This is a genomic window from Pseudonocardia sp. 2-7 (genome assembly GCF_056341085.1).
This window is the reverse complement of sequence record NZ_CP094507.1, coordinates 3,698,092-3,924,453: the sequence shown is the minus strand read 5'-3', so window position 1 is coordinate 3,924,453 and position 226,362 is coordinate 3,698,092. Positions and strand designations below refer to the sequence as shown.

The 226,362-nt window shown below is 75.0% G+C and carries 213 protein-coding genes, 3 rRNA genes and 2 riboswitches (1 of these 218 only partly in view); of the genes, 113 read left to right on the top strand and 103 right to left on the bottom strand.

Annotated features, from left to right (window positions below; all coding sequences use genetic code 11):
• From MTO91_RS18850 to MTO91_RS18835, 4 genes are all read right to left on the bottom strand, one after another.
• Positions 1 to 2,625, bottom strand: the 5' portion of a protein-coding gene (locus MTO91_RS18850) for a DEAD/DEAH box helicase (RefSeq protein ID WP_476652128.1). It extends 447 nt beyond the left edge of the window; only the first 2,625 of its 3,072 coding nucleotides appear in the window; the start codon lies at positions 2,623 to 2,625; the stop codon falls past the left edge of the window.
• Between the two features lie 69 nt (positions 2,626 to 2,694).
• Positions 2,695 to 3,909 carry a DUF1990 family protein gene (locus tag MTO91_RS18845; protein WP_476652126.1) on the bottom strand — a complete coding sequence of 405 codons (1,215 nt, stop codon included), beginning with the start codon at positions 3,907 to 3,909 and terminating at the stop codon, positions 2,695 to 2,697.
• A 22-nt stretch (positions 3,910 to 3,931) separates the two neighbouring features.
• Positions 3,932 to 4,114, bottom strand: coding sequence for a DUF4177 domain-containing protein (locus MTO91_RS18840; RefSeq protein ID WP_208826080.1), 183 nt, complete (start codon positions 4,112 to 4,114; stop codon positions 3,932 to 3,934).
• Positions 4,115 to 4,145: 31 nt separating this feature from the next.
• Positions 4,146 to 4,871 (bottom strand): MerR family transcriptional regulator, encoded by a 726-nt coding sequence (locus MTO91_RS18835; RefSeq protein ID WP_251786528.1) that lies wholly within the window; start codon positions 4,869 to 4,871, stop codon positions 4,146 to 4,148.
• Positions 4,872 to 5,009: 138 nt separating this feature from the next.
• On the opposite strand from MTO91_RS18835, the gene MTO91_RS18830 reads away from it, so the two are divergent.
• The 9 genes from MTO91_RS18830 (at position 5,010) to MTO91_RS18790 (ending at position 13,293) form a co-directional block, all read left to right on the top strand.
• Positions 5,010 to 5,645: a DUF3159 domain-containing protein gene (locus MTO91_RS18830; protein ID WP_100878273.1), complete on the top strand. Its 636-nt coding sequence runs from the start codon at positions 5,010 to 5,012 to the stop codon at positions 5,643 to 5,645.
• On the top strand, positions 5,642 to 6,922 hold the full coding sequence (locus tag MTO91_RS18825; protein WP_357439729.1) for an MFS transporter: 1,281 nt from the start codon (positions 5,642 to 5,644) through the stop codon (positions 6,920 to 6,922). Before MTO91_RS18830 ends, MTO91_RS18825 begins: the two co-directional genes overlap by 4 nt.
• A gap of 46 nt (positions 6,923 to 6,968) precedes the next feature.
• Positions 6,969 to 8,873, top strand: a complete 1,905-nt coding sequence (locus tag MTO91_RS18820) for a S9 family peptidase (RefSeq protein WP_476652123.1) — start codon at positions 6,969 to 6,971, stop codon at positions 8,871 to 8,873.
• 61 nt (positions 8,874 to 8,934) lie between these two features.
• On the top strand, positions 8,935 to 9,393 hold the full coding sequence (locus tag MTO91_RS18815; protein WP_476652122.1) for a GyrI-like domain-containing protein: 459 nt from the start codon (positions 8,935 to 8,937) through the stop codon (positions 9,391 to 9,393).
• An 87-nt stretch (positions 9,394 to 9,480) separates the two neighbouring features.
• The gene (locus tag MTO91_RS18810) at positions 9,481 to 10,443 is read left to right on the top strand and encodes a DUF8129 domain-containing protein (protein WP_476652120.1); all 963 of its coding nucleotides are present in this window, start codon (positions 9,481 to 9,483) and stop codon (positions 10,441 to 10,443) included.
• A gap of 1 nt (position 10,444) precedes the next feature.
• Complete coding sequence (locus MTO91_RS18805) at positions 10,445 to 11,104, top strand: HemK2/MTQ2 family protein methyltransferase (RefSeq protein ID WP_476652118.1); 660 nt, start codon at positions 10,445 to 10,447, stop codon at positions 11,102 to 11,104.
• Positions 11,094 to 11,309 carry a CDGSH iron-sulfur domain-containing protein gene (locus MTO91_RS18800; protein ID WP_073577251.1) on the top strand — a complete coding sequence of 72 codons (216 nt, stop codon included), beginning with the start codon at positions 11,094 to 11,096 and terminating at the stop codon, positions 11,307 to 11,309. Before MTO91_RS18805 ends, MTO91_RS18800 begins: the two co-directional genes overlap by 11 nt.
• Positions 11,306 to 12,328, top strand: a complete 1,023-nt coding sequence (locus MTO91_RS18795; RefSeq protein ID WP_251786521.1) for an iron-containing redox enzyme family protein — start codon at positions 11,306 to 11,308, stop codon at positions 12,326 to 12,328. The genes MTO91_RS18800 and MTO91_RS18795 overlap by 4 nt, the downstream gene beginning before the upstream one ends.
• Positions 12,325 to 13,293 (top strand): L-histidine N(alpha)-methyltransferase, encoded by a 969-nt coding sequence (locus MTO91_RS18790; RefSeq protein ID WP_357439715.1) that lies wholly within the window; start codon positions 12,325 to 12,327, stop codon positions 13,291 to 13,293. The genes MTO91_RS18795 and MTO91_RS18790 overlap by 4 nt, the downstream gene beginning before the upstream one ends.
• On the opposite strand, the gene MTO91_RS18785 is transcribed toward MTO91_RS18790, so the two are convergent.
• Positions 13,290 to 14,189, bottom strand: coding sequence for an NADP-dependent oxidoreductase (locus MTO91_RS18785; protein ID WP_476652116.1), 900 nt, complete (start codon positions 14,187 to 14,189; stop codon positions 13,290 to 13,292). The two genes, MTO91_RS18790 and MTO91_RS18785, sit on opposite strands and share 4 nt — an antisense overlap.
• A gap of 90 nt (positions 14,190 to 14,279) precedes the next feature.
• Here MTO91_RS18785 and MTO91_RS18780 point away from each other — a divergent pair, with 90 nt between their 5' ends.
• Positions 14,280 to 16,757 (top strand): FUSC family protein, encoded by a 2,478-nt coding sequence (locus MTO91_RS18780; RefSeq protein ID WP_476652114.1) that lies wholly within the window; start codon positions 14,280 to 14,282, stop codon positions 16,755 to 16,757.
• Between the two features lie 23 nt (positions 16,758 to 16,780).
• On the opposite strand, the gene MTO91_RS18775 is transcribed toward MTO91_RS18780, so the two are convergent.
• Positions 16,781 to 17,890 (bottom strand): thermonuclease family protein, encoded by a 1,110-nt coding sequence (locus MTO91_RS18775; protein WP_405416069.1) that lies wholly within the window; start codon positions 17,888 to 17,890, stop codon positions 16,781 to 16,783.
• A gap of 140 nt (positions 17,891 to 18,030) precedes the next feature.
• Positions 18,031 to 18,765, bottom strand: a complete 735-nt coding sequence (locus MTO91_RS18770; protein ID WP_405416071.1) for a helix-turn-helix domain-containing protein — start codon at positions 18,763 to 18,765, stop codon at positions 18,031 to 18,033.
• A gap of 136 nt (positions 18,766 to 18,901) precedes the next feature.
• Between MTO91_RS18770 and MTO91_RS18765 the strand changes: the two genes are divergently transcribed.
• Positions 18,902 to 19,291, top strand: coding sequence for a CinA family protein (locus MTO91_RS18765; protein WP_405416073.1), 390 nt, complete (start codon positions 18,902 to 18,904; stop codon positions 19,289 to 19,291).
• A 105-nt stretch (positions 19,292 to 19,396) separates the two neighbouring features.
• Entirely contained in the window at positions 19,397 to 20,701 is a 1,305-nt protein-coding gene (locus tag MTO91_RS18760) for an aspartate aminotransferase family protein (RefSeq protein WP_476652112.1), read from the top strand.
• Between the two features lie 45 nt (positions 20,702 to 20,746).
• On the opposite strand, the gene MTO91_RS18755 is transcribed toward MTO91_RS18760, so the two are convergent.
• Complete coding sequence (locus tag MTO91_RS18755) at positions 20,747 to 22,282, bottom strand: acetyl-CoA acetyltransferase (RefSeq protein WP_476652111.1); 1,536 nt, start codon at positions 22,280 to 22,282, stop codon at positions 20,747 to 20,749.
• The gene (locus tag MTO91_RS18750) at positions 22,279 to 23,406 is read right to left on the bottom strand and encodes an NAD(P)H-dependent flavin oxidoreductase (RefSeq protein WP_357440680.1); all 1,128 of its coding nucleotides are present in this window, start codon (positions 23,404 to 23,406) and stop codon (positions 22,279 to 22,281) included. Before MTO91_RS18750 ends, MTO91_RS18755 begins: the two co-directional genes overlap by 4 nt.
• Before the next feature lie 77 nt (positions 23,407 to 23,483).
• On the opposite strand from MTO91_RS18750, the gene MTO91_RS18745 reads away from it, so the two are divergent.
• The gene (locus MTO91_RS18745) at positions 23,484 to 24,098 is read left to right on the top strand and encodes a TetR/AcrR family transcriptional regulator (protein ID WP_208826650.1); all 615 of its coding nucleotides are present in this window, start codon (positions 23,484 to 23,486) and stop codon (positions 24,096 to 24,098) included.
• Here MTO91_RS18745 and MTO91_RS18740 read toward each other — a convergent pair.
• Positions 24,083 to 24,775, bottom strand: coding sequence for a DUF899 family protein (locus MTO91_RS18740; protein ID WP_476652110.1), 693 nt, complete (start codon positions 24,773 to 24,775; stop codon positions 24,083 to 24,085). The two genes, MTO91_RS18745 and MTO91_RS18740, sit on opposite strands and share 16 nt — an antisense overlap.
• A gap of 128 nt (positions 24,776 to 24,903) precedes the next feature.
• On the opposite strand from MTO91_RS18740, the gene MTO91_RS18735 reads away from it, so the two are divergent.
• Positions 24,904 to 26,958 (top strand): ArnT family glycosyltransferase, encoded by a 2,055-nt coding sequence (locus MTO91_RS18735; protein WP_476652109.1) that lies wholly within the window; start codon positions 24,904 to 24,906, stop codon positions 26,956 to 26,958.
• Between the two features lie 59 nt (positions 26,959 to 27,017).
• On the opposite strand, the gene MTO91_RS18730 is transcribed toward MTO91_RS18735, so the two are convergent.
• The 7 genes from MTO91_RS18730 to MTO91_RS18700 form a co-directional block, all read right to left on the bottom strand.
• Complete coding sequence (locus MTO91_RS18730) at positions 27,018 to 28,307, bottom strand: HNH endonuclease (protein ID WP_476652107.1); 1,290 nt, start codon at positions 28,305 to 28,307, stop codon at positions 27,018 to 27,020.
• A 376-nt stretch (positions 28,308 to 28,683) separates the two neighbouring features.
• Positions 28,684 to 29,133, bottom strand: coding sequence for a VOC family protein (locus MTO91_RS18725; RefSeq protein ID WP_060711293.1), 450 nt, complete (start codon positions 29,131 to 29,133; stop codon positions 28,684 to 28,686).
• Positions 29,134 to 29,142: 9 nt separating this feature from the next.
• The gene (locus MTO91_RS18720) at positions 29,143 to 30,348 is read right to left on the bottom strand and encodes a CoA transferase (RefSeq protein WP_476652105.1); all 1,206 of its coding nucleotides are present in this window, start codon (positions 30,346 to 30,348) and stop codon (positions 29,143 to 29,145) included.
• Positions 30,349 to 30,383: 35 nt separating this feature from the next.
• Positions 30,384 to 30,593: a hypothetical protein gene (locus MTO91_RS18715; protein WP_062396439.1), complete on the bottom strand. Its 210-nt coding sequence runs from the start codon at positions 30,591 to 30,593 to the stop codon at positions 30,384 to 30,386.
• Between the two features lie 221 nt (positions 30,594 to 30,814).
• A complete protein-coding gene (locus MTO91_RS18710; RefSeq protein WP_337825823.1) occupies positions 30,815 to 31,045 on the bottom strand; it encodes a hypothetical protein in 231 nt (76 codons plus the stop codon).
• Positions 31,042 to 32,307: a S8 family serine peptidase gene (locus MTO91_RS18705; RefSeq protein WP_357460352.1), complete on the bottom strand. Its 1,266-nt coding sequence runs from the start codon at positions 32,305 to 32,307 to the stop codon at positions 31,042 to 31,044. The genes MTO91_RS18710 and MTO91_RS18705 overlap by 4 nt, the downstream gene beginning before the upstream one ends.
• A gap of 88 nt (positions 32,308 to 32,395) precedes the next feature.
• The gene (locus tag MTO91_RS18700; protein WP_405416098.1) at positions 32,396 to 33,079 is read right to left on the bottom strand and encodes an ANTAR domain-containing protein; all 684 of its coding nucleotides are present in this window, start codon (positions 33,077 to 33,079) and stop codon (positions 32,396 to 32,398) included.
• Positions 33,080 to 33,429: 350 nt separating this feature from the next.
• On the opposite strand from MTO91_RS18700, the gene MTO91_RS18695 reads away from it, so the two are divergent.
• A complete protein-coding gene (locus MTO91_RS18695; protein WP_476652102.1) occupies positions 33,430 to 35,055 on the top strand; it encodes a long-chain fatty acid--CoA ligase in 1,626 nt (541 codons plus the stop codon).
• On the opposite strand, the gene MTO91_RS18690 is transcribed toward MTO91_RS18695, so the two are convergent.
• Positions 35,040 to 37,202 carry a WD40 repeat domain-containing protein gene (locus MTO91_RS18690; protein ID WP_476652100.1) on the bottom strand — a complete coding sequence of 721 codons (2,163 nt, stop codon included), beginning with the start codon at positions 37,200 to 37,202 and terminating at the stop codon, positions 35,040 to 35,042. The genes MTO91_RS18695 and MTO91_RS18690 overlap by 16 nt on opposite strands.
• Before the next feature lie 168 nt (positions 37,203 to 37,370).
• Between MTO91_RS18690 and MTO91_RS18685 the strand changes: the two genes are divergently transcribed.
• The 4 genes from MTO91_RS18685 (at position 37,371) to MTO91_RS18670 (ending at position 40,494) form a co-directional block, all read left to right on the top strand.
• Entirely contained in the window at positions 37,371 to 37,646 is a 276-nt protein-coding gene (locus tag MTO91_RS18685; protein ID WP_346103426.1) for a hypothetical protein, read from the top strand.
• A 67-nt stretch (positions 37,647 to 37,713) separates the two neighbouring features.
• Positions 37,714 to 38,343 (top strand): TetR/AcrR family transcriptional regulator, encoded by a 630-nt coding sequence (locus tag MTO91_RS18680; RefSeq protein ID WP_476652098.1) that lies wholly within the window; start codon positions 37,714 to 37,716, stop codon positions 38,341 to 38,343.
• 85 nt (positions 38,344 to 38,428) lie between these two features.
• Positions 38,429 to 39,073 carry a TetR/AcrR family transcriptional regulator gene (locus MTO91_RS18675; protein ID WP_251786489.1) on the top strand — a complete coding sequence of 215 codons (645 nt, stop codon included), beginning with the start codon at positions 38,429 to 38,431 and terminating at the stop codon, positions 39,071 to 39,073.
• Entirely contained in the window at positions 39,070 to 40,494 is a 1,425-nt protein-coding gene (locus MTO91_RS18670) for a DHA2 family efflux MFS transporter permease subunit (RefSeq protein WP_476652097.1), read from the top strand. Before MTO91_RS18675 ends, MTO91_RS18670 begins: the two co-directional genes overlap by 4 nt.
• Positions 40,495 to 40,534: 40 nt before the next feature.
• On the opposite strand, the gene MTO91_RS18665 is transcribed toward MTO91_RS18670, so the two are convergent.
• The 7 genes from MTO91_RS18665 to MTO91_RS18635 form a co-directional block, all read right to left on the bottom strand.
• Positions 40,535 to 41,086, bottom strand: coding sequence for a L,D-transpeptidase (locus tag MTO91_RS18665; RefSeq protein WP_476652096.1), 552 nt, complete (start codon positions 41,084 to 41,086; stop codon positions 40,535 to 40,537).
• A gap of 115 nt (positions 41,087 to 41,201) precedes the next feature.
• Complete coding sequence (locus MTO91_RS18660; RefSeq protein ID WP_476652094.1) at positions 41,202 to 41,639, bottom strand: MOSC domain-containing protein; 438 nt, start codon at positions 41,637 to 41,639, stop codon at positions 41,202 to 41,204.
• The gene (gene glmS / locus MTO91_RS18655; RefSeq protein ID WP_476652093.1) at positions 41,636 to 43,456 is read right to left on the bottom strand and encodes a glutamine--fructose-6-phosphate transaminase (isomerizing); all 1,821 of its coding nucleotides are present in this window, start codon (positions 43,454 to 43,456) and stop codon (positions 41,636 to 41,638) included. Before glmS ends, MTO91_RS18660 begins: the two co-directional genes overlap by 4 nt.
• Before the next feature lie 21 nt (positions 43,457 to 43,477).
• The gene (locus MTO91_RS18650) at positions 43,478 to 43,735 is read right to left on the bottom strand and encodes a hypothetical protein (protein WP_083658930.1); all 258 of its coding nucleotides are present in this window, start codon (positions 43,733 to 43,735) and stop codon (positions 43,478 to 43,480) included.
• A 62-nt stretch (positions 43,736 to 43,797) separates the two neighbouring features.
• Positions 43,798 to 45,684 carry a maleylacetate reductase and hydroxyquinol 1,2-dioxygenase domain-containing protein gene (locus tag MTO91_RS18645; protein WP_476652091.1) on the bottom strand — a complete coding sequence of 629 codons (1,887 nt, stop codon included), beginning with the start codon at positions 45,682 to 45,684 and terminating at the stop codon, positions 43,798 to 43,800.
• Positions 45,681 to 47,444, bottom strand: a complete 1,764-nt coding sequence (locus MTO91_RS18640; RefSeq protein ID WP_476652090.1) for an FAD-dependent oxidoreductase — start codon at positions 47,442 to 47,444, stop codon at positions 45,681 to 45,683. Before MTO91_RS18640 ends, MTO91_RS18645 begins: the two co-directional genes overlap by 4 nt.
• 21 nt (positions 47,445 to 47,465) lie before the next feature.
• Positions 47,466 to 48,251, bottom strand: a complete 786-nt coding sequence (locus MTO91_RS18635) for a MerR family transcriptional regulator (protein ID WP_178373199.1) — start codon at positions 48,249 to 48,251, stop codon at positions 47,466 to 47,468.
• A gap of 174 nt (positions 48,252 to 48,425) precedes the next feature.
• Here MTO91_RS18635 and MTO91_RS18630 point away from each other — a divergent pair, with 174 nt between their 5' ends.
• Positions 48,426 to 49,550 carry a ferredoxin reductase gene (locus MTO91_RS18630; RefSeq protein WP_476652087.1) on the top strand — a complete coding sequence of 375 codons (1,125 nt, stop codon included), beginning with the start codon at positions 48,426 to 48,428 and terminating at the stop codon, positions 49,548 to 49,550.
• 39 nt (positions 49,551 to 49,589) lie between these two features.
• Positions 49,590 to 50,738, top strand: a complete 1,149-nt coding sequence (locus MTO91_RS18625; RefSeq protein ID WP_476652085.1) for a fatty acid desaturase family protein — start codon at positions 49,590 to 49,592, stop codon at positions 50,736 to 50,738.
• 1 nt (position 50,739) lies between these two features.
• On the opposite strand, the gene MTO91_RS18620 is transcribed toward MTO91_RS18625, so the two are convergent.
• The 3 genes from MTO91_RS18620 to MTO91_RS18610 are packed head-to-tail and all read right to left on the bottom strand — an operon-like array spanning position 50,740 to position 55,626.
• Positions 50,740 to 52,518 carry an ABC transporter permease subunit gene (locus MTO91_RS18620; protein WP_476652084.1) on the bottom strand — a complete coding sequence of 593 codons (1,779 nt, stop codon included), beginning with the start codon at positions 52,516 to 52,518 and terminating at the stop codon, positions 50,740 to 50,742.
• Positions 52,515 to 54,038 carry an ABC transporter substrate-binding protein gene (locus MTO91_RS18615; protein ID WP_476652083.1) on the bottom strand — a complete coding sequence of 508 codons (1,524 nt, stop codon included), beginning with the start codon at positions 54,036 to 54,038 and terminating at the stop codon, positions 52,515 to 52,517. The genes MTO91_RS18620 and MTO91_RS18615 overlap by 4 nt, the downstream gene beginning before the upstream one ends.
• 34 nt (positions 54,039 to 54,072) lie before the next feature.
• Complete coding sequence (locus MTO91_RS18610; RefSeq protein WP_476652082.1) at positions 54,073 to 55,626, bottom strand: ABC transporter ATP-binding protein; 1,554 nt, start codon at positions 55,624 to 55,626, stop codon at positions 54,073 to 54,075.
• 518 nt (positions 55,627 to 56,144) lie between these two features.
• Here MTO91_RS18610 and MTO91_RS18605 point away from each other — a divergent pair.
• From MTO91_RS18605 to rrf, 3 genes are all read left to right on the top strand, one after another.
• Positions 56,145 to 57,664: ribosomal RNA gene (locus MTO91_RS18605) — 16S ribosomal RNA — on the top strand.
• A gap of 324 nt (positions 57,665 to 57,988) precedes the next feature.
• Positions 57,989 to 61,071 (top strand): 23S ribosomal RNA (locus tag MTO91_RS18600).
• A gap of 142 nt (positions 61,072 to 61,213) precedes the next feature.
• A 5S ribosomal RNA gene (gene rrf / locus MTO91_RS18595) occupies positions 61,214 to 61,330 on the top strand.
• The 16S, 23S and 5S rRNA genes sit together here, the layout of an rRNA operon.
• 339 nt (positions 61,331 to 61,669) lie before the next feature.
• Here rrf and MTO91_RS18590 read toward each other — a convergent pair.
• A complete protein-coding gene (locus tag MTO91_RS18590; RefSeq protein ID WP_476652080.1) occupies positions 61,670 to 61,843 on the bottom strand; it encodes a hypothetical protein in 174 nt (57 codons plus the stop codon).
• Between the two features lie 89 nt (positions 61,844 to 61,932).
• Between MTO91_RS18590 and MTO91_RS18585 the strand changes: the two genes are divergently transcribed.
• Together MTO91_RS18585 and MTO91_RS18580 are read left to right on the top strand one after the other, a co-directional pair.
• Entirely contained in the window at positions 61,933 to 62,334 is a 402-nt protein-coding gene (locus MTO91_RS18585) for a zf-HC2 domain-containing protein (RefSeq protein WP_476652079.1), read from the top strand.
• A gap of 292 nt (positions 62,335 to 62,626) precedes the next feature.
• A complete protein-coding gene (locus MTO91_RS18580) occupies positions 62,627 to 63,019 on the top strand; it encodes an Rv2732c family membrane protein (protein ID WP_476652078.1) in 393 nt (130 codons plus the stop codon).
• A 9-nt stretch (positions 63,020 to 63,028) separates the two neighbouring features.
• Here MTO91_RS18580 and MTO91_RS18575 read toward each other — a convergent pair whose 3' ends face one another.
• Complete coding sequence (locus tag MTO91_RS18575) at positions 63,029 to 64,252, bottom strand: glycosyltransferase (protein WP_476652077.1); 1,224 nt, start codon at positions 64,250 to 64,252, stop codon at positions 63,029 to 63,031.
• Positions 64,253 to 64,291: 39 nt separating this feature from the next.
• The gene (locus tag MTO91_RS18570; protein WP_179762271.1) at positions 64,292 to 64,735 is read right to left on the bottom strand and encodes an Lrp/AsnC family transcriptional regulator; all 444 of its coding nucleotides are present in this window, start codon (positions 64,733 to 64,735) and stop codon (positions 64,292 to 64,294) included.
• Positions 64,736 to 64,886: 151 nt separating this feature from the next.
• On the opposite strand from MTO91_RS18570, the gene MTO91_RS18565 reads away from it, so the two are divergent.
• Together MTO91_RS18565 and MTO91_RS18560 are read left to right on the top strand one after the other, a co-directional pair.
• Positions 64,887 to 68,345, top strand: coding sequence for an indolepyruvate ferredoxin oxidoreductase family protein (locus MTO91_RS18565; RefSeq protein WP_476652076.1), 3,459 nt, complete (start codon positions 64,887 to 64,889; stop codon positions 68,343 to 68,345).
• A 64-nt stretch (positions 68,346 to 68,409) separates the two neighbouring features.
• Positions 68,410 to 70,605, top strand: a complete 2,196-nt coding sequence (locus tag MTO91_RS18560; RefSeq protein ID WP_476652075.1) for a transglycosylase domain-containing protein — start codon at positions 68,410 to 68,412, stop codon at positions 70,603 to 70,605.
• Positions 70,606 to 70,611: 6 nt separating this feature from the next.
• On the opposite strand, the gene MTO91_RS18555 is transcribed toward MTO91_RS18560, so the two are convergent.
• Together MTO91_RS18555 and MTO91_RS18550 are read right to left on the bottom strand one after the other, a co-directional pair.
• Positions 70,612 to 71,127 (bottom strand): isochorismatase family protein, encoded by a 516-nt coding sequence (locus MTO91_RS18555; RefSeq protein WP_405421747.1) that lies wholly within the window; start codon positions 71,125 to 71,127, stop codon positions 70,612 to 70,614.
• 37 nt (positions 71,128 to 71,164) lie between these two features.
• On the bottom strand, positions 71,165 to 71,671 hold the full coding sequence (locus MTO91_RS18550; RefSeq protein WP_405416150.1) for a MarR family winged helix-turn-helix transcriptional regulator: 507 nt from the start codon (positions 71,669 to 71,671) through the stop codon (positions 71,165 to 71,167).
• 47 nt (positions 71,672 to 71,718) lie between these two features.
• On the opposite strand from MTO91_RS18550, the gene MTO91_RS18545 reads away from it, so the two are divergent.
• From MTO91_RS18545 to MTO91_RS18535, 3 genes are all read left to right on the top strand, one after another.
• Entirely contained in the window at positions 71,719 to 72,105 is a 387-nt protein-coding gene (locus MTO91_RS18545) for a DUF5313 family protein (RefSeq protein WP_224401945.1), read from the top strand.
• A gap of 26 nt (positions 72,106 to 72,131) precedes the next feature.
• The gene (locus MTO91_RS18540; protein WP_476652073.1) at positions 72,132 to 74,009 is read left to right on the top strand and encodes a helix-turn-helix domain-containing protein; all 1,878 of its coding nucleotides are present in this window, start codon (positions 72,132 to 72,134) and stop codon (positions 74,007 to 74,009) included.
• 138 nt (positions 74,010 to 74,147) lie between these two features.
• Positions 74,148 to 75,209 (top strand): kynureninase, encoded by a 1,062-nt coding sequence (locus tag MTO91_RS18535; protein WP_476652071.1) that lies wholly within the window; start codon positions 74,148 to 74,150, stop codon positions 75,207 to 75,209.
• Between the two features lie 211 nt (positions 75,210 to 75,420).
• On the opposite strand, the gene MTO91_RS18530 is transcribed toward MTO91_RS18535, so the two are convergent.
• Together MTO91_RS18530 and MTO91_RS18525 are read right to left on the bottom strand one after the other, a co-directional pair.
• Complete coding sequence (locus MTO91_RS18530) at positions 75,421 to 75,654, bottom strand: hypothetical protein (protein ID WP_405416156.1); 234 nt, start codon at positions 75,652 to 75,654, stop codon at positions 75,421 to 75,423.
• Between the two features lie 49 nt (positions 75,655 to 75,703).
• The gene (locus tag MTO91_RS18525; RefSeq protein WP_405416158.1) at positions 75,704 to 75,904 is read right to left on the bottom strand and encodes a three-helix bundle dimerization domain-containing protein; all 201 of its coding nucleotides are present in this window, start codon (positions 75,902 to 75,904) and stop codon (positions 75,704 to 75,706) included.
• Between the two features lie 241 nt (positions 75,905 to 76,145).
• On the opposite strand from MTO91_RS18525, the gene MTO91_RS18520 reads away from it, so the two are divergent.
• From MTO91_RS18520 to MTO91_RS18505, 4 genes are all read left to right on the top strand, one after another.
• Positions 76,146 to 76,352, top strand: a complete 207-nt coding sequence (locus MTO91_RS18520; RefSeq protein ID WP_350591249.1) for a hypothetical protein — start codon at positions 76,146 to 76,148, stop codon at positions 76,350 to 76,352.
• Between the two features lie 131 nt (positions 76,353 to 76,483).
• Positions 76,484 to 77,902, top strand: coding sequence for a fatty acid desaturase (locus tag MTO91_RS18515; RefSeq protein ID WP_476652069.1), 1,419 nt, complete (start codon positions 76,484 to 76,486; stop codon positions 77,900 to 77,902).
• Positions 77,902 to 78,093, top strand: coding sequence for a ferredoxin (locus MTO91_RS18510; protein ID WP_062396337.1), 192 nt, complete (start codon positions 77,902 to 77,904; stop codon positions 78,091 to 78,093). The genes MTO91_RS18515 and MTO91_RS18510 overlap by 1 nt, the downstream gene beginning before the upstream one ends.
• 71 nt (positions 78,094 to 78,164) lie before the next feature.
• Positions 78,165 to 79,376 carry a PucR family transcriptional regulator gene (locus MTO91_RS18505; protein ID WP_405416165.1) on the top strand — a complete coding sequence of 404 codons (1,212 nt, stop codon included), beginning with the start codon at positions 78,165 to 78,167 and terminating at the stop codon, positions 79,374 to 79,376.
• Positions 79,377 to 79,550: 174 nt separating this feature from the next.
• Here the strand turns inward: MTO91_RS18505 and MTO91_RS18500 are convergent, their stop codons facing one another.
• The 8 genes from MTO91_RS18500 to MTO91_RS18465 form a co-directional block, all read right to left on the bottom strand.
• On the bottom strand, positions 79,551 to 80,456 hold the full coding sequence (locus MTO91_RS18500) for a hypothetical protein (protein WP_476652067.1): 906 nt from the start codon (positions 80,454 to 80,456) through the stop codon (positions 79,551 to 79,553).
• A 299-nt stretch (positions 80,457 to 80,755) separates the two neighbouring features.
• Entirely contained in the window at positions 80,756 to 80,938 is a 183-nt protein-coding gene (locus MTO91_RS18495) for a hypothetical protein (protein WP_157818271.1), read from the bottom strand.
• A gap of 80 nt (positions 80,939 to 81,018) precedes the next feature.
• Positions 81,019 to 82,119, bottom strand: coding sequence for an MSMEG_0565 family glycosyltransferase (locus MTO91_RS18490; protein ID WP_405416171.1), 1,101 nt, complete (start codon positions 82,117 to 82,119; stop codon positions 81,019 to 81,021).
• A gap of 3 nt (positions 82,120 to 82,122) precedes the next feature.
• On the bottom strand, positions 82,123 to 82,965 hold the full coding sequence (locus MTO91_RS18485; protein ID WP_357439691.1) for a carbon-nitrogen hydrolase family protein: 843 nt from the start codon (positions 82,963 to 82,965) through the stop codon (positions 82,123 to 82,125).
• Position 82,966: 1 nt separating this feature from the next.
• Positions 82,967 to 83,833, bottom strand: coding sequence for a carbon-nitrogen hydrolase family protein (locus MTO91_RS18480; protein WP_357439688.1), 867 nt, complete (start codon positions 83,831 to 83,833; stop codon positions 82,967 to 82,969).
• Positions 83,830 to 85,356 carry an MSMEG_0567/sll0787 family protein gene (locus MTO91_RS18475; RefSeq protein WP_405416176.1) on the bottom strand — a complete coding sequence of 509 codons (1,527 nt, stop codon included), beginning with the start codon at positions 85,354 to 85,356 and terminating at the stop codon, positions 83,830 to 83,832. Before MTO91_RS18475 ends, MTO91_RS18480 begins: the two co-directional genes overlap by 4 nt.
• A gap of 3 nt (positions 85,357 to 85,359) precedes the next feature.
• Entirely contained in the window at positions 85,360 to 86,532 is a 1,173-nt protein-coding gene (locus MTO91_RS18470) for an MSMEG_0568 family radical SAM protein (protein ID WP_476652064.1), read from the bottom strand.
• A gap of 161 nt (positions 86,533 to 86,693) precedes the next feature.
• Entirely contained in the window at positions 86,694 to 87,212 is a 519-nt protein-coding gene (locus MTO91_RS18465) for an MSMEG_0572/Sll0783 family nitrogen starvation response protein (protein ID WP_178374012.1), read from the bottom strand.
• 293 nt (positions 87,213 to 87,505) lie between these two features.
• On the opposite strand from MTO91_RS18465, the gene MTO91_RS18460 reads away from it, so the two are divergent.
• From MTO91_RS18460 to MTO91_RS18440, 5 genes are all read left to right on the top strand, one after another.
• On the top strand, positions 87,506 to 88,840 hold the full coding sequence (locus MTO91_RS18460) for an MSMEG_0569 family flavin-dependent oxidoreductase (RefSeq protein ID WP_476652062.1): 1,335 nt from the start codon (positions 87,506 to 87,508) through the stop codon (positions 88,838 to 88,840).
• On the top strand, positions 88,841 to 89,563 hold the full coding sequence (locus tag MTO91_RS18455) for an SH3-like domain-containing protein (protein ID WP_476652061.1): 723 nt from the start codon (positions 88,841 to 88,843) through the stop codon (positions 89,561 to 89,563).
• Entirely contained in the window at positions 89,560 to 90,147 is a 588-nt protein-coding gene (gene nthA / locus MTO91_RS18450; RefSeq protein WP_405416183.1) for a nitrile hydratase subunit alpha, read from the top strand. The genes MTO91_RS18455 and nthA overlap by 4 nt, the downstream gene beginning before the upstream one ends.
• Positions 90,144 to 90,512, top strand: a complete 369-nt coding sequence (locus tag MTO91_RS18445) for a nitrile hydratase accessory protein (RefSeq protein ID WP_405416186.1) — start codon at positions 90,144 to 90,146, stop codon at positions 90,510 to 90,512. Before nthA ends, MTO91_RS18445 begins: the two co-directional genes overlap by 4 nt.
• 184 nt (positions 90,513 to 90,696) lie before the next feature.
• The gene (locus tag MTO91_RS18440) at positions 90,697 to 91,257 is read left to right on the top strand and encodes a hypothetical protein (RefSeq protein WP_405416188.1); all 561 of its coding nucleotides are present in this window, start codon (positions 90,697 to 90,699) and stop codon (positions 91,255 to 91,257) included.
• Between the two features lie 6 nt (positions 91,258 to 91,263).
• Here MTO91_RS18440 and MTO91_RS18435 read toward each other — a convergent pair whose 3' ends face one another.
• Positions 91,264 to 91,791, bottom strand: coding sequence for a PaaI family thioesterase (locus MTO91_RS18435; RefSeq protein WP_208824322.1), 528 nt, complete (start codon positions 91,789 to 91,791; stop codon positions 91,264 to 91,266).
• Positions 91,788 to 92,270 carry a winged helix-turn-helix transcriptional regulator gene (locus tag MTO91_RS18430; protein ID WP_405416192.1) on the bottom strand — a complete coding sequence of 161 codons (483 nt, stop codon included), beginning with the start codon at positions 92,268 to 92,270 and terminating at the stop codon, positions 91,788 to 91,790. Before MTO91_RS18430 ends, MTO91_RS18435 begins: the two co-directional genes overlap by 4 nt.
• A gap of 158 nt (positions 92,271 to 92,428) precedes the next feature.
• Between MTO91_RS18430 and MTO91_RS18425 the strand changes: the two genes are divergently transcribed.
• On the top strand, positions 92,429 to 93,007 hold the full coding sequence (locus tag MTO91_RS18425; RefSeq protein WP_476652060.1) for a type 1 glutamine amidotransferase domain-containing protein: 579 nt from the start codon (positions 92,429 to 92,431) through the stop codon (positions 93,005 to 93,007).
• 64 nt (positions 93,008 to 93,071) lie between these two features.
• On the opposite strand, the gene MTO91_RS18420 is transcribed toward MTO91_RS18425, so the two are convergent.
• A complete protein-coding gene (locus tag MTO91_RS18420; protein ID WP_208824327.1) occupies positions 93,072 to 93,431 on the bottom strand; it encodes a TraR/DksA family transcriptional regulator in 360 nt (119 codons plus the stop codon).
• A 277-nt stretch (positions 93,432 to 93,708) separates the two neighbouring features.
• Here MTO91_RS18420 and MTO91_RS18415 point away from each other — a divergent pair, with 277 nt between their 5' ends.
• Complete coding sequence (locus tag MTO91_RS18415; RefSeq protein WP_476654920.1) at positions 93,709 to 94,506, top strand: SDR family oxidoreductase; 798 nt, start codon at positions 93,709 to 93,711, stop codon at positions 94,504 to 94,506.
• Positions 94,507 to 94,546: 40 nt separating this feature from the next.
• Here the strand turns inward: MTO91_RS18415 and MTO91_RS18410 are convergent, their stop codons facing one another.
• Complete coding sequence (locus tag MTO91_RS18410) at positions 94,547 to 95,362, bottom strand: sigma-70 family RNA polymerase sigma factor (RefSeq protein ID WP_346106005.1); 816 nt, start codon at positions 95,360 to 95,362, stop codon at positions 94,547 to 94,549.
• A 296-nt stretch (positions 95,363 to 95,658) separates the two neighbouring features.
• The gene (locus MTO91_RS18405) at positions 95,659 to 95,841 is read right to left on the bottom strand and encodes a YegP family protein (protein WP_178374004.1); all 183 of its coding nucleotides are present in this window, start codon (positions 95,839 to 95,841) and stop codon (positions 95,659 to 95,661) included.
• Positions 95,842 to 96,047: 206 nt separating this feature from the next.
• Between MTO91_RS18405 and MTO91_RS18400 the strand changes: the two genes are divergently transcribed.
• A complete protein-coding gene (locus MTO91_RS18400; protein WP_226357961.1) occupies positions 96,048 to 96,320 on the top strand; it encodes a hypothetical protein in 273 nt (90 codons plus the stop codon).
• Here MTO91_RS18400 and MTO91_RS18395 read toward each other — a convergent pair.
• Positions 96,317 to 96,721 carry a MerR family transcriptional regulator gene (locus MTO91_RS18395; RefSeq protein WP_476652059.1) on the bottom strand — a complete coding sequence of 135 codons (405 nt, stop codon included), beginning with the start codon at positions 96,719 to 96,721 and terminating at the stop codon, positions 96,317 to 96,319. The two genes, MTO91_RS18400 and MTO91_RS18395, sit on opposite strands and share 4 nt — an antisense overlap.
• A 122-nt stretch (positions 96,722 to 96,843) precedes the next feature.
• Here MTO91_RS18395 and MTO91_RS18390 point away from each other — a divergent pair, with 122 nt between their 5' ends.
• The gene (locus MTO91_RS18390; protein WP_476652058.1) at positions 96,844 to 97,986 is read left to right on the top strand and encodes an SDR family NAD(P)-dependent oxidoreductase; all 1,143 of its coding nucleotides are present in this window, start codon (positions 96,844 to 96,846) and stop codon (positions 97,984 to 97,986) included.
• 299 nt (positions 97,987 to 98,285) lie between these two features.
• The gene (locus tag MTO91_RS18385) at positions 98,286 to 99,374 is read left to right on the top strand and encodes a TerC family protein (RefSeq protein WP_357439668.1); all 1,089 of its coding nucleotides are present in this window, start codon (positions 98,286 to 98,288) and stop codon (positions 99,372 to 99,374) included.
• Here the strand turns inward: MTO91_RS18385 and mgtE are convergent.
• Positions 99,338 to 100,663, bottom strand: a complete 1,326-nt coding sequence (gene mgtE / locus MTO91_RS18380) for a magnesium transporter (RefSeq protein WP_405416208.1) — start codon at positions 100,661 to 100,663, stop codon at positions 99,338 to 99,340. The two genes, MTO91_RS18385 and mgtE, sit on opposite strands and share 37 nt — an antisense overlap.
• A 141-nt stretch (positions 100,664 to 100,804) precedes the next feature.
• Between mgtE and MTO91_RS18375 the strand changes: the two genes are divergently transcribed.
• Positions 100,805 to 101,203, top strand: coding sequence for a DUF3040 domain-containing protein (locus MTO91_RS18375; RefSeq protein ID WP_476652056.1), 399 nt, complete (start codon positions 100,805 to 100,807; stop codon positions 101,201 to 101,203).
• A 39-nt stretch (positions 101,204 to 101,242) separates the two neighbouring features.
• On the opposite strand, the gene MTO91_RS18370 is transcribed toward MTO91_RS18375, so the two are convergent.
• The 6 genes from MTO91_RS18370 to MTO91_RS18345 form a co-directional block, all read right to left on the bottom strand.
• The gene (locus tag MTO91_RS18370) at positions 101,243 to 102,586 is read right to left on the bottom strand and encodes an NtaA/DmoA family FMN-dependent monooxygenase (RefSeq protein ID WP_405416213.1); all 1,344 of its coding nucleotides are present in this window, start codon (positions 102,584 to 102,586) and stop codon (positions 101,243 to 101,245) included.
• A gap of 108 nt (positions 102,587 to 102,694) precedes the next feature.
• Positions 102,695 to 103,930, bottom strand: coding sequence for an acyl-CoA dehydrogenase family protein (locus MTO91_RS18365; RefSeq protein WP_476652055.1), 1,236 nt, complete (start codon positions 103,928 to 103,930; stop codon positions 102,695 to 102,697).
• A 152-nt stretch (positions 103,931 to 104,082) separates the two neighbouring features.
• Positions 104,083 to 104,148 (bottom strand): putative leader peptide, encoded by a 66-nt coding sequence (locus tag MTO91_RS18360; RefSeq protein WP_374210257.1) that lies wholly within the window; start codon positions 104,146 to 104,148, stop codon positions 104,083 to 104,085.
• Between the two features lie 200 nt (positions 104,149 to 104,348).
• Positions 104,349 to 105,245: an ABC transporter permease gene (locus MTO91_RS18355; protein ID WP_476652054.1), complete on the bottom strand. Its 897-nt coding sequence runs from the start codon at positions 105,243 to 105,245 to the stop codon at positions 104,349 to 104,351.
• Positions 105,235 to 106,035, bottom strand: coding sequence for an ABC transporter ATP-binding protein (locus MTO91_RS18350; RefSeq protein ID WP_476652053.1), 801 nt, complete (start codon positions 106,033 to 106,035; stop codon positions 105,235 to 105,237). The genes MTO91_RS18355 and MTO91_RS18350 overlap by 11 nt, the downstream gene beginning before the upstream one ends.
• Positions 106,036 to 106,063: 28 nt before the next feature.
• A complete protein-coding gene (locus MTO91_RS18345) occupies positions 106,064 to 107,155 on the bottom strand; it encodes an ABC transporter substrate-binding protein (RefSeq protein ID WP_476652051.1) in 1,092 nt (363 codons plus the stop codon).
• 569 nt (positions 107,156 to 107,724) lie between these two features.
• A riboswitch (SAM riboswitch) is annotated at positions 107,725 to 107,820 on the top strand.
• 5 nt (positions 107,821 to 107,825) lie between these two features.
• On the opposite strand from MTO91_RS18345, the gene MTO91_RS18340 reads away from it, so the two are divergent.
• The 8 genes from MTO91_RS18340 (at position 107,826) to MTO91_RS18305 (ending at position 116,115) form a co-directional block, all read left to right on the top strand.
• Complete coding sequence (locus tag MTO91_RS18340) at positions 107,826 to 107,924, top strand: putative leader peptide (RefSeq protein WP_318299301.1); 99 nt, start codon at positions 107,826 to 107,828, stop codon at positions 107,922 to 107,924.
• 141 nt (positions 107,925 to 108,065) lie between these two features.
• Positions 108,066 to 109,322 (top strand): LLM class flavin-dependent oxidoreductase, encoded by a 1,257-nt coding sequence (locus tag MTO91_RS18335; protein WP_476652050.1) that lies wholly within the window; start codon positions 108,066 to 108,068, stop codon positions 109,320 to 109,322.
• Positions 109,319 to 110,692, top strand: a complete 1,374-nt coding sequence (locus MTO91_RS18330) for an NtaA/DmoA family FMN-dependent monooxygenase (protein ID WP_476652048.1) — start codon at positions 109,319 to 109,321, stop codon at positions 110,690 to 110,692. The genes MTO91_RS18335 and MTO91_RS18330 overlap by 4 nt, the downstream gene beginning before the upstream one ends.
• A complete protein-coding gene (locus tag MTO91_RS18325) occupies positions 110,689 to 112,320 on the top strand; it encodes an ABC transporter substrate-binding protein (RefSeq protein ID WP_476652047.1) in 1,632 nt (543 codons plus the stop codon). The genes MTO91_RS18330 and MTO91_RS18325 overlap by 4 nt, the downstream gene beginning before the upstream one ends.
• Positions 112,317 to 113,261 (top strand): ABC transporter permease, encoded by a 945-nt coding sequence (locus MTO91_RS18320; protein WP_476652046.1) that lies wholly within the window; start codon positions 112,317 to 112,319, stop codon positions 113,259 to 113,261. The genes MTO91_RS18325 and MTO91_RS18320 overlap by 4 nt, the downstream gene beginning before the upstream one ends.
• Positions 113,261 to 114,160, top strand: coding sequence for an ABC transporter permease (locus MTO91_RS18315; protein WP_476652045.1), 900 nt, complete (start codon positions 113,261 to 113,263; stop codon positions 114,158 to 114,160). Before MTO91_RS18320 ends, MTO91_RS18315 begins: the two co-directional genes overlap by 1 nt.
• Positions 114,157 to 115,782 (top strand): dipeptide ABC transporter ATP-binding protein, encoded by a 1,626-nt coding sequence (locus tag MTO91_RS18310; protein WP_405416242.1) that lies wholly within the window; start codon positions 114,157 to 114,159, stop codon positions 115,780 to 115,782. Before MTO91_RS18315 ends, MTO91_RS18310 begins: the two co-directional genes overlap by 4 nt.
• 129 nt (positions 115,783 to 115,911) lie before the next feature.
• Entirely contained in the window at positions 115,912 to 116,115 is a 204-nt protein-coding gene (locus MTO91_RS18305; protein WP_208821978.1) for a hypothetical protein, read from the top strand.
• Between the two features lie 394 nt (positions 116,116 to 116,509).
• On the opposite strand, the gene MTO91_RS18300 is transcribed toward MTO91_RS18305, so the two are convergent.
• The 6 genes from MTO91_RS18300 to MTO91_RS18275 form a co-directional block, all read right to left on the bottom strand.
• The gene (locus MTO91_RS18300; RefSeq protein ID WP_208821987.1) at positions 116,510 to 116,908 is read right to left on the bottom strand and encodes a VOC family protein; all 399 of its coding nucleotides are present in this window, start codon (positions 116,906 to 116,908) and stop codon (positions 116,510 to 116,512) included.
• A gap of 85 nt (positions 116,909 to 116,993) precedes the next feature.
• The gene (locus MTO91_RS18295; RefSeq protein WP_476652044.1) at positions 116,994 to 120,155 is read right to left on the bottom strand and encodes an arabinosyltransferase domain-containing protein; all 3,162 of its coding nucleotides are present in this window, start codon (positions 120,153 to 120,155) and stop codon (positions 116,994 to 116,996) included.
• Between the two features lie 50 nt (positions 120,156 to 120,205).
• Entirely contained in the window at positions 120,206 to 121,747 is a 1,542-nt protein-coding gene (locus tag MTO91_RS18290) for a sulfite oxidase (protein WP_405416246.1), read from the bottom strand.
• Between the two features lie 69 nt (positions 121,748 to 121,816).
• Positions 121,817 to 122,491: a fasciclin domain-containing protein gene (locus MTO91_RS18285; protein WP_405416248.1), complete on the bottom strand. Its 675-nt coding sequence runs from the start codon at positions 122,489 to 122,491 to the stop codon at positions 121,817 to 121,819.
• A gap of 129 nt (positions 122,492 to 122,620) precedes the next feature.
• On the bottom strand, positions 122,621 to 124,159 hold the full coding sequence (locus MTO91_RS18280; RefSeq protein WP_476652042.1) for a molybdopterin-dependent oxidoreductase: 1,539 nt from the start codon (positions 124,157 to 124,159) through the stop codon (positions 122,621 to 122,623).
• 124 nt (positions 124,160 to 124,283) lie between these two features.
• The gene (locus MTO91_RS18275; RefSeq protein ID WP_073574337.1) at positions 124,284 to 125,234 is read right to left on the bottom strand and encodes a LysR family transcriptional regulator; all 951 of its coding nucleotides are present in this window, start codon (positions 125,232 to 125,234) and stop codon (positions 124,284 to 124,286) included.
• A 326-nt stretch (positions 125,235 to 125,560) separates the two neighbouring features.
• On the opposite strand from MTO91_RS18275, the gene MTO91_RS18270 reads away from it, so the two are divergent.
• On the top strand, positions 125,561 to 126,703 hold the full coding sequence (locus MTO91_RS18270) for a Glu/Leu/Phe/Val family dehydrogenase (RefSeq protein WP_062403389.1): 1,143 nt from the start codon (positions 125,561 to 125,563) through the stop codon (positions 126,701 to 126,703).
• 94 nt (positions 126,704 to 126,797) lie between these two features.
• Here the strand turns inward: MTO91_RS18270 and hepT are convergent, their stop codons facing one another.
• From hepT to MTO91_RS18245, 5 genes are all read right to left on the bottom strand, one after another.
• Positions 126,798 to 127,184 carry a type VII toxin-antitoxin system HepT family RNase toxin gene (hepT, locus tag MTO91_RS18265; protein WP_405416253.1) on the bottom strand — a complete coding sequence of 129 codons (387 nt, stop codon included), beginning with the start codon at positions 127,182 to 127,184 and terminating at the stop codon, positions 126,798 to 126,800.
• Positions 127,184 to 127,585 carry a type VII toxin-antitoxin system MntA family adenylyltransferase antitoxin gene (gene mntA, locus MTO91_RS18260; RefSeq protein WP_100878195.1) on the bottom strand — a complete coding sequence of 134 codons (402 nt, stop codon included), beginning with the start codon at positions 127,583 to 127,585 and terminating at the stop codon, positions 127,184 to 127,186. The genes hepT and mntA overlap by 1 nt, the downstream gene beginning before the upstream one ends.
• Positions 127,586 to 127,679: 94 nt before the next feature.
• On the bottom strand, positions 127,680 to 128,102 hold the full coding sequence (locus MTO91_RS18255) for a DUF5313 family protein (RefSeq protein ID WP_062396199.1): 423 nt from the start codon (positions 128,100 to 128,102) through the stop codon (positions 127,680 to 127,682).
• 34 nt (positions 128,103 to 128,136) lie between these two features.
• Positions 128,137 to 128,802 carry a DUF1990 family protein gene (locus MTO91_RS18250; RefSeq protein WP_251785197.1) on the bottom strand — a complete coding sequence of 222 codons (666 nt, stop codon included), beginning with the start codon at positions 128,800 to 128,802 and terminating at the stop codon, positions 128,137 to 128,139.
• Positions 128,803 to 128,858: 56 nt separating this feature from the next.
• Positions 128,859 to 129,089: a hypothetical protein gene (locus MTO91_RS18245; protein ID WP_062403384.1), complete on the bottom strand. Its 231-nt coding sequence runs from the start codon at positions 129,087 to 129,089 to the stop codon at positions 128,859 to 128,861.
• A gap of 103 nt (positions 129,090 to 129,192) precedes the next feature.
• Between MTO91_RS18245 and MTO91_RS18240 the strand changes: the two genes are divergently transcribed.
• Positions 129,193 to 129,900 (top strand): DUF1990 family protein, encoded by a 708-nt coding sequence (locus MTO91_RS18240; RefSeq protein WP_224402004.1) that lies wholly within the window; start codon positions 129,193 to 129,195, stop codon positions 129,898 to 129,900.
• An 11-nt stretch (positions 129,901 to 129,911) separates the two neighbouring features.
• Here MTO91_RS18240 and MTO91_RS18235 read toward each other — a convergent pair whose 3' ends face one another.
• Positions 129,912 to 130,598, bottom strand: a complete 687-nt coding sequence (locus MTO91_RS18235) for a hypothetical protein (protein WP_405416255.1) — start codon at positions 130,596 to 130,598, stop codon at positions 129,912 to 129,914.
• A gap of 144 nt (positions 130,599 to 130,742) precedes the next feature.
• Here MTO91_RS18235 and MTO91_RS18230 point away from each other — a divergent pair, with 144 nt between their 5' ends.
• From MTO91_RS18230 to MTO91_RS18210, 5 genes are all read left to right on the top strand, one after another.
• Positions 130,743 to 131,651, top strand: coding sequence for an enoyl-CoA hydratase-related protein (locus tag MTO91_RS18230; RefSeq protein ID WP_251785194.1), 909 nt, complete (start codon positions 130,743 to 130,745; stop codon positions 131,649 to 131,651).
• Between the two features lie 204 nt (positions 131,652 to 131,855).
• The gene (erm, locus tag MTO91_RS18225; protein WP_476654917.1) at positions 131,856 to 132,620 is read left to right on the top strand and encodes a 23S ribosomal RNA methyltransferase Erm; all 765 of its coding nucleotides are present in this window, start codon (positions 131,856 to 131,858) and stop codon (positions 132,618 to 132,620) included.
• A 177-nt stretch (positions 132,621 to 132,797) separates the two neighbouring features.
• Positions 132,798 to 134,135, top strand: a complete 1,338-nt coding sequence (locus MTO91_RS18220) for an MFS transporter (protein ID WP_476652038.1) — start codon at positions 132,798 to 132,800, stop codon at positions 134,133 to 134,135.
• Complete coding sequence (locus tag MTO91_RS18215; protein ID WP_476652036.1) at positions 134,132 to 135,499, top strand: LLM class flavin-dependent oxidoreductase; 1,368 nt, start codon at positions 134,132 to 134,134, stop codon at positions 135,497 to 135,499. The genes MTO91_RS18220 and MTO91_RS18215 overlap by 4 nt, the downstream gene beginning before the upstream one ends.
• A 232-nt stretch (positions 135,500 to 135,731) precedes the next feature.
• Entirely contained in the window at positions 135,732 to 136,985 is a 1,254-nt protein-coding gene (locus tag MTO91_RS18210; RefSeq protein ID WP_476652034.1) for a phosphodiester glycosidase family protein, read from the top strand.
• Here the strand turns inward: MTO91_RS18210 and MTO91_RS18205 are convergent.
• The 5 genes from MTO91_RS18205 to MTO91_RS18185 form a co-directional block, all read right to left on the bottom strand.
• Positions 136,943 to 137,593 carry a TetR/AcrR family transcriptional regulator gene (locus tag MTO91_RS18205; RefSeq protein ID WP_246352729.1) on the bottom strand — a complete coding sequence of 217 codons (651 nt, stop codon included), beginning with the start codon at positions 137,591 to 137,593 and terminating at the stop codon, positions 136,943 to 136,945. The two genes, MTO91_RS18210 and MTO91_RS18205, sit on opposite strands and share 43 nt — an antisense overlap.
• Positions 137,594 to 137,620: 27 nt before the next feature.
• Positions 137,621 to 138,670 (bottom strand): PDR/VanB family oxidoreductase, encoded by a 1,050-nt coding sequence (locus MTO91_RS18200; RefSeq protein ID WP_476652033.1) that lies wholly within the window; start codon positions 138,668 to 138,670, stop codon positions 137,621 to 137,623.
• On the bottom strand, positions 138,667 to 139,581 hold the full coding sequence (locus MTO91_RS18195; protein WP_476652032.1) for a metal-dependent hydrolase: 915 nt from the start codon (positions 139,579 to 139,581) through the stop codon (positions 138,667 to 138,669). The genes MTO91_RS18200 and MTO91_RS18195 overlap by 4 nt, the downstream gene beginning before the upstream one ends.
• Before the next feature lie 20 nt (positions 139,582 to 139,601).
• Positions 139,602 to 141,389 carry an SDR family oxidoreductase gene (locus MTO91_RS18190; protein WP_476652031.1) on the bottom strand — a complete coding sequence of 596 codons (1,788 nt, stop codon included), beginning with the start codon at positions 141,387 to 141,389 and terminating at the stop codon, positions 139,602 to 139,604.
• 78 nt (positions 141,390 to 141,467) lie between these two features.
• On the bottom strand, positions 141,468 to 142,034 hold the full coding sequence (locus tag MTO91_RS18185) for a hypothetical protein (protein WP_476652029.1): 567 nt from the start codon (positions 142,032 to 142,034) through the stop codon (positions 141,468 to 141,470).
• 130 nt (positions 142,035 to 142,164) lie between these two features.
• Here MTO91_RS18185 and MTO91_RS18180 point away from each other — a divergent pair, with 130 nt between their 5' ends.
• Together MTO91_RS18180 and MTO91_RS18175 are read left to right on the top strand one after the other, a co-directional pair.
• The gene (locus MTO91_RS18180) at positions 142,165 to 143,055 is read left to right on the top strand and encodes an alpha/beta fold hydrolase (RefSeq protein ID WP_476652027.1); all 891 of its coding nucleotides are present in this window, start codon (positions 142,165 to 142,167) and stop codon (positions 143,053 to 143,055) included.
• Positions 143,056 to 143,064: 9 nt separating this feature from the next.
• A complete protein-coding gene (locus MTO91_RS18175) occupies positions 143,065 to 143,868 on the top strand; it encodes a crotonase/enoyl-CoA hydratase family protein (RefSeq protein WP_476652026.1) in 804 nt (267 codons plus the stop codon).
• Between the two features lies 1 nt (position 143,869).
• Here MTO91_RS18175 and MTO91_RS18170 read toward each other — a convergent pair whose 3' ends face one another.
• The 5 genes from MTO91_RS18170 to MTO91_RS18150 form a co-directional block, all read right to left on the bottom strand.
• Complete coding sequence (locus tag MTO91_RS18170; RefSeq protein ID WP_476652024.1) at positions 143,870 to 145,138, bottom strand: Nramp family divalent metal transporter; 1,269 nt, start codon at positions 145,136 to 145,138, stop codon at positions 143,870 to 143,872.
• A 95-nt stretch (positions 145,139 to 145,233) separates the two neighbouring features.
• Positions 145,234 to 145,719, bottom strand: coding sequence for a GNAT family N-acetyltransferase (locus MTO91_RS18165; RefSeq protein WP_062396171.1), 486 nt, complete (start codon positions 145,717 to 145,719; stop codon positions 145,234 to 145,236).
• 4 nt (positions 145,720 to 145,723) lie between these two features.
• Positions 145,724 to 146,350: an IMPACT family protein gene (locus tag MTO91_RS18160; RefSeq protein WP_476652023.1), complete on the bottom strand. Its 627-nt coding sequence runs from the start codon at positions 146,348 to 146,350 to the stop codon at positions 145,724 to 145,726.
• 311 nt (positions 146,351 to 146,661) lie between these two features.
• On the bottom strand, positions 146,662 to 146,958 hold the full coding sequence (locus MTO91_RS18155) for a hypothetical protein (protein ID WP_224402010.1): 297 nt from the start codon (positions 146,956 to 146,958) through the stop codon (positions 146,662 to 146,664).
• A 13-nt stretch (positions 146,959 to 146,971) separates the two neighbouring features.
• Entirely contained in the window at positions 146,972 to 148,657 is a 1,686-nt protein-coding gene (locus MTO91_RS18150; protein WP_251785182.1) for a sodium:solute symporter family protein, read from the bottom strand.
• Between the two features lie 315 nt (positions 148,658 to 148,972).
• On the opposite strand from MTO91_RS18150, the gene MTO91_RS18145 reads away from it, so the two are divergent.
• Together MTO91_RS18145 and galT are read left to right on the top strand one after the other, a co-directional pair.
• Positions 148,973 to 149,764, top strand: coding sequence for a DeoR/GlpR family DNA-binding transcription regulator (locus MTO91_RS18145; RefSeq protein WP_208822112.1), 792 nt, complete (start codon positions 148,973 to 148,975; stop codon positions 149,762 to 149,764).
• Positions 149,765 to 149,799: 35 nt separating this feature from the next.
• The gene (gene galT / locus MTO91_RS18140) at positions 149,800 to 150,858 is read left to right on the top strand and encodes a galactose-1-phosphate uridylyltransferase (RefSeq protein WP_476654915.1); all 1,059 of its coding nucleotides are present in this window, start codon (positions 149,800 to 149,802) and stop codon (positions 150,856 to 150,858) included.
• Positions 150,859 to 151,055: 197 nt separating this feature from the next.
• On the opposite strand, the gene MTO91_RS18135 is transcribed toward galT, so the two are convergent.
• The gene (locus tag MTO91_RS18135; protein WP_476652021.1) at positions 151,056 to 152,183 is read right to left on the bottom strand and encodes a C40 family peptidase; all 1,128 of its coding nucleotides are present in this window, start codon (positions 152,181 to 152,183) and stop codon (positions 151,056 to 151,058) included.
• 799 nt (positions 152,184 to 152,982) lie between these two features.
• On the opposite strand from MTO91_RS18135, the gene MTO91_RS18130 reads away from it, so the two are divergent.
• Complete coding sequence (locus MTO91_RS18130) at positions 152,983 to 154,293, top strand: glycosyltransferase family 2 protein (RefSeq protein WP_476652020.1); 1,311 nt, start codon at positions 152,983 to 152,985, stop codon at positions 154,291 to 154,293.
• A gap of 79 nt (positions 154,294 to 154,372) precedes the next feature.
• Here the strand turns inward: MTO91_RS18130 and MTO91_RS18125 are convergent, their stop codons facing one another.
• Complete coding sequence (locus tag MTO91_RS18125; RefSeq protein WP_476652018.1) at positions 154,373 to 155,131, bottom strand: enoyl-CoA hydratase; 759 nt, start codon at positions 155,129 to 155,131, stop codon at positions 154,373 to 154,375.
• Positions 155,128 to 155,340, bottom strand: coding sequence for a hypothetical protein (locus tag MTO91_RS18120; protein ID WP_345652137.1), 213 nt, complete (start codon positions 155,338 to 155,340; stop codon positions 155,128 to 155,130). The genes MTO91_RS18125 and MTO91_RS18120 overlap by 4 nt, the downstream gene beginning before the upstream one ends.
• On the opposite strand from MTO91_RS18120, the gene MTO91_RS18115 reads away from it, so the two are divergent.
• Together MTO91_RS18115 and MTO91_RS18110 are read left to right on the top strand one after the other, a co-directional pair.
• Positions 155,324 to 156,340 (top strand): heterodisulfide reductase-related iron-sulfur binding cluster, encoded by a 1,017-nt coding sequence (locus tag MTO91_RS18115; RefSeq protein ID WP_405416279.1) that lies wholly within the window; start codon positions 155,324 to 155,326, stop codon positions 156,338 to 156,340. The genes MTO91_RS18120 and MTO91_RS18115 overlap by 17 nt on opposite strands.
• A 4-nt stretch (positions 156,341 to 156,344) precedes the next feature.
• Positions 156,345 to 157,115 carry a fumarylacetoacetate hydrolase family protein gene (locus MTO91_RS18110; RefSeq protein ID WP_476652017.1) on the top strand — a complete coding sequence of 257 codons (771 nt, stop codon included), beginning with the start codon at positions 156,345 to 156,347 and terminating at the stop codon, positions 157,113 to 157,115.
• Between the two features lie 26 nt (positions 157,116 to 157,141).
• Here the strand turns inward: MTO91_RS18110 and MTO91_RS18105 are convergent, their stop codons facing one another.
• Positions 157,142 to 158,329: a glycosyltransferase family 4 protein gene (locus MTO91_RS18105; RefSeq protein WP_251785173.1), complete on the bottom strand. Its 1,188-nt coding sequence runs from the start codon at positions 158,327 to 158,329 to the stop codon at positions 157,142 to 157,144.
• 211 nt (positions 158,330 to 158,540) lie between these two features.
• On the opposite strand from MTO91_RS18105, the gene cobF reads away from it, so the two are divergent.
• From cobF to MTO91_RS18085, 4 genes are all read left to right on the top strand, one after another.
• Positions 158,541 to 159,347 carry a precorrin-6A synthase (deacetylating) gene (gene cobF / locus MTO91_RS18100; protein WP_476652015.1) on the top strand — a complete coding sequence of 269 codons (807 nt, stop codon included), beginning with the start codon at positions 158,541 to 158,543 and terminating at the stop codon, positions 159,345 to 159,347.
• Between the two features lie 30 nt (positions 159,348 to 159,377).
• A complete protein-coding gene (locus tag MTO91_RS18095; protein ID WP_476652014.1) occupies positions 159,378 to 159,869 on the top strand; it encodes an SRPBCC family protein in 492 nt (163 codons plus the stop codon).
• A gap of 405 nt (positions 159,870 to 160,274) precedes the next feature.
• Positions 160,275 to 162,134 (top strand): hypothetical protein, encoded by a 1,860-nt coding sequence (locus tag MTO91_RS18090; protein WP_476652012.1) that lies wholly within the window; start codon positions 160,275 to 160,277, stop codon positions 162,132 to 162,134.
• Positions 162,135 to 162,174: 40 nt separating this feature from the next.
• Positions 162,175 to 163,158, top strand: coding sequence for an SDR family NAD(P)-dependent oxidoreductase (locus tag MTO91_RS18085; protein ID WP_476652011.1), 984 nt, complete (start codon positions 162,175 to 162,177; stop codon positions 163,156 to 163,158).
• On the opposite strand, the gene MTO91_RS18080 is transcribed toward MTO91_RS18085, so the two are convergent.
• Positions 163,148 to 163,732 (bottom strand): TetR/AcrR family transcriptional regulator, encoded by a 585-nt coding sequence (locus MTO91_RS18080; RefSeq protein ID WP_405416288.1) that lies wholly within the window; start codon positions 163,730 to 163,732, stop codon positions 163,148 to 163,150. The genes MTO91_RS18085 and MTO91_RS18080 overlap by 11 nt on opposite strands.
• Positions 163,733 to 163,904: 172 nt before the next feature.
• Between MTO91_RS18080 and MTO91_RS18075 the strand changes: the two genes are divergently transcribed.
• Entirely contained in the window at positions 163,905 to 164,444 is a 540-nt protein-coding gene (locus MTO91_RS18075) for a DUF5709 domain-containing protein (RefSeq protein ID WP_174525494.1), read from the top strand.
• Positions 164,445 to 164,521: 77 nt separating this feature from the next.
• On the opposite strand, the gene MTO91_RS18070 is transcribed toward MTO91_RS18075, so the two are convergent.
• Both MTO91_RS18070 and MTO91_RS18065 read right to left on the bottom strand, forming a co-directional pair.
• Positions 164,522 to 164,947, bottom strand: a complete 426-nt coding sequence (locus tag MTO91_RS18070) for an SsgA family sporulation/cell division regulator (RefSeq protein WP_062396127.1) — start codon at positions 164,945 to 164,947, stop codon at positions 164,522 to 164,524.
• Positions 164,948 to 165,190: 243 nt separating this feature from the next.
• Positions 165,191 to 165,847, bottom strand: a complete 657-nt coding sequence (locus MTO91_RS18065) for a hypothetical protein (protein ID WP_476652009.1) — start codon at positions 165,845 to 165,847, stop codon at positions 165,191 to 165,193.
• Positions 165,848 to 166,064: 217 nt separating this feature from the next.
• Between MTO91_RS18065 and MTO91_RS18060 the strand changes: the two genes are divergently transcribed.
• Positions 166,065 to 167,762, top strand: a complete 1,698-nt coding sequence (locus MTO91_RS18060; RefSeq protein WP_476652008.1) for an AMP-binding protein — start codon at positions 166,065 to 166,067, stop codon at positions 167,760 to 167,762.
• Positions 167,763 to 167,779: 17 nt separating this feature from the next.
• Here the strand turns inward: MTO91_RS18060 and MTO91_RS18055 are convergent, their stop codons facing one another.
• Positions 167,780 to 168,412 carry a flavin reductase family protein gene (locus MTO91_RS18055; RefSeq protein WP_208826306.1) on the bottom strand — a complete coding sequence of 211 codons (633 nt, stop codon included), beginning with the start codon at positions 168,410 to 168,412 and terminating at the stop codon, positions 167,780 to 167,782.
• Positions 168,413 to 168,471: 59 nt separating this feature from the next.
• Between MTO91_RS18055 and MTO91_RS18050 the strand changes: the two genes are divergently transcribed.
• Positions 168,472 to 169,434, top strand: a complete 963-nt coding sequence (locus MTO91_RS18050) for a cobalamin biosynthesis protein (RefSeq protein WP_405416294.1) — start codon at positions 168,472 to 168,474, stop codon at positions 169,432 to 169,434.
• 442 nt (positions 169,435 to 169,876) lie between these two features.
• Here MTO91_RS18050 and MTO91_RS18045 read toward each other — a convergent pair whose 3' ends face one another.
• Positions 169,877 to 170,758 (bottom strand): SURF1 family cytochrome oxidase biogenesis protein, encoded by an 882-nt coding sequence (locus tag MTO91_RS18045; protein WP_476652006.1) that lies wholly within the window; start codon positions 170,756 to 170,758, stop codon positions 169,877 to 169,879.
• Between the two features lie 58 nt (positions 170,759 to 170,816).
• Here MTO91_RS18045 and MTO91_RS18040 point away from each other — a divergent pair, with 58 nt between their 5' ends.
• From MTO91_RS18040 to MTO91_RS18000, 9 genes are all read left to right on the top strand, one after another.
• The gene (locus MTO91_RS18040; RefSeq protein WP_476654913.1) at positions 170,817 to 172,346 is read left to right on the top strand and encodes a cobyric acid synthase; all 1,530 of its coding nucleotides are present in this window, start codon (positions 170,817 to 170,819) and stop codon (positions 172,344 to 172,346) included.
• Entirely contained in the window at positions 172,343 to 174,592 is a 2,250-nt protein-coding gene (locus MTO91_RS18035; RefSeq protein WP_476652005.1) for a VWA domain-containing protein, read from the top strand. Before MTO91_RS18040 ends, MTO91_RS18035 begins: the two co-directional genes overlap by 4 nt.
• Before the next feature lie 12 nt (positions 174,593 to 174,604).
• Complete coding sequence (cobO, locus tag MTO91_RS18030; protein WP_251785163.1) at positions 174,605 to 175,219, top strand: cob(I)yrinic acid a,c-diamide adenosyltransferase; 615 nt, start codon at positions 174,605 to 174,607, stop codon at positions 175,217 to 175,219.
• Positions 175,213 to 176,577 carry a cobyrinate a,c-diamide synthase gene (locus tag MTO91_RS18025; protein ID WP_476652004.1) on the top strand — a complete coding sequence of 455 codons (1,365 nt, stop codon included), beginning with the start codon at positions 175,213 to 175,215 and terminating at the stop codon, positions 176,575 to 176,577. The genes cobO and MTO91_RS18025 overlap by 7 nt, the downstream gene beginning before the upstream one ends.
• On the top strand, positions 176,574 to 177,131 hold the full coding sequence (locus tag MTO91_RS18020) for a cobalamin biosynthesis protein (RefSeq protein WP_476652003.1): 558 nt from the start codon (positions 176,574 to 176,576) through the stop codon (positions 177,129 to 177,131). The genes MTO91_RS18025 and MTO91_RS18020 overlap by 4 nt, the downstream gene beginning before the upstream one ends.
• The gene (gene cobA, locus MTO91_RS18015) at positions 177,128 to 178,348 is read left to right on the top strand and encodes a uroporphyrinogen-III C-methyltransferase (protein ID WP_224402026.1); all 1,221 of its coding nucleotides are present in this window, start codon (positions 177,128 to 177,130) and stop codon (positions 178,346 to 178,348) included. Before MTO91_RS18020 ends, cobA begins: the two co-directional genes overlap by 4 nt.
• Before the next feature lie 52 nt (positions 178,349 to 178,400).
• Positions 178,401 to 178,910, top strand: coding sequence for a MarR family winged helix-turn-helix transcriptional regulator (locus tag MTO91_RS18010; RefSeq protein ID WP_476652002.1), 510 nt, complete (start codon positions 178,401 to 178,403; stop codon positions 178,908 to 178,910).
• Positions 178,907 to 180,496, top strand: coding sequence for a chloride channel protein (locus MTO91_RS18005; protein WP_405416307.1), 1,590 nt, complete (start codon positions 178,907 to 178,909; stop codon positions 180,494 to 180,496). Before MTO91_RS18010 ends, MTO91_RS18005 begins: the two co-directional genes overlap by 4 nt.
• Positions 180,494 to 180,680, top strand: a riboswitch (cobalamin riboswitch). Its footprint overlaps the gene before it by 3 nt.
• 35 nt (positions 180,681 to 180,715) lie before the next feature.
• Positions 180,716 to 181,087 carry a hypothetical protein gene (locus tag MTO91_RS18000; protein ID WP_251785157.1) on the top strand — a complete coding sequence of 124 codons (372 nt, stop codon included), beginning with the start codon at positions 180,716 to 180,718 and terminating at the stop codon, positions 181,085 to 181,087.
• A 19-nt stretch (positions 181,088 to 181,106) separates the two neighbouring features.
• Here MTO91_RS18000 and MTO91_RS17995 read toward each other — a convergent pair whose 3' ends face one another.
• The 3 genes from MTO91_RS17995 to MTO91_RS17985 form a co-directional block, all read right to left on the bottom strand.
• A complete protein-coding gene (locus MTO91_RS17995; RefSeq protein ID WP_476652000.1) occupies positions 181,107 to 182,567 on the bottom strand; it encodes a DNA polymerase IV in 1,461 nt (486 codons plus the stop codon).
• Positions 182,568 to 182,574: 7 nt separating this feature from the next.
• A complete protein-coding gene (locus tag MTO91_RS17990; RefSeq protein ID WP_476651999.1) occupies positions 182,575 to 183,282 on the bottom strand; it encodes a 4'-phosphopantetheinyl transferase family protein in 708 nt (235 codons plus the stop codon).
• A gap of 123 nt (positions 183,283 to 183,405) precedes the next feature.
• Entirely contained in the window at positions 183,406 to 183,615 is a 210-nt protein-coding gene (locus MTO91_RS17985; RefSeq protein WP_224402030.1) for a hypothetical protein, read from the bottom strand.
• A 253-nt stretch (positions 183,616 to 183,868) separates the two neighbouring features.
• Here MTO91_RS17985 and MTO91_RS17980 point away from each other — a divergent pair, with 253 nt between their 5' ends.
• Positions 183,869 to 184,999, top strand: a complete 1,131-nt coding sequence (locus MTO91_RS17980; RefSeq protein WP_476651997.1) for an NAD(P)/FAD-dependent oxidoreductase — start codon at positions 183,869 to 183,871, stop codon at positions 184,997 to 184,999.
• A 35-nt stretch (positions 185,000 to 185,034) separates the two neighbouring features.
• Positions 185,035 to 186,243 carry a cytochrome P450 family protein gene (locus MTO91_RS17975; protein WP_476651995.1) on the top strand — a complete coding sequence of 403 codons (1,209 nt, stop codon included), beginning with the start codon at positions 185,035 to 185,037 and terminating at the stop codon, positions 186,241 to 186,243.
• A 102-nt stretch (positions 186,244 to 186,345) separates the two neighbouring features.
• Here MTO91_RS17975 and MTO91_RS17970 read toward each other — a convergent pair whose 3' ends face one another.
• From MTO91_RS17970 to MTO91_RS17955, 4 genes are all read right to left on the bottom strand, one after another.
• Entirely contained in the window at positions 186,346 to 186,972 is a 627-nt protein-coding gene (locus tag MTO91_RS17970; protein ID WP_178372860.1) for a 3-oxoacid CoA-transferase subunit B, read from the bottom strand.
• Positions 186,973 to 186,974: 2 nt separating this feature from the next.
• Positions 186,975 to 187,718, bottom strand: coding sequence for a CoA transferase subunit A (locus MTO91_RS17965; RefSeq protein ID WP_062396104.1), 744 nt, complete (start codon positions 187,716 to 187,718; stop codon positions 186,975 to 186,977).
• A 304-nt stretch (positions 187,719 to 188,022) separates the two neighbouring features.
• Positions 188,023 to 188,919 (bottom strand): MOSC domain-containing protein, encoded by an 897-nt coding sequence (locus MTO91_RS17960; protein WP_251785151.1) that lies wholly within the window; start codon positions 188,917 to 188,919, stop codon positions 188,023 to 188,025.
• 144 nt (positions 188,920 to 189,063) lie between these two features.
• Positions 189,064 to 189,714, bottom strand: coding sequence for an HAD hydrolase-like protein (locus MTO91_RS17955; protein WP_405416314.1), 651 nt, complete (start codon positions 189,712 to 189,714; stop codon positions 189,064 to 189,066).
• A 75-nt stretch (positions 189,715 to 189,789) separates the two neighbouring features.
• On the opposite strand from MTO91_RS17955, the gene MTO91_RS17950 reads away from it, so the two are divergent.
• The 6 genes from MTO91_RS17950 (at position 189,790) to MTO91_RS17925 (ending at position 196,346) form a co-directional block, all read left to right on the top strand.
• Complete coding sequence (locus MTO91_RS17950) at positions 189,790 to 190,941, top strand: lyase family protein (protein ID WP_476651994.1); 1,152 nt, start codon at positions 189,790 to 189,792, stop codon at positions 190,939 to 190,941.
• Complete coding sequence (locus MTO91_RS17945; RefSeq protein WP_476651992.1) at positions 190,938 to 191,741, top strand: IclR family transcriptional regulator domain-containing protein; 804 nt, start codon at positions 190,938 to 190,940, stop codon at positions 191,739 to 191,741. Before MTO91_RS17950 ends, MTO91_RS17945 begins: the two co-directional genes overlap by 4 nt.
• A 67-nt stretch (positions 191,742 to 191,808) precedes the next feature.
• On the top strand, positions 191,809 to 192,945 hold the full coding sequence (locus MTO91_RS17940; RefSeq protein WP_357461166.1) for an LLM class flavin-dependent oxidoreductase: 1,137 nt from the start codon (positions 191,809 to 191,811) through the stop codon (positions 192,943 to 192,945).
• A 16-nt stretch (positions 192,946 to 192,961) separates the two neighbouring features.
• Positions 192,962 to 194,023: a winged helix DNA-binding domain-containing protein gene (locus MTO91_RS17935; RefSeq protein WP_476651990.1), complete on the top strand. Its 1,062-nt coding sequence runs from the start codon at positions 192,962 to 192,964 to the stop codon at positions 194,021 to 194,023.
• A 14-nt stretch (positions 194,024 to 194,037) separates the two neighbouring features.
• Positions 194,038 to 194,901, top strand: coding sequence for a PaaI family thioesterase (locus tag MTO91_RS17930; protein WP_476651988.1), 864 nt, complete (start codon positions 194,038 to 194,040; stop codon positions 194,899 to 194,901).
• Positions 194,902 to 194,960: 59 nt separating this feature from the next.
• Positions 194,961 to 196,346 (top strand): FAD-dependent oxidoreductase, encoded by a 1,386-nt coding sequence (locus tag MTO91_RS17925; RefSeq protein ID WP_476651986.1) that lies wholly within the window; start codon positions 194,961 to 194,963, stop codon positions 196,344 to 196,346.
• Between the two features lie 30 nt (positions 196,347 to 196,376).
• Here the strand turns inward: MTO91_RS17925 and MTO91_RS17920 are convergent, their stop codons facing one another.
• Positions 196,377 to 196,688 carry a hypothetical protein gene (locus tag MTO91_RS17920; protein ID WP_062396096.1) on the bottom strand — a complete coding sequence of 104 codons (312 nt, stop codon included), beginning with the start codon at positions 196,686 to 196,688 and terminating at the stop codon, positions 196,377 to 196,379.
• A 309-nt stretch (positions 196,689 to 196,997) separates the two neighbouring features.
• Between MTO91_RS17920 and MTO91_RS17915 the strand changes: the two genes are divergently transcribed.
• Positions 196,998 to 197,276 carry an Lrp/AsnC family transcriptional regulator gene (locus tag MTO91_RS17915; RefSeq protein ID WP_476651985.1) on the top strand — a complete coding sequence of 93 codons (279 nt, stop codon included), beginning with the start codon at positions 196,998 to 197,000 and terminating at the stop codon, positions 197,274 to 197,276.
• Between the two features lie 16 nt (positions 197,277 to 197,292).
• On the opposite strand, the gene trpD is transcribed toward MTO91_RS17915, so the two are convergent.
• Together trpD and MTO91_RS17905 are read right to left on the bottom strand one after the other, a co-directional pair.
• Positions 197,293 to 198,336, bottom strand: a complete 1,044-nt coding sequence (trpD, locus tag MTO91_RS17910) for an anthranilate phosphoribosyltransferase (RefSeq protein WP_251785143.1) — start codon at positions 198,334 to 198,336, stop codon at positions 197,293 to 197,295.
• 23 nt (positions 198,337 to 198,359) lie between these two features.
• Positions 198,360 to 198,755 carry a response regulator transcription factor gene (locus MTO91_RS17905; RefSeq protein ID WP_373324244.1) on the bottom strand — a complete coding sequence of 132 codons (396 nt, stop codon included), beginning with the start codon at positions 198,753 to 198,755 and terminating at the stop codon, positions 198,360 to 198,362.
• 249 nt (positions 198,756 to 199,004) lie between these two features.
• On the opposite strand from MTO91_RS17905, the gene ctaE reads away from it, so the two are divergent.
• The 4 genes from ctaE to qcrB all read left to right on the top strand — a co-directional run bounded on the left by ctaE (position 199,005) and on the right by qcrB (position 203,392).
• Positions 199,005 to 199,616 (top strand): aa3-type cytochrome oxidase subunit III, encoded by a 612-nt coding sequence (ctaE, locus tag MTO91_RS17900; RefSeq protein ID WP_062396094.1) that lies wholly within the window; start codon positions 199,005 to 199,007, stop codon positions 199,614 to 199,616.
• Positions 199,617 to 199,680: 64 nt separating this feature from the next.
• Positions 199,681 to 200,547, top strand: coding sequence for a cytochrome bc1 complex diheme cytochrome c subunit (qcrC, locus tag MTO91_RS17895; protein ID WP_208824679.1), 867 nt, complete (start codon positions 199,681 to 199,683; stop codon positions 200,545 to 200,547).
• Positions 200,544 to 201,680 carry a cytochrome bc1 complex Rieske iron-sulfur subunit gene (gene qcrA / locus MTO91_RS17890; RefSeq protein WP_251785142.1) on the top strand — a complete coding sequence of 379 codons (1,137 nt, stop codon included), beginning with the start codon at positions 200,544 to 200,546 and terminating at the stop codon, positions 201,678 to 201,680. Before qcrC ends, qcrA begins: the two co-directional genes overlap by 4 nt.
• Positions 201,677 to 203,392, top strand: a complete 1,716-nt coding sequence (gene qcrB / locus MTO91_RS17885) for a cytochrome bc1 complex cytochrome b subunit (RefSeq protein WP_476651983.1) — start codon at positions 201,677 to 201,679, stop codon at positions 203,390 to 203,392. The genes qcrA and qcrB overlap by 4 nt, the downstream gene beginning before the upstream one ends.
• Positions 203,393 to 203,605: 213 nt before the next feature.
• Here the strand turns inward: qcrB and MTO91_RS17880 are convergent, their stop codons facing one another.
• A complete protein-coding gene (locus MTO91_RS17880; protein ID WP_476651982.1) occupies positions 203,606 to 205,351 on the bottom strand; it encodes a DEDD exonuclease domain-containing protein in 1,746 nt (581 codons plus the stop codon).
• Positions 205,352 to 205,502: 151 nt separating this feature from the next.
• Between MTO91_RS17880 and MTO91_RS17875 the strand changes: the two genes are divergently transcribed.
• Positions 205,503 to 207,059, top strand: coding sequence for an NYN domain-containing protein (locus MTO91_RS17875; protein WP_476651981.1), 1,557 nt, complete (start codon positions 205,503 to 205,505; stop codon positions 207,057 to 207,059).
• Positions 207,060 to 207,063: 4 nt separating this feature from the next.
• Here MTO91_RS17875 and MTO91_RS17870 read toward each other — a convergent pair whose 3' ends face one another.
• Positions 207,064 to 207,396 (bottom strand): hypothetical protein, encoded by a 333-nt coding sequence (locus tag MTO91_RS17870; protein WP_244327109.1) that lies wholly within the window; start codon positions 207,394 to 207,396, stop codon positions 207,064 to 207,066.
• Between the two features lie 385 nt (positions 207,397 to 207,781).
• On the opposite strand from MTO91_RS17870, the gene MTO91_RS17865 reads away from it, so the two are divergent.
• The gene (locus MTO91_RS17865) at positions 207,782 to 208,924 is read left to right on the top strand and encodes a glycosyltransferase family 4 protein (protein WP_251785138.1); all 1,143 of its coding nucleotides are present in this window, start codon (positions 207,782 to 207,784) and stop codon (positions 208,922 to 208,924) included.
• A gap of 29 nt (positions 208,925 to 208,953) precedes the next feature.
• Here MTO91_RS17865 and MTO91_RS17860 read toward each other — a convergent pair whose 3' ends face one another.
• Complete coding sequence (locus tag MTO91_RS17860; protein WP_476651979.1) at positions 208,954 to 210,798, bottom strand: AMP-dependent synthetase/ligase; 1,845 nt, start codon at positions 210,796 to 210,798, stop codon at positions 208,954 to 208,956.
• Positions 210,799 to 211,003: 205 nt separating this feature from the next.
• On the opposite strand from MTO91_RS17860, the gene MTO91_RS17855 reads away from it, so the two are divergent.
• From MTO91_RS17855 to MTO91_RS17830, 6 genes are read left to right on the top strand one after another with little or no spacing between them, the layout of a single operon-like run.
• The gene (locus MTO91_RS17855; RefSeq protein WP_062396088.1) at positions 211,004 to 211,420 is read left to right on the top strand and encodes a hypothetical protein; all 417 of its coding nucleotides are present in this window, start codon (positions 211,004 to 211,006) and stop codon (positions 211,418 to 211,420) included.
• A 2-nt stretch (positions 211,421 to 211,422) separates the two neighbouring features.
• Complete coding sequence (locus tag MTO91_RS17850) at positions 211,423 to 212,217, top strand: metallophosphoesterase family protein (protein WP_405416332.1); 795 nt, start codon at positions 211,423 to 211,425, stop codon at positions 212,215 to 212,217.
• A gap of 20 nt (positions 212,218 to 212,237) precedes the next feature.
• Positions 212,238 to 212,675 (top strand): SRPBCC family protein, encoded by a 438-nt coding sequence (locus MTO91_RS17845; RefSeq protein WP_020623841.1) that lies wholly within the window; start codon positions 212,238 to 212,240, stop codon positions 212,673 to 212,675.
• Between the two features lie 43 nt (positions 212,676 to 212,718).
• Complete coding sequence (locus tag MTO91_RS17840) at positions 212,719 to 213,966, top strand: ArsA family ATPase (RefSeq protein ID WP_405416334.1); 1,248 nt, start codon at positions 212,719 to 212,721, stop codon at positions 213,964 to 213,966.
• Positions 213,963 to 214,343 carry a hypothetical protein gene (locus tag MTO91_RS17835; protein WP_405416336.1) on the top strand — a complete coding sequence of 127 codons (381 nt, stop codon included), beginning with the start codon at positions 213,963 to 213,965 and terminating at the stop codon, positions 214,341 to 214,343. The genes MTO91_RS17840 and MTO91_RS17835 overlap by 4 nt, the downstream gene beginning before the upstream one ends.
• Positions 214,344 to 214,351: 8 nt before the next feature.
• Entirely contained in the window at positions 214,352 to 215,326 is a 975-nt protein-coding gene (locus MTO91_RS17830; protein ID WP_476654910.1) for an ROK family protein, read from the top strand.
• A gap of 5 nt (positions 215,327 to 215,331) precedes the next feature.
• On the opposite strand, the gene MTO91_RS17825 is transcribed toward MTO91_RS17830, so the two are convergent.
• On the bottom strand, positions 215,332 to 215,829 hold the full coding sequence (locus MTO91_RS17825; RefSeq protein WP_405416338.1) for a DUF308 domain-containing protein: 498 nt from the start codon (positions 215,827 to 215,829) through the stop codon (positions 215,332 to 215,334).
• 187 nt (positions 215,830 to 216,016) lie between these two features.
• Here MTO91_RS17825 and MTO91_RS17820 point away from each other — a divergent pair, with 187 nt between their 5' ends.
• The 5 genes from MTO91_RS17820 to MTO91_RS17800 all read left to right on the top strand — a co-directional run bounded on the left by MTO91_RS17820 (position 216,017) and on the right by MTO91_RS17800 (position 219,916).
• Positions 216,017 to 216,772 carry a lysophospholipid acyltransferase family protein gene (locus MTO91_RS17820; RefSeq protein ID WP_062396084.1) on the top strand — a complete coding sequence of 252 codons (756 nt, stop codon included), beginning with the start codon at positions 216,017 to 216,019 and terminating at the stop codon, positions 216,770 to 216,772.
• Between the two features lie 431 nt (positions 216,773 to 217,203).
• Positions 217,204 to 217,515, top strand: coding sequence for a nucleotidyltransferase family protein (locus MTO91_RS17815; protein ID WP_476651975.1), 312 nt, complete (start codon positions 217,204 to 217,206; stop codon positions 217,513 to 217,515).
• A gap of 24 nt (positions 217,516 to 217,539) precedes the next feature.
• Complete coding sequence (locus tag MTO91_RS17810) at positions 217,540 to 217,896, top strand: HepT-like ribonuclease domain-containing protein (protein WP_345652295.1); 357 nt, start codon at positions 217,540 to 217,542, stop codon at positions 217,894 to 217,896.
• An 87-nt stretch (positions 217,897 to 217,983) separates the two neighbouring features.
• The gene (locus MTO91_RS17805; protein WP_476651974.1) at positions 217,984 to 218,484 is read left to right on the top strand and encodes a polyadenylate-specific 3'-exoribonuclease AS; all 501 of its coding nucleotides are present in this window, start codon (positions 217,984 to 217,986) and stop codon (positions 218,482 to 218,484) included.
• Between the two features lie 28 nt (positions 218,485 to 218,512).
• Positions 218,513 to 219,916, top strand: a complete 1,404-nt coding sequence (locus MTO91_RS17800; RefSeq protein ID WP_405416341.1) for a class II 3-deoxy-7-phosphoheptulonate synthase — start codon at positions 218,513 to 218,515, stop codon at positions 219,914 to 219,916.
• 50 nt (positions 219,917 to 219,966) lie between these two features.
• On the opposite strand, the gene MTO91_RS17795 is transcribed toward MTO91_RS17800, so the two are convergent.
• Positions 219,967 to 220,983 carry a LacI family DNA-binding transcriptional regulator gene (locus MTO91_RS17795; RefSeq protein WP_476651973.1) on the bottom strand — a complete coding sequence of 339 codons (1,017 nt, stop codon included), beginning with the start codon at positions 220,981 to 220,983 and terminating at the stop codon, positions 219,967 to 219,969.
• Positions 220,984 to 221,102: 119 nt separating this feature from the next.
• On the opposite strand from MTO91_RS17795, the gene uriH reads away from it, so the two are divergent.
• The 3 genes from uriH to MTO91_RS17780 are packed head-to-tail and all read left to right on the top strand — an operon-like array spanning position 221,103 to position 224,388.
• The gene (uriH, locus tag MTO91_RS17790; protein ID WP_253069077.1) at positions 221,103 to 222,107 is read left to right on the top strand and encodes a uridine-preferring nucleoside hydrolase UriH; all 1,005 of its coding nucleotides are present in this window, start codon (positions 221,103 to 221,105) and stop codon (positions 222,105 to 222,107) included.
• Positions 222,104 to 223,528 carry a uridine transporter UriT gene (gene uriT / locus MTO91_RS17785; RefSeq protein ID WP_179762347.1) on the top strand — a complete coding sequence of 475 codons (1,425 nt, stop codon included), beginning with the start codon at positions 222,104 to 222,106 and terminating at the stop codon, positions 223,526 to 223,528. The genes uriH and uriT overlap by 4 nt, the downstream gene beginning before the upstream one ends.
• Entirely contained in the window at positions 223,525 to 224,388 is an 864-nt protein-coding gene (locus MTO91_RS17780) for a PfkB family carbohydrate kinase (protein WP_179762348.1), read from the top strand. The genes uriT and MTO91_RS17780 overlap by 4 nt, the downstream gene beginning before the upstream one ends.
• A 72-nt stretch (positions 224,389 to 224,460) precedes the next feature.
• Here MTO91_RS17780 and pknB read toward each other — a convergent pair whose 3' ends face one another.
• On the bottom strand, positions 224,461 to 226,326 hold the full coding sequence (pknB, locus tag MTO91_RS17775) for a Stk1 family PASTA domain-containing Ser/Thr kinase (protein WP_357438912.1): 1,866 nt from the start codon (positions 226,324 to 226,326) through the stop codon (positions 224,461 to 224,463).
• Between the last annotated feature and the right edge of the window lie 36 nt (positions 226,327 to 226,362).

Below are 226,362 nucleotides of genomic sequence, written 5' to 3'. Positions count from 1 at the left end.
CCGGTAGTGCGCGTGGCTCTGCAGCGGCACGTTCTGCAGCCCCTCGCCCAGCGAGCGCGGCAGGTGCCGGGCCTGGTCGAGCGTGTACGCGGTCAGCTCGCGGATCTCGGCGCAGACCGCGGGGTGGCGGCGCAGGTGGTCGACCCCGGCCTGGTAGCTGTCGAACCCGCCGCGGTCGGGCCAGAGCTGGAAGAACAGCATCCGGGCCAGCCGCTGCTCGCGCGCGGTCAGCTCGGCGTAGCCCGGACCGGCCGGGTCGGCGACGCGGGCGTAGACGGCGGCCCGCTCGGGGTCGTCGACGTGGGTCAGCATCGCGAGCCGCCGGAGCAGCGCGGTCTCGTCCGGTCCGGTGGCCGGGACGGCCAGGCCCGCGTCGCGGCGGAGCGCCGTCCAGGAGCCCTTGCTGCGGTAGACGTCGGCCAGCTCGCCGCCGGACTCGTGCAGGTAGCGGGCCAGGGCCGACTCGCCGTGCGAGCGGACGTCGGCGATGAGGTCCCTGCGGGACAGGCGTAGCCGGCTGCGCACGTTGTCCAGCACGATGTCGCGGGCGACCGGGTCCAGCACCATCGCCGAGCCGGACGGCAGGAACGGGAAGCCCTCCTCGACGTCGCGGACGACCCCGGCCCGGCTGCTGCCGGTCAGAGCCCGGAAGCGCAGGTCGAAGCGGAACTCGCGGCGGTGCTGGCCGATGAGGTCCAGGACGGTGAGCACCGCCTTGTCCGGAGCGCGTCGCAGCCCGCGGCCGAGCTGCTGGAGGAACACGGTCGCGCTCTGGGTGGGGCGCAGCAGCAGGACGGTGTCGACCTGCGGCACGTCGAGCCCCTCGTTGAACACGTCGACGGCGAACAGGCAGTTCACCCGACGGTCCCGCAGCCGCCGCAGGGCGCCGTCACGGTCGTCGCGGGCCGTCTGCCCGGTGACCGCCTCGCTGGTGATGCCGGCCGCGGTGAACACCCGCGCCATGTACTCGGCGTGCGCGACCGAGACGCAGAACCCGAGCGCCCGCATCGCGGTCACGTCGGTGACCTTGGCACGGGTCTCGCGGACGACCTTGGCGGCGCGGGCGTCGTTACCGGTGTAGAGGCCGTCGAGGGAGACGGTGTCGTAGCTGCCGCGCTTCCACTCGATCCCGGTGAGGTCGACGTCGTCGGCGACCCCGAAGTAGTGGAAGGGCACCAGCAGGTCCGCCGACAACGCATCCCACAGGCGCAGCTCGGCGGCGGTACGCCCCTCGAAGAACAGGTCACGGACGTCGACGCCGTCGGAGCGTTCGGGGGTCGCGGTCAGACCCAGGAACTCGGCGGGCCGCAGGTGGTCGAGCAACGCGCGGTAGGTGGGCGAGGCCGCGTGGTGGAACTCGTCGATCACGACGACGTCGAAGTGGTCGGGCGGGATGTTCTCCACCCCGTAGGACGCCAGTGACTGCACCGAGGCGAACACGTGGTTCCAGCGCTGCGGGCGATCCCCACCGACGTAGGTCTCGCCGAAGGCGCCGTCGGCGAGCACGGTGCGGTAGGTGCGCCGGGACTGGTCGAGGATCTCCTTGCGGTGCGCGACGAACAGCAGCCTCGGGTGCGCGTGGCGCAGCCGCGCGTAGTCCAGCGCCGCGACGACGGTCTTGCCGGTCCCGGTCGCGGCGATGACGAGGTTGCGGTGCCGGTCGTGCACCTCGCGCTCGGTCGCGAGGGCTTCGAGGATCTGCTCCTGGTGCGGGAACGGGCGGACCTCCAGCCCGGACAACGGGGTGGTGTCGTCCTGGTGACGGCCCAGGGCGTCGGCGAGACGCTGCGAGTCGGCGGGCAGGTCCGGGTCGTAGGAGACGAAGTCGGGCGCAGCCCAGTAGGAGTCGAACGTCGAGGTGAACTTGCGGATCAGCTCCGGCGTGGCCACCGAGGACAGCCGGACGTTCCACTCCAGACCGTCGACCAGCGCGGACCGCGACAGGTTCGAGCTCCCGACGAACGCGGTGTCGAAGCCGGACTCCCGGCGGAACAGCCACGCCTTCGCGTGCAGCCGGGTGGTCGCGCTCGCGTAGCTGACCCTCATCTCGGCGCCGTGCCGCCGGACGAGCTCGTCGACCGCCCGCTGCTCGGTGGCGCCCATGTAGGTGGTGGTGATGACCCGGAACGGGACGCCGCGCTCGTGCAGCACGTCGAGCTCGGTCTCCAGCAGCCGGATGCCGTGCCAGCGGATGAACGCGCACAGCAGGTCGACACGGTCGGCGCTGGACAGCTCGGACTGCAGCGCGGTGTGCAGCTTCGGCTCGCCGGCGGCGTTGGTGAACAGCGCCGCGTCCGACAGCGGGGTCAGGGGGCGCCGGACCTCGTGCACCCCGGGGGCGATCTCCCGGGTGAGCGCGATGAGCTGCTGCAGGTCGGCGGAGAGTTGCTCCTCGCGCTCGACCTGGGCGAGCAGCCGGTTGACCAGCGCGACCCGCTGCTCCGGGTCCCGGGCGGCCAGCGCCTGCTCGACGACCCCGGCCACGTGCCGGGACAGCACCCGCGGCTGGGTCGCCTCCTCGACCTCGTCCCAGCGCGGGGTGAGGTCGCCGACGGCGGCGAGGGCGGTGTCGAGCCGGGCGGTGCGCAGACGTTCGTGCGCCCCGGCGCGCAGGGGTTCGCTCACGCCGTCAGCGTGCCGGGTGACCCCGGCGGACACGCGGCCGTCGCGCATCGTCGCCGGCCAGCCGGCGTGTCATCCCGTCGTCCCCTCCCCGGCCCGCACGCCGGTCCCGCCGCCCACCCGCGGGGGCCAGGAGGCACGCCGCGTCCGCACCCGCACCCCGTCGGTGACCCGGCCGCCCGACAGGTCCCCCGCGCGCAGGCAGAAGTGGGTCCACATGTGCAGCTGGATCTCCTTGCCGACCCGCAGCACGTCGAACACCAGCGCCGAGGGCCGGTCCCCGGGCCGCGACCACGTCTCGATCCGGAACGCGACGTCCCGACCGGTGTCGTGGGCGGAGAACTCGATCTGCCCGGCCTCCAGGTGCCCGGCCAGCGTCGCGAACCGGAACGAGGTCGCGTCGCGGTGCACCACCCGGACCGGCCCGTTCCACGGCGCCGGCATGTGCACGACGTACTCGTCACCGACCGCGACCTCGCCGAGCCGCCCGCGCTTCTTGCGGAAGGTCACCACCTCAGACGGTGCGGCACGGTCGAGGTCGGCGCACACCCGGCCCATCAGGGCGGCGGCGTCGAGGCCGCTGTCCCGGACGTCGACGGTGAACACCCGGTGCAGCAGGGGACCCGAGCCCTCGCCGACGGTCTTGAGGTGCGCGTCGACGAACTCCTCCGGCAGCGCCGGCGGGAGATCGGAGGCGTCGCCGGTGTCCTCGGCGCGGTCGACGTGCGGGAGGCGTCGCAGGTAGCGGGTGGCGGTGAGTGCGAGGCCCGCGGGGTAGCGGAGCACGGCCCCGGCGCGGGCCACCGGGCCCGGCTGGGGGGTCGGCTCCGAGCGCCGCGCGGTGGTGAGCCGGGTCCGCCCGGCGTAGTGCTCCACCGCTTCGACCAGCCGTTCCGGCTCGGCGACGGTCACGGTGACCCCGGGGTGGCGCAGCGCACCGAGGGGGTCGAGCGCCGGGACGGGGCGGTGGAACCGGATGCACGCCCCGCGCTCGGTGGCGCTGCCGAAGGTCACGCCCCGATCGGCGAGCGACAGCCGAGCCCCGAGGGCCTTGGCCGCCCGGAACGGGCCGGTGACCTGGGCGCCCGCGAGGTTGCGGACCGGCGTGACCAGCGAGAAGTGGCCGAAACGGACCCGCAGGCCGTCGTCGTCGAGGTCGACGTGGGCGTCCGTGGGGTCGCACACCCCGAACGGCAGCAGCGCCGCGCCGAAGCGCGGGTCGAGGTCGAACGGGTGGCGTCGTGGCGACGCGGCGAAGTCGGGCACGCCCGCGGGTACCCGCTGCACCCGGATCGACGCCGGTCGTCCGTCAGCCCCGCGCCCGCTTCATGATCACCACGACCTCGAGTGCCTGCCCGTTGCCCGTCGAGGGCACGAGGGTCCCGACCGCCTCCCACCCCTGCGAGCCGAGCTCGTTGAGCTCCTGCTCCATCCCGGGGTAGTCGAAGCCCTTCCAGCCGAGCTTGTACTTCAGCACCTTGTGTTCGAACATCGGTCGTCCTCTCCGTTCAGTGGTGGTCAGGTCAGGGGGTGGTCCGCAGCAGCGCCGCGAGGCGGACCAGGACGTCCACCTGGGCCGGGTTGTAGAGCTCCCGCATCGCCGCGCTCGTCGTCTCCGCGAGGACCTGTGCTCCCCGCGGGGCGTCGTCGTCCGGGCCGACCAGGCCCGGGTGGGCCTCCCGTATCCGGCGCACGTGCGGCGCCATCCGCTCGGCGAGGCCGGCGCGGACCTCCTCACCGGAGTCGGCGGGCAGGCGGTCGAACTCGCCGTCGGTCGGGTCGGCCGGCAGGTCGCGCAGCAGCTCGCCGTAGGCGGTCAGCTTGCGTGGCCCCATGAACCGGCTCATGAGCAGCATCACCGACCGGTCGGACTCGGTCAGCGCGGCCGCCTGCGCCGGCGCCATGGCCACCGGCAGGTCCGCCGGAGCACGTCGGTCGATGATCGTGGCGAGCTCGAGGCGGGCCCGCTGCAGCCGTTCGATCGTGGCGGCGAGCTCGGCGTCGAGCGTGCGCAGCGCCTGCTCGGGATGGTCGCCCTCGTCGAGGGTGTCCGCGATCTGCGGCAGCGAGAAGCCGAGGTCGGCCAGCCGCTTGATCCGCAGCAGCCGCACGAGGTGCTCGACCCCGTACTGCTTGTAGCCGTTCGCCCGTCGTGCGGGCTCGGCCAGCAGCCCCACCTCGTGGTAGTGCCGCACCGCCCGCAGGCTGGTGCCGGCCAGCTCGGCCACCTCCCGGGTGCTCCACGTCATGGGGTGAGCCCACACCGTGCCGTCGCGGCACGGTCAAGCCGGCAGTGACCTGAACCACACGACGGGCCCTCGGGCTTGAGTGTGCCGTGGCGGCACGGCCTTCCCTCGTTGCAGCACATCACGACGAGGGAGGACGGCATGACCATGACCGAGCCGCAGCACGACCGGACCCGCGACCGCGCCACCCCGAGCCTGCTCGACCAGATGGGCGGGACCGCGGGGTTCGTCTACTCGACGATCCCGGTGATCGTGTTCGTGACGGCGAACGCGTTCCTGTCCCTGCCGCTGACCATCGGCATCGCCGTCGCGACCGGCCTGGCCCTGTTCGGGTACCGGCTGCTGCAGCGGGAGAAGTTCAGCTCGGCGGTCGGCAGCCTGCTCGGCGTCGCGCTGGCGGCCGGGATCGTCGCCTGGACCGGGTCAGCGCGCGACTTCTTCGTGATCGGCATCTGGGCCTCCCTGGCCGGGTTCGTCGTCACGGCCGGGTCGCTGCTGGCCCGCCGGCCGATCACCGGCGTGATCTGGAACGCCGTCCACGGGGGCACGCACCCCTGGCGCTCGACGCCCGCGGTCCTGCGCGCCCACGACCTCGCCACCGGTGCCGCGGCGCTGGTGCTCGGCGCGCGGTTCGGGATCCAGCAGTGGCTCTACGTCGCCGAGGCGACCGGCGGGCTGGGCATCGCCCGGGTCGCCATGGGCACACCGCTGACCGTGCTGGCCGCGCTGGTGGTCGTCTGGGCGTTCCGGCGCAGCACCAAGGCCCTGGTCCGGTGAGCACGCTGCGACGCAGCCCGGCACTGTGGCTCGCCGCCTACGGGCTGACCCTGCTCGGCGGCGGGATCATGGCGGCGGTCCTGCCGCTGCTGGTCCTGCAGCGCACCGGGGACGTGCTGGCCGCGGGCGTGCTGGCGACGGTGACGACCACGGCGTCCGCGCTGACCGGGCTGGTCTCGGGGCTGGTCGTCGACCGCGTCGACCGCAGGTTGGTGACCGTCGTCGCCGGGGTCCTGGGGGCCGCGGTGGTTGCGGCGCTGCCGGTCGTCGACGCGCTGTGGGGGCTGGGCATGACCGCGTTCCTGGTGCTCGGGGTGCTGGGCGCGGTCGTGCGGGTGCCCGCGATGACCGCGCAGGAGGTCCTGCTCCCGGCGCTGGTCCGGCTCGACCCGCGGCCGGGCCGCCTCGACCGGCTGATCGCGCTGCGCGAGAACCTGGCCAACGTGCTGCTGCTGGCCGGCCCGGCGATCGGCGGTCTGCTGGTCGCGCTGGCCGGCCCGGCGTCGACGGTGCTGGTGGTGACCGCGTCGACGAGCCTGCTCGCGGCGCTGACCGCGGCGCTGCTGGACCCGCGGGCCGGACGGGTCGAGGGGGTTCTGCGCACCGCTCCGGGGGGTGCGGTGCGCAGGGCCGTGCGGGATCTCGCGGCGTCGTGGGTGTTCCTCGCCGGGCAGCGGCTGGTGCTCGGGGCGACGCTGGTGTCGGCGGTGCTGGTCGCCGTCATCGCGGCCCTGCAGACGACGCTGATGCCCGCCTACTTCACGGCGCTGGACCTGCCCGCGCTCGCCGGGCTGACGCTGAGTGCGCTCGCCGCGGGCGGGCTGGCCGGCTCCGTGCTGTACGCGGCGCTGGTGAACCGGGTGCGGCGCCGGACCTGGTTCGTGGTCGGGATGCTCGGCTTCGGCACCGGTTTCGCGCTGGTCGGGAGCCTGGCCTCACCGTGGGTGGTGCTCGGCGCCGCCGCGCTCGTGGGGTTCACCAACGCCCCGGTCGGCGCGGTGCTCGGGGTCCTCACCATCGAGGCCACCCCGGACGCCCTGCGCGGCCGCGTCCTCGGGGCGCAGAACACCCTGCTGCTCGCCGCGCCCGCACTGACCGCGGCGCCGGTCGCGGCGCTGGCGTCCGCCGTCGGCCTCGGCGCCGCCGGGATCGCGCTCGCCGCGGTCGCGGTCGGCACCGCGCTCGTCGCGCTGGTGGCGCCCGCGTTCCGTGACCTCGGTGAACCGGGTACGGGCGACGCCGCCGCCCCGGCCCCGGCGACGGCGGGTGCCCGGTGAGCCGACGGCTGTGGCCGCTGCGCCGCCACCGGACCCCGACCGCGTTGTGACCGCCGTCCCGACCGCCGCCCCGACCCCGGAGACCACCATGGCCCTGCCCGACCGGATCCCCGCCCGTGACCTGCTGCGGATGCCCGACCGCACCGCCGCCACGATCTCCCCGGACGGCACCCGCATCGCCTTCCTGGCCCCGTGGAAGGGACGCCTGAACGTGTGGGTGTCCGATGTGGATGGCAGCGGCGAGCGCTGTGTCACCGCCGACGAGACCCGCACCGTGCTCCGCTACCTCTGGACCGACGATCCCCGCTTCCTCCTCTACCTGCAGGACACCGGCGGCGACGAGAACTGGCACGTGTTCCGCGTCGACCTGACCGCGCCGGACGCGCCCGCGGTGGACCTCACCCCGTTCGAGGACGCGACGACCTTCGGCCTCGAGCAGCGCCCGGAGCGGCCCGGGACGCTGCTGCTGCAGAGCAACGCCCGCAACCCCGTGGAGTTCGACCTGTGCGAGCTCGAGGTCGCGACCGGGGAGATGACGGTGCTCGCGCAGAGCCCCGGCGGCGGCGACGGCTGGATCCTCGTCGGCGACGAGCTGCTGCGCGAGACCCTCACCGCGGACGGCGTCGCGCAGGTGTGGCGCGGCGACGACCTGGTCGCGACCGTCGACGGTGACGCCCATCCGATCGGCGTGTACCCCTACGAGCCGACCCCGGACGGCACCGGCATCTGGGTCGGCACGTACGGCGACGGCGACCGGCTGCACCTCGGCCGGCTCGACACCACCACCGGCGAGGTCACCGAGGTCGACCGGCACCCCGAGCACGACATTGACATCCGTGCCCAGATCTTCCCCAGCCTGCCGCCGGCGCTGATCCGGCACCGGGCCACCGGGGAGCTGCTCGGCGTCCGCTACCTCGGGGCGCGTCAGGAGATCCGCGCGGTCGACCCCGGTTTCGCCGAGATCCTCGACGCGCTGCGCGGCCTGTGCGACGGCGACCTGTCCGGCGTCTCCGGCGACGTCGACGGGCGCCGCTGGGTGGCGACGTTCGCCCACGACCGCGACCCGCAGACGTGGTTCCACGACCACGCCACGGGGGAGTCGCGGCTGCTGTTCCGGCCGCGCCCCGACCTCGACCCGGCACAGCTCGCACCGATGGAGACCGTCACGATCACCGCCCGCGACGGCCGGGACATGCTCGCCTACCTGACGCTGCCCGTCGGCGTCGCACCCGAGGGCCTGCCGCTGGTGCTGATGCCGCACGGCGGGCCGTGGTCGCGGGACTGGTGGGGCTTCGACGCGAGCGTGCAGCTGTGGGCGAACCGCGGCTACGCGGTGCTGCAGCCGCAGTTCCGGGGGTCCTACGGGTTCGGTCGCGCCCACATGGAGGCCGCGGTCGGGGAGTTCGCCGGCGCCATGCACGACGACCTGATCGACGCCGTCGACTGGGCCGTCGCCCGCGGGTACGCCGACCCGGACCGGGTCGCGATGTTCGGCGGCTCCTACGGCGGTTACGCCACCCTGGTCGGGGTCGCGTTCACCCCGGGCCGGTTCGCCGCGGCGGTGGAGTACGTCGGCATCTCGAACCTGGCGGACTTCCTGCGCACCGTGCCGGAGTTCACCCGGCCCGGGCTGGTCAACAACTGGTTCCGCTACGTCGGCGACCCGGCCGACCCGGCGCAGGAGGCGGACATGCTGGCCCGCTCGCCGATCACCCGGGTCGACGACATCCGCACCCCGCTGATGGTGGTGCAGGGCGCCAACGACGTCCGGGTGGTGCGCGCCGAGTCCGACAACCTCGTCGCGGCGCTGCGCGGACGCGGGGTCGACGTCGACTACCTGGTGTTCGACGACGAGGGGCACGCCATCGTCAACCCGGAGAACCTGGCCACCATGTTCGAGGCCGCCGACCGCTTCCTCGCCACCCACCTCGCGCCCCGCGCGGACCGATGAGTCCGCACACCCGGCGCGGTCCACCCCGGTGGACCACCCACCCCGCCGGAAGGACCCGTCCATGACCACCCCCGAGCTCCTCGAGGTCACCGCCTGCCCCACCGCCGTCGTCCGCGGCACGGTCCCGTTCACCGACCTGCCCGCTTTCTTCGACCGCGCCTACTCCGTCCTCCCCGGGACCGTCTCCGGGCAGGGCGTGACGGTCACCGGCCCGGCGTTCGCGCTGTACCGGGGGCCGCTGACCGCGACCGCCGACCTCGAGACGGGGTTCCCCACCGACCGCGAGGTCACCCCGGACGGCGACGTCGTCGCCGGCGCGTTGCCCGCCTGCCGGGTGGCCCGCGTCGTGCACGCCGGTTCGTTCGACGGGCTCGGCGCCGCCTGGCAGCGGCTGGGGGAGTGGGTCGCCGCGCAGGGCCTGCGCGGCGGCGACGTGTTCTGGGAGGTCTACCTGACCGAGCCGTCGCCGGACATGGACCCCGCCGACCTGCGCACCGAGCTGAACATGCCGGTGATCTGACCGGAGCGGCACCGGTGGGCAGGAGTGGGACCGCGGATCGCGGGTAGGCGTGGTGCGACCCTGTCGCCGCCGCAAGAGGACGTGTTCGTGACCGATACCGCCGCCGTGGTCGCCCAGCTCCGTGTGCTGGAGCAGCTGACCCGCACCGAGAACCGGATCGCGCGCCTGCGCACCGTGCAGGCCCGCACCGACGAGACCCGCCGCGAGCTCACCGACAACGCCCGCCGCGCCGAGGACCGGCTCGGCCGCATCCAGGACGCCCTGCGCGAGCTCGACGCCGTACCCGACCTGGTCGGCGCCGTCGGCGGCCGGATCCTCGCGTTCGTGAAGAGCCAGGTCGAGCAGGCCCAGCGCTTCGACGAGGCGCTGCTCGGCGACCTCGCGCTGGAGCGGCAGCTGCAGGACCGCGCCCGCTATCTGCAGGCGCTGACCGTGTCGGGGCCCGACCGGGTGCACCGCCTCGCCGGCGAGCTCGTCGAGGCCCACACCGAGACCGTCGAGTGGCTGACCACCGTGCTCGCCGAGGAGGCCGTCGGCGGGCCCGCGCCGCTGCGGGCCACCCCGCTGCAGGTCGTGCGCGGCGCCGTCACCGACGTCGTGCGGCTCCCGGCCCGCCTCGGCGCCGTCGGCCTGAACCGGGCCGGGCACGAGCTGACCCGGGCCGGGGAACGGGTGCGGCGCACCGCGTCGGCACTCGGCGACGGCGCCGACCGCGCCGGGCGCGACGCCGCCGACGTCCTCGGCTCCGGGCTGGACGCCGCCCTGGAGCGCGCCGAGGACATCGCCCGCCGCGAGCGGGCCGGCGATGCCGCCCGGGCGCTGCACGACACCCGCCGGGCCCGCGGCGCGCTCGGCGCCGGCGAGCTCCCGGTCGACGGCTACGACGACCTGTCCGTCCCCGACGCGGCCCGCGCCGTCCGCGAGCTCGACACGCCCGAGGACGTGCAGGCCGTGCTGCGCTACGAGGAGCAGCACAAGAACCGGGCGGGCGTGCTCACCGCGGCCCGCACCCGGCACGCCGAGGTGGCCCGCGAGACGGTCGCGCACTGACATGGCGCCCATGCTCCTGACCCCGCCCGGGGTCTACCGGCCCCAGTCGGACTCGCAGATGCTGGCCCGCGCCGTCGCCGTCTCCGGGCGGGCCCGTGGGGCGGTGCTCGACCTGGGCACCGGCACCGGGACCGTGGCGCTCGCCGCGGCCCGCTGCGGTGCCGGTGCGGTCACCGCGGTCGACCTGTCACGGCGCGCCGTGCTCGCGGCACGGGTCAACGCCCGGCTGCACCGCACCGCGCTGACGGTGCACCGCGGTGACCTGTTCGGCCCCGTCGACGGCCGGCGGTTCGACCTGGTCACCGCCAACCCGCCGTACGTGCCGTCGCACACCGACCGGCTCGTCCGGTACCGCCGGGCCCGCAGCTGGGACGGCGGCCGCGACGGCCGTGCCGTGATCGACCGCATCTGCGACGGCGTCGCCGCCCACCTCGGACCGGGCGGCGCGCTGCTCATGGTGCACAGCGCCGTCTCCGGGGTGCAGGCCTCGCTGGACCGGCTCGCCGCGGCCGGGCTCACCGTGCGGGTCGCCGACCGGTCCCGGATCCCGCTCGGCCCGGTGATGCGGGCCCGCACCGCGCTGCACGAGGCCCGCGGCCTGGTCGAGCCCGGCGCCGCCGACGAGGAGCTCGTGGTGATCGAGGCCGTCCGTGGGTCGTGAGACCGGCGCCGGCCCCGCCCGGGTGCGGCTCACCGACGACGGCCCGGTCCTGGTGACCGGCCCGGTGGAGGTCGAGCTGCCCGACGGCACCCGGGTGACGTCGCGGCGCCCGGTCACCGCGCTGTGCACCTGCCGGCGCACCCGCCGTCCGCCGTTCTGCGACACCAGCCACCGCACCCGCGTGCGACAGGAGGACCCGACGTGACCGCACCCCCGCACCCGGGCACCGGGACCGCGCCGCTGCCGGCGGCGCGCGGCCCGCTGTCCGGCGCCGTCCTGGCCCGGCTGGGCGGCGACCCCGCCGCGCTGCCCGCCGCGGGCGATGCCGACCCGTGGGGCGAGGACCTGCACCTGGCCCTGCACTGCTGCTACGAGCTGCACTACCGCGGCTTCGCCGGGGTCGGCGACGAGCACGAGTGGGACGTGGCGCTGCTCGGCCTGCGCGTGGCGCTGGAGGACCGGTTCCTGGCCGCCCTGCGTGCTGCGGTCCCGCCCGGCGACGACGTCGACGCGACCGTCGCCGAGCTGCTCGTCGAGCCGGTCGGGCCGGGCGCGGAGACCGGCGTGACCCACCACCTGCTGCGCCGCGGCGAGCTGTGGCAGCTGCGCGAGTACGTCGTGCACCGCTCGATCTACCACCTGAAGGAGGCCGACCCGCAGGCCTGGGTGATCCCACGGCTCCCCCCGGCCGCCAAGGCGGGCTTGGTCACCGTCGAGCACGACGAGTACGGCGCGGGCGACGCCGCGGGCATGCACGCCGTGCTGTTCGCCGGCATGATGCGCGACCTCGGCCTGTCCGACGCCTACGGCGCGCACGTCGACGCCGTCGGTGCCGAGACCCTCGCCGAGGTCAACTTCATGTCGCTGTGCGGGCTGCGGCGCAGCCTGCGCGGCGCGCTGGTCGGGCAGTTCGCGCTGGTCGAGCTGACCTCCTCGCCCGGATCGGAGCGCCTGGTCCGCGCGATGCGCCGGCTCGGCTGCGGCCCCGCCGCCCTCCGCTTCTACGACGAGCACGTGGAGGCCGACGCCGTGCACGAGCAGGTCGTGCGCCGCGACGTCCTCGCCCCGCTGCTGCGGACCGAGCCCGGCCTGGCCGCCGACGTCGTGTTCGGGATCCGGGCCGCCGGGCTGCTCGGCGACCGGCTCGGCGGGCACGTGCTGGCCCGCTGGGCGGCGGGGGAGCCGAGCCTGCGCCGGCCGCTCGACGACGGGCCGGGCCGGTGACCGCCGCCCCGGTCGAGCTGGAACAGGGCTCCTTCTGGGACGACACCGACGAGCTGCGCGCCCGCCTCGCCGAGCCGCTGCCGCGGATCCCGCCCTGGTTCGGCTACGACGCGCTCGGCTCGGAGCTGTTCGAACAGATCACCGAGCTGCCGACCTACTACCTGACCCGGTGCGAGCGGGCGCTCCTGGAGCGGTACGGCACCGACATCGCGGCCCGGCTGGGCTGCCCACGCGTCGCCGAGCTCGGGTCCGGGAGCGCGAAGAAGACGCGGCTGCTGCTCGAACACTGCTCGGCGGCCCGGCCGACGACCTACCTGCCGATCGACGTGAGCCGCGAGATGCTCGTGCTCAGCGCCGAACGCATGGCGGACCTGCCGGGGCTGACCGTCACCGGGCTGTGGGGGCGTTACGAGGCCGGCCTCGACCGGCTGCGCGACGACGGCGGCGCCCCGGTGGCGGTGCTGTTCCTCGGCGCCAACATCGGCAACACCACGGCCGACGAGCGCTCCGCGCTGCTCGCCCGGATCGGCGCCACGCTGCGCCCCGGCGACGCGCTGCTGGTGTCCGCGGACCTCGTCAAGCCCGCCGCGGTGTTCGAGTCCTGCTACAACGACCCGCCCGGACACGACGCCTTCGCCCGGTTCCGGCTCAACCACCTCGACCACCTGGCACGCCGGTTCGGCGGGAGCGTCGCCCTCGACGCGGTGCACCCGGCGGCGCACTACGACGCCGCCGCCGACGTCGTCGACGGGCGGCTGTGGGCGCGCCGGGACCAGACCGTGGTGCTGCCGGGCCTGGACCGGACGCTGGAGCTGCGTCGCGGCGACAGCCTCAACGTCGGGTTCTCGGCGAAGTTCGAGCCCGACCGGCTGCGCACCGACGTGGCCCGGCACGGGTTGCGGGCCGAGGCCGAGTGGGTCGACGACGAGCACCGCTACGGGCTGTTCCTGTTCCGTCGGGACTAGAGCACCAGGACGACCTTGCCGGTCACGTGACCCTGTTCGACCAGGGCGAGCGCCGCCCCGGCCTCGGCCAGCGGCCGGACCTCGCGCACCAGCGGGTCGAGCTCCCCGGCCGCGACGAGGGCGGCGAGCGCGTCGAGCACCGCGGTGCTGCGGTCGCGGGTGACGTCGCGGCCGCCCAGCTGCGCGACCAGCGGCTTGTCCGCGATCGAGTACAGCGTCGCGGGCGGGACGAGCCCGGCCACCGCGCGCAGGGCGTCGCCGCCGACCAGGTCCAGGGCGCCGTCGACGCCGCCGGGCGCGGCCGCGCGGATCCGGTCGGCGACGCCGTCGCCGTAGGCCACCGGGACGGCGCCGAACCCGGCGAGCAGGGCGTGCTTGCCGGGGCTCGCCGTGCCGACGACCGTCAGCCCACGGCGGCGGGCCAGCTGCACCAGCGGCAGGCCGACCCCGCCGCCCGCCCCGTTGACCAGCAGCGTCGCCCCGGCGGGCAGGTCGAGGTTCGTGAGGGTGTCCCAGGCGGTGCCCGCGGCGACCGGCAGCGCCGCCGCCTGCTCGGGCGAGACCTCCGGCGGGCGGTGCGCGGCGAACCCGGCGGTGACCCGCGCCCGCGGCGCCCAGCCGCCCTGCATGTCCGGGCAGCCGCCGAACACCTCGTCGCCGGGGGCGAACCCGGTGACGCCGTCGCCGACCTCCAGCACGGTCCCGGCGACCTCGCGGCCGAGCACCGCGGGCCCGGCGACGCCGTAGTCGCCGTCGCGCATCCGCCAGTCGCCCGGGTTGACCCCGGCCGCCCGGACCCGCACGAGCAGCTCACCCGGCCCGGGCCGCGGCTCTGCGACCTCGACGAACCCCTGCTGCTCCGGGCCACCCGCCGCCACGAACCCGTACCCGCGCACCCGCCACCTCCGTGATCGGTCCTGGGCGCCCACGCTACGTCCGGCGGGCCCGGGATGCGCGAAGATCACGATCCGGTATACCGTTAGCATATGCAACGGACTGTGCCGACCGCGTCCGACCGCCTCCTCCGGGCCCGTGACCGGTTCGTCGCCTCCGACCCCGGCCTCGTCCGGCTCGTCTCGGCGGTCCGCGCCGTGCTGGCGATCGCCAGCACGCTGGGTGTGGAGTACCTCGTCGCGACGACGACGGGCACCCCGCCGCTGGTGCCGATGATGCTCGGGGCGGTGGTGGCGATGCTGGCCTCGTTCGGGATCGTCGACGCCACCCGCGCCGGGCAGGCGGTCACGCTGTGCTTCCTGGCCCTGTCGATGCTCGCCGGGATGGGCGTGGCGCTGCTCGTCGACCGGAACCGGCTCGCGTCGCTGACCGCGTTCGTCGTGGTGGTGTTCGTCGCGGTCTGGGTACGCCGCTTCGGGCTGCGGTACTTCGTGTGCGGCATGGGCGGGTTCATGGGCTACTTCTTCGCCCTGTTCCTGAGCCTGCGTCCGGAGATGCTGCCGGGGGTCGCGTTCGTCGTCGCGGTCGCGATCGTCTGGGTGATGCTGCTGACGCTGGTGCTGCTCCCGATCCGCAACGACCGGGTGCTGCGCCGGATGCTGCGCTCGTTCGAGGCGCGGCTCGCCGGTCTCGCCGGGACCGTGCTGGCCCTCGACGGGCACGCCCCCGGCACCGCGGAGCGGGGGCGCGCCGAGGCCCGGCTGGCGAGCCTTCTGGTCCGGGTGAACGAGGCCGCGCTGGTCATCGACGGGCAGCTGGGGACCCCGGCCGCCGTCGCCGACGACGACGCCGCCCGGATCGTCCGCCGGGGGGTGTTCGACGCCGAGCTGGCCGTCACCGCGCTGACCCGGGTCGGCCCCGGCACCCTGGACTGCGACGACGCCCGCGCGGTCCTCACCGCGCTGCACGGCGGCCGCTGGGACGCGGTGCGCGAGCGGGCCGGACGGGTCGCCGACCGGGTGGCGGCCCCGGGTCCGCGCCGGCTCGCCGTCGACGCCACGGTGCTCGCCGACGCCCGTGCCGACTGGACCGCCGCCCTCGACACCGCCCCGGAGGGCGCCCTCGACACCGCGCCGGAGGGAGGTCCCGCGACGGTCGGGGAGGCAGCCGCGTTCGCCCCCGCGGTCCAGCTCTTCGCGGGCAACCTGCCCGGCTCGGCGGGCACGGTGACCCGGCTGCACCGCCCGCCGGACCCCGGCCGTCCCGCCTCGCGGCTGTCGCTGACCACCCGCCAGGCCGTGCAGGTCGCGGTGGCCACCGCGGTCGCGATCGCGGTGGGCGACGCGCTGTCCGAGCAGCGCTACTACTGGGCGGTGCTGGCCGCGTTCATCGCCTTCACCGGCACCGCGACCGTCGCCGAGACGGTGCGGAAGGCCGCGCACCGCATCGTCGGCACCATGATCGGCCTGGTCGGCGCGATCGCGCTGGTGCCGGTGCTGGGACCCGACGTCGCCGTGGTGCTGCCGGTGATCCTGCTCAGCATCTTCGGCGCGCTCTACCTGTTCCGGCTCTCCTACGCGCTGATGATCTTCTTCATCACGCTGATGCTCGGCGAGCTCTACGCGCTGCTCGGCACCTTCACGGTGGACCTGATGGTGCTGCGCCTGGAGGAGACCGTGGTCGGCGGTCTGATCGGCTGCGCGGTGTCGGTGCTCGTGCTGCCCACTCGCACCCGGTCCGCCGCCGAGGAGGCCCGCCGCGGGCTGCTCGACGCGCTGGCCGAGCTGCTGGGCACGGTCGACCGGGCGCTGCGCCGGCCCGGCCCGTGCGAGGACCTGCGTGCCGGGGCGCGCGCACTCGACGCCGCGCTGCATCAGACGCTGCTGCTGGGGCGTCCGCTGACCCGGACCTGGCTGGGCTCCACCCACCGCGACGTCGTGCACGGGCTGACCGCCTGCACCGCCGTCGCCGAACACGCGCGGCGCCTGGCCCGCTCCGCCGAAGGGGTGTCGGGGACCCCGGCGCTGACCGCGGGCTGTGCGCGCCTGGCGCAGCTCACCGCGGACGCCGTCGCCGGGCGGCCGGTGCCCGCGGGCAGCTGCGCGGCCGTGCTCGACCTGCTGATCGGCCCGGCCGGCGGGACCGGACGCGGCGCCGCGCTCGCCCGCGAGGCCGGGCTGCTGGCCGCCGAGCTCCCGGCGCTGCTGGAGACCGGCGAGAACGGGCCCGCCCCGGCCACGGTCGGGCGGGTCCGCGGACCCGACGGCGCACCCGCCGCGGCGACGGTCACCGTCGTCGACGGGGCGGGCCGTCAGCTGGACCGCGTCACCACCGGCGACGACGGCGGGTTCGCCGTCCGCGTGCCGGCCGGGACGCACCTGCTCGTCGCCGCACCGGCCGTCGCCGGGCCCGCGCCCTTCGGCGAGCACGTGCACCTGGGGCCGGGGACGGTGCTGCCGGACGTGGTGCTGGCCGCGCCGGCGTCGCGCCCGGTGCCGGTCACGGCGCAGGGGCCCGCACGTGGTCCGGCGCGGGTCGTCGGGCGGCGCGGCTGCCTCACCCACGGCTGACCCGCGACCCGCGGCCGGCCCGGTCAGCCCTGCGACTCGCAGCCGATCCCGTCGGAGTCCGCGTCCAGGCGGTGCCGGTCGGTCCCCACGACCCGGAACGGCCCGCCGGACAGGTCCCCGCAGTTGAGGTCGGTCGCCGAGAGCGGCACGCAGGGGGTGTAGTTCGAGTCGCAGCCCCCGCCCGCCGGAGCGGCCGCCGGGGCGACCGGGGCCGGGGCGGGCGCGGCGGCGGGACGACGCTGCTCGGCGGCGGCGTCGCGGGCCGCCTGCTCGGCGGCGGCCTCGGCGCGGGCCGCCTCCTCCCGGGCGACGCGGTCGCGCTCGGCCTGCTCGGCGGCCAGGCGCTGTGCCTCCCGCACGTCCGAGGCCTGCTCGGCGAAACGGACCTGCAGTGTCCGGGCGTCGTCGGAGGCGGTGTCGAGGACCCCGGTCAGACGGGCCCGGTCGAGCTCGGACAGCACCGCCCAGGCCACACCCGCCCGGTGTGCCCGGACGTCGGCGTCCAGCCCCGCCAGCACGGTCAGCGCGTCGACGGCCTCCCGGCCCGCGGCGTCGAGCTGCGCCGGGTCCGGCGACGGCGACGACGCCCGCTGTGCCAGCCCCGCGACGGTGCCGCGGGCCCGCTCCACCTGCGCGGGGACGGTGCAGGACACCGTCGTCGCGTACAGCCCGCGGCCCGCTGCGCGCGCCTCCTCCTGGGCCTCGGTGACCTCGTCGAGGTAGCGGTCGTTGCCGCCGACCACCATCGCGGTGCCGAGTCCCTCCCGGGCGAGCTCGGCGTTGACCAGCCGGCCCCCGGTGTCGTGCACCCCGGCCAGGGTGCGGCCCCAGCCGTCGACGCGCTCGTCGTCGTAGGACAGGTCGACGGTGCTGCCGACCGGGATGAGCGCGGCGAGCCGGGCGGCCGCCTCCGGGCCGAGGCACTGGACGGTGGAGTCGGGATCGACGGTCTCCGGGGTGTCGATGTTGAGCAGCCGGACCGTGGTGCTGCGGCCGTCCAGGGTCGCCTCGAACGTGTCGCCGTCGACGATGCGGGTCACGACGGCCTGGTCCGACCCGCCGCTCGCCACGAGTCCCACACCCGCGACGGTCGCGGTGACCGCGACCACCGCGGCGATCATCTTCCCGAGCACGACCCACCCCTGTTCCCGTGCGCGCCTGCGCGCATCGGACCGATCCGACGGTGCACACGGCGCATCGCGAAACGGACGGGGGCGTTATCGGTCGGCCGGGCCGATCCCCACTACTGATGATCGCCGGCGGTGGGCCCGGTTCAGCCGTCCCCACGCTCTGCGGCGAGGGCCTTCCCGGCGCGCACGAGCACGTCGAGCTGGGCGCGGTTGTACAGCTCCCGCATCGCTCGGCCCAGGGTCTGCTCCGCCCGCTGCTCACCGACGGGTGCGTCGGTGTTCGGCGCGACCAGGCCGGGATGGGTCTCGTAGAGCGCGCGCATGTAGGGCACCATCCGGTCGGCGAGCTCCTGGCGGGTGGCCTCGTCGGCGTCGGCCGGGAGCGTGTCGAACCGGTTCTGCGTCGGGTCCGGGCGGGCGTCGGCCAGCATGTCCGCGACGGCCTGCAGCCGCTCCGAGCCCAGCACCCGCGGAAGGACGAGGGTGAGCGACCGGTCGGCCTCGGACATCGGCTGGTCGGCGGCCGCGGCGAACTCGGTGGGCAGGTCGGTGGGCGCGGCACCGTCCAGGATCAGGGCCAGCTCGGTGCGGGCCTGCTGCAGCCGCTCGATGGTGTCGGCCAGCTCGGCGTCGAGCGCGCGGGCGGCCTCCTCCGGATGGGCGTCGGCGTCGTTCATCTCGGAGATCTGGCCCAGCGAGAACCCGAGGTCGACGAGCCGCTTGATCCGCAGCAGCCGCACCAGGTGCGCGACCCCGTACTGCTTGTAGCCGTTCGTCCGCCGCTCGGGCTCGGCCAGCAGCCCGATCTCGTGGTAGTGCCGCACCGCCCGCAGGCTGGTGCCGGCCAGCTCGGCGACCTCACGGGTGCTCCAGGTCACGACCGTCCCCCCCCGTCCGATTCCCGCTCCTGGCTCCACCTTGCCGTATCCGTCGCCGCACCGTCCCGTGTGGGCATCGGGGGCCGGGCGAGCCGGCCGCGGGATTGTGCCGCCACGTCTCGGGTAGCTCACCCGGGTGCCGAACGAGCTCGACGACCTCGCCGCCCGTATCTCCGACCTCGCCTCGTCGGCGGGCCGGACCGTCGCGGTGGCCGAGTCGCTCACCGGGGGGATGGTGTCCGCCGCACTGGCCGCGTCCAGCGGCGCCGGCGAGTGGTACCGCGGCGGTCTCGTCGCCTACTCTTCGCAGGTCAAGCACGATGTGCTGGACGTCCCCGACGGCCCGGTCGTCGACCCCGACGCGGCCCGGGTGATGGCCGAACGGGTGCGCAAGCTGCTCGGCGCGGACATCGCCGTCGCCCTCACCGGCGCGGGCGGCCCGGATCCGCAGGACGGTCAGGATCCCGGCACGGTGTTCCTCGCCGTCGCCGACGGGCACACACCGAGGTCGTCCGCCGGGTCCTGACCGGCGAGCCGGTCGAGGTGTGTTCCGCGGCGGGCCGGGAGGCACTGCGGTTCCTCGTCGACCGGATAGGCTGACCGCCCGCAGCGCCGGTGCCACACTCGGGCCATGACCGAGCACCTCATCCGCTACTCCGGCCGCGGCGGCTTCACCCCCGGCGTGATCGCCCGGGCCCAGGGGAGCACCGTCACCACCGAGGACGGCCGGGAGCTGCTCGACTTCACCTCCGGGCAGATGAACGCGATCCTCGGGCACTCGCACCCGGAGATCGTCGCGACCGTCCGAGACCAGGTCGGCCGGCTCGACCACCTCTACAGCGGGATGCTGTCGCGGCCGGTGCTGGAGCTGTGCGAGCGGCTGTGCGCCTCGGTCGGCGGCGGACTGGACCGGGCGATGCTGCTGACCACCGGCGCGGAGTCCAACGAGGCCGCGATCCGGATGGCCAAGCTCGTCACCGGCCGGCACGAGATCGTCTCCTTCGCCCGGTCCTGGCACGGCATGACCCAGGCCGCGGCGAACGCGACCTACGTCGCCGGCCGCGCCGGGTACGGGCCCGCCGCCCCCGGCAACTTCGCGCTGCCGGTGCCCGACCGCTACCGCCCCGACCTCGTCGACGACGCCGGGGAGCTCGACTGGCGCCGCCAGCTCGACCTCGGGTTCGCCCTGATCGACGCCCAGTCCGTCGGCAGCCTCGCCGCCTGCATCGTCGAGCCGATCCTGTCCTCCGGCGGGGTCGTCGACCTGCCACCGGGCTACCTGGCGGCGCTGCGCGACAAGTGCCACGAGCGCGGGATGCTGCTGATCCTGGACGAGGCCCAGACCGGTCTGTGCCGCACCGGGGACTGGTACGCCCACCAGCGCGACGGCGTGGTCCCGGACATCCTCACGCTGTCCAAGACGCTCGGGGCGGGCCTGCCGCTCGCCGCCGTCCTCACCACGGCCGCGATCGAGCAGGTCGCGCACGAGCGCGGCTTCCTGTTCTTCACCACCCACGTCAACGACCCCCTCCCGGCGGCGGTCGGGCTCACCGTGCTCGACGTGCTCACCCGCGACCGGCTCGACCTGCGCGCCCGCGAGCTGGGCACGCTGCTGCAGGACGGTCTGCGGGACCTGGCCCGCACGACCGGGATGATAGGCGACGTCCGCGGCCGCGGCCTGCTGGTCGGGCTGGAGCTGGCGGGCTCCGACACCGACGCGCTCGGGGCGGCCGTCACCGCGCGGTGCGCCGAGCTGGGGCTGCACATGAACATCGTGCAGCTGCCCGGCATGGGCGGGACGTTCCGGATCGCGCCGCCGCTGACCGCGACCGAGGCCGAGATCCGCCGCGGTGTGGACATCCTCGGCACGGCCCTGGGGGAGGTGGCTCAGCCCTCGACGGCGGCCGTGCGCCGGTCCGGTGTCGCAGCGACGTGACGGCTCGCGCTCGGCGACCTCGCGGTCACGGGGTCCGGACACCTGTCAGCGCGGCGTGACGATCGTCAGCTTCCCGTCTGGCCGGACCCGTACCGCCGCCCCGGCCGGGTCGCCGGCGAGCAGTTCCGGCAGCTCGCCGTCGCGACCGCATCCGATGAACCGCGCACCGCCGTCGTCGAGCCGGCCGACGACGACCGCGTGCCGGCTGCCGTCGCGGTCGTGGCGCACCGTCCAGGTCTCGACGGTCGCCGCGCCGTCGGCGGCGGTCGTCGTCGGGACGGTGGGAACGGCGTCGAGCCGGGCCTGGAGCGCGGCGCTGTCGTCGTCGCGCCAGGGGGCGGGGCGGGTGGAGTAGACCCCGGCGGAGTACTTGGACAGGAACCCGCCGTTCGCGCCGACCAGGCCGTACGTACCCGGGTCGGCCCGCAGGCGTCGGACGACCTCGGCGACCGCGTGCATCGAGTAGTCGTTCCCCGGCCCGCCGAAGAACGGCAGCCCACCGGTGACGGTGAGCCCGCGCGGGTCGTCGGCGGCCAGCCCGAGGGGGTCGGCGACCGAGGACACCGCGATCGGGAAGCAGGAGTACAGGTCGATCGCGGCGAGGTCGTCCACGCGGGTCCCGGCGCGGTCCAGGGCGTGCCGGACGGCGGCCTCGGCGGCCGGGTAGGCGCCCAGGTCGGGGCGGTCGAGCACGGCGCGCTCGGTGAGGTCGGCGTGGCCGTGCAGGAACACCCACCGCTGCGGGTCGATCCCCAGGTCGTGGGCGGTGCCGACCGAGGTGAGGACGACCGCGGCGCCCTGGTTGACCTGGTCGCGCGAGACGAGGAACCGCGGGTACGGATCGGTGATCATCCGGTTGCGGTCGTCGGTCGTGACGAGCTCCTCGGGCGTTCGGACCCGCGGCGCGGCGGCGTGCGGATGCCCGGCGGCGACCCGGGTGAACGGCGCGAACAGCTCGCCCATCCCGTGGGCGTGGGCGTCCCGGCCGAGGCCGAGCCGGGCGCGGCGGGCGTTCTCGCACAGCGCGTAGTAGGCGGCGGGGGAGAGCACGCCGTGCGCCTCGGCGACCGGGCTGCGCAGCTCCGAGCCGTACCCGCGGTCCTCCAGCGTGCCGCCGACGTGCTCGCTGTGGTCGGGCCGCTCGGCCTCGGGGCGCGACATCAGGTCCCGCACGGTCGACATCGCCTCGGCCCCGACGAGCAGCACCGCCCCGGCCTCCCCGCGGGCGATCGCGCCGGCGAACTCGCCGACGAGGCGTTGCGGGGACTGCCCGCCGACGACGTCGAGCACCGCCCGCCGCGGGTCGGCGCCGACGCGGCGGGCGACCGCGCGCGGGTAGTTGTCCGCCCGGCCCAGCGGCGCGACCGCCCCGGGCAGCGACATCTCGAACTGCCGCACCCCCGCGACGACGGCCAGCGCCGCCGCCACCGCGGCCGGGTCCGCACCGGTGTCGGCGAGCGCCGCGGCGGCCGCGGCGGCACCGAGCCCGACCGGTGACAGCGCGGCGTAACCGGGCTCGCCGATCCGCTCGGAGGCCTCCCCGACCCCGACGACGACGGGTGTCCGCGGGTCGAGGTTCATCCGACCAGCCCCGCGAGCGCGGCGATGCGCTGCTCGCAGTCGTGCGCCATCTCCCGGGTGATCTCGCCCGCGCCGCGCAGCTCGGTGAACGCGCCGACGACCTGCCCGACGAAGAACGACTGCAGCTCTGTCGCGCCGGGGTTCCCGGCGTCGGCGGCGGCGTCGATGCTCGACCAGGCCTGCAGGGTCAGCAGCGGCTGCAGCGGCATCGGCAGCGGCGCCGGCGCGCCGGGTGCGGACCACGCGTCGTGGTAGGCGCTGCGCAGCTGCCGGGCAGGCTTGCCGGTCCGGGCGGGGGAGCGGACGGTGTCGCCGCTGCCCGCGGCGAGGAACTTGCGCTTCACCGACTCCGGCGCCACGTCCTCCACACTGGACAGCCACACCGAGCCGCACCACACCCCGGCCGCGCCGAGCGCGAGCGCGGCGGCCATCTGGTCGCCCGAGGCGATGCCGCCCGCGGCCAGCACCGGCCGGTCCCCGGCGACACCGACGATCTCCGGGGTCAGCACCGTCGTCGCGATGGTGCCGGTGTGTCCACCGGCCTCGGTGCCCTGCGCGACGAGCACGTCGACCCCGGCCGCGAGCTGCCGTTCGGCGTGCCGGCGGGTCCCGACCAGCGCGGCGACGACCGTCCCGGCGTCGTGCGCGCGCTCCACGAGGTGCGGCGGCGCGGTGCCGAGCGCGTTCGCGACGAGCGCGGGCCGGTGGGCGAACACCGCGTCGAGCTGGGCCTCGGCACCGCGCCGGCTCATCCCCGCCGCGATCGCGTCGCGCCCGGGGTCGACCGGCACCCGCGGGATGCCGTAGCGGTCGAGCAGGTCGTCGACGAAGGCGAGGTGCTCGGCCGGGAGCTGCGCACGCAGCGCGGCGACGAGGTCCTCCCGGTCGGCCCCGGTGTCGGCGGTCTTCTCCGGGACGAGCAGGTCGACCCCGTAGGGCCGCCCGTCGAGCTGCTCCTCGATCCAGGTCAGCTGCGCGTCGAGCTCCTCGGCGGTGTAGGAGACCGCGGCGAGCACCCCGAACCCCCCGGCGCGGCTCACCTCGGTCACCACCGCGGGGGACCGGTTGAACCCGACGATCGGGTGCTCGACGCCCAGCAGATCGGTCAGCGCTGTCCTGATCACACCGGTGAGCGTATTACGGACGAACACCGTCCAGAAGTAGGTCGGTGGTCACAGCACCGTCTGGCAGGATCGCCGCCGTGCCCCCGCCGTCGCGCCGCAGCGGACGTCCGCGCGACCCGGACGTCGACCGTCGCGCCCTCGCCGCCGCCCGCGAGGTCTACGGCGAGCGCGGCTGGTCCGGGCTGTCGCTGGAGGAGGTGGCCCGCCGGTCGTCGATCGGGAAGGGGTCGCTGTACCTGCGCTGGCCGACCCGGGCGGCGCTGCTCGTGGCGGCGGTGCGCGACCGGGCCCGCTTCGTCGCCGACATCGACACCGGCTCGCTGCGCGAGGACCTGGTGACCTTCGCCGAGCTGTGGACGGCGTTCGCCACGAGCGACGACGGCCGGCTGGTCGAGCGGCTGCTCGTCGACTCCCACCGGGTCCCGGAGATCGCGGGGGCGCTCGCCGACGACGCCTATCCCGAGCACGTCCGCGGCGCCCGGACGATGGTGCGCCGCGGCATCGAGCGCGGCGAGCTCCCGGCCGGGACGTCGGTGGCGCTGGTCGCGGACCTGGTCGCGGGGGCGGTGCGCAACCACGTCGCGACCACCCCCGCACACCTTGCCGCCCGCGACGACGCCCGGGGACACGCGGTGGCGGTCGTCGACACCGTCCTGGCCGGGGTACGGGCGCGGGCTCAGCCCTCGCCGTAGGCGGCGGCGATCTCCTGCGGCCCGGCCCACCGGCTGTAGGTGGGGCCCTGCGGCCAGCCCTCCGGCGAGTCCTGCCAGACCTCCTGGCGGCCGTAGGGCAGCACGTCGACCAGCGGGAACAGGTAGGACAGCTGCTCGGTGCCGCGGCCGTCGGTGTGCCAGGTGCGGAAGACGCGGTCGCCGTCGCGCAGGAACACGTTGACCGCGAAGCCGCCCCCGGGCGGGGCGCCGACGTCGGTGCCGAAGCTGCTGTGGGCCGTCGAATACCAGGTCATGGTGTTGCCGACGCGACGCCGGTAGACCAGCGCCTCGTCGATCGGGCCCTGGGTGACGATCACGAAGCGGGCGTCGAACTTCTCCAGGCCGGCGAGCCGGGTGAACTGCGAGGTGAACCCCGTGCACCCGCCGCACTGCCAGTCGGCGCCGTCGTGCCACATGTGGCTGTAGACGATCAGCTGCGGGTGGCCGTCGAAGATCTCGGCGAGGCGGACGGGGCCGTCCTCTCCGCGCAGGACGTAGTCGGGCATCTCGACCATCGGCAGCCGGCGACGGGCGGCGGCGATGGTGTCGAGCTCGCGGGTGGCGGCCTTCTCGCGGACGCGCAGCGCGGCGAGCTCGCGCTCCCAGGTGGCGGTGTCGACGACGGGTGGCAGGGCGGCGGTGATCGGCTCGGTCATGTGAGGCGTGACCGGCGTCGCGCCCGGAACTCATCGCTCACAGACCGCGCACAGCGACCGGACAGCATCGCGACAGTGCCGGCGTCGACGGTGGGGTCCTGCCGCCACGACCCCTGAGGAGATCATCCGTGAGCACTGCGACCCCGGTCCGGCCGGGACGGGACCGCGCCGGCGCGCCGCCCGCCCCGGCGCAGACCGCCGCCCCGCCCGCCGTCCCGCCGGGGCGGGTGGCCCGCCTGCTGCGTGGCCCGGCCGGTGACCCGGGCTGGGCGCGGCCGGGGCTGCTCGTCCTGCTCGCCGGGACGGCGTTGCTGTACCTGTGGGACCTGTCGGCCTCGGGCTATGCCAACGACTTCTACGCCGCCGCGGTGCAGGCCGGGACGCAGTCGTGGAAGGCATGGCTGTTCGGGTCGCTGGACTCCGGGAACGCGATCACCGTCGACAAGCCGCCCGCGGCGCTGTGGGTGATGACGGCGTCGGCGCGGCTGTTCGGGTTCTCCTCGTGGAGCCTGCTCGTGCCGCAGGCGCTGATGGGTGTGGGCGCGGTGGCCCTGCTGCACGCGACGGTGCGGCGGTGGGCCGGGCCCGCCGCGGGGCTGCTCGCGGGTGCGGTGCTGGCGCTGACCCCGGCGGCGGTGCTGATGTTCCGGTTCGACAACCCGGACGCGCTGCTGACGCTGCTGCTGGTCGCCGCGGCCTGGGCCGGCTCGCGCGCCGTCGACGCCGCCTCGGTGCGGGCGTCCACCTGGTGGCTGGTCGCGGCCGGGTCGGCGGTCGGGTTCGCGTTCCTCACGAAGATGGGGCAGGCGCTGCTGGTCGTCCCGGCGCTCGGGCTGGTGTACCTGGTCGCCGGCTCGCCGCGGCTGCGGACCCGGATCGTGCAGATGGGCGCCGCGGTGGCGGGGATGGTCGTCTCCGCGGGGTGGTTCATCGCGCTGGAGGAGCTGTGGCCCGCGTCCGACCGGCCCTACATCGGAGGATCGACGACGAACTCGCTGCTCGAGCTCGCGCTGGGCTACAACGGCCTCGGCCGGCTGCTCGGCGGCACCGGCAACGGTGGCGGCCCCGGCGGGGGAGGCGGTGGTGGCAACACCGGCTTCGGCGGCGCGGCCGGTCCGTTGCGGCTGTTCACCGGTGAGCTCGCCTACGAGATCTCCTGGCTGCTGCCTGCCGCGCTGATCCTGCTCGTCGCGGGGCTGTGGGTCACCCGGCGGGCGCCGCGGACCGACCGGACCCGCGCGGCGCTGCTGCTGTGGGGTGGCTGGACGCTCGTCACGGCGGCGGTGTTCTCGATGATGAGCGGCACGATGCACCCGTACTACACGGTGGCGCTGGCCCCGGGGCTCGCCGGAGTGGTGGCCGTCGGCGGGGCGGCGCTGTGGCGGGAGCGGGGTGCCCGGTGGGCGCGGATCGTCGCCGCGACGACGGTGCTCGTCACCGGTGGCTGGGCGGTCGCGCTGCTGGTGGTGAGCGCGGAGTCGTTCTCCTGGCTGTGCCGGCCGGTCGGGGTGGTCACGGTGGTCGCGGCGGGGCTGATGCTCGCGCCCGGCCGGGGGCGAGCGGTGGTGCGGTCCGGTCTGGTCGCGGTGCTGGTGGCGGGGATGCTCGGGACCGGGGTGTACGCGGTGGCGACGGCGTCGACCGGGCACACCGGCAGCATCCCCTCGGTCGGGACGGTGTCGAGCTCGTTCGGCACCACCGCCGGTTCGTCCGGCGGTCCCGGCTCGGGCCCGGCCGGCCCGGGTGCGGCCGTCGGCGCGGACGGGTCCGGTGGTGCCGGGGCAACGCCCCCGGGGCAGGGCGGTGGCGGGCCCGGCTCCGGCGGTGCGACCTCGGTGGAGCTGACCTCACTGCTCGCCGCGACCCGGTCCTCGTCCGGGACGACCTGGGCGGCTGCGGTCGCCACCTCCCAGACCGCCGCGTCGCTGGAGCTGGCGAGTGGGACCGCGGTCATGTCGACCGGTGGGTGGGCCGGCAGCGACTCCGCCGTCACCCTCGCCGAGTTCCGGTCCTACGTGGAGCAGGGCCGGATCGCCTACTACGTGGCGGGCGGCCAGGGCGGCGGCCCCGGTGGGCAGAGCGACTCGACGAGCAGCCGGATCGCGACCTGGGTCGCCGAGCACTACACGGCGACGACCGTCGGCGGTCAGACCGTCTACGACCTGTCCGCCCCGACCTCCTGACCCGCTCGTCGCCACCTCGCGCACCCCATCGGATCGGTGGGGTGCGCGCGGCATCGAGGTCAGGTCGGTGCACGCGGTGGCGGTTCTGGTGCCGGACCGCAGTAGCGGTGTCCGGTCGGGGTGACGGTGACCACGATGCCGTCCGGTGCGCGGAAGACCTGCCACCCGGGTTGTTCGCGGACGTGGTTGTGGAACTCGCAGACCCCGCGCCCGTTGTCGAGTTCGGTGCGTCCGCCGTCGGCATCCCGATGGATGTGGTCGAGGTGGCGGACGGGTGCGTCGCAGTAGGGCTCGGTGCACCGGTTCTGCGCCCGGGCCTTCACGAGGGTGGCGAGCAGGCCGGTGAAAGTACGCCTCCGGGAGTCCCCGCCGATCACGATGCCCTGGTCGGTGAGCAGACGGCGCAGGGACTTGGCGCCCTCGGGGGTGGCGAGCAGGTCGGCCGGGACCGGTCCGAAGCCGGGGATCTCCGCGGGCAGCGGGGAGGTGGGGTCGAGCAGCGCCTGGACGGGGACGGTGACCTGGACTTCCAGGTTCACGGCGGTCGCGGTGGCCTGCCCGGTGACGCGTTCGACCAGGGTGTCGGCCAAGACCTGCCCACGGGTACGAGTCAGCGGTTCCGGAGCGACCTGGACCTCGACGAACGCTCTATGCAGCGCCGCCAGACATACGGCGCCCTGTTCGACCGGGACATAGGCGGTCAGATAGCTCATCGCATCCGGTGCCGGGCGCAGTGTCACTCGGCGTTCGGCTTTCGCCGCGTGGACGCGGGCGCGGAAACGGTCGGGGGCGATCTCGGCGACCAGCCGCCGCGTCATCGCCCGCAGCCGGCCGATCCCGTACCGGGTCAGGTCACGCACGGCGGCGAGCCGGGCGTCGACCCGCGCGCGTTGGGTGGTGTCGAGGTCGCGGCACTCGACGGCGATCGCGGTGACCTTGGCGGCGCTGAGCTGCCCGGTCTCATGGAGGCGCCGGACGTCGTCGAGCCCGGCGTGCAGGTCGCGGGCGTCGGCGACGCGGGTGCGGGCCTCGGTGGTGGAGACCCGGCAGGCGAGCTGGATCTGGGCGACGACGCTGCGGTGGAGCTTGTCGGGATCCAGGTCGGTCGGGCCGTTCTCCACGTGGGTGTGGGCGAAGGCCCGGATGCGCGTCGACTGCAGTGCGGCGAGCGAGGCCCGGAGCGTCTCGATCTCCTGTATCTGGTCGATCAGCTCGGCTTTGGACAACGTGGAGGTGTCGGCGGCGAGGGCGTGGTCGAGGTGGAACCGGAGCAGGGTGAGGTCACCCGATGGGAACCCACCTGCGAGCACGCCGGTGGCGTGGGCGGGTGGTTCCTGGGTGGCGGTCACACCATCGAGGATACTCGAACGTGTGTTCGATGACCAGTTTCCGTTCGCGATCGCGAATCCGTGGCCTGCGGTGATGCGGACCGCTCGCGACGGTGCCTCGTGGTGTGGGTGACTGCGCACCGTAAGGGGACAGTGCGATGCCGACCGGCTGCGTCGTGAGGTGACGCGAGAGGGACGGCCGCACCGGGTACCCGTCGTGACGGCGTGGCTGCCACCGGCAGGAGGTGGCGAGGACGGATCGCGCACGGCTCTGGGCGCCGGTCCGGGCCGGGGTCCGGCGACCGCGCCGGGGGGCGACGCGCGGACGAGTGCGGCCACCGGAGGGACGCTGCCACCCGGACGATGCGACCCGGAACCGCGGAGCCCGACAGGGCCCTCAGCCCCACTTCTCCCGCACCGAGGTGAACACCTTCTGCCCGTACGAGAACTCCACGACGTTCCCGTCCGGATCGGTCAGCGCGCAGATGTACCCCACCGGCCCCGGCATCTGCCGCGGCTCCCAGTGCAGGCACCCCGCGTCCCGGGCGCGGTCGGCGGCGGCGTCGACGTCGTCGCGGGTCGGCACCTCGATCCCCAGATGGGCGAAGGGGCGCAGCAACCCCAGCTCGCCACCCTGCTCGGCGTCGAACGACACCAGGACCAGCACCATCGGCGTCTCCACCTGACCGGCGTTGGACAGCCAGGCGCTCCGCCCGGCGTCGTCGGAGAAGCGTTCGACGACGGTGAGGGGTGTCATCGTCGTGTAGAAGTCGATGGCGGCGTCGAGGTCGCCGGTGGGCAGCGCGACGTGGGTCCACCGCGCCTCGGTCAGCTGTGCGTCGGTCACGGGGATTCTCTACCCGACGACGCCGCGGTCGTGCAGCCCACCGATGGTGCGCGCGTCGAGACCGAGGACGTCGGCGAGTACCTCGTCGGTCTCCCGGCCCAGCTCGGGGGCGGCACCGGGGTCACCGTGGTCGGCGTCCCACCGGATCGGCGAGCGCGCGGTGATACCGGTGGCGCCACCGGGGAGCGCCAGATCGGCGAGCAGCGGGTGCCCTCCGGCGCGGTGCTCGGCGACGACGTGGGTCATCCCCTGGTAGCGGCCCCACAGGACGCGGGCCCGGTTCAGCTCGGACTCCACGGTCGCCGAGTCGCGCGCGGCGAACCACGGCCGCAGCACCGCCGCGATCGTCTCGCGCAGCCGGTAGCGCTCGGTCTCCGAGGTCAGGTCGGCGTCGAGGGCGGGCTCCAGTGCGGCGAACACGTCACCGGTCCCGGTGACCGACACCAGGGCGTTCCACTGCGCCGGGGTCAGCGCGACGACCATCACCCGGTTCCCGTCGGAGCAGGCGAAGTCGACACCGAAGCTGCCGTAGACGTGGTTGCCGTGCCGCGGCCGCTCGTGCCCGCGCTCGTCGGCCTCGGAGAGCCAGCCCAGGTTGGCGACGCCGGCCAGCGCCACGTCGGACAGCGCGATCTCGGAGTACACCCCGGCGCCGGTACGGGAGCGCTGGTACACCCCGGCGAGCACGGCCGTCGCGACCGACATGCCGGTGACCAGGTCCCACGCGGGCAGTACGTGGTTGACCGGGGCCGCGCCCTCCTCGCTACCGGTGATCTGCGGGATCCCGACCTCGGCGTTGACGGTGTAGTCGACGGCGGGACGGCCGTCCGGGTAGCCCTGCACGCGCACGTGCACCAGGTCCGGTCGACGCGCGACGAGCGCGTCGTTGGCCATCCAGCGGCGGCCCACGACGTTGTCGACGAGGACACCGCGGTCCGGGCCCGGGGCCGTCGCCAGGCCCAGGACGAGCTCGCGGCCCTCGTCGGAGCGCAGGTCGATGCTGATCGAGCGCTTGCCCTTGTTCAGCGAGGCCCAGTAGTAGGAGTCGCCGGTACCGTGCCCGGCGGCGGGCCAGCGACCGTGATCGGGGCCGCCCCCGAGCGGGTCGATGCGGATGACCGAGGCCCCGAGCTGCGCGAGCGTCATGCCACCGGTGGGACCGGCGACGAAACTCGCGCACTCGACGACGTGCAGACCGGACAGCGGACGCGACATGGCGACCATCCTGCCCGGCGACGGGGCCGGACGGATCAGAGGTGTTCGATCAGCCGCTGACGGGCCAGGCGCTCGACCATCTCGGGGAGCGCTGCGGCGGAGACGACGTCGAGGTCGCGGCGGGAGCCGCGCACGACGTGGTCGACGAGGTCGGGGGAGAAACGGCCGGCGAACTCGGCGGTGAGCCGGTCGACGGCGCCCCGGACGGTGGGGTCGGTGACGGGTGGGTGGACGGAGGCCTGCACAGGAATGGTCGTTTCGGTCGAGGTGGTGTCCGGTACGCGGCGGGGTGCCGCGCCGCGCGGGATCGCGCGGTGCCGGTACGGGGTCGGTGGCACCGGCCGTGGCCGGGGCGCCGGGTGGGCGCCTCCCGGGGACGGTCCGGGCGGTTCGTCGCGGCCGGCGTGTCACCGGGCGCGATCGACTGGCACCACCGTATCGGACATACGGGCTGCGCGTCGACCGATTACGCGGGCCCCGGCTGATCGCGGTCGAGGTGGACCTCGCGGTCCGGCTCGACCGCGGCGACCCCGGTGACCACCCGCAGGGCGTCCGGGTCGTCGCACGTCCCGACGACCACCCCGACCCCCGTGAGCACCTTCTCCACCTGCAGCCCGGCGGCCGCGCAGGCCCGCGCGACGTCGTCGGCGACGTGCCCGTCGGCCACCGACACCAGCAGCCTCCCGGTCGTGCTCATCGGCCCGGGGCCCGGACGAGGCCCGCGCCGACGTCGCCCGAGGGCAGCGGCAGCCGCTGGGCGGCCTGCGTGAGCTGGGTCCACAGGTCGCGCCCGCGGGCGCCGGTGCGCTGCGACCACAGCGCCGCGATCCCGGAGACGTGCGGGGTGGCCATCGAGGTGCCCGAGATCGTGTTGGTGCGCTGGGGCATCGGCCACGACGAGTAGACGTCCACACCGGGACCGGCGATGTCGACCTGCCCGCCCTCGACCGCGGAGCTCGCCGCGGAGAAGTCGGCGATGGCCAGCGCGGCGTCCACCGCGGCGACCGCCATGATCGACGGGCTGTTCGCCGGGACGCCGACGAAGCCGACGTTCCCGGCCGAGCGCTCGGCGTTGTTGCCGGCCGCGGCGACGATCAGGGTGCCCGCGTCGAGCGCGCGCCGCCCGGCGTTCTCGTAGGCGGCGGAGACCTCGTCGAGGTCCGCGCCCAGCGACATCGAGACGACCTGCGCGCCGGAGGAGATCGCCCACTCGATGCCCTCGAGGATGCCGGCGTCGGTGCCGGAGCCGTCGTCACCGAGCACCTTGCCGACCAGGATCCTCGCCTCGTGGGCGATGCCGTAGCGGCGTCCCGAACCGGGGGCGAGCGGCCCGCAGGAGGTGCCGATGCAGTGCGTGCCGTGCCCCTGCACGTCGGCGACCTCCTGGCCGTCGACGAACGAGCGCGACTCGATCTGCCGCCCGGCGAAGTCGGGGTGGCCGAGGTCGAGGCCGGTGTCGAGGACGGCGACGGTGATCCCGGCGCCGGTCTCGGCGGCGACGTCCGCGCCGGTGGCCTGCAGTCCCCAGGTGACCTGGTCGTTGTCGGCGAACCGGGCCGCGGCGGGCGCGTCGGCGGTCTCCGACGCGGCGGCGCGCTCGGCCAGGAAGCCCGCCGCGTCGGCGAACCCGCGCAGGTAGTCGGCGCTCAGCCCGGGCCCGGACAGGGCGCGCAGCACGCGTTCGGGCTCCACCGACAGCACCCGGCGGTCGGCCCGCACAGTGCGCAGCCGGGCCGGGTCCAGCTCGGCGACGGCGACGCCGAGCCGGGCGAACAGCGTCGGGTGGGCCCCCGGGGTGTCGTCGCGGCTGCTGGTCACCTCGGACAGGCCGGTCAGCTCCGCCACCGCCGAGCGTGCCGTGTCGTGGTCGGCCACCAGGTCATCGCTGAGCACCAGCAGGTACCGGCCGGTCAGCGTGCCTGCGGTCCGGCCCGGGACGGCCGCGTGCGGCTCCACCATGTCGCCTCCGTCGATCGACTCGTGACCACCCATCGTGCCCCAGTGATCGCGCTCCGGCACGGTCTGCGGGCGAACGGGTGGTGACGACTCAGGGCCGCTGCCCGACCGTGTCCGCCAGCAGCGCCTCGGCGACCACGTGCAGCTTCCGGTTCGTCTCGTGCGAGAGCCGGCGCAGCAGGGTGAACGCCTCGTCGGCGGAGCAGCCGCGCTGGGCCATGAGGGCCCCCTTCGCCTGCTCGATGCTGACGTGCCGGGCGAAGCGGGCCCGCAGGTGGCTGTTCTCGGTGTCCAGGGCACGGGCCAGTGCCGCGGCGGGGAGGTCGCTGCCGTCGGCGCCGGGGCTGATCAACCCGGTGACGTCCTCGATGTGGTGCAGCACCCCGATGACCCGCCCGTCCGGGGCGGTCAGCGGGGAGTTCACCGTGACCCACACCCGTTCGACGAAGCCGGGCGTACCCGTCGCCGCGGGCACGTCGTGACGCTGCACCGGCAGGTGGTCGCGCAGCCCGAGGCGCAGCACCCGCGACAGCGACGCCGTCAGCCTGGCGACGCCGTCGGCGCCGGGCCGGTGCGGGTCGTCCGGCAGCGCGGCCGTCAGCGGTCTGCCGACCAGCTCGCCGGACGCGCGCAGGGTCGCCGCACAGAAGGCCGCGTTCGCCCCCACGACCGTGAGCTCCCCGTCGACGACCAGGTACGGGGAGCGCGTGGCACGGAACACGGGATCGTCGCAGCAGGCGCGCAGGATCTGCGCGTCCGAGGGCCCGGAAAGCATCTGACCTCCGCCGCGCCGGAACGCGACGGTTCGGCGGGTGCCGCGGCGAGCGGCACCGGAGACCTGGCCCGGCGCGTCCGGCAGATGATGTCTGCGGAAACGGTTCCCGGGGTGGACCCCGGGATGCCGGGCCGGTTGCTTGACCCTGCGTGCTCGCGTCCGGAACCTGACGGTTCGCGGACGTCGGGAAGAACGTTAGGACAGTGCGTCACGCCTGCTGACAGCGGGTGTCCGATTACTCCGGACGTCGCGTTCGCGACCCCCGGATGCAGTGACCGGATAGTCCAATCCATATCTCGAGTTACGGTAGGGTCGGGCCGACCCCACCCCGGAAGCCCCCAGGAGCAACGATGCTCGGTCTGATGCAGGACCGTCCCCTGACGCTGCCGCACGTCTTCCACCGTGCCGAGCAGTACTTCGGACACAAGGAGATCGTCACCGCCACCCCGGCGGGGACGGTCCGCACCACCACGGTCGCCGAGTGGGCCGTACGCACCCGCCGGCTGGCCACCGTGCTCGACACCCTCGGCGTCTCCGCCGACGGCCGGGTCGGGACGTTCTGCTGGAACACCGACCGGCACCTGGAGCTGTACCTGGCGGTGCCGTGCACCGGCCGGGTCCTGCACACGCTCAACCTGCGGCTGTTCCCCGACCAGCTCGTCTACGTGGCCGACCACGCCGAGGACGAGGTCGTGTTCGTCGAGCGCTCCCTGCTCGGCCTGTTCTGGCCGCACGTGGACCGGATGACCACGGTGCGCCACGTCGTCGTCATCGACGACGGCGCGCCCACCGAGATCCCCGACGACCCGCGCATCCGGCTCCACGAGGAGCTCCTGGCCGCGGCCGAGCCGTTCGCGGGCCGGTTCGTGGTGGAGGACGAGAACACCGCCGCCGCCATGTGCTACACCTCCGGCACCACCGGCAACCCCAAGGGCGTCGTCTACTCGCACCGCTCGACGCTGCTGCACTCGCTCGCGACCCTGTTCGCCGACGGCGTCGGGCTCTGCGAGCGCGACGTGGTCCTGCCGGTCGTCCCGATGTTCCACGCCAACGCCTGGGGCCTGCCCTACGGCTGCCTGCTCGCCGGCACCTCGCTGGTGCTGCCCGGGCCCGGCATGACCCCGGACGCGGTCCTGACACTGATCCAGGACCACCGGGTCACCGTCGCCGCGGGCGTCCCGACGATCTGGATGGGCCTGCTGCCCAGGCTCGGCGAGTACGACTGCTCGTCGCTGCGGGTCCTGCTCTGCGGCGGCTCGGCGGTGCCGAAGTCGATGTCGGAGGGCTTCCGCACCGCGATCGGCCTGCCGGTCCTGCAGGGATGGGGGATGACCGAGACCTCGCCGGTGGCGACCCTGGGCGTGCTGCGCTCCCAGCACGACGATCTGTCCGACGACGACAAGGCCACCGTGCGCGCCCTGCAGGGCCCCCCGGTCCCGCTCGTCGACCTGCGCATCGCCGACCCCGAGACCGGTGCCGAGCAGCCCTGGGACGGCACCACCAGCGGTGAGGTGCAGGTGGCGGGCCCGTGGATCGCCTCGGAGTACTACCGCGGCGAGGGCGGCGGCACGCAGTTCACCTCCGACGGCTGGCTGCGCACCGGCGACGTCGCCGTCGTCGACGGCTCGGGCTACGTCAAGCTCGTCGACCGCACCAAGGACCTGGTCAAGTCCGGTGGTGAGTGGATCAGCTCGGTGGAGCTGGAGAACGAGATCATGGCGCACCCGAAGGTCGCCGAGGCCGCGGTCATCGCGATCCCGCACGAGCGCTGGGTGGAGCGCCCGATGGCCTGCGTCGTGGTGAAGGACGGCGAGACCCTCACCGCCGACGAGCTCCTCGCCTTCCTCACCGACCGGGTCGCCAAGTGGTGGCTCCCCGACGCCGTCGAGTTCATCGACGAGGTGCCCAAGACGAGCGTCGGCAAGTTCTCCAAGAAGACCCTGCGGGAGAAGTTCGAGGGCTACTCGCTGAGCTGAGCGGCCGCCTCGCGGTCCGTGGTCCCGGTGCGTGGCGCCGGGACCACGGCCGCGCCGCCCTGCTCGGGGATGACACCGTCCGGGACGGCCGCGGCGGCCCCGGCGAGCAGGTCGAGGCAGTGCACCTCGCCGCACCCGTCGCCGACGACCACCGTCCCGCCCCCCACCGCGACCGCGGTCAGCGGCGCGTCCAGCGGCACCCGGCCGAGCGCCGTCGCGGAGGTCAGGTCCCACAGCACCGCCGTGCCGTCCGAGCCCGCGGTCACCGCGCGGCACCGGCCCGCACCGGCGGCCGCGGTCAGGTGCGCCGCGTCGGCGCGCACCGTCGTCACCGCGGCCGACCCGGCCCGCCAGACGTGCACCCGGCCGTCGGCGTCGCAGACCACGCCGTGGCAGCCGTCGTCGTCGACGGCGACGGCGGTGACCAGCCCGGCCGGCAGCGCCGCCGTGACCACCTCCGCCGAGGCGGGCCGCCAGCAGGCCAGCAGGCCGTCCGCGGCGAGCAGCACCGTCGCCCCGCCGGGGGTCGGCGCGGCCACCCGCGGTGCCGACGGCAGCCGGGTGGTGCGGAAGGCCCGCCCGCTGCGCGCGTCGCGCACGGCGACCGTGCCGTCCGGCTCGCCGGTCACGACCAGCGCGCCCCGCCCGGCCAGCACACGGCCGGGCAGCGACACCGCACCGGCCCGGACCCCGGTCGTCGCGTAGCGCTCCTCGACGGTCGCGGTCCCGGTGACGGCGAACAGCCTCGTGCCGGACGGGTCGAACCACAGCGGGCCCGCACCGGCCGGGGCGCCCCAGCGGCGCGCGCCGGTGGCCGGGTCGTGCGCGAGCAGCCCGTCGGAGCGGCGACCGGCCGAGACGACCAGGCCCGAGCCCGCGGCGACCGCACCGACCGCGGGGGAGACCCCGGCGTGCCCGCCGGCACCCGGCCGGGCCCGTGCCGAGTCCCAGACCAGGACGCGGCCGTGGTCGTCCCCGGTCGCGACGACGGTGCCCGCGGCGTCGGCGGTGACCGCCCGCACCGCGGCGCCGTGCCCGGCGAGCTCGGCGACCGGGCCGGGGCCGCTGGTCGGGACGAGCTGCACGGTCCCGTCCACCCGCCCGACGACGACCCGGCCCTCACCGGCGCACGCTGCCGCGGTGGCGGCGACGCCGTCGCCGGGGACGTCGAGCCGTACCGCGTCCTGCGGCACCCCGTCGACCAGCGCGAACACGTGCAGCGCACCGTCGGCGGTGGCCGCGAGCAGCTGCCCCGCGGTCGGCACCACCACGGCGACCACGGCTGGCCCGCCCTCCAGCAGCCCCAGCGGGGCCCCGGTGGCCGGGTCCCAGGACCGCAGCGTGCCGTCCACCCCGCCGGACACGACGGTGCCCTGGCCGGTCGCGGTCAGTGCGGTCACCGGGCCGGCGTGCCCGCGGGCGACCGAGACGGCCGCGCCGCTGGTCACGTCCCACACCCGCACCGCGCCGTCGGCGCCGCCCGCGACCACCCGGGTCGGGGCGGTCCCGGTCACCGCGAGCGCGGTCACCGGGCCGGGCCGCCCGGCCAGGGTCGTGACCTCGGCGCCGCGGGCCGGGCCGTCGGTGGCCAGCACCCGCACCTCGGGGTCGTCACCGGCGAGGGCGACCAGGCCGCCGTCGGGGGACAGGGCGACCGTCCGGGCGTGGACCGCGGAGGCCGGGGGCCGCGGACCGCCGGGCCCGGCGAGCGGGTCCGGGACCGCGTGCCCGGTCCCGGCGTCCCAGGCACCGCTCTCACCGGAGGCGTCGAGCGACAGCAACAGGCCGTCCGGTCCGGCGAGCAGCGCGACGACCGCGTCCCCGTGGCCCTCCAGGACCCGGCTCAGCGCGGCCGACGGCGGCCGGGTGCGCCAGCGGGTGGTCAGCGCGGGGACGCCCTGGGCGGTGAGCCGGGCCCGGGCGGCCCCGGCCAGCGCGGCCTCCCCGGCCAGGACGGCCCCGGCGAGCAGGTGCTGGGCGACCGGCGCGGTGCCGGAGCGGCGCAGGTGGTGCGCCTCGAGGTCCAGGACGCGGCGCAGCGCCTCGGGTGTCACCCCGTCCGGCGCGACGCCCGGGTGCTCCCCGTACGGCGGTTCGCCGGCGGCGATGCGCCGTTCCAGCCCGTCCCAGAACGTCTCGACGGCCATGCGTGTGAGCCCTCCCCGGGGTCGCGTTCGGTTACCTGTCGTGGCCCCGCGCCCCATCGTTAACGCGGGAGGGGGTGTCGCCACCCGAACCGGCGGTGACCGGCGGCGAGCCCTCGGTGACCGGCGCGCGGCCCGTGGGTGTCGGGGGCAGGGGCTACCGTCCGTCCCGTGCCCGCCACCACTCGTGCCGTCCTCTCGCTCGCCGAGATCGCGGTGTTCGCGCCGCTGGTCATCGCGCGTCGCACCGCCCGGATGCTCACCTCGGGCTTCCCGCCCCCGGCGCGTGAGGTCCGCGAGTTCCACCGGATGTGGGCCGAGAAGGTCGACGGGTTCTCCCGGGCCGCGGTCGTCCTGGTCACCTCGAAGCCGGGGCCGGAGACCCTCGAGCGGGCGCTGGAGCCGATCCGCACCCGGGTGCGGGCCAACGCCCGCCGTCTAGGCTGACCGCCCGGCGAGCACTCGGGGGTGCGGTGTGACGGAGGGGACGGCGGTCCGGCGCGGACGGCGGCCGATGAGCGACCGTCGCCGCACCCTGCAGCGCCTGGAGATCTCCCGGGCCGCGATCCGGCTGTTCCGCGAGAACGGCGTCGCCGCGACCGGCGGGGAGCAGATCGCCGAGGCGGTCGGGCTGTCGGCGCGCACGTTCTGGCGCTGGTTCCGCACGAAGGAGAGCTGCGTCGAGCCGGTGCTGAGCCTGGCCACCGACGCGTTCACCGCGAGCCTGACCCGCTGGCCCGCGGGCGTCGGGCTGACCGAGCATCTCGCCGCGGACTACGCCGAGCACCCCGACGCGGGCCCGGACGACGGCGACCTCGTGCTCGCCGTGATCCGGATGAGCCGCGACGAGCCCGCGCTGCGCGCGATCTGGCTGGTCGTGCAGGAGCGGGCCGAGCCGGTCCTCGCCGGGATCCTCGCCGGCCGGTTCGGCCGTGATCCCGGCGACGTCGCCGTGCGGGTGCAGGCCGCCGCGCTCAACGGGGCGCTGCGGGTCGCGACCGAGGACATCGCCGCCGCCACCGCCGACGGGCGCCGTCCACCGGCCGCGCAGCTGCGCGAGCGGCTGTCGGCGGCCGTCGACGCCGCGACCCACGGCGTCGACGGCGAACGCGCGGCCGGTCAGGGGCCGACCCGCACCGCGTAGCTCTGGCAGACACTGCCAAAAAGGCACTGTGAGACGAGCGTCTCGTGGTCGGTCCCGGCCGATCTCATTACTGTCAGGCAGTGACATGAAGACACTCGACGACACCAGACGCGGGCGGGCGCCGATGAGCGACCGCCGGCGCGAGCTGCAGCGCCTGGAGATCTCCCGTGCGGCTGTGGCGCTGTTCCGGGAGCACGGCGTGCACGCCACCAGCGGCGAGCGGATCGCCGAGGAGGTCGGGCTGTCCGGCCGGACGCTGTGGCGCTGGTTCCGCACCAAGGAGAGCTGCGTGGAGCCGCTCCTCGCCCGCAGCATCGACGCCGTCGTCGCGACGCTGCGGCGCTGGCCGGCGGGGGTGGGCCTCGACGAGCACCTGCTCGCCGAGTACCGCCCGCCGGATGACCCGGTCGACGCCGCCGACGCCGACGCCGCGATGGCCGTCATCGCGCTGTCGCGCACCGAGCCCGGGCTGCGGGCGGTGTGGCTGGCGGTGCACGAGCGGGCCGAGCCGGTGCTCGCCGAGGTGATCGCGGCCCGCGCCGGCCGCGAGCCCGGCGACCTGGACGTCCGGGTGCACGCCGCCGCCGTCGCCGCCGCCCTGCGGATCAGCGGCGAGGACCTCGCCGTCGAGCTCGCCGCGGGCGTCCGGTGCGCCGACCCCGTCGACCGACTCGGCCGCGCCCTGCGCGCGGCCACCACGACCCTTCCCCGGGCAGGAGATCCCGCGTGACCACCACCCCGTCCCGTACCGAACCGGTACCGGCGAACCGGACCGGACCGCTGATCGCCGTCCTCGTCGGCGCCGCGTTCGTGATGATCCTCAACGAGACCGTGCTGAGCGTCGCGCTGCGTGACCTGAGCGTCGACCTCGGTGTCCCCGCCACCACCACCCAGTGGCTGACCAGCGGCTTCCTGCTGACGATGGCCGTGGTCATCCCCACCACCGGCTACCTGCTCGACCGCTTCACCCCGCGGCAGGTCTTCCTCACCTCGCTCGGGCTGTTCACCGCGGGGACCGCGATCGCCGGCTTCGCGCCCGGGTTCGCGGTGCTGCTCGTCGGCCGCATCGTGCAGGCCGGCGGCACGGCGATGATGATCCCGCTGCTGATGACCACGATCCTGCGTCTGGTGCCCGCGGAGCGCCGCGGCGCGACGATGGGCACGATCACGATCGTCATCGCGGTCGCGCCCGCGATCGGCCCGACGATCGGCGGCGCGATCCTGTCCGGTCTGGGCTGGCGCTGGATGTTCTGGCTGGTCCTGCCGCTGGCCGTGCTCGCCACGGCGGCCGGCGCCCGGTGGCTGCGCATCGACGGCGGCGGCCGCCCGGTCCCGCTCGACGTGGTCTCGGTGCTGCTGTCCGCCGTCGGGTTCGGCGGCCTGGTCTACGGGCTGTCCTCGCTGGGCGGCCACGGCGGCGGGGGGCTCCCGCCGTGGGCGCCGGTCGTCGTCGGGCTGGTCGCGCTGGCGGTGTTCGTGCTGCGCCAGCTGCGGCTGATGCGCTCCGACCGCGCGCTGCTGGACCTGCGCCCGTTCCGGCGCCGCCAGTTCGTCGTGGCGCTAGTGCTCACCGCGCTGGTGCTGCTGTCGCTGATCGGCGTCGCCGCGGTGCTGCTGCCGCTCTACCTGCAGACCGTGCTCGGGACGAGCACGCTGGTCTCCGGGCTCGTGGTGCTGCCCGGCGGGCTGCTGCTCGGACTGCTCGGCCGCCCGGTCGGCGCGCTGTTCGACCGCGTCGGCGCCCGCCCGCTGGTGATCCCCGGCGCGGTGCTGATGGCGACCGGCCTGCTGCTGTTCTCCACCCTCGGTCCGGGCACCCCGCTCGGCGTGGTCGTCGGCTTCCACCTGGTCCTGATGGGCGGGCTCGCGCTGATGATGACGCCGCTGATGACCGAGGCGCTCGGCTCGCTGCCCGACGAGCTGTACTCCCACGGCAGCGCGATCCTGTCCACGCTGCAGCAGGTCGCGGGCGCGCTGGGGACGGCGCTGTTCATCACCGTCGCCGCGCTGGGCTCCGCCGCCGCCGGGGCCTCCCCGGACGCCGACGGGCTGCACGCCGCGTTCGCCGTCGCCGGCGGGGTCGGGGTGCTGGCCGTCCTGCTGTCGCTGCTCGTCCGCCGCCGCACCGTGGCGGAGGCCCCGGTCAGCTGAGGGCGGCGCGGTGCTCGCGCTCGGTGGCGGCGCTGAGCACCTACACCTTGTCCCCGACCCGGAGCCCGGCGAAGAACTCCTCCGCCGGCTCCGGGTCGAGCTTCACACACCCCGCCGACGCCCGGTCCCGGTCGCCGCCGTGGAACGCGACCCCGCCGTCGGCGAAGAACACCGACCACGGCATCGGGGCGGGCTCCCCGTCGGGTGTCTCGAACTCGCCGCTGCGGTGGTCGGCGGCCTTGCGGTACACCCGGAACGAGTGTCCGACCGGCGTCTCCTGGCCCGCCCCGCCGGAGGCGACCGGGACCGGGCCGTAGGACACGACGCCGTCGGTGACCAGCCAGGCCCGCTGCGAGTCCAGGTCGACACACGCCCGCGCCGACACCGAGCACGGCGTGCCCGGCACCTGCGCCTCGGCGTGCGCCTGCCGCGCGACCTGGCTGTTCTCACCCTCGGCGGCACCCGAGGAGGTCTCCGAGGCGGCGGTCGCGCCGGCGTCGGCCGCGGCGACCCCGGCGCTCGCGACCCCGGCCAGGACGACCAGCCCCGCCATCGTCGCCGCCGTCCTCCGGCGCCTAATCGGTTCCGTCACCGGTGCTCCCCGCTCGTCGACGTCCGTCCCCCTCTCCAACGCACGGACGGGGCTCCCGTGACGGTCCGCCCACATCGGTGTGTCACCGACGGGTGACGGCCGGTGACCGGACGGGTCACGTCCCGTCGGGCATGTGCACCGGGTCCCCGACGGCGATCGCACCGGAGGTCAGCACGCGGCAGACCGCGCCGCCGCGGTCGTGCAGTGCGCGCCGCGCCCCCGGCCCGACGGCGGTCTCCATGACCCGGCACGGTGCGGCCTTCCGCACCACCTCCAGCTCGACGTCGCCGAGCCGCAGCAGGGTGCCGGGCGTCGTCGGGACGGTGCCGTGGTCGACGGTGACGGTGCGCCGGGTGCCGCCCGAGGGCACCGGGGCGCCGAGCGCGTCGGCCGCGGCGTCGAGCTCGTCGCGGCTCTGCACCGAGACGTGCCGGTGCCGGGTGCCGAAGTACCGGTCGCCGACGACACCGCTGCCCGCGACCACCTCCACCCGCTCGACGTCGTGCATCGGCGCACCCCGCTCGGCGGCGACGTGCAGCCCGAGGACCCTCACTCCACCGTCACCGACTTCGCGAGGTTGCGGGGCCGGTCGACGTCGCGGCCGAGCGCCACCGCGGTGTGCCGGGCCAGCAGCTGCAGGGGGATCCCGAGCAGGACCGGGGCCAGCTCCGGCTCGGTACGCGGCACCCGGAGCACGGCGTCGGCCAGCCCGGCGGGGAGGTCGGCGTCGGTCACCGCGATCACCGGCCCGCCCCGCGCCCGGATCTGCTCGATCGTGCCGACATTCTTCGCGAGCAGCTCGTCGTCGGGCACCACGACGACGCTGGGCATGTCCGGGGTCACCAGCGCCAGCGGACCGTGCTTGAGCTCCGAGGCCGGGTAGGCCTCGGCGTGGCAGTAGGAGACCTCCTTGAGCTTCTGCGCGCCCTCCCGCGCGACCGGGCTGCAACGGGTGCGCCCGACGAAGAACATCGACCGCGCGTGCGCCCAGCGCCGAGCGACCGCGGCGACCGTGCCGTGGGCGGCGTCCTCGGCGAGTACGGCCTCGACGTGGCGGGGCAGCGCCGCCAGGCCGTCGAGGAGCCGCCGCCCGTCGGCCACCGAGAGGTCGCGCACCCGGCCCAGCAGCACCGCGAGCATCGCGAACGACACGCTCATGGTCGTGACGGCCTTGGTCGAGGCGACCGACACCTCCGGCCCGGAGTGCAGGAACACCCCGGCGCCGCACTCGCGGGAGATCGCCGACCCGATCACGTTCACCGCGCCGATCACCCGGCCGCCCTTGCGGCGCAGCTCCTGCACCGCGGCGAGGGTGTCGGCGGTCTCGCCGGACTGGCTGACCGCGACGTAGAGGCAGTCCGGGTCGACGACCGGGTTGCGGTGGCGGAACTCGCCGGCCGGTTCGGCCGCCGCCGGGATCCGGGCCAGCTGCTCGACCAGCCCGGCGCCGATCTCCCCGGCGTAGTACGCCGACCCGCAGCCCAGGAACAGCACCCGGCGCACCCCGCGCAGCTCGCGCGGGTCCATCCCGAGCCCGCCCAGGCGGGCGGTGGCGAACCGGGTGTCGAGCCGCCCGGCCAGCGCGCGGCGCAGCGCGTCGGGCTGCTCGGCGATCTCCTTGGCCAGGAAGTCGGGGTGCCCGCCGAGCGCGTAGTCCTCGGAGCCGGTGTCGACGGTGGTCGGCCTGATCCGGGTGGAGCCCTCGACGCCGTCGGCGCGCACGGTGACGATCTCGCCGTCGTCGAGGAACACGACCTTCCGGGTGTGCCGCACGACCGCGGCCAGGTCGGAGGCGACGACCATCTCGCCGTCGCCGATGCCGAGCACGATCGGGCTGCCGTTGCGCGCGACGACGATCTCGTCGGGGGTGCGGGCGTCGAGCACCGCGAGGCCGTAGGTGCCCTCGACGCCGGCGAGCGCCGTGCGCACCGCGTCGGCGAGGGTCGCGGCCCCGCCGGCGAGGGCCTCGGCGACCAGGTGCGCGAGCGCCTCGGAGTCGGTGTCGCTGCGCAGCACGACCCCGCGGGCGGTGAGCGCGGCACGCAGCGCCTCGGCGTTCTCGACGATGCCGTTGTGCACGATCGCGACCCGTCCGGACGCGTCGGTGTGCGGGTGCGCGTTGGCCTCGCTCGGCTCGCCGTGGGTGGCCCACCGGGTGTGTGCGACGCCCGACCGGCCCGGTGGAGGGGCGTCACCCAGCAGCGTGCGCAGGTCCTCCACCCGCCCGGCGGTGCGCCGCACCGTCACCTTCCGACGGTGCGCCACGGCCAGGCCCGCCGAGTCGTAGCCCCGGTACTCCAGCCGGGACAGCCCGTCGAGCAGCACGCCCGCCGCCTCCCGCGGCCCCACATAACCCACGATCCCGCACATGCACGTTCCCCCGTCGTCCGCTCAGCCGTAGACGATCCGGCGCAGCCGCCGCTGGGAGACGTCACCAGGGCCGACCACCCGCGCGGCGAGCTCGGCCGCGATCCGCGGCCAGATCTCGTCGTTGCGCCGGTCGCGGGCCTGCAGCTCGCGGTGCCGGCGGCGGACGAACTCCTCGGTGGTCTCGCCGAAGTAGGCGACGACGTCGGCGACCACGCGGGCCGCCACCGGCTCGGCGAGCCCGGTGGTGGCGGCCACGTGCCGCACGAGATCCGGATCCACGCCGCCGATCCTGACCGGCCGTGAGGCGGAGGGCCAGGAATCTGCCCGGAATCGGGCAGGGATCAGCGATCGCGGGCGATCCGGAAGGTGAACTCCAGCAGCCGCCACTCCCCGTCGGGCTCGACGCCGTCGGGCATCGGGCCGCTGCGCGGCGCGAAGTCCACGACCAGGTCCTCCTTCACACCGAACACCGTGTCCGAGTCGAGGTGCTCCCCACCGGCGACGAACAGCTGCGTGATCAGCTGCCGGTGCCCCGGCGCCTGGATGAGGAAGTGCAGGTGCGGCGCCCGGAAGGGGTGCCGTCCGGTGGCGTGCAGCATCTCCCCGACCGGTCCGTCGGCCGGGATCGGGTAGGCGGCGGGCAGGATCGAGCGGAACCGCAGCCGGCCCGCGTCGTCGGTGCGGAACCGGCCGCGCAGGACGGGGCCCTCGGTCTCGGGCAGCTGCAGGTCGTAGAAGCCGTCCTCGTCGGACTGCCAGATGTCGACGACCGCCCCGGCGACCGGCTCGTCACCGGTGTCGGTGACGACCACGTCCACCCACAGCGGGGTGCCCTTCTTCCCCGCGGAGACGTCGGTTCCCTGGTCCAGCTCCGGCGGGCCGTCGGTGTAGAACGGCCCGAGCACGGCCGAGGACGTGGTGTCCGGGGTGCGGGAGTTGGTCAGCACGTCCACCACACTGGACAGTCCGAGGGTGTCCGAGAGCAGCACGAACTCCTGGCGCCGCTCGTCGGTGAGGTGCCCGGTCCGGGTGAGGAAGTCGATCGCGGTCTGCCACTCGTCCTGGGTCAGGTCGTGCTCGCGCGCGTAGCCGTGCAGGGTGGCCGCGAGCGCGGCCAGCAGGGTGCGGAGCCGCTCGTCGGGCCCGCCGAACGACGCGGTGACCTGCGCGGTCAGCGCGTCCAGGGTGGCGCGCACCGGGTCGCCCGGCCGCTCCCCGGCCCAGGCCCGCCCGAGCAGGGCACGCACGCCGTCGCGGGTCACCGGCACCGGGTTCGGGTACGGCCGCGCGACGGCCTGGTCGGCGAGCCGGTCCAGGTCGGCCTCGTCGACGCCCAGCCCGGCCAGCGACGTCGGCCCGCCGGCGGCGACGAGCAGGTCGAACACCGTCCCGGCCGGGTCCGGTCCGAGCGCCTCGGCGATCCGCGGTGCGGCGGCGGCGTTGTGGGCGATCACGTGCGGCAGCAGCACCGCGTGGGTCGGGGCGTGCGGCAGGTCCAGGGAGCCGCCGACGGTGTGGGCGAGCTTGTGCTGCAGCGCCATGCCGGCCCGGTCCAGGCAGGTCCCGGCCAGCCATGCCCCGCGCAGCAGCGCGTCGGTGTCGCCGTCGCGCAGCCCCGCGGTGAGCAGCCGCACCGACTCCAGGGCGGCGGCGTCGGTCAGCGGGTCGCGGTCGGTGCTCCACAGCGCCTCGACGGCGTGTGCCAGCGCGTTCACCGCGCTCGGCACCCCCACCCGCGACGGCAGGTCGGCGACGAGCGTCGTGTCGTAGACGACGGTCTCCGGCCGGATCGCCGGGTCGGTCCGGGTGGTCTTCACCCCCGGCGTGTCCACCCCCAGCTCGCCGAGCACCGCGGTGCACTCCGAGCCCGAGTACGTCGTGGGGACGACGACCTGGTCCGCACCGGTCCGCACCGCGAGCGCCTTGGACAGCCCGATCTGCGAGCCGCCCCCGATCGCGACGACGCAGTCCGCCCCGGCCGCGGTGAACGCCGCCAGCGCCTCGTCGGTCACCGTCACCGGGGTGTGCACGGCGGCCCGGTCGAACTGTCCGGCGAGCAGCGACCCGAGCGCGGCCCGCGCCCGGTCCGCCGCGCCCGCGGGGTGGCGGCCGCCGACGAGGAACACCCGCGACCGGCCGAGCCGTGTCACCTCCGCGGCGAGGTCGTCGATCGTGCCGGGGCCGAACACCACCCGCGCGGGGGAGGGTTCGTGGACGAAGCCGGTCATGCGGTCACCTCCGGGGTCCGGTCCAGGATGCTCGCCAGCACCTCGCGCAGCGCGGCCGCCGGGTCGGCGACGAGCGCGTCGCTGCGCCAGGCGACGTGGGCGTCGGGGCGGACGAGCACGCAGCCGTCCTCGCCGACCTCGCGCAGCCGGGCCCAGTCGTCGTAGAGGTCGGTGTGCTCGCGGCCCGGGCCGACCACGTGCGCGGCCAGGTCGATCCCCAGCTCGGCGGCGACGGTGTCCGCGGCCGTGGCCCAGGTGCCGCCCGCGATACCGGTGAGCAGGGCGAACCGGCCCTTGCCGGTGATGTCGTGGGTGGAGACCCGGTGCCCGTCGCGGCCCAGCCAGCAGTGCGGCAGCCGGTGCCCGGGCCGGGTCGTCGGCCGGTAGAACAGCTCCGGGTCGCGCTCGGGCGGCGGCTCGGGAGTGCCGTCGGCGACGACGCCGGGGCCGGTGTAGGCCTGACCCATCTCGACGCCGTGCGCGTTGAACTCGTAGTCCTTGGCCTCCAGCGCCGCCCGCAGCTCGGCGCGCCGCCGGGCCCCGGTGGGGGAGTCGTCGGCGCGGGCCGCCATCGAGGCGCGCATGGCCTCGGGATCGGCGCCCGGGGTGAGCCCGAGCGCGGTGAAGATGGGGCCGAACTCCTCCACCGAGCGGTTGGCGCGACGCACGATCTGCTCGCCGACGGGGGCGCGCTCGGCGTCGTAGGAGTCCAGCAGCCCCGGCCCGGCGGTGCCGCGCAGCACCATCGCCAGCTTCCAGCACAGGTTGTAGGAGTCCTGGATCGAGGTGTTGGAGCCCAGCCCGTTCGACGGCGGGTGGCGGTGCACGGCGTCACCGGCGCAGAACACCCGGCCCGACCGGTAGCGGGTGGCCCACTGCTCGTTGACCGTCCACACCGAGGTCGAGCGGATCGTCACCGGCACGGAGTCGTCACCGATCAGGTCGTGGACGATCGCCGTCGCCGCGGCGTCGTCGAGCTCCGGCGGGGGACCGGCGAGGTCGTAGCCCCAGATCGCCATCCAGCGGGTCCACGGCCGCACCATGCGCAGCACGCCCATCCCGATGCCGCCGACGTCGGCACCGGGCTGCAACACCCAGTACAGGACACTCGGGCGGTGCTCGACCAGCGCGGTGAGGTCGGCGTCGAAGACGATGTTCATGCTGCCCGCGAGCTCGCCGCGGCCGTCGAAGGGCAGGCCCGCGTCCCGGGCGACGGCGCTGCGCCCACCGTCGGCGCCGATCACGTAGCGGGCCCGGATCGTCAGCTCCGCCCCGGTGAGCCGGTCGCGCGCGGTGACGGTGACGCCGTCGTCGTCCTGGACGTGGTGGCTGTACTCGGTGTCGAAGCGGACCCGGCTGCCGCGCTCGGCGGCCCGGCCCACCAGGATCGGCTCGAGGATGTTCTGGGGCAGGTCGCAGTGCGACGAGGGGCTGGCCAGGGTGTAGTCGGCGCGCCGCGCGGGGTGGGTGCCCCAGGTCCGGACCCGGCCGAGTTCGTCGCCGGCGAGCGCGGTGCAGAACACCGTCTCGCCCATGAGGTGCGACGGCGTCCCCTCGGCGACGACGTCGGCCTCCACCCCCTGGTCGCGCAGGATCTCGACGGTGCGCTGGTTGGTGATGTGCGCTCGCGGGGTGTCGGCGGTCCACCGGTACTTGGTGATCACGAGGTGGTCCACGCCGAGACCGGCGAGGAACAGGGCGGCCGAGGAGCCCGCGGGCCCGCTGCCGATCACGAGGACGTCCGTCGTCACGGTGCTCACCGGCGCATCATCGTTGAAGAGTCAACGATCGTCCAGGTCCGTCGTCCGGATCCCCATCGCGCGTCCGGCCTCGGGGGAGATGTCGTCGGAGATCCGGGTGATGAAGGCGTCCATCGCGTCCTGCATGCGCGAGCGGAACGACGACAGCAGCGCCAGTGTCGCGACCGGCTGCAGCTGCTCGACGGTCTGCTGGATCCGGGGCGCGTCGCCGGCGGGCAGCCCGGCCTCGACGTGCTCGTCCCACACCTGCCGGGCGAACAGCTCGACGAACATCTCGGCGACGGCGCCGGTGTGGTCGTCGAGGCGCCGGCGCAGCCCCACCAGCGCGGCGGGCGGGATGCCGAGCCGTACGGCCTCCGCGGCGGCCCGGGCGAGGTCGGGCTGCAGGATGCGCAGCCGTCCGTGCGCCGCGGTCTCGACGACGCCCGTCGCGCACAGGTGCCGGACCAGCTCGTCGGCCGACACCGCGTCCGGGTCGAGCCCGAGGTGGGTGGGCAGCTCCGTCCCGTCGACCTCGACGGGCTCCTCCGGCTGCCACGGGGCGAGCATCCCGCGGTAGAGCCGCAGTGCCTCCTCGGCGGTCCGTCCGGGGTCCTGGGTGACGAGCACCTCGATCGCCCCGAGGGAGAAGCCGCGCCGGCGCAGCCCGTTGACCAGGTCCAGCCGGTCGAGGTGGGTGTCGGTGTAGCGGGCGGCCCGGCCGGCCCGCTCGCCCGGCGGGAGCAACCCGCGCGTGATGTAGGACCGCACCGTCCGCACGGTCATCCCCGCCCGGCGGGCCAGCTCCTCGATCGGGAAGTCCGCCACCCGGACGATCCTAGACAGTCGATCTCGACATCGTTGTTGGAGAAACCGATGTAACGTTCCCGCAGGTCGGAGGCCGACGCCGTCGTCACTGGTGACGGGGGTGTCGCCGTCCCAACTTGCCGTCGTCACCGAGATCGGGTCCGATGGTCCCCGACCGCGACGACGAGGTGGGTCATGACCGACGCCGTACTGCCGAGGGGGCTGCGCCGCGCACGCAAGGCGGCCGCCCGTTTCACCACGCCACTGCTGCCCGACGACTACCTGCTGCTGCTCAACCCGCTGTGGTCGGTACGGGAGCTGCGCGGGCGGGTGGTGAAGGTCGTGCCCGAGACGGCCGACGCCGCGACACTGGTCATCCGTCCCGGCCTGGGGTGGTCGTTCGACCACCGCGCCGGCCAGTACGTCGGGATCGGCGTCGAGGTGGAGGGCCGGTTCCACTGGCGGTCCTACTCGCTGACCTCCGAGCCGCGCCGCGACCGCAGGCACATCTCGATCACCGTGAAGGCGATGCCGGAGGGCTTCCTGTCCCGCCATCTCGTCGACGGCGTCGGGCCCGGCACGGTGGTGCGCCTGGCGCTGCCGCAGGGCGAGTTCGTGCTGCCCGACCCGCCACCGGAGCGGCTGCTGTTCCTCACCGCGGGCAGCGGCATCACCCCGATCATGGCGATGCTGCGGACCCTGGACCGTCGCGACACCGTCACCGACGTGGTGCTCGTGCACTCGGCCCCGCGCGACGGCGACGTCATCTTCGCCGACGAGCTCGACGCCCTGTCCGCGCGGCAACCGTCGTTGCGGGTGCAGCTGCACCTCACCGGTGAGCACGGCAGGCTCACCCCCGACGGGCTGGCCGAGTACTGCCCGGACTGGCGCGAGCGCAGCACCTGGGCGTGCGGCCCGGAGGCGATGCTCGACGAGGCCGAGGACCTGTGGGAGTCCGCGGGCCGGGGCGCGGCGCTGCATGTCGAGCGCTTCTCCGCGTCGTTGCGCGGGGGTGAGCCGGAGGGCGGCACGGTCACCTTCGTCCGCCGCGGTTCCGCCGCCACCTCCTCGGGCGACGGCGACGCCACCGTCGACATCGACGGCGCCACCACCCTCCTCGACGCCGGGGAGCAGGCCGGCCTCGACCTGCCCTACGGCTGCCGGATGGGCATCTGCCACACCTGCACCGTCGGCCTGCGGTCGGGCTCGGTGCGCGACCTGCGCGACGGCACCGAACGCCGCGGCGACCCCGACACCCCCGCCGAGAGGATCCAGACGTGCATCACCGCCGCCGCCGGTGACTGCGTCCTGGAGATCTGACACCGAGACCCGACACCGCTCACACCCAGGAGGAACGTCGTGGCCATCTCCGACGTCAAGGAGTTCGCCCACCTCACCGAGGCCGACGTGGAGGCGATCGGGCACGAGCTCGACGCGATCCGCGCCGACGTCGAGGAGCGTCGCGGCCAGCACGACGCCGACTACATCCGCACGATGATCACCTGGCAGCGGCGGCTGAACGTCGCCGCGCGGGTCACGCTGTTCGGCAGCCGGATCCCGCCGCTCTGGCTCGCCGGCACCGCCATGCTCTCGGTCGCGAAGATCCTGGAGAACATGGAGATCGGGCACAACGTCATGCACGGCCAGTGGGACTGGATGAACGACCCGGAGATCCACTCGTCGACGTGGGAGTGGGACAACGTGTGCCCCGCCGAGCAGTGGCGGCACTCGCACAACTACCTGCACCACACGTACACGAACGTGATCGGCAAGGACAAGGACGTCGGCTACGAGATCCTCCGGGTCCGCGCCGACCAGCCCTGGCACCCCGCCTACCTGGGGCAGCCGTTCTGGAACGTCCTGCTGATGCTGCTGTTCGAGCACGGTGTGTCGCTGCACGACCTCGACGTCGACGGCCTGCTGAAGATGCAGCTGGAGGACCCCGAGGAGTTCCGCCGCAAGCTGCTCGACGTCGGCCGCAAGCACGCCCGGCAGATGCGCAAGGACTTCCTGCTGTTCCCGCTGCTCACCGGCCCCGCCGCGGTCTCGACGCTGACCGCGAACGCCACCGCGAACGTCGTCCGCAACATCTGGTCCTACGCGATCATCTTCTGCGGGCACTTCCCCGACGGCGCCGAGGTCTTCACCGAGGAGGAGCTGGAGGGGGAGACGCGCGGCGAGTGGTACCTGCGCCAGCTGCTCGGCTCGGCCAACTTCACCGGCAACCGCCTGATGCACGTCATGTCCGGCAGCCTCGGGTACCAGATCGAGCACCACCTGTTCCCGGACCTGCCGTCGAACCGGTACCCGGAGATCGGGGTGAAGATCCGGGCGCTGTGCGAGAAGTACGACCTGCCCTACACCACGGGCCCGTTCCCGCGGCAGTTCTGGCAGGCCACACGGTCGATCTGGCGGCTGTCGCTGCCCGCCCGCGGGATCCGCGAGTCCGAGCACCGCCGGGAGCGTCGCGGGCTGCGGCGCCGCCCGGCGGCGGCCCGGGCGGCCTGACTCAGCGCGTTCGCGGCCGCCGTCCGGCGGCCGCGAGCGACACCGCCAGCACCGCGACGAGCACGAGCATCCCGGCCGGTGCCAGCACGGCCCAGGGGGCGCGCTCGACGTAGGGCATGCCGTCGGCCAGCAGCCGTCCCCACTCCGGGCTCGGCGGCTGCGGGCCGAGGCCGAGGAACCCGAGCGAGGCCAGCGCGAGCGCGGTGCCCGGCAGCCGCAGCACCGCGTGCCGCACCAGCGGGCCGGCCGCGGCGGGCAGCACGTGCGCCCCGAGCGCGCGGGCGGGCCCGACGCCCAGCACGGGCAGCACCCGCACGTGCGGCTGCGCCCGGATCTCGGCCACCAGCGACGCCGTGTGCGCGGCCAGCGGCGCCCAGCTCACCAGGGCGACGCCGACCGCGGCCCCGACGGCCGAGGGGCCGAGCACCGCGGCGACGACCAGACCGGCGAGCACCGGCGGCGCCGCGTTCGCGACCTCGGCGAACCCGGTCGCGATCCGTGGCGCCAGCCCGATCAGCACGCCGACGACCAGCGCCACCAGCACGACCAGCAGCGCGGTCCCCGTGGTGAGCAGCGCCCCGTGGGCGACCCGGGCGAGCAGGTCGCGCCCGACGGCGTCGCTGCCGAGCGGCAGGGCCGCCGAGGGCCACGCCAGCCGCGGGTGGGCGGAGGTGAACGGGTCGCGCGGCAGCCCGGCGAGCACGACGAGCACGAGCACCCCGCCCGCGACCCCGGGCACGACCCAGCGGGAGCGGCGCACCGCCGTCACCGCGGTGGGGACGGGTACGTCACCGGTGCGGGCGGCCCGGCCGAGCACCGCCCGGCGGGCGGCCCCCGCCCCGGCGCCGGCGAGCACCGCGACGGCGAGCAGGGCCAGCACCCCGCCCTGCAGCAGCGGCAGGTCCAGGGTGGCCGCGGCGCCGAGGGTCGTGCGCCCGAGCCCGGGCACGGCGAAGACCTGCTCGACGGCGACGGCCCCGCCGGTGAGCCCGACCAGCACCAGCCCGATCTGGGGCAGCACCGGCGCGGTCGCGCGGCGCAGCACCGCCGCGGCGGTCCGCCGGCGCGGCAATCCGGCGGTCTGCCAGGTGCCGACCCACGGTTCGGTCGCCGCGGACGCGACGGACTCGGCGAGCAGGCGTCCGACCAGGCCGCCGGCGGGCAGGCCCAGCGCCAGCGCGGGCAGGACCGCGTACCGCGGGCCCGCCCAGCCGTAGGGTGGCAGCCAGCCGAGCCAGACCGCGACGACCACCAGCAGGAACGTCGCGAGCAGGAACTCCGGCAGTGCCGTCAGCGCGGCGCCGGCCGCACCCGAGCCCCCCGCCGTCCCGGCGCGCGCGCCGCGCACACCGCGGCGCAGGGCCGGGACGACCAGCACCGCCGCCACCAGCGCGGCGACGACGAGCGCGAAGCCCACCAGGGTCAGCGACACCCCGAGCCCGGACAACACCGACCCGAGCACCGGCGCACCGGAGGCCCACGAGGTGCCCAGGTCCCCGGTCGCGACACCGGACAGCCAGCGTCCGACGACCACCCACGGCCCGGCGTCGAGCCCGAGCTCCGCGCGGATCGAGGCCAGCGCCGCCGGCGTCGCCTCCTGCTCGGCGGAGCGGGCCCGCAGCACGGCGAGCTCGGGGGAGCGCTGCGACAGCCAGGGCAGCACACCGACGCCGGCGACCACCGCGGCCCCGGCCAGCACCCGCGACAGCGCGACGACGGCGCCGTCGCGCGGCCCGGACCGCCGCGGCCGGACCGGCGCCGGGACGGCCACCGCGGTCACGGCGCCCCCAGCACCGTGTCCGTGGTGACCAGATCGCGTTCGCGGGGGTCGCGGACGACCCCGTCGACGCGCGCGGACTCGCCCTGGATCACCCGCTCGTGCAGCAGCGGGACGGCGGCGTCGGCGGCGAGGACGGCGGCCTCGGCGCGGGCGGTCGCGGCGCGGCGCTCCGGTCCGGCCTCGGTGCCCGCGGCGCGCTCCAGCGCGGCCTGCACACCCGGGTCGCAGAACTGGGAGATGTTGAACCCGCCGCCGCAGCCGAAGTCGCTGGCCAGGTAGGCGACGGGGTCGCCGGAGTCGAGCACGGTCGCGCGGGACAGCACGAACGCGTCGAACGCGCCGTCGAGCGCGTCGGCCTCGATCGCCGCGTACTCGCGCACGTCCTGGGTGACGACGAACCCGGCCGCCTCCAGCTGCTGCTCCAGCAGCACCGCGACCTCGGGCAGCTCGCTGCGGTCGGTGAAGGTGCCCAGCGTGATCGGCACGCCGCGCACCGCCGCGGGCGCGGGGCGGGCGGCGAGCGCCTGCGCGTAGGAGGGGTCGTCGCGCAGCGGCGCGGCCCACGGCAGCGCGGGCCCGAGCAGTCCCTGCGCGACGTCGGCGCGTCCCTCGTAGGCGCTCGCGACCAGTGCGGCGCGGTCGACGGCGGCACGGGCGGCGGCGCGCACGGCGGGGTCGGCGAACGGGCCGCGGGCGGTGTTCAGGTAGAGCGTGTTGGTGCGCGGCATGGGGACCTCGTGCACCAGCGCGGGGTCGAGCAGCGGGTACTGGCCGGGCGGGACGGCCTCGACGACGTCGGCGGTGCCGGTGCGCAGCGCCGCCGCGCGGGCGGCGCCGTCCGGGACGAAGGTGACGTCGACGCCGGCGACGCGGGCGGGCTCGCCCCAGTAGCCGTCGTGGCGATCGAGGGTGGCCGAGGTGGTGCCCTGCACCGCGGTGAGCCGGAACGGGCCGGAGCCGTGCCCGACCGGGTCCACGCGGTCCCCGGTGTAGGCGGCGGGGGCGAGCACCGACAGCTGCGGGCTGGACAGGCGCTGCGGGACCAGCGGGTCGGCCACGCCGGTGGTCACCAGCACCGCGTCGTCGCCGTCGGCGCGGGCGGCGAGGTCGACGCCGTCGAGGATCCGCGGGGGCGGCGAGGCCCGGGTCGCACGGGTGAGCACGTCGGCGACGTGCGCGGCGGTCAGCGCGGTGCCGTCGTGGAAGGCGACGTCGTCGCGCAGCGTGAACCGCCAGGTCGTGGGGTCGACGCGGGACCAGGAGCTGGCGAGCATCGGCAGGGCGTCGCCGGCGGCGTCGAGCTGCACCAGGGTCTCGGCGGTGCGCCAGCGGGACAGCTTGAACGCGTCGTCGCTGAAGGGGGTCAGGCCGGAGCGGGGCGGCTGCAGCATCGCGACGGCGACGCGGTCGCCGGCCGCGCCCGTCCCGCCGGTCTGCGGTGGGGCGGCGAAGCATCCGGTGAGCAGCAGCGCGGACGCTCCGAGCGCGAGGGCTGCCGCGATGCGGCGGGGTCGGGACACAGGTGTCCTCCGGGTTCGTGGGTGGCGGGACGGTTCAGACGGACAGGGGGGCCGTGGCGCCGACGAGCGCGGCGACGGCGGGGTGCTGCGGCGCGGCGAGCAGCTCGGCGGTCGGCCGGTCCTCGACGACCAGGCCGTCGTGCAGGACGACGGTGCGCGGGCAGAGCGCCGCCGCGACCGCCAGGTCGTGCGACACCAGGAGCAGCCCGGTGCCGCGAGCGGCGCAGGTGTCGGCGAGCAGGTCGACGACCTGGTCGCGCAGCGCCGGGTCGAGCCCGCTCACCGGCTCGTCGGCGAGCAGCAGGCGCGGCCCGACGACGAGCGCGCGCGCCAGCGCGACCCGCTGGGCCTGGCCCCCGGACAGCTCGCCCGGACGCCGGTCGGCCAGCGCCGCGGGCAGGCCGACGTCGTCGAGCGCGGCCGCGGCCGCACGGGTCCGCCCGGCCGCGGACCGGGTGGCCGGGCCCCCGAGGCGGCGCAGCGGTTCGGCGACGAGCTCGCGCGCGGTCATCCGTGGGTCGAGCGACCCGGCGGGATCCTGCGGGACGTGCTGCACGGCGCGGCGGAAGGCACGCAGCCGCCGCACGGGTCCGGGACGGACGTCCGCGCCGTCGGCGGTGACCGACCCCGCGTCGGCGGGCTCGAGGGCGAGCAGGATCCGGAGGAGCGTGGACTTCCCCGCCCCCGACGTCCCGGCCAGGGCGACGCGCTCGCCCGCGTGCACGGTGAGGTCGACCCCGCGCAGCGCGGGCACCGGCGCCGGGCGACGCCGTCCGGGCCCGGGGTGGACGCGGTGCAGGCCACGGGCGACGAGCAGCGGGCCACCGGGGCCGGCGGACGCCGCGGGAGCGGGCCGCGGGGTGTGCGCCGGCAGGGGGGCGGGATCCACGACGCGCCCCCCGCGCAGATGCACGGCGCGGTCGCAGAGCTCGTGCGCGGCGGCGGTGTTGTGGCTGATGAACAGCAGAGCGGTCCCGGAACCGGCCAGGCCGGACGCCAGCAGGTCGAGCACGCGCCGCCGGTTGACCGGGTCCAGGGCCGTGGTCGGCTCGTCCGCGACCAGCAGGTGCGGGCGGCAGGCCAGGGCGAGCGCCAGCTGCACGCGCTGGCGCTGCCCGCCGGACAGCTCGCCGGGATGCCCGCCCAGGACGCGGCCGGGGTCCTCGATGCCGGTCGCCGCGAGGGCCTCCCGCAGGGCCCCGGGCCGGTCGTCACCCCCGTTGGCCCGCACCGCGGCCCGCAGCTGGGTCCCCACCGCCACCAGGGGATTGAGCGCGGTGCGGGTGTCCTGCCCGACGGCCGCCAGCCGGACCGCGCGGTCCCGCCGCGCGGCCGGGACCGCGCCCACGTCGGTACCGCCCAGCAGGACGCGGCCCCGCAGCGACGCGACGGCGGGGAGGCGCCCGAGCACCGCGGCAGCGGTCAGGGACTTGCCGGACCCCGACGGGCCGAGGAGCGCGACCCGCTCACCCGGTCCGACCCGCAGGCCCACCCCGTCGACGACGTCGCGACCGCCGACGGTGACCGTCAGCGCCTCGATCGCGAGCAGGGGGGTGGCGGAGCCGGGTCCGTTCGGGTGTGTCGACATCACCGGAACGATAACCACGACGGTTATCGTTTGTCGTCAATGTCCCGATCACACGCGCCGGCCCGGTCCCGGACGGGGTGCGACGACGCCGCGCCTGCGGCCCGTCGGCCCAGCGTGCCGGGGTGGCGGCGCCACGAGCCCGCTGACCTGCGGCGATGTGGAAAACCGACCCCCCTGTGAACGGCGTCCGACGGACCGTGTAACTTTCTTCCTGTCAGCGAGTGAGCCGGACAGAACGGGCCCTGAGAGGCCCGGTCAACAGGCCCCGCGGACAGCGACCCCCGGTGGTTCATCGAGTTTCTCGATGTGGTTACCTTTGTGGGTCAAGGCAATCCGTCTTCAGGATCCCGCCTCCTTTTCAGGGGGTTGGGTGAGTGCGGTGCGGGTGTCTTTTGAGAACTCAACAGTGTGTCGAGCTATTTTGATTCGGTTTGGCGTTTTGTGCCAAATTGTTTGTTTGGTTGCAGCATTCGATCCCGTCGGGTGTTGTGGCTAGTTGTTTGTTGCAAGTCAGGGTTTTGTTGGAGAGTTTGATCCTGGCTCAGGACGAACGCTGGCGGCGTGCTTAACACATGCAAGTCGAGCGGTAAGGCCCTTTCGGGGGTACACGAGCGGCGAACGGGTGAGTAACACGTGGGTGACCTGCCCTCCACTCTGGGATAAGCCCGGGAAACTGGGTCTAATACCGGATAGGACCACTGATCGCATGGTTGGTGGTGGAAAGTTTTTTCGGTGGGGGATGGGCCCGCGGCCTATCAGCTTGTTGGTGGGGTGATGGCCTACCAAGGCGGTGACGGGTAGCCGGCCTGAGAGGGCGACCGGCCACACTGGGACTGAGACACGGCCCAGACTCCTACGGGAGGCAGCAGTGGGGAATATTGCGCAATGGGCGGAAGCCTGACGCAGCGACGCCGCGTGGGGGATGACGGCCTTCGGGTTGTAAACCTCTTTCGCCAGGGACGAAGAGCGATTGACGGTACCTGGAGAAGAAGCACCGGCCAACTACGTGCCAGCAGCCGCGGTAACACGTAGGGTGCGAGCGTTGTCCGGAATTATTGGGCGTAAAGAGCTCGTAGGCGGTGTGTCGCGTCGGCCGTGAAAACTTGGGGCTTAACTCTGAGCGTGCGGTCGATACGGGCATCACTTGAGTTCGGCAGGGGAGACTGGAATTCCTGGTGTAGCGGTGAAATGCGCAGATATCAGGAGGAACACCGGTGGCGAAGGCGGGTCTCTGGGCCGATACTGACGCTGAGGAGCGAAAGCGTGGGGAGCGAACAGGATTAGATACCCTGGTAGTCCACGCCGTAAACGTTGGGCGCTAGGTGTGGGGACCATTCCACGGTTTCTGTGCCGCAGCTAACGCATTAAGCGCCCCGCCTGGGGAGTACGGCCGCAAGGCTAAAACTCAAAGGAATTGACGGGGGCCCGCACAAGCGGCGGAGCATGTGGATTAATTCGATGCAACGCGAAGAACCTTACCTGGGTTTGACATGCACCAGACATCCCTAGAGATAGGGCTTCCCTTGTGGTTGGTGTGCAGGTGGTGCATGGCTGTCGTCAGCTCGTGTCGTGAGATGTTGGGTTAAGTCCCGCAACGAGCGCAACCCTTGTTCCATGTTGCCAGCACGTAATGGTGGGGACTCATGGGAGACTGCCGGGGTCAACTCGGAGGAAGGTGGGGATGACGTCAAGTCATCATGCCCCTTATGTCCAGGGCTTCACACATGCTACAATGGCTCATACAGAGGGCTGCGAGACCGTGAGGTGGAGCGAATCCCTTAAAGTGAGTCTCAGTTCGGATCGGGGTCTGCAACTCGACCCCGTGAAGTTGGAGTCGCTAGTAATCGCAGATCAGCAACGCTGCGGTGAATACGTTCCCGGGCCTTGTACACACCGCCCGTCACGTCACGAAAGTTGGTAACACCCGAAGCCGGCGGCCCAACCCTTGTGGAGGGAGCTGTCGAAGGTGGGACTGGCGATTGGGACGAAGTCGTAACAAGGTAGCCGTACCGGAAGGTGCGGCTGGATCACCTCCTTTCTAAGGAGTCCCATCATGTGATGGGGCGCCACGATGCTCTGTGAGTTGTGCTCATGGTGAGTCTGTGGTTCCTTCATTGAATCGCATTTGCGGCCTCGTTCGTGGGTCGGGTGCGTTGGGTGGAACGCAGTACGTCGGACCGTTTGGCTTGGCACACTGTTGGGTCCTGAGAGGACATCCTGTGGTTCTTCGGAGCTGGGGTTGTTTTCTTTGGCCGCTCTGGTTGAGAGCTTCCTAACGCCTGCGTGTGTGGGTGGTGGTTGTTTCTTGGTCTGGTGTGGTTGTGGGTTGAGTGTTGCATAGTGGATGCGAGCATCTTGTTGTGGTCAAGTTGTTAAGAGCACATGGTGGATGCCTGGGCATCAGGAGCCGATGAAGGACGTGGGAGGCCGCGATAGGCCTCGGGGAGCTGTCAACCGAGCTGTGATCCGAGGGTGTCCGAATGGGGAAACCCAGCGCCCGTCATGGGGCGTTACCCGTACCTGAATTCATAGGGTGCGTGGAGGGAACGTGGGGAAGTGAAACATCTCAGTACCCACAGGAAGAGAAAACAATAGTGATTCCGTGAGTAGTGGCGAGCGAAAGCGGAAGAGGCTAAACCGTGTCCGTGTCAAGCCGGCAGGCGTTGCGGGTGCGGGGTTGTGAGACGTGTCGTTCATCTTCTGCCGAGGGTGGGACAGCAAGTGCCTGTGTTAGCGGAACGACTCTGGGATGGTCGGCCGTAGTGGGTGATAGCCCCGTACGCGAAAACACTGGGTTCTGTTGTGGGCGTGTTCTCGAGTAGCAGCGAGCCCGTGAAATTCGCTGTGAATCTGGCGGGACCACCCGTCAAGCCTAAATACTACCTGATGACCGATAGCGGACAAGTACCGTGAGGGAAAGGTGAAAAGTACCCCGGGAGGGGAGTGAAATAGTACCTGAAACCGTGTGCTTACAAGCCGTCAGAGCCTTTCGGGGTGATGGCGTGCCTTTTGAAGAATGAGCCTGCGAGTTATGCTTCGTGGCGAGGTTAACCTGTGTGGGGTAGCCGTAGCGAAAGCGAGTCCGAATAGGGCGTCTGAGTCGCGGGGTGTAGACCCGAAGCGGAGTGATCTACCCATGGCCAGGGTGAAGCGTCGGTAAGACGTCGTGGAGGCCCGAACCCACCAGGGTTGAAAACCTGGGGGATGAGCTGTGGGTAGGGGTGAAAGGCCAATCAAACTTCGTGATAGCTGGTTCTCCCCGAAATGCATTTAGGTGCAGCGTCGTGTGTTTCTCACCGGAGGTAGAGCACTGGATGGCCTAGGGGGCCGACAAGCTTACCGAAGTCAGCCAAACTCCGAATGCCGGTGAGTGAGAGCGCGGCAGTGAGACTGCGGGGGATAAGCTTCGTGGTCGAGAGGGAAACAGCCCAGATCACCGGCTAAGGCCCCTAAGCGTGCGCTAAGTGGGAAAGGATGTGGGATCGCCCGGACAACCAGGAGGTTGGCTTAGAAGCAGCCACCCTTGAAAGAGTGCGTAATAGCTCACTGGTCAAGTGGTCCTGCGCCGACAATGTAGCGGGGCTCAAGCGCACCGCCGAAGCCGTGGCAATGACACTTAGGTGTTGTTGGGTAGGGGAGCGTCCTGCATCTGGTGAAGCCCGGGAGTGATTTACGGGTGGAGGGTGTGGGAGTGAGAATGCAGGCATGAGTAGCGAATGCAGAGTGAGAATCTCTGCCGCCGGATGACCAAGGGTTCCTGGGCCAGGTTGTTCCGCCCAGGGTGAGCCGGGACCTAAGGCGAGGCCGTCAGGCGTAGTCGATGGACAACGGGTTGATATTCCCGTGCTCGTGATAGTGCGTCCATGCCGAGGCTGGTGATGCTAACCATCCGAACCCACCTTCGTTCCTTCGGGAGTGTTGTTTGTGGGGGAGCGTGGGATCCGATCTGGTAGTAGGCAAGTGATGGGGTGACGCAGGAGGGTAGCTCCGCCACGCGGTGGTTGTCGTGGTGTAAGCCTGTAGCCCGAGTCCTAGGTAAATCCGGGGCTCATTTAAGGGTGAGAGGTGATGCGTAGCCGATTGAGGCGAAGAGGGTGATCCCATGCTGTCGAGAAAAGCCTCTAGCGAGTGCTGTTGCGGCCCGTACCCCAAACCGACACAGGTGGTCAGGTAGAGAATACCGAGGCGATCGAGCGAACTGTGGTTAAGGAATTCGGCAAAATACCTCCGTAACTTCGGGAGAAGGAGGGCCGGTTGTCTTGAGGCTCCTTGCGGGCTAGGGACGGCCGGTCGCAGAGACCAGGCCCAAGCGACTGTTTACTAAAAACACAGGTCCGTGCGAAGTCGCAAGACGATGTATACGGACTGACGCCTGCCCGGTGCTGGAACGTTAAGAGGACCTGTTAGCTCTTCGGGGCGAAGCGGAGAATTTAAGCGCCAGTAAACGGCGGTGGTAACTATAACCATCCTAAGGTAGCGAAATTCCTTGTCGGGTAAGTTCCGACCTGCACGAATGGCGTAACGACTTGGGCGCTGTCTCGACCACAGACTCGGCGAAATTGCACTACGAGTAAAGATGCTCGTTACGCGCGGCAGGACGGAAAGACCCCGGGACCTTTACTATAGCTTGGTATTGGTGCTCGGTTCGGCTTGTGTAGGATAGGTGGGAGACTGTGAAATCGCCACGCCAGTGGTGGTGGAGTCGTTGTTGAAATACCACTCTGGTCGAATTGGGTGTCTTAACCTCGGGCCATGATCTGGTTCAGGGACAGTGCCTGGTGGGTAGTTTAACTGGGGCGGTTGCCTCCCAAAGAGTAACGGAGGCGCCCAAAGGTTCCCTCAGCCTGGTTGGCAATCAGGTGTTGAGTGTAAGTGCACAAGGGAGCTTGACTGTGAGACTGACGGGTCGAGCAGGGACGAAAGTCGGGACTAGTGATCCGGCACCACCTTGTGGAAGGGGTGTCGCTCAACGGATAAAAGGTACCCCGGGGATAACAGGCTGATCTTGCCCAAGAGTCCATATCGACGGCATGGTTTGGCACCTCGATGTCGGCTCGTCGCATCCTGGGGCTGGAGTAGGTCCCAAGGGTTGGGCTGTTCGCCCATTAAAGCGGTACGCGAGCTGGGTTTAGAACGTCGTGAGACAGTTCGGTCCCTATCCGCCGCGCGCGTTGGAGACTTGAGGAAGGCTGTCCCTAGTACGAGAGGACCGGGACGGACGAACCTCTGGTGTGCCAGTTGTCCCGCCAGGGGCACGGCTGGTTGGCTATGTTCGGGAGGGATAACCGCTGAAGGCATCTAAGCGGGAAGCCTGTTCCAAGATGAGGTCTCCCACCACCTTCGAGTGGGTAAGGCTCCCAGTAGATGACTGGGTTGATAGGCCGGAGATGGAAGCCCTGTGAGGGGTGGAGTTGACCGGTACTAATAGGCCGAGGGCTTGCCACAACGAGTTGTTCGCATCCACTGTGTGACCCTGAGTCCACAACCATCCACACCTTTTCCCGGGTATGCCCGGGACGGTGTGGGGTTGGTTTGTGTGCTCGACCCCTGTCCCGGTTTCGGGGTGGGGTGATAGTTGGATAGTGTTGTCGGTGGTCATTGCGGTAGGGAAACGCCCGGTCCCATTCCGAACCCGGTAGCTAAGCCTTCCAGCGCCGATGGTACTGCACTCGCCAGGGTGTGGGAGAGTAGGTCGTCGCCGACATTCAACTTTCATGGGAGATGCCCCGGACTTTCGAGTCCGGGGCATTTCTCGTTTCCGGACCGTTTCTCGGTCCGATGCGTGCGGCCCGGCCCGGCCCGGCCCGGGTGGGGTGTCCGTTCCCGAGCGCTGGTGTGGGTCGTGCGGGGTCGCTGGTCAGGGCGTGCCGCTCCCCCGGTGGAGTCGGGGGCCGCATCTCGGTCCGGTCCTGCTGGTGGGCCGGCCGCACCTCGCACCCTTTCCTGTGGTCTCGCGCCCTCTGCAGGGGCTGCGAGGTCGCAGAAACGTGTGCGACGTGGGATGCGCGGAGGGCGGCCGGCGGGAACACCGGCGCTGCGGGTGTCAGAGATCGGCGCCCACGGCGTCGTCGACGCAGGAGAAGCCGTCGGCGCGCAGCAGCGCCGCGAGTTCGCGGTGGACCCGGGCGGGCCGGAGCAGACCCCCGTCGACGAGACCGGACCCGTCCGACGGGCCGCGTCGAGCGAGGTCGAACCCCTGGCCGCGCACCGTCCTCACCGCGCACGTCGTCGGTGTCGGGACGCGCGGACGGAACACGGACGGGGGTCGGGTGGAACCGGACGGGCCTCGTGTACGACAGTGACGGTATGGACTGTCAGGGCTACCGCGAGGTGCTGTCCGCCCGTCTCGACGGTGAGGCGGGCGACGACGAGCGCGCGGCGGCCGAGGACCACCTCGCCGGGTGCGCGTCCTGCCGCGCCTTCGCCGACGGCGCCGACCGCCTCGGACGGCTCGCGCGGGTCGGTCCGGCGGATTCGGTCCCCGATCTCACCGACCGGGTACTCGCCGCGCTCGGCGTCTCCGCCCCGGCACCGGCACCACCGCTCCCGGCCGTCCCGCGGCTGAGCTGTCTCGACGGCGGCTGCTGCAGCGGGTCGGCGGGACGTGCCCCGGTGGGCGCGGCGACCTCGGCCTGCGGGTGCGCGAGTACCTGCGGCTGCGGCTGCCAGCAGGGCGCGCCCTGCCGCTGCGCCGTGCGCGTTGCCTAGGGGAGAGGAGACGGCCGGTCCGGTGCGGCCGGAACCGCCGGGCGGTGCGCGCGGCGGGCTCGCCGACCGGCACCCGGAGCCACCCCGTCGGTGGCGCCGCGGCCGGTGCGGTCGTGATGCAATGGCGGTCCCGACATTCCGGCACCGCAGTGACGACGAGGGAGCCGCATGAGCGCACCGCGTACGCCCGGCCCGGGCGCGCTGTCCCCGCAGGCGTCACCCGAGCTCGCCGACGAGCTCACCCGCATCGCATGGCGGGTCGACCGCTGGATCGACCCCGGTCCCGCCTCGGTTGTCGCCGGGGCGGGGGGTCGCCGCCGTCGTCGCAGCGCTGCTCATGCCCTGGTCCACCCGCGGCGCCGGGTGGGAGGTCCTCGTCGGCCGGGCCGCGATGGGCCCGCTGCCGTGGCTGTTCACCGTGGTCGCGGTCGTCGCGGTGGGGGTGTCGGTGCTCGCCCTCCTGACCCGGTTCTGGCCGCTGGCCTGGACCGCGGCCACCGTCACCGGCGTCGGCGCGGTCACCGGGCTCTGGGCGGTGTGGTCGCGGCAGACCGCGGTCACCGGCACCGACGACATCGGGCCGGGCCTGATCGTCACCGTGCTCGGGGTGCTCGTGCTGTTCGGCACCTGGGCGCGCACCGTCGTCGCCTGCGGGCCGCGCGCCGCGCACGGCCCGCCCGCCTGACCCGGCAGGTCAGGCCACGAGCGCGGGGACCCGACGCGCGGCCAGGTCCTCCAGGACGCCGACGGCGTCCTCCACCGGCGGCAGCGCCAGCATCGCGCGCTGGGCCGAGCGCATCCGCGCGCGGACGTCGTCGTCGCCCAGGAGCCGGGTGCACGTCGCGGCGATCTCGGCGGCGTCGGGCGTGCAGTGCGCGCCCAGCCCGAGCTCGGCGATCCGGCGGGCGTTGTGCTCCTGGTCCCCGAACTGCGGCAGCACCGCCAGCGGGACGCCGTGCCGCACGGCCTCGCGGACGCCGTTGTAGCCGCCATGGGTCAGGAACAGATCCGCGACCTGCAGGAGCAGCGGCTGCGGCACCCACGGCGCGGGATGCACGTGTGCGGGCAGCGCCAGGTCGTCGACCGGGAGGCCACCGGTGGACAGCACCACCTCGGCGTCGAGCCGGGACGCCGCCTCGGCCACCGTGCGCAGCGCGGCGTGCGGGTCGACGGGGGCGCGGCGCTCGGCACGCCCGGCCATCGCCGGCATCGCCGTCCCCAGCCCCGCGACGACCAGCGGCCGGCTCCCGGGCAGCGCGCCGACCCAGCCGGGCAGCGTCTCGCCGCGGGAGACCTGGTCGTCCTGGCGGAACGCTCGCGCCGGCGCGATCTGCGGCCCCGCCAGCGAGAACTGCGGCGGCATGCAGTCCAGCCGCCCCCACCGGTGCAGCGCGGCCGGGTCGTCCGGGGCGGCGAAGCCGAGCTCGTCGCGACGCTCCGCCAGCGCGTCGGCCACGACGTCCGGCGAGAGGACGTTGCCCGCACCCGACGGCGCCGCCACGTACGGCACCCCCAGGTGCTCGGCCACCAGGAACCCCGCGGTCTCGCCGCCGTCGCGCAGCACCAGGTCCGGCGTCCCGTGCGACTCCACCAGCGCGAGCAGCGCCCGGGCCGAGCCCGTCACCTGCGGACCGGCGAACAGGGTGGGCAGCAGCGCCGTCGTCACCTCGGTCGCGGTCAGCGTCGCCAGCGCGGCGGGCCCACCGAGCCGGGCGAGGGCCGGGCCGAGGTGCTCGGCGGAGTCGGCCATCGTCGCGAACACCGGCGCGACGACGACCGGCGCACCGTCGAACACCCCCGCGATGTCGGGCGGGCACGCCACCACGACCCGGTGGCCCGCGTCGCCCAGCGCGCGGGCGAAGGGGAGCACGGCCCGGCCGTGCGAGGGGGAACCGGTGACACTGCAGAGGACGAGCACCCGATCATGATCGACCCGATCGTTGCGGTAAGCAAATGATCAGGTGCGGGTCCAGCGGCCCAGCACCATCAGCGTCCGGGTCCCGGTGACCGTGCCGTTGCGCCGCAGCCGGTCGATCACCTCCTGCAGGTGCGCGAGATCGCGGACCCGGACCTGCACCAGGGCGTCGAGGTCACCGGCCAGGGTGTAGACCGCCTGCACCTCCGGCTGGCGCGACGCCGAGTCGACGATCTCCGAGACGCTCGCGGTGCCGGCGTAGCGGATCTCGCTGAACGCCTCGACCGGCCAGCCCAGTCTGGCGTGGTCGACCTGCACGGTGAACCCAGTGATCACCCCGGACTCGCGCATCCGGTCGACCCGGCGCTTGGTCGCGGCGGTGGACAGCCCGACCCGCTCGGCCATGTCGGCGTAGGTGCGGCGCGCGTCCTCGTGCAGCAACCGCAGGATCGCATGGTCCAGGTCGTCGACCTCGGTCTCGGGCACGGCACCTCCAGCGCAACGGATCCACGGTCTCGTGGCCTGCTGACGGTATCCGTTGCGTATCCGCGGCGATCGCTACCACAGGCATTGTGTCGGGGCCGTCGTCGCGCTGTCCTGGTGCGGACGCGCCGCCCGACTCGCCGAGGAGCCGAGAATGACCGTGCTGGACGACAAGTACCTCGCCGCCCACGGTCGGGCCCCGATGAGCGGGATCCAGGCGCTGGTCCGCCTCGTGCTCGAGCAGGCCCGCCTCGACACCGCCCGCGGGTTCGACACCGCCTCGTTCGTCTCCGGCTACCAGGGCTCCCCGCTCGGCACCTTCGACGCCGAGCTCGGCCGCGCCCGTGCCCACCTCGACGCCGAGCGCGTGGTCTTCCGTCCCGGGCTCAACGAGGAGCTCGCCGCCACCGCCGTCGCGGGCACCCAGCTGCTCGATGCCGTCCCCGGTCGCCGCCACGAGGGCGTCGTCGGCTGGTGGTACGGCAAGAACCCCGGCCTCGACCGGGCCGCCGACGCGATCCGGCACGGCAGCCTGGCCGGCACCGCACGGCTCGGCGGCGCCGTCGCCGTCATCGGGGACGACCCGTCCTGCAAGTCCTCCACCGTGCCCAGCTCCTGCGAGCCGATGGCGCAGTCACTGGCGATGCCGCTGCTCGCGCCCGGCTCGGTGTCCGAGGTGATCGAGTTCGGGCTGCACGCCGTGGCGCTGTCCCGGGCCACCGGCCTCTGGACCGGCCTGAAGATCATCGCCGACGTCGCCGACGCGTCCTGCACCGTCGACCTCGGTGCGCTGCGCCCGGAACTGCTCGGCGTCCCCGCCCCGCCCGCCACCGACCGCGCGCAGTCCGGCCCGCTCGTCGGTCCCGCCGCCGTCGAGGCCGAGCACGACCAGCTCACCCGCAGGCTCGACCTGGCCCGCCAGTACGCCCGCGAGACCGGGCTCAACCGCGTCACCTTCACCTCCCGCGACCCGCACCTCGCCGTGCTCGCCTCGGGGACCGGCTACGCCACCGTGCTGCGGGCGTGCGAGGACCTGGGCCTGGGCGAGGCCGAGCTCGACGCGCTCGGGGTACGCCTGATCCGCCTCGCCATGCCGTTCCCGGTCGACGCCGACGCGCTCGCCGGGCTCGTCGGAGGCTGCGCGGAGGTGCTCGTCGTCGAGGACAAGGTGCCGTTCCTGGAGGGCCACCTGCGCGACGCGCTCTACGGACGCGACCACCGGCCCACGGTCACCGGCCGCCGCGACGAGCGCGGCCGCCCGCTGCTGTCCGCCCGCGGCCAGCTCGGCGCCGAGGACGTCGCCCGTGCCCTCGCCGCCCGGCTCACCGCCGCCGGGCGGATCCTGCCCGCCGCGGCGACCGCGCACCTGGAGCGCCTCGCACCGCCCAGGCCGTCGCGGATCGGGCTGGACCTGCTCGGGAACCGGACGCCCTACTTCTGCTCCGGCTGCCCGCACAACACCTCCACCCGCACCGGCGACGACACGCTCGTCGGGGTCGGGATCGGCTGCCACGCGATGATCGCCCTCGACGGCGAGCACCGCGGCCACCAGATCGGGCTGACCCAGATGGGCGGCGAGGGCGCCCAGTGGATCGGCCTGGCCCCGTTCACCGACGACCGCACCCTCGTCCAGAACCTCGGCGACGGCACCTTCCACCACTCCGGCTCGCTCGCGATCCGCGCCGCCGTCGCCGCCGGGGTCACCATGACCTACAAGCTGCTCTACAACGACGCCGTCGCCATGACCGGCGGGCAGCGCGCCGAGGGCCGGATGAACGTCCCCGACATCACGCGCTCGCTCGCCCTCGAGGGTGTGCGCCGGATCGTCGTCACCACCGACAGCCCGCGTGACTACCGCGGCATCGCCCTCGACCCGATCGCGAGCGTGCGTCACCGCGACGAGCTCTCCGCGGTCGAGGAGGAGCTGAAGGCCCTCGACGGCGTCACCGTCCTGATCCACGACGACCGCTGTGCCGCCGAGGAGCGCCGCCTGCGCAAGCGCGGGAAGCTGCCGGCCCCGGCCGAGAAGGTGCTGATCAACGAGCGGGTCTGCGAGGGCTGCGGTGACTGCGGCGAGGCGTCCACCTGCCTGTCGGTGCTGCCGGTGGAGACCGAGTTCGGTCGCAGGACCGCCATCCACCAGGCGTCCTGCAACACCGACTACTCCTGCCTGAAGGGCGACTGCCCGTCGTTCCTCACCGTGGTGCCCGGCACCCGGCCCCGCCGCGAGATCCCGGCGCTGCCGGTCACGCTCGTCGCCCCCGAGCCGCGGGTCGACCCGGACGCGACCCTGATCCGGATGCCCGGCATCGGCGGCACCGGCGTCGTCACCGCCTCGGCGATCCTGCAGATGGCCGCCCACCTCGACGGGCTCTTCGCCGCGGGGCTGGAGCAGGTCGGGCTCGCGCAGAAGGGTGGCCCGGTCGTCTCGGACGTCCGGATCTCCAAGCAGCCCCACCACGGGATCCTGCGCGCCTCCCGCGGCACCGCCGACGTGCTGATCGGCATGGACCTCGTCGGCACCGCCTCCGACGCGACACTCGCGGTCGCCCGGCCCGGACACACCGTCGCCGTCGTCAACACCTCGCTCGTGCCGACCGCGGCCATGGTCACCGGCCGCGTCGTGCTGCCCGGCTCCACCGACGACGCCGTCGAGCGGATCGGCGCGGTCACCCGGGACCTGCTCGCCGTCGACGCCCAGACGCTGTCCGAGGCGCTGTTCGACGACCACCTCCCGACCAACATGCTGCTGCTCGGTGCCGCCTACCAGCACGGGGTGCTCCCGGTGTCGGCCGAGGCGCTGGAGGAGGCGATCCGGGTCAACGGCGCGGCCGTGGAGACCACGCTGACGGCGTTCCGCTGGGGCCGGGCCGCCGCGATCGACGCCGCCGCCGTGCACAGCGCGCTCGTCACCCCGCAGCCGGCCCCGGTCGCCGTCGACGAGGCGTCCGCGGCGCTGGCCCGCTCGGTCGCCGCGGGCACCGGGTTCGCCGACCTGCTCGCCACCCGGATCGCCGACCTCACCGGCTACCAGGACGTCGCCTACGCCCACCGCTACGCCGAGGAGGTCCGCCGGGTCGCGGCCATCGCCGCCGCCCGGGCCGGGGACACGGCCGGGGAGCGCGTCGGCGCCGCCTATGCCCGTGGCCTGCACCGGCTCATGGCCTACAAGGACGAGTACGAGGTCGCCCGGCTGCACCTGGACCCGGTGGAGACCGCCCGCCGCGACGCCGCGTTCGGGCCCGACGCCCGGGTGTCGGTGATGCTGCACCCGCCGGTGCTGCGCGCGCTGGGGATGAACCGCAAGATCGCCCTCGACGGACGGCTGGCCGCACCCGCGTTCCGGGCACTGCGCGCGGCCCGGAGGCTGCGTGGCACCCCGCTGGACGTGTTCGGCCGGGCCGGAGTCCGCCGCGTGGAGCGTGAGCTGGTGGGGGAGTACCAGACGCTGGTCCGCGCGGCGCTCGACCACCTGGTCCCCGACACCGTCGAGGCGGTGGTCGAGGTCGCCGGGACCGCGGAGCTGGTGCGCGGCTACGAGGACGTCAAGCTCGGCAACGTCGAGCGGTTCCGCGAGCAGGCCCGGGCCGCGCTCGATGCCCTGACCGGCTGACTCTCAGCGACTCGCGCGGGCGGGTCTCAGGCACCCCTCAGCGTTGCGGCGCACAATCGCCCGCGTGGGGGAACGCCTGATCGCACAGCACTGGAACGACCGTCTCCGGGAGACCCGCACCCCGAGGCGGTGGCGGCGCCCGGAGCCGTCGGTGCTGCGGCGGCTCGCGATCGGGATCCTGGCCGGCGGGCTCGTCCTCGCCGGGTGCTCGGCGCCCGCCGCGGTCGGCGTCGCGGCGGTCGCCTCCGTCGTGCCGCCGGGTACGACCGGCGACCTGCCGAGCGCCGCGGCGCTGCCCGCGGCCACCGTCCTCACCGACCGCGACGGCACCCCGATCGCCTACCTCGACGAGCAGTACCGGATCCCCGTGTCCTACGACCGGATCGCCCCGGCGATGGTCGCCGCGATCGTGGACGTCGAGGACCGCCGGTTCTTCGACGAGTCCGGAGTGGACCCCGTCGGCACCCTGCGCGCGCTGGTCACCGACGCCGCGGGCGGCGCGGTGCAGGGCGGCTCCACCATCACCCAGCAGTACGTGAAGAACTGGCTGATCGACGTCGTCGACCGCGACGACCCCGCCGCCCAGCGGGCCGACCACGCCGACACCCCCACCCGCAAGATCCGCGAGGCGGTGCTGGCCCAGCGCCTGGCGCACGGCACGTCCAAGCAGGACGTGCTCGCCGGGTACCTCAACACCGTCGAGTTCACCGGCAACGTCTACGGCGTCGAGGCCGCCGCCCGCGCCTGGTTCGGCACCGACGCCGCGCACCTTACGGTCCCGCAGGCCGCGCTGCTCGCGGGCGCGGTCAACAACCCCACCCTGTTCGACCCGTTCCGCCACCCGCGGGCCGCGACCGACCGGCGCAACACCGTGATCGCGGCCATGCGCGACGCCGGGTCGCTCACCCCCGCCCAGGCCGCCGAGGCCACCGCCGCGCCGCTCGGGGTGCGCGCCGGCGGGCCGCAGGTCCCCGGGCACAACTGCTACGGCGCCACCGACGGCGCCGGGTTCCTCTGCGAGTACGCGGTGTCCGAGCTGGAGCGGGCCGGGTTCACCGAGCAGCAGCTCGACACCGGCGGCTACACGATCCGCACCACCCTCGACCCGGCCGCGACGGCGTCGGCGCAGCAGGCGGTCGACACGAACGTGCCGCGCACCCAGGACGGCGTCGCCAACACCCTGGCGCTGATCCGGCCCGGCCACGGCGACGCCGCCACCGGCGACCACCAGATCCTCGCCATGGTCGCCAACCGGCGGCCCGGCACCGACGCCACGGCCGGCGACACCACCCGCGACCTCGTCGCCGCGCCGTCGAACGTCTTCGGCGCCGGGTCCACCTTCAAGATCTTCACCACCGCCGCGGCGCTGGAGGCGGGCACCGTCGGCTACGACAGCACGCTGCCCGACCCGGCGTCGGCGTGCTTCCCCGGCGCCGGGAGCAGCTGCTACCCCGTCAGCAACGACACGCCGGACTACCCCGACCCGATCCCGCTGCCCGTCGCGCTCGCGACCTCGCCGAACACCGCGTTCGTCGACCTGGAGGAGCGCACCGGCATCGCGAAGGTCGTCGACATGGCGCGCCGGCTCGGACTGCGCGACACCCTGACGTCGAACGCGGCGGGCGGGACGCCGGACCCGTCGTCGCCGGACGCGCGGATCTCCCAGCCGCAGTCGACCTTCTTCGCCGACCTGCCGTCGTTCACCCTCGGGGTCAGCCCGGTGTCCACCCTGGAGATGGCGAACGTGGCCGCGACCGTCCAGAGCGACGGCGTGTGGTGCGCCCCGGACGCCGTGCTGTCGGTGACCGACCGGGACGGCGCCGCGGTGCCGGTGAACCGGCCCGCCTGCGAGCAGGCCGTCGCCCCCGGGATCGCGCACACCCTGTCCGCCGGGCTCGGCGGGGACACCGTGTCCGGTACCTCGGCGGCCGCGGCGCGGGCCGCGGGCTGGACGCGGCCGACCATCGGCAAGACGGGTACGACCAACGCCTCGGAGTCGGTCGCGTTCGTCGGGGGCACCGGGGGCACCGGGGGCATCGACGGCGTCGCCGGGTCCTCGATGGTGTTCGCCGACGGCCCGAACCCGTCCGAGATCTGCCCTGGGGACCCCGTGCACCTGGGCGACTGCGGGCACGGCGCGTTCGGCGGGACCGTCGCGGCGCCGCCGTTCTTCGCGGCCGTCGACCCGCTGGTCGCCGGGCGGGCCGACGTGCCGCTGCCCGACCCGGACCCGGCCTACCTGCAGCCCCGCAACGGGTGACCGGGCCTACTTCAGCAGTTTCTGGACCTCGCGGAAGCGCGGATGCGCGGCGTCGCGCAGCCACTCGAACAGCACCATCTCCGAGGTGACGATCTCGGCTCCGGCCGCGCCTGCGCGCTGCAGCGCCAGCTGCTCGTCCTCGACGAACCGGGAGCCGACCGCGTCGGCGACGAGCACCACCCGGCGGTCGTCGGCGAGCAGCTCCAGCACGGTCTGCAGCACGCAGACGTGCGCCTCCACCCCGGCGACGACGATCTCGCCGCGGCCGGGCGGGAACAGCACGTCGTCGTCGGCGGCGAAGCGGGTCTTGGGCATCACCAGGTGCGGCAGCCCGGCGAGCCGCTCGACGGTCGGGCCCAGCTTCTCCGGGACCTGTTCGGTGGCCAGCACGGGGACCTCGAGCAGGGTCGCGGCCTCGGCGAGCCGGGCGGCCCGGGCGACGACCCGCTCGCCGTCGTGCATCGCGGGGACCAGGCGCTGCTGCAGGTCGACCAGCAGCAGGACGGCGTTGCCTGCGTTCATCAACACGCCCCCGACGGTACGGGCAACGCCGTCGCGGTCAGCTCCGCGACGCGTCGATCACCCGGTCCAGCACCGCCCGCAGCTCCTCCAGCTCGGGCAGCGGCATCCCGAGCCGCTCCACGATCGTCGGCGGGATCGCCTCGGCCCGCGCGCGCAGCGCCCGGCCCGCGTCGGTGAGGGAGACCGCCATCGTCCGCTCGTCGCCGGGGACCCGGCGGCGGTCGACCAGCCCGGCCGCCTCGAGGCGCTTGAGCAGCGGCGACAAGGTGCCCGGGTCGAGGGCGAGCGCGCGGGCCAGCTCGCCCAGCGAGCGGGGGGAGTGCTCCCACAGCGCGAGCATCACCAGGTACTGCGGGTGGGTCAGGCCCATCGGCTCGAGCAGCGGCCGGTAGAGCGCGATCACGTTGCGGGCCGCGACGGCGAGGGCGAAGCAGACCTGACGGTCGAGCCGCAGCAGGTCCCCGCCGGTGTCGCCGTCGGTCGCGGCACCGTCACCCGTGTCACCGTCACGCGTGTCACCCTCGTCCGGGGATGCGCTCGCCATGACGGACATCGTACATTGTTGGTGCACCAAGAATTGGGGGACCAACTGTGAACGAGCGGCCGAACCCACTGCGGTGGCTGGCCTACGTCTACGGCGCCGGGCTGCCCGCCCGGCACCGCGGCTGGGTGCTGCACGACGTCACGACCCGGACCTGGCAGCTGCGCCACCTCGTGCGCACCACCGTGCAGCTGCTGCCGGTCGGGGTGCTGCTGTACCTGCTCATCCCCGGCCCCGTGTACGTCCGGGCACTGTCGGTGCTGGCCGGGGCCATCCTCGGCTACTTCTACTCGGTGGCCTACATGTACGAGTCCGCCGAGCACCGCGTCGCGAAGGCCGGGTACCCGGTCGGGCACGCCGCGGCCGTGCGGGAGCAGGCCGACGCGGGGAATCGGGACGCGGCCCGGGAGCGCTACGAGCGGCGCTGGCGCGGCTGAGCCCGGGCGCACGGCAGGATGGACGCGTGCGCACCGTCCTCGACCTGCTCCGGCTGCTGGCCGACCGGGCCGACGGCGATGCCCGCGACGGTGAGCTGGACCGCGTCGTCGCGGAGCTGGCGGCCTCCGAGCCGGAGGCCGGCGCGCTGACCCTGCGGGTGCGGGCGGCGATGGACGCCGGGCGCCGCCGCGAGTCCGAGCTCGCCGCGCTGGTCGGCATCGCCCGCGACCTCGCCTCGGAGCCCGACCCCGGCTCGGTGCTGCAGGCGATCGTGCGCCGGGCCCGCGGGCTGCTCGGCACCGACATCGCCTACCTGACCCTGCACGACCCCGAGCGCGGGGACACGTTCATGCGGGTCACCTCCGGGTCGGTCTCGCACCGCTTCCAGTCGCTGCGGCTCCCGCTCGGGGCCGGGCTGGGCGGTCTCGTCGCGGCCAGCCGCACCCCGCACTGGACCGGCCGCTACGCCGGCGACGGCCGCTACCGGCACACCGAGGAGATCGACACCGCGGTCGCCGAGGAGGGCATCGTCGGCATCTGCGGCACCCCGCTGCTGGTCGACGACGAGTTCGTCGGCGTCCTGTTCGCCGCCAACCGGTCCGCCCGGCCCTTCACCGCCGAGGACGTCGCCCTGCTCGGCTCGCTGGCCGCGCTCGCCGCGGTGTCGCTGGTGCAGACCCGCCGCCTCGCCGACACCGCCACCACGCTGCGCGAGCTGCGTGGTGCGCACGCCGCGATCGCCGAGGCCGCCGACGCCCACGACCGGTTCGCCGGGGTCGTCCTGGAGGGCGGCGACGTCGGCGACATCGCCGAGGCGCTCGGCAGGCTGCTCGGCGGGTGGGTCGCGGTGCTCGACGGCGACGGCGCCACCGCCGCGGCCCACGGCCCGGTCCCGCCGGGCCTGGACGCCCGCGCCGCGGCCCGCCGCGCCGGGGAGCGCGACGGCGGCGGTCGCCCGGTGCCGGTGCCGTGCGCCGGCGGCGTCTGGGTGACCGCGGTGATCGCCGGTGGTCAGCGTCTTGGGACGCTGCTGCTCGGCGGGCTCGGCGCCGGGGACGCCCTGACCCCCGGCCAGGTCCGCACCGTGGAGCGGGCCGCGATGGTCACGGCGCTGGTGCAGCTGTTCGCCCAGCGCGCCGACGAGGCCGACCGGTCCGACCGCGCCGACGCCCTCACCGAGCTCCTCGCCGCGTCCGGGGCCCCGCGACCGACGACGCTGACCCGGCTCGCCGCGCTCGGGGTGTCGCCCCGGCGGCCGCACGTGCTGCTGGTCTGCCGCTGCCATCCCGCCCGGCGACGGGCGCTGGCCCGGGAGGCGGCCGCTCTCGGCGGCCGTTCCGGGCTGGTCGGGGAACGGGACGGCGCGGTGGTCGTGCTGCTGCCGGGCACCGACCCGGCCGCGGCCGGTGCCCGGCTCGCGCGTCCGGCGTCGGAGCAGGACCCCGACGGGGCGGTGACGGTCGGCGGTGCCGGCCCGCTGCAGCCGGCCGACGGCGCGGACGCGGCGCTGGCCGAGGCCCGTCGCTCGGCGGAGGCGCTGGTCGCGCTGGACCGGGAGGGGGAGTGCGCGTCGGCGTCGGACCTCGGGTTCGCCGGGCTGCTGCTCGGCGAGCGCCCGGACGTCGCCGGGTACGTGCGCGGCATCCTCGGGCCCGTCACCGAGCACGACGCGCGCCGCGGCAGCGAGCTGCTGCGCACCCTGGAGGCCTACTACGCCGCGGGTGCCAGCCCGACCCGGGCCGCGGCGGCGCTGCACGTGCACGTCAACACCGTGGCCCAGCGGCTCGACCGGGTCGCGTCGCTGCTGGGCCCGCGCTGGCAGGACCCGGACCACGGGCTGGAGCTGCAGCTCGCGTTGCGGCTGCACCGGCTGGGCACACCGCGACCGGAGGGGACACCGTGACCGACCGCAGCACCGACCCGACCACCGACCTCGGCACCGACCTCGCGGCCGTCGCGGCGGGGCTCGACGCCGAGGACCCGCTCGCCGGGTACCGCGACCGGTTCCTGCCCGCCGACGGCCGAGCGGATGGAGCGGTTCGTGCGCGCGGACTGGGGCACCCGGCTGATCCGCGGCTGGGACGAGGGCTGGGTCGACCGGCCGCGCAGCCTGGGGGACCGGATCGGGGCGGCCGCGCTCGGTGCCGCGCCGGGGCAGGTCGTCGTCGCCGACTCCACGACCGTGCTGCTCTACAAGCTGGCCCGGGCCGCCGTCGACCACCAGGCGGCGGCGGGGCGCCGCGAGATCGTCGTCGACACCGACAACTTCCCGACCGACCGCTACGTGCTCGAGGGCATCGCCGCCGAGCGCGGCGCGGTCCTGCGGTGGATCACCTCCGACCCGGCCTCGGGCGTGACGCCCGAGCAGGTCGCGGCCGCCGTCGGGCCGGACACGGCGCTGGTGCTGCTGTCCCACGTCGCCTACCGCTCCGGGTTCCTCGCCGACGCGCCCGCGATCACCCGGACCGCCCACGACGCCGGCGCCCTGGTGCTCTGGGACCTGTCGCACTCGGTCGGGTCGGTCCCGGTCCGGCTCGACGCGTGGGGCGCCGATCTCGCCGTCGGCTGCGGCTACAAGTACCTGAACGGCGGCCCGGGCGCGCCGGCGTTCGGCTACCTCGCCGCCCGGCACACCACGACGCTGCGCCAGCCGATCACCGGCTGGTTCGGCCACCGCGCACCGTTCGCGATGGGGCCCGGCCACGAACCGGCGCCCGACGTGCGCGCCCTGCTGTCCGGCACCCCGCCGGTGCTGGCGTCGGTGCCGCTGGAGTGCGGGGTGGAGCTGCTGGAGCAGGCCGGGATCGACGCCGTCCGCGCGAAGTCGGTGCGGCTCACCGGGTTCGCCCTCGACCTCGCCGACACCCTGCTCGCGCCGTACGGCGTCACCGTGGCCTCACCGCGCGACCCGGACCGCCGCGGCGGGCACGTCACGCTGCGCCGCGAGGACCTCGCCCAGGTCAACGCCCGGCTGTGGGCGCGGGGGGTCATCCCGGACTTCCGGGCCCCGGACGGCATCCGGATCGGGCTCGCGCCGCTGTCGACCTCGTTCGCCGAGGTCCTCGCCGGGATGACCGCGCTCGTCGAGGAGGTCGCCCGATGAGCGACGGCCGCACGAACACCCGGCCGCCGAACCTCACCTACTTCCCCGAGCTCTGTGCCGTGCGGCCGACGATGTAGCGGGCCCTCACGGACCTGCGCGCGCCGCCGCGCCGACAGCCCCGACCGCTACTGCCGCGGGATCGCGTGTCCCGGAAGTCCTGCCGGGACCCTCCGCGGGGTACGGGGGCGGCGGCCCCGGCGGGGGTGCCGGCTCAGTCGGTCGGGACGTCGACCCCGGTCCCGGCGTCGTCCGGCTCCCCGGCGCCCCCGACCGGTTCCGGCTCGGCCGCGCCCTCCGACGTGGTGTCCGCGGACTCCTCGCGACCGGCCTCGGTGTCCCCGGCGTCGATCCGCCGGCCGAGCACCCGTTCCTCGAGCTCGTCGAGTGCGCGTTCCGGGTCGATCGGGGGGCTCTCGCGTCCGGTGTCGTTCTCGTCGTCGCTCACCCGACGGGGATACCCGGACGCCGCGAGGCCCATACCGGGCGCGGACGCCTCAGAGCCCGACGGTCGGCTGGTCCAGACGGACCCGGGCCAGGCGCTCCACGAGCTCGGGCAGCGCGCCCACCGGGCTGCCCCGCAGGTCGTCGCAGGCCTGCGCGACGGCGGCGGCCACGGCGTCCCGGCTGATGGCCGGGCCGAGTTCGTCGACCAGCCGGCTGACGGCGTCGGTGGCCCGGGCGAGCTCCGGCGTCACCGCAGGCCACCGGCGGACCGGCGGCAGGTGGACGTCCGACGACGACACGAACGGAGTTCGGAACGGATACCCATCTGCGTGTCGGTCATGACGATCCTTCCGTCGATCTTCACCCGGCCGAGGGGTGTGTACCCCGGGAGTGGCGCCTCAATCGCGTCGCGACGGGTGAACCCACGACCACGGAGCACGATCGTGACACCCTGTTCCATTCTGGGGTGGGCCGCACGAGGCACTGTCCGGCATGTTCGGCGACCCGCGGAGACTGCCCGGACCGCTCGCCGAGATCGGCGCGACCCTGCCCTGCGGTGCGACGTCGGAGCTGCTCGGGACGGCGTGGCGCGGGGTCCCGCCGGACACCGGCGCCGTCGTCGGGCTGGTCGTCGCGGTGCTGGTCGGTGTGCTGGTCGGGGTGGTGGGCACGGTCCGGTTGTTCCGCTGGGACCGCTGACGGGCTGCGCGTTCGGTCCGCGGGACCGAACGGGGCGCCGATCTTCGGTCCCGACGACCGAGGAATCGTGCGCCGATCTCCCTACCGTCTGCTCCATCGTTCCGTCAGAGCCGACGCGAGGAGGAAATCCGATGCGGACCTATGCACTGTCCGAACCGGTGAACGGTCACCACACCTGGCACGACGGCAAGCGCTACGCCTGGCTGCTGGGCCTGCTGGTCCCGGTCCTGCCGTTCCTCGCGATCGGTCTGCACCTGGCCACCGGCTGGTCGGTGGCGTTGTGGCTGGGTCCGATCGTCGTGCTCGGCATCGTCCCGACGATCGACCTGTTCGCGGGCAAGGACCCGACGAACCCGCCGGACGAGGTGATGGAGGAGCTGGAGGAGGACCGCTACTACCGCTGGGTCACCTACGCCTACCTCCCGCTGCAGTACGCAGGCCTGTTCGCCGGGATGTTCTACATCGCCACCGCCGGGGCGCCGGTGGTCGGCAACATCGGTCTCGCGATCACGCTCGGCACCGTCGCCGGCGTCGCCATCAACACCGCCCACGAGCTGGGCCACAAGCGCGAGGACGTGGAGCGCTGGGCCGCCAAGATCGCGCTCGCCCCGAGCTTCTACGGCCACTTCTACGTCGAGCACAACCGCGGCCACCACGTGCGCGTCTCCACCCCGGACGACCCGGCCTCGGCCCGGATGGGCGAGAGCTTCTACCGGTTCTGGCCGCGCACCGTGTTCGGCTCGCTGACCAGCGCCTGGCGCCTGGAGCGCAAGCGCTACGCCCGCCGCGACCGGCACCCGTTCCGGATCGGCAACGACGTCCTCAACGCCTGGCTGATGTCGGTGGTGCTGTGGGGCGCGATCATCGCGTCGTTCGGCTGGGGCGTGCTGCCCTACCTGCTGATCCAGGCCGTCTTCGGGTTCACCCTGCTCGAGCTGGTGAACTACATGGAGCACTACGGGATGCTGCGCCAGAAGGTCGGCCCGCCGGACCGCCGCCGCTACGAGCGCGTGCTGCCCGAGCACTCCTGGAACTCCAACAACATCGCCACCAACGTGCTGCTCTACCACCTGCAGCGACACTCCGACCACCACGCGAACCCGGTCCGCCGGTTCCAGACGCTGCGCGACTTCCCGGAGGCCCCGGTCCTGCCGACCGGCTACACCGGGATGATGCTGGCCGCGACCGTCCCGCCGGTGTTCCGCCGGCTGATGGACCCGCTGGTGGTGGCGCACTACGACGGCGACCTGCGCTACGCCAACCTGCAGCCCGGCAAGCGTGACGAGCTGCTCGCCGCCTACCCGCCGCCCGCCGACCCGGCCCCGGTCGCCGACACCGCCGCCGACGTCACCCGCCGCGCGCAGAGCGACGCCGTCACCGCGGCCCGCTGCCCCGGCTGCGGGTACACCTACGAGGTCGCCGCGGGCAACGAGGCCGAGGGCTTCCCGGCGGGAACCCCGTGGTCGCAGGTCCCCGACGACTGGTGCTGCCCGGACTGCGGGGTCCGCGAGAAGGTCGACTTCGTCGCGCTGACCACCGAGGAGGTCTGATGCGCATCGTCGCCGACCTCGACGCCTGCCAGGGCATCGGGATGTGCGAGGCCATGGCCGACGGCTGGTTCGAGGTGGGGGAGGACGACGTGGTCGTCGTCCGCGACGAGCACCCGCCGGAGTCCGAGCGGGCCCACGTCGACGCCGCCGTGCGCGCCTGCCCCGCCCGCGCGCTGGCCCTGGAGAACTGAGCACCTCGCCGCGACGCCCGCCCGGCACCGGATCCCCGGAGCCGGGCGGGCGTCGCGCTACGGTCGGTCCCGTGTCGACGGTGACCGCCCTGCTCGCCCGCCTCGCCACCGAGGTCCACGGCGACGTCGAGGCGCTCGGTGCGCGGGTGCTCGTCGAGATCGACGCCGGGCTGCCCGAGCTCGGCCGCGACCCCCGCGTGCGCGAGCTGCTGGTCGCCACCGTGCAGGGCTCGCTGGAAGGGGCGCTGGTCGTGCTAACCGGCCGGGCCCAGGACGACGTGCCGCTCCCCCCGGTCGCCGGGGAGCTCGCCCGCCGACTCGCCCAGCAGGGGGTCCCGGTCACGGTCGTCCTGCGGGCCTACCGGCTGGGCCAGTCGGTGTTCCAGCAGGAGCTCATCGGCCGCATCGCCGGGTCCGGGCTGGGGACGACCGAGGTCGGGGACGCCGTCCGTGCGCTCACCGCGGTCGCCTTCGGCTACGTCGACCGGGTCTCCGAGGAGATGGTCGCGGTCCACCAGGCCGAACGCGACGGCTGGGTCCGCCGCCGCGACGCGGCCCGGCTCGCGATGGTCGACGCGGTGCTCGCCGGGCGCGGCGGCACCGTCACCGAGGTCGAGGCGGCGCTCGGGCACCCGGTCGCGGGGGAGCACCTGGCCGCGGTGCTCTGGGTCGACCCGGACGCCCCCGATCCCGGCCGGGCCCTGGAACGTGCCGTCGCCGATGTCGGCGCCGCCCTCGGCTGCACCCGCGCCCCGCTCGTCGTCGCCCCGGACGCGGTCACGTCCTGGGCCTGGTACCCCGGCACGGGCGGGCCGGTGACCCTGCCGCCCGGACCGGTGTCGGTCGCGCTCGGCGGGCCCGGCCGCGGCCTCGACGGGTTCCGCGGCGCGCACCGCCGGGCCCGCCGGGTGCAGGAGGTGGTCACCGCCGCCGCTCCCGCCGCCCGGCTCCCGGTCACCACCGCCGACGACCTCGGCCCGCTGCTGCTGCTCGACGCGGGCACCCTGCTCGCCGACCGGGTCGCCGAGATCCTCGGCGACCTCGCGATCGACGACGAGCAGCACGCCCGGCTCCGCGACACCCTCGCCGCCTACCTGCGCGGCGGCGGCAGCCTCGTCGCGGCGGCGGGCGAGCTGCACCTGCACAAGAACACCGTGCAGTACCGGCTGCGCCGCGCCGAGGAGGTCCGGGGCCGGCCCCTCGGCGACGACCGGCTCGACGTCGAGGTGGCGCTCCTGGCCTGCCGGGTCCTCGGGGCGACCGTGCTGCGCCCGGCCGACTGACCGGCTCCGCGCGCCGACCCGTCGGCTGCCCCGGTGATCCGCCGGCTGCGTGCCGGCCGCCGCCCCGGCAGCAATCCCTCCTGCCGCGTGCTGATCCCCTGTCCGCGCGGTGATCCGCTCCGCGCGCGCGTCCGGACACGCGCGGGCAACGGATCACCACGCGGGGTACGCGGATCATGCTGCCCGCGGGAGCCGCTGCGCGACGGCGGCGAAGTCGTCGAGCTCCTCCCAGGTCCAGCGCACGACCGTCCGCACTCCGGGCCGGGCACGCAGGGCGTCCTCACGCCGTTTCTCCCGGACGACGGCGTCGGCCGCGCTCTCTCCCGGGCGTCGCGACCGCCCGTACTTGCCGAGGCCGTCGAACTCCCCGACCACCCCGTGGTCGGGCCACCAGAAGTCGACGACCCCGATCCGGTGGCCCCGCTCGTCGAGCACGGGATACTGCAGCACCGGGCTCGCCACGTGCAGGCGGGCCATCCGGACGCGACTGCGTGACTCGCCCGGTCCGTCCGCGCGGGCGTCGGCGAAGGCGACGACCGCCCGGGCCCGGCCGACGCCGTGGCGCCCGCAGGCGGCGAGTACCGCATCCCGCAGCCGGTCCGGCGTGACGAGGTGGCGGTGCAGGGCCGCGTCGGCGACGGCCACGGCGGTCTCGAACGGTGCCGTGCGGGCCACGTCGACGACGGTGCGGGCCACCGACGTCGTCGCGATGCCGCGGACGTCGACGACCTCGTCGGCGGACAACGGGGAGGCGTGCACGCGCAGCCGCGGCCCGCCGCGCCCGCCGGACGCGCCGTCCCGGGTGACGTGCACCGTGGTCAGAGGCACGCCCCAGACCGGCAGGCCGTGTCGAACGGCGGCGGACGGACCGCTGACCACGGCCCCGGGGGCGAGCGAGGGGACCGTCGCCTCCACCAGGGTCGCGTGCCGCGTCGAGGCGAACCGCAGACGCTCGTCGCCGGTCTCCAGGTACACACCGGGGCCGATCCCCGTCCATCGCCCGCTGCGCAGGGCGGCGCGGATCTCGGCCTCGGTCGTCCCGAGTCTCAGCAGGTCGCGGCGCAGCAGCGGTTCGTCCACGGCCCCGACCCTGCCCGCGCCCGACGCCCGCGCCGGAGCGGATCCGCCACCTGTGGAGCATTCCCGCGATTGTGGACGGGCACCCGATGATCGCCCTGTCGCGCGGTGATCCGCTCGGCGCGTGCGTCCGGACACGCGCGCCGAGCGGATCACCGCGCGCGCAGCGGATCATGGCTCGGGCGGAGGACCGGCGCGCGGGCGACCGATCAGCGTGTGGGCGGCGGGCCGAGGCGGGAGCGACGGAGCACTGCGGCAGCGGCGGACCGGCGCGGGCGCGGAGGGGCCGGGCGGGCGGTGGGTCAGAGCTCGCCCGCGAGCACCTCGTGGCCGCGCAGCCGGGGCAGCCGCAGCACGACGGCGTCGCGGTCGTCGCGGGTGGGGCGGGTGCAGTGCGGGCAGCGGACCCCGGCGGCGTCGCCGTGGCGGGCGGCGCGGCACAGGGGCACGACGGTGGCCGGAGCGGGTGCCTCGTGAGCAGGCATCGGCGTACCCCCGGGACGTCGTCGTCGTGTGGTCACCCCAGGCTAGCGCAGTCGGTGTGGTCCCCGTCACCCCGTCGTCGTCACGCGCGGTCGGCGAGGTGGATGCGGTAGAGGTCGGCGTGCCGGTCCGCAGCCGCCGTCCAGGTGTGGTCGGCGGCCAGCGCGCGACCGGCGGCCGCCCGCCGCGGGTCGGGGGCGGCCAGTGCGTCGGCGAGCGCGGCGGCGAACCCGGCCGGGTCGCGGGCGAACCGTGCCGCGTCGCCGAACACCTCGCGCAGCACCGGCAGGTCCCGGGTCACCAGCGGGACCCCGGCGGCCAACGCCTCCATCGCGGCCAGGCCGAAGCCCTCCTTGGCCGACGGAAACGCGAACGCCGCCGCACCCGCCATCAGGCCGGGCAGCGCGTCGTCGTCGACGGGGCCGAGGATGTCCGGGACGACGCCCAGCTCGTCGGCCCGGGCGAGCACCCGGGCGCGGTAGTCGCGGTAGTCGAACAGCGTCTCGCCGCCGCCGATCACCAGGCGGGTACCGGGCCCGAGCAGCGCCATCGCCTCGACCAGGTCGGCGGTGCCCTTGCGCGGCTCGATCCCGCCGACCGAGAGCACGTAGCGGCCGAACCGGGCCCGCCACGGCGCGCCGGCGCCGGCGTCGGCGGCCCGGGCGAACCGGGCGGCGTCGACGCCGTTGCCGATCACCGTCGCCTCCCGGCCCCAGCCGGCGCGCACCTCCGCGGCGACGGCCCGGGAGACGCACACCAGTGCGGCCGGATGCACCAGCGCGCGTTCGTGGCAGGCGGCCAGCTCGGGGGTGCTGAACTCGTCGAGGTGGTGCACGGTGCGCAGCAGCGAGCCGTAGCCGTGCGCGCGGCCCTCGGCGTTGGCGGACAGACAGTCCTGGGCGTGCCGGACGTCGACCGCGGGGGCTTCGGCCAGCCCGACGGCCAGCAGGTCGATCGAACGGAGGATGCGGGCGCCGACCGTCTCGCCGTCGATCTCCGGAACCGGGACAAGATGCACCGCGACGCGGGGGTCGACGGCCCGGAAGAAGCCGGTGTCCCTGCCCCGGGCCAGGGAGAACACCGCGACCTCGTGCCCGGCGGCGGCGAGCGCCTCGGCCAGCGCGAGGGTGTGCACGACCCCGCCGCGCGGCTTGGTGGAGTAGGTGGACAGCCGTATCCGCACCGCTCAGCCCCGGTACAGGTCGGGTCGGCGTTCCTTGAGGTGGTGCAGCACCGCGCGGGCGGAGGCGATCATCTCGTCGGGCTCGACGTCGGTGACGGCGAGCCCGCCCTTGGACCAGGTGCGGGCCAGGATGTCCCCGCCCGGCCCGACGACCTTCGCCCGGCCCAGGAAGTGCAGGGAGCCGTTGCGCCCGCTCTGGTTCGCCGAGATCAGCAGCACCTGGTTCTCGGCGGCGCGGGACTGGTCGTAGAGGTCGAACAGCCGGGCCTGGCGGTCCTGCGCCATCCGGGGGGCCCGGTTGGTCAGCGAGGTCGGCCAGGCCGACAGGCAGGCCAGCAGCTGCGCGCCGTCGAGCGCGAGCGAGCGGGCCGACTCGGGGAAGGTCTTGTCGTGGTCGATGAGCATCCCCATCCGCCCGGCGGGGGTGTCGAACGCGGTGAACCCGTCCCCGGCGGCGAACAGCCCGGCGACACCCGCGGGCTGGTGCACCTTGCGGTGCCTGCCGAGCACGCCGTCCCCGGTCAGGCAGACCGCGGAGTTCCACCGCACGCCCGGCTCGGGGCCGGCCTCGCAGAACCCGACGCACACCACCATCTCCCGGGCGAGCGCGGCGACCGCGCGCACCTCGGGGCCGTCCGGGTCGAGCTCGGGCGGCAGCACCGCGCCGTCGTCCGGGTCGGCGGGATCGGGGCTGCGCAGGTCGTGCACGTAGCCGCCGAGCGCTCCGTCGGGCAGCACCAGCACGCTCACGCCCTGCTCCCGGGCGTGCGCGACGATCACACCGATCCGCTCCAGGTCGAACGCGACGTCGCGGGTGAAGTTCGCGGCCGCCGCGGCGACGCGCACCTCACACCCCCGCGCGGACCGGGCCCGGCCCGTAGGTCGCCGGACGGCGGTCACGCAGGTGCCCCATCACGCGGCGGGCCGCGTCCACCTCCGCGTCCACGTCGACGGTCGCGACGGCGAGTCCGGCCTCGCTGCCGGTCGTCGCCAGCACCTCGCCCCCCGGGTCGACGATCTTGGCGCTCGCCACCAGCTGCATGTCGCCGAACGTACCGGCCTGGTTGGCCGAGACCCAGACGAACTGGTTCTCCAGTGCCCGGGAGCGGTCGTGCAGGTCGAAGCGGCGGGCCCACCGGTCCTCGGCGAGGACCGGGGCACGGTTGGTCCGCGACGCCGGCCACGCCGACAGGCACAGCACGGTCCGGGCGCCGTCGTCGGCCAGTGCACGGGCCGCCTCGGGGAACGCCTTGTCGTAGCAGATCATCATGCCGGTCCGGCCGTACGGCGTGTCGAACGCGGCGAACCGGTCACCCGCGGCGTAGCTGGAGTTCTCGTTGATCGGCTGGTGCACCTTGCGGTGGTGGCCGAGGATCCCGTCCCCGGTGACGGCGACACAGGAGTTGTAGGGCCGCCCGCCGGACGCGTCGTCCCCGGTCTCGCAGTACCCGGCCGCGACGACCATGTCCCCGGCCAGCGCGACCAGCCGCCGGACCTCCGGCCCGTCCGGGTCCAGCTGCGGCGGGCGGTCGGCGGGGGTGCCGGGCACGTCGTGCAGCGACGACAGGTACCCGCCCATCGCCGCCTCGGGAAGCGCCAGTACCTGCACCCCGGCCGCGCGGGCCCGGTCGATCGTGGCGGCGATGCGGGCGAAGTCCTCGTCGAGGTCGCGGACGAAGCCCTGCGCGGCGGCGCCGAACGTCGTGGGCGTCATCGAATCTCCTCGGGGTGGTGGACGGGGGCGCCGGCGCGGCCCATGCCGGTGACACCCGCGGTGACGGCCTCGGTCTGCTCGCCGTCGGGCCAGCGCAGCCGGACCCCGGCACCGGCGACGAGCTCGCCGCACTCGGCGGAGACCGCGGGGCCCGCGTCGGGGGCGGGTGCGCCGGGGTCGTCCGCGGTGAGCAGGCCGAACCCGGGGAAGCAGGTGAACCAGTCGCCCGCGGTGGCGCCGTCCGGCCGGGGGACGGCGGCGACGTCGAGGACGGCGCCGACGCCGGAGGCCTCGGCGAGCATGCCGAGGGTGCCGGCGAGCCCGGCCATCGACACGTCCTTCGCCGCGGCGGGGCGGTGCGGTGCGTCCGGACCGATGGCGCCGACGGTCGCGGCCAGCTCGGCGCGGGTGCGCGAGGTCGTCGAGTCCCACTGGCGTCCGGTGTAGCCGGGCCGCCAGCCGCCGCCGAGATCGGTGGTGAGCCGCACCCGGTGCCCGGGCCGCCCGCCACCGGCGGGGACGGGGCGGTCGGTGCGTCCGAGCGCGGTCAGCGACAGCGCCGCGGGCACGTCGAGCTGGGTGTGCCCGCCGAGCAGCGGGACGCCGTAGGCGTCGGCCGCCGCGCGTACCCCGCTCAGCACGCGGTGGGCGAAGGAGGCGTCCCGGGCGCCGACGGCGTCGAGCAGCCCGACCGGGGCGGCACCCATCGCCGCGAGGTCGTTGACGTTGACCAGTACCCCGGCCCAGCCCGCCCACTCCGGGTCGCGCTCGACCATCGCCGGCACGATCGCGTCGCAGCAGGCCACGACGTCGGTGCCCGGCACGGGGGCGCCGTCGTCGCCGACGAACCCGGCCGGGCCGAGGCCGCCGACCAGCGCACCCAGCGGTGCCTTGGTGGCGACGACGAGGTCCTGGACGCGGGTCACCGGCCACCGCATCGTGACGTGCGGGGCCCCGGCGACCTCGCAGTCGCGGACCCGGGTCCAGCCGAGCCGGTCGAACAGGACCGCACCCGCGGCCTGGACGTCGGCGTCGAAACGCAGGACGCCGGCGGCCTCGGCACGCGCGCAGGCGGCGCGGACCAGTGCCGCCCCGACGCGGACCCCGGTGCGGCGTCGCGCGGTGGGGGCGACGACCAGCCTGCTGCCGGTCCACCACCCGATGTCGGTGTGGGCCGCCCGGGCCGGGCCGAGGCGCACCCCGCCGAGCAGGGTCCCGTCGACGTCGTGGGCGAGCAGGACGACGACGCGCGGATCGGCGTCGTGGTCGTCGAGGTCGGCGGTGGGCCGGTCGGGGAACAGCCCCTGTTCGACGCAGAACACCGCGCGGCGCAGCGCCCGGTACCCGGCGACGCCGGAGTCGCCCGCGTCGTCGGCGCGGGCCTCGCGGATCGTCACCGGCGGGGTGTCGGTGCCGGCGACCGGGCGGCCGCCGAGCAGCTCGTCGGCGATCCAGCGGGGGACGGGGGTCAGGTGACGGGGTGCCCCGCTCACGAAGCGGGGGCGGGGGTCGGTGGTGCTCATGGCTCAGCCCCCCGTCGCCGACAGCGCACTGCACGCCCCGCAGGCCGCGCAGCCCGCGGCCTGGTCGGCGCCGCGCATCCCGGCGGCGCGGAGCACCGCGGCGACCCGGCCGGTGACGTCGGCGAGCAGGTCCGGGTCGGGAGCGGGCACCCCGTCGGCGAACGCGAGGGTGCCGGGCAGCGGCCGGTAGGGGACCACGAAGGGGTACACCCCGGCCGCGACGAGCTCCGCGGCGCCGGCGACGAGCTCGTCGGGGTCCTCCCCGAGGCCGACGATCAGGTAGGTCGACACCGCGTTCGGGCCGAACACCCGCACGGCCTCGTCCCAGGCCGCCCGGTACTGGGACAGCGGGACCGTGGCCTTGCCGGGCATCCAGCGGCGGCGGACGTCGTCGTCGAGGGACTCGACGTGGATGCCGATCGCGTCGGCGCCCGCGGCGGCCAGCTCGGCGAGCACGCCGAGGTCGTCGGGGGCGGGCGGCTCGCACTGGACCTGGATCGGCAGCCCGGGGACCCGTTCGCGGATCGCGCGCACGCAGCGCAGCAGGTGCCGGGCACCGCGGTCGCGACCGTTGGAGGTGCCGGTGGTCAGCACCATCTGGCGCACCCCGTCCAGGCGGACGGCGGCCTCGGCGACCTCCGCGAGCTGGTCGGGTGTCTTGACCGCCGTGGTGGCGCCGGACTCCAGGGACTGCTCGATGGCGCAGAACCGGCAGCGGTCGGCCTCGCCGTAGCGCACGCAGGTCTGGACCACGGTGGAGGCGAGCACGTCGTCGCCGTGCAGCCGGGCGATCTTCTCGTAGGAGACGCCGTCGGCGGTGGTGAGGTCGTAGAACGCCGGCCGGGCGACGGTGTCGACGGCGACGCCCATGTCGGTCACGCCGCCGCCGGGTTCGCGGCGCAGCAGCCGTCCGTCCCGGAGCCGGTACGGGGAGTCGGCGACGATCGGGACCGTGGTCGCCAGCCCGTCGACGAGCACGTGACCGTCGGCGGACGGCCCGGCCCCGCCGGGGCGGCGCAGCGGGATGACCGACCCGAGGTCGGTCACGCCGGAGGGGCGCTCGGGCCCGGTGCCGGATGCGGTGTCGGGCCCGGTGTCGGGGTCGAGCCCCACGCCGCGGACGGCCAGCTCGGCGCGGGCCCGCAGACCGGGCTCGGTACGGGACGGTGCGGACATGCGGACGGACCTCCGGGGATGTGACGGGCCGGGTACGGCGGGGTGCGACCGGCGCACCCGCCCGCGCCGAGATGCAGCCCACGGCTGCCGCGACGGACGACGCGGCGCCCTGAGCTGCATCTCGGTGCGGATGCGGGACGCGGTGGCGTCCCGCCGTGTCCTCAGAGCTGGTACGTCGAGTTGATGATCGCGCCCTTGCGGGCGTAGTGGATGAGCGCGTCCTGGACGTCGAGCGGGTGCGTCGGGATGACGCCCTCGATCAGGTCCTCCTCACGGGCACCGTGCAGCGACAGCCCGAAGCGGCAGCAGAACACCTTGCCGCCCTCACTCATGAACGTCTTGAGCTGGTCGTTGATGTTGTGCTCGCCGGGGAACGCGGACGTGCCGGTCGTCGGGAAGCCGCGGGTGGCCAGGCAGTTCAGCGAGCCCGGACCGTAGAAGTACATGGCCGACTCGAACCCCTTGCGCAGCGCACGGGTCGCCTGCAGCACGGCCACGAAGCTGACCGAGGACTCGTGCGCGATGCCGTGCACCAAGGTGAAGTAGGTCTCGCCGTCCTCGGCCTGCAGGTCCGGGAAGACCTTCGTGCCGCCGTAGATGCTCGAACCCTCGGGCAGCGAGGGGTGCGGGATCTCCTCGAGGCTCTTCTTCTCGACGTCGGACAGCTCGGCGCTGGTCATGGGGATACTCCTCGTGGTGTGACGGATCCACGCCGGGAATACGGGTGCGTGGGAGCGCCGGGGTAGGGAGAATGCGATGGAATCGGGTCCCACCGTTTCCGGCGAGCACTACGACACCAGTGATCTGTTGCCGGAACGTTGAGAGCGGACTACGACGACAATTCCGGATCAGCCTTTTGTGACCGTCGTGTTGCGTAACACGGGGCAATGTTCCCGTCGTCCGAACGACACGATTCGGTAATACGACAGGTCGACCGTGGGGCCGTTCCCCTGATCCCCCACGAGGAGGCCCCATGACCGCGGTGATCCGGCGCGAGGACCGGCGCACTCCGCCGACCGAGCTCGACGGCGAGCACCGGACGGTGGTCGTCGTCGGCGGCGGACAGGCGGGGCTGTCGATGAGCCGCTGCCTGGACGTGCGCGGCATCGACCACCTGGTGCTCGAGCGCGACGTCGTCGCGTCGTCCTGGAAGCGACACCGCTGGGACACGTTCAGCCTGGTCACGCCGAACTGGCAGTGCGACCTGCCGGACTTCCCCTACGCCGGGCCGGACCCGCACGGGTTCATGGTCCGCAGCGAGATCGTGGACTACCTCGAGGCCTACCGGGCCTTCGTCGACCCGCCGCTGGTCGAGGGTGTCGCGGTGACCCGGCTGCACCGTGACGACCGGGGGACCTTCGTGGTGGAGACCTCCGCCGGGACGTGCACCGCCGACCAGGTCGTCGTCGCCACCGGCGGGTACCACACGCCGCTCACCCCGCCGCTGTCCGAGCCGCTGCCGGCCGGTATCACCCAGATCGGGTCCCAGGACTACCGCAACCCCGGCCAGCTGCCGCCGGGGGAGGTGCTGGTGGTCGGGTCCGGGCAGTCCGGCGCCCAGATCGCCGAGGACCTGCACCTGGAGGGGCGCAGGGTGCACCTCGTCGTCGGGCACGCGCCGCGGGTGGCTCGCTTCTACCGGGGCCGTGACGTCACCGACTGGCTCGACGAGATGGGTTACTACCGGATGCCGGTGACCCGGCACCCGCGCCGCGAGGCCGTGCGCGCCCAGGCCAACCACTACGTCACCGGGCGCGACGGCGGTCGCGACATCGACCTGCGTCGCTTCGCCGCCGAGGGCATGCAGCTCTACGGTGCGCTGACCGACCACGCGGGCGGCCGGCTCACCTTCGCCCCCGACCTGGAGTCCTCACTGGACCACGCCGACGAGGTCAGTGAGTCCATCAAGGACACCATCGACGGCTGGATCGCCGAGCAGGGTGTCGACGCGCCGGTCGAGGAGCGCTACACCCCGGTGTGGCGTCCGGAGCGCGAGGTCACCGAGCTGGCGCTCGACGGCTCCGGGATCACCTCCGTGGTGTGGTGCATCGGGTTCCGGCAGAACTTCTCCTGGATCGACCTGGGGGTGTTCACCGGCCGTGGCTCGCCGGTGCACAGCCGGGGCGCGACGGCCGTCCCCGGGCTGTTCTTCCTGGGTCTGCCCTGGCAGTGGACCTGGGGGTCCGGGCGGTTCTCCGGGGTGGGCGCGGACGCGACGTTCCTCGCCGAGCGGATCCGCTCGCAGCGCGGCCTGACCTCGACCGGCGGCCGCGGCGACGTCTGCAACGTCCTCGCCCTGGGGTCCTGAGTGGACGATCCCGTCGACCCGTCCGACCTGGGTGGCGCCTCCGGCTGGGGGTGGGTCACGGCGCCGGCCGACGTCGAGCCGGAACCGCCCTTCGGTGAGCCGTGGCAGGGCCGGGCCTTCGCGCTCACCGCGCTGACCATGGGTCGCATCTCCGGGCGCAACCTGGACGCGTTCCGGCACGCACTGTCCCGGTTGGACCGCGCCCGCTACCTCGACGACGGCTACTACGGCCGCTGGCTGCACGCCGCCGAGCTGATGCTCGTCGACTCGGGCGTCCTGGCGCGCGGCGCGGTGGAGGCACGGGCCCGGCGCGGTCGCGGCGAGGACGTGCCCGAGCCGGCCGACCCCCCGGTCGCGAAGCCCGACTACGCGCCCACCGCGCCCGGGTCGCTGCGGACCGTCGACGCCGCGCCGCGCTTCGCCCCCGGCGACCCGGTCCGCGCCCGCCGCGAGCCCCCGGACGTCGCTCCGCCCGCACCGTCGGCGGGCCCGGTCGGCCGCGGGCCGTGCAAGCTCCCGCGCTACCTGCGCGGGACGCCCGGCGCCGTGACCGCGGTGCGGCCCGCACACGTACTGCCCGACACCCACGCGGTGTTCGCCGGTGAGCACCCCGAGCACGTGTACACCGTCGCGTTCGCCGCGCCGGACGTGTGGGGCCCCGGCGCGGACCCGCACGTCACCGTGCACGCCGACCTGTTCGAGTCCTACCTGGAGCCACGATGACCGACGACGATCCCGGTCCGGCGCTGCGCACCGCGGCGCTGGAGGAGCTGCTGGTCGAACGGGGGCTGGTGGACCCGGCCGTCGTCGACGGGTTCGTGCGCACCTACGAACGCGACGTCGGCCCGCTGAACGGCGCGGCGGTCGTCGCCCGCGCCTGGACCGACCCGCGGTTCCGGGAGTGGCTGCTGCGCGACGGCACCGCGGCCATCGCCTCGCTGGGGTTCACCGGACCGCAGGGCGAGCACATGGTGGTGCTCGAGCAGACCGAGCAGGTGCACCACGTCGTGGTCTGCACGCTGTGCTCCTGCTACCCGTGGCCGGTCCTCGGGCTGCCCCCGAGCTGGTACAAGGACCCCGCCTACCGCGCCCGGGTCGTGCGGGAGCCGCGGACCGTGCTCGCCGAGATGGGGCTCGACGTGCCCCCGGAGCGGCGGATCGAGGTGTGGGACTCCTCGGCCGAGGTCCGCTACCTGGTGCTGCCGCGCCGGCCCGCGGGCACCGACGGACTCACCGCCGAGCAGCTCGCCGGGCTGGTCGGGCGGGACGCGATGGTCGGGGTCGCCGAGGCGGTGGAGCCGTCGTGAGCGCTCCGCTGCTCGACGTCGCGGGCCCCGCCGCCCCGCCGCGCGCCAACGGCGAGCTGGTGTTCACCGCGCCCTGGGAGGGACGCGCGTTCGGGCTGGCCGTCGCGCTCGCCGAGGCGGGGGTGTTCACCTGGGACGGCTTCCGCGACCGGCTGGTCGCGCGGATCGCCGCCGACCCCGCCGCCCCCTACTACGGCTGCTGGCTCGCCGCCTGCGAGGACGCGCTCGTCGCCGCGGGTCGGCTGGGCGGGGCCGACGTGTCCATCCGGGCCGCGGGCCTCGCCGCCCGCCCGGCCGGGCACGACCACGCCGGGCACGACCACGCCGGTCACGGCCATGGGCACGGCCACGGTCACGGCCGGTAGGAGAACGTCCACCCGTGGTGACGGAATGGTGCGGTGGACGCATTCCGCGCACTACCCCACGCGAATGCGGAACGGAACCGGGCCGACCCGAACGGGGCCGTGCGCGACCCGGCCGGTGTCACCGCTCGATAACCGATCATGTCTTCGCGGGGCCGATGCCCCGATGCGCGGATAGATTGGGGTCATGAGCGGATCCGGGTCGGTGGTCCTGCGGACCGTCGCCTGGTGTGCCGGGGTCCTGCTGGTGGGTGCCGGAGTGCTGGCCGCCGTCGTCGTCGGGTTCGGCGCGCTCGTCGCGCCGGGGGAGGCGCGCGCGTCCCGCGAGATCGACCCGGCCACCGAGTTCGCCCGGCTCGCCGTCGACGACCCGGCCGCCGCGCTGAGTTCGTGCACCCCTGCCCGCGGGACCCTCGTCGACGCGCTGTCCGGTGCGCTCCCGGTCGGTGCGGTGCCCGGCGCCGACCGGTTCACCGCGACCGACGGGGACCTCACGTTCGTCTCGGCGCCGATCACCGGCACGCTGCGCGGCGCCGGGGACCGCGCCGTCTGGGTGTGGGGGCGGCAGGGCTTCGCCGCCGTCACCGACGACGCGCGCGCCCTCACCCCCGGGCTCCCCGGGCCGTCGCTCTACGCCACCGGCCCGGACGCGGCCGGCGCGGTCCGCTCCGCGACCTGTGTGGAGGCCGCGCAGCGCGCCGACCGCTCCGGCAGCGCGCCGACCCAGGGCCCGGTCGCGCCGCGCTGAGACGGCTCAGCCGCCGGGCAGGATCAGGCAGCTCGACGTGGCCTCGCCCAGTAGCCGGCCCCCGGCGTCGGTCAGCTCGGCCCGGGCCAGCGCGGTGCGGCGCCCGGCCTGCACGACGTGGCCGGTGCACGTCACGGTGCCGGTGTCGACGGTGATCCGGCGCAGGAAGCGCACCGACAGGTCCAGGCTGGTGTAGCCGGTCCCGGCGGGGAGCGTGGAGTGCACCGCGCACCCGCAGGCGGAGTCGAGCAGCGTGGCGTACACCCCGCCGTGCACCGAGCCGATCGGGTTGTACTGGTGCTCGCCGGGCTCGAAGGCGAACGCGACGCGCCCGTGCTCGGCGGAGACGGCCCGGAACCCGACGAGGCTCGCGATGGGCGCCCCGGGGAGGCGGCCGTCGACGATCCGGCGCAGGTACTCCAGTCCGTCCAGACCGGACGCGGCGGCGGCGAGCACCATCGGGTCGGTCCACTCGTGCTCGCGGCGGCGCGTGGCGGTGGCCGGGCCGGTCGTGGGTTCTGCTGCGGAGGTCATCGTGGCTCCTGCTCGGGGACGGGGGCTCCGGGGCCCGGTTCGAGGTGGACGTCGTCGGCGCGGCCCAGGCGGTGTCCGGCGGCGCACACGCTCATCAGGCGCACCGGGGCACCACAGCCGGTGTGCACGCGGACCACGGGCGGGCCGGCGTCGCCGGCGAGGTGCCGGTCGCCGAAGTCCATGAGCGCGGCCAGGACCACGCCCAGGTCGCGGCCGCGGCGGGTCAGGCGGTACTCGGCGCGGGTCCGGGCGCCGGGCTCGCGGTAGTCCACCCGTTCGACGACGCCGTCGCCGACCAGCTCGGACAGCCGCCGACTCAGGACGGTGCGCGCGACGCCCAGGCCGTGGGCCAGCTCGTCGAAGCGGGCGACCCCGCGGCCGAGGTCGCGCACGATCAGCACCGTCCACGGGTCGGCCAGCAGCGCCGCGGTGCGGGCCACCGAGCACACCTGGGACGCCGCCGCCGTCCGTGCGTCCATCCCCGCCTCCTGGGTATCGCTGCGCTACTCAGGAGGCAGAGTAGCCCGGCGCGGCGGACGGCGACAGTGCCCGGTCCCGTCGTGCGCGATTGATCGTGCGCACAGCGGGAAGTCGGGAGGGGACAACACACGAGCACGAGACCGAGGAGGAACCCACGGTGGCGAACGAACTGCAGGGCCGGACCGTCGCGATCCTGGCCGCGGACGGCGTGGAGAAGGTCGAGCTGGTCCAGCCCCGCGAGGAGCTGCAGAAGGCCGGCGCCCGGGTCGAGGTGGTCTCGCTGTCCACGGACCCGATCCAGTCGATGTCGGCCGACATCAACCCGGACGAGAAGCTCGACGTCGACCGGGCCGTCGCGGACGTGTCCGCCGACGACTACGACGCGCTGGTACTGCCCGGCGGCACCGTGAACCCGGACAACCTGCGCGCCGACGCCACCGCGGTGGCGTTCGTGAAGGCCTTCTTCACGGCGGGCAAGCCGGTCGGCGCGATCTGCCACGGCCCGTGGACGCTGGTCGAGGCCGACGTGGTGAAGGGCCGCACCCTCACGTCGTTCCCGAGCATCCGGACCGACCTGCGCAACGCGGGCGCGACCGTCGTCGACGAGCAGGTCGTCAACGACAGGGGCCTGGTCACCAGCCGCAACCCCGACGACCTCGACGCGTTCTGCGCGAAGCTGATCGAGGAGTTCGCCGAGGGGAAGCACCCGGTGCACCCGGAGGGTGCGACCGCCTGACCCGCCCGCACGACGCCGACGGGCCCGGCACCCCGAACGGGTGCCGGGCCCGTCGGCGTCCGGGTCAGCCCTCGACGGGGCCGGCCATCTGTGCGGCGTCCTCGGGGTGGTCGCGGCACCGGTCGGTGTCGGGGCGCGCCTCCAGCCGCTCGTCGTCGATCTGCTCGCCGCACACGTCGCAGCGTCCGTACTCGCCCTTGTCCAGACGGGTCAGCGCTGCCCGGACCCGCGCGGTGCGGGCCCGGCGGGTGTTCTCGTCGAGGTCGTGGGCCATGGTCTCGTAGGCCCGCGAGCCCTCGTCGCCGAAGTCGAGACCCTCGCCGACGCGGTCGTCACCCGGCGCCGGCCGCTCGGTCACCGCCGAGCTGTCCTCCAGCTGGTCCAGCTCCTCGGTCAGCAGGGTGCGTGCCCGCTGCGCGTCCATCGGGTCTCCTCTCGTGCCGCGCGACCGGACGGCCGCACGGGGACCGGACTACCCCACCGGCGGGCGCGCACACGCACGCCGTTTCGCCCCGGGCGACGCGGGTAGGCGCGGCGTGGCCGACGGGTGCGGCCGCGGTCCCCCTCGGTCGCCCGCCGGCACACCGTCCCGGCCCGTCGACGGGCTCGTCCCGCCGCCGGTCACGGACCGATCGAGAGGAAGCCCCGTGTCCGACAGCCCGCCCGCCCAGCAGCAGACCCCGCCCGGTGAGACCGGTGCGATGGACCCCGTGCCCCGCGACGAGATGCGCGGTTACCAGGGCCGCGACCTGCTCGCCGGCACCGTCGCCCTGGTCACCGGTGGTGACTCCGGCATCGGGCGCGCGGTGTGCGTCGCGTTCGCCAAGGAGGGCGCCGACGTCGCCCTGGCCTACCTGGAGGAGCACGACGACGCCGAGCACACCGCCGGGCTCGTCCGCGCCGAGGGGAGGCGCTGCCTGACCCTTCCCGGTGACCTCGGGGACGCCGCGCACTGCGCCGACATCGTGCGGCGCACCGTCGAGGAGCTGGGCGCGCTCGACACCGTCGTGAACAACATCGCCACCCAGGAACCGGTCGACGCGCTCACCGACATCGAGGACGACGCCTGGCTGCGGACCTTCGAGGTCAACATCCACAGCTACTTCCGGGTCACGAAGGCGGCCCTGGAGCACCTGCCCGACGGCGGCGCGATCGTGAACACCGGATCGATCAACGGCCTGCGCGGGAACAAGAGCCTCATCGACTACTCGGCCACCAAGGGCGCGGTCCAGTCGCTGACCTACTCGCTCGCGCAGTCGCTGACCCCCCGCGGCATCCGGGTCAACTGCGTCGCCCCGGGTCCGGTGTGGACGCCGTTGATCCCGGCGACGATGCCGCCCGACAAGGTCGACGGGTTCGGCGAGCAGACCCCGATGGGGCGTCCCGCGTCCGCGGACGAGATCGCGCCGTCCTTCGTGTTCTTCGCGGCGCCGCGGCTGTCGTCGTACTACACCGGCGAGGTGCTCGCACCGGTCGGCGGGGAGACCCTGCCGGGCTGAGCGTCCGGGCCCCGCCGCGCCGGCGGCACGGCGGGGCTCCTCAGTCGTCGGCCAGCCGCTCGCGCAGCCGCGCCAGGGTCCGTGACAGCAGCCGCGAGACGTGCATCTGCGAGATGCCCAGCTCGGTGGCGATCTGGGACTGGGTCCGGTCGCCGTAGAAGCGCAGGACCAGCATTCGACGCTCCCGTTCGGGCAGCTCGTTGAGCGCCGCACGCATCCCGGGGCCGTGCGCCGCGAGGTCCAGGGCCGGGTCGTCGGAGCCCATCCGCTCGGCGAGCGACAGGCCCTCACCGGAACCGTCGTCGCCGACCGGCGCGTCCAGGGACTTGGCGTGGTGCGACTCCAGCGCGCCGAGCGCATCGACGACCTCGCCGACCGGCACGCCGACCTCGGCCGCGATCTCCGACGGGCGGGGCGGGCGACCGAGCCGCTGCCCCATCTCGTCGGCGACCCGGCCGACGGTGACGGCGAGCTCCTTCAGGTCACGCGGGACCCGCACCGCCCAGGAGTAGTCCCGCAGGTGGCGCTTCATCTCGCCGCGGATGCTCGGGACCAGGTAGCCGAGCGGGCCGCCGGTCGCCGACGACGGATCGTAGCGGTCGACCGCCTTGACCAGGCCGAGCATCCCGGCCTGCTCGATGTCCTCGACACCCCGGCCGGGGGCGGCGAAGCGCCGGGACAGGTTGCGCACGAGTGGACGGAACTCGCGGATCACGTACTCGCGCAATGCATCGCGGCCCGGCGTGCCCGGCGGGGTCCCGGCCAGCTGGTCGAGATCGGGGATCAGGTCGTCGTAGCCCCGTCGGCCGTCGCGGGAGGTCGTCGCGGGCCGGGTGGGCAGAGTGGGACTTCGCATGGTCCCTCGCAATCGCCGATGGCAGGTGCGGGGTCCGCTGCACGGTTGAACGGATCTCGTGTGGACCGGTGGACGGGCGGAACCGCGTCGGCGGTGTCCTGCGTGCCCGGTGCCGGGAGCCCGACCGTAACCCCGGTCCGGGCGGTCCACAACCCCGGGCGGGGGGACCGCGGTGCGGTTCAGGTCCGGTGTGCGACCGTGTGCGACCACCCGCCGGAGGCGTTCCGACCCGTCTCGGAGCGGACGCGTCCGGCGGGCTGCCGGTGGGGCCGCGACACCGGCCCCGGCAGGTCCACTCAGGCGTCGGTCTCGACGACGGTGGCGCCCTCGGCGGCGCGCTGGACCGCCTCGCAGCCCTTGTGGGCGGCCGACTTGCTCTCGTAGGCCTCGCCGACGGCGACGACCTGCCCGTTGCTCGCCTTCAGCCGGAACCGGAACTTCCCGCCCCGGTCCTCGTACACCTCGAACTTGCCTGCCACAGGGGCCTCCTCGGCTTGATCGACCACCGCTGGTTGGTGTGGATGGCCGCGCACGTCAGCCCAGATGGCGTTGCGACGGGCAACGGAGTGTGCCCCTCGTCGGGGCGGGCCGGGCAACCCTCCCGGCGTGTGAGGGTAGAGTCCGGTCCTCCGACGGTCCGGCCGGTGCACGTGCCGGGCGGACCCGGCGGGTGGAGGAGGGTGCCATGGGTCAGGACGACCGTCCCGCCGACCCCGATCGGGTACCGGTCACCCGGGTCGAGGTGCTGGACTTCGTGGGTGAGCTGTTCGGCCACGGTCCGGTGCCCCGTGCGGCGCTGCTGGCCGCGGCCCGCGCCGAGGACGCCAGGGCCCGCCTGCACGAGGTGCTCGACGCCGCCCTGCCGGACCGCCCGCTGACCGGGCTGGACGACCTGTGGCGCCACGTCGACGTGCCCGAGGACCTCGGCGCGGTGCGCGGACTGCCGTCGCCGCGCTAGTCGTCCGCGTCGCCGGTCCGCGGCTCGGACAGCGCCCGCAGCTCGCGGGAGAGCAGCTCCAGCCCGTGGATCCGGGCGTGCAGCGCCTCGATCCGCGACTCGGCGGCGGTGCGGTAGAGCGCCAGCCGGTCCCGGGCGTCGTCGCCGACCGGGCGGCCCGCGTCGAGGTCGGCGCGGGCACCGTCGATCACCGCCATCAGCGCGCGGGTCTGGTCCAGGCCGAGGTCGAGCGGCTTGAGCGTCTTGACGAACCGCAGGCGCTCGACGTCGTCCTCGGTGTAGAGACGGAAGCCGCCGGTGCTGCGGGCCGACGGCGTGACCAGCCCCAGCTCGTCCCAGTGCCGGATGGTGCGCAGCGACAGCCCGACACGCGTGGCCACCTCACCGATCTGCTGCACCACACCACCTCCCCTCGACCGTGCGGCCCCGACCGTACCGCCGGGGCGGGGCCGGTCTCAGCGGGCTCTCAGCGGGGCGGGCCTTCTCAGGGGCGCCACAGCGAACCGTCCCTAGCGTCGTCGACATGCCGACTGCACTGGTCACCGGAGCGAGCCGCGGGCTCGGCGCCGTCTACGCCCACGAGCTCGCCGAGCGCGGATGGTCCGTCGTCCTCGTGGCGCGCGACGCCGCCCGCCTCGCCGACGTCGCCGAGCGGATCGGCCGCGCCACCGGCGCCATCGTCGAGATCCTGCCCGCCGACCTCACCGACCCGGCCGGGCTGGCCGCCGTCGAGCGCCGGATCACCGACCGGGACCTGCCGATCGAGCTGCTGGTCAACAACGCGGGCGTCGAGACCGACGCGGTCTTCGCCGAGGCGCCGGTCGAGGCGCTGACCGGCGAGATCGACCTCAACGTGACGGCCCTGATGCGCCTCACCCGCGCCGCGGTCCCGGCGATGACCGCCCGCGGCCGCGGCGGCGTGCTCAACATCGCGAGCTTCGCCGGGTACCTGGCCTCGGGCGGCAACGCCTACGGCGCGTCGAAGTCCTGGGTGCTGGCGTTCAGCGACACCGTCGCGGCGTTGCTGCACGGCACCGGCGTCACCGTCACCGCGGTCGCCGCGGGCCGGATCCGGACCGACGACGACCCGCAGGGCCCGCTGTGGCTCGACCCCCGCGATGTCGTGCGCCGCTCGCTCGACGACCTCGCCCGCGGCCGCACGCTGTCCGCGCCGGGCTGGGTGTACCGGGCGCTGGTCGGCTACCTGGAGGCACCGCGCACCGCGCTGCGGCTGGCCGCACGGGTGACGGGCCGGGGCCGGGAGCGCTGCGAGCGCCTGGAGCGGGGGAGCGGGCACACCCGGCCGTCGCCGGTCCCGACGCCGTTCCGTGACGCGCCCGCCCCGGCCCGGCAGCCGGCTGTCACGGTGCACGAGGTGGGCCCGGCGACGCCGGTGCCGCCGGTCCTGCCCGAGGAGCCGGCGCGGCCCGCGCACGTCGCCGCCGCGACCTTCCCGGCGCCGCGCGTGTCGGGTACCGGCCCGCTGCCCGTCGTGACCCGTCCGGCCGGGACCGGGACCGGGACCGGGGCCGCCCCGGTCCGCCCGGCCGCCGCGCGGGCGGCCGCCTCCGCGACGGCCCGCGCCGCCGTCCGCAGGTTGCCCGCCGCCCCGCGTCCGGTGCAGCCGGCCCGCGACGCCGCGACCGTCCGGCTCGCCGCGGGTTGAGGACCGCGCCACGCTCGCCGGTCCCGCGGCCACCCTGCGGGCCCACGACGACGGCGCCGCCCGCCCGGGAGGTCATCGGCGGAAACGGACCGATGTGACGAGGCTCGCGTACCCCCCACTGTCGGAACCCTGGGCCATGCCCTAGCGTTCTGCACAGTCGAAGGGGAGTACTCCCGAACACGGCGTCGCCGTCATCACGGCACCGGCCCGAGCCGGTCCCGGTTGCGCCGGTCCACCGCGGTCACCGCGGCGGGCGGAGGAGACCTTCAGCGCCCCTACCTGCGCTGGAGGACCCCGCCGTGAACGTTCCCCTCTGGGTGTGGCTGGCCACGCTCGCCGTCGTCGCCGGCATGCTCGTGTTCGACTTCGTCGGGCACGCCCGTGACCCGCACGAGCCCACGCTGCGCGAGTCGGCGATCTGGTCGGCCGGCTACATCGCGATCGCCCTGCTGTTCGGCGTCGGTGTCGGCGTCTTCTCGGGCTGGCAGTACGGCGGCGAGTACATGGCCGGCTGGCTGACCGAGAAGGCGCTGTCGGTCGACAACCTGTTCGTCTTCCTGCTGATCATGACCAGCTTCGCGGTGCCGAAGGTGCACCAGCAGAAGGTGCTGCTGATCGGCATCGCGATCGCGATCGTCATGCGCGGTGCGTTCATCGCGGTCGGCGCGGTGATCATCGAGCAGTTCGTCGCGGTCTTCTACCTGTTCGCGGTCATCCTGTTCTGGCTCGCCTGGTCCCAGATCCGCGAGGCGATGTCCTCCGACGACCACGAGCAGGCCGACGCCGGTGACTCGAAGCTGATCCGCCTGGTCCGCAAGGTGCTGCCCACCTCCACCGAGTACGACGGCGCGAAGCTCGTCACCCGCGTCGACGGCAAGCGGCTCCTCACCCCGATGGCGCTGGTCATCGTCGCCATCGGGCTGACCGACCTGCTGTTCGCGTTCGACTCGATCCCGGCGATCTTCGGTCTCACCCAGGAGCCGTTCCTGGTGTTCACCGCGAACGCCTTCGCCCTGCTCGGCCTGCGCCAGCTGTACTTCCTCATCGGCGGCCTGCTGGAGCGCCTGATCTACCTGGCGCACGGCCTCGCGGTGATCCTGGCGTTCATCGGCGTGAAGCTCACCCTGCACGCGCTGCACGAGAACAACGTGCCGTTCATCAACGACGGGCAGCCGGTGCCGGTGCCCGAGGTGCCGATCTGGCTGTCGCTGCTGGTCATCACCGGGACGATCGCCGTCGCCGCCGTCGCGAGCCTGATCGTCTCCCGGCGCCGCGCCGCGGCCGACCCGGCAGCCCCGGAGGTCGCCGGACCCGACACCGACGGCGCGGACGACGCGACCGTGGACGCGGATCAGATCCCCAGCACCACCCGGGCGACCGAGAAGTAGATCAGCAGCCCGGTCGCGTCGACGAGCGTCGTGACCAGGGGAGCGGACACCACCGCCGGGTCGATCCCGACCCGGCGGGCCAGCAACGGCATCGTCGCGCCCACCGTCGCCGCCCAGCCGCAGATCGCCACCAGAGTCACCGCCACCACGACGGCGACCTGGATCCCGACCAGCAGCGACGCGACGGCCAGCCCCAGCGCACCGAGCAGGGTGCCCAGCAGCAGCCCGACCCGCAGCTCCCGCCACACCACGGCGGGCAGGTCGGCCAGGCGCACCTCCCCGACGGCGATCGCCCGGACCGCAGCCGACGCCGACTGGGCACCGGCGTTGCCGCCGGTGCCCACGAGCAGCGGGATGAACAGCGCCAGCGCGGTGACCTGCTCGAGTGCGTCCTCGAAGATCTGCAGCACGTTGACCGTCAGCACCGCGGCGAGCAGCAGCACCGCCAACCACACCGCGCGGGTGCGCGCCAGCTTCGAGACCCGCACGTACATGTAGTGGCCCGACCACGGCGCCGCACCGGACTGGCGGGCGACGTCCTCGGTGTCGGCGCGCTCCAGGATCTCGACGGCGTCGTCGATCGTCAGCAGACCCAGCAGCCGGTCCTCCGAGTCGACGACCAGCAGGTCGAGCAGGTTCGCCTCGCCCATCAGGCGTGCGGCGTCCTCGGCGGCGTCGGTGGCCCGCACCCGCGGCGCCCCGTCGTCGACGAGGTCGGCGACGGCGGCGTCCGGCCGGGCCAGCACCAGGTCGCGCAGCGAGACGGTGCCGGTCACCCGGCGCCCGGCGTCGGTGACGGCGAGGGTGTACACCGTCTCGGCCTGCGCGCCCTTGCGCCGCACGACGGCCAGCGCCTCGGTCACGCTGCTGTGCAGCGGCACGGCGACGGTCTCCGGCGTCATCACCCGCCCGACCGAGCCGTCGGGGTAGCCGAGCAGCGCCGCGGTCATCGACCGTTCCCCGGCCGACAGCCCGGCCAGCACCCGGTTGGCGACCTTGGCCGGCGCCTCGCCGAGCATCCGGGCGCGGTCGTCGGGGTCCATGTCCTCGACCAGGGCGGTCACCGCGTCGTCGCGCAGCCCCGCCAGCAGCTCCTGCTGGTCGACCGGGTCGAGCTCCTCGAACACGTCGAGCGCGCGGTCCTTGCCGAGCAGCCGGAACACCCAGCCCGCGTCGACCGGTTCCATCCGGGCCAGCGCGTCGGCGATCTCGTGGGCGGGCCGTCCGTCGAGCCGGTCGAGGACTCCGGCGGGGTCGTGGCGTTCGACGAGATCGGTCCAGCGTTCCATGCGGGTGATCCTGCCGCCGGGGCCTGCCGCGTGCAGCGGCGGGAGTATGTCCGTTTCGGTAGGATCGGTGACGTCTACCGCACATCCCGGATGACTGCCCCCGGGAGCGGGAACCCGGTCGGTGGCACCGAGGAGGTCACGATGTCCGTCACACCCCCGCCCCTGCCGCCCCCGTCGCCCGGCGGCGGGACCGGCGACCCCGACCCGCGCCCGGTGGCGCGCCCCCTGGACAGCGACGAGGAGCTCCGGCTCTCCAACCTCGAACAGGAGCTGCGCCGCTCCGACCCGGACCTGGACACCGAGCTGACCGCACCGCACCGGCCCGCGCGCGCCGCGGGTGGCCGCGCGGACCGGATCCTGCAGGCCGTCGCGATCACCGTGATCGTGCTGGTGATCGTGCCGGGCGACTGGGTCGCCGGGCTGCTGTCGTTCGGGCTGCTGCTCGGGATCCCGGCCGCGATGGCCTGGATCGCCGTCCGTGCACACCGCGAGAACGTCGCCCGGGAGCAGGCCGAGGGCCGCGACGACGAGCGCGCCTGACCCGCGCCCGGTGCCGCGGCGCCGGTCACGGGAGCGCGGTCAGGTCGTGGACGGGGCCGCCGTCGCCGCCTCGGTCGGGTCGGTCGTCGAGCGGACGGCCGGCAGCCCGAGGTGCTCACGCAACGTCGTCCCGGTGTACTCGGTGCGGAACGACCCGCGCTCCTGCAGCAGCGGCACGACCCGGTCGGCGAACTCGTCGAGCCCGCCCGGGGTGACGTGCGGGACCAGCACGTAGCCGTCCGCGGCGTCGGACTGCACGGCGTCGTCGATCGCGTCGGCGACCGTCCGCGGGCTCCCGACGAAGGTGTGCCGCCCGGTCACCTCGATCACCGTCTCGCGCAGGGACAGGTTCTTCTCCGCGGCGAGGGCACGCCACTGGTCGGCGACGGCCTTCGGGTCCCGGTACTGGCGCACGCTGGCCCGGCCCTTCGACACGAGCTCGCCCTCGACCGGGTCGAACTCCGGCAGCGGGCCGTCCGGGTCGCGCCCGGACAGGTCGGTGTTCCACAGCTGCTCGGCGAACACGATCGCGGTCTGCGGGCTGACCTGCTGGGAGCGGATCACCTCGGCGCGCTCGGCGGCCTCCGCGTCGGTGTCGCCCAGCACGTACGTCGCGGCGGGGAGGATCTTCAGGTCGTCCCACGCCCGGCCGTAGCGGGCGAGGCGGCCCTTCACGTCGGCGAGGAACGCGCGTCCGGCCTCCGGCTCGGCGTGCCGGGAGAAGATCGCGTCGGCCGACGCGGCGGCGAACTCGCGACCCTCCTCGGAGTCACCCGCCTGCAGGATCACCGGGCGGCCCTGCGGGCTGCGCGGCAGCGAGAACCGGCCGTGCACGTCGAACTGGTCGGAGGTGTAGGCGAACTCCCCGCGGTCGTCGGGACCGGTGCGCGAGTCCCAGATCGCGGCGGTCGCGGCCAGCTGTTCCTTGGCCCGGGAGTAGCGCTTCTCCTTCGGCAGGAAGCCGCCGCGGCGGAAGTTCTCGCCGGTGAACGCGTCCCACGAGGTCACCACGTTCCAGGCGGCCCGGCCGCCGGACAGGTGGTCCAGCGACGCGAACTGGCGGGCGACGTCGTAGGGCTCGGTGAAGGTCGAGTTGATCGTCCCGGCCAGGCCGAGCCGGTCGGTGACCGCGGCCAGCGCGGACAGGACCGTGAACGTGTCCGGGCGGCCCATCACGTCGAGGTCGTAGATCTCGCCGCGGTGCTCGCGCAGGCGCAGGCCCTCGGCGAGGAACAGGAAGTCGAACCTCGCCCGTTCGGCCGTTCGCGCGAAGTGCGCGAACGACTCGAACTCGATGTGGCTGCCGGACGCCGGGTCGCCCCACACGGTGGTGTTGTTGACGCCCGGGAAGTGTGCGGCCAGGTGGATCTGCTTGCGCGCCATGAACGGCCTCCCGAGGGGTTCAGCGGTCTCCTACCGGTGCAACACCGTGCGGCCGGTCGTGTTCCCGCCCGGCGTGGTCGCGGACGACGGAGGCCCCGACCCGGCGGGTCATCGCTTGCCGGCGCTCCAGGCGTAGGGCAGGTCGGTGCCGTTGAGGACGTGGTCCCCGACCGTCTGCAGCTTGTAGATCAGCGGGTTGTGCGTGGAGATCACCCGGGCGTTGCGCCAGTGCCGGTCCAGGCGCAGCTTCTCCGAGGTGATCGACGCGCCGCCGACCTCGAACAGCTGGGTGGTGGCGTCGAGCACGGCCGGGATGACGGCGGCCTGGGCGTGGGCGACGTCGAGCTCCACGCGGTCGAGCAGATCGGGGTCCTCCCCGCCCGCGTCGAGCAGCCGGTCGAGCTGGTCGGCGATGGTCAGCACCAGGGCCCGCGACGACCACGCCGCGGCGGACAGCCGCCCGACGACCTGCTGGACCAGGGGGTCGTGGCGGGGCAGGTCGGCCGCGGCGTGGGTGAAGGTGCGGGTGCGCTCCCGCACCCAGCCGGCGACGTCGTCGGTGGCGCGACGCGCGATGCCGGCGAGCACGGCGAGCTGGACGAGCTGCAGGTAGGACGTGCCCCAGGACCGGCCGGCGGAGCCGTAGCCCGGACCGAGGACCCGGTCGGCGGACACGGCGACGTCGGTGAACACGGTGGTACCGCTGGCGGTGAGGCGCTGGCCGAAGCCGTCCCAGTCGTCGTGCTGGACGACGCCCTCGGCGTCGCCGTCGACGAGCACCGAGACCCGCTCGCCGTCGAGGTCGGCGGCGACGAGGATGCGGTCGGAGTAGAGGCTGCCGGTCGAGTAGTACTTCGTGCCGTTCAGACGGTAGCCGCCGTCGCCGTCCGGGGTCAGCGCGGTCCGGTAGCGGTCGATCGCGCCGACGCCGGGCTCGGTGATGGCGTTGCCGACGAGCTCACCCCCGGCGACGGCGGCCAGCCGGGCGTCGCGGTCCGGGCCCGGGGTGGCGAGCAGCAGGTCGTCGACGTACCACCAGTGCACACGCAGCGCCTGGGGCAGGTTCGACTCGGCGGCGGCCAGGTCGACGAGCAGCCGGAACTGCTGGCGGACGGTGGCGCCGTAGCCGCCGAGGGCGACGGGCAGCCGCAGCGCACCGAAGCGTTCGGCGCGCAGGGCGGCGACCTCGTCGTGGGCGAGGGTGCGGCCCTGCTCGCGGGTCACCGCGCCCTCGGCGATCCGGGCGAAGACCGGTGCGAAGACGGCGTCGAGCTGCTCGTCGGTCCAGGCGGTCCGGCCCGCGACGCCGTCGGTTCCGGCGGGGGCGGGTGAGGTGGTGGTCATGAACGGTCCTTCCGGAGAGGGGCGCGCGGCGGTGGGCGACGACGGCGGGGACGCCGGGCGGGGCCACGGCGGGGTGCGCGGGCCCGACGGGCGCGCGGAGCGGGACGGGTGCTGCCCGGGGACGACTCGGGAGGTCGCCTCGGGACGACGGCTCAGGGTCGACAGAGTGCCGACGCCACGCGCGCGAGGTCGACATGCCCCCGCGTGGTCAGCAGCACCGATCCGGTCACGGTCGCCACGCTAGCCGCCACCCCGGGTGCCGCCCAAGCCTCCGGCGACCCGGATCACTCGCATCCTGCCTGGTGGGAGCCGTGATCGCGGCCGTCCGGACAGGTGTCCCGAGGTGTGGGAGATCTACTGTGGACAGGTCGTGGTCGATGGGTGGGACGTCGTGCCGATCCTGCGGGCGCCGCCCGGGTCAGACGGAGAGCGCCAGCCCCCGGGCGCGCAGCACCCGTCGCTCCAGGGGGCGGAAGACCAGCAGCTCGACCCCGATGCCGACGATGAGGATCAGCAGGATCGCGGCGAACACCTGCACGATGTCGTTCACGTCGGCACCGTTCTTCAGGTAGGCGCCCAGTCCGACCCCGAGCGCGGGTCCGGCCGCGATGATCTCCGCCGCCATGAGCGACCGCCAGGAGAACGCCCAGCCCTGCTTGCAGCCGGCGAGGTAGCCGGGCAGCGCCGCGGGGAGCAGGACGTGGCGGGCCATCCGGTACCCCGTCGCGCCCAGGACCTGGCCGGCCCGGGGCAGGATCGGCGGCACCTGGTCGATGCCCGCGACCAGGCCGTTCGCGATCGAGGGGACCGAGCCGAGCAGCACCACGAAGAAGATCGTGGCGTTGGTCAGCCCGAACCACAGCACCGCGGCCGGCACCCAGGCCACCGAGGGCAGCGACTGCAGACCGGTGAGCAGCGGGCCGATCGCCGCACGCACCACCGGCACCTTCGCGACCACCACACCGAGCGGGGTGGCGATCACCAGGGCGAGCAGGAAGCCGAGGGCGGCGCGGCTGACCGAGGTCCACAGGATCGACCAGATCTCGCCGCTGGCGACGGTCTCGCCGAACGCCTCGGCCACGGCGCCGGGGGCCGGCAGCTTGTACTCGGGCGTGACCGCCGAGGCCCAGACGAGCTGCCAGACCACGACGATCAGGGCGAGTGCGACGAGCGGCGGCAGCCAGGTCCGCAGCAGCCGCTGCCACCACGGGGTGGTGCGCTCGACCGGGGTGTCGAGGGCGTCGAGCCCGGCGACCGCGGCCGCGGAGTCCCGGTCGTTCTCGACGACCGTGATCGAGGTGTCCTCACGCGGCATGGCTGGTGATCACCTGCCGCAGTCGTCCGGTGATGTCGTCGTGCAGCTCGGCCTGGGCCTCGGCGTCGCGGCCGTCGGCGGGCACCGTCCACTCCCGCACCACGGTGCCGGGCCGCGAGGACAGCAGCACCACCCGCTCGGCGAGCCGGACCGCCTCGCGGACGTCGTGGGTGACGAACACGATCGTGGTGCCGGTGGCCCGCCAGACGCGCAGGAGCTCGCCCTGCAGGACGTCGCGGGTGATCGCGTCGAGGGCCGCGAACGGCTCGTCCATCAGCAGCAGCCCGCCGGTGCCCTGGTCCTCGCCGAGACCGGTCGCGGCGGCGAGTGCCCGGGCCAGTGACACGCGCTGGCGCATGCCGCCGGACAGCTCGTGCGGACGCTTGCCGCCCATGCCCTCCAGGCGCACCAGCGACAGCAGCTCCTCGGCACGTTCCTGCCGGGCCGACCGGCCGTGCCCGGCGAGCCTGAGCGGCAGCTCGACGTTGCGCAGCGCGGTCAGCCACGGCATGAGCGCGGCCTCCTGGAACATGAACGACGGCCGGGCGGACCCCACTGTGACCTCGCCCGCCGTCGGGGCGTCGAGCCCGGCGAGCAGGTTCAGCAGCGTCGACTTGCCGCAGCCGGACGCGCCGAGCACGCAGACGAACTCGCCGGCGCCGACCTGCAGGTCGATCCCGTTGAGCGCGGTCACCGCCCCCGGCCCGGTGCCGAAGGTCTTGGCGACCCCGGACAGCGCCACCGCGGTGTCGCGGGTCCGGGGACGTCGGGTGGTGAGGTCGACGGTCATCGGTGGGTTCCCCTCGTGGGTGGTGGTGTCAGTTCCGGGCGAGGCCGGCCGGGTCCACGGCGGCCTCCCCGGAGCTCGTCCGGACCGCGTCGACCGCGGTCGGGTCGAGGAAGCCGGTCAGGTCCGCCTCGCTCTTCGCGATGCCCGCCGTGACCGAGTCCTTCGCCAGCTGCGGAAAGGTCGAGGCGAGCGGGTCGGAGTCGAAGGACAGCTCGGTGAACGCGCGGTCGAGGATGTCGGCCGCCAGCGGCTTGCCGGTGATCTCGCCGATCGCCTCGTTGGAGACGGTCTTCGCCTGCGCCGGGTCGTCACGGATGAGGGCGATGGCCTTCTGCTCGCCGCGCAGGATCGCCTCGACGGTCTCGGGGTGCTGCTGCAGGAACTCGGTCCGGACGATGACGACGGTCGTCGGGAACTTCCCGCCGGGCCACAGGGACTTCTCGTCGACCAGGACCTTCGCCCCGGCGTCGACCAGGCGCGAGCTCCACGGCTCGGGCAGCCAGCCGCCGGCCACCTTGCCCTGCTTGAACAGGTCGAGGGTCTGCGGGTTCTCGATGTTCTGCACCGTCACCGCGTCCGGGCCCTGCCCGATCGGGAGCTTGTTCTCCGACAGCCAGGTCTTCAGCGCGATGTCCTGGGTGTTGCCCAGCTGGGGCGTCGCGATGATCGTGCCCTTGAGCTGCTCGGGCGAGGTGATGTCCGGGCTGGTGACCAGCTGGGCGCCGGCCGAGGTGGAGCCCGCGACGAGGCGCACGGCCTCGCCGCCCGACTTGGTGAACGCGTTGATCGCCGGGCCGGAACCGATGAACGCCACGTCGATCGAGCCGCCGAGCAGGGCGTTGACCTGGTCCGGACCCGCGTTGAACGTCTGGGTGGTGAGCGTCGTGCTCCCCAGTTCGGCGGCGAACAGGCCCTGCTTCACGCCGACCAGCGCGGGGGCGTGGGTGATGTTCGGGAAGTAGCCGAGGCGGACCTCGGTCGCGGGGGAGGTGGCGCCCGCGGCGGTGGTGCTCTCCTCGGCGCGGGAGCAGCCGGCCAGCAGCCCGAGCGCGGTGAGCAGCGCGAGCAGGACGGCGGCGGTGCGCGCCCGGGATCCGGGGCGCAGGACGTGCGGGGACATCGCGGAACGGGGTCCTTCCGTGGGGGCGGCGGGCGGTCGGGGACGACCGCTGCGCGCCGGGGCCGGCCGGCCGGGGAGGGCGTGCCGGGGTGCGGGACGGGTGACGGGCCGGAGTGGTGTCCGGCGGGCGGTTCCCGGTCCGGCGGGTGCGTCGCACGCCGGGGGCGTGGCGTGACGGCCTGCGGGACGGGGACCGGTCAGCGACAGAGTTCGCTGTAGGCGGGGGCGCGCCGGCTCGGCCAGAACGGCTCGAGGCCGGTCGGGCGCAGGGGCACCGCGTGCCACGCGGTGCGCGTCTGCCGCTGGGGGACGGGGGCCGTCGCGTCCCCCACGAGCCGTGCGGTGCGCGAGGGCCGCCGCTGGCTCGTCGTCACCCGACCAGGGTGCGCGGTGGTCACCTCTCCGGACAACCCGGAGTCCACCAACCAGGAACGGCCGCGGGATGTCCGGACACCTTTCGCGGCATCCGGGTGATGATTCCGCAGGTCGGGAGGTCTGCTGCGGTGCGGGTCACTCGATCGCGATGCGGGTTGACACCGTCGGGCACCGGATACCTACAGTCGGGACGCACACCATCCGGAGCGGCCGAGAGACCCGGCTCGACGACGCCGCAGCAACCCCCCGCAGCACGCGGGTGCGGGTGCTCCAGCCGGGTTCGATGGAGGATCCCATGCGCACGGTCGCCGAGCAGGTGCGCGCCGCGCACCATCCCCGGTACCGCCGCCACGTCGACCTGATGCGGGTCGCGGGCGCCACCTGTCGGGCCTGACCGGCGTCCCGCCGGGCGCCCACCCGCCCCGCCCCGGCCGTCCACGACGGCCACCCGTCCCGGCCGCCGCGGTCCGCGGTCCACTCCGACGTCCTCTTCGTCCCGTCGTGCCCCCCCGGGGCGACGAGAAAGCGATGCCGTATGTCTACATCGGACACCACCACCGGCGGCCCCCTGCACCTGGCCGTCGCCCTCGACGGCGCCGGCTGGCACCCCGCCGCCTGGCGCGACCCCGCCGCACACCCCCGTGGGCTGTTCACCGCCCGCTACTGGACCGACCTGGCCCGCACCGCCGAGCGCGGGCTGCTGGACCTGGTGACGATCGAGGACGCACTCGGCCTGCAGTCCGGGGACCACCTGAGCGGCGCCGACCGGCGCACCGACCGGGTGCAGGGACGCCTCGACGCCTCGCTGGTCGCCGCCTTCCTCGCCCCGACGACGTCGCGGATCGGGCTGGTCCCGACCGTCACCACCACCCACACCGAGCCGTTCCACGTCGCGTCCGCGCTGTCGACGCTCGACCACGACAGCCACGGCCGCGCCGGGTGGCGGGTGCAGACCTCGGTCCGCGCCGACGAGGCCGCCCACTTCGGGCGCCGCAGCGTCCCCGGCCTGCGCCGTGCCGACCTCGGCACCCCGGCCGCCCGCGAACTCGTCGCCGAGCTGTTCGGCGAGGCCGCCGACGCCGTCGAGGTCGTGCGCAGGCTCTGGGACTCCTGGGAGGACGACGCCGAGATCCGCGACGCCCTGACCGGGCGCTTCGTCGACCGGGACAAGCTGCACCGGGTCGACTTCGCCGGGGATCACTTCGGCGTCGCCGGGCCGTCGATCGTGCCGCGCCCGCCGCAGGGCCAGCCGCTGGTCGTGTCGCTGGCCCACGGCTACGACCCGGCGCTGCTCGCCGCCCGGGTCGGCGACGTCGTGTTCACCACACCGCACGACGCCGACGACGCCGCGCGCATCGTCTCCCAGGTCCGCTCCGCGGAGGCCGCCGCGGGCCGCACCGCGCCGCCGCTGCGGATCCTCGGCGACGTCGTCGTGGTGCTCGCCGGCACCGAGCGCGCCGCCCGCGAGCGGCTCGCCCGGCTGGACGCACTCGAGCCGCTCTCCTCCGACGCCGCGATCCTCGCCACCACCCCCGCCGGGCTCGCCGACACCCTGCTGTCCTGGCGCCGCGCCGGGCTCGACGGCTACCGGCTGCGCCCGGCCGTCCTGCCGGCCGACCTCGACGCCGTCGTCGACGGCCTGGTCCCCGAGCTGCAGTCCCGCGGCGCGTTCCGCACCGCCTACGGCGAGACCACCCTGCGCGAGCGCTTCGGGCTGCCCAGGCCCGCCAGCCGCTACGCCGCCGGGGCCGGGTCCGCCGCCGTCCCGACCTTCTCCGGAGCCACCGCATGAGCAACAGGAAGCAGATCGTGCTCGGCGCCTACTTCCCGGGCGTCAACCACGACACCGTCTGGAGCGACCCGGCCTCGGGCAGCCACATCGCCTGGGAGTCGTTCGAGCACTGGGCGCGCACCGCCGAGCGCGGGCGCCTCGACCTGCTCTTCCTCGCCGAGGGACTGCGGCTGCGCACCCGCGGTGGGGAGATCTTCGACCAGGACGTCGTCGGACGCCCGGACACCTTCACCGTGCTCGCCGCGCTGGCCGCGGTCACCGAGCACATCGGTCTGGCCGGGACGATCAACTCGACCTTCAACGAGCCCTACGAGCTGGCCCGGAAGTTCGCGACGCTGGACATCCTCTCCGGCGGGCGCGCGGCGTGGAACGTCGTGACCAGCTCCGACGCCCCCACCGGCGAGAACTTCCGCCGCGGTGCCTACCTCGGCCACCGCCAGCGCTACGAGCGGGCCGGGGAGACCCTCGCCGCGGTCCGCGCGCTCTGGGACTCCTGGGGTTCCGACGCCGTCGTCGCCGACCCCGCGTCGGGCACCTTCCTGCGCGACGGCCACGTCGGCGACTTCGCGGTCGCGGGCAACCAGTTCGACATCGCCGGGCGCTTCACCACCCCGCACAGCCCGCAGGGCCACCCGGTGGTGCTGCAGGCCGGCGAGTCCCCGGCCGGTCGCGACTTCGCCGCCGCGTCCGCCGACGCGATCTTCTCCCGGTACCAGAAGTTCGACGAGGCCCGCGCCTTCTACGACGACGTCAAGGCCCGGGTCCGCAAGGCCGGCCGGGACCCCGACGAGGTGCGGATCCTGCCCAGCGCCGGCGTCGTGCTCGGCGACACCGACGCCGAGGCCCGCGAGCGTCACGAGCACCTCCACGACCGGCAGGTCGACCCGTGGACCTCGATCGTGCTGGCCGAGATGGTCTGGAACCGCGACCTGTCCGGCTACGACCCGGACGGGCCGCTGCCCGACGTCGAGCCCACCCCCGAGGCTCCGACGTGGATCGAGGGCCGGGCCCCGCTGACCCAGGACGCGCACGCGACCGTCGCCGCCTGGCGCGAGCTCGCCGACGCCCACGGGTACTCGCTGCGCGAGACGGTCAAGCACGTCTTCGACCGCGCGGTGTTCGTCGGGACCCCGGAGCACGTGGCCGACGAGATCGACCGCTACGTGCAGAACGACGCCTCCGACGGGTTCATCCTCGGCTCCCACGTCAGCCCGTCCGGCCTCGACGAGGTCGTCGACCGGGTCGTGCCGATCCTGCAGGAGCGCGGGGTGTTCCGGACCGACTACACCCCGGGCGCCACGCTGCGGGAGAACCTCGGGCTCGCGCACCCGTCGCGCTTCGGCGAGCGCCGTGCGGCGGTGGCGTCGTGAGGCGCCGGTTCCGGCTGTGGCGGGACCTGCCCGCCGGCCGCTCGGCCGTGCTGCTCGCGGCCACCGCGCTCACCCTCACCGCCTGCGGCTCCGGCGCCGGTGGCTCCGCCGCCGACGCGGGCCCGCCGCAGCCGGGCGGGACGCTGGTGTTCGCGGTGTCCTCGGACCAGGGTTGCGCCGACCCGCAGCAGGTGCAGAGCAACGACTCGATCTACTCGCTGCGCCAGGTCGTCGACTCGCTCACCGACCAGGACCCGTCCACCGGCGCGATCGTGCCCTGGCTGGCGACCCGCTGGTCGTCGAACGCCGACGCCACCGCCTGGACGTTCACCCTGCGCCCCGGCGCCACCTTCTCCGACGGCGCGCCCGTCGACGCGGCCGCGGTGAAGACGAACCTCGACCGGGCGGTGCAGCTCGGCGCCCGCGGCAGCCTCCCCAAGGGCTACCTGGCCGGGTACACCGGCACCGAGGTCACGAGCCCCACCGAGTTCACCGTCCGGTTCTCCAAGCCCAACGTGCAGTTCCTGCAGGGCACCTCCACCCACAGCCTCGGCCTGCTCTCCCCGGCCGGCGCCGTCCGCTCCGACGACGAGCGCTGCGCCGGCGTCGTCGGCTCCGGTCCGTTCACCCTCGAGCGCTACGTCAAGAACGACGTCACCGTGCTCGCGAAGCGGGCCGGCTACGACTGGGGCTCGCAGCTGTTCACCCACCCCGGCGAGGCCTGGCTCGACCGGGCCGAGTTCCGCGTCGTCCCCGAGTCCGGGGTGCGGGCGGGCAGCGTGCAGTCCGGCGAGGTCGACGCGATCGCGAGCGTCGGCCAGCAGGACGAGGCCCCGCTCACCGGGGCCGGGGTCCAGCTCCCGGCCCGGCCGAACCCGGGCCTGCCGTTCGGGATCACGTTCAACCAGGGCACCCCGCTCGGCGCCGACGCCGCCGTCCGCGAGGCGGTGAGCCGGGGCATCGACCGCAACGAGGTCGTCGCCGCGGTCTACCCGACCCAGACGCGGGCGGCGACGAGCCCGCTGTCGTCGACGACGCCGTCCTACGCCGACCAGTCCGCGCTCGTCGGCTACGACCCGGCCGCCGCGACCGCCGCGCTCGACCGCGCCGGGTGGGTGCCCGGCCCGGACGGCATCCGCGCCAAGGGCGGGCAGCGCCTGACCGTGCCGCTGACGTTCGCCCAGAACATCGGCACCACCAAGCCCGCGCTGGAGCTGATCCAGCAGCAGCTGCGCCGGATCGGGATCGACGTGGCGCTCCGCGAGATCCAGATCGCCGAGACCCAGGCCGTCCTCGACGGCGGGGACTTCGTCGCCGCGTGGGGCAACCTGACCCGGGCCGACCCGGACATCCTGCGGTCGACCTACGGCACCGACGGGACCAACCGCTACCGGCTGCCCGCCGGGCCGCTGCAGGCCCCGCTGGCGGAGCAGGCCGCCACGGTCGACCCGGCGCGACGCGCGGCACTCGCCGGGCAGGCGCAGAAGCTGCTCGCCGAGCGGTTCGACACCGCGCCCGTCGTCGAGCTCACCACCGTGCTCGGCGTCGGCCCGGACGCCCACGGCGTCGCGTTCGACGCGTCCTCGCGCATCCAGCTGCACGACGCCTGGAAGTCCGACGCGCGATGACCGTCCCCTACCTGCTGCGCCGCCTCGGGCTCGCCGCCGTCGTGCTGTGGGCGGCGTGGACGGTCAGCTTCATCGTGCTCTACCTGCTGCCCGGCGACCCGGTCGCGACCATGGCCTCGGGCGACGGCGAGCCGGTGTCGCCGTCCGAGCTGGACGCCCTGCGTGCCCGCTACGGCCTCGACCAGCCGCTGCCGGTGCAGTACGTGACGAAGCTCTGGGCGGCGCTGCACGGCGACCTCGGCACGTCGTTCGCCAGCGGGCAGGACGTGCGGACCGCGGTCGCGCAGGCCCTCCCCCCGACCCTGCAGATCGCCGCCGCCGGGCTGCTCGTCGCCGTCGTCGGCGGCACCGCGGTCGCGCTCGCCGCGACCTGGGCCCGGACGCCGTGGCTGCGGCAGGTGCTGGCGTCGCTGCCGTCGCTGGCCGTGTCGCTGCCGGTGTTCTGGGTCGGGCTGATGCTGGTGCAGCTGTTCTCGTTCTCCTTGGGCTGGCTGCCCTCGGTCGGCGACCGCGGACCGGAGTCGCTGATCCTCCCGGCGGTCACCCTCGGCCTCCCGACCGGCGCGCTCGTCGCCCAGGTGCTCGCGAAGAGCCTCACCCAGGCGCTGGACTCGCCGTACGTCACGACCGCCCGCGCCAAGGGGGTCGGCGCGGCCGCGGTGCACCTGCGCCACGCGCTGGGCAACGCCGCGATCCCCGCCCTCACCGTGCTCGGCTACGTCGTCGGGAACCTGCTCGCCGGGTCGGTCGTCGTCGAGACGGTGTTCACCCGGCCCGGCCTGGGCCGGCTCACCGTCGCCTCGGTCGGGGCGCAGGACATCCCTGTCGTACAGGGCATCGTCCTGTTCGCGGCGCTCGCCTTCGTCGTGGTCAACCTGCTCGTCGACCTGGCCTACCCGCTGCTCGACCCGCGGGTCGCCGTCGCCCCCGGGAGTATTTGATGACCCTGCTCGACCGCGCCCCCCTCGCCGCGCCCGGCGTCCGTGACACACCGCCTCCGGCCGGTCGACGGCCGCGGGCCCGGCTCGGGCGGTTCCTGCGCTCCCGGCCCGGGCTGGTGCTCGCCGGGGCGGTCGTGCTGCTCGTGCTGACCGCGGCGTTCGTGCCGTCGCTGCTCGCGCCCGGCGACCCCGCGGTCGGTGACACCGCACGCCGGCTCGCTCCGCCCGGGCCCGGCCACTGGTTCGGCACCGACCACCTCGGCCGCGACGTCTGGACCCGGGTCGTGCACGGCGCCTCGCTGTCGCTGCAGGCCACCGTGATCGCGGTCGCCGTCGCGCTCGTCGCGGGCGGGCTGATCGGGCTGCTCGCCGGGTTCGCCGGCGGCTGGGTCGACGAGGTCCTCATGCGCGGCGTCGACATGCTGCTCGCGATCCCCGCGATCCTGCTGTCGCTGGCCCTGATCACCGCGCTCGGCTTCGGGACGGTGAAGGTCGCGATCGCGGTCGGCGTGGCGAGCGTCGCGAGCTTCGCCCGGGTGATGCGCGCCGAGACCCTGCGGGTGCGCCGCGCCCTCTACGTCGAGGCCGCCCGCGCGGTCGGCACCCGCTGGTACGTCTCGCTGTGGCGGCACGTGCTGCCGAACGCGGCCGGGCCGGTCGTCGTGCTCGCGGTGCTGGAGTTCGGCCTGGCGATCCTGGCGGTGTCCGCGCTGAGCTTCCTCGGCTACGGCGCCCCGCCGCCCGCCTCGGAGTGGGGCTCGCTGGTCGCCGACGGCCGCAACTACCTGGCCGTCGCCTGGTGGGTGTGCGCGATGCCCGGCCTGGTCATCGCCGCGACCGTCCTGTCGGTCAACCGCATCTCCCGCGCCCTGGACGGCGAGTGGGGGCGGTCCGCATGAGCGCCCTGCTGCAGGTCGAGGGCCTGGAGGTCACCTACGCCGGGAGCGGGGGGACGGTGCACGCCGTGCGCGGGGTCGACCTGACCGTCGCACCCGGGGAGGTCGTCGCCGTCGTCGGGGAGTCCGGGTCGGGCAAGACCACACTCGCCGCCGCGGTGCTCGGGCTGCTGCCCACCGCCGGTGCCGTCGCCGCGGGCACCGTCTCCCTCGACGGCACCACCCTCACCGGGCTGTCCGAGCGCGCGTACCGGTCGGTGCGCGGCGCCCGGATCGGGCTCGTCCCGCAGGACCCGGGCGTCGCGCTGAACCCGGTCCAGAAGGTCGGCGTGCAGGTCGCGGAGGTGCTGCGCACCCACGGGCTCGCCGACCGCCGCTCCGCACCGGCCCGTGCCGTCGAGCTCCTGGGGCAGGCCGGTCTCGACGAGCCGGGGACCCGCGCCGGGCAGTACCCGCACCAGCTGTCCGGCGGGATGCGCCAGCGCGTGCTCATCGCGATCGCCATCGCCGCCGGGCCCGCGCTGGTCGTCGCCGACGAGCCGACCAGTGCGCTGGACGCGACCGTCGCCCGGCGGATCCTCGACCACCTCGACACGCTGCGCCGCGACCTCGGCACCGCGCTGCTGCTGATCACCCACGACCTCGCCGTCGCCACCGACCGGGCCGACCGGATCGTCGTGATGCGGCACGGGCGGGTCGTGGAGCAGGGCACCCCGGCCGAGCTGCTCGCCGGCGCCCGCGACCCCTACACCCGGGAGCTGCTCGCCGCCGCCCCCGGTCTCGCGCTCACCGCCCCGCCGGTGCTGCCGCCCGTCGACACGGCGGGGACCCCGGTCGCCGAGGTCCGCGACCTGGTGAAGGAGTTCCCGCTGCCCCGCGCCCGCGGCTCCTGGACGCGGCGCACCCACCGCGCCGTGGACGGGGTGTCGTTCACGATCGCCCGCGGCGAGACCGTCGCGCTGGTCGGGGAGTCCGGATCGGGCAAGTCGACGACGGCGCGGCTGCTGCTGCGCCTGGAGGACCCCACCTCCGGGCAGGTGCTGCTCGGCGGCGACGACGTGACCCGCGTCCGCGGTGAGGCGTGGCGGGCCCTGCGCCGCCGCGCCCAGCTGATCTACCAGAACCCCTACGCCTCGCTGGACCCCCGGTTCACCGTCCGGGAGATCGTCACCGAGCCGCTGCGGGCGTTCTCCGTCGGTTCGGCCGCCGCGCAGTTCGATCGTGCCGCGGAGCTCGTCGACCGGGTCGCGCTCCCGTCGGGGACGCTCGACCGGCGGCCGGGGGAGCTGTCCGGCGGGCAGCGTCAACGCGTCGCGATCGCCCGGGCGCTGGCGCTGTCGCCGGACCTCGTCGTCGCCGACGAGCCGGTGTCCGCGCTCGACGTCTCGGTGCAGGCCCAGGTGCTGGAGCTGCTCGCCGAGCTGCAGCAGCGCGACGGCCTGTCCTACCTGTTCATCTCGCACGACCTCGCCGTGGTCCGGCGGGTCGCGCACCGTACCGGCGTCCTGCGCGACGGACGGCTCCGCGAGCTGCGGCCCACCGCGGAGCTGTTCGACGACCCGCAGGACGAGTACACCGCAGAGCTGCTCGCCGCGATCGCCGGTAGGAAAGCCGGGGTGTCGTGAGCCGATACATCGACACCGTCCTGTCCCGGCGGCGTCACATCGACTACGTGCGGATCTCCTCGACGCTGTGTCGGCCGGTCGATCGTCCCGACGGATCGACACCGACACCTCGTCACCAGGAGACATCCCATGAGCGTTCCGACCCTGCCCACCGCTGATCCGGGAACCCAGCTGCTCGACGGGCTCGACGCCCTCGTGCGTCGCCACCGCGCGCTGCGCGGTGGTGGCGACCCCGGCAACGACGCCCTGCACGCCGAGCTGATCACCGCCGAGGTGGCCCAGCAGCTCGCGGCGGCCCGTTCCGCGTTGCGCCGCCGCCCGCGCGTCGCCTGACCCGTTCCGCCGGGACGCGGCAGGCCCGTCGCGTCCCGGCGGACCCGGGACGACACCGGGATGCAGCTCGGGGGGCACAGGGTGACCCGGGGCGTCCGCCGGGCTGCATCTCGGCGGGCGCGGGAGCGCGGCGCGGTGGCACCGGGCCGTCCGGCGTGCGGGCCACCGCCCACCCGGGCGTCGGCGAGATGCCGCTGCCGCACCGCGACGGCGGCCGTCGCACCCGTCGCGGCGGGTGCGACCACCGCACTCGGGGTGCGACGGCCCTGCTTCACCGCGGTCAGCCGCCCGGTCGCGACGTCGAACACGAAACCGCGCACGGCGTCGGTGTGCGGGAGCCGTCACCCCGGGTGGCGTGCGGCGGGGCGTGTCCGGACACCCCCCCCGCACCGGCTCACTCCGGCCCGGTGAAGAACTCCAGGGCGATGTTGTCCGGGTCGCGGAAGGAGACGCCGCTGCCGTAGTGCGCCTTCTTGACGCCCTCGTGGGCGATGCCCAGGTCGGTCAGCTTCTGCGCCCACTGCTCCAGCTCGGCGTGCGAGCCGACCGCGAAGCCGACGTGGTCGAGGCCGGTGCGCTCCTCGTCGAACGGCTCGCCGGACTCGCGGCCCTGGTGGGTGTGCAGACCGAACAGCATCCCACCGTCGAGGGCGAAGACGGTGTGGTGGAAGCGGCCGCCCTCCTCGTCCTCGTCCAGGACGGGCTCGGCGCCGAACAGCGCCGCGTACCAGCGCGTGCTGCGTTCGAGATCGCTGACGGTCAGGGCGACGTGCTGCAGACCGGGGAAGGCCACGGTGTCCCTCGCTTCGTTGCGTGCGGGTGTCCGCATGTGTCTATCAGCCGGATGCGGCCGCGGGGCCCCTTCGACCGGAGGGTCGTCACGGTGCCGGAAGGGCCGGGTACCCGATCGGGGTCCGGTCGCCCTCCCAGCCCCAGCGGCGCACCGGGACCGAGGTGACGTCGTAGGCGTCGACGGCGAGGTCGGTGTCGATCCGGGTGATCGAGCCCCAGTCGGCCTGGTCCGGGTCGTCGGCGGTGTCGATCCGGGTCGCGACGACCTGCTCGGTGGTGGTGCGGCGCATCGCCGCGAAGCTGCCCCCGGCGACGTCGGCGAACGACACGTCCACGGCGAACCCGAGCGACGACGGGCCCAGCACCAGGTAGCGCGGGGTCTGCACCAGCCCGGCCCGGACGGCGGGCAGGTCGCGCAGGCAGGGCGCCGACCAGAGGATCGACCAGTCGACGTAGACCGGGCCGTCGGCGTCGCGCAGCATCGGCACCACCGGCGCCGGGGTGATCATCCGCGGGGCGGCGGCGGCCACCCAGCCACCCGGCCCGACGGCGGTGTCGACGGCGTGCACCCGCACCCGGTCGACGTCCGCCGGGAACGCGGAGACGGGCACCCGCACGGTGCGCCAGCCCGGCCGGTCCAGCGGCACGGCCTCCTGCACCCGCTCGGTGGGGTAGGTGCCGCGGGCACCGGTCGCGGTGTCGTCGAGCGACACGCGTCCGTCCGGGCCCGGCGACCCGGCCCGGGCGTACTCCAGCTCCAGGGTGTTGCCCTGCCCGGTCCGCCCGGCGACGTCGACCGACAGCACCCGGTCGCCCGGCCCCGGCGCGACGGCGAACCATCGGGTGCGGAGCTCGCCGGTGGTGCCCGGGCCGCCGTCGAGACTGCCCCAGGCGAGCCCGCCGCGCGGCGGGTCGTCGACCCAGCCGCGGCCCTCGGTGAACCCGGTGAGGGTGTCGGCGCCGCCGGCGGCGGGCAGCGCGCCCGTGTCGACCGGGACCGTGACGTGGTCGAGGATCCCGCAGGTGTCGCGGCCGGTCAGCTCGCTCCACATCTGTCCGCCGACGCTGTAGCCCCCGCCCTGGCGCACCGGGGCGACGACGAAGGACGCCACCACCACCGACACCCCGGTGACCAGGGCGACCACCACGATCCCGGCGGGCAGCGCCGCCGCGGCCCGGGCCGTGGAGTCCCGCCGTGTCCGGTGTCCTCGGCGTCCCGACCGGTGTACCGCGACGGCGGACACGGCCGGCACCGCCGCCGCCACGGCCCACACCGCGGGCGAGTTCAGCGGCGCGAACGGCCCGTCTGCGCGCGGCACACCCCAGCCCGACCACAGGAACCACTCGTTGCGTCCGGAGAAGGCCAGCGCGACCAGCACGACCGCCGCCAGGGTGCCGGCGGTGGCCGCGCCGCGCACGGTCGGGTCGGCGGGCCGCCGGGCCGCGGTCACCACCAGCACCGCCCCCGCGGCGACGGCGAGCGCCCCGGTCCCGGAGAGCGTCCCGAAGTAGTGGGTCCACTTCGACGGCGCCGGGGTGAGCAGCACGAACCCGAGTGCGAGTCCGGCCAGGGGGACCGGTGTCCACCGCAGACCGGGGCCCCACCGGTGCGCGCCGCGCGCGACCAGCGGCAGCGCCGCGACCAGCATCGCGACGGCGAGCAGCACCGGCACCCGGCGGCCGAGGCCGCCCTGCTCGGTGCCGAACCCCAGCAGGTAGCTCCAGCGGCGCAGCTCCTGGAACCACGGTGTGGCCGGGCCGTAGAACTGGTGCATCTCGGTGGCGCGCGCGACCGTGTACAGGCTCTGCCCGGTGAAGACGGGGGTGAGCCCGGCCGCGGCGATCCCGGCCGCGGCGACGGTCGCCGCGACCCCGACGGCGAACCCCCCGCCGCCGTGGCGAGTGACCCGCCGCCACAGCGCCGGGAGCAGCAGCACCAGCGGACCGGCGACGGTCACCGCCGACGGAGTCACCGCCAGTGCCAGCCCCGAGGCCAGGGCGGCGGCCGCGATCCACGTCCCGCCGCGGCGCCCGGGCCGGGCGGCGGCGCGCAGCGCACAGCACAGCGCCGCGGTCGTCGCGAGCGCCGCGAACGGCTCCGGGCGGACCCCGAGGTTCAGCGGCAGCCACCACGCCAGCAGCGCGACGCCGAGCGTGCCCCGCACCCACGCCCGGCGGTGGTGGCGTGCCAGCACCGCGGGCAACGCGACCCGCGACAGCAGCAGCCACACCGCGATCCCGGCGAGCACCGAGGGCACGCGCAGCACCAGCGGCCCCACCCCGGTCTCGGCCAGCGCCCGCACCAGGCGGATCACCAGCGTGTACGGCGCCTCCGAGGCGTTGCCCCAGCGGTAGACGTTGCCGAAGTCGCCGGTCGCGGTGCCCGTCGCGTTGCGCGCGATCGCCTCGGTGAAGCCGTCGTCGGTGGACAGCGGCCCGAGCACCGTCCACACCGCCAGGGTGACGACGACGAGCACGTCCGCGGCGGCCCGTCCGATCCCGGCCGGGGTGGCCACCGCGGCCAGCCGGGCCCGCCGGAGCCGGGCCGCGCCACGGCGGCGCCGGAACCGGTCACCGGCGAGGCGGGCCAGCAGCACCGCGGCGAGGGCGGCGGCGAGCCACTGGGACCCGATCAGCACGGTCTTGGCCGGCGACGACGCGGCGGCGAACCAGTCCGCGGTGCGCGCGGTGACCCGCAGGCCGTCGGCGTCGGCGGGGGAGAGCTGGGTGGTGAACGCGGCGACCGCGCGCACGACGTCGCCGGGGAACGCGAGCGGGGCGGCGTCGCCGAGGGTGACCCGGGACCCGGCCTCGTCGGTGTCGAGGACGAGCCCGCAGGCGTCGCCGGGCGGGACGGGGGCGCGCAGCAGCTCACGGCCCCCGACCAGGACCCGCAGCTCCCCGCCCGGTCCGGTGAGCACGGCGAACCCGATCCCGGTGGCACCGGGCCGCTCCGAGCCCACGACGGTCGTCGCCGTCCCGGTGTCGGTCGAGCGGGCCTGCGCGGTGCGCAGCACCCGGCAGCCGACGTCGACGCGCACCGCCTCCGGCGCATAGGGCTGGAACGCCGCCGTCGTCGACACCGGCTGCTCGCCCGCCCGGGGCCAGGTCACGGTCGTGCTGCGGGTGTCGACGGGGGCGAACGGCACCAGCGCCGCGAGCAGGCCCGCGAGCAGGCCGGCGAGCAGGGTCGCGACCACCAGGCGGCGGGGGACGGAGGGCGGGGCGGGGTGGTCTGAGGGGTGCATCGACTTCCGGATCGACTCGGCGGGGGAGCGCGGCGGGGCCGGTCCGCCCGTCAGACCGCGGTGACCGGCACCGTGTGCCGGCCGGTCGCGCCGTCGGGGATCGAGACCTGTTCCCGTTCCGTCTGCACCGTGCCGGTCCGGTCGGTCGCGCGCACGCGCAGGGTGTGCTCGCCGGGTCCCAGTTCGATCTCGGTGCGCCACATCCGCCAGGTGTCGGCGCCGACGTCGGCGCCGAGGCGGGCCGGGACCCAGGTCCCGCCGTCGACGGCGACCTCGACCCGGGTGATGCCCACGTGCGGCGCCCACGACGTCCCGGCGACGACGACCCGCCCGGCCGGGACCGACGCCCCGGCGACCGGGGTGTCGATGCGGGACTGGGTCTTCACCGGGCCCTCGCGGGCCCAGCCGCGTTCGGCCCAGTACGCGGTGGCCGCATCCCAGGTGGTCACCTCGATGTCGGTGATCCACTTGCAGCCGGAGACGTAGCCGTAGAGGCCGGGGACGACCATGCGCACCGGGAAGCCGTGCTCGACCGGCAGCGCCTCGCCGTTCATGCCGAACGCGAGCAGGGCGTCGCGGCCGTCGGTGACGACGTCGACCGGGGTGCCGGTGGTGAACCCGTCGACGCTGGTGGACAGCAGCTGCTGGGCCCCGGGCCCGATCCCGGCCTCGGCGAGCAGGTCGGCCAGGCGCACCCCGGTGAACCGCGCGTTGGAGATCAGCGCGCCGCCGACCGGGTTGGACACGCACACCATCGTGATCGGTACCTCGACGACCCGGCGGGCCCGCAGCTGGTCCAGGGAGAGGGTCAGCTCGCGCTCGACCATGCCGTGCACCCGCAGGGTCCACGAGGCGGTGTCGACCCGCGGGACCTGCAGCGCGGTGTCGATCCGGTAGAAGTCCGCGGTCGGGGTCAGCCAGGCCGGTGCGCCCGGCAGGGTCGCGTCCGGCGGGAGCGCCGGTACCGGCGGGGCGGGCGGCAGCGCGAGTGCCGCCGGCCCCGACGTCGACGGCGCGGCGGCGAGCAGCCGCCCGGCGACGGTCGCCCCCAGTGACACGACGGCGACCCCGCCGGCCAGCGAGAGGGCCTGCCGGCGCGACAGCGGGGCGGCGGCGCCCAGGCCGTCCCGGGCCGCCCGGGTGAACGCGGCGTGCACCGCGAGGAACACCGTCGGCCCGACGAGGAGCGCCACGGCGGGGGCGAGCAGGTCGACCGGCCGGAACGCGGGCGCGAGCACCGTGGTGACCAGGGCGGTCACCCCCATCGCGACGACGACCGCCACGCCCGGGGCGGGCCGTCGGCGGGCCAGGAGCCCGGCGGCCACGCCCAGCCCGGTGATCACCAGCGCCATCCCGGTCAGCAGCGCGAGCTTGTCGGCGGTGCCGAACGTGGCGATCGCGAACTGCTTCAGCCACTCCGGGGTCAGCCGGACGAACTGGTCGCCGACGGTCAGGAACGGCGACGACGCCGGCGCCACCAGCCCCGCGACGAGGTCGCCCACGGCGAGGGCCGAGCCGACGCCGAGCAGACCGGTGACCACCGCCCGCGGCCGGGTGAGGGACGCGGCGGGGTGGATCGGGGTCGCGGTCACAGCAGGGTGTTCGTACGACGACGGGCCCGGGGTTCGCACCCCGGGCCCGTCGTGTCGTGCCGTCGGTCGTCAGCTCGTGGGCATGAGGACCTTGTCGATCACGAACACGGTGGCGTTCGCGGTCGGGATGTTGCCGCAGAGGATGTTGGCGGTGTTGCCCTGCCCGTCGGTGACGGTGGGGGCCTCGGCGGTGCCGCCGATGGTGAGGTCGCCGCCGGCCAGCTCGGTCAGGGTCTTCTTCTCCACGATGCCCGCGGCGTCCAGACGCTCCGGGGTCACGTGGTAGGAGAGCAGGCCCTGCAGCTGGGTGGTGTCGGCGAGCAGGGCGTTGAACTTCTCCTCGCCGAGCTGCTTCTGCACCGCGGCGAAGGCGTCGTTGGCCGGGGCGAAGACGGTGATGCCCTGCTGCTGGTTCAGGGTGTCGGCCAGGCCGGGGACCTTGCCGACGGCGGTGACCAGCGTGGTCAGCAGCGGGTTGGTGCTCGCGGCGGTGGCGACCGGCTGCGGGCCCATCGAGTTCAGCGAGCCGGGCTCGTCGCCCTGCGGCAGCTGGCTGCAGGCCGGGCCGAAGACGTCGTCGTTGGTGGTGACGCCGTCGGCGGCGGCGGTGGTCGCCGGGGCGGAGGAGGAGGCCGGGGCCGCCGCGGGCGGGGCGGAGGTGTCGCTGCCGCCGCCACAGGCGGTGAGGCCGAGCGAGAGGGCGGCGAGCAGGCCGACGGTGGCGAGGGTGCGAGAGGCGCGCATAACTGATTCCCTTTCGAGGAAATTGTCTGTCCTGTATGGATTTCACTGAATTGTTCGGGCGGTGGGTCCGGGCGGTTCGGCGGTTCCGGAAGTTTTCTCGGATATTTCTTCCGGGGGGCGTGGAACGATTCAGACGACGGTGATGATCGTGCTGGGCCACCCCGTGGCACCGTCCGGGATCGGGTCGACCCGGACGTCGGTCTGGACGAGTCCGCGACGGTCGGTGGCCCGGGCGGTGAGGGTGTGGCTGCCGGGGGACAGGTCGAGCTCGGCCCGCCACATCCGCCAGGTGTTCGGGTTGACCTCGGTGGCCAGCTCGGCCCGCACCCACGGGCCGTCGTCGGCGCGGACCTCGACGGCGGTGATCCCGACCGGCTGCGCCCACGCGACCCCGGCGACCTGCACACGTCCGGCCGGGAGCCTCGAGAACCCGACCGGGACGTCGATGCGGCACTGGGTCTTGATCGGGGCGCGCTCGGCCCAGCCCCGGTCGCGCCAGTACACGCTGCGCTCGGCGAAGGTCGTCAGCTCGATGTCGGCGAGCCACTTGGTGGCCGAGACGTAGCCGTAGAGCCCCGGGACGACCATGCGCACCGGGAAACCGTGCTCGACCGGCAGCGCCTCGCCGTTCATGCCGAGTGCGAGCAGCGCCCCCCGGCCGGGTTCGAGCACGGTCGCGGTCGGGGTGCCCGCCGTCCAGCCGTCCCGGCTGGTGGAGACGATCTGGTCCGCGGACGGGTCGACCCCGGCCTCCAGCAGCAGCGGGGCCAGCTCGACGCCGACGAAGTCCGCGGTGGACACCAGGTTCCCGCCGACCGTGTTGGACACGCAGGTCATCGTGATCGTGCGCTGCACGAGCGGCCGTCGCAGCAGGTCGTCGACGGTGAGGACGAGCTCGCGCCCGACCCGGCCGTGCACCCGCAGCGACCAGTCCTCGGCCCGCACGGCCGGGATCGTGAGGGCGACGTCGATGCGGTAGAAGTCGGCGTTCGGGGTCACGAACGGGACGGTGCCGAGCTGGGGGAACGCGGCCGACGTGGGTACCGGCGGGGCGGTCTCGGCGAGCGTCGCCGCGGCCAGCCTGCCGGTCAGCGCGGCCCGCGAGGCCGCGATCCCGCTGCCCGAGGAGGACAGCGCCAGGCCGGCCCCGCCCGCGACGAGCGTCCCGGCGGCGACGGCGGCCGAGGCCCCCGCGAGCACGGTGCGCCGGGGGACCCCGTCACCGCTCCCGCCGCTCCCGGTGCGGGTCCCACCGTGACGGCGGGCGAGGCGGTCCAGCCCCCGCTGCACCGCCACGCCCACCACCAGCGCGACGACCGGGGCGGCCAGGTCGGTCGCGGTGGGTACCGGACCCGTCAGCACCGCGGCCACCGAGAGCAGCCCCAGCGCGGCGACGACCGCGGTCCCCACCGCGGGCCGTCGGCGCGCCGCGAGCCCGGCCAGTGCGCCGAGCAGCACCAGCAGCACACCGATCCCGGCGAGCAGGACCGGCTTGTCGGCCGTCCCGAACGCGGACTTGGCGAACTCCACGACCGGCTGCGGCGAGAGCCGCACGACCGCGTCGCCGACGGCCACGAAGGGCGACGACGCCGGTGCCACCAGGGCCGCCACGAGATGCCCCGATGCCACTGCCGCGGCGATCGCCAGCAGTTCCACCAGGATCGCCACGGAACGCGACGGAAGGGCCAGGGGCCCGTTTCCCTCGGTCCGGTTCTCGGTCAGCACGACCGTTCTTCGGAACCGGCGGCGGAAACGGTTCGACCGGGTTCCGACGATTCCGCCGCGGAACGGGTCAGGCCAGGCCGAGCGAGTCCGGCTGCACCGGGATCGGGGCGTCGGCGCCGAGACCCTTCTGCGCCGCCGCGGTCCGGACGGCCTCGATCACCAGCGGCAGCGCGGCCCGTCGTGCGGTGGTGGTGCGGTAGGCCAGTGACACCGTGCGGGTCAGGGCGTCGCCGAGCGCGACGATGTCGACCCCCGGCGGGCGCAGCGCCAGGCCCAGGTCGGTCACCAGGGTGACGCCGAGCCCGGCCGCGACCATCGCCATCGCGGTGGCCTGCTCCTCGACCTCGTGGTCGATCCGCGGCTCGAATCCCGCGCTCTGGCAGGCCAGCCGGGCCGCCTGCCCGAAGTGCGACCGGGCGGGCGACACGATCCACGGGTGCTCGGCCAGCTCCGACAGCATCACGCTCGCGGCCGGCACGGCCCCGGCGGGCACCGCCGCGTAGACCCGCTCGACGGCGATGACCGCCCGCTCCAGGCCCTTGTCCCACGTCATCGGATAGTTCGAGTAGTCGATGACGAACGACAGGTCGAGCTCGCCGTCGCGCACCGCGGCCGCGGTCTCCTCCGGGGCGAGCTCGCGGGTGCGGACCTCGACACCGGGGTGGGTACGGGCCAGCGCGGTCAGCGCGTCGGGCAGCAGGCCCGAGGCGACCGAGGCCCACACCCCGGCGGTGAGCTTGGCCGCAACGGTCTCGCCCGCCCCCTCCAGGGCCTGGGTGGCGCGCTCGACCGAGGCGAGGATCTCCTCGGCGTGCTCGGCCAGCAGGACCCCGAGGTCGGTGAGCTGGACCCGGCGACCTCTCCGTTCGAACAGGCGGGTCCCGACGTCGCGCTCGAGCTGCGCGAGCTGCTGGGACACCGCCGACGCCGTGTAGTGCAGCGCGGTCGCCGCCGCCGTGATGGTTCCCCGCCGGTGCAGCTCGCGCAGCATCCGCAGCCGAGACAGGGACAGCTCCATGTCGCTGAGCCTATTGCGCTGTGCAGGAACGGTGAACAGCGCCGTGAATGATCCGTAAATGGACGCGGGGCCGGGTGCGACCCCAACCTGGGGCCACCGGTCGGGAACGACGGCGGCCGGGGGACGACGAGGTCCGCGATGTCGACGAGACCGGAACGGCCCCTGGCGGCGACGACCGGTGCAGCACGAGCAGGAGGTGGGTCGCCATGACGACGATGCAGAACCCGGCCGGGAGCACCCCGCAGACGGCGGCCACGGCCGCCCCGTACGTCGCCGGCGCCCCGGCGCCCACCGTCGCTCCGGTCGTCCGCCGCCCCGAGCCGTACATGCGCCTGCAGTGGAACGACGCCGTGACCGGCGCCGTCGGCTACCTGGTCGTGCACACCCTGCGGGCGGGCCTCGCCACCGGCGGCACCCGGATGCGGGCCGGCTGCACGTTGTCCGAGGTCGAGGACCTCGCACGCGGCATGGCCAACAAGACCGCCACCTTCGACCTGCCGATCGGCGGGGCCAAGGGCGGCATCGACTTCGACCCGAAGGACCCGCGCGCCGTCGAGGTGCTCGAGCGGTTCTGCGAGGCCATGCGCCCCTGGATCGACGCGCACTGGGTGACCGCGGAGGACCTCGGCGTCCCGCAGCACCTGATCGACGAGGTCTTCGAGAAGATCGGCCTCGGCCAGAGCTACCACGCCGCGATCAGCCGTGCCGCCGACCCGGCCGCCACCCTGGAGCGGGTGCGCACCGGGCTGACCGCCGAGGTCGACGGCGGGTTCGAGCTGGGCGACGTGATCGGCGGCTACGGCGTCGCGCACGCCTGCCTGGCCTCCGCGGTGTCCTGGGGCCAGATCCCGGCCGACACCACGGTCGCGATCCAGGGCGTCGGCACGATGGGCGGTGCGGCCGCCTACTACCTGTACGAGGCCGGGATGAAGGTCACCACGCTGGCCGACGCCGCGGGCACCCTGCACTGTGCCGACGGGCTCGACGTGCCCGCGCTGCTGGACCTGCGCGACGGCTTCGGCGAGATCGACCGCACCCGGCTGCCCGCCGGTGTCGAGCAGCTCCCGCGCACCGCGATCCTCTCCGCCGAGGTCGACATCCTGGTGCCGGCCGCGATCTCCTACGCGATCACCCCGGACAACTCCTACGACGTCCGCGCCCGCGTGGTCGTCGAGGCCGCGAACGCCGCGACCACCCCGGAGGCCGAGGCCATGCTCGCCGCCCGCGGCGTGCCGGTGCTGCCGGACTTCGTCGCCAACGCCGGTGCGGTCGCCTGGGCCTGGTGGCTGCTGCTCGGTGAGGTCGACGACGACCCGCAGAACTCCTTCGACCGGCTGCGCACCGTGATGCACGCCAAGGTCGCGCAGCTGCTGGCCGCGTGGACCGAGGACGGCGTCACCCCGCGCGAGACCGGGCACCGCTGGGCCGACGACCCCGCCCCGACCACCGGGCCGGTCGTCATCCCCTGACCCGCTCCACCCGCGGCGCCCCGTGACGCCGCGCGGCACCCGTGCACCGGGGCCGCGCGCCGGGACGGGGCGCCGCGGCGTACCCGGGGGCCCGTCAGCCGGCGAGGGCGGCGATGCGGGCGGCGAAGGCGCCCAGATCGTCGAGACCGCCGTCCCGGATGCTGCGGGCGAGCAGGTCGTCGTCGACCTCGGCGTAGAGGTGCACGATGAGGTTGCGCGCCCCGGCGAGCGCCACCATCCGGCCGGCGAGCCCGTCGTCGAGCACCCCCACCTCGGCGAGCACGCGGAAGGCGTCGCCGTAGTCCCGCGGGGTCCGGTGGCCGTCGGCGGCGATGACGTGGTTGGCCAGGTCGATGCAGATCTGCGCGGCCGTCTGCACCAGGTGACGACGGCGGAACGGGTCGGGGGCGTCCTCGGCGAGCAGGTCCCGGTAGTGCTCCAGCATCACCAGCAACCGGCGCACGCGGTCGGCGTCGACCATCAGCGCAGCCCTTCCCTCGCGACACGGGCGAGGAAGGAACGGGTCGTCTCCTCCAGGACGGGGCGGAACTCGATCCAGCGCATCCGGGCGTCCACCTCGAACCGGACCCGTGCGACCTCGTCGGCGCTGAACAACAGCCGGCCGGACTCCGCGACCCGGCCGCGCAGCTCGAGGCCCGCCCGCCCGAGGTCGACGACGTCCACCCCGGTCCCGAGCCGGGCGGCCAGGTCGGCGGCGAGCAGCTCGGTGGCGACGGGAGCGGGCTCACCGGCGAACAGCACCGCCACGTCGTGGTCGCTGTCCGGCCGCGCGGTCCCGGTGGCGCGCGACCCGAACAGGTAGGCCACCGCGACGTCGTGCGCGGTGAACACCGGGCCGAGATCGGGATCCACGACGGTCATCGTGGCACACCCCCGCGCCCCGACGTGGGCATCGACCCGGCCCGGCCCGACGGCGCGGCGGGACCGCGGCCGGGGCGCGCCGCGGCGGGGGTGCTCAGCCCCGGCGGTCGTCCCGGTCGCGGTCCGCCCCGAACTCCCGGTCGTGGCGCAGCCGGGCGTCGACGTGCTGCTCGGCGCGTCGCGCCTCCCGGGTCGACGCGGCCGCCCCCACCGGGTAGCCGGCCTTCATCACCCGGGTCTCGCACGCCTCGACCACGTAGACCATCGAGTAGAAGTAGCCGATCACCGCGCCGGAGGCGATGGCGCCCAGCCGCACCCACGCCGGTCCGGGCACCACCAGGAACAGCAGGACCAGCAGCGGGATCAGCTGGACCGTCGTGCGGAGGAGGTGGCGCAGCACCCAGGTGCGGGTCGTGACGTCGTGCAGCACCCAGCGCCGGTTCCGGACCGGCAGCCGGGCACCGAAGGCGTAGGCCACCCAGCGGAACGGGTTCGGACGGCGGATCCGGTCGTCCATCGGACGTTCCCCCTCATCGGATCGCGCACCCGGGTCAGACACCCGGATGCCGGACGAGCACGGCGAACGGGTCCGTCCAGTGCCGCCCGCCGTTCTGCGGGGCGACGGTCACGCCGTCGGCACCCGGCAGCGGCTGCGGCAGCGGCCTGCCCGCCGCCGCGTCGGCCACGAGCTCGCGGACCCGCTGCCCGGCCCGATGGTAGAACTCCAGCTGCACCGCGCGGCCGAACAACCCGAAGCCGAGCCGGAACAGGGGGTTCGGGATGTGCGCGGGCCGGGAGAACGCGCGGATGACGAACTCGACGTCGCCGGTCGCGAGGTCCTTGACCACCTCGTAGGTGAGCCGGCCCTCCTCCAGGTGCCCGTGCAGCGTCTCGTAGGTCCAGCCCCAGACGCGCCGGCCGTCGACGGTCTCGTCGACGAGACCGGTCACGCGGACGCCGAGGTGGAAGCGCATCGGCCCGAACCGGCCCTCCAGCAGCATGTCCCGCCCCAGCAGCGGGTCGGACGGGCGGAACACGCCGCGCAGCCGGTTCGGGGCGGTGAACTGGTAGTCGCGCAGCACCGCGCAGGCACGTTCCCAGGGGCCGTCGGGGACCGGGTCGCCGGGCGGCTCGGTGCCGACCAGGGCCCGGCCGTGGTCGACGTGCCAGCGCGGGTCACGGGTGTCGGTGGGGGTCTCGGCGTCGTCGAAGTTCACGCCGCGTGCGGCGAGCCCGTCCAGGTCGGCGCGACGGTCCCCGGGGGCGGGGCGCTTCAGGACCGACGGCCCTTCTCCTCGCGCCGCATCGAGTCGCCGATCAGCCAGAACATCGACGGCCACAGGCCGACGAAGACGGCGCGGCGTTCGGCGTTGCCGCGCTCGTCCTGGTCCACGGTCTTCGCGCGCAGCCACAGCGCGATGGAGAAGCCCACCGAGCCGAGAGAGAACCACTGGAGCTGGGCACCGCGCAACCCGACCCGGTGCAGGACACGTCCGACCGTCATGGCGGTTCCTTCCCCGCTCCCGGCGGATGTAATCCCGCAGAGGGGGTACGTCCACGCCGTGCGGACTTCCAGGACGGCCACGACGAGAGATCGGTCCACCCCGGTGACGGGGGACCGGCGGTCCCGGCGGGTGTCGGCGGTGCTGCGCTGGCCGGTGGGCCTGGCGCTGGTGTCGTGGCGCTACTTCTGGCGCACCACACCGATCCACCGCAGCGACGTCGTCGGGGACCTGGGGGACCTGCCACCCGCCTCGCCGCAGGGCGCCGAGGGCGACGACGTCCAGCGCCCGTCGGACGGGGTCGGGACCCTGCTGCACCGGCGCTACAGCGTGCGCATCCGCGGGTCCCGGCTGAGCCCCGAGGAGCTCATGACGCGCCTCGCCGCGGACCCCGACCGCTGGTCACCGGAGTTCGCGGTGTTCCGCCGCACCCGTGGTGAGCCCGGCGGGATGGCGGTCGGCGACGAGTTCCTGATCCGCATGCCCGGCCCGTGGGACGGCCCGGTGCGGGTGGCCGCCGCCGGGCCGAGCGCGTTCTCCTTCGTCACCCTCGACGGGCACCTGGAGGCCGGCCGGATCGAGTTCCGCACCCGTCGCGACCCGGACCACCCGGAGATGCTGCGCTTCGACATCGAGTCCTGGGCGCGGCCCGGGGACCGGCTGTCGCACGTGCTCTACAACACCCTGCGGGTGGCCAAGGAGGTGCAGTTCAACATGTGGACGCACGCCTGCATCCGGGCGGCCGCCATCGCGGGCGGCCGCCCGGACGGCGGCGTGACGGTGCGCACCCGGCGGTTCGCGACCGCCGGATGACGCGGCGGGCCTCACCGGGCGGCCCGCACCTCACGGATCATGACGACCCCGAGCCCGGCGACGGCGATCCCGCGCAGCAGCTCCACGTGCAGCCCGCTGAGCACCGGGGCCTCCGGCAGCGGCACGAACAGCAGCAGCGCCCCGGCCAGCGCGGCTGCGCCGATCCAGCGCGGCACCCCGGCGGTGCGCAGCAGCGCCACACCCGTCAGCGCCAGCCCGGCCAGGAAGACCAGCCCGCCGACCATCTGCAGCAGCGCGAAACCGGGGGCGGCGAGGATGCTGCCGTCGTCGGGGACCAGCTCCGGGGCGGCACGGGCGATCGCGGGCGCCACCAGCCCCTCGACGACGAGGTGGCCCTGCGCGCTCAGCGCGTTGCCCAGGAAGTACAGACCGAACCCGAGCGTGCCGAGCACACCGGCCCGCGGGGCGAACCAGCCCCAGGCCGCGGGCAGGCCCATCATCAGCGCGAGCGCGCCGGCGTAGATCGACAGCTGCGCCCACGGCGAGCCGGGGGCGAGCAGGGACGCGACGGAGTGGGCGTTCCCGTCGACGACGGGGTGGGCGACGCCACCGGCGAGCGACAGCACGGCGGAGGCGAGCAGCATCACGCCGCCGCCCACGACCAGGCGTCGCCGGGCGGGGTCGACGGCGGGGACGGCCGGGGCGGTGGTGGCGGTGGGGGCGTCCTGCAGGGTCACGGTGGTCCTTCCGGAGGGGCGCGTCCGGTCGGTCCGGCGCGACGGGACCACCGTGCGCCCGGCCGCTTGCAGCCCGCTTGCGGGCGGGCTGCGGGCGCCGCGGGCACTGTCGCCCGGGCGCGGGGCGGGGCAGACTCGCCGATCATGAGCACCGACGCTCCCGCCTTCACCCAGATCTCCTACGACGTCGACGACCGGGTCGCCACGATCACCCTCGACCGCCCGGACCGCCTCAACGCGTTCACCCCGACGATGGCCCGCGAGCTGATCGCCGCCTACGACCGCGCCGACGCCGATGACGCCGTCCGCGCGATCGTCCTCACCGGCCGCGGCCGCGGCTTCTGCGCCGGCGCCGACCTGGGCCGCGGCGGGGCCTCGTTCGACCCCACCGACCCGCAGCGCGCCGCCGACCGGGCGGGCGTCGGCACCATCGGCGGCGTCGTCCGCGACGGCGGCGGCACCGTGACCATGCGGATGGCGGCCCTGCGCACCCCGGTGATCGCCGCCGTCAACGGGCCGGCGGTCGGCATCGGGGCGACGATGACGCTGCCCGCCGACATCCGGCTGGCCGGGGCCTCGGCCCGGTTCGGGTTCGTGTTCGCCCGCCGCGGGCTCGTACCCGAGGCCGCGTCGAGCTGGTTCCTGCCGCGCATCGTCGGCGTCTCCCGGGCCATGGAGTGGGCCGCGACCGGCCGGGTGTTCGACGCCGCCGAGGCCCTCGACGGACGTCTGGTCTCCCGTGTCCTGCCCGACGACGAGCTGCTCGGCGCCGCGTACGCGATCGCCCGCGAGATCGCCGACAACACCTCCGCGGTGTCGGTCGCGCTGACCCGCCAGCTGCTGTGGGGGATGCTCGGCGCGCCCACCCCGTGGGACGCCCACCGCGCCGACTCGGCCGCGATCGCGCACCTCGGGCAGGGCCGCGACGTCGCCGAGGGCGTCACCTCGTTCCTGGAGAAGCGCCCGCCCGCCTTCCCCGACACCGTCTCCGACGACTACCCCGGCCACGTCCTGCCGCACTGGCCCGCGCCGCCCGCCGACCTGACGGACTGAAATCCGGGTGCGCCGGCGACCCCGTCGCCCCTACCGTCGCCCCGTGGCCTCGATACGCCTGCGCGTCGCCCGACGGCGGCGCCACACCTGATCCCTGCCGATCTCCTGGCGCCGCCGTCCGAGCAGCCGGTCCTCGTACCCCTGCCGGGCGGCGCCCCGCCGCGCCCCCGGCTCCCACCCCGGGAGCCTCCTGTGCGATCCCCCCTGCCCCGCCCGTTCGGCCGTCACGAGCACGGTCAGAACTTCCTCGTCGACGCCTCCGTCCCGGCCGCGCTGGCCGCCGTCGTCGCCGGGTACCCGCCCCGGCCGCTGCTGGAGCTGGGCCCCGGCGACGGCGCGCTGACCGCCGCGCTGCTGCGGCTGCCCGGCAGGCCGCTGACCGCAGTCGAACTCGACCCGCACCGGGTGGCCCGGCTGCGACGGCGGTTCGGCGACGCCGTCACCGTCGTCCACGGCGACCTGCTCGACACCCGCCTGGACCGGCCCGTCGACGTGGTGTCCAACGTCCCGTACGCGGTGACCACCCCGCTGCTGCGACGCCTGCTGGGCGCCCCGCGCTGGGCGCACGCGCTGCTGCTGGTGCAGTGGGAGGTGGCGCGCAAGCGGGCGGCGGTCGGCGGCACCAGCGCGCTCACCGCCCGCTGGTGGCCGTGGTTCACCTTCACCCTGCACGACCGTGTCCCGGCCCGGGCGTTCCGGCCGGTCCCGGCCGTCGACGGCGGGGTGCTGGAGATCGCCCGCCGCGACGCGCCGCTGCTCGACGCCCGGCCCCGGGACCACCACCGGATGGTCGACGCGGTGTTCACCGGCCGCGGCCGCGGGGTCGTCGACGTCGTCGGGCGGCGGTTCGGCCGCGCCCTCGCCCGGGACTGGGCGCGCGAGTGCGGTCTCGGGCCGCGGACACTGCCACGCGACCTCGACGCCGGGCAGTGGGTCCGGCTGCACGCCCGGGTGGCCGGGCGGGGGTGACCCCGGTCCCGCTCCGTTGCGCCGGGCGGGGGTCGTCTGTTCGGGTGGGTGGCGTGGAGCACTCGGAGCTGACCCGCCGGCGGTGGCTGGACCACGGCCGCCTGTCGTCGCACGCCTGTCGCTGACCCCGGCCCCGCGCACCGACTCCCCGCTCCGCCTCACCCACCGGCAGGTCCCGTGTCCAGCTCCGCCGTGTCCGATCCCGCCCCGACGTCCGGTGCCACACCGCGCCGCGCCGCCGTCGCGAGCCTCGTCGGCACCACCATCGAGTGGTACGACTTCTACCTCTACGCCACCGCCGCGGCGCTGGTCTTCGCCCCGCTGTTCTTCACCGACGCCGATCCGGCAACCGGTGTGCTCGCCTCGTTCGCGACCTACGCCGCCGGGTTCGGGGCGCGGCCGATCGGCGCCGTCGTCGCCGGGCACCTGGGCGACCGGATCGGCCGCCGCGCCGTCCTGGTCGGGTCGCTGGTGCTGATGGGCGTCGCGACGACGCTCATCGGGCTGCTGCCGACCTACCCGACCGTCGGGCTGCTGGCCCCGGTGCTGCTCGTGGTGCTGCGCCTGGCCCAGGGGCTCGCCGTGGGCGCGGAGTGGGCCGGTGCGGTGCTCATGGCCGTCGAGCACGCCGAGACCGAGCGCCGACGCGGCCTGTTCGGCAGCTTCCCGCAGATCGGCTCCTCGGCCGGGATGCTGCTCGCGTCGGGCGTCTACACCGCGGTGCTCGCGATCGCGGGCAAGGAGGCGTTCCTCGCCGGGGCCTGGCGGATCCCGTTCCTGCTCAGCGCCGTGCTCGTCGTGGTGGGGCTGGCCATCCGGCTCACCCTCGCCGACCCCGCGGTGTTCACCGCCGCCCGCGACGCCGGGACGCTGTCCCGCCGCCCGGTGCTGGAGGTGCTGCGCACCGACTGGCGCACCGTGCTGCTGACCGTCGGCAGCCGGATCGCCCAGAACTCCGTCTACATCCTGGCGACGACGTTCGCGCTGACCTACCTGGCCCAAGGCGACTCGGGCGCCGCCGAGGGCGCCGGTCTGACCGCGGTGATCATCGCGTCGGCGATCGGGCTGTTCTCGACGCCGTTGTGGGCGGTCCTGTCCGACCGGGTCGGCCGCAAGCCGGTCTACCTGGCCGGCGCGATCGGGGCGCCGCTGTTCCTCGGGGCCTTCTTCCTGCTGCTCGACACCGGAAACACCGTGCTGGTCGTGGTCGGCATGGTGGTGCTGGTCAACCTCTTCCACGACGCGATGTACGGCCCGCAGGCGGCCTGGTACGGCGAGCTGTTCGACACCCGGCTGCGCTACAGCGGGGCGTCGCTGGGCTACCAGATCGGGTCGGTCATCGGCGGCACGACGCCGCTGGTCGCCACCGCGCTGCTCTACGCCGGCGGCGGGACCCCGTGGCTGATCTGGGGGTACTTCGGGGTGCTGTTCGCGATCTGCGTCGTCTCCACCGTCCTGCTCCCCGAGACCCACCGCGGCGGGCTGCGCACCACCCGGGAGAAGGTATCGGCATGACCGGCCGCATCCTGCTCAACGCCTTCGACATGGCCTGCGTGGGCCACCAGTCCGCCGGGCTGTGGCGCCACCCGTCCGACGAGGGGCACCGCTACACCGACCTCGACCACTGGACCTCGCTGGCCCGCATGCTGGAGGACGGCGGCTTCGACGCGCTGTTCCTCGCCGACGTCCTCGGCGTCTACGACGTCTACGGCGGCTCCCGTGACGCCGCCGTCCGCGCCGCCGCGCAGGTCCCGCTCGCCGACCCGCTGCTGCTCGTCCCCGCGATGGCGGGGGTGACCTCGCGGCTCGGGTTCGGGGTGACCGTCTCGGTCGCCTACGAGCACCCCTACGCGCTGGCGCGGCGGCTCACCACCCTCGACCACCTCACCCGTGGCCGGGTCGCCTGGAACGTCGTCACGTCCTACCTGGACTCCGCGGCGCGCAACCTCGGCCGGTCCGGGCAGATCCCGCACGACGAGCGCTACGAGCTCGCCGAGGAGTTCCTGGAGGTCTGCTACAAGCTGTGGGAGGGCTCCTGGGACGACGACGCCGTGGTCCGCGACCGTGCCCGCGGCGTGTTCACCGAGCCGGACCGGGTGCACGACATCGCCCACCACGGCCGCTGGTTCGACGTGCCCGGCCCGTTCCTGTCCGAGCCGTCCCCGCAGCGCACCCCGGTGATCTTCCAGGCGGGCGCGTCGCCGCGCGGTGCCCGGTTCGCCGGCACCCACGCCGAGGCCGTGTTCGTGTCCGGCCCGTCGCCCGCGGTGGTCCGCCGCTCGGTCGACGCGGTGCGCGCCGAGGCCGCCCGCGCCGGGAGGGACCCGCGCTCGGTGAAGGTCTTCGCGATGCTCACCGCGATCGCCGGGGAGACCGACGAGGCCGCCCGCGCGACGCTGGCCGAGTACCTGGAGCTGACCGATCCGTCCGCGGCGCTGGCGCTGTTCGGCGGCTGGTCCGGCGTCGACCTGGCCGGGGCGTCGCCGGAGCAGAAGCTCGAGTACGTGCAGACCGACGCGACCCGCTCGGCGCTGGCGTCGTTCACCGGGCCGGACCGCGACTGGACGGTGGGGGAGCTCGCGGAGTTCATCACCGTCGGCGGGCGCGGGCCGCTCGTCGTCGGGTCGGGGGCGGGTGTCGCCGACGAGCTGGAGCGCTGGGCCGACGAGGCCGACCTCGACGGCTTCAACCTGGCCTACGCCGTCACCCCGGGGACGATGGCCGACGTCGTCACCCACGTCGTGCCCGAGCTGCGCCGCCGCGGCCGGATGCCCGCCGCCGCCGACGCGGGCGGCCCCACCCTGCGCGAGCGCTACGGCACCGGCGACGGCGCCCGGCTCGCGAAGGACCACCCCGGGTCGGCGCACCGTACGCTCTGACGCCGTGATCACCGGGAGCGGAGCGCGGGGAGCAGCTTCCTCACCCGGCCGCTCCACTCCCGGTGGTCATGGTGCCGACGGTCGCGTTCCGCGCTGCCGGGTCACCCCGCAGGGGACGTCGCGCCCCCCGACCAGGTGGCACTGCACCACCGACGCGTGACGCCCCGCGCCGTCGCCGTACCGCCGTGTTCACCTCGGTCCCGGCCGGGGTGGCGATCGGGGGAGTGCGGGCATGGTGGGGTGGACGGGCAGCCGGGGCGCGGCGGTGGCGGCGGCGGTCGTGATCGGGGTACTGGTACCGGCCACCCAGCAGGCGTCCGCGGCCCCGGCCCCGCAGGCGCACCCCGTCGCGGCCACCGCGCCCGCGGCAGGGGCCGGGTCCGCCGTACCCGGTGCCGCCCCGGGCCCGGCCGCGGCGCCCGTCGCCCCGGCCCCGCAGGCCCCCGCGATCACCCACCGCGAGGAGCGGGTCGACACCCCGGCCGGGCCGGTGACCGTCGACATCGTCGTCGCCGACCTGAACCGGTCGGAGCTGCGCGCCACCCTGCTCACCGGCGCAACGGTCGGGGAGCGGTCGTCGGTGCCCGCGCACGCCCGGCGCGGCGGCGCCGTCGCCGCGATCAACGGCGACTTCTTCGACCTGGCCCGCAGCAACGCCCCGGCCGGCCCCTCGGTCCGCGACGGCCGGGCACTCACCTCCGCCGTGCCGCCCGGGCGGCGGCTCGCCCCGGGCGTCCCCGGCGCCCGGCAGGGCGACGTCCTCGCCATCGACGACGACGGCACCCCCCGCCTGGACCGGCTCACCCTCGACGCGTCCGCGACCGGGCCGAAGGGCCGCCTGCGCATCGACACCCTCAACGCCTACGCCGTGCCCGTCGGCGGGATCGGGCTGTTCACCTCCGACTGGGCGGGCGACCGGGCCGCCACGCTGTGCGGCAGCGACACCGACCGGGACGCGCCGTGCGCACCGGACCGGTTCGAGGTCGTGGTCCGCGACGGCGCGGTCACCGCCGTCGGCCCGCCCGGCGGGGGAGCGATCCCGGCCGGGGAACAGGTCCTCGCCGGCCGCGACCAGGGCGCCGCCGCGCTGCGCGGGCTCGCCGTCGGCGACCGGGTCACCGTGCGGCAGGCGCTCACCGCCGCGTCGGGGACCGTGCCGCGGACCGCGGTCGGGGCGTCACCGATCCTGCGCGACGGCACGCCCGTCGCCGGGCTGGACGCCCGCTCGCGCGACCCGCGCAGCGCCGCGGGCCTCACCGCGCAGGGACGGCTGATCCTGCTCACCGCCGACGGCCGCGAGTCGACCTCGGTCGGGATCACCCTGGCCGAGACCGCCGAGCAGTTGCGCCGGGCGGGCGCCGTCGACGGCGTCAACCTCGACGGCGGCGGCTCCTCGACGATGGTGTTCCGCGACCAGGTCGTGAACAGCCCGTCCGAGGACGCCTACCGGCTGGTGCCCAACGCGCTCGGCGTCGTGGAGAACTGAGCGTCCGGGTCGCGGGCGACGGTGACCCCGAGCATCGCGAACAGCTGCTCCACCAGCCAGTCCCGCAGCTCGGCGTGGGCGGGCACCCGGCCCGCCTCCAGCCACACCAGCACCGAGCCCTCGACCAGCGCGACCCAGCCGCGCAGGGTCATCAGCTGCAGCGGGGTCGGGTCGGGGACGCCGCCGCGCACGCACAGCAGGTCCACGATGTGGTCGCGCACGCCGTCGACCATGGCGTCGGTCTCCCCGGTGGAGACGACCGAACCGCTGCGCAGCAGCGCGATGTAGGCCCGTGAGTGCCGGCCGACGACGTCGAGGAACACGTCCAGCGCGTCGGCCAGCTGCCCGTCCAGCGGACCGTCGGTGGGCAGCGCGACCCGGTCGATGAGCTCCTCGGCGACGCTGCCCAGCGCCGCGACGTGCAGCTCCTCCATCCCGGAGAAGTACCGGTAGAACAGCGCCCGGGACACGTCCGCGGCCCGGGTGACGTCCTCGACGGCCACCTCCTCCGGCGAGCGGGCGCCGTAGAGGTCGAGCGCGGCGGACACGAGCTGTGCGCGGCGGGCCTCGGGCGTCATACGCCGGGGTGGACGTGCGGGTGAGGTCATCACCGACGAGGGTACGGACCCCACGCCTCAGCGCCCGAGATCGACGACGATCGTCCCGTCCGTGGCCCGCCCGACACACAGCGCGGTCAGACCCGGCCCGGCCGGGTCGCCCACGGTGGTGCCCTCCACGAGCCGGACGTGGCAGGTCCCGCAGAACCCCTGCCGGCACGAGTACGGCACGTCCGGGCGCAGCGCGCGGACCGCGTCCAGCGCGGTGCGGTCGGCGGGGACCGCGACGTCCGGGCCACCGGCGATCCGGACGGTGAACGGGCGGCCGTCGCGGATCGGGGGCGGGGAGAACCGCTCGGAGTGGAACCGCTGCCCTGCGGGGAGCGCCCGGCGCAGAGACTCGATCATCGGCGGCGGGCCGCAGCAGTAGACGGCGGCGTCGGCGTCGGTCCCGGACAGCAGCTCGGCCGCCGACGGGACACCCGCGACGTCGTCGGGGCGGCGCAGGACCCGGTCCGGGGCCAGCACGGCCAGTGCGTCCGACAGTGGCATCGACGCCCGGTCCCGGCCGGTGTGCACCAGCCGCCACGGCACCCCGGCGGCGTGCGCGGCCCGGACCATCGGCGCGATCGGGGTGATCCCGATGCCGCCGGCGACGAACAGGTACGACGGCGCCGTGGCCAGCGGGAAGGCGTTGCGCGGGCCGTGCAGCCGCAGCCGCACCCCGGGGCGCAGGGCGTGCATCTCGTGCGAGCCGGTGCCCCCGGGCACCTGCCGTACCGCGATCCGGTACACCGACCGGTCGTCCGGGTCGCCGCACAGCGAGTACTGGCGCATGACCCCCGAGGGCAGCTCGACGTCGACGTGCGCGCCGGGCCGCCAGCCCGGAAGCGGCTCGGCGCCCGCCGGGACGAGGTCGAGCTCGGCGACGTCGGGGCAGGGACGGCGCACGGCGTGCACCTCGACGAGCAGCGTGCGGTCCACCGGGGTGACCGGGCGGCGGCGCCGGGCACCGGCCGTCGCGAGGGTCTGGGTCAGGGCGGTGAGCACCGACAGCGCGGTGGCCCCGCGGTTCGGGTGCGGCGGCGGCGCGGTCGAGCCCGTGCCGGGCAGCAGCGCGGGACTCATGCCGCGGACCCCTCGGCCGGGCCGGCGTGACCCGCCTCGGCGGCGCGGGCGGCGGGGGAGATCGCGAGATAGGCCACCGCGGCGTCGGTGTCGCCGTGCGCGGCCGGGTGGAACCGCGGGCTGAGGTAGGTCAGGACGGCGCGGGCGAACAGCCACGGCCCGGGCACCAGCCCGCGCCGGGAGTCCCGCAGGTAGTCGCGCAGCCGGGCCCGGCGCTGCGGTGTCCCGCGCAGGTGCGGGTCGCGGGCGCACAGGTGCCGGGTGCCGTCGACCCACAGCTTCGCCAGCGCCGGGCCGGCCACCGCCATCGCCCGGATCCGGCGCAGCCAGCGGCCGTCGAGGTGGGTGTAGAGGTCGTGCGCGACGTTGCGGTGCTCGACCTCCTCGGCACCGTGCCAGCGCAGCATGTCCAGCATGTGCGGGTCGGCCCCGGCCGCGTCCAGCGCGGCGGAGTCGAGGATCCAGGAGCCGAGGACGGCGGTGAAGTGCTCGATCGCCGCGATCAGCCCGACCCGCTCCACCAGCCACTCCCGGGCCGCGTCGCGGGTCAGACCGCGGTCGCCGAGCAGCTCCTTGAAGATCCACTCGACCTGCTCGACGAAGCGGGTCACGTCGACGCCCGCCTCGACGAGGTGGTCCAGCGCGCCCTGGTGCGAGGTCGCGTGCACGGCCTCCTGGCCGATGAACCCGCGGACGTCCTCGGCCAGCGCCTCGTCACGGACCATCGGCAGCGCGCGGGAGAAGACGTCCACGAACCAGCGCTCGCCCTCGGGCAGCAGCAGGTGCAGCACGTCGATCAGGTGCGAGGCGAACGGCTCGCCGGGGATCCAGTCGGTCCGCAGCTCGGTGAAGTCGAAACGGACGTCGCGGGCCTGGAGTGCGATCCGGTCCTCGGTCGGGTCGGCGGTCATCGTGGACGCTCCTCTCGTACTCAGCGGGTGCCGTCGACGCGGGCGAGCGCGCGGACGAGGCCGGGGGACAGCCGGGACGCGAGCAGCCCGACGTGCGCCTCGGCGGTGACCGGGGCGATCGGCAGGTCCCGCTCGACGGCGCGGACCAGCCGGGCGGCGACGCGCTGCGGGGTGTACCCGCGCCGGGTGTAGGCGGCCGCGGCGTCGCGGCGGCGGACGGCCTGGGTGGCGTCGTCGGTACCGGCGAAGCGGGTCGCCCCGGTGATCGGGGTGTCGACGAACCCGGGGCACAGCGCGGTGACCCCCACCCCGGCGCCCGCCAGCTCGGCGCGCAGGCACTGCGACAGCATCAGCACCGCCGCCTTGGTCGTGGCGTAGGCCGGCAGCGAGCGCGACGGGAGGTACGCCGCCGCCGAGGCGGTGTTGACGATCGTGCCGCCCTCGCCGTGCGCGGCGAGCAGCGCGCCGAAGTGCCGGCAGCCGTGCACGACGCCCCACAGGTTCACGTCGACGATCCGCTGCCACTCCTGCGCCGTGGTGTCGGCGAACGATCCGGCGACGGCGATCCCGGCGTTGTTGACGACGAGGTCGGGCACCCCGTGCTCGGCCGCGACCCGCTCGGCGAGGGCGGCGACGGCGGCCTCGTCGGCGACGTCGACGACCGCGGCCACCGCGCGTCCGGGCCCGTGCTGCCGGGTCACCAGGTCGACGGTCTCCGCGGCGCCGGCCTCGGAGACGTCGGCGACGACGACCCGGCCCCCCAGGTCGGCGACCTGGCGGGCGATCTCGCGGCCGATCCCGCTACCCGCCCCGGTGACGACGGCGAGCCCGCCCTCCCAGCGCGACGCCCGGCCCGGCCGCCCCCCGGTGCGGACCAGGGCTGCGCCCCGGGCCCCCGCCCGGGCCAGCGCGGGCGCGGCGGTCCCGCCGCTGCGCTCGGCGACGAGCTCGCGGACACACCGGGCGATCACGCCCGCGCGCTTGCGGACGATCCAGTGCCCGCCGGGCAGGTAGCGGACCCGCAGGTCGGGGGCGTACCCGGCGGCACTCGTCGCCATCGCGGGGGAGACGTAGGCGTCGCCGAGCGGAGCCAGGATCTGTACCGGGACGTCGGTGCGGCGCGGCTGCGGGCGGCCGAGCCGCCGCGGCAGGTTCCGCCGGTAGAGCTCCAGGCCGTTGACCGCGTCGCGCACCGAGGGGCGCGGGATCCGCTCGGTCCCCGCCACCAGCGCGCCGAGCAGCCCGCTGCGGATCATCAGCTCGGGCAGCACCGGCACCCGGAACGCCAGGGTGTACCAGGAGTGCAGCGCCTGGGTGAGCACCGGCCGCAGGTCGCGGAGCCCGCGGCGGCGCAGGAACAGCGCCACGTGGTCCAGGCACGGGCCGGAGATCGAGGTGAACGACGCGACCCGGCCGTCCATCGCCGAGGGGGTGCCGTCCTCGCGCGTGACGGCGTGCCAGGTCTGGATCGAGCCCCAGTCGTGGGCGAGCAGGTGCACCGGGGCGTCGGGGGAGACGGCGTCGGTCACCGTGCGCAGGTCGGCGGCGAGGAGCTCGAGGTCGTAGCCGGCCGGGGCGCCGGGCGCGGCCGAGCCCCCGTGGCCGCGCACGTCGTAGGTGACGACGTGGTGGTCGGCGGCGAGGTCCGCGGCGACGCGGTCCCACACGTGCCGGTCGTCGGGGTAGCCGTGCACCGCGACGACCGTCGGGTGCGACGGGTCGCCCCGTTCCTCCACGACCAGCTCCAGGCCGTCCTGCGTGGTCACCGTCCGGGTGCGGCTCGCGGACTCCACCTCGTTGTGAGACACGCCGTCATCGTAGAAAACGTGTCAACAAGACGCCACCCCCGGCCCGTCATCCGTCCCGGCGACGGCTGCGCCGCCGGGTCAGCCCCGGTCGTCGGCGGTGCGGGTGGGGTGCGGCGCCCGACCGGCCGCCCACATCGTCCCGACCCGGGCGGCCACCGCCTCGTGCGCGGCTGCGGTCGCGGTCCCCGTGGTGCGGACCCCGGCCAGCGCGTAGAGCAGCTCGCCGTCGGCGCCCAGGTCGAGGTCCAGGACGCCGTGCACCCGGGCGAGCTCCAGCACGAGCGCCGGGGCCGTGGTGCCGGCCGCGGCGGCCGCCCGGCGCAGCGGCCCCTCGTCGGCGCCGGGCAGCGTCCGGGCGCCCAGGGCGGCGGCGAGCAGGCCGAGCGCGGCGACGTCGGCCGCCCCGACCGGGACCAGGCACAGGTCCGGGCACGGCCCCGGGCCGTACCCGGGGCGGTGCTGGGCGGCGCGCAGCGGACCGGCCATCCGGCGCCAGCCGCGCACCGCCGCCGCGGTCCCGGCCGGGGCGTCGGCGTCGCGCGCGAGCGACCCCAGCGCGCGCCCCAGGCGCCGGTCGGTGAGGTCCCACGCCCCGGGGTCGCGTGGTACGGCCCGCACCACCGTCCCCGTCGCCGCACCGGTCATCGCGCCTCCTCGTCGGACCCTCGGTGACGCAGGTCGTCCGGCCCCCGTACCTCGTTACCCGGCGTGGTCAGAACTGACGAGGGGCGTAGGTTCGAGCGGTCGTCCCCGTCCCACGAACAGAGGTCCCCGCGTGTCCACCGCTCCGCCCACCTGGTTCACCGACGCACTCGCCGAGCCGGGGGAGCCCGGTCGCACCGAGAGCGACGGCGTCGAGATCCGCTTCCGCAGCTGGGGCACCCCGGGCGGGCCCGGCGTGCTGCTGGTGCACGGCGGCGCGGCGCACCTGCACTGGTGGGACCACATCGCCCCGCTGCTGACCGAGGGCACGCGCCGGGTCGTGGCGGTCGACCTGTCCGGGCACGGCGACTCCGGGCGGGCACCGTCCTACGACCTGGACCGCTGGGCCGTCGAGCTGCGCGCGGTGATCGACGCGTCGGGTCTCGGCCCCCGGCCGACGGTCATCGGGCACAGCATGGGCGGGTTCGTGACGCTCACCGCGGCGCTGCGCTACGGCGACGAGCTGGCCGGCGCCGTCGCCGTCGACTCCCCGGTCCGGGACCGGTCGCCGGAGGAGCGGGCCGCCCGTGAGCAGCGGGCGTTCGGCCCGGCGAAGGTGCACCCCGACCGCGACGCGCTGATCGCGCGGTTCCGCACCATCCCCGAGCAGCCCGGCGACCTGCCCTACGTGCACCGCCACATCGCCGAGCACAGCATCCGCGCGGTCGACGGCGGCTGGAGCTGGAAGTTCGACCCGGCCATCTTCGCCGGCATCTCGCTGACCCCCGGCGACCTCGGGCGTCCCGGCTGCCGGATCGCCCTGTTCCGGGCCGAGCACGGCCTGGTCCCGGCGGACATGGGGGAGATGGTCGTCGACCGGATGGGCCGGGCGGCACCGGTCGTCGAGATCCCCGGGGCCGGGCACCACGTGATGATCGACCAGCCGCTGGCCCTGGTGACCGCGCTGCGGACGCTGCTCGCGGACTGGGAGCACTCGGTTCCGGTGGTGGCCCCCGCGATCTAGGGTGGCCCCATGACAGAGCAGTCAGAGCTGACTCCTTCCGGACCGGCCGCTTCCGAGGAGGAGGTGCTCGTCGAGCGGCGGGACGGCGTCCTGCTGATCACGATCAACCGGCCCCGTGCGAAGAACGCTCTCAACGAGAAGGTGGCGCACGCCGTCGCCGCGGCCGTCGACGAGCTCGACGCCGACCCGGACCTGCTCGTCGGCGTGCTCACCGGGGCGGGCGGGGTGTTCTCCGCCGGGATGGATCTGAAGGCGTTCCTGCGGGGCGAGCGCCCGTCGCTGCCCGGCCGCGGGCTGTGCGGGATCACCCAGCGTCCGCCGGTCACCCCGATGATCGCCGCGGTGGAGGGCTGGGCGCTGGCCGGCGGGTTCGAGATCATGCTGGCCTGCGACCTCGTCGTCGCCGGGCGCGGCGCCCGGTTCGGGGTGCCGGAGGTGAAGCGGTCCCTGGTCGCCGCCGCGGGCGGCGCGCTGGAGCTGGCGAACCGGGTCCCCCGGGCGCTGGCCCTGGAGATGCTGCTGACCGGCGACCCGATCGACGCGACGCGCGCCGAGGCCGCCGGGCTGGTCAACCGGGTCGTCGAGGACGGCGGCGCGCTGGAGGCCGCGCTGGCGCTGGCCGCGCGGATCGCGGTGAACGGGCCGCTCGGCGTCGCCGCATCGAAGCGGATCGTGCGGGAGAGCCCGGACTGGGGCGCCGACCGCTGGGAGCGCCACGACGCGGTCGTCGGCCCGGTCCTGACCTCCGAGGACGCCCGCGAGGGCGCCACCGCGTTCGCCGAGAAGCGCGACCCGGTCTGGCGCGGCCGCTGACTCAGGCGACGAACGCCTCCCAGATCAGGAAGGCGTTCAGCCCCACCACGACCGCGGCGACGACGACCGCCGCGGTCGTGGTGACGCGGTGGTTGACCAGGTCGCCCATCACCTCGCGGCGGGCGGTCAGCCACACCAGCGGGACCAGCGCGAACGGGATGCCGAACGACAGCACGACCTGGGAGAGCACCAGCGCCTGCGTCGGGTCGATCCCGATGCCCAGCACGAGCAGGGCGGGCGCGAGGGTCAGCAGCCTGCGCAGCAGCAGCGGGATCCGGCGGCGCAGGAACCCGGCCATGATGACCTGCCCGGCGTAGGTCCCCACGCCCGAGGACGCGAACCCCGAGGCGAGCAGCGCGATCGCGAACCCGTACGCGGCGACGGCGTCGAGCTCGGTGCCCAGCCCGGCGAAGATCCCCTCCAGGGTGTCGGTGCCGGGGACGTCGGTCCCGGCGAACAGGGCGGCCGCCACGACCAGCATCGACAGGTTGACCAGCCCGGCCACGCCCATCCCGAGCGCGATGTCGGTGCGCCCGACCCGCAGCAGGAACCGGGTGTCCTCGGGCCCGCGGGCGACCAGACGGCCCTGGGTCAGCGCGGAGTGCAGATAGATCACGTGCGGCATCACGGTGGCACCCAGGATGCCGGTGGCGAGCACCAGCGAGCCGACGCCGTCGAAGCCGGGGACCAGGCCCGCGGCCAGCGCGGGCCCGTCGACGTCGGTGCGCAGCAGGGTCGACACCAGCCCGACCAGGATGATCGCGAGCAGGAACACGATCCCCCGCTCGAACGGCCGGTGCCCGCGCGACTGCAGCCCCAGCAGCACGAAGGCGATCACGCCGGTGATCACCCCGCCGGTGAACAGCGGGATCCCGAACAGCAGGTGCAGGGCGACCGCGCCGCCGATCACCTCGGCCAGGTCGGTCGCGATCGCGACGAGCTCGGCCTGGGCCCACATGAACCGGTTCCGCCACGGGGTGAGGTGCTCGCGGCACAGCTCGGGCAGGTTCTTCCCGGTTGCGAGCCCGAGCTTGGCCGAGAGCGACTGGATGAGCATCGCCATCAGGTTGGCGACGACGATCACCCACACCAGCAGGTAGCCGTAGCCGGCGCCGGCGGAGAAGTTGGTCGCGAAGTTGCCCGGGTCGACGTAGGCGACGGCGGCGACGAACGCGGGCCCGAGGACGGCGAGCCTGCCGCGCCAGCCGCGCCGGCGCAGCTGCTCCACGGTGAGCGGTGCCGCCGACGCGGCCGTGTCCGTGCTCGTCATGTGCGCCCCCGCGAGGTGATGAGGTCCGACGAAGACGCAGTGTAGGCACGACTAACTCCGCTGGTACAGACCTGTGACGGTGCAGGCCGTGCGGCTCACAGGTAGCGGTGCATCACGTGCAGGCCGGTGGTCGTGCCGTCGGGCAGGGTGAAGGCGTCGGGCACCGTGCCGACCGTGGCGAAGCCCAGCGAGTGCCACAGCGCGACCGCGCGGGTGTTGGTCGCCACGACGGCGTTGAACTGCATCGCGGAGTAGCCGTCCGCGCGGGCGAGGGCCAGCACGTGCTCGCCGAGCGCGCGTCCGGTGCCGCGCCCGGCCTCGCCCGCGTCGACCGCGAAGCTCGCGGTCGCGACGTGCGAGCCCGGCCCGGCCTGGTTGGGCCCGGTCTTCGCGGTGCCGACGACCCGGCCGTCCCGCACCGCCACGACGACCCGCGCCGGCGGCGGGAGCATCCACATGCGGGTGACCCAGGCGTCGTCGGCGTCGGGCGGGACGGTGTAGGTGCGGCCCTCGGCGAAGATCGGGCGGAGCACGGCGAGGACGGCGGGGAGGTCGTCGTCGGTGGCGGCGCGGATGTGCATGCGCTCAGGGTAGGTAGAGGTCGCGCGGGCCGGCGTCGAGCGCCTCGACGTCGCCGCCGGTGTGCTCGGCGAGCCAGTCGGCGAAGGCGCCGGTCTCCGGCTCGGCGACGGCCACGGTCAGCGTGACGTCCGTGCCGTGTGTGACATCGCACAGCCGGTACGGGGAGTGGCGAAGGTCGTGCTCCAGGCGGCCGGCGCGGTCGTGGCCGACGGCGAGCAGCAGCTCCCGGTGCCGGACCCGGCGCAGCTCGCCGACCGCGTCCAGGGCCGCGGTCAGGGCGCCGGAGTACGCGCGGACCAGCCCGCCCGCGCCGAGCTTCGTCCCGCCGAACCAGCGCGAGACGACGGCGACGACGTCGGTCAGCCCGCGCCGGGTGAGCACCTCCAGCATCGGGACGCCCGCCGTGCCCGAGGGCTCGCCGTCGTCGCTGCTGCGGGCGGTGAGGTCCCCGGTGCCGGGGTCACCGACGCGCAGCGCGGTGCAGTGGTGGGTGGCGTCCGGCCCGGCCCGGCGGACGCGGTCGATCACGTCCTGGGCGGCCCCGACGTCGGCGACCCGGGCGACGGTGCAGCGGAAGCGCGACCGGGCGATCTCGGTCTCCGCGCTCCCGTCGCGGGCGATCATCCGCACGCCGCGACCGGCCTCACACCGTGACCGCGCTCGCGATCGGCGGCGCGTCGGGATCGATTCAGTGCATCCTGGGCGTGTCCGGTGACGAGGCCGCCCGCCTCACCCGGCGGGCTCCCTCGTCCACACCAGGCGGTTCCACCGCCGACATCGAAGGGACCCCCGTCCATGAGCGACACCCTCCGCGTCCTGCGTTCCGGTCTGACTCGCGTGGCGCGCCGGATCGACGACTACACCCTCGCGGCGTTCAACCCGGTCTACCCCACCCCCGCCGACCGGGAGCGCTGAGGGCGCCCCCGGCCGGGGGAGTGCGGTCAGTCCTGCTGCTCCGGCGCGGCCAGCTTCAGCGGTCGCAGGTACACCCACAGTACGAACAACGCCCCGATGACCAGCATGCCGATGCCGGTGTCGAGGTTGAGGTTCGTCCCGCCGGTCTTGGCGAGGTTCTCCGGGTCGTCGCCCGACACGATCCCCATGACCAGCAGGACGATGCCGTAGACCCCGAACAGCAGGGCGATCACCGAGCGCAGGTCGAACAGGTTCGCCGCGGTCGAGGAGACCGGGGCGTCGGTCCCGTGGTGGTCGGGGTGGTTCTCACTCTTCGAGCTCATCGCAGGTCTCCGCTCAGCCGAACACGACGTAGAGGACGACGGTCAGGGCCAGCACCAGCGCGCCGAGGACGTTCGGACTGCGGTACCAGCCCGCGTCGTCACCGTCGGTGGAGTGGGTGCGCGCCTCCTTCGGGGTCAGGCTCCAGGTCAGGCCGACCAGCTCGGCGTCCGGCTTCGGGGTGGTCACCATCGAGACCCCCGCGGACACGCCGACACCGACGACGAACGCCGCGATGGCGCCGACGAAGCTGCCCGCCTGGCTGGACATCGTCCAGACCTCGGTACGGACCAGGATGTCGACCAGCACCGCCGCGGTGGTGCCGGAGAGCAGGCCGATCCAGGCCGACGGCCCGGTCATCCGCTTCCAGAACAGGCCGAGGATGAAGATCGCGAACAGCGGCGCGTTGAAGAAGCTGAACAGCGACTGGATGTAGTCCATCAGGTTCGCCGACCCGGACGCGATGAACGCGGTGCCGATCGCGAGCACGCAGCCGATGATCGTGACCAGCCGGCCGACGCCGAGGTAGTAGCGGTCGGCGCGGCCCGGGCGCACCCAGTCCTGCCAGATGTCGTAGGTGAACACCGTGTTGAACGAGCTGATGTTCGCCGCCATGCCGGCCATGAACGCGGCCAGCAGACCCGCGATCGCGACGCCGAGGATCCCGTTGGGCAGGACCTCCTTCATCAGCAGCGACAGCGCGTTGTTGTAGGTGATGCCCTCGACGGCGTCGCCGCCACCGGACTTCACCGCGGCGATCTGCGGGACCAGGATCCCGGCGATCATGCCCGGGGTCACGATGACCAGCACGACCAGCGCCTTCGGGAACGCGCCGATGATCGGGGTGCGCCGCGCGGCGGACATCGACTTGGCCGACAGGGCGCGCTGGACCTCGGCGAAGTTCGTCGTCCAGTAGCCGAAGGACAGCACGAACCCGAGACCGAACACGATGCCCAGCACCGACAGGAACGGGTTCGCGATCTCGGTGAGCGGGGTGCCGGGCCAGGCGTTCAGGTCCGCACCGGCGCTCGGGCCCTCGGTGACCGCACGGGTCAGGCCGTCCCAGCCGCCGACCCGGTTGAGCCCGGCGACGGTCAGCGGGATCAGCAGCGCGAGGATCACGAAGAACTGCAGGACCTCGGTGTAGATCGCGGCCGACAGCCCGCCGAGGGAGATGTAGCCCAGGACGACGACGGCCGCGACCGGGATCGCCAGGTACAGCGACCAGCCGAGCAGCGCCTCCAGGACCAGGCCCAGGGAGAACAGGTTGACCCCGGCGATCAGGATCGAGGCGACCGCGAAGATCACCGCCTGCACCCGCTGGGTGGTCTTGTTGAACCGCTTGAGCAGGAACTCCGGGACGCTGCGGGCCTTGGAGCCGTAGTAGAACGGCATCATCACGATGCCGAGGAACACCATCGCCGGGATCGCGCCCAGCCAGTAGTAGTGCACCGTCGGGATGCCGAACTGGGCGCCGTTGGCCACCATGCCGATCAGCTCGATCGCACCCAGGTTGGCCGAGATGAACGCCAGACCGGTGATCCAGGCCGGCATCGACCGGCCGGACAGCAGGAAGTCGAGACTGGAGGACACCGAGCGCCGCGCCGCGAAGCCGATGCCGAGCACCAGTACGAAGTAGAACGCGACCAGCAGGTAGTCGACCAGGTTCGGGTTGAGGCGCAGGACCTCCTGGGCGGTCATGCCGCGTCCTCCCGGGACGTCCCCGGGGCCCGCCGGGCCGTCTCGTGATGATCCATCTCGGGTAGCTCCTCGCCGTCGAGTGCGTGTGCTGCCGGTCCGCCGGCCGGTGGTGCACGACGGCACGTTGCGCGGACCAACGCACAAGCTAGACCGCACTCGATCAGAAGTGAACACTTTCGCTCGAATTCGAGACCGCTCGGTGACCTCCGCGCACGGTTCGACCGGGTCTCGACACGCAGGGTCGACCCTTGCCGCACGTTCGGTTGTGTTGCATTCTGTGCGGGTGAAGTCCCGACGGTGTCCGGCCCGGACGCGATGAGCCTGCTCGCCGAGCAGCGGCGCGAGGTGATCGTGGAGCAGGTCCGCACCCGCGGCGCGGTGCGGGTGTCCGAGCTCGCCGACCACCTCGGCGTGTCCGAGATGACCGTGCGCCGCGACCTCGACGTGCTGGCCCGGCGACGCCTGGTGGACAAGGTGCACGGCGGCGCGACGGCCGTCGGCGAGCACACCACCTCCGAGCCCGGGTTCGCCGCGAAGTCGGTGTGCGAGCTGGAGGAGAAGGACGCCATCGCCGCCGCGGCCGCCGAGCTGGTGACCCCCGGCGCCGCGATCGGCCTGTCCGCGGGCACGACGACCTGGCGGCTCGCCCAGCTGCTCGCCGCCGTGCCACGGCTGACCGTGGTGACCAACTCCGTCGCCGTCGCCGACGCGTTCCACACCGGTGGCGCCGACGCCCGCGGGACCACGGTGATCCTCACCGGGGGCGTGCGGACGCCCTCGGAGGCACTGGTCGGCCCGGTCGCGATCACCGCGCTGCGCTCGCTGAACCTGGAGACGGTGTTCCTCGGGGTGCACGGCATGAGCGCCGCGGCGGGCTTCTCCACCCCGAACCTCACCGAGCGCGACACCAACCGCGCCCTCATCGAGTCCGGCAGCAGGCTCGTGGTCGTCGCCGACCACACCAAGTGGGGCACCGTCGGGATCTCGACGATCGCCGAGCTGTCCGAGGCCGACGTCCTCGTGACCGACTCCGGTCTGGCCGACGCCGACCGTGCGGTCCTCGAGGGCGAGGTCGACCACGTGATCATTGCCCGCCCCGGAAGGTGACGTCCGTGCAGAAGGTGCAGAAGCTGACCACCCGGATGGCCGATGGCCGGGAGGTCATCTGGTTCGACGGCCCCGACCACGCCCCCCGCGACCCGGCCGATCTCGTCGACGCCCGCGACCTCCCGCGGGTCGTGCCCGCCTCCCAGCTGCGCTACGACGCGCTGGCCGGGGAGTGGGTGACGATCGCCGCGCACCGGCAGGACCGCACCTACAAGCCGCCGGCCGACCAGTGCCCGCTGTGCCCCAGCCGCGACGGCCGCCACACCGAGGTGCCGAGCCCGGAGTACGGCGTCGTCGCGTTCGAGAACCGCTTCCCGTCGTTCGGGTCGGCGCCCGGCGCTCCGCTTCCCGAGCCGGGCGAGGTGCCGCAGGCGGCGTCGGGCCGGTGCGAGGTCGTCTGCTTCACCGACGACCACGACACCCCGTTCTCCCGGCTGACGCCCGACCGCGCCCGCCTGGTGCTGGACGCGTGGGCCGACCGGACCGCCGAGCTGGGCGCCCGGCCGGGGGTCCGCTACGTCTTCCCGTTCGAGAACCGGGGCGCCGAGATCGGCGTGACGCTGTCCCACCCGCACGGCCAGATCTACGCCTACCCCTACGTCCCGCCGTTCCCGCAGCGGATGCTCGCCCACGTCGCCGCGCACCGGGAGGCGACCGGGGAGAACCTGTTCGACACGCAGCTGGCCGCCGAGCGGGCGGGGGAGCGGGTCGTCGTCGCGGGGGAGCACTGGACGGCGTTCGTGCCGCAGGCGGCGCGCTGGCCGGTCGAGGTGCACCTGTACCCGCACCGGCCGACCCCGGACCTGCCCGCCCTCGACGAGGCCCAGCGCGCCGAGTTCGCGACCCTCTACCTCGACGTGCTGCGCCGCCTCGACGCCCTCTACGACGACGAGCTGCCCTATGTCGCGGGCTGGAACCAGGCCCCGGTGCTGGAGTCCGACGGTCGCTCCGACGCCCGGCTGCACCTGCGCCTGCACTCGATCCGCCGGGCGCCCGGGAAGATCAAGTACCTGGCGGGATCGGAGTCCGGCGCGGGCGCGTTCATCTCCGACGTGCTGCCCGAGGCGGTCGCGGAGCGGCTGCGTTCGCTGTAGCCGGGTCGACGGCGACCGCAGGAACGCGCGGTGATCCGTTGTCCGACCGCGTCCGGAGGCGCGCGCCCGGCGGATCTGCGCGCGGAACGCGGATCATCGAGGGGGGCGTGGACCGCGGACGTGCTCCGCCCCGACGTGCGTCGAGGCCGGTACCCCTCCCCAGGGGCACCGGCCTCGGACGTCGGTGACGCGGTCGGTCAGACCCGGACCGCGTTGTGGAACGGCATCGCGTCGATGTCGGAGTACTTGACCGGCTCGCCGCTGGTGGAGGCGTGGAGCACCTTGCCGTTGCCGGCGTAGATGCCGACGTGGCTCACCGGGGAGTAGAAGAACACCAGGTCGCCGGGCTTGAGCTGGCTCTTGGAGACCGGGGTGCCGTCCATCTGCGACTGCGCGCTGGAGGTGCGCGGCAGGTCGACGCCGATCTGCTCGAACGCCCAGACCATCAGACCGGAGCAGTCGAACGCGCTCGGGCCGGTGGCGCCCCACTTGTAGGGCTTGCCGAGCTGCTGCTTGGCCTGGGCGAGCGCCTGGGCGCCGTCCGAGGAACCGGTCAGACCGCCGACGATGTCGCCGAGGCCGCCGCCGTCACCGTCGTCGTCACCGCCGCCGCCGCCGTTGCGGGCGGCCGCCTCGGCGGCCTTCGCACGGGCCTCGGCCGCCTTCGCGGCGGCCTCCTTCTGGGCGACCGCGGCGATGCGGGCCGCGTCGGCCTTCTCGAACGCCTGCGGGACCGACGCGGTGACGTGCTCGAAACCGCTGGTCAGGGTGGACGCGGCGTCGCTGGTGCCGGTGCCGCCGTGCTCGGAGCCCGCTGCCGGGACCGACAGCTTCATCGTGGCCTCGTTGGCCGCGCCGGTGAGGTCCATGTCCGCGGAGGTCTCGGGGGACTGCTCCGGCGAGCTGAGCGTCGACACGACGCCCATGACCGCGGTGGCGCCGACCAGGGTGGCCGACATGGTCGCGACGACCGCGCGCGGGTGACGCCCGAGCGGCCCGGTGTCCGAGGTGCCGCGGAGCAGGCCGATCGCGGTCCGCGAGGTGACGCCGGCGGGGGTGTCCGGCACGTCGCGGGTGATGACGGTGTCGACGCCGGACGCGGCGGGGAGGCCGGTCGCGGGGGTGTCGATGCGCTCCAGGTCCGGGCCGGGGGCCTCGGAACGGCGGGCTCGGCGGCTGCCGGGCGCGGGGGTGTCGAAACCGGCCTCGGAGTACCGCGCGAGCAGATCGGCGGCGGAGATGCCCGCGCCGGCGTCACGGTCCCGGCGACGCCGGGGGACGTCGCTCTCGGATGTATGGAGGTCCGGGGTGAGTGCAGTGGTCATTCGGGGGTCCTCGCCACCCCGGATCCGCCCCGGTCCTCGTGACCGGACACGGCTCCGCCCGCTGCGTGCTGGGTGGGCGCCAGGGGGAGTGTCGGCCAGCGGGGAGCGGGGGACCGACCAGGCGCACCAGCCGACATCTCGTCGACCAGCCAGGAGGGACCGTAACCGCTCCGTGACACGCACACCGACCGGGCTCGCCGGGTGTGCGGCGAACGGCCGGTCCGGAGCGACCCACGTACCGGACCCACGTCCAACGGTGGGTGCGGTGCGCCGTTCGGGTCGTACGGTCGGTGTGCTGCGCCGAACGGTGCGTCCGGGTCGGTGTCACGGTGCGCACCGTGACCGGGAAAAGCCCCGGACGGACCAGCTCGTCACGAACCCGGCACGCCCGCCGGTGGCGCCCGGGCGGCACCCCGTCCGGTGACTGCGCCGGGAGGCGGTCCGGATCGTGGCGGACGGAGCAGCACGCGGGAGGCGTCCCGTGCCTGGTGAGCGCGGGTGCCGGGTGCTCTGCGACGATCGGGGCGCGTGCCGGCCGTGACCGGTGCGGCGCGCACCGGCCGGCTCGACGCCGTGGTCCGGTGCCCGGTGCGGCGCAACGTGACGTCGGCCGCACACGGTGAACCGGGCGGCGGTCCGCGACGTAGGCACACGGGGTCACGTCCGCGGGCGGTCGGGTCCCGGGGCCGGACCACCGACACGGACCCACCGACGAGGACCCACGACCCGGGAGGTCGCAGCAGTGCCGGACCGAGCAGGCGGCCCCGTCTGGGTGGGCGAGCTCGCCCACCATCGTGCCGTGCACGGCACGGGTCGTGGGGCCGGTGACCTCGTCGTCCCGCCGCGGTTCGGCTCGGCCCGGCTGCTGGTGACCGACGGCGGCGTGCCCGTCGGGCAGGCCGACGTCCCGCTGCACGAGGGCCGGGCGCGCGCCGCCGACCTGGCCCGCGCCGCCGCGGCCGTCGCCGGGCGTGAGCCGCCGGGGGAGCCTGCGGTGTCGGCCGAGCCGCTCACCGTCGTGGTCGCGACGCGGGGGCGGCCGAACAGCGTGCGCCGCTGCCTGGCCGCGGTGCTGGCAGGCGACCACCCGGACGTGACCGTGCTCGTCGTCGACAACGATCCGCCCGACGAGCGCACCCGCGAGGTCGTCCGTGACTGCGCGGACCCGCGGGTCCGCTACGTCCGCGAGCCGCGCCGCGGTGTCTCGGTCGGGCGCAACCGCGGCCTCGCCGAGGCCCGCACCGCGGTCGTCGCGTTCACCGACGACGACACCGAGCCCGACCCGCGGTGGGCGTCGCGGATCGCCGGGTCCTTCGCCGAGGACCCGGGGCTCACCGCGCTGAGCGGGCCGGTGCTCGCCGCGCGGCTGGAGACCCCCGAGGAGCGGGCCGCCGACGTCGCGCTGGCCTGGAACAAGGGCTTCCTGCCGCGCCGGTTCCGGCTCGACGACCCGCCCGCGGACTCCCCGGTGTTCCCGTTCTCACCGGGCCTGTTCGGGATCGGCGCCAACCTGGCGGTGCGCGCCGAGCCGGTCCGTGCGCTCGGCGGGTTCGACGAGGCGCTGGGACCGGGCCGGCCCACCCGGGGCGGTGAGGACATCGAGCTGCTGGTCCGGATCGTGCTCGACGGCGGCACCCTGGCCTACCTGCCCTCGGCGTGGGTGTGGCACCACCACCGGCCGTCGCCGGGGGAGCTGCGCGAGCAGATGGGCGGCTACGCGCTGGGTCTGGGCGCGTTCCTGGGCAAGGTCGCACTGGACCCGCGGGCGCGCCGGCTCGCGGTGCGCCGGTTCCCGGCCGCGGTCGGGCGCCTGCGTGACATCGTGCGCCGCGAGTCCTCGACGCCGGCGACGGTCGCGCGGGCCCGGCAGGAGCCCGCGCCCGCCGCGGTCGGCGCGCCCGGCCCGACCCCGGGTCCGGTCCCGATCGCGACCGAGGAGCGCCCGGCGCCGCAGGACGTCGCCGCGCTGCCGGGCGGCGCGGGCGCCCGCAAGCTGCGCGGGCTGGTGTCCGGTCCGGCGCTCTACCTCCAGGCGCGCCGTCAGGTGCAGGCCGAGGGCGGGACGACCCCGCCGCTGACCGGCCCGGCCCGGCCGCTGCGGCGGCGCTGACCGCGGTCCGGGCCCGGCGGGCCCGCCACCGGGCGCCGGCCCCGGGGTCGGCGGTCCGACGGCGGGCCGGAGCCCGGGATCAGGTCCCGGTCCAGCTCGGGGTGCCGCCCTGCCCGAACCCGGCGACCGTCGTGCGGAAGTCGGTCGATCCGTAGACCCGGTCGACCACCGCGGTGTCGTCGGCGGACCGGTCGTCCAGCAGCCGTTTGGTCGCCCAGATCGTCAGCGGTGCGCCGGTGGTGAGCCGCCCGGTGAGCGCGTCCAGTCCCGCGTCGAGGTCGTCGACGACGGCGTGCAGGAACCCCGGCACCCGCGCGGCCTCCACTGTCTCCAGCATCCGCGCGGTGAGCAGCAGGTCCGCCGTCAGCGGTCGGCCCAGGGCCTCGACCATCAGGTCCAGGGTCCGCGCGGACAGGCAGTTGCCCAGCGTGCGGGCGATCGGCACGCCGAACCGGGACCCGGGCGTCGCGATGCGCAGGTCGGCCGCGCAGGCGATGCCCAGCCCGCCGCCGACGCAGTACCCGGCGACCGCGGCCACGGTGGGCACGCCGACGGCGCGGACCCGGTCGAGCACGGCGGTGACCCGGCGCTCGTAGGCCACCCCGTCGGCGCCCGAGGCGAACGCGCGGAACTGGCCGATGTCGGTGCCCGCGGCGAAGGCCCGGCCGCCCTCGCCGCGCACGACGAGCGCCCGGACCTCCGGGTCGGCATCGGCCCGCTCGCACGCCGCCACCAGCCCCTCGTACATGTCCCAGGTCAGTGCGTTGCGCCGCTCGGGACGGCGGAAGGTCACGGTGAGCACCCCGGCCGCGAGCTCCGCGGTCACCTCCGGGCTCACGCGTGGCCCCCGCGGGCGGGGTCGGACAGCTCGGCGAGGACGTCGTCGGTCGCCGCGCCGAGCGGGGGCCCGGCGGTGCCCCGCCGCGCGGGGGTGCGGGAGAAGCGCATCGGCGACCCCAGCTGGCGGACCGCGGGCAGGGTCGGGTGCGGGGCGTCCCAGAAGAAGTCCCGGCCGGTGAGCAGCGGATCGGTGAAGACCTCGCCCAAGGCCGAGGCGCTCCACCAGCAGCACGCGGTGCACGGCACGCCGCTGCGCTCGCGGCTGTTCGGCGCGATCCGCACGCTGAACCGGCTCGGGTCGGCGACCGCGCCGCTGTCCAACCTGCCCGGCCGGGTCGGGGTGCTGCGCCGGCTCGCCGAGCGGACCGTCGGGATCACCGCGCGCCGCCCGCTGCCGCGCTTCGACCGGGACAACCTGGTGCGGTGGTTCCGGCGCCGTGACCCCGCGCGGGCCGCCGCACCGGCCGGGACCGTCGTGTGGCTGGCCGACTCGTTCACCACCTTCACCGAGCCGCACATCGGGCGGGCCGCGATCGGTCTGCTGGAGCGTGCCGGGTGGCGGGTCGAGCTGGCCGGCGGCGGCTGCTGCGGCCGGTCCAGCCTGTCCAAGGGACTGCTCGACGACGCCCGTCGCAAGGCGACCGGCCTGGTCACCTCGCTCGCCCGGGACACACCGGCCGACGCGCCGATCGTCGGCTGCGAGCCGTCGTGCGTGTTCACCCTGCGCGACGAGACCCTCGCCCTGCTCCCGGACAGCGCCGAGGCCCGGTCGGTGGGCGAGCGGGTCCGCCAGGTCGAGGAGCTGCTCGTCGAGGCCCTCGACGACGGCCGCCTGGTCCTGCCGGAGCGGTCGGCGCTGAGCGGGCGGCGCGTGGTCTACCACGGGCACTGCCACCAGAAGGCCGAGGTCGGGACCGCGGCGACGCTCGCGCTGCTGCGCCGCATCCCCGGGCTGGAGGTCTCCGAGATCGACTCCGGCTGCTGCGGGATGGCGGGCTCGTTCGGCTTCGAGGCCGAGCACTACGCGACCTCGATGGAGGTCGGCCGGGACCGGCTGCTCCCGGCGATCGACGCCGAGCCCGCCGACACCCTGGTCGCCGCGACCGGCGTCTCCTGCCGCCAGCAGATCTTCCACGGCGCCGGGCGCACCGCCTGGCACCCGCTGGAGCTGGTGCGCGAGGCACTCGGCCCGGCCGGGACGGTGTGAGCGGATGCGACTGGTCCGCTACGACTCCGGCCAGGGCCCCCGCACGGGGCGGGTCGAGACCGGCGGCGACGGCGACGTCGTCCGCGAGCTGGGCCCGTCCGGGCCGGGGGCGGTCGCCGGGCGGCTCGCCGAGGTCGTCCTGCTCGCCCCCTGCGACCCCCGCACCATCGTGTGCGTCGGGAGCAACTACCCCTGCCAGCTCGCCGAGAAGGGGCGTCCCCGCCCGGAGCGGCCCGCGCTGTTCCTCAAGGCGCCCAATGCCGTCGTCGGACCGGGGAAGCCGGTGCTGCGCCCGGCCGGGGTGGAACGGCTGGAGTACGAGGGCGAGCTCGCGGTGGTGATCGGCCGCCGGGCCCGTGACCTGGACGAACGCACCGCCTGGTCGCACGTGCTCGGCCTGACCTGCGCCAACGACGTCACCGCGCACGACTACCGCGCCGACGGGCAGTGGGCGCGGGCGAAGAGCGCGGACACCTTCTGCCCGCTCGGGCCGTGCATCGAGACCGAGCCGGGCGCGGGGCCGTGGGGGCTGCGGACCACGCTGAACGGCCGCACCGTCCAGGAGTCCGACACCGGGGCGATGATCTTCGACGTCGCGCGGATCCTCGCCCACGTGACCCGCTGGACCACGCTGCAGCCCGGCGACGTCGTGCTCACCGGCAGCCCCGGCGGGGTCGGGCCGATGACCGCGGGGGACCGGGTCACCGTCGAGATCGACGGCGTCGGGACCCTGGAGAACCCGGTCGCCGACCGGCCCGCGCCCGTCCCGCACTGAGCCGGCCCGGCCCGCCGCAGCTCGGCTCAGCCCCGGCCCACCGGCTCCGGCGTGTCCAGCTCGGCGGGAGCGGGCGCGCCCGCCACCCCGGCGGCGCTGCGGTAGACGTCGCCGAGCCGGGCCGCCCACGGCGCCGCCGCGAACCGGTCGAGGAACCGCCGCCGGGCCCCGGCCCCGAGCCGGGCGCGCAGCTCGGCGTCGCGGGTCAGCCGCACCAGCTCGTCGGCGATCCGGGTGGCGTCGACCGGGGCCAGCAGCCCGGTCTCGCGGGTCACGATCTCCGGGATCCCGCCGACCCGCGTCGCGACCGCCGGGGTCCCGGTGCCGTGGCCGAGCAACAGCATGCGGGGCATCGTGTCGTGCCGGGTCGTGTGCAGCTGCACGTCGGCGGCGCGGAGCAGCGCGACCGGGTCGGTGCTGCGGCGGAACGCCACCCGGCCGGACAGGGCCTCGTCGGCGGCGACGCGCGACTCCAGCCACGGCCGCAGCGGCCCGTCGCCGCCGAGCACCACGGTGAGCGGCTCGTCCGGTCCGATCCCGGCGACGGCGTCGAGCAGCATGTCCTGCCCCTGGCCGCGGCGCATCGGCGCGACCGACACGGCGACGACCTCGTGGTCGTCCACGCCGAGCCCGCGCCGCAGACGCTCCCGCTCCTCGGGCGTGCCCTCGCCGGGGTCGGCGGCGCCGTCCGGGATCACCGACAGGCCCTCGGTGGACCCGGCGGCGCGGCGGTACCAGTCGCGCTGCAGGGCGGACGTCGCGATCGTGCGATTCATGAACCGCTTGCGTGCCAACGTCTTCGCGGTCCGCCGGAGCTGGTCGCCGCGGTCGGCGGGGTGCTCGTGGATGTGGTGCAGCGTGGACACCGCGGGCACCCGCAGCCGGGCCGCGGCGGCCGAGCCCACGACGTCGGGCCGGGCGCCGTGGGTGTGCACCAGGTCGACACCGTGCTCCCGGAACGCGGCGAGGACCTTCAGCACGGCACGCGGGTCCCACGGCGCGACGTTCAGCTCGACCGGTGGCGCCCCGGCGCGGGCCATGCGCTCGGCGACGTCGGAGTGCCCGGACGGGGCCAGCGCGACGACCACCACCCGGAACCCGGCGTCCGGGGCCGCGGCGGCGAGGTCACCGAGCGCGGCGGCGACGCCACGGTCGTCGAGCGACTCGACGAGGTGTCCGATCGTCAGGGTCCTGCTGTGTTCGCTGGTGGGCACGGTGACGTGGCCTCCCGGGGTGGCGCTGCGGGGTCGGTCGTCGGCGGTCGGCCGGTGACCCGGTCGTGGCTCGCCGGTCACCATGACACTACCGAGTGACGACGTCGCGTGACGGGGTCGGACGCTGCGCGCATCGGGCGACACCGGGCGGGGGGTACCTGCCGATCGGGGGAGTGCCGGGGAGCGCCCGGGGTCCGTTACGGTCACTCCGGTGCGCACGGTTCTCGTGATCGGGATCGGGGCCGGTGACCCCGACCACCTCACCCTCCAGGCGGTCCGCGCCCTGCGCCGGGCCGACGTCGTGTTCGTCATCGACAAGGGCCTCGACGGCGGGGGGTCGCAGGACGACCTGCTGGCCCTGCGCACCGAGCTCCTGCGGCGGCACCGCCCGGACGGCGGGTACCGGCTGGTCACCGCGCCCGAGGTGGGCCGGGACCGCGGCGCCGAGGTCGAGCGCGACGACGAGCGCTACCGCGACGTCGTGGTCGACTGGCAGGACCGCCGTGCCCGGCTCTACCGCGAGATGCTCGACGCCGAGCTGGCCGACGGGCAGACCGGCGCCTTCCTGGTCTGGGGCGACCCCTCCCTCTACGACGGGACACTGCGCCTGCTCGACCGGGTCCTCGCCGGCGCGGGGGAGCAGTGGTCGGTCGAGTCGATCGCCGGGATCTCCAGCGTCGCCGCCCTCGCCGCCGCCCACCGGCTGATCCTCAACCGGGTCGGGCGCCCCGTCCTGATCACCACCGGGCGCCGGATCGCCGAGGGGATGCCCACCGACGTCGACGACGTCGTCGTGATGCTCGACGGCCGCACCGCCTTCGCCACGCTGCCCGACGAGCAGCGCCGTGAGCTGCACATCTTCTGGGGCGCCTACCTGGGTACGCCCGACGAGCTGCTCGTCGCCGGGCCGCTCGTCGAGGTGACCGACGAGATCCTGAAGGTCCGGGCCGAGGCCCGGGAGAACAAGGGGTGGATCATGGACACCTACCTGCTGCGCCGGGGTGCCGACGAGCGCTGACCCGCCGCGGCCCGACGACGAGGAGGTCGCATGCGCTACGCCGACGGACCCACCACCGAGGCCACCGCCCGGGTCGCCGCACCGCCCCGGGCGGTGTGGGAGCTGGTGACCGACCCGGAGTTCCTGGCCCGGGCCTCGACCGAGATGCAGCGCGCCTCGTGGGGCGAGGGTGACGAGCCGGGCCTCGGCGCCCGGCTGCACGGCCACCACCGCCACGACGCGATCGGGGAGTGGAGCACCGTCTCCACCGTCACCGGATGGGAGCCGGGGCGGCTGTTCGAGTGGACCGTCGAGCCCGGTGGCGACGGGGGAGCGACCGCCGTGTGGCGGTTCGAGCTCACCCCCGACGGCGACGGCACCGTGCTGCGCCAGTGGGCCCGGATGGGTCCCGGGCCGTCGGGCCTCTCGCAGGCGATCGAGCGGTGGCCGGACAAGGAGGAGCGGATCGTCGAGGGCCGGCTGCGCGAGTGGCGGACCGGGATGGAACGCAACCTCGACGCCGTCCGCGAGCGTCTCGGCTAGTTCCCCGTCCGGGGTGACGGCCACGCGCCGGGACGTACGAGCGGTGGCCGTTCTGCGACGACCCGTCACCCCGGGCGCCGCCCGTTCGTTGAACGGAGGGGGCCTGCCGCGATCCTGAGAACACGGAGAGTGTTCGTCGTAGATCGTTGAGCCGTTCGGTCCAGCCGACCTGTCACTCGGCGTCCGGGGCCGACCCGTGATCGCCCGGGTCGCCGAGGTCCTCTCAGGAAAGCAACCTCGACGGGTCACCGTTTCGTACCGTCCCGAACCGGACGAGCCGGGTGACCCGGCACGATCCGGCCGCTCCCCAGGGGTGCCCCCGCGCCCCGGCCACGCCGGTGCCCGCGCCGTCCTCCACCGCTCCCCAGCACCCTCGCCCACGGCGAGGCGGAAGGACCGCTCGAGATGGGCAAGCACACCCGGACCGGCCACCGTTCGACCGGCGTCGCCGCGGCGGTGGCCGCCGGCCGGTCCCTCCGCGGACGGCGCAGGCACGCCGCTCCCCCCGCGGGCACCGCGCGCCGGATCGCCGCCCCCGCCGCGCTCGCGGCGCTGCTGCTGACCTCCGGCGGGACGGCCGGGACGGCGTTCGCCGGGACGGGCTCCGACGACGACTCGTCGGGCGCCGCGGCGGACTGCCCCGACGGCACCACCCCGGTCGGCGGGTCCTGCTCCGACTCCCCGGGCTCGTCGGGGTCCTCCTCCGGGGGGCTGGGTGACCTGGTGACCGGCGCGGACGTCGTCGGCTCGGTGCTGGGACCGGGCGGCTCGGGATCGGGCTCGGCGGGTTCCTCGGCGGACGGCGGCCCGGGCCGCGACACGTCGGACGGGGCCTCGGGGACGTCGGGTGAGGACTCCGGGAAGTCGGGGAAGGGCTCCGAGAAATCGGGGAAGGACTCCGGGAAGTCGGAGAAGTCGGATAGGGCCGCCGGGAAGTCGGAGAACTCCGGGAAGTCGGACCAGGACTTCGAGGAGCCGGACCGGGACTCCGCCGGCTCATCCGGTTCGAAGGACTCCGCCGGCTCGGCCGGTTCGAAGGACTCCGCCGGCTCGGCCGGTTCGAAGGACTCCGCCGGCTCGTCCGGTTCGAAGGACTCCGCCGGCTCGTCCGGTTCGAAGGACTCCGCCGGCTCGTCCGGTTCGAAGGACTCCGCCGGCTCGTCCGGTTCGAAGGACTCCGCCGGCTCGTCCGGCTCGAAGGACTCCGCCGGCTCGTCCGGCTCGAAGGACTCCGCCGTCCCCTCGACCGGTCCGCTCGACGCGGTCCCCGGCCTCGGCGACCTCACGAGCGGCCTCGGCACGGGCGTCGACCTGAACACCCCGACGAAGCCCCTGACGTCGCTGCCCGACCCGGCGCAGACCCTGTCCGACGCCGGTTCCTCGGTGCCCGGCGCCGGGCAGGCCGGCTCGCTGGTCGACACCGCGGTGGGCGCCGCGGGCACCGTCGTCGGCACCGACACCGGCAACAGTCCGCTGGCCGGCCCGACCGACACCCTCACCGGTCTCGGCGACGTCGTGCCGGAGCTGCCGTCGGTCCCCGGCGTCACCGACGGCAGCACCGACGAGCTCCCGGATGTCCCCGGCCTCACCGCGGGCGGACCGCTGGAGGGCCTCAACGAGATCGCGGGCCTGCCCGACACCACCCCGCTGACCGGCAGGGACGGCCCACTGCCGGACCTGTCCGGCGTCGCGCGCACGGCGGGCCTGCCCGACTACTCGGGTCTCGGCGGCCTGCCGGACGTGGCCGGGGTCGTCGGCGGCCCGAGCACCGGGCCCACGCAGGTCGACCTGGCGTCGAAGAACACCGACGGCGTGGCCGGGACCGCCACCGTCGACTCCGACACCGTCTCCGGCACCGCGACCGGCATGGACCCGGACGCCCGCTACGTGTCGTTCTTCTACGGCGCGACCTCCAGCGCCACCAACAACAACCCCTGCATCCTCGACGGCACCAACCCGCTGCCCGGCGGCCAGACCGTCGGCGAGTGGGAGGTCGACGAGAACGGCAACGGCACCCTGGAGGCACCCAACCCGTCGGGGAACATGTACAAGCTCACGGGCGGCACCATGTCGATCCGCAAGGTCGAGCACGGCTTCGACAAGGCCACCGCCCCGCCGGTGAACCCGCTGTCGTACTCGCTGTCCAGCTGCGGCGCGATGGAGCGGATCTCCACCGCCGACCCGGTCACCGACGCCGTCCCGAAGCTCCCGACGGCGAACGTCCCCGGCACCCCCTACGTCTCCGGTCCGGGTCTGCAGGGCTGATCGACGCGCGGGCGGCGCGGTGCTGTGGTCGGATCGGTCCGTGCTCGGCAGCGCTCTGGATACCGTCCTCGACCGCACCCTGGTCCCCGGCTACTCACGGATCGGGTACCTGCTGCGGCGCCCGGGGTGGAGCGGTGACCGCGCCGACCCGCCGCGCGGCGCCCTGACCGGGCGCACCGCGCTGGTGACCGGCGCGGGCGGCGGGCTGGGGGAGGCGATCGCGACCGGGCTCGTCCGGCTCGGTGCGACGGTGCACCTGCTCGTCCGCTCCCGGGACAAGGGGGTCGCCACGCAGGACCGGATCCTGGCCGCCGTCCCCGGCCTGTCCCGCGACCGGCTCCCGGTGCAGGTCTGCGACCTGGGTGAGCTCGCCGACGTGCGCGCGTTCGCGACCCGCTTCGCCACCGAGGTCGACGCGCTGGACGTCCTGGTGCACAACGCCGGGCTGCTCCCGCCCGAGCGCAGCGAGACCTCCGAGGGCAACGAGCTGACCCTGGCCGTGCACGTCCTCGGACCGCTGCTGCTGACCCGGCTGCTCACCGACACCCTCGCGGCCGGCGCCGAGCGGTCCGGAACCGACTCCCGGGTGATCATCATGTCCTCGGGCGGCATGTACGCCCAGCCCCTGCGTGACGACGACCTGCAGTTCCGCACCGGTGACTACGGCGGCACCGCGGCCTACGCCCGCACCAAGCGGATGCAGGTCGTCCTGACCGGTCTGCTCGCCGACGAGCTGGCCCCCCGGCACGTCACCGTGCACGCACTGCACCCCGGGTGGGCCCGCACCCCGGGCGTCACCGGGTCGCTGCCGTTGTTCGACAAGGTGGTCGGCCCCGTGCTGCGCACCCCGGCGCAGGGCGCGGACACCGCGGTGTGGCTCGCGGCCGCGCCGTCGTCGGCGGTCGGGACCGGCCGGTTCTGGCACGACCGCGCCCCGCGCCCGGCGCACTACCTGTCGCGGACCCGGGAGACCCCGGCCCAGCGCGAACGGTTCCGCGCCGAGGTGGACCGGCTCACCGGCTGAGCCCGGGCGCCTGCAGCAGGGTGCGGGCGGCGCGCGTGACGTGGTCCAGCACCGTGTCCGGGTCGGCCCGCCCGACCGCGCCGCCGGGCAGCAGCGGCTGGACCAGGCTCAGCCCGAGCAGCCAGGTCAGGACCAGCTCCGCGCGCAGTTCGGCGTCGGCCCGGTCGGCGGCGCCGGTGGCCTGCGCGGCGAACGCCTCGGTGAACGCCCCGGCCAGCTCCACCCGCACGGCCGCGGCCGCCTCCGACGTCCCGGCCGAGCGCACGACGGGCCCGAACAGGTCGCGCTCGGGCCCGTCGCCGCCGTCGAGGATGGACCGCAGCAGGCGGGTCAGGAGCTCCTCGGGCGGGCCGTCGTGCAGCACGGCGAGGGCGCGCTCGGCGGCGACCCGGGCGAACAGGGCGTCCTTGCTGCCGAAGTAGCGGAAGAGCAGCGCCTGGTTCACCCCGGCCCGGTCGGCGATCGCGCGGACCGAGGTGCGGTCGTAGCCGTGCTCGGTGAACAGGTCCGCGGCCGCGGCGAGCAGGGCGCTGCGGGTGCTGTCACCGGAACGGGCGGACGGGGCGGCGGTCACGGGGGAGTGCTCCTTCGTACGACGGGTGCGGCGCGGGAACCGGCCGCGGCAAATCCGGTGTCGGCGACCGTAGCGTCCGGGCGCCGGCGCATGGCGCGGCGCGACGCGGGGTACGCACGGTCGATACCGCACACCGCCCGACACACGGCCACACCGAGGAGACCCGCGACCGATGGCATCCGCTTCAGGTGACGAGAACGAGTTCCAGCCGGAGGCGCCGGACATGGCGTCGGCGATGCAGCTGGACACCGACGAGGCGCTGACCGGTCCGTCGGACACCGACCCGCTGGACTCCGGCTACGTCCCGCCGGACCGTCCCTACGGCGTCGAGGACAACGCGGTGACCGCGGCGGGGCAGGAGGAGGGCGAGTCGCACGAGGCGCGACTGGCCCGGGAGCTGCCCGACGAGCTGCCCGAGGGCGACCCGGGCCGCTCCGGCCGGTTGACCGCCGCCGCCGACTCCGCGGCGGGCGACCCGGCGGTCGACGGCGCCGGGACCGACGTGGGCATCGACGGCGGCGCGGCCAGTGCCGAGGAGGCCGCCGTGCACGACGTCGACGAGGGCATCGTGCCGGTGGTCGACGAGTCCCCGGTCGGGGATCCGGAGGTCAGCGACCAGCTCGCGCGCGACGCCGACCACGCCGACGAGGCGGCGGCCGACGCCGAGTGGGACGCCTCGACCGACCCCGAGTGGGCCGAGCAGAACAGCTGAGCGGCACCCGGCACACACGAGGGCCCCGGTACCGCGTCGTGCGGTCCGGGGCCCTCGTCGTGGGTGGGAGCGTGCGCTCAGGGGGTGGTGGGGCCCGCCGCGCTGCCGGTCAGCCGGGCGATGGCGCCGTCGAGGTCGAGGTGGTCGTGCTCCTCGCCGAGGTCGACGATCTCCAGCGTCGAGTCGACGAACTGGGCCAGCAGGTCGCGGTCGACCTCCAGGACGGCGGACCCGCCGTCGGAGCGGATCTCCAGCTCGACGACGTCGTAACCGTCGATGCGCCGGGGCGCCATCCGGATGTCACCGATGCCGGTGGGCGTGGTCAGGCCCTCGATCACGAGGTCGCGGGCGACGAGCCACTCGATCCAGCGGTCGGAGGACCGGCGCACCGAGAACGAGATCGCGAACGGGTCCGAGGCGCGGTACGCCCAGCGGCTCACGATCGGCGACGCCTGCCCGTGCAACACGGTGAAGACGTCCTGCTGGACCGACTCGCTGGCCATCGTGCTCCGCCTCTCCTGGACCCCCCGACCGCCGCGGTACCGCGACGGCCTCACACGGAACATCGTCGGAACGGGCCCGGACGCTGCACCCGGCGCCGGTTTTCACCCGTTCGCGCCAACTGTCATTCACCTCACGGTACCCAAGGCGCGCAAAGGGTGTAACGCGAGGCCGGGTTCCGGCGAGGGACGCCGTCCGGTACGAGACCCGGTGACGCTGGGTGCCGGTGCGGGCCGACCGTCCCGTCAGCCGCGGTCGACGCGGTCGACCACCCAGATCCCGCCGGTGCCGGAGCGGACCGGCTGGGTGAGCCGGATCGTCGAGCGCTGCGCCGACCGGCCGTCGGTGGCGGCGTACACGCCGTTGCCGAGGCGGGTGACGGTCGGGTTCCGGTAGCCGAGCTCGCTGCCGACGTAGGAGATCGTGACCTCCTCCGGGTCGAGCAGCCACGGGTCGCCGCCGGCGTCGGACTGCTGCTGCATCCGCTTCGCGGTCGCCGCGTCGCCCGCGGGCCACATCGGCGACGCCGCCGCGGCCGCCCCCGGGGCGCCGGTGCGGCCCGTCCCGGTGCCGCCGCCGTCGGTGCCGCCGCGCCCGGGTGCGGGAGCGGCCGTCGTGCGGGACGGGTCGGCGGTGCGGCTCGGCGCGGGGGTCGTCGTCGGCGTGGGCGTCGGGGTCGGAGTCGGGGTGGCGGTCGGCGCCGTCGTCGGGACCGGCGACGGGGTGCGCCACGCCGCGGGGATCTCGCCGTTGCCGCAGCCGGCCAGCAGCAGCACGAGGACCAGCAGCGCCAGCCCCACCAGCACGCCGCGCAGCAGCAGCCGCGGCCCGTACCGGCCCACCCGCAGGCGGGACACCGACACGTCGGGGGTCGGCACCTTCGGCAGGTTCGGCACGGTCACGCGGGCACCTTACGATCACCGGCCCGCCCGGGCGGGCCGACCTCGCCGCCACCATCGCGTGATCGGCACCGCACGGTCGGTGCCCGGCCGGCGGCGGCCGTCGCGCACTGCCGGGGCGCCGGTGGAGTGACTAGGGTCGCGGTACGGCCGCACGGGCGGCCCCGCACGACGGGCCCGGGGCACGGGCCCCCCGCACGAGCCCACCGAGGTGCACCCCATGGCGACCGGCAGCCCGGCGACGGAGAAGTTCCTCGCCGCCCGCGACTTCCTGCTGACCCACCGCGAGGACTACGACACGGCCTACCGCGACTTCCGCTGGCCGGAGCTCGAGGAGTTCAACTTCGCGCTCGACCACTTCGACGTCGTCGCCGCCGATCCCGAGCGGGGCGCGCGGAAGGCGCTGTGGATCGTCGAACAGGACGGCTCGCAGGCGCACTGGACGTGGGCGGAGCTGTCCGAGCGGTCCAACCGGGTCGCGAACTGGCTGCGTGCGCAGGGCGTCGCCCGGGGCGACCGGATCATCCTGATGCTCGGCAACCAGCTGGAGCTGTGGGAGACACTGCTGGCGGCGATGAAGCTGGGCGCCGTCGTGATCCCCGCGACCACCCTGCTCACCCCGGCCGACCTGCAGGACCGGGTGGACCGCGGGCGGGCCGCGCACGTCGTCGTCGGGGCGGACGACGCCGGCAAGTTCGACGACGTCGGCGGCGACTACACCCGCATCGCCGTCCGCGGCGCCGTGGCGGGCTGGCGCGACTACACCGGCGAGGCCTACTCGGCCGCCGCCGAGTTCACCCCGGACGGCGCCACGAAGGCGTCGGACACGCTGCTGCTGTACTTCACCTCCGGCACCACGGCGAAGCCGAAGCTGGTGGAGCACACGCACACGTCCTACCCGGTCGGGCACCTGTCGACGATGTACTGGATCGGCCTCGAGCCCGGCGACGTGCACCTCAACATCTCCTCGCCCGGCTGGGCCAAGCACGCCTGGTCGAACGTGTTCGCGCCGTGGATCGCCGAGGCGACGGTCCTCGTCATGAACTACGCCCGGTTCGACGCCGAGTCCGTCCTGTCGGTCCTGGACTCCTGCGGCGTGACCAGCTTCTGCGCCCCGCCGACGGTGTGGCGGATGCTGATCCAGGCCGACCTGTCCGGGCTGGCGACGCCGCCGACCAAGGTCGTCGGGGCGGGGGAGCCGCTCAACCCCGAGGTCATCGAGCAGGTCGAGAAGGCGTGGGGCCTGCGCATCCGCGACGGGTTCGGCCAGACCGAGTCCTCGGTGCAGATCGGCAACCCGCCCGGGCAGCCGGTCAAGCCGGGCTCGATGGGCAGGCCGATCCCCGGGTTCGTCGTCGCACTGGTCGACCCGGCCACCGGGAAGGTCGCCGACGAGGGCGAGATCTGCCTGGACCTCGACCACCGCCCGACCGGGCTGATGGTGGGCTACGCCGACGACCCGGAGCGCAACGCCGAGGCCATGGCCGGCGGGTTCTACCACACCGGCGACGTCGGCTCCCGCGACGAGTCGGGCTACATCACCTACGTCGGCCGGGCCGACGACGTGTTCAAGGCCAGCGACTACCGGATCAGCCCGTTCGAGCTGGAGAGCGTGCTGATCGAGCACCCGGCGGTCGCCGAGGCCGCGGTCGTGCCGTCCCCGGACCCGGTCCGGCTCGCCGTGCCGAAGGCCTACGTGGTGCTCGCCAAGGGGCACGAGCCGACCGAGGAGACGGCGACGGCGATCCTGCGGTTCGCCTACGACAACCTCGCGCCCTACAAGCGGATCCGCAGGCTCGAGTTCTTCGAGCTGCCGAAGACGATCTCCGGCAAGATCCGCCGGGTCGAGCTGCGCGGCCGGGAGGGCGAGATCCACGCCGACCCGGCCGCGACGCCGCCCACCGAGTACACCCTGTAGACCCGGCGGGGGCCGGGTCACCCGTCGCCGAAGTGACCCGGCCACTGCTGGTAGGGGATGCGGGTGATCTCGAGGACCTCGCCCATCCGCGACCACTCGTTGCGGCCCAGGCGGGCCAGCGGGGCGAGCCGGTGGATGTCGGGCAGGGAATTGCCGCGCTCGTCGGTGACGAACACGCTCTCCTCGATCGCGGCGTGCACGACCCGGCCGATGACGACGGTCGAGTTGCCGAGCTCGATGTTCGCGTGCAGCACGCACTCCAGGGCGACCGGTGACTCGGCGACCCGCGGCGGCGCCACGACCGACGACGCCTCGGCCGTCAGCCCGACCGAGGAGAACTCGCTGATCTCGGCGGGGAAGTCGGTGCCGGTCGCGTTGATCTTCTCGAACATCGGCTCGTTCGCCAGGCAGACGACGAACTCGCGGGTCTCCGACACGTTGCGCAGTGAGTCCTTCTTCCCGACCGACGTGAACTGGATCATGGGCGGGTCCACGCAGGACACCGTGAAGAACGAGTGCGGGGCGAGGTTGTCGACGCCGTCGGCCGAGCGGGTGGAGACCCAGGCGATGGGTCGGGGGACGACGACGCTGGTCAGCAGCTTGTAGAACGGGCCGCTGCCCATCTCGTCCGGCTTGAGGTCCGTGCGCATGCCCATGATCCTGCCCGGCCTGCCCGCACCCTGCGCGCGCGCCGCTCTAGGTTCGGCCCATGGGAACACGTGGCCGCGCGGCCGGACTGGCCGCCGGGATCGTCGCCGACGCACTGCTCGGCGACCCGCGCCGGGGCCACCCGGTCGCCGGCTTCGGCACGCTCGCCGCCCGGCTGGAGGGCCGGATGCACCGCGACGCCGTCGCACCCGGGGTGGCCTACACCGCGATCCTGGTCGGGTCGGTGGTCGCGGCGGGGGTGGTCGCCGAGGCGGCCGCGACGCGTGCGGGGGCCCGGGCCGAGCCCGTCGTGCGGGCCGGGCTGACCGCCGTCGCCACCTGGGCCGTGCTCGGCGGGACCTCGCTGGTGGGGGAGGGTGCCGCGCTGGCCGCGTCGCTCGACTCCGGTGACCTGGCCGCCGCCCGCGCCCGGATCCCGCACCTGTGCGCGCGCGACCCGGAGCTGCTCGACGCCGACGGCATGGCCCGCGCCGGGGCCGAGTCGCTGGCCGAGAACACCTCCGACGCCGTCGTCGGGCCGCTGGTGTGGGGTGCGTTCGCCGGCATCCCGGGGCTGCTGGGCTACCGCGCGGTGAACACCCTCGACGCGATGGTCGGCTACCGGTCCGCCCGGCACGCCCGCTTCGGGTGGGCCTCGGCCCGTCTCGACGACGTGGTCAACCTGGCCCCGGCCCGGGTCACCGCGGTGGTCACGGTGGCCGTCGCGCCGCTGGTGGGTGGCTCGCCCGCGTGCGCGCTGCGGGCCTGGCGCCGCGACGCCGCCGGGCACCCCAGCCCGAACGCCGGCCCGGTCGAGGCGAGCGCCGCCGGTGCGCTCGGGCTGCGTCTGGGCGGGCCGACGGTCTACGCCCACGGCACCGAGGACCGCCCGTCGCTCGGCGACGGGCACCCGCCCCGGGTGGCCGACCTGCACCGCGTCGCGCGGCTGTCCCGGCTGGTGGCCGGGGCGGCCGGGCTGCTCGCCGTCGCGACGGCGGCGGTGCTGGGGCGGCGGCGCGGCTGAGCCGGTCGCCCCGTACCTGCCCCCGTCGGCCCGGTCCCGGTGCCGGTTCCGACCGACGTGGCCGTATCCGTCGCCCCGGTCTCCATACCTACCCGGTCGGCGAGGGTGGATCGCCGGGAGTTCGCTTACCGGGTGAGCGAGTCGGGAGAGAGATCGTCCCGGAGGGTGGCGGCCCTGGGCACCGCTGACCGAGCACGGCCGGCGGGAAACGACCGACGGGGCCACCCTGTCGGACGGGTGAGTTCGCTTACCGGGTGAGCGAACTCGGCCGGGGCGAACAGGCGGAGGGGACCCGCGCCCTCGGTGAGCGGGTCCGGCGACGCAGTGCTCCGGCGCGGGGAGCGGAGCCCGGCGCAGCATCCGGGGAGCCCGGCACGGCACCCCGACACGGCACCGCACCCTGCAGGGCGGCGGCCCGCGACGGGTGTGGCGCGGTGCGGGATCAGCCCGAGCCCGGACCGGACCCGGCGGCGGCGTCGCGGGTGGTGCCGGGGGCGCTGTCCTCGGCACGGTCGGCGGGGACGGGCTCGTCGCCGAAGCCGTCGCGGCCGGAGAGCTGGTCCCGCAGGCTGCCCGCCTTCTCGCGCTTCCCGCTGCGCTGCAGCAGTTCCAGCCGGATGAACAGCACCAGGGCGACCAGGGCGACGGCGCCGAAGGTCAGCCACTGCAGGGCGTAGGAGAAGTTGCTGAACGGCGCTCCGCCCCCGACCGGCGCGACCGGGATCGGGTCCAGCACGCCGGGCTGGCCGGCCTCCAGCACGACGACGCCCTCGACCGGGGTCAGGCCGGTGGCGGCGGCGACCGAGCGGGAGTCCGACACGTAGACCTGGCGGGTGCCGTTCTCGACCAGCGGGGGGCGGCCCTGCGGGTCGGTCTCGTCCAGGCGCAGCCTGCCCTCGACGGTCACCGGCCCGGCGGGCGCGGCGGCGTAGTCGGGCACGGCGCCCCGGTCCGCGGCCGGGACCGACCCCCGGTTCACCACGACGGTCCGGCCGTCGGTGAGCCGCAGCGGCGTCAGCACCTCGAAGGCGGGCGCGCCGTCGACGACCCGCAGGCGGACCAGGGTCTCCGCGGCACGGTCGAAGGTGCCGGCCAGGGTGACCCGGCGCCACTGGTCGTCGGCCCCGATCGCCGTACCGGGCGGGACGAGCGTGTCGAATCCGACGGCGGGCGTCGCGTCGGCGGTGGCGATGGCCCGGCTCTGCGCGGAGCGCTCGGACTCACGGTCGAACTGCCACGGCGCGAGCAGCGTGTAGCAGGCGACGGCGAAGGCCAGCACCGCGACGACGAACGCGATCCACCCGGGACGCAGCAGGAAACGCACGCGGCCCAGGGTAGCCGCGCCCGCGGGCGGTCCCGCCGGGGCGATACTTCCGGCCGTGGTGGTTCAGGGAGCGGTCCTCGTCGCGGGGACGACGTCGGACGCGGGCAAGAGCGCCGTCGTCGCCGGCATCTGCCGGTGGCTGCACCGGCGCGGCGTCTCGGTGGCGCCGTTCAAGGCGCAGAACATGAGCAACAACTCGGTCGTCACCCCGGACGGCGGCGAGATCGGCCGCGCGCAGGCGATGCAGGCCTTCGCCAGCGGCATCGCCCCCTCGGTCGACCTGAACCCGGTGCTGCTCAAGCCCGGCGGGGACCGGACCTCGCAGGTCGTCGTGCGCGGCCGCGCCGACGGCCAGGTGTCGGCGCTGTCCTACCGGCACCGCACCGCGGCGCTGTCCGACGTCGTCGCCGACTCCCTGGCCCGGCTGCGCGCCCGCCACGACGTCGTGGTCTGCGAAGGAGCTGGCTCGCCCGCGGAGATCAACCTGCGGGCCACCGACCTCGCCAACATGGGCTTCGCCCGGCGCAACGACCTGCCGGTGCTGGTCGTCGGCGACATCGACCGCGGCGGGGTGCTCGCGCACCTGTTCGGCACCCTCGCCGTGCTCGACCCGGCCGACCAGGCGTTGATCGCCGGTTTCGTGATCAACAAGTTCCGCGGGGACCCCCGACTGCTCGACCCCGGCCTCGACCGGCTGCGCGAGCTCACCGGGCGGCCGACGCTGGGCGTGCTGCCCTTCGCCGAGGGCCTCTGGCTCGAAGCCGAGGACTCGCTCTCGGCCGTCGCCGACGGGGTGCTCGGACGCCCGGCCCCGCCGCGCGGCGGGCAGTGGCTGCGGGTCGCCGTCGTCCGGTTCCCGCGGATCTCCAACGCCACCGACGCCGAGGCGCTGGCCTGCGAACCGGGCGTCGCCGTGCGGTACGTGACCGAGCCGTCGCGGATCGCCGACACCGACGTCGTCGTGCTGCCCGGGACCAAGGCGACCGTGTCGGACCTGGCCTGGCTGCGCGCGTCCGGGATGGCCGACGCGGTGCGCGCGCACGCCGCGGCCGGGCGCCCGGTGCTGGGGATCTGCGGCGGGTACCAGATGCTCGGGCACACGGTCTCCGACCCGGACGGCGCCGAGGCCGCTCCCGGTACGACCGTCGACGGGCTGGGGCTGCTGGACCTCGAGATCGCGTTCGACCCGGTCAAGCACCTCGCCACCCCCACCGCGACGGCGTGGGGCGAGACCGTCACCGGCTACGAGATCCACCACGGCCGTGTCGTGCGCTCCGGCGACCCCGGCCTGATCGGGGACGAGGGCAGCGACCGCGGCAACGTCCTGGGCACGCACTGGCACGGCCTCGCCGAGAACGACGGCTTCCGGCGGCTGCTGCTCACCCGCCTCGCCGACGAGGCAGGGCGGACCGGGTTCGTGGTGGCGCAGGACACGTCGTTCGCGGCCGAGCGCACCCGGCAGGTGGATCTGCTGGCCGACCTGGTCGAACACCACCTCGACACGTCGTCACTTGAACATGTGATCGGACACGGTGCGCCGCCGGACCTCCCGGTGCTGACCTCCGGTCTGGCAGCCTCACCCGCGTGAGCACGAGCACCGCCCCCGCCGCCGGACCTCCCCGTTTCCCGTTCTCCGCCGTCGTCGGCCACGACGACCTGCGGCTGGCGCTGCTGCTCAACGCCGTGCACCCGGGTGTCGGTGGTGTCCTGGTGCGCGGGGAGAAGGGCACCGCGAAGTCCACGGCGGTGCGCGCGCTGGCCGCGCTGCTGCCCTCGCACGAGGTCGTCGACGCCTGCCGGTTCGGCTGCGACCCCGCCGCACCGGACCCGTCCTGCCCGGACGGGCCGCACCCGGCGGGCGCAGCGGGCGGTCCTCGCCCGGCCCGGCTGGTCGAGCTGCCCGTCGGCGCGACCGAGGACCGCCTGGTCGGCTCGCTCGACCTGGAGAAGGCGCTGTCCGAGGGCCGCCGCGCCTACCAGCCCGGCCTGCTCGCCGACGCCCACCGCGGGGTGCTCTACGTCGACGAGGTCAACCTCCTGCACGACCACCTCGTCGACCTGCTGCTCGACGCCGCCGCGATGGGCCGCGCGCACGTCGAGCGCGACGGCGTGTCCGTCTCGCACGCGGCCCGGTTCCTGCTGGTCGGCACGATGAACCCGGAGGAGGGCGAGCTGCGCCCGCAGCTGCTCGACCGGTTCGGGCTGACCGTGGAGGTGCGGGCCAGCCGCGACGTCGACACCCGGGTCGAGGTGACCCGGCGGCGGATGGCGTTCGAGGACGACCCGGCCGGGTTCGTCGCCCGCTTCGCCCCGGACGAGACCGCCACCGCGGCCCGGCTCCGCGCCGCGCAGGCCCACGTCGCCGCCGTCGCGGTGAGCGACCGGGAGCTGCGGCGGATCGCGTTCGTGTGCGCCCGGTTCGACGTCGACGGCATGCGCGCCGACCTGGTCATCACCCGGGCCGCGGCCGCGCACGCCGCCTGGGAGGGCCGCGACGCGGTGACCGCCGACGACGTGCGCGTCGCCGCCCGGCTCGCGCTGCCGCACCGCCGTCGTCGCGACCCGTTCGACGAGCCCGGCCTGGACCCGGCCGAGCTGGACCGCGCCCTCGCCGACGCCGAGGACCACCTGGGCCCCGAGGACGACCCGGACCCCGACGACGACCCGGACCCCGGCGGCCCCGGCCCCGACGACCCGGCCGGGCCGCAGGACGGTCCGGACGGCCCCGACGCCGGCGACGAGCCCGGCGACGCCGACCCGACCGGGGACACGCCCCCCGCCGGCGGCGACCCGCGCGGCGACGGCGGGACCGGCACCGGTGAGCGCGCCGAGGCTCCCGGCACCGACGGCACCGACGGCACCGACGGCACCGGCGGCACCGACGGCGGGGACGACGCCACCGACCCGGCGACGCCCGGCGACGACCGGGCCCCGGAGACCGCCGAGGCCCCGGCCGGTGGCGACGGCGGGGACGGCCGGGCCGTCGTCGTCGGGGACGCCGCGCGGCTGCACCGGGCGACGGTCCGGAAGTTCACCGTCCCCGGGCTGGGCGCGGGCGCGCCGGGCCGCCGCTCCCGGGCCCGCACCGACGCCGGTCGCGTCGTCCGTCCGTCCGGGGCCGGGACCACCCGTGCCGCGGACCTGCACCTGCCCGCGACCGTGCTCGCCGCCGCGCCGCACCAGGCCGGGCGCGGGCGCCGCGGGCCGGGCCTGCTGGTCCACCGCGACGACCTGCGCCGCGCCGAGCGGGAGGGCCGCGAGGGGAACCTGGTGCTGTTCGTCGTCGACGCGTCCGGCTCGATGGCCGCGCGCACGCGGATGACCGCCGTCTCGGGGGCCGTGCTGGGGCTGCTCCGCGACGCCTACCAGCGCCGGGACAAGGTCGGGCTGGTCACCTTCCGGGCCCGGTCCGCGGAGCTGGCGCTGCCGCCGACGTCGTCGGTGCCGACCGCCCAGCAGCGCCTGTCCCGGCTGCGCACCGGCGGGCGGACCCCGCTGGCCGGTGGCCTGCTCAAGGCCCGCGCCGTGCTCGACGCCGAGCGCCGCCGCGACCCGCGGCGCCGCCCGCTGGTCGTGCTGCTCACCGACGGGCGGGCCACCGTCGCCGCCCGCGACGGCGGGGACGCCGTCGCCGACTCCCGCCGCGCCGCCGGGCTGCTGGCCGCGGACGGGGTGCACACCGTCGTCGTCGACTGCGAGGCGGGCCACGTCCGCCTCGGGCTCGCCGCGCCGCTCGCCGCCGCCGCGGGCGGCGAGCTGGTGACCCTCGACGAGCTGACCGCCGACAGCGTGGGCGACCTGGTCCGGGAGACCCGGTCCGCCCGCGCCGCCTGAGAGGAGACCACCGTGCCGCAGGGACAGGTGTCCGTCACGCCCACCGACGGGCTCACCACCCGCCAGCGTCGCAACCGGCCGCTGCTGGTCGTGCACACCGGGGTGATGAAGGGGAAGTCGACCGCCGCATTCGGGATGGCGCTGCGCGGCTGGAACCAGGGCTGGTCGATCGGGGTGTTCCAGTTCGTGAAGTCCGCGAAGTGGAAGGTCGGCGAGGAGGAGGCTTTCCGCGCCCTGGGCGAGGTCCACTCCCGGACCGGGCAGGGCGGGCCCGTCGAGTGGCACAAGATGGGCTCGGGCTGGTCCTGGTCGCGCAAGGCCGGCACCGAGACCGACCACGCCGCCGACGCCGCCGAGGGCTGGGCCGAGATCCGCCGCCGGATCGGGACCGAGGCGCACCGCGTCTACGTGCTCGACGAGTTCACCTACCCGCTCAAGTGGGGCTGGATCGACGTCGACGAGGTCGTCGACGTGCTCACGAACCGGCCCGGGCAGCAGCACGTCATCATCACCGGCCGCGACGCCCCGCAGGCCCTGGTCGACGCCGCCGACCTGGTCATGGAGACCACGAAGGTCAAGCACCCGATGGACGCCGGACAGAAGGGCCAGCGGGGGATCGAGTGGTGAGCACGGCCCGCGCGCTGGTCGTCGCGGCGCCGTCGTCGGGGAGCGGGAAGACCACGGTCGCGACCGGGCTGATGGCCGCGCTGTCGCGGCGCGGCACCCGGGTCGCACCGTTCAAGATCGGGCCGGACTACATCGATCCCGGCTACCACACCCTCGCCGCGGGCCGCCCGGGCCGGAACCTCGACGTCGTCCTGCAGGGCGCCGACCGGCTCGCCCCGCTGGCCCGGCACGGGGCCCTCGACGCCGATGTCGCCGTCGTCGAGGGGGTGATGGGGCTGTTCGACGGCCGCATCGCCGACGGCGCCGGGTCGACCGCGCAGGTCGCGGCGACCCTGGGAGCGCCGGTGGTGCTGGTCGTCGACGTCCGGGGCCAGTCCCGGTCGCTGGCCGCGCTGCTCCACGGTTTCCGCTCGTTCGATGACTCCGTGCAGGTCGCGGGCGTGATCCTGAACCGGGTCGGGTCCGACCGGCACGCGCAGGTCTGCCGGGCCGCGGCCGAGGAGGTCGGGCTCCCGGTGCTGGGCGCGGTCCCGCGCCGCGCCGAGCTGGCGGTGCCCTCGCGGCACCTGGGCCTGGTCACCGCCGCCGAGCACGGCTCCGCCGCGACCGCCGCGGTGGACGCGATGGCCGCGCTCGTCGCCGAGCACGTGGACCTCGACGCCGTCCTCGCGCTCGCCCGCCCGCTGCCCGGCGGACCCGTCTGGGACCCGACGGCCGAGCTCGGGACGGACCCGGTGCCGGGCCGTCCGGTGGTCGCGCTCGCGGGGGGCCCGGCCTTCGGGTTCGGCTACGCCGAGCACGCCGAGCTGCTCACCGCGGCCGGTGCCGACGTGACGACCTTCGACCCGCTGCGCGACCCCGCGCTCCCGGCGGGCACGGCCGCGCTCGTGCTGCCCGGCGGCTTCCCCGAGGAGCACGTCGGCGCGCTCGGGGACAACGCGCCGCTGCGGGCGCAGGTCGCCGCGCTGGCCGCGTCCGGGGCGCCGGTGCACGCCGAGTGCGGCGGGCTGCTGTACCTGTGCCGCGACCTCGACGGGACGCCGATGTGCGGGGTCCTCGACGCGTCGGCGGGGATGACACCGCGGCTCACCCTCGGCTACCGCGACGCGGTCGCGGTGTCGGCGTCGCCGCTGTTCGCGGCGGGTGAGCGGGCCGGGGCGCACGAGTTCCACCGGTGCGCGGTCACCCCGCGGGCCGGGGCCGCCCCGGCCTGGGCGTGGCGCGGCGGCGAGCCGGAGGGCTACGTCGACGCCCGGGTGCACGCGTCGTTCCTGCACACCCACCCGGCCGGGGTGCCCGGCGCCGTCGCCCGGTTCGTCGCGGCGGCCCGCGCCGGCGCCCCGGCCGCGATCGCATGATCACCGGCCGGGGAGCGGAGCCCCCGCGGGCCGAGCGCTCCGCTCCACGGCCGGTGGTCACCGTCGGGGTGGGGCTGCGGGCGGGCACGTCCGAGGCCGCGGTGCGCGCGCTGCTGGACCGGGTGGCCGCCGCGCACGGGCTGGAGCTCGGGGACGCCGTCGTCGCCACCCTGGACCGGCGGGTGTCGGAACCGGGGCTGCGGGCGGCCGTCGCACCGCGGGAGCCGCACGGGTTCGCGGCCGCCGCGCTGGCCGCGGTCGCGGTGCCGAGGCCGGATGCCCGGGTGGCCGCGGCCGTCGGGACCCCGTCCGTCGCAGAGGCCGCCGCGCTGCTCGCCGCCGGCGACGGGGCCCACCTGGTCGTCGGTAAGACCGCTGGTCAGGGCGTCACCGTCGCCGTGGCCGCCCGATCGGCGGATGTGGGATTGCCCTCCGGGGTCTCCTCCGAAACATGCGGGCCCGGCTATCGTCCGGCGTCGCCGTCGAGCGGGGGGCCCGCGCAGGGAACCGCTGCCACCGCCGGGCGTCGGAGTCCGGGAGAGGAACGTCGTTGAACGCGCACCACGAGCAGTACCTGGTCGGGCTGGACCTGGCCGGCCGCCGGGCCGTCGTCGTCGGTGGGGGACAGGTCGCCCAGCGGCGTGTCGCCCGCCTGATCGCCGCGGGAGCGGTCGTCGAGGTCGTCTCGCCCGAGGTCACCCCGGCGGTCGAGGGCATGGCCTCGGCCGGGGAGATCACCTGGACGGCCCGCCGCTGGACCGACGGCGATCTCGCCGGCGCCTGGTACGCGATCGCGGCCACCGACGAGGCCGCGACCAACGCCGCCGTCGTCGCCGAGGCCGAGCGGGACCGCGTGTTCTGCGTCCGCGCCGACGACGGCGACAAGGGCACCGCGGTCACCCCCGCCACCGGCGGCTACGACGGGCTCACCGTCGGCGTGCTGGCCCGGGGCGCGCACCGGCGGTCCGCGGCCGTGCGCACCGCGCTGGTCGAGGCGCTGGCCGCCGGTGTCGTCGACGAGTCCGCCGAGCCCCCGCAGGCCGGTGTCGCGCTGGTCGGTGGCGGCCCGGGCGACCCGGAGCTGATCACCGTGCGCGGACGGCGGCTGCTGTCCCGCGCCGAGGTCGTCGTCGCCGACCGGCTCGGCCCGCGCGACATCCTCGACGAGCTGTCCCCCGAGGTCGAGGTCATCGACGCCTCGAAGATCCCCTACGGCCGCGCCATGGCCCAGGAGCGGATCAACGAGCTGCTCATCTCCCACGCCCGGGCCGGGAAGTTCGTGGTCCGTCTCAAGGGCGGTGACCCGTTCGTCTACGGCCGCGGGTTCGAGGAGGTCCAGGCGTGCGCCGCGGCCGGGGTGCCGGTGACCGTCGTCCCGGGCATCACCAGCGCCTTCGCCGCGCCGGCCGTCGCCGGGACGCCGGTGAGCCACCGCGGGGTCGCGCACGAGATCGTCGTCGTGTCCGGGCACGTCGCGCCGGGTGACCCGCGCAGCCTCACCGACTGGACCGCGCTGGGCCGGATGACCGGCACCATCGTGCTGATGATGGCCGTGGAGCGGCTCGGGAAGTTCGCCGAGGCACTGATCACCCACGGCCGCCCGGCCGACACCCCGGTGCTGATCGTGCAGGACGGCACCACCCGCATCGAGCGGTCGGTCCGCGCGACGCTGGAGACCGCCGAGCAGGTCGCGGCCGAGCAGGAGATCAGCCCGCCGGCGATCGTCGTGATCGGGCCCGTCGCGGGGTTGCAGGCGCCCGTCGGGGGGTGACCCCGGCAACCCGTTGCACACTGCAAGTTTGCAATATGCAACGATCGCGGGCGTGACGGACGAGATCGATGACGTCGTCGACGCGGTGATGACCGCGAGCCGGGCGATGCTCTCCGTGGTGGCCCGGTCCCTGGCCGCCGCGGGCGAGCACACCGGCGGTGACACGGCCGGCGACGTGACCCTGCCCCAGTACCGCGCGCTGGTCGTGCTGGCCCAGTACGGCACCCGGCGACCGGCCGACCTGGCCAGGGCGCTGACCGTGTCGGCGTCGACGGCGACCCGGATGTGCGACCGGCTGGTGACCCGCGGCCTCGTCGCGCGCACCCGCACCGGTGACGACCGCCGCGAGGTCGCCGTCGCGCTCAGCCCGGCCGGGCGGGCGCTCGTCGACGAGGTCACCCGGCTGCGCCGCGTCGAGATGCACCGGCTGCTCGCGACGCTGCCCGCCGCCGAGCGCACCGCGGTCCGCGACGCGCTGCGCCACTTCGCGGAGGCCGCGGGCGAGGTCGGCGAGACCGACTGGGCCGTCGCGCCCGTGCCCGCAGAGGACGATGCCCGGTGACCGCGGTCCGCGCGCTGCACCGCGCGCTCGTCGGCACCCGGCCGGGGCTCGTCGGCCTGGCGACGGTCATCGGGATCGGCGCCGGCATCGGGTCGGTGCTGTTCCACGAGCTGATCCTCGGTGTGACCTGGCTGGTCACCGGCCGGGAGGACTTCTCCGACGCCGGCCGGGTCGCCTCGCCGCACCTGCCCGGGCTGGGGGTCTGGTTCCTGCTCGTCGCCCCGGTGCTCGGCGGCCTGGTGTACGGCCCGCTGGTCCAGCGGTTCGCGCCGGAGGCCCGCGGGCACGGGGTGCCGGAGGTGATGCTCGCCGTCGCGCGCCGGGGCGGGCGGATCCCGGCCACCGTCGCCGCGGTGAAGGCGCTCGCGTCGGGGATCTGCATCGGCACCGGTGGCTCCGTCGGCCGGGAGGGCCCGATCGTGCAGATCGGCTCCGCGCTCGGCTCGGCCATCGGGCAGTGGCTGCGGGTGCCCGCCACCCGGCTGGTCCTGATGGTCGCCTGCGGCGCCGCGGGCGGGATCTCCGCGACGTTCGACGCCCCGATCTCCGGGGTGGTGTTCGGCCTGGAGCTGATCCTGCGGTCGTTCAGCGCCGAGGCGTTCGGCGTGCTGGTGATCAGCTCGGTGGTCGCGAACGTCGTCGCCGAGGTGATCGCCGGGGACCGCGCGATCCTGACCCTGCCGCACTTCGACCTGGGCAGCCCCGCCCAGCTGCCGCTCTACGCGCTGCTCGGGCTGCTCGCGGGGCTGCTGGGCTGGGCCTTCGCCCGCATCCTCTACGTCGTCGAGGACGCCTGCGACGCCGTCTGGCGCGGCCCGGAGTGGCTGCGCCCGGCCGTCGGCGGGCTGCTGCTCGGCGCGCTGCTGCTGGCGCTGCCCCAGATGTACGGCGTGGGCTACCCGGTCCTGGAGGCCGCGATCGGCGGCCGATACGTCGTCGGGTTCCTGCTCCTGCTCGTCGTCGGGAAGATCCTCGCCTCCAGCCTCACCATCGGCATCGGCGGGTCCGGCGGCGTCTTCGCGCCGTCGCTGTTCGTCGGCGGCACCGCCGGGACCGCCTTCGGCTACGCCGCCGCGGCCCTGTTCCCGGCGCTCGACCTGCACCCCGGCGCGTTCGGCCTGGTCGGCATGGCGGCGGTGTTCGCGGGGGCCGCACACGCCCCGATCACCGCGGTGCTCATCGTGTTCGAGCTCACCGGCGACTACGCCCTGATCCTGCCGCTGATGGCCGCCGTCGTCCTGGCCACCGGCCTGTCGAACCTGGTGTCGCGGGACAACATCTACACGCTCAAGCTGCTGCGACGCGGGATCGACCTCGCCGCCGACACCCCGACCGACGAGGCACTGCGCCGGGTCGTCGTCGCCCAGGTCATGCGCCCCGCCGACGGCACGACGCCCGACCCGGAGCTGCCCGCCCTGGACCCGGACGGCTCCGTGCACGACGTCCTCGGGGTGCTCGCCGCGCACCGGGGCGCCGCGCTGCCCGTGCGGGAGGGGCCGGACGGGCCGCTGCTCGGGACGCTGACCGAGCACGACCTGCTCGACCATCTGCGGGGAGTGGCCGGGCGGGGGACGGTTGACCGCTGACCCGGTCGCGTGATGGGCTCCGGCCGACGACGGAACAGGAAGCCGGTGCGAGTCCGGCGCGGTCCCGCCACTGTCACCGGGGAGTGCCCTCCCCACACCGGCGCCACCGCCCGCGAGGGTGGGAAGGCCGGGGAGGGCGTACCGATCCGGGAGCCAGGACACTGCCCGTCGTCGCGGATTCCCACTGATGAGGGCGCGGACCCTCGAGGAGGACATGCGATGAGCCACGACCTGGTGGTGCTCGGTACCGATCCGTCCGGCGACGACGCGTCCCGCACGGGTGCGCACGACCTGCTGGCCGAGGCCGGGACGGTCTTCGCCTTCCCGCAGGCCGAGTCGACCGCCCTGTTCTACGCCGAGGCGTGGCGGGTCGAGCCGGTCACACCGCGCGACGCCGTCGCCCGGATCGGGGCCTGGGCCGCCGCCGGGCCCGCCGACGCCGCGGTGCTGCTGGTCGGGGGCGACCCCGCGGGCGACGCCGCGCTCGGCGCCGTCCTCGACGGTCTGGCCCGCACCGCTCCCACGCTGCGCGTCCGGATCGCCGAGGGCAGCCGCGTCGCACCGCCGCACCGCAGCCCGCTGATCGGCTGAACCCACCCGGGGCCCGGGCTCAGGCCCGCCAGCTGCCCAGCGGGTCGGCCCGGGTGAGGTCCGGGTCGGCGGCGTCGAGCGTGCGGGTGCGGCCGGGGCCGGTGAGCGCGGTCTCGAACCGCACGGTGACCCGCCCGTGCCCGGCGCCCTGGACCCAGCCGTGGCCGTGCTCGGGGTGGGCGACGTCGTCGCCGGCGCGCCAGGGCCGGTCCGGGTCGGGTTCGCGGTCGGGCCGGTCCGGGCGGAGCGGGCCGGGCGCGTCGCCGGGCTCCTCGATCGCGTCGGGCCCGGTGGCCGCGTCGTTCTCCGGAGCTGCGTCGAGCACGGTCACCCCCGCCGCGGCGGCCGGGCGGGTGGCCGCGGGCGGGGCGTCGGGGGCCGGGGCCGTCGTCCACCCGCTCTCCGACGGCACCGCGTCGAACAGCGCCAGTGGCGGCTCGTCGCCGAAGCCGGACACCGACACCCCCAGCAGCCGCACCCCGCCCTCGCCGACGGCGCCCTCGGCCAGCCGCCGGGCCACCGCGACCAGGGTCGCCAGGTCCCGGGTCCCGAAGGGGGTCGTCTCGGACCGGGTGTGGGTGGTGAAGTCCCCGGTCCGCGCCTTCACCGTGACGGTGCGGGCGGTCCGGCCGTCGGCGACCAGGCGCCGGTGCACGGCGACGCAGATCGACTCCACCGCGGTGTGCACCGCGCTCATCGCGGTCAGGTCGGCGTCGAACGTCGTCTCCGCGCTGATCTGCTTGGCCGCGCCGCGCGGGGCGACCGGACGGTCGTCGACACCGCGGGCCAGGCGGTGCAGCTCGGACCCGACGGCACCGCCCAGCACCCCGGCGACCTCGCGGGCGTCCATCGCGGCGAGCTGTCCGATCGTCTCGATCCCGATCTTCCGCAGCGCCTCGCCGGAGACCGGCCCGATGCCCCACAGCGACCGCACCGGGAGCGGGTCGAGCACGGCGGCCTGCTCGGCGTGGGCGATCACCCGCAACCCGTCCGGCTTGGCCAGCTCGGAGGCGATCTTCGCGACCTGCTTGCCCGACCCGGCACCCACCGAGGCGGGCAGCCCGGTGCGCTCGCGCACCGCGCCGCGCAGCCGGGTGCCCCACTCCCGCACCCGGTCCGGGGAGGCCCCCACGAGGTCGGGCGGCTCCACGAACGCCTCGTCGACCGACACCGGCTCGAGCACCGGGGAGAACTCGCCGAGGACGGCCATGACCTCCTCGGACAGCGCCTTGTACAGCGAGAACCGGGGCGGCAGGACGGTCGCGTGCGGGCAGCGCCGCCGCGCCTGCCCCATCGGCATCGCCGAGCGGGCCCCGAACACCCGCGCCTGGTAGCTCGCCCCCGCGACGACGCCGCGCGGTCCCGCGCCGCCGACCAGGACCGGCCGGTCGGCCAGGGTGGGCCGGGTCAGCTGCTCGACGGAGGCGAAGAACGCGTCCATGTCGAGATGCAGCACCCAGCGGTCGGCCGCCGCGGTCACCTCACCATCACCCGTGCATCGTGCCCCGGCGCACCGACAGGACCGCGTCGCCGTCGGCGACGGTGACGACCGGGGCCACCGGTCCCGCCCCGGCGACGGCGCCCGGGTGGTCGTCGAGGCCGGTGGCGACGTCGGCGACCCACCAGCTCCCGCCGGTGCCGGTCCAGCCCAGCACCCGGGCCGGGGCGTGCGGCGGGGACAGCGTGATCGCGTCCATCGGGCTCGACAGGCCCTCGCCGGTGGCCTTGAGCAGCGCCTCCTTGCGGGTCCAGGTGACCAGGAACCCGGTGCCGTCGGGCGTGGCCGCGGCGAGCTCGGCGGGGGAGAGGGCGTGCCGGACGAGACCGTCGAGGCCGGACAGCGGGCGGTGCGCCTCGACGTCGACGCCGACCGGGCCGGTCCCGACCGCGACGCCGACCAGCGCGCCGGAGTGGGTCAGCGAGAACCCGGGGTCGTCGCCGCGCCCGGCCAGGCGCGGCTTGCCGTGCGGCTCCCCGCAGCGACAGGTCCGGTCCAGGACGAGCGCGGCGGGGTCGGCGTCGAGCCGCTCGGCGAGCACGAGCCGGGCCAGGGCGTGCGCGGCGAGGTAGCGGGCGCGGTCCTCGTGCCTGCGCAGTGCGAGGAGCCGCTCGCGTTCATGGGCGTCCAGCAGCGCGACGAGGTCGGCGCGGTCGCCGGGATCGGCCGGGGCGGCCCACCAGACGGTGACGGTCACGGCGTCCAGCCTTCCACGTCGCTCCCGCGCCGGGCCGCACCGCCGGGAGTGATCACGGATCGGGCACGCGGAGGGTCGCCCGCCGACGTCCCCGGTGCCCGATCCGTGATCGTGCCCGTGCCCTCAGCCGCTGCGGCGGGCGGCGAAGTCCGTGCGGACGTGGGCCGGGCGGGCCTGCGGGGCCGGCCCCGCCGTGCGCGGTGCCGGCGGGCCGCCCGGGGCGCCGGACCGGCCGCGCCTCGCCGCGCGACGCTCGGCGCGGTTGGCGGGGGTGGGCGCCCCGGCGGGACCGGTGTCGGCGGTGGGGACAGGGGTGTGTCGGGTCGTGGGCATACGACCTCCTCGGAGCATCGGGTCGGACTCGGACCGGGTGCGGGGGGCCGGTGACGCGCGGGGACGCCGGAAGGGCCGCACGAGGGCGGCGACGGTTCCGGGCCCGGTGGACGTCACGGGCCGGCGGCGGAGCGCGGAGGTCGACTCCGCGGGCCGCTCAGAGGAACCGGATCAGCATGGCGGCGACGCTACGACGACCGCCCGGGCCGGGGCCACCGGTTTTCCCCGGGGCCGCCGACCTATCGTCGCGGGCATGGAGACGGCGGACGTGCTGGTGGTCGGCGGCGGCATCGCCGGGGTGTCGGTCGCGTGGGAGCTGGCCGCGCACGCCCGCGTCGTGCTGACCGAGGCCGAGCAGGACCTGCCGGTCCACGCCACCGCCCGCTCGGCCGCCACCTACATCCCCGGTCACGGCTCCGGCCCGTTCCGCGCGCTGATCGACGCCTCCGGGCCGCGGTTCGCCGCGCTGCCCGAGCAGCTCGGCACGCCGCCGCTGCTGTCCCCCCGCCCGGTCCTGCACCTCGCCGACGACGAGCAGGCCGCCGACCGCCTCGCCACGACGCTGCGCGAGCAGCACGGCGAGCCCGGCGCCCCGGTCGCCCTGGACCCCGCGCAGGCGTGGCGCCGCGCGCCGGTGCTGCGCCGTGCCCCGCGTGCGGCCGCGTGGACCGCCGGCGCCTGCGACGTCGACACCGCGGCCCTGCACGACGGCTACCGGCGCGGGCTGCGCGCCCGCGGCGGCACCGTGCTGCGCGGCGCCCGGGTGGCCGCGCTGGACCGGGACGGCTCCGGCTGGAGCGCGACGACGACCGGCGGGCACCGGGTGCGGGCGGGAGTGGTCGTCGACGCGGCCGGGGCCTGGGCCGACGCGATGGCGGCGCTGGCCGGCGTACCCGGCGCCGGGCTGACCCCGTACCGGCGCACGATCGCCGCCTGCCCGGTCGGCGACCCGTCGGTGCTCACCGTCGACGGTGCCGTCCTGCCGATGATCGCCGACGCCGCCGAGCGCTGGTACCTCAAGGCCGAGGCGGACGTCGTGCTGGTCTCCCCGGCCGACGAGACCCCGGCCGAGCCGGGCGACGCGCGGCCCGACGAGCTCGACGTCGCCCTCGCCCTGGATCGGGTGGGCTCGGCGACCACGCTCGGGCTGCGGTCGGTCCGGACCGCGTGGGCGGGGCTGCGGACCTTCGCCCCCGACCGCGCCCCGGTGCTGGGCGCGCGACCGGAGCACCCGGGGTTCTTCTTCGTCGCGGGGCAGGGCGGGTCGGGCATCGAGTCCGCCCCGGCACTGGCGGCGCTGGCCGCGTCGGTCGTCCTGGGCCACCCGGCCCCGGCCGACGTCGAGCTCGACCCGGCTGTGTGCTCGGTCACACGGCTGATGTAAGCGGTCGCTTACCCATGGCTGGCACCATGGTCCCCATGGCGCTGACCACCACCGGCACCGAGACGCACGACCTGTTCTCGGGCGACTTCTGGACCGACCCGCACCCCGCCTACGCGGCCCTGCGCACCGAGGAGCCGGTGCGCGAGCTCGCGCTGCCGGACGGGAAGGCGTGGCTGATCAGCCGCTACGCCGACGTCCGTGCGGCGTTCGTCGACCCGCGGCTGAGCAAGGACTGGCGCTGGACGCTCCCCGCCGACCAGCGCGAGGGCCAGCCGGCCGCGCCGATTCCGATGATGATCCTGATGGACCCGCCGGACCACACCCGGCTGCGCAAGCTCGTCGGTCGCTCGTTCACCGTGCGGCGGATGAACGACCTGCAGCCCCGGGTCGAGGAGATCACCCAGGAGCTGCTCGACGCGCTGCCCGCCGAGGGCCCCGTCGACCTCATGCGCCAGTACGCGTTCCTCGTCCCGGTGCTGGTCATCTGCGAGCTGCTGGGGGTGCCCGCCGAGGACCGCGACATGTTCTCGGCGTGGTCGTCGGTGATGGTCGACGACTCCCCGCAGGAGGAGAAGTTCGCCGCGATGGGCAGCCTGAACGGCTACCTCGCCGAGCTGATCGAACGCAAGCGCACCGAGCCCGACGACGCCCTGCTGTCCGGCCTGCTCGCGGTCAGCGACGCCGACGGCGACCGCCTCTCGTCCGAGGAGCTGGTCGCGATGGCGACGCTGCTGCTCATCGCCGGGCACGAGACCACGGTCAACCTGATCGGCAACGGCGTGCTCGCCCTGCTGACCCACCCCGAGCAGCGCGCCCGGCTGCAGGCCGACCCGTCGCTGATCACCTCGGCGGTGGAGGAGTTCCTGCGCTTCGAGTCCCCGGTCGCCAACGCCCCGATGCGGTTCGCCAGCGAGGACGTCGAGTACTCCGGGGTGACCATCCCGGCCGGGTCGACCGTCATGCTCGGCCTCGCCGCGGCGAACCGGGACCCGGAGTGGCTGGCGGACCCGGAGCGGCTCGACATCACCCGGGACTCGTCGTCGGGGGTGTTCTTCGGCCACGGCATCCACTTCTGCCTGGGCGCGCAGCTCGCCCGCACCGAGGGGCGGGTGGCCATCGGCAAGCTCATCGCCCAGCGGCCGGACCTGGCGCTGGCCGTCGACCCGTCCGAGCTCGTGTACCGCGAGTCGACGCTGGTCCGGGGCCTGTCCCGGCTGCCGGTCACGCCGGGCGAGCCCGCCTGAGGGCGCCGCGGCCGGGCGCGACCGAGGGGTGCGCCCGGCGGGCGGTGCCGGACCGGCGGCGGCCGTCGGCGCAGCGGGGCGGTGACGGCGCAGCGGGCGGTGTCAGCGCAGCGGGGCGCCGGTCTTCTCCCGCACCTCGTCGGCGCCGACTCCGGGCGCGGTCTCGACCAGCTCGAGCCCGTCCGGCGTCACGTCGATGACCGCCAGGTCGGTGACGATCTTCGTGACGCAGCCCAGGCCGGTGATCGGCAGCGAGCACCGCTCGACGATCTTGGGGGACCCGTCCTTGGAGACGTGGTCCATCATCACGATCACCGAGCGCGCGCCGTGGACGAGGTCCATCGCCCCGCCCATCCCCTTGATCATCTTGCCGGGGATCGCCCAGTTCGCGAGGTCGCCGTTCGCGGCGACCTCCATCCCGCCCAGGACGGCGACGTCGAGCTTCCCGGCCCGGATCTGGCCGAAGCTCTCCGCGGAGCCGAAGAAGGCGGCGCCGTCGGCGACGGTGACGGTCTCCTTGCCGGCGTTGATGAGGTCGGCGTCGACCTCCTCGTCGGTGGGGTAGGGGCCGACGCCGAGGATCCCGTTCTCCGAGTGCAGGACGACCGTCCGGCCCTCGGGGATGTGTCCGGGCACCAGGGTCGGCATGCCGATGCCGAGGTTGACGTACGCGCCGTCGGGCAGCTCGGCCGCGACCCGGGCGGCCATCTCGTCACGGTTGAGGGCCATGGTCAACGCACCGTCCTGAACTCGACCGGCTTCTCGACGCCGGGGACGTGCAGCACGCGGTGCACGTGGATGCCGGGGGTGTGCACCGCGTCGGGGTCGATCTCCCCGGGCTCGACCAGGTGCTCGACCTGGGCGATCGTGGTCCGCCCGGCCGCGGCGCAGTCCGGGTTGAAGTTGCGCGCCGCGCGCCGGAACACCAGGTTTCCGTGCCGGTCGCCCTTCCAGGCGTGGACCAGCGCGAAGTCCGGGGTGAGGGCGCGCTCGAGGACGTAGGTCACGCCGTCGAACTCGCGGGTCTCCTTCGCCGGGGACTCGACGGCGACCGAGCCGTCGGACGCGTAGCGCCAGGGCAGCCCGCCCTCGGCGACCAGCGTCCCGACCCCGGCCGGGGTGTAGAACGCCGGGATGCCCGCGCCGCCGGCCCGCAGCCGCTCGGCGAGCGTGCCCTGCGGGGTCAGCTCCAGCTCCAGCTCACCGGCCAGGTACTGGCGGGCGAACTCCTTGTTGTTGCCGACGTAGGAGCCGATCGTCCGCCGGATGCGCCCGGCGGCGAGCAGGGTGCCGAGGCCGAAGCCGTCGACGCCCAGGTTGTTCGAGATCGTCTCCAGGTCCGTCGCGCCCTGCTCCAGCAGTGCCGCGATCAGCACCGTCGGAACCCCGGACATGCCGAACCCGCCGACCGCGAGCGACGCCCCGTCGCCGATGTCGGCGACCGCGTCCGCGGCGGATGCCACCACCTTGTCCATCACGCACCTCCGTCGCGGACGACGGTACGCGGCGTACGACAGACGCACAAGCGTTCGCTATGCGAACACACTCGACGGGTCGGGACCCACCCTCCGCGCGCCGAGGTGCAGCTCAGGGGTATCCGAGAGGCCGACCCGGGAGCTCCGAGCTGCATCCCGGTGACGTTCCAGGGGCAGGGGTGCCCTCTCACGGTGTCGAGATGCAGCTCAGCGGGGCCCGAGGGTGCCCCCGCACCCCGCTGAGCTGCATCTCGGCGACCGCCGCCGTCGCGGCGCACCGTCGGTGGGGCGGGCGCGGCGTGGGTCAGGCGGGGGCGGTGTGCGGGTCCCCGACGGCGATCTCCCCGCCTGCGGCGACCTCGGCGTAGACCCCGGCGCACGCCCAGACCCCCCCGACCTGCGGGATCTCGATGCGGTTGTTCTTCGCGATCGTCCGCAGGGTGTCCGGGTCGTCGGGCAGGTCGCCCTGGGGGAGCGTGGTCATGACACAGCGCATGGTGGCGAAGGAGAACGTGATCCGGGCGTCGTCGCCCAGGGCGCTGGTGCTGCCGGGCCAGTCGTTCTCGACGAAGCCCGTCCCCTCGTCGCGCAGCACGATGTTGGGGCGGTAGCGGAGCGGGTCGAAGGTCGCGTCCGGGTTCAGCTCCCGGAGCCGGTCCAGCGTCGACTCGGTGAGCACGTGCAACGACGACAGGTCGAAGAACGTGCCCGGCGCCCCGAACGCGGAGATGTCGAACCGGCTGATGACCTCGCCGGAGTCCTCGTGCCGGGTCGTCGTGTCCTCGATGAGCTTCCGCGGCGCGAGCTGCTGCGGAGTGAGGCCCTCGATGTCGGGCCACAGCTCCTCGAAGTAGCTCCCCTCCGGTGGGACCGAGATCAGCGAGACGTCGCGGCCCAGCGCCGCGGAGAGCGCGGTGTCGAGGCCCTCGTCGTCGCTGCGCAGCACCGAGCCGTCCGGGAAGGTGATCTCCACCGGCGGGGTGGGCTCCCCGACGACCGGCTCGGCCACGAACCGCGCGGAGAAGCTCAACAGTCCCAGCCAGCGCTTGGGCACCTTGGCGCTGGCGATGATGCCGGTCCCGTTGTCGAGCACCGCGTAGGCGCGGTCGCCGAGCAGCCCCCGTTCGGTGATGGTGGCCCGGGTCAGGGACTCCCCGAGCATCGACTTGACCGGATAGCGGTAGAGCGCGGCGACCGTCATGTCCGGTGTATATCGGCCCGTCCGTTCGACGTGCACGGCCCGAACGGACGGGCCCGCGGGAGCGGTCCTCAGCTGAGGACGCGCCTCCGGTCGACGGCCGCAGATGCGCGGCCTCCGGCGCCCGGTTCACCCGGACGTCGCAGCTCAGCGGCCGAGCAGTGCCGCCCGCAGCTCGTCGGCGGTGGCGTACACCGTCGTGGCGCCCGCGGCCTCCAGCTCGCCCGGCTCGGCGTAGCCCCAGCCCGCTCCGGCACAACGGAGGCCGTGCTCGGCGGCGCCCTCGACGTCGTGCAGCCGGTCGCCGACCATCAGCGGCTCGTCCGCGCCCGCGGGGGACCCGAGCCGGCGCAGCGCCTCGGCGACGACGGCGCCCTTGGTCGGCCGGTCCGCGGCGCGGGTGTCACCGACGATCTCGGTGAACAGGTCGGTCCAGCCGTGGTGGGCGAGGATCTTGCGGGCCGAGGTCTCGCCCTTGCTGGTGGCCAGGGCCATCGTCACGCCGGCCGCGGACAGGGCACGCAGCAGCTCCGCGACGCCGGGGTAGGGCGTGCAGTCCAGGCAGCCGTCCTCGTCGCCGTAGAGGCGCCGGTACACCGGCAGCACGGCGGCGGTGCCCTCGTCGCCGAGGATCGGGGGCAGGCTGCGGTAGAGCGGCGGGCCGAGCAGGTGCGTGCCGAGCGCGGACTCGGGGACGTCCAGGCCCACCTCGTCGATAGCGCGGCGCATCGAGCCGAGGATGCCGGGGGCGGAGTCGACGAGGGTGCCGTCGAGGTCGAGCAGGATGTGGGTCAGCACGTCGGGTCATTCTGCCTCCCGGGAGACCCGGCCGTCCCTTCTCCCTGAACGGTCGCAGGTCGTACACTTGTACGCATGGCGAACACACTGCTCGGGCCGCTGTCCGGCACCGACCGGGTCGACGGTCTGCTCGACGACGGCGCGTGGATCGCCGCCCTGCTGGAGGTCGAACTGGCGCTGTCGGCGGTCGCCGCCGAGCAGGGCGCGGTCACCGAGCACGACGCCGACGCGGTGGAACGCGCCGTCGCCGCCGTCGCGGGCGTCGACCCGCACGCGCTGGCCGCCGAGTCGGTCGAGGGCGGCAACCCGGTGATCCCGCTGGTCAAGCGGCTCAAGGCGGCCGCGGCGCGGATCCAGCCCGGCGCCGAGCGCGCGGTGCACCCGGGCGCCACCAGCCAGGACGTCATGGACACCGCGCTGATGCTGCTCACCCGACGGGCCGGGCACCGCGTCGTCGCCGACCTCACCGCCTGCGCCGACGCCGCGGCCGCGCTCGCCGCCACCCACCGCGACACCCCGTGCGCCGCCCGCACCCTCGGCCAGCAGGCGCTGCCCACCACCTTCGGCCTCGTCGCCGCCACCTGGTGCACCGGGCTGGACCGGGCCCGCACCGGCCTCGACCGGGTGCTCACCGCGCTGCCGGTCTCCTACGGTGGCGCCGCGGGCACCCTCGCGGCCGTCCACCCGTTCGGCCCGGCCGTCGCCGACGCGCTGGCCGCGCGGCTCGGCCTCGCCCCGCAGGGCGTGCCGTGGCACACCGAACGCAGCCGCATCGGCGAGCTCGCCGGGGCGCTCGGCGTCGCCGCCGGGGCCTGCGCCAAGCCCGCGGGCGACGTCGTGCTGCTGTCCGCCACCGAGCTCGGCGAGGTGTCGGAGTCCGCGCCGGGGGACTCGTCGTCGATGCCGCACAAGCGCAACCCGGCCGCGGCCGTCACCGCCCGTGGCGCCGCGAAGCGCGCCCCCGGCCTGGTCGCGACGCTGCTCGCCGGCGCCGAGCAGGAGTTCCAGCGTGCCGCCGGGGCCTGGCACGCGGAATGGGAGACGCTCGTCGCGCTGCTGCGGGTCACCGCGGGCGCCGCGGCCCGGCTGCGGGTGAGCCTGGAGGGGCTGCAGGTGCACCCCGAGGCGATGGCCCGCAACCTCGACCTCGCCGCGGGCACCCAGGGCCACGGCACCGGGCACGCCGCCGACCTGGTCGACACCGTCCTCGCCGGGCGGCCGGCGTGAGCACCCCGGAGGACCTGGGCGCCCCGCGCACCGAGCAGGTCCGCTCGCTGGCCAGGGGGCTGGCCGTCATCCGGTCCTTCGACGCGCAGCGCCCGCAGCAGACCCTCGCCGACGTCGCCCGTGCCACCGGGCTCACCCGCGCCGCGGCGCGCCGGTTCCTGCTCACCCTGGCCGAGGAGGGCTACGTCCGCACCGACGGCAGGCTGTTCACCCTCACCCCGCGGGTGCTCGAGCTCGGCTGGTCCTACCTGTCCGCGATGGGCCTGCCCGAGATCGCGGCCCCGCACCTGGAGCGCCTGGTCGCCACGGTGCGCGAGTCCGCGTCGGTGTCGGTCCTCGACGGCGACCCGCACACCGGCTACGACGTCGTCTACGTCGCCCGCGTCCCCACCTCGCGGATCATGACCGTCACCATCACCATCGGGACCCGCTTCCCGGCCTGGGCGACGTCGATGGGCCGCGTCCTGCTCGCCGCGCTCCCGCCCGCGACCCTCGACTCCTACCTCGGCGCGCTGGAGCCCGCGGCACTGACCGCGCACACCGTCTCGACGCCCGGGCAGCTGCGCACCGAGCTGGACCGGGTCCGCACCGACGGGCACTGCGTCGTCGACCAGGAGCTGGAGGCCGGGCTGCGCTCGGTCGCGGTGCCCGTCCACGACCGCGCCGGGAGGGTCGTCGCGGCCGCGAACGTCTCCACCCACGCCTCCCGCAACGACGCCGACGGCCTGCGCGCCGACATCCTGCCCGAGCTGCGCGCCTGCGCCGCCGCGATCGAGGCGGACCTGCGCGCCGCCGGGTGACCGGGAACAGACCGCGCCCGCGGTGGGTTGGCCCTCCCAGGAGCTGATCACGAGCGACGGAGGCACGGTGAGCGGACGTCTGCACCTGGCGGTCGAACTCGGAGCGGCGGGGCGTCACCCCGGCGCGTGGCGGCTCGGCGGCGCCGACCCGGCCCGGCTGTTCACCGCCCCGTACCACCTGGACCTGGCCCGCACCGCGGCGCGCGGCGGCCTCGACCTCGTCGCGCTGCCCGACTCGCTGCAGCCGCCCGGGGCCGACCCGGCCGCACTGCCCGGCACCCTCGACGCCGTCGCCGTCGCCGCGCGGGTCGCGCCCGCCGTCCCCGGTATCGGGATCGTGCCGACGGTGACGGTCACCCACACCGAGCCGTTCCACCTGTCCAAGGCCGTCGCCACCCTGGACTTCGTGTCCACCGGGCGGGCCGGCTGGCAGCCCGACGTGTCGCGCACGCAGGCCGAGGCCGACCTGTTCGGCCGTGCGCGCGCCGACCGCGACGCGGCCTCGCTCTGGCGGGAGGCCGGCGAGGCGATCGAGGTCGCCGCCCGGCTGTGGGACTCCTGGGAGGACGACGCCGAGATCCGCGACGCCGCCACCGGCCGCTTCGTCGACCGCGACCGGCTCCACCACATCGACTTCACCGGCGAGTTCTTCTCCGTGACCGGACCGTCGATCACCCCGCGCCCGCCGCAGGGGCAGCCCCTGACCGTGCTGCGCGGCGACGAGACCGAGGCGCTGGCGACCGTGGGCCGCTACGCCGACGTCGTCCGGGTCGCGGCCGACACGGTCGCCGGTGCCGCCGAGGCCCGGGACCGGGTGCGTGCCGCCGTCGCCGACGCCGGGCGCCACCCCGACCAGGTCACCGTGCTGCTCGACGTCGAGACCCTGCTGGGCGACGACGCCGCCGCGCGGCTGCGCGAGCTCGACGCACTCGCCCCCGCCGACGCCGACACCGTCCCGGCGACGCTGCGCCACGTCGGCGACCCGGCCGCGCTCGCCGCCCTGCTGCGCGACGCCGCCGAGGAGCGCGCCGCCGACGGGTTCGTCCTTGTCCCGCTGGCGCTGCCGTCCGGGGTGGACGAGATCGTGGACGGCCTGCTGCCCGCACTCGGCGACGCCTGGACGCCCGCCCCCTACGACGGCACCCTGCGCGACCGCTTCGGGCTCGCCCGCCCCGCGGACCGGTACACCCCGACGGCGGGCTGACCGGCACACTCGCCGGGTGCGCGTCCTCACCGCCGACGACCGGCTGCGGGCCCTGCTCGCCCGCCAGCTCCTCACCGGGCGAGCCGCCCTGACGGTGCCGCGCGCCCTGGAGCGCATCGGTGGGCTGCAGACCCAGCACGCCCCGTCGGGCTACCTCGGGCTCTGGTCGCGGCTCATCGGCTTCGAGCGGTCCGCACTGACCGCGATGCTGCACGACGGACGCGTCGTACAGGCCTGGGCGATGCGCTCGACCATCCACATGCTCAGCCGCCGCGACCACCGGGTGTTCACCGCCGCCGTCCGCGCCGAGCAGCGCGCGGACTGGCTGCGGCTGTCCCGCGACGTCACCGACGCCGACATGACCGCCGCCGCACGCGTCGTCGGCGGGCTGCTGGCCGACGGGCCGCGCCGGCACGCCGAGATCACCGCCGCACTCGCCGACGCGGGCCTGCCCGCGGGTGTCTTCCCCGGCGTGCAGCACTGGGTCGGGCTCGTGCGGATCCCGCCCGCCGGCACCTGGGCGACCCCGCGCGCCCACGTCTACGGCCTGGCCGCGCCCGGCCCGGAGCCCGGCCCCGCCGCGGCACGGGCCGCGCTGGCCCGCCGCTACCTGCGGGCCTTCGGGCCCGCGTCCGCGCCGGACGTCGCGCGGTTCGCCGGCTGGCCGGTCCGCGTCGCCCGCGCAGCCCTGGCGGGGGAGGACCTGCGCCCGTTCGCGGCCGAGGACGGCACCGCGCTGCTCGACGTGCCGCGCGCCCCGCTGCCCGGGCCCGGCGCCCCGCTGCCGGTGCGCTTCCTCGGCCCCTACGACGCGGTGCTGCTGCTCGGGCACGCCGCGGCCACCGGGATCGTGCCCGCCGAGCACCGCCACCACGTGTTCGCCACGACCCGGCCCCGCTCGGCGCCGGTGTTCCTGCTGCACGGCCGGGTCGCCGGCACCTGGGAGCACCGCGACGGCCGCGTCGCCACCACCCCGTTCACCCCGCTCGACGCCGCCGACCGGCGCGCCGTCGACGACGAGGCCGAGCTGCTCACCGCCTGGTACCGGGACCCGGGGCCGGGAGCGTCCCCGGGGTGACGCACGATGGGATCATGACCGGCACGACGCAGCCGAAGCCGACCAGGCCCGCACCGGGCACCCGGGAGCGGCTGCGGCGCGCGCCGGTCGAGTCGGGTCTCGGGATGGCTCCCGACCCGTCGTCGACCCCGGAGCGCGTGGTGGTGCGCGCCCCGCTGCACGACGGCGTCCGCACCGCCGACGGCCGGGTCCTCCCGGTGCTCCCGGCGCTGCTGGCCGACGCGGGCCTCGGCTACCTCGTCTTCTCCACGGCGCGGCTCACCGGAGGCGCGCCCACCGTCGACCTGCGCCTGGACGCGGCCGGGGTCCCCGCACCGGACGCGCGGTGGCTGCGCGCCGAGCTGATGCTGCTGCACCTCGACGACGAGGTCGGCGTCGGCCGGGCCGAGATGCGCGACGACACCGGGGTCGCCGTCGCGCACGTCGTCGCCACCTTCGCGCTGACCGGTGCCCCCGCGGGCCCCGGCGGGCTCGCGACCGCGCCCGCGACGGGGACCACCGCCGCCGGCACCGACGCCCGGGCCGCGCTGCCGCCGTTCGACGCCACCCGGCTGCGGACCGAGCACCTCGAGCGCGACGCCGACGGCGACGTCGTGTTCACCCCCGGCCCGTCGACGACGAACCTCAACGGCACCACCCACGGCGCGGTCCTGTCCGGGCTCACCGCCGCGGTCCAGTCCGCGCACCCCGGCGCCGCGGACGCCCGGCCGTTGTCCACGACGGTGGAGTTCCTGCGTCCGGTGCAGGTCACCGACCGGCTGCGGGCCCGCACCGTCGCGATCCGCGACGGCCGCCGGTTCCGCACCCTGGGCACGGAGCTGCTGCTGCCCGACGGGCGGACCGCGGTGCGCGCCGTCGGCACCGCGCTGCGCCGATGATCGCCCGGACGGGTCGTCGCTGTTAGCGTCGTCACCGTCCCCGGCTCGGAGGTGCGCACGTGTCGACCCCGCAGGTCCCCGCCCCACGACCCCACCGGATCGCCGTCATCGGGTCCGGACCGTCCGGTCTGTACACGGCCGAGGCGCTGCTGGCGGGTGACCCGTCGGTGCACGTCGACGTGATCGACCGGCTGCCCGCGCCCTACGGTCTGGTCCGCTACGGCGTCGCCCCCGACCACGTGAAGATGAAGTCGGTCATCCGCGCGCTGGTGCGGACCTTCGACGACAGCGACCGTGTCCGGTTCCTCGGCAACGTCCACGTCGGCCCCGGCGGCATCCCGGGGGAGGCGCTGCGGGAGCACTACCACGCCGTCGTGCACGCGACGGGCAGCGCGGTCGACCGCGACCTCGGCGTCCCGGGGGAGGACCTCGCGGGCTCGGTCGGGTCCGGCGCGTTCGTGTCCTGGTACTGCGGGCACCCCGACGCGGTCGGTCCCGGCCCGCTGCTCGACCGCCCCGGCGTGGTCGTGGTCGGCGCGGGGAACGTCGCCGTCGACGTCGCGCGGGTCCTGGCCCGCCCCGCCGACGACCTCGCCGCCACCGACGCGCACGACGCGGTGCTCGACGCGCTGCGGGCGAGCGCGGTCACCGACGTGCACGTACTGGTCCGGCGCGACCCGCTGCACGTGAAGTTCACCCCCGCCGAGCTGCGCGGTCTCGGCGGCCTCGACGACGTCGACGTCGTGGTGCACGACGACGGCCTGCTCGCCGCGGGCGTGGCCGAGCCGGAGGAACGCCGGATGCGCCAGAACATCGAGATGCTCACCGAATGGGCCCGCCGGTCCTCCACCGGCGCGCCCCGGCGGATCCACCTGCGGTTCCTGCGGTCCCCGGTCCGGCTCGTCGACGACGGCACCGGCCGGGTCGGCGCCGTCGAGATCGAACGCAACGCCCTTGGCGACGACGGCCGGGTGCGTGGCACGGGGGAGCGGGAGACCCTGGACGCGGGCCTGGTCGTGCGGGCCATCGGCTACGCGGGCGAGCCCATCGAGGGGCTGCCGTTCGACGCGGCCACCGGCACCGTCCCGCACGACGCAGGACGGGTGCTGCTCGGCGGGGAGCCGGTGCGCGGCAGCTACGTGGCCGGGTGGATCAAGCGGGGCCCGACCGGCGTGATCGGCACCAACAAGGGCGACGGCGCGCAGACCGCGGAGTCGGTGCTGGCCGACCTGCCGACCCTGTCGACGCCGCCGCGGCCGGGCGGCGACGCCGTCGTCGAGCGGATGCGCTCCTACGGCGTCGACCCCGTGCTGTGGGAGGACTGGCTGCGTCTCGACGCCGCCGAGCTCGCCCTGGGGGAGAGGCGCGGCGGCACCGACCGGGTCAAGATCGCGGACCGGGCGGAGATGCTGGACGCCGCCCGCCGCCACAGCTCGCGGTCGTAGCGGCCGGTTCCCGCACGGCCGCCGTACGGCTCAGTACGGGTCGACCGCCATGACGCAGGACATCGCGCCCATGCCGCGGGAGAAGTCGTCGGCCTCGTCGGGGGTCATCGACATGGTGCAGGTGACCGAGCTGTAGGCGACGCCCTCACGGACGTCGACGCAGAACTCGCGCAGCGTGCGGCCGCAGCTCTGCAGCGCCGAGGCGATCTGCATGACCCCGGCCATCCCGTCGCCGGTGACGACGGTGTGCCTGCGGGGCATCCGGGACGCGATGTCCGCGGCGCCACCGGAACCGGTGGGGAAGGAGAAGGTGGTGGTGGGACGGTCGGCGGTGATGCTCATGATCGTGTGGCTCCATGCGTTGCGCGAGAGAGAAGCGGGAACGCGAGCCAGGTCTCGTGGATCCTCACCGCGGTGTGCGGGAGGAAAGCGCCGGGATTGCGGCGCGGGCGCGTCGGCGGCCTGGATCAGCCGACGCGCAGTGCTACTACCGCGAGAAGTCGTGCGGGCAGCGCTGCGGCCGGAGCAAGGGTGTGCTCGACGGTGCGCATGACGATCACAGTAGCAACCGGATGCGGCCTGCGCCACAGGGGATGCCCCCACTAGCCTCATCGGTGTCCGCCACGCCCTGACCCGAGGGGGAGCCCCACCGTGATCACCGCGATCGTCCTGGTGCACACCGCCGCCGACCGGATCCCCGAGACCGCGCAGGCCATCGCGGACCTCGACGGCGTCTCGGAGGTCTACTCCTGCGCCGGTGACGTGGACCTGATCGCGATCGTCAAGGTGCGCGAGCACGAGCAGCTCGCCGACGTGATCGCCAACCGGCTCAGCCGGATCGACGGCGTCGTCGGGACCGACACCCACATCGCGTTCCGGTCCTACTCCAAGGCCGACACCGACGCCGCGTTCGCCATCGGGCTCGACTGAGCCCGGCCCCCGCGGGTCAGGCCGACGCGAGCTCGGTCGAGAGCGCGGCCCAGCGGGCCAGCAGGTCCGCGGCCGCACCGGAGTCCACCGCCTCGGCGACGGCGTCGAGCGCCGCCCCGACCGACGCGGTGAGGTCCGCACCGACCCCGCGGTGCGCGGCGAGCGCCCCGGCGGCGTTGAGCAGCACGGCGTCGCGCACCGGTCCGGTCTTGCCTGCCACCAGGTCGCGGACGACGGCGGCGTTGACCTGCCGGGTGCCGCCGCGCAGGTCCTCGGCGGTGGCCACGCCGACCCCGAGGTCGGCCGGGTCGAGCCGCTCCTCGCGGACGGTGCCGCCGTCGCTGATCCAGACGGTGCTGCGCCCGGTGGTGGTCAGCTCGTCGAGCCCGTCGTCGCCGCGCACCACCAGTACCGACTTGCCGCGCCGGGCGAAGACCTCGGCCATCGTCGCGGCGTGCCGGGGGTCGGCGCAGCCGATCAGGCCGGTCTCCGGCTGGGCCGGGTTGGACAGCGGCCCGAGCAGGTTCATCGCGGTCGGGACGCCGAGCTCGCGACGGACACCGCCGGCGTAGCGCATGGCGGGGTGGAAGGACTGCGCGAAGCAGAACGCGATCCCCAGCTCCGCGGCGCACCGCTCGACCGCGGACGGGGTCAGCTCGATCGCGACGCCCAGCTCCTCCAGCACGTCGGCCGTCCCGCACTGCGACGACGCCGCGCGCCCGCCGTGCTTGACCACCGGCGCACCCGCCGCCGCGACGACGATCGCCGCCATCGTGGAGATGTTCACCGTGTGCGCCTGGTCCCCGCCGGTGCCGACGACGTCGACCGAGCGCCCGGGCACGTGCACCCGCAGCGCGTGGGCCAGCATCGCGTCGGCCATGCCCGAGATCTCCGCGGGCGTCTCGCCCTTCGCGCGCAGCGCCACGAGGAACCCGGCGAGCTGCGCCGGGGTCGCGTCGCCGGCGAAGACCTGACCCATCGCCCAGGTCGCCTCGTCGGCGGTGACGTCCTCGCCGCGCATCAGGCGGCCGATCACGGAGGGCCAGGTGGGTGCGCTCACGACGTGAGGTGTCCTCTGTCTCGCTACTGCTGCGGGGTCAGGGTGCCGGGCCGGTGGTCGCGCAGGACCTGCGCGACGACCTCGGCCGCCTCGATCGGGTCGAGCGGGTGCACGAGCACGGCGTCCGCCTCCGACCAGGTGGCGAGCCAGCGGTCGTCCCGGCGGCGGACGGTCAGCACGATCGGGGGGCAGTCGACGATCTCGTGACGCAGCTGCTTGGCCACGCCCATCCCACCGGTCGGCTGCGCCTCGCCGTCGAGGACCAGCAGGTCGGCCTCACCGGCGTCGCAGGCCGCGAGGACCTCGGCGATGCCGGCCGCCTCCACCCAGCGCACCCGGCCCACGTCCGGAGCGGGCCGCCGCCCGACCGCCTCGATGATGCTCTCGCGGACCTCGGGACGGTGGCTGTAGACCAGCACCGTGCTGGTCCCCGTCACCGATCCGGCCGCGCTGCCGATCTCTGCCGCTCGTCCGCTCACGCCGGGGATACTAGGGGAACCCTCCGTCGCCCCCGAACGTTGTCGTGCCGGCGGTCCGGGACGGGGCCGTCCGGCGGCCCCCCGGTCGCCCCGACCAGGCGAAGAGTTCGGTGATCATGGGGTCCGTTCGCCGATCGTGATGTGGCGAGGGGTATCCCGACAAGCCGTAGAAGTTCGGCTCGGGTCATAATGCCCGACGTGACGACAGCGGCACCCAACATCAGCGCGCGGATCCATTCGCTGAACCGCCCCAACCTGGTCAGCATCGGCACCATCGTCTGGCTCTCCAGCGAGCTGATGTTCTTCGCCGGGCTGTTCGCGATGTACTTCACCGCGCGGGCGCAGAACGACGGCCCCTGGCCGCCGCCGCCCACCGAGCTCGACGTCCCCTACGCGCTCGCGATCACGATCGTGCTCGTGGCGTCCTCGTTCACCTGCCAGTTCGGCGTGTTCGCCGCCGAGCGTGGTGACGTGTTCGGCCTGCGTCGCTGGTACGCCCTGACGCTGGCGATGGGGACGTTCTTCGTGCTGGGCCAGGCCTTCGAGTACTACACCCTGGTCACCTCGCACGAGACGACGATCGCGTCGAGCGCCTACGGGTCGGTCTTCTACCTGGCGACCGGCTTCCACGGGCTGCACGTGGTCGGCGGCCTGGTCGCGTTCGTGTACCTGATCATCCGCACGAAGCTCAGCAAGTTCACGCCCGCCCAGGCCACCGCGGCGATCGTGGTGTCGTACTACTGGCACTTCGTCGACGTGGTGTGGATCGGGCTGTTCGCCACGATCTACTTCATCCGCTGACCGATCGCGCCGCCCGTTCCCTGACAGCACCCGCCACGACGTCGAGGTTGGAAGACCCCCAGCGATGACCGAGAACCAGAACCCACCACCGGCCGACCGGCCGGACGAGAAGGCCGGGGGCCGCACCCGTCCGCACGGCAAGATGAAGCGCCGCATCGCCGGCGCCCTCGCCATCGGGCTGGGCCTGCTGTCCGTCGGTTTCCTCTACGCCGCCTTCGCGCCGCAGCCGCAGGTCGCCCAGGCGCAGCAGGACACCGCGCTGATCGCCAAGGGCGAGCAGCTCTACAACAACACCTGCATCACCTGCCACGGTGCGAACCTGCAGGGTGTCCAGGACCGCGGCCCGAGCCTCATCGGCGTCGGTGACGCGGCGGTCTACTTCCAGGTGTCCTCGGGTCGTATGCCGATGGCGCGCCAGGAGGCCCAGGCGGCCCGCAAGCACCCGCTGCCGATCTTCGACCCGGAGACCCAGGAGGGCCGGGCGAACCTCGAGGCGCTGGGCGCGTTCGTGCAGGCCAACGGCGGCGGGCCGGTCACCCCGGCCGCGACCGGCGAGGCCCTGCGCGGCGACGACCCGGGCCGCGGCGGCGTGCTGTACCGCCTGAACTGCGCCTCGTGCCACAACTTCACCGGTGTCGGCGGCGCGCTGTCGTCCGGCAAGTACGCTCCCGCGCTCGAGCCGGCCAGCGAGGAGCAGATCTACACCGCGATGCAGACCGGTCCGCAGAACATGCCGCGCTTCTCCGACCAGCAGCTCACGCCGCAGGAGAAGCAGGACATCATCGCGTACATCAAGTCGGTGAACCACGCCAACGACCCGGGCGGCTACTCGCTGCTGGGTCTCGGTCCGACGGCCGAGGGTGTCTTCATCTTCGCCGTCGTGATGTCCGGTCTGGTCGGGTTCGCGATCTGGTTGGGGGCGAAGAGTTGAGCAGCGAAGTCAGCACCGGGTCGGACCGTCGTCCGACCAAGGAGGAGCTCGACGCGATGTCGCCCGAGCAGCTGGCCCGTCTGGCCGGTGAGCTCGACGAGGTCGAGGTCGTGCACAACACGCCGGCGTTCCCGATCCCGGGGACCCGTGCGGAGAAGCGCGCCGAGCGTTCGGTCGCGCTGTGGTTCGTCATCTCGGCGATCTCCATGATCGCCTTCGTGGTCGCGTTCATCGCGTGGCCGTGGGAGTACGTCAACGTCGGCGAGCCCGGCCACGCGCTCTACAACCTCTACACCCCGGTCATCGGCTTCACCTTCGGGTTCTCGGTGCTCTCCATCGGCATCGCGGTCATCCAGATGGTGAAGAAGCTGTTCCCGGAGGAGACCTCGGTCCAGCAGCGCCACGACGGCCCGTCCACCGACGTCGACCGCGCCACCTTCCTGGCCCAGGTCGCCGACGCGGGCAAGGGCACCACGATCGGGCGTCGCAAGCTGATCATCCGCAGCGCCGGCCTGGCCGCGGCCGTGGCCGGTATCGGCACCGGTGTCGTCGCCCTCGGCGGCATCATCCGGAACCCGTGGGCCGAGGGTGACGACGCCCCGCTGTGGCACACGGGCTGGCGTCCGGAGAACGGCGAGACGGTGTACCTGCGCACCGACACGGGTATCCTCTCCGAGATCGCCCGAGTGCGACCCGAGGACATGGAGCCGGGTGCCATGATGACCGTCTTCCCGTACCGCGAGAGCGAGCGGGGCAACGAGGAGGAGCTGCTGCACGCGCAGCGCGCCTCGGACGCGCCGGTCATGCTCATCCGTCTCCGCCCCGGGACCGAGGTCACGAAGCGCCCCGGTCAGGAGAATTTCAACTACGGTGACTTCTACGCCTGGTCGAAGGTCTGCACCCACCTCGGGTGCCCGACCTCGCTGTTCCAGGCGCAGGACAACCGCATTCTCTGCCCGTGCCACCAGTCGCAGTTCCTGGCCACGCAGGACGCCGAGCCCGTCTTCGGGCCGGCCGCCCGGCCGTTGCCGCAGCTGCCGATCACGGTGAACGAGGAGGGCTACTTCGTCGCCCGCAGCGACTTCGTGGAGCCCGTCGGACCCGCGTTCTGGGAGAGGCCGAAGACGACATGAGTTCGATCACGACACCCACCACCTCCTCAGGGGGCCTCGCGGTCAAGGGCGGCGCGGCACTCGACCAGGCGGACCAGCGCTACCACGCGGCCGCCGGACTGCGGAAGCAGTTCAACAAGGTCTTCCCGACCCACTGGTCGTTCATGCTGGGCGAGATCGCCCTGTACAGCTTCATCATCGTGCTGCTGTCGGGCACCTACCTGGCGCTGTTCTTCGACCCCTCCATGCAGGAGGTCGTCTACAACGGGCCGTACGACCCGCTGCGCGGCGTCCACATGTCGCGGGCCTACGAGTCCGCGCTGGAGATCTCGCTCGAGGTCCGCGGCGGCCTGTTCATGCGTCAGCTGCACCACTGGGCGGCGCTGCTCTTCGTCGCGGCGATGATCATCCACATGTTCCGGGTGTTCTTCACCGGCGCGTTCCGCAAGCCGCGTGAGGCCAACTGGACCATCGGCGTCGTGCTGATCCTGCTGGGCACCTTCGCCGGCTTCACCGGCTACTCCCTGCCGGACGACCTGCTCTCGGGCGTCGGGCTGCGGATCGCCTCGGGCATCACGCTGACCGTGCCGATCATGGGCACCTGGGTGCACTGGGCGCTGTTCGGCGGCGAGTTCCCCGGGACCGAGATCATCCCGCGGCTCTACATCATCCACGTGCTGATCCTGCCGGGGATCATCCTCGCGCTGATCGCCGTGCACCTCGGCCTGGTGTGGTACCAGAAGCACACCCAGTTCCCCGGCCCCGGCCGGACCGAGAACAACGTCGTCGGTGTGCGGATCATGCCGCAGTTCGCGGCGAAGGGCGGCGCGTTCTTCTTCGTCGTCGCCGGTGTGCTGGCCCTGATCTCCGGGCTGTTCCAGATGAACCCGATCTGGCACCTCGGCCCGTACGACGCCTCGCACATCTCCGCCGGGTCGCAGCCGGACTTCTACATGCTGTGGTCCGAGGGCATGGGCCGGATCTTCCCGCCGTGGGAGTTCTACCTGTTCGGGACGTACACGATCCCGGCGGCGTTCATCCCCACCGCGGGCTTCCTGCCGGTGCTGTTCGTGCTCGCCGGGGCCTACCCGGCCATCGAGCGGCGTTTCACCGGGGACGACGCGCTGCACAACCTGCTGCAGCGTCCGCGCGACGTGCCGGTCCGGACCGCGCTCGGCGCCATGGCGATCTCGTTCTACCTGTGGCTCGTGATGTGCGGGTTCAACGACTGGATCTCGTACTTCTTCCACATCTCGCTGAACGCGACCACGTGGGCCGGCCGCATCGGTCTGCTCGTCGTGCCGCCGATCGTGTACTGGGTGGCCTACCGTTGGTGCCTCGGTCTGCAGCGGTCGGACCGCGCGGTGCTGGAGCACGGCATCGAGACGGGCATCATCAAGCGGCTGCCGCACGGTGAGTTCATCGAGGTGCACCAGCCGCTGGGCGGCGTCGACTCGCACGGCCACGCCATCCCGCTGGAGTACCAGGGCGCCTCGGTGCCCAAGCGGATGAACCAGCTCGGGTCGGCGGGTGAGCCGGTCTCCGGTTCGCTGCTCACGCCGGACCCGGTCGAGGAGTCCCGCGCGCTGGCCGTGGCCCGCCACGAGGCCCACGAGCGGGAGCTCGAGGAGTCCCGCCGGCGCCACGAGGCGCGGGCGGAGCTCGAGTCCCGCAGCGGTGAACTCGCGGGCCGCCCGGACGACGGTGGTCGTCCGCAGCAGCCGCGCGACTGAGCACGGTCCGGGCCCCGGCCCGGAAGCACTCCACGGCGGCCCCGCCGGAGACACGGTCTCCGGCGGGGCCGCCGTCGTGTGCCGGTGCGTCGTCGTCCGCCCGGCGGGACCGCCGTCGTGTGCGGGCTGCGCGCGGTCGGACGCCGCGGCCCGTGTGTCCGGCCACGGCGTCGTCGCCCGGGGCGCCGTCGGGAGGACCGTGGACCGCCGGCCTCAGACCCCGGCGGGCTCGTCGGGGGAGCGCGCACCGGTGCGGTGCGACGCCTCCCGGGCCCGGTCGGCCCACTCCCGCCAGGCACCCCCGCCCCGTGCCGGCTCCGCCCAGGGCGGGTCGCAGTACACCAGCCGGGTCCCGCCGGTGGTGAGCCAGCGGTGCAGGATCCGGACCTCCTCCGACGGGGCCCCGCGCAGCGGCCCGTCGCCGGGCAGGACCGTCTGCGCGCCGGTCCGCAGCGCCTCGACGACCGGCATCGGCCGCACCCCGCGCGGGGCGTTGCCCGCCGCGGCGAGCCGTCCGTGGCGCAGGACGGCGAGCTCCCAGCCGCCCCGGCCGTCGGGCCGGGCACCGACCAGCTCGTCGATGCCCGCGAGCGCGGCCAGGGTGCCGCCCCGGTCGACCCCGGCGGCCAGCGTGGCCAACCGGTCCCGGGCCCGTGCGGCCGCCTCGTAACGCCCGCCGGCCGACCGGTCGTCGACCTCCGTGGCCAGCACCCGCAGCGGGCCGTCGTCCCGCCCCGCGACGAGGTCGCTCCAGGCGTGCACGGCGGGCGCGTAGTCCTCGACGGGCTGCAGCCCGGCGCACGGGGCCGCGCAGCGGCCCAGCTCGTGCAGCGCGCACGGCGTCGCCGACGGGTTCCGGGCCGGGATCCGGATCGTGCACCGGCGCAGCGGCAGTGCGTCGAGTGCCGCGTCGAGCACGTCGGTCGCGGCCCGCTGCGACCCGAACGGGCCCAGGGCACCCGCCCGCGGGGTGGCGACGACCGACAGCCGCGGGAACGCCTCCGCCGTCGGCGCCACCCAGTAGGCCCGGCCGGGGTTGCGCGAGCGCCGGTTGTACGGCGGGCGGTGCGCGGCGATGAGCGCCAGCTCGCGCACAGAGGCCTCCAGGGCGTGCGCGCAGACCACCGTGTCGACCTTCTCGGCGCGGGCGAGCATGTCGCGGACCCGGCGGCGCTTCTCCCCGGCCGTGAAGTACGACCGCACCCGCCGGTGGAGGTCGCCGCTGGTGCCGACGTAGAGCACCTGGCCGTCGCCGCCGCGGAACAGGTACACACCGGGCTCCGAGGGCACGTCGTTCGCCAGGTGCCTGCGGCGCCGCTGGGTGGTGGTGGGCCGGTGCGGGGCCCGGTCACGGACGAGCTGCAGCAGCTCCTCCAGGCTCTGCACACCCAGGTTCCCGATCCGCTCCAGCAGGTGGTGCAGCACCTCGACGGTCGCCCGGGCGTCGGTCAGCGCCCGGTGGTCCGGGGTGGTGGCGCAGCCGAAGTGCCGGGCCAGCGCGCCCAGCTTCACACTGGGGCACTCGGCGTGCGGGAGCACGGCCCGGGCGAGCCGGGCGGTGCACAGGACCGGAGGGCCGGGCCAGGGGCGTTCGAGGCGCTCGCAGGCGGCCTTGAGGAACCCCGTGTCGAACGGGGCGTTGTGGGCCACCAGCACCGCGCCGCGGAGCATGTCGAGCACCGAGGGCAGGACCGCACCCAGCGGTGGCGCGTCGTGCAGCATCGCGTTCGTGATACCGGTCAGCCGGGTGATGTCGGCCGGGACCCGTACACCCGGGTCGACGAGGGTGCCGAGCTCGGAGATCCGGCTGCCGCCGCGCACCGCGACGGCGCCGACCTCGGTGATGGCGTCGGTCCGGTGGCTGCCGCCGGTGGTCTCCAGGTCGACCACGCAGAAGGTGACGTCACGCAGTGGCGTGCCCAGCTCGTCGAAGGTGAGCTGCGGGGAGCAGGAGGTCACGCCCTGCACCGTAGCCGTGGGGTCCGACAGTATGTTCGAACACCCGGCCCCGGTCCGGGGGAGCCGGGGCGCGGACACCGATCCGGGGACGTCCCGGCTGCGGACGGGCACGCCGACGGCGATCCGGGCCGGGCGGGGATAACCTGGACCGATGGCGTACGACGACACGGAGCGACCGGAGCCCACGTGCTCCGGGGTCCCGTCGTGCGCCGCGGACCCGGCCGCGAGCGACTGGCCGGAGCTGCCCGCCCCGCTGCGGGCCCGGCTCGCCGAGATCGCGGGTACCGCGCTGGGCGGGCTGCCGCCCGGGGACGTCCCCACCCCGCTACGCCGCTTCGCCCGGTTCACCCCCGCCAAGCGGGCCCGTCTCGGCGGGCAGGTACTGGTGGCCCGGCTGCAGCAGGACACGGCGTTCCGGGCGGCCGTGGTGGCGTGGTGGGCCGAGAACCGGCCCGGTGAGCTGGAGCTGCCCGAACCCGCCACGACACGACCCGCCGGCGACCCGCCCGTCCCCCCGGGCGGACCCGGGGCATCCACCGGGGACACCGGAGCCGCGGAGGCAGCCGTCCCGTCCGGCCGTCCCGCGGCGCAGCACGCAGCCGCATCACCGATGGACGGGTCGACCCCCGCCGCGGAGGCCGCGTCCGTCGCGGATCCGCTGCCCGCACCCGTCGACAAGCTCGACGCGGCCGCGGTCGCGCTGCTCACCGCCGATCCGCTCGCGCACCGGCGGGTCGCCGAGGTGGGGCAGACCGCGGACCTGGCGAACCTGCGCGCCGAGCGCGACGAGGCCCTGGCCAAGGTCGACAAGCTCACCGCCGAGCTCGAACGGGCCCGGGCCGAGCTGGTCGAGGAACGGGAACGCGCACGGGCGCTCGTCGGGGAGCGGGAGACCGAGTACCAGCAGATGCGCCGCCGGGTCAGCGACCAGGGCGCGCGGCTGCGTGCCGCACTCGACGCCCGCACCGAGCTGGAGGAGGAGGTCGCGCGGCTGCGCGGCGGCGTCGACGACGAGCTCGCCCGCTCCCGTGCCGAGACCGCCGCCGAGCGCGAGCGGGCCGACCGGGAACGCCGCCGGGCCGACGCCGCGGCCGGTCAGGTCGCCGCCGCCCGCCAGGCCGCCCGCGAGGCCCGGCGCGGCGACGAGGTGCGCCTGGAGCTGCTGCTGGACACCGTCAGCGGCGCGATCTCGGGCCTGCGCCGCGAGCTCGACGTCGGCGCGGGCGGACCGCGGCCGGCGGACCTCGTCGCGGGAACGGGCGACCGCGGGACCGGCGCACGCGTCGCGGCCCCCGTCGACGGGCTGGCCGCGCTGGACGCGCTGCTGACCGTGCCGTCGGTGCACCTCATCGTCGACGGCTACAACGTCAGCAAGACCGGCTACCCGGACCTGCCGCTGGCCGACCAGCGCTCCCGGCTGGTGGCCCAGCTCGGCGCACTGGGTGCCCGCACGGGGGCCGAGATCACCGTGGTGTTCGACGGGGCCGCCGTGATCGCCGCGCCGGTGCGCGGCAGCCGCGGGGTGCGGGTGCTGTTCAGCGACGCCGGGGTGATCGCCGACGACGTCGTCCGCGACCTCGTCGCCGCCGAGCCGGCGGGCCGGCCGCTGCTGGTCGCGACGTCGGACCAGGAGATCGTGCGCTCGGTGCGCCGCCGGGGCGCGCACACCGTGGCGTCCGCGGTGCTGCTGCGCCGCCTCGGCGGGTGAGCGCTCACCCCACGTCACGGTGCCGGGGCCCGTGCCCGGCCGGCGGGACCACCGGCATCGGCAGCGCCGTACGCCCGGCTCGACCGGGCGCCGGTGCGCCCGGCTCGACCAGGCGCAGGTGCGGGATGAGGCCGCCCTCGGCCAGCACCTGCAGTGCCCGGCGCTCCGGCTCGGCGAACTCCAGCGGGGCGACGGTCGTGGCCACCGTGCCGGCCGGCAGGTCGACGGGAAGGTAGGGGATCGGCCGGTCGTCCTCCGGGACCTCCAGCAGCACCCCGATGACGCAGGCACCGCAGGCGGCACCGCGGACCTCGCAGCGATCGCAGTCGACGATCATGGCTCCTCCTTCGTCGGACCCGAGGTGGTCGAGCACCGCGGACGCTAGGGGAGGGGTCCGACAGAATGGCCGCGCCGGAGAAAAACCGGGGCGGGGCCGTCACCGCGGGCCGCCGCGCTCGTTCACCTGAACAGCACGACATCCTCACCAACTGTGCCGTCGAGCGAGCACCACCACTCGTACGGAGCAGTGCCACCCCGGCGGGCGACCGATCCGGTCACGCAACGGTGAGGACGCGGAACTCGTCCGCTCCCCGGAGTGTCGGACGGCGGCCCGCATCCCCGACGCGCAGCGCGCGTGCGGAGCCGCCGTCCCGACCCCCGCCGCCCCGTCCGCCGGTGACCACCGGCGGCCGGCGCCCCGCCGAGGACTAGCGTCGCCGACCGTGGCGCGCACGCTGCTGGTGACCAACGACTTCCCGCCCCGGCCCGGCGGCATCCAGTCCTACCTGTCCGACCTCGCCCGCGCGCTCCCGCCGGACTCGCTCGCGGTCCACGCGCCCGCCTGGCGCGGCGCCGCCGACCACGACGCCGCGCTGCCGTTCCCCGTGCACCGGCACCGGTCGTCGCTCATGCTGCCGGTCCCCGAGGTCGCCCGGCGCGCCGCGGAGCTGGCCCGCGAGCACGACGCCGGGACCGTCTGGTTCGGCGCGGCCGCGCCTCTGGGGCTGCTCGGCCCGTACCTGCGCCGCCGGGCCGGGGTGGAGCGGGTCGTCGCCACCACGCACGGCCACGAGGTCGGCTGGTCGATGCTGCCCGGCGCGCGCCGGGCGCTGCACCGGATCGGCCGCGACGCCGACGTCGTCACCACGGTGTCGCGCTGGACCCGCGGCCGGCTCGCCGGCGCGCTGGGCCCGGACGCGGCGCTGGAGGTCCTGCCGCCCCCGGTGGACACCGTCCGCTTCGCACCCGACCCGGACGCCCGCGCCGCGGTCCGGGCCCGGTACCGGCTCGGCGACGCCCCCGTCGTGACGTGCGTGTCCCGGCTGGTGCCGCGCAAGGGCCAGGACGTGCTGGTCGCGGCGCTGCCGCGGATCCGCCGCCGGGTGCCGGGCGCCCGGCTGCTGCTCGTCGGCGGCGGGCCCTACCGGGACCGCTTGCGCACACTGGCGGCACGCGCCGGGGTGGCCGACGCGGTCGTGCTCACCGGCGGGGTCCCGGCCGCCGAGCTCGCCGCGCACCACGCCGCCGGGGACGTGTTCGCCCTGCCGTGCCGCACCCACCTCGGCGGGCTCGACGTCGAGGGGCTGGGGATCGCGCTGCTGGAGGCCGCGGCGTCGGGGCTGCCCGTCGTCGCGGGGGACTCCGGCGGCGCGCCGGAGACCGTCGAGGAGGGTGTGACCGGCCACGTCGTGCCGGGACGTGACGTCGCCGCCGTCGCCGACCGGGTCGCCGACCTGCTCGCCGACCCCGTCCGGGCGACGGCGATGGGCCACGCCGGACGGGCCCGCGTCCGGCGGGTCTGGGGCGGGCCGTCGTCGGCGGCCCGCCTGCACGGCTTTCTGACCGGCCACGACGGGCCGCGCTGAGTGCACGACCCGTCGTCGACGGCGGGGGGTCAGCCCTTGTCGGCGGTGGTCCCCGCGTAGAGCGCCTCGATCTCGCCGGAGTAGGACTCCACGACGACCTTGCGCTTGACCTTCATCGTCGGCGTCAGCTCGCCGCCGGCCTCGCTGAAGTCGTGCGGCAGGATCGTGAACTTGCGGATCTGCTCGGCCCGCGAGACGGCCTGGTTGGCGTCCTCGACCGCGGCCGCGATCTCGCCGCGCAGCTCCGGGTCGTCGACGAGGTCGGCGGCCGAGCTGCCGTCGCCCGCGGGCTTGCCGTTGCGCTCGCGCCAGCCCGGCAGGGCGTCCGGGTCGATGGTGACCAGCGCGGAGATGAACGGCTTCTGGTCGCCGATCACGATGCACTGCCCGACCAGCGGGTGCGCCCGCAGCCGGTCCTCGAGCACGGCCGGCGCGACGTTCTTGCCGCCGGCGGTGACGATGATCTCCTTCTTGCGGCCGGTGATGGTGAGGAAGCCGGCGTCGTCGAGCTCGCCGATGTCGCCGGAGTGGAACCAGCCGTCGGACTCCAGGGCCTCCTTCGAGGCCTCCTCGTTCTTCCAGTAGCCGCGGAAGACGATGTCGCCGCGCAGCATGATCTCGCCGTCGGAGGCGATCCGGACCGCGCAGCCGGGGACCGGGCGGCCCACCGAGCCGACGCGCTGGGCGTCGGGGGTGTTCAGCGTGATGCCCGCGGAGGTCTCGGTCAGGCCGTAGCCCTCCAGCACGGGCAGCCCGATGCCGCGGAAGAAGTGCCCGAGCCGGCCCCCGAGCGGGGCCGAGCCGGACACCGCGGCCTTGACCCGGCCGCCGACGGCGGCGCGCAGCTTGCCGTAGACGAGCTTGTCGAACAGCGCGTGCCGGGCCTTGAGCAGCAGGCCGGGCCCGCCCGCGTCGAGCGCCTCGGAGTAGGCGATCGCGGTGTCGGCGGCCGCGTCGAAGATCTTGCCCTTGCCGTCGTTGTGCGCCTTGAGCCGCGCGCCGTTGTAGACCTTCTCGAACACCCGCGGCACCGCGAGCAGGAAGGTCGGCCGGAAGTCCGCCAGGTCGGGCAGCAGGGTCTTCACGTCGGGGGAGTGGCCGACGACCGTGCGGGTGGACAGGCAGCCGCACTGGATGGCCTTGCCGAACACGTGCGCGAGCGGCAGGAACAGCAGCACCGAGTCCCCGGGCTCGAACAGGTGCGGGATCGTCGCCGCGATCGTGCGGATCTCGGCGATCAGGTTGCGGTGGGTCAGCTCGCAGCCCTTGGGGCGACCGGTGGTGCCCGAGGTGTAGATCAGGGTGCACAGGTCGTCGGCGCGCACCCCGCCGCGCCGGGCGTGCACCACCTCGTCGGGGGTGTCCGCGCCGAGGCCGCGCAGCTGCTCGACCGCCGAGGGGGCGTCCGGGGCCGACGCGGCGGGCTCGATCTGCCAGACGGTGCGCAGCTCGGGCAGGTCTCCGCGGACCTTCTCCACCGACGCGGCGTGCTCGGCGGTCTCCACGACGATCCCGACGGCGCCGGAGTCGGACACGATCCAGGAGATCTGGTCCGGCGACGACGTCTCGTAGATCGGCACGGTGACCCCGCCCGCGGCGAGGATCGCGTAGTCGAACAGGGTCCACTCGTACCGGGTCCGCGACAGCAGCGCGACCCGGTCCCCGGCCTGCACACCCGCGGCGACCAGCCCGGCGGCGATCCGGGTGACCTGCTCGCCGAACTCGGCCGCGGTCACCTCCGACCAGTTCCCGTCCGCGCCCTTGCGGCGGTAGAGCACGTCCGACGGGTGCTGCGCGGCGTTGTCGAACACGGCGTCCGAGAGCGATTCCTCGTCTCCCACGGACACCGCGGCGGGAACGCTGTACTCACGCACGGGGATCGACCTCCTGGCGGCCTCGACAGGCTGAACGCGGTCGCCGCGACGGCTGCGGCGACACCTCGGAGCAGAACCTACCGGAGAGTAGGGTCCACGTACATCGATTCGGACATAACGGATCGGTCGGTGGTGCCGCCGGTCCGGTCCGGGCCGCGACGGTACCCGTGACCGGCGCCGTCGCACGGGGTGGCACGCTGACCGGGTGCCCGCGATCGACGTGATCGACGAGACCTTCCTGGCCGTGCCCCGCGAGCGGGTCGCGGCGGAGTTCGCCGACCCGGCCCGGTGGCCGTCGTACTGGCCCGACCTGCGCCCCGAGGTCGCGCACGACCGCGGACCGGCCGGGCTGCGCTGGACCGTGACCGGCGCGCTCGTCGGGACCATGGAGGTCTGGTGCGAGCCGGAGGGCGACGGCACCGTCCTGCACTTCTTCCTGCGCGCGGACCCGGACGGCCCGCCGCCCGGTGGCCGGCTGCGGCGCCGCCGGTGGCTGCGCGCGGAGTCCGACCGGCGGCACCGCGCGTTCAAGGCGCACGCCTTCGCGCTCAAGCGGCGCCTGGAGGGCGGGCGCCCGGCGGGCGTCGCGCCGTCGGCGTTCCGGCCGGACCGGACGGCCTGAGCGTGCGGCTGCACGTCGTCACCGACGTCCACGGCGCCACCGTCCCGCTCGCCCGCGCCGCCGAGGGCGCCGACGGGGTGCTGGTGCTCGGCGACCTGCTGGAGTTCATCGACTACCGCGACCCGACCAACGGGATCATCTCCCGGCTGCTCGGGCCCGGGGTGGCCGCGGAGTTCGGCCGGATGCGCCGGATCGGGGCGCCGCGCGCGCAGGTGCTGGGCCTGCTGGAGCGCTCCTGGGCCCGGTTCACCGACCCGGCCGCCGCCGTCGCCGAGGCCGTCGCCGCGCAGTACGCCGAGGTCTTCGGGGTCCTGGGCGGGCTCGGGGTGCCGGTCTGGGCGATCCCGGGCAACGTCGACGTCCCCGACGCCTGGCCCGACACCGACGGCGTCACCCGCGCCGACGGACGGGTGGTCGAGATCGGCGGTCGCCGGTTCGGCTTCCTCGGCGGGGTGCCGCTCCCGCCCGGGATCGACCCGCGCCGCACCGGCCCCTGGCGGCCGCACTTCGTGACCCACGAGGACTGGACCGCGCGCCTGGACGCGCTCGGCCCGGCCGACGTGCTGTGCACCCACGTCCCGCCGGCGCACCCGGGCCTGACCTACGACGTCGTCACCCGCCGCGCCGAGATCGCCAGCGCGCCGCTGGCCGCGCGGATCCGGGCCGAGCAGCCGTCGCACGCCCTGTTCGGGCACGTGCACCAGCCGCTGCACCGCCGCGCGCGGATCGGCCGCACCGAGTGCGTCAACGCCGGACACTTCCGCGCGCACGGCACGCCCTACGTGCTCCGGTTCTGACCACCGGATAGCCTCCCGCCATGGCCGACGCGACCTCGTCCTCGATCCACATCGACGCCCCGCCGGAGCGGGTCATGGCGGTGATCGCGGACTTCGCGTCCTACCCCGAGTGGACCGACCAGATCACCAGCGTCGAGATCCTCGACGCCGGTGCCGACGGCCGCGCCCGCCAGGTCCGCTTCGCGATGGACGCCGGGGCCATCAAGGACACCTACACCCTCGACTACGACTGGGCCGCCGACGACCGCTCGGTGTCCTGGACGCTGGTCAAGGGCGGCATCCAGCGCGCCCAGGACGGCGCGTACCGGCTGGTCGGCGACGCCGGCGGCACCACCGTCACCTACGAGCTCAGCGTCGAGGTCAACTTCCCGATGATCGGGATGCTCCGTCGCAAGGCGGAGAAAGTGATCATCGACGCCGCACTGAAGGGCCTCAAGCGCCGCGTCGAGAAGGGCTGAGCCGGTCGGCGGCGACCCGGACGCGATCGTTAGGCTCCGCGCTGTGCGCGTCGTGCTCTTCACCGGCAAGGGCGGGGTCGGCAAGACGACCCTGGCCGCCGCGACGGCCGCGCACGTGGCCGGGACCGGCAGGTCCGCGCTGGTCGTGTCCACCGACCCGGCGCACTCCCTCGGCGACGCGCTGGACGCCGAGCTGGGCGCCGAGCCCACCGAGGTCACCGAGAACCTGTGGGGCGCCCACATCGAGGCCCGGCACCTGCTCGAGGGCGCCTGGGGCGACCTGCAGGGGCACCTGCGCACGATGCTCGCCGGGGCCGGGGTGGACGAGCTCGTCGCCGACGAGCTGACCGTGCTGCCCGGCGTCGAGGACCTCCTCGCGCTGGTCGAGGTGCAGCGCTACGCCGAATCGGGCCGCTTCGACGTCGTCGTCGTCGACTGCGGGCCGACCGCGGAGACGCTGCGGCTGCTCACCCTGCCCGAGGCGCTGTCGGGCTACCTGGAGCGGCTGTTCCCCGCGCACCGCCGCGCGGTGCGCGGCCTGGTCGCCGGGCTGGCCGGGGCCAAGGCCGACGGCGCGGGCTGGGACCGCACGATCGACGCGCTCGGGGTGCTGGCCGAGCAGCTGCGCGGGCTGCGCGGCCTGCTCGCCGACCGCTCCCGCACCTCGATCCGGCTGGTGCTGACCCCGGAGCGGGTGGTCGCGGCCGAGACCCGCCGCACCCTGACCGCGCTCGCCCTGCACGAGCTGCGGGTCGACGGGCTGCTGGCGAACCGGGTGATGCCCGGCCCGCCGCCGTCGCTGCGCGGGCCCGCGGCGCGCTGGCTGCGCGAACGCGCCACCGAGCAGCAGTCCGTGCTCGCCGAGCTGGGCGAGCTCGGTGCGGACGTGCCGGTGACCGCGGTCCGCTACACCGCCGCCGAGCCGACCGGTGTCGGTGCGCTGCGCGAGCTGGCCCTGTCGGTCTACGGCGACGACGACCCCGCGGGCACCGCCGACGGCGCCCCGCCGCGGCCGTTGATGGAGCTGCGCCGCACCGCAGGTCACGGCGTCTCGGCCGACACCGAGTTCGAGCTCGACGTGGCGCTGCCCGGCGCCCAGGACGCCCCGCTGGACCTCGCCCGGGTCGGCGACGACATGGTCGTCGGCATCGGGTTCTCCCGGCGCGTGGTCTCGCTGCCGTCGGTCCTGCGCCGCTGCGAGGCCACCGGTGCCCGGCTGGAGGGCCGCGGCTCCGACGCCCGCCTGGTGATCTCCTTCGTGCCCGACCCGGGCACCTGGATGACCTCGTGAGCGGCCGTGACGCGCGGGGCGGCACCCACTGCGGCGATCACGGCGGCATTCCGGAGGACCTGCGGGTCACCGCGGTGGCGCTGCTCGACCGGCTGCGTGCGGCCACCGAGACGATGTCGGACTCGCTGCGGGCCGGCGGGAGCGACCCCGGCCCCGGCGACGCCGGCTCCTGCACCGCCTGCCCGGTGTGCGCGCTGATCGCCGTCGTGCGGGGGGAGCGGTCGGAGCTGGTCACCCGGCTCGCCGCCCACGCCGGCGGGCTGCTCGCCGTGCTCGTCGCGGTGCTGGAGGAGGCCGCCCCGCCCGCGCGCCAGGAGCCCCGCCGCCCGCACGGCGGCGGACGCTCCGTGCAGCGGATCGTGGTGCACCGGACGTGAGCCCCCGGATGTCCGACGTCCGCACCATCGGGGTGGACGTCGGGGGCACCAGCGTGCGCGCGGGCGTCGTCGACGCCGAGGGGGAGATCCTCGACTCCGTCTCCGCGCCGACCCCGCGCACCGACGACGCGCTGGAGGCGGCCATCGCCGGCGCCGTCGACGAGCTGCGGCGCAGGCACACCGTCGCCGCCGTCGGGCTCGCGCTCGCCGGGTTCGTCGACGCCCCGCGGGGCCTGGTCCGCTACGCGCCGCACCTGTCCTGGCGCGACGCCCCGGTCGCCGAGCGGATCGGCGACCGGCTCGGCGGGATCCCGGTCGTCGTGGAGCACGACGCGAACTCCGCCGCGCTCGCCGAGCGGCGCCGCGGCGCCGCGGCCGGTGCCTCGGTGGCGCTGGTGATCGCGCTGGGCACCGGGATCGGTGGCGCCCTGCTGCTCGACGGCGAGCTGTTCCGCGGCGCGCACGGCGTCGCACCCGAGCTGGGGCACCTGCGGGTCGTCCCGGACGGACGGGCCTGCCCGTGCGGCAAGCGCGGCTGCTGGGAGCGCTACTGCAGCGGGACCGCCCTCGGCGCCACCGCGCTGGAGATGCTCTCGGGCGGCGACGTGCCGGGCCCGTCCGGGCTGGCCCGCGAGGCCGCCGTCGACCCGGGGCGGGTCACCGGCAAGCGGGTCGCCGCGGCCGCCCGCGAGGGGGACCCGGTCGCCCGCGCCGCCGTCGACGACATGGGGCGCTGGCTGGGGGAGGGGCTCTCGCTCGTCGCGGACGTCTTCGACCCGGACCTCGTGGTGATCGCGGGCGGGGTGTCGGCGTCGGCGCCGCTGTTCCTCGACGCCGCCCGCGAGCACTACGCCCGCATCCTCACCGGGGCGGGCAACCGGCCGCTGGCCCGGATCCGGACCGCGCAGCTCGGCGCGGCCGCCGCCGTCGTGGGCGCGGCGACGCTGGCCCGCGAGAGCCTGCGGTCCGGCGCCCGGCGCTGAGCGCGCTACAGCCGCGAGCCGTCGTCCCAGGGGTCGGGGCCCTCGTCGGGGTCGGGGCTCCACAGCCGCAGCAGCAGCCAGCCCAGGCCGGCCGCGATGAGCACCAGCCCCAGCGGCAGCGGCCAGGTCCCGCCGACGCCGATCAGCCCCGGCGCGATGCACAGCAGCAGCCCCACCGCGATCAGCCCGCCACCCACGACGGCCGGTGGTCCCGGCCGCGGCAGCGGCGGCGGCTCCGGCGGGTGGTAGTGGTCGTCCGGGTCGGCACCCGTGCCGGTGCCCGGGTGCGGGGCGGCCGGGCCGGGCCGGTGCGCGGGCCGGTCGGCGCCGCCCGCCGCGCCCGCGGCGTCACCGGCGTCGCCGCGGTCCGTGCGGTCGGCGCGCTCCACGGGCTCGGCGGGCCAGTCCGGGACCGAGCCCTCGTCGCGCCAGGCGGCGACGATCGCGTCGAAGTCGTCGTCGGGCCGGTCCTCGCGGTCACGCGAGGGGTCTGCGGAGCTCATACCGGTCCGTCCCTCCCCGCTCGCGGCGGCTCCCATCCTGTCACGGCCCGTGTCCCGCCCGACACCGCCCACGGGCCCGCGCGGGCGCTGCGCGGGGACCGCCCGACCCCGGTGACCACCGCCCCGTTGTGAGGAGGTGTCGACGCTCCGTAGGCTGTCGCCGAAGTCGGTAGGGAGGCAGCGCAGGGTGCTGTACTGGTGGTCCAAGTTCGTGCTGCTCGGCCCGTTGATGAGGCTGTTCTGCCGGCCGGAGGTGCGCGGTGCCGAGAACGTGCCCGGTGGTGCCGGCGCGATCCTCGCCAGCAACCACCTCGCGGTGGCCGACTCCTTCTTCCTGCCGTTGATGCTGCCGCGCCGGGTGACCTTCCTCGCCAAGCGCGAGTACTTCACCGAGCCCGGGATCCGCGGCTGGTTCAAGAAGCAGTTCTTCACCGGCGTCGGGCAGGTCCCGGTGGACCGTTCCGGTGGGTCCGCGGCGCGCGCCGCGATGGACACCGCGGTCCGGCTGCTGAACGAGGGCAAGCTGCTCGGGATCTACCCGGAGGGCACCCGCTCGCCCGACGGGCGGCTCTACAAGGGCAAGACCGGCGTCGCCCGGATGGCCCTGGAGGCCGGGGTGCCGGTCATCCCGGTCGCGATGGTGGGCACCGACAAGGTCAACCCCATCGGCTCCAAGATGTGGCGCCCGCGCAAGGTGAAGATCGTGATCGGCGAACCGCTGGACTTCTCCCGGTACGAGGGCATGGCCGGGGACCGGTTCATCGAGCGCTCCATGACCGACGAGATCATGTACTCGCTGATGGAGCTGTCCGGACAGACCTACGTCGACCTCTACGCGGCGTCTGTCAAGGAGAAGGCCGCGGCCGGTGCTCCACCGCCCGCGCCGTCGCGTCCCGCCCCGCAGCGGCCGGACGCGAACGTGCCCGACTCCCGCGCCTCCTGATCGACTCCGGAAGTGCGTCCCGGCGATCTGACCCACCGATGTGGAGCTGGGCGAAGGCTCCTCTGTCGGTGAGAGCCCGTGGTGGACCGACCTGTCGCCCGGCAGAATCCGGCGGTCGGTGACCTCTCGGGAGGCGAAGCAGGCGACCGAGTCGGCCGGAGCCGGACGGCGGCCCGCTCACCTGTCCGGTCAGTGGAGCTTCCGGCTTGCGACAAGGGCGTCGAGCATGCTCGTTTCGATCCGGTAGGTGGACGACCTCCTCTACGATCGAAGGTCGTCGAGCCGTGGCGAAGCTCAGTGCCGGTTCTTCAACTCGGCGGCGGGGCGGCTGCCGGTGTCGTCCGACGGATGAGCTCGATGCCCGGGCTCGGCCGGTCCCGATATCGCGCGAGCGCAGTACGATCGCCGCACTGTTTCGTATGGGAGGCGCGATGACCGCCGGAACCCACCAGGCCGTCACGCTGGCCGACGTGAGTGCACGTCGGGACTACATCGTGGACGTCGGGCGCCGTCATGGTGTTTACAACATCCGTGTCTTCGGTTCCGTCGCGCGTGGCGAATCGACACCCACCAGTGATCTCGACCTGCTGGTCGACCTGGAACCCGGCCATGGTTATGTCGACATGGTTTCCTTCGCCCTCGCGGTCGAGGACTCACTTGGGGTTCTCACACAGGTCGCCACGGTGAACGGTCTCAAACGCCGTATCCGTGATCAGGTTCTCGCCGAGGCGGTGGCAGTGTGACTGTCTTCTCGAAGATCGCTCGTGATGGAGGGATCCCTGTTGGTCCGACGTGACCGGGAGCGGATCGCGGACATGTTGGAAGCCGCTGAGAAGATCCGGGTCCGGGTTGCGCGCGGCCGCGCGCGGTTTGATGCCGACGAGGACCTGCAGATCGTCTTGACGCATCTGATCCAGGTGCTCGGTGAGGCTGCTGCACGCGTGAGCCCCGAGCTGGCTGCTGCTCATCCGCACCTGCCGTGGCGGGCACTGGCGGGAATGCGCAATCGTGTCGTGCACGAGTACTTCGAGATCGATCTCGAAATCCTCTGGGCTGCTGCGTCTCAGGAAGTCCCGGCGCTGGCGGTCCAGCTGCGTGCGGTTCAGACAACGGAGGACGCCTGACCCGGAGCGGTCCCGATCACGGCAGCAGAGGCACGTACGCTCGTCGGGCGGCACAGCTCAACGACCGAACCCGAGCCCAGGACGGCAATGCGCTTCTTCTACGACACCGAGTTGATCGAGGACGGCACGACGATCGACCTGGTGTCGATCGGGATCGTCGGCGAGGACGGCCGCGAGTTCTATGCCGTGTCCACCGAGTTCGACCCGGACCGGGCCGGCAAGTGGGTGCGGGCCAACGTGCTGCCCAAGCTGCCCTCGCCCAGCGACCGGGCCTGGATGTCGCGGTCCCGGATGCGCTCCGAGATCCTCGACTTCTGCACCGGCGCCCCCGGCGACGTCGAGCTGTGGGCCTGGATCGCCGCCTACGACCACGTGGCGCTGTGCCAGCTGTGGGGTGCGATGCCCGCGCTGCCGCGGCCGATCCCGCGCTTCACCCGCGAGCTGCGCCAGCGGTGGGAGGACGCGGGCCGCCCGGCGCTGCCCCCGCCGCCCGCCGAGGCGCACGACGCGCTCGCCGACGCCCGGCACAACCTGCGGCGCTGGGAAGTGATCGCCGAAACCCTCGCGACGGGGGCCGCGCCCCGGTAGGGATCGGCCCCGGCCTAGGCTGGGCCGCGTGAACTGGTCCGTCGACGCGCCCATCGACGTCCTCCCGGAGCTGCCGCCGCTGCCCGCGGACCTGCGCTCCGCCCTGGACGACGCGCTCTCCCGCCCTGCCGCCCAGCAGCCCGAGTGGCCCGACCCGTCGCAGGTGGGCGACGTGCGGAAGGTGCTGGAGTCCGTCCCGCCGGTGGTGCTGCCGCCGGAGGTCGACCGGCTGCAGTCGCGGCTCGCCGACGTCGCGAACGGTGAGGCGTTCCTGCTGCAGGGCGGCGACTGCGCCGAGACCTTCGTCGACAACACCGAGCCGCACATCCGGGCGACGATCCGCACGCTGCTGCAGATGGCCGTCGTCCTGACCTACGGCGCCTCGATGCCGGTGGTCAAGGTCGGCCGCATCGCCGGTCAGTACGCCAAGCCGCGCAGCTCGCCGGTCGACGCGAGCGGGCTGCCGTCCTACCGCGGGGACATCGTCAACGGGCTCGCCCCGGACGCGCAGGGCCGCATCCCGGACCCGTCGCGGATGGTGCGCGCCTACGCGAACGCCTCGGCGGCGATGAACCTGGTCCGCGGGCTGACCGCGACCGGGCTGGCCGACCTGTCCAAGGTGCACGACTGGAACAAGGACTTCGTCCGCACCTCCGCCGCGGGCGTGCGCTACGAGGCCGTCGCCGCCGAGATCGACCGCGCGGTCCGCTTCATGGACGCCTGCGGGGTGCGCGACCACAACCTGCACCAGGTCGAGTTCTACGCCAGCCACGAGGCGCTGCTGCTCGACTACGAGCGCGCGATGCTGCGCCTGGACCTGGAGCGCGACCCCACCGGCGGGGAGTCGCCGAAGCTCTACGACCTGTCCACGCACTTCCTCTGGATCGGGGAGCGGACCCGTCAGCTCGACGGCGCGCACGTCGCCTTCGCGGAGCTGCTGGCCAACCCGATCGGCATGAAGATCGGCCCGACGACGACGCCCGACCAGGCCGTCGAGTACGTCGAGCGGCTCGACCCGCACAACCGCCCGGGCCGGCTGTCGCTGATCTCCCGGATGGGCAACGACAAGGTCCGCGACGTGCTCCCGGCGATCGTCGAGAAGGTGACCGCCTCCGGGCACAAGGTCATCTGGCAGTGCGACCCGATGCACGGCAACACCCACGAGGCCTCGACCGGCTACAAGACCCGGCACTTCGACCGGATCGTCGACGAGGTGCAGGGCTTCTTCGAGGTGCACCGCTCGCTCGGCACGCACCCCGGCGGCATCCACGTCGAGGTCACCGGCGAGGACGTCACCGAGTGCCTCGGCGGTGCGCAGCGGATCTCCGACACCGACCTCGCCGGCCGGTACGAGACCGCCTGCGACCCGCGGCTGAACACCCAGCAGAGCCTGGAGCTGGCGTTCCTCGTCGCGGAGATGCTGCGCGGCTGACCCGTCCGTCCCCGGGGCGGCTCCACCCGGAGCCGCCCCGGTGGTGTGTCTCAGGCCCCGGTGCTGGCCCGGGCCGCGAGCCGCGAGGGCAGCAGGGGGGCGACGGCGCCGTCGCCGTCCCCGGCGAGCACGGCGGCCAGCCGCTGGGCCGCGGCCCGGCCGAGCTCCTCCGCCGGCAGCGCCACACTCGTCAGCGACGGCGCCGTGACCTGCGAGTACGGCAGGTCGTCGAACCCCGCGACGGCGATGTCCCCCGGCACGGCCAGCCCGAGCCGGTGCGCGGCGGCCAGCACGCCGTAGGCCATCGTGTCCGCCGCCGCGACGACCGCGGTGGCCCCGGCCGCCCGCCAGCGCGGCAGCGCCTCGGTGCTGACGTCGGCGGCGGCGTCGAGGGTCAGCCCGGCCCGGGTGCCGTCGTCGAGGACCCGCAGGCCGTGCTCGGCGGCGACCCGGGCGAGCAGCTCACGGCGCACGGTGAAGGTGGCCGAGGGCGTCGAGCCCTCCAGGTAGGCGAGGACCGTGTGCCCGGCCTCGGCGAGGTGCGCGACCAGCGCGCGCACGCCCGGCTCCAGGTCGAAGGTCACGGTGGCCGCGCGGCCCTCGAAGCCGGGGGCGTCCATCAGCACCAGTGGCGGGCCGCCCGGTTCGAGGTCGTCGAGGAACGTCGGCGACGGCGCGTGCACCAGCAGTCCGGCCGGGCGGAACGCCGCGACCCGGCGGACGTCGTCGGCGCCGGGTTGTTCGCCGCCCTCGATCACCGACAGCATCAGCTGGTGCCTGCTGCCCAACGCCTCCCGGATCCCGGTGGTGACCCGCCCGAAGTAGGGGTTGGGGAGGTCGGGGGCGAGCAGCACGACGAGGTCGGTGGTCCCGCGGGCGAGCGAGCTCGCCGCGTGGTCGACCACGTAGCCCAGCTCCTCGACCGCGGCGCGGACCCGCTCGGTGATCACCGCGGACACCCGTCCGCGCGACTTGCCGTTCACCACCAGCGACACGGTGGACACGCTCGTCCCCGCCCGCCGGGCCACCATCGCCGCGGTCACCCGCCGGCCCACCGGTCCTGCCATCCGGCGAGCCTACCCGGACGCGCCACACATCAAGCGCTTGACGTCATGCGCTTGACAGGTCACAGTCGACACGTCCGGAGCGCCCCGGACGACCACGACGACGAGGTGGGACACCGGAGATGACCGAGAAGATCGTCCTGGACTGCGATCCGGGCCACGACGACGCGATCGCGCTGCTGCTCGCCCACGGCGACCCGCGGATCGAGCTGCTCGCCGTCACCACGGTCGTCGGGAACCAGACGCTGGACAAGGTGACCCGCAACGCGCTCTCGGTCGCGACCCTGGCCGGGATCACCGGCGTGCCGTTCGCGGCCGGTGCCGACCGCCCGCTGCTGCGGGAGATCGCTGTCGCCGCCGACATCCACGGCGAGACCGGCCTGGACGGCCCGGAGCTGCCCGCGCCGGCGTTCGCCGCGGTGGACACCCACGCCGTGGACCTCATCGTGGAGACCGTGCTGGCCCACGAGCCGGGCACCGTCACCCTCGTCCCCACCGGCGGGCTGACCAACATCGCGCTCGCCGCCCGGCGCGCCCCCGAGATCGTCGGCCGGGTCAAGCGGGTGGTGCTGATGGGCGGCGGCGTCGCCGTCGGCAACCGGACCCCGGTGGCCGAGTTCAACATCGCCATCGACCCCGAGGCCGCCGCGATCGTGTTCGAGGCGGGCTGGGAGGTGGTCATGGTCGGGCTCGACCTGACCCACCAGGCGCTGGCCGGTCCCGAGGTGCGCCGCGCGATCCGCGCCGTCGGGACCGGCCCGGCGCGCTTCGTCGACGAGCTGCTGGACTTCTTCGCCGCCACCTACCGCGACGTCCAGGGCTTCGACGCCCCGCCGGTGCACGACCCGTGCGCCGTCGCCCACGTCATCGACCCGACGATCGTGCGGGCATTCCCGATGCCGATCGTCGTCGAGACCGCGGGCCGGCACACCACCGGGATGACGGTCGCCGACCGGCGCGGACCGGCCCCGCAGGGATGCCGCACGCACGCCGCGCTGGAGCTCGACCACACCCGGTTCTGGGAGCTCGTCGTGGACGCGCTGCGCACCATCGGCGACCCCGCCACCCCGGCCGCGACCGTCCCCGCCGACGCCGCCGCCCTCGCTGCAACGGAGCAGATCGCATGACCACCCCCGACCGCCGCCCGGTCGTCACGCTCGTCGTGGCGGTGCTGGCCGCCTGCGTGGCCTTCCAGCTCAACGCCTCGATGCTCAGCCCCGCACTGGTCACCATGGCCCGCGAGCTGGGCACCGACGACGCCACCGTCGGCCTGTCCCAGACGATGTTCTTCACCCTCGCGGCGATGTTCTCGCTGTTCCTGCCGCGGCTGTCCGACATCGCGGGGCGCCGGCGGGTGCTGCTGGTGATGCTCGCGGTCATGCTGGTCGGCAGCGTCGTCGCCGCCCTCGCCGTCAGCGTGCCGATGCTGTTCACCGGCCGGGCCCTGCAGGGCATCACCGGGCCGGTCGTCCCGGTCTGCCTGCTCATGCTGCGCAGCGAGATCGCCGACCCGCGCCGCTACGGGATCGTGCTCGGCCTGATCACCGCCGTGAACGGCGGCGTGGCCGGTCTCGACGCGCTGCTCGGCGGCTGGCTGGCCACCCACCACGGCTTCCGCTCGATCTTCTGGGTCATCGCCGCGGTCACCGTCGTCGCGCTGGTGCTCGTCGCCGTGTGGGGGGTGGAGTCCCGCCCCTCGCAGGGCGCCCGGATGGACTGGCGCGGGGTCGTCCCGCTCGTCGCCGCGGTCGGCGCGCTGCTGCTGGCCTTCGACGAGGCCGCCGCGCTGTCCGACGCGCGCTGGGGCCGGGTCGCCGGGTACGCGCTGCTCGCCGTTGTCGCTGCGGTGGTGTTCTGGCGGCTGCAGGGCCGCACCGCGCAGCCGCTCGTCGCGCCCGAGGACCTGCGCCGGCGCGCCACCTGGGCCACGCTCGGCACCACGCTGCTGACCATGACCGGCGTGTTCGCCGTGGTCAACGGTCTGGTCGCCTCGATCGCGCAGAACCCGGCGGCCGGGTTCGGGCTCGGTGCGGACCTCACCGCGCTCGCGCTGCTCGCCCCCTACGCGCTGATCGGCTGGCTGGTCGGGCCGTTCGCCGGTCGCCTGGCCCCGGTGCTCGGCTACCGCACCGTGCTGCGGGTCGGGCTGGCCGGCAGCGTCGTCGCCACCGCGCTGCTGGCGGTCGTGGGCGTGCACTCGTTCGCGGTGCTGGTCGTCGCGACGCTGCTGCTCGGCGTCACCTACGCCGGCATCGCCAACATCATGCTCAACGGCCTGGGCGTGCTGCTCTCGCCCGCCGACCGGCCCGGCATGCTGCCCGGACTCAACGCCGGCGCGTTCAACCTCGGCGCCGGGATCAGCTTCGTGGTGCTGCCCGCGGTGCAGGTCGCCGTCGGCGGGGCCGGGCAGACCGGGGTCGGCGGCTACACCGCGGGCATGCTGGTCGGGGCCGCGTGCACCGCGGGAGCGTTCGCGCTGTCGCTGCTCATCCCGCGCCCGGCCGCCGCCGAGACCGGCGCCGCGCACGACGTGGTGGACGCCCGATGAGCCGGGTGCTGGTCGTCGGCTCGCTCAACGCCGACCTGGTGGTGCGCACCGAGCGCTTCCCGGGGCCGGGGGAGACCGTGGCCGGGTCGGACCTGACCGTGGGCCCCGGCGGCAAGGGTGCCAACCAGGCCGTCGCCGCCGCCCGGCTCGGGGCCGCCGCGGGGGTCGGCGTGGGCATGGTCGGCGCGGTCGGCGACGACGACCACGGTCGGACCGTCCGTGACGCCGTCGCCGCCGCCGGTGCCGACGTCGACCGGGTCGTGGTGCGGACCGGCACGGCCACCGGCACCGCGGTCATCACCGTCGACGCCGCGGGCGACAACACGATCGTCGTCTCGCCCGGCGCCAACGCCGCCCTGGAGCCGGGAGACCTGCCCGCCTTCGACGACGTCGCGGTGCTGACCCTGTGCCTGGAGATCGGTGTCCCGACGGTGCTGACCGCCGCCCGGGCCGCCCGCGCCGCCGGGACCACGGTGGTGCTGAACCTCTCGCCCTACGCCCCGGTGCCCGCCGAGCTGCTCGCCGCCACCGACGTGCTCGTGGTCAACGAGCACGAGGCCGCGCTGCTGGGCGAGCACCCGGTTCCCCGGTCGGTCGTGACACGCGGGGCCGCGGGCTGCGAGGTGCACGACAAGGGAGCGGCTACTGTGTCCACAGTGGATGCGATGCGGGCCGATGTGGTGGACACCACCGGGTCGGGCGACGCGTTCCTGGCGGCCGTCGCCGTGCGGCTCGCCGCGGGGGACGACCTGCCGGACGCGGCGCGTTACGCCGTGCGCGCCGGTGCCCTCGCGGTCACCGTCGCCGGGGCGCAGCTGCCCGCGATCGGCGACGCCGAGCGCACCCGCTTCGGGCTGTAGGCCCCTCGAACGCCGGTGTCCCGGCCGGACCGCCATCCGGCCGGGGCTCCGGCTCCGACCCATGACGCGGGCTCAGAGCACGGTCAGGGTGATCGTGTCGCCGGGCTCGGCGTCGCCGCCCGACCCCGGGTCCTGACCGACGACGCGGCCGTCGCGGCGACCGAAGGGGAAGCTGCGCTCGATGTCGACCTCGAAGCCGTCCTGACGCAGCAGCGCCTCCGCCTCGTCGGCCCGCATGCCGATCACGAACGGCACGGAGGTGGGCGCCGCGGGCTCGGCGGTCGGTGCCGGGGGCGGCGGTGCCGGCTCGGCGCCCCGGCTGGTCACCAGGGTGACCGCGGCACCACCGGCGAGCCGGGTCCCGGCGGGCGGGTCGGTGCGGATCACCGCACCGGCGGGGACCTCGGTGCTGAACTCCTCGGCGCTCGTCGAGCGCACCGGGGTCAGCCCGGCGCGGCGCACGGCGTCCTCCGCGGTGTCCACGGCGCTGCCCGCGGGCACGTCGGGCACCGCGGGACGGCCGGTGGACACCACCAGGGTGACCGTGGTCCCGCGCAGCACCCGGGTCTCCGGGGCCGGGTCCACCTGCGCGACGAGGTCGGGCGCCACGTCGTCGTCGGCCCGTTCGGTGACCGTGGGCGTCAGGTCGGACTCGGCGACGAGTGCGGTCGCCCGCTCGCGGTCCAGGCCGGTGACCGCGGGCATCGTGGTCCAGCGGCCCGACCCGAGCCACCAGGCGCCCGTCCCGGCCAGCGCGGCCAGCAGCAGGAGCAGCACCATCCACAGCGCGAACACCCGGCGGCCGCGACGGCGGCGCCCGGCCAGCTCCTCGCGGGTCATCGGCTCCGGCTGCCCGGCGGGGGTGACGGCGGTGCCGTGCGCGCCGCGGGCCCGCGACTGCACCCGGGTGCCGCCGGGGCCCGGCGCGGCGGCGTCGAGCGGCCGGTGGCGCAGGGGGCCCGCGGGGAGGGTGGCGCCGTCGTCGGGCGGGGGCGGGCCGGGCGGGCGCGGCGTCGCGGTCCGGGGCAGGCCCAGCCGGTCGGCCGTGTCCAGCAGCTCGCGGCGGAAGTGCTCCGCGTCGACCGGGCGCTGCTCGGGGTCCCGCGAGGTTGCCCGGGCGACGAGGGCGTCCACGGCCGGCGGCAGCCCCGGGACCAGCGCCGACGGTGGCGGCACGTCCTCGTTCACGTGGCGGTAGGCCACCGACAGCGGGTTGTCGGCGGTGTAGGGCGGCTGCCCGGTCAGCATCTCGTAGAGCACGACCCCGGCGGCGTAGACGTCGCTGCGGCCGTCGGCGCGGCCGGACACGACCTGCTCGGGGGAGAGGTAGGCCATCGTCCCGAGGATCATCCCGGCGTGGCTGACCCCGGCCTCGGCGGCCGCGGTGAGCAGGCCGAAGTCGGCCACCTTCACCTCGCCGCCGGAGGAGATCAGTACGTTCTCCGGCTTCACGTCGCGGTGCACCATGCCGAGCCGGTGCGCGCGGGCCAGGCCGGCGAGGACCGGTTCGAGCACCCGCACCGCGGCCGGGAGCCCGAGCGCCCCGCGGGCGCGCAGCACGTCGCGCAGGGTGCCGCCGTCGACCAGCTCCATGACGACGAACAGGCTGGCCTCGCCCAGCGGGCCCGCGGGGACGGTGCCCCGGTCGTAGACGGCGACGACGCACGGGTGGTCGATCCGGGCGGCCAGCCGCGCCTCCCGGTCGAACCGGGTACGGAAGGCGTGGTCCCCGGCCATCCGCGGGTCCATCACCTTGATCGCGACGGCGCGTTCGAGACGGGTGTCGGTGCCGTGGTGCACCGTCGACATGCCGCCGCGGGCCAGCACCGGGCCGACCCGGTAACGGCCGTCGAGCAGCACCTCGCCGGGGCCGTCGGCGGCGAGCCGCCCGGCCCCACCCGGGATGCCGGGGTCGGCCGGACCGGACGGTGAGCTCATCGCGGGTGAGGCTACCGGGGGCGATCCCGGCGGTCG

Excerpts from the sequence above, each read along its gene's own strand:
- MTO91_RS18410 (WP_346106005.1), bottom strand. The coding sequence starts at position 95,362 with ATGCGAAGTCCCACTCTGCCCACCCGGCCCGCGACGACCTCCCGCGAC.
- glmS (WP_476652093.1), bottom strand. The coding sequence starts at position 43,456 with ATGTGCGGGATCGTGGGTTATGTGGGGCCGCGGGAGGCGGCGGGCGTG.
- MTO91_RS18695 (WP_476652102.1), top strand. The coding sequence starts at position 33,430 with ATGCTCGGTCTGATGCAGGACCGTCCCCTGACGCTGCCGCACGTCTTC.
- MTO91_RS18375 (WP_476652056.1), top strand. The coding sequence starts at position 100,805 with ATGTCCGTCACACCCCCGCCCCTGCCGCCCCCGTCGCCCGGCGGCGGG.
- MTO91_RS18330 (WP_476652048.1), top strand. The coding sequence starts at position 109,319 with ATGAGCAACAGGAAGCAGATCGTGCTCGGCGCCTACTTCCCGGGCGTC.
- MTO91_RS18610 (WP_476652082.1), bottom strand. The coding sequence starts at position 55,626 with ATGTCGACACACCCGAACGGACCCGGCTCCGCCACCCCCCTGCTCGCG.
- MTO91_RS18175 (WP_476652026.1), top strand. The coding sequence starts at position 143,065 with ATGACAGAGCAGTCAGAGCTGACTCCTTCCGGACCGGCCGCTTCCGAG.
- MTO91_RS18165 (WP_062396171.1), bottom strand. The coding sequence starts at position 145,719 with ATGCACATCCGCGCCGCCACCGACGACGACCTCCCCGCCGTCCTCGCC.
- MTO91_RS18055 (WP_208826306.1), bottom strand. The coding sequence starts at position 168,412 with ATGCGCACGGACCTCAAGCCGGACGAGATGGGCAGCGGCCCGTTCTAC.
- MTO91_RS18020 (WP_476652003.1), top strand. The coding sequence starts at position 176,574 with ATGATCACCGGCCGGGGAGCGGAGCCCCCGCGGGCCGAGCGCTCCGCT.
- MTO91_RS18630 (WP_476652087.1), top strand. The coding sequence starts at position 48,426 with ATGACCGACGCCGTACTGCCGAGGGGGCTGCGCCGCGCACGCAAGGCG.
- MTO91_RS18245 (WP_062403384.1), bottom strand. The coding sequence starts at position 129,089 with ATGACGGTCGGACGTGTCCTGCACCGGGTCGGGTTGCGCGGTGCCCAG.
- MTO91_RS18310 (WP_405416242.1), top strand. The coding sequence starts at position 114,157 with ATGAGCGCCCTGCTGCAGGTCGAGGGCCTGGAGGTCACCTACGCCGGG.
- MTO91_RS18370 (WP_405416213.1), bottom strand. The coding sequence starts at position 102,586 with ATGGCGCGCAAGCAGATCCACCTGGCCGCACACTTCCCGGGCGTCAAC.
- MTO91_RS18435 (WP_208824322.1), bottom strand. The coding sequence starts at position 91,791 with ATGACCTCCGCAGCAGAACCCACGACCGGCCCGGCCACCGCCACGCGC.
- MTO91_RS18110 (WP_476652017.1), top strand. The coding sequence starts at position 156,345 with ATGCGACTGGTCCGCTACGACTCCGGCCAGGGCCCCCGCACGGGGCGG.
- MTO91_RS18000 (WP_251785157.1), top strand. The coding sequence starts at position 180,716 with ATGAGCCACGACCTGGTGGTGCTCGGTACCGATCCGTCCGGCGACGAC.
- MTO91_RS18215 (WP_476652036.1), top strand. The coding sequence starts at position 134,132 with ATGACCGGCCGCATCCTGCTCAACGCCTTCGACATGGCCTGCGTGGGC.
- MTO91_RS18740 (WP_476652110.1), bottom strand. The coding sequence starts at position 24,775 with ATGACCGAGCCGATCACCGCCGCCCTGCCACCCGTCGTCGACACCGCC.
- MTO91_RS18680 (WP_476652098.1), top strand. The coding sequence starts at position 37,714 with ATGAGCGACCGTCGCCGCACCCTGCAGCGCCTGGAGATCTCCCGGGCC.
- MTO91_RS18815 (WP_476652122.1), top strand. The coding sequence starts at position 8,935 with ATGACCACCCCCGAGCTCCTCGAGGTCACCGCCTGCCCCACCGCCGTC.
- MTO91_RS18520 (WP_350591249.1), top strand. The coding sequence starts at position 76,146 with ATGTTCGGCGACCCGCGGAGACTGCCCGGACCGCTCGCCGAGATCGGC.
- MTO91_RS17970 (WP_178372860.1), bottom strand. The coding sequence starts at position 186,972 with ATGGCCCTCAACCGTGACGAGATGGCCGCCCGGGTCGCGGCCGAGCTG.
- MTO91_RS18295 (WP_476652044.1), bottom strand. The coding sequence starts at position 120,155 with ATGCACCCCTCAGACCACCCCGCCCCGCCCTCCGTCCCCCGCCGCCTG.
- MTO91_RS17950 (WP_476651994.1), top strand. The coding sequence starts at position 189,790 with ATGGCGAACACACTGCTCGGGCCGCTGTCCGGCACCGACCGGGTCGAC.
- MTO91_RS17810 (WP_345652295.1), top strand. The coding sequence starts at position 217,540 with ATGGAGGGATCCCTGTTGGTCCGACGTGACCGGGAGCGGATCGCGGAC.
- MTO91_RS18400 (WP_226357961.1), top strand. The coding sequence starts at position 96,048 with ATGGGTCAGGACGACCGTCCCGCCGACCCCGATCGGGTACCGGTCACC.
- MTO91_RS17975 (WP_476651995.1), top strand. The coding sequence starts at position 185,035 with ATGGCGCTGACCACCACCGGCACCGAGACGCACGACCTGTTCTCGGGC.
- galT (WP_476654915.1), top strand. The coding sequence starts at position 149,800 with ATGGCCGATGGCCGGGAGGTCATCTGGTTCGACGGCCCCGACCACGCC.
- MTO91_RS17825 (WP_405416338.1), bottom strand. The coding sequence starts at position 215,829 with ATGAGCTCCGCAGACCCCTCGCGTGACCGCGAGGACCGGCCCGACGAC.
- MTO91_RS18555 (WP_405421747.1), bottom strand. The coding sequence starts at position 71,127 with ATGAACGCAGGCAACGCCGTCCTGCTGCTGGTCGACCTGCAGCAGCGC.
- MTO91_RS17845 (WP_020623841.1), top strand. The coding sequence starts at position 212,238 with ATGGCCGACGCGACCTCGTCCTCGATCCACATCGACGCCCCGCCGGAG.
- mgtE (WP_405416208.1), bottom strand. The coding sequence starts at position 100,663 with ATGGAACGCTGGACCGATCTCGTCGAACGCCACGACCCCGCCGGAGTC.
- MTO91_RS18475 (WP_405416176.1), bottom strand. The coding sequence starts at position 85,356 with ATGAGCACCACCGACCCCCGCCCCCGCTTCGTGAGCGGGGCACCCCGT.
- MTO91_RS18565 (WP_476652076.1), top strand. The coding sequence starts at position 64,887 with ATGACCGTGCTGGACGACAAGTACCTCGCCGCCCACGGTCGGGCCCCG.
- MTO91_RS18755 (WP_476652111.1), bottom strand. The coding sequence starts at position 22,282 with ATGAACCTCGACCCGCGGACACCCGTCGTCGTCGGGGTCGGGGAGGCC.
- MTO91_RS18705 (WP_357460352.1), bottom strand. The coding sequence starts at position 32,307 with ATGGTGGAGCCGCACGCGGCCGTCCCGGGCCGGACCGCAGGCACGCTG.
- MTO91_RS18155 (WP_224402010.1), bottom strand. The coding sequence starts at position 146,958 with ATGAGCTCGAAGAGTGAGAACCACCCCGACCACCACGGGACCGACGCC.
- MTO91_RS18760 (WP_476652112.1), top strand. The coding sequence starts at position 19,397 with ATGACCGAGCACCTCATCCGCTACTCCGGCCGCGGCGGCTTCACCCCC.
- MTO91_RS17870 (WP_244327109.1), bottom strand. The coding sequence starts at position 207,396 with ATGATCGTCGACTGCGATCGCTGCGAGGTCCGCGGTGCCGCCTGCGGT.
- MTO91_RS18305 (WP_208821978.1), top strand. The coding sequence starts at position 115,912 with ATGAGCGTTCCGACCCTGCCCACCGCTGATCCGGGAACCCAGCTGCTC.
- MTO91_RS18585 (WP_476652079.1), top strand. The coding sequence starts at position 61,933 with ATGGACTGTCAGGGCTACCGCGAGGTGCTGTCCGCCCGTCTCGACGGT.
- MTO91_RS18185 (WP_476652029.1), bottom strand. The coding sequence starts at position 142,034 with ATGACCGGTGCGGCGACGGGGACGGTGGTGCGGGCCGTACCACGCGAC.
- MTO91_RS18840 (WP_208826080.1), bottom strand. The coding sequence starts at position 4,114 with ATGTTCGAACACAAGGTGCTGAAGTACAAGCTCGGCTGGAAGGGCTTC.
- MTO91_RS18365 (WP_476652055.1), bottom strand. The coding sequence starts at position 103,930 with ATGACCACCACCTCACCCGCCCCCGCCGGAACCGACGGCGTCGCGGGC.
- MTO91_RS18340 (WP_318299301.1), top strand. The coding sequence starts at position 107,826 with ATGCGCACGGTCGCCGAGCAGGTGCGCGCCGCGCACCATCCCCGGTAC.
- MTO91_RS18070 (WP_062396127.1), bottom strand. The coding sequence starts at position 164,947 with ATGGCCAGCGAGTCGGTCCAGCAGGACGTCTTCACCGTGTTGCACGGG.
- MTO91_RS18270 (WP_062403389.1), top strand. The coding sequence starts at position 125,561 with ATGCGCCTGCAGTGGAACGACGCCGTGACCGGCGCCGTCGGCTACCTG.
- MTO91_RS18420 (WP_208824327.1), bottom strand. The coding sequence starts at position 93,431 with ATGGACGCGCAGCGGGCACGCACCCTGCTGACCGAGGAGCTGGACCAG.
- MTO91_RS17780 (WP_179762348.1), top strand. The coding sequence starts at position 223,525 with ATGAGCCGGGTGCTGGTCGTCGGCTCGCTCAACGCCGACCTGGTGGTG.
- MTO91_RS17805 (WP_476651974.1), top strand. The coding sequence starts at position 217,984 with ATGCGCTTCTTCTACGACACCGAGTTGATCGAGGACGGCACGACGATC.
- MTO91_RS17875 (WP_476651981.1), top strand. The coding sequence starts at position 205,503 with ATGGCGTACGACGACACGGAGCGACCGGAGCCCACGTGCTCCGGGGTC.
- MTO91_RS18095 (WP_476652014.1), top strand. The coding sequence starts at position 159,378 with ATGCGCTACGCCGACGGACCCACCACCGAGGCCACCGCCCGGGTCGCC.
- MTO91_RS17815 (WP_476651975.1), top strand. The coding sequence starts at position 217,204 with ATGACCGCCGGAACCCACCAGGCCGTCACGCTGGCCGACGTGAGTGCA.
- MTO91_RS18285 (WP_405416248.1), bottom strand. The coding sequence starts at position 122,491 with ATGCGCGCCTCTCGCACCCTCGCCACCGTCGGCCTGCTCGCCGCCCTC.
- MTO91_RS18150 (WP_251785182.1), bottom strand. The coding sequence starts at position 148,657 with ATGACCGCCCAGGAGGTCCTGCGCCTCAACCCGAACCTGGTCGACTAC.
- MTO91_RS18345 (WP_476652051.1), bottom strand. The coding sequence starts at position 107,155 with ATGTCCCCGCACGTCCTGCGCCCCGGATCCCGGGCGCGCACCGCCGCC.
- MTO91_RS18230 (WP_251785194.1), top strand. The coding sequence starts at position 130,743 with ATGAGCACCGACGCTCCCGCCTTCACCCAGATCTCCTACGACGTCGAC.
- MTO91_RS18350 (WP_476652053.1), bottom strand. The coding sequence starts at position 106,035 with ATGACCGTCGACCTCACCACCCGACGTCCCCGGACCCGCGACACCGCG.
- mntA (WP_100878195.1), bottom strand. The coding sequence starts at position 127,585 with ATGACCGTCGTGGATCCCGATCTCGGCCCGGTGTTCACCGCGCACGAC.
- MTO91_RS18320 (WP_476652046.1), top strand. The coding sequence starts at position 112,317 with ATGACCGTCCCCTACCTGCTGCGCCGCCTCGGGCTCGCCGCCGTCGTG.
- qcrB (WP_476651983.1), top strand. The coding sequence starts at position 201,677 with ATGAGTTCGATCACGACACCCACCACCTCCTCAGGGGGCCTCGCGGTC.
- MTO91_RS17965 (WP_062396104.1), bottom strand. The coding sequence starts at position 187,718 with ATGGACAAGGTGGTGGCATCCGCCGCGGACGCGGTCGCCGACATCGGC.
- MTO91_RS18645 (WP_476652091.1), bottom strand. The coding sequence starts at position 45,684 with ATGACCGGCTTCGTCCACGAACCCTCCCCCGCGCGGGTGGTGTTCGGC.
- MTO91_RS18145 (WP_208822112.1), top strand. The coding sequence starts at position 148,973 with ATGAGCCTGCTCGCCGAGCAGCGGCGCGAGGTGATCGTGGAGCAGGTC.
- MTO91_RS18690 (WP_476652100.1), bottom strand. The coding sequence starts at position 37,202 with ATGGCCGTCGAGACGTTCTGGGACGGGCTGGAACGGCGCATCGCCGCC.
- MTO91_RS18835 (WP_251786528.1), bottom strand. The coding sequence starts at position 4,871 with ATGACGTGGAGCACCCGGGAGGTGGCCGAGCTGGCCGGCACCAGCCTG.
- MTO91_RS18315 (WP_476652045.1), top strand. The coding sequence starts at position 113,261 with ATGACCCTGCTCGACCGCGCCCCCCTCGCCGCGCCCGGCGTCCGTGAC.
- uriT (WP_179762347.1), top strand. The coding sequence starts at position 222,104 with ATGACCACCCCCGACCGCCGCCCGGTCGTCACGCTCGTCGTGGCGGTG.
- MTO91_RS18335 (WP_476652050.1), top strand. The coding sequence starts at position 108,066 with ATGTCTACATCGGACACCACCACCGGCGGCCCCCTGCACCTGGCCGTC.
- MTO91_RS18415 (WP_476654920.1), top strand. The coding sequence starts at position 93,709 with ATGGACCCCGTGCCCCGCGACGAGATGCGCGGTTACCAGGGCCGCGAC.
- MTO91_RS17985 (WP_224402030.1), bottom strand. The coding sequence starts at position 183,615 with ATGCCCACGACCCGACACACCCCTGTCCCCACCGCCGACACCGGTCCC.
- MTO91_RS18495 (WP_157818271.1), bottom strand. The coding sequence starts at position 80,938 with ATGCCTGCTCACGAGGCACCCGCTCCGGCCACCGTCGTGCCCCTGTGC.
- MTO91_RS18550 (WP_405416150.1), bottom strand. The coding sequence starts at position 71,671 with ATGGCGAGCGCATCCCCGGACGAGGGTGACACGCGTGACGGTGACACG.
- MTO91_RS18510 (WP_062396337.1), top strand. The coding sequence starts at position 77,902 with ATGCGCATCGTCGCCGACCTCGACGCCTGCCAGGGCATCGGGATGTGC.
- MTO91_RS18050 (WP_405416294.1), top strand. The coding sequence starts at position 168,472 with ATGGGAACACGTGGCCGCGCGGCCGGACTGGCCGCCGGGATCGTCGCC.
- MTO91_RS18460 (WP_476652062.1), top strand. The coding sequence starts at position 87,506 with ATGACCGCGGTGATCCGGCGCGAGGACCGGCGCACTCCGCCGACCGAG.
- pknB (WP_357438912.1), bottom strand. The coding sequence starts at position 226,326 with ATGAGCTCACCGTCCGGTCCGGCCGACCCCGGCATCCCGGGTGGGGCC.
- MTO91_RS18060 (WP_476652008.1), top strand. The coding sequence starts at position 166,065 with ATGGCGACCGGCAGCCCGGCGACGGAGAAGTTCCTCGCCGCCCGCGAC.
- MTO91_RS18200 (WP_476652033.1), bottom strand. The coding sequence starts at position 138,670 with ATGAGTCCCGCGCTGCTGCCCGGCACGGGCTCGACCGCGCCGCCGCCG.
- MTO91_RS18170 (WP_476652024.1), bottom strand. The coding sequence starts at position 145,138 with ATGACGAGCACGGACACGGCCGCGTCGGCGGCACCGCTCACCGTGGAG.
- MTO91_RS18700 (WP_405416098.1), bottom strand. The coding sequence starts at position 33,079 with ATGCTTTCCGGGCCCTCGGACGCGCAGATCCTGCGCGCCTGCTGCGAC.
- MTO91_RS18480 (WP_357439688.1), bottom strand. The coding sequence starts at position 83,833 with ATGACGCCCACGACGTTCGGCGCCGCCGCGCAGGGCTTCGTCCGCGAC.
- MTO91_RS18255 (WP_062396199.1), bottom strand. The coding sequence starts at position 128,102 with ATGGACGACCGGATCCGCCGTCCGAACCCGTTCCGCTGGGTGGCCTAC.
- MTO91_RS17980 (WP_476651997.1), top strand. The coding sequence starts at position 183,869 with ATGGAGACGGCGGACGTGCTGGTGGTCGGCGGCGGCATCGCCGGGGTG.
- MTO91_RS18710 (WP_337825823.1), bottom strand. The coding sequence starts at position 31,045 with ATGAGCACGACCGGGAGGCTGCTGGTGTCGGTGGCCGACGGGCACGTC.
- MTO91_RS17960 (WP_251785151.1), bottom strand. The coding sequence starts at position 188,919 with ATGACGGTCGCCGCGCTCTACCGCTATCCGGTCAAGTCGATGCTCGGG.
- MTO91_RS18675 (WP_251786489.1), top strand. The coding sequence starts at position 38,429 with ATGAAGACACTCGACGACACCAGACGCGGGCGGGCGCCGATGAGCGAC.
- MTO91_RS17930 (WP_476651988.1), top strand. The coding sequence starts at position 194,038 with ATGACCGGCACGACGCAGCCGAAGCCGACCAGGCCCGCACCGGGCACC.
- MTO91_RS18390 (WP_476652058.1), top strand. The coding sequence starts at position 96,844 with ATGCCGACTGCACTGGTCACCGGAGCGAGCCGCGGGCTCGGCGCCGTC.
- MTO91_RS18830 (WP_100878273.1), top strand. The coding sequence starts at position 5,010 with ATGACCATGACCGAGCCGCAGCACGACCGGACCCGCGACCGCGCCACC.
- MTO91_RS18075 (WP_174525494.1), top strand. The coding sequence starts at position 163,905 with ATGGCATCCGCTTCAGGTGACGAGAACGAGTTCCAGCCGGAGGCGCCG.
- MTO91_RS18090 (WP_476652012.1), top strand. The coding sequence starts at position 160,275 with ATGGGCAAGCACACCCGGACCGGCCACCGTTCGACCGGCGTCGCCGCG.
- uriH (WP_253069077.1), top strand. The coding sequence starts at position 221,103 with ATGACCGAGAAGATCGTCCTGGACTGCGATCCGGGCCACGACGACGCG.
- MTO91_RS18805 (WP_476652118.1), top strand. The coding sequence starts at position 10,445 with ATGGCGCCCATGCTCCTGACCCCGCCCGGGGTCTACCGGCCCCAGTCG.
- MTO91_RS17830 (WP_476654910.1), top strand. The coding sequence starts at position 214,352 with ATGTCCGACGTCCGCACCATCGGGGTGGACGTCGGGGGCACCAGCGTG.
- MTO91_RS18205 (WP_246352729.1), bottom strand. The coding sequence starts at position 137,593 with ATGACCTCACCCGCACGTCCACCCCGGCGTATGACGCCCGAGGCCCGC.
- MTO91_RS18355 (WP_476652054.1), bottom strand. The coding sequence starts at position 105,245 with ATGCCGCGTGAGGACACCTCGATCACGGTCGTCGAGAACGACCGGGAC.
- MTO91_RS18135 (WP_476652021.1), bottom strand. The coding sequence starts at position 152,183 with ATGACCACTGCACTCACCCCGGACCTCCATACATCCGAGAGCGACGTC.
- MTO91_RS18430 (WP_405416192.1), bottom strand. The coding sequence starts at position 92,270 with ATGGACGCACGGACGGCGGCGGCGTCCCAGGTGTGCTCGGTGGCCCGC.
- qcrC (WP_208824679.1), top strand. The coding sequence starts at position 199,681 with ATGACCGAGAACCAGAACCCACCACCGGCCGACCGGCCGGACGAGAAG.
- MTO91_RS18195 (WP_476652032.1), bottom strand. The coding sequence starts at position 139,581 with ATGACCGCCGACCCGACCGAGGACCGGATCGCACTCCAGGCCCGCGAC.
- MTO91_RS18440 (WP_405416188.1), top strand. The coding sequence starts at position 90,697 with ATGAGCGGATCCGGGTCGGTGGTCCTGCGGACCGTCGCCTGGTGTGCC.
- MTO91_RS18515 (WP_476652069.1), top strand. The coding sequence starts at position 76,484 with ATGCGGACCTATGCACTGTCCGAACCGGTGAACGGTCACCACACCTGG.
- nthA (WP_405416183.1), top strand. The coding sequence starts at position 89,560 with ATGACCGACGACGATCCCGGTCCGGCGCTGCGCACCGCGGCGCTGGAG.
- hepT (WP_405416253.1), bottom strand. The coding sequence starts at position 127,184 with ATGGTCGACGCCGACCGCGTGCGCCGGTTGCTGGTGATGCTGGAGCAC.
- MTO91_RS18275 (WP_073574337.1), bottom strand. The coding sequence starts at position 125,234 with ATGGAGCTGTCCCTGTCTCGGCTGCGGATGCTGCGCGAGCTGCACCGG.
- ctaE (WP_062396094.1), top strand. The coding sequence starts at position 199,005 with ATGCCCGACGTGACGACAGCGGCACCCAACATCAGCGCGCGGATCCAT.
- MTO91_RS17795 (WP_476651973.1), bottom strand. The coding sequence starts at position 220,983 with ATGGCAGGACCGGTGGGCCGGCGGGTGACCGCGGCGATGGTGGCCCGG.
- MTO91_RS17920 (WP_062396096.1), bottom strand. The coding sequence starts at position 196,688 with ATGAGCATCACCGCCGACCGTCCCACCACCACCTTCTCCTTCCCCACC.
- MTO91_RS18210 (WP_476652034.1), top strand. The coding sequence starts at position 135,732 with ATGGTGGGGTGGACGGGCAGCCGGGGCGCGGCGGTGGCGGCGGCGGTC.
- MTO91_RS18720 (WP_476652105.1), bottom strand. The coding sequence starts at position 30,348 with ATGTCGCGTCCGCTGTCCGGTCTGCACGTCGTCGAGTGCGCGAGTTTC.
- MTO91_RS18465 (WP_178374012.1), bottom strand. The coding sequence starts at position 87,212 with ATGACCAGCGCCGAGCTGTCCGACGTCGAGAAGAAGAGCCTCGAGGAG.
- MTO91_RS18780 (WP_476652114.1), top strand. The coding sequence starts at position 14,280 with ATGCAACGGACTGTGCCGACCGCGTCCGACCGCCTCCTCCGGGCCCGT.
- MTO91_RS18470 (WP_476652064.1), bottom strand. The coding sequence starts at position 86,532 with ATGTCCGCACCGTCCCGTACCGAGCCCGGTCTGCGGGCCCGCGCCGAG.